Below are 226,877 nucleotides of genomic sequence, written 5' to 3'. Positions count from 1 at the left end.
CTCGGAAAGATACCCTTTTGCGAAAAGGTAACACATATGTTACCTTTTGAGCATGAGGATCGAGCTCCAGGAATACATCCGCGAAGATGGCATCAGCCCCTATCGAGAATGGTTTGATGAGCTCGATGCACAAGCGGCAGCCAAGGTGGCCACTGCCGAGTATCGCATGTCGATGGGTAACACCTCGAACATCAAGTGGTTTGATGGCATTGGTGAGTTCCGTATCGACTGGGGGCCAGGATACCGTATCTACTTGGCACGGGATGGTGACGCGTTGATCGTTCTATTTGGTGGAGGCACCAAGAAGCGGCAACAAACTGATATCCGCCAAGCAAAAACGCTGCGTGATGAGTACAAGCGCCGCAAACAGGAAGCGAAGAAGGGAGAGAAATGACATGGCACTGACCCGTGACTTCAAGTCAACCATCATCGAGCGCGTTCAGCGCGATCCCGAGTTTGCGAAAGTCATGCTGGATGAGGCGGTGACCTTGTTTCTCAACGGCGAGGCGGACACGGCCCGTTTGATGCTGCGTGATCTGGTCAACGCCACGATAGGCTTTGAAGCATTGGCCGATGCCACCGGTCGCCCCAGCAAGAGCCTGCAACGGATGTTGTCGGCGTCGGGAAATCCGGGAATGGATAACCTTGCCGCTATTCTCGGTGCAGTACGCAAGACGCTGAAGGTAGACTTCGAGGTGCATGCCGTACAGGTGGCATGATATCGCAAAACTTCAACGCTCCTTGCGCAGCGCGTCGCGTATCTCGCGCAGCAGCAGGATATCTTCCGGTGGCGCGGTTGGCGGCGTGGGCGCCTCGGCCTGCTGGCGCCGCAGGCGGTTGATGCCTTTTACCAACAAGAACACCGCGAAGGCGACAATCAAAAAGCTGATCACGTTATTGACGAAGAGGCCGTAGTTGACGGTCACTGCGCCGTCCGCAGCGGCATCAACCACGGTGGCATAGGGGCCATCTCCCTTTAACACAAGGAACAGGTCCGAGAAATCCACCCCGCCGAGCAGCAGGCCAATCGGCGGCATCAGGATGTCGTTGACCAGGCTCGAGACGATGGTGCCGAAGGCCCCGCCGATGATGATGCCCACCGCCATGTCGACCACGTTGCCGCGCACGGCGAATTCCTTGAACTCCTTGAACATGCTCATCCCCTCCTTGTGCCCGCCGCGCCATGCATCGGTGAGCTCGATTATATCCGTGTCGTTCGATTCCCGCGGTCGCCTCCAGGAGCCGGCCTGCCGCGTCGGATCGACCTGAGTTACAGAAGGTAATGGGGGTCTGTCCCTGATTAGCCGCCTTTCCCGAAGAAAAGCGCAGGGTTGACGCCAAAACGCCTCGACAAGGCCTCGATATGACGACGCGTCAATTCGCGTCCGCGACGGTTGAGAATCTTGGACACAAGCGACTTGCTGCCGATCTCGGGCAAATCGGCGATACCAAGCCCGCGCTGCTCCATCAGAAACTTGAGCATATCAACGGAATCCAGCGCAGCGACACCCGCATTGAACTCGACGAAATCGGGGTCGGTGTTCTCCCACTCCTCGATGACATCACTCAACCGCTCGATAAGCGCCACGTTGCTGTCAAAATCCTCGATGAGTTCGTCCACGAGCGCGAGAGCGTCCTGATACTCTTGCTCCGTGCGAATATGCGTCAGAAACGGCACAGTGCGGAACACACTCTTGACATCTTCGATACTGGCCAGGGCATTCATTGGCTAGTCCCTCTGGCATATTCTCGGCACAGCTTGTCGTACTCGGCGTGCGTCACGATATGCTTGATATATAGCGTCTGCTGTTCAAATGAAATAAAGGCAATCAGACGCAGATTATTGCCTGCAATGTCAATCACCCACCATCGGTCCCGATAGCGAAAATCATCCAGGCTGGACACGCGGGCTATACCGCAACCAGCTTCTTCACTTTAAGATCCTGGCGTCGCTGTTCGGCATGCCAGAGTTCGTACTGGGATTGCTGAGTCAGCCAGCTCTCCGCCGACGTATCGAACGCGATAGAAAGCCTGATTGCCATTTCTGGGCTAATGCCGGCTTTTCCGTTCAGCACCGCGCTCAGCGTTTTGCGACTGACGCCGAGCGCTTCAGCTGCCGCGGTTACCGACAATCCAAGGGGTTCCAGGCATAGCTCCCTGATAACTTCGCCAGGATGAGGGGGGTTGTGCATCAACATCGATAGTACCTCAGTGGTAATCCTCGTAGTTCACTACCTCGACATCGCCATCTTCACGATTATCCACGCAATGTGCCCGCAATGGGAAATGGAGGTCTGTCGACCCGATTTTCTCCCTGATTTTCTCCCTTGCGCCAGTCATCAGATGGCGCTAGCTTGGCGACTAGGCAAGATGACTAGGGTATACCTATGCACTCCGAAGAAATCTCAAAGTCACAGTTCAAGGCAAAAGCACTTGAATTCTTCCGCCAGATCGAAGCCTCGGGCGAGTCCATCATAGTGACTGACAAGGGGCGTCCAGCCATCGAGGTGCGAAGGTATAAATCTGATGAGCGCTCCCCTCTTGAGCAACTGCGCGGCAGCGTTATCGAACTGCAGGATCCCTTCGAGCCAGTGGGAGAAGGCGCTGGAGGCTATTGAGTATGAAAGACAGGCGAGTGATGGGAAAATCCTGATTTCAGCCATCTCAGCCTGGGAGATAGCGCGACTCGTTCACAAGGGACGCCTTAGCCTATCCATGAACTCTGATGACTGGCTGGAAACCGTCGAGGAGATCGAGGGTGTACGTTATGTCGCCGTCGACGTCGCCACCGCCGTTGAATCAACCCGGCTTCCAGGGAAGTTTCACAAGGACCCGGCGGATCGAATGATCGTGGCCCTGGCTCGACACTTCAATGCCGTATTGGTGACAGCCGATGAAAAGATCACCACCTACCGACATGTCAGGACTGTCTGGTAACCAGGCAGGAATGCGGGGTCTGGGAAATGAGGGTCTGTCCCCGATTAGCCCGCGATCAGCCCGAACAAACGCCAGCGGCCGGCATCTCTGCCGGCCGCTGGTTAGTTCAGGCTAGGTGGGAAATGGGGGACTGTCCCCGATTAGCCCTAAGGATTAGCCCTAAGCAAAGAAGTTAATTAATCACCACAGTTACTTAAGGCAGTATCAAATGTATTTACACAGGTCCAACCACCAGTACCCCTAGTTAAAGTTACAGTACCACCTGTTTTCGTAGAAACAATAGTGTGTGCGTTAGCGGCGGTAGTATCTTCTGTAATTGTTACACTTGCAGGAGTATCAATCGTACTAAGTAAATTATCATCTAGTATTGCGGCTTCGACAGGTGTCCGATATGCCGAGGCTTCAGAGTGCGCTGCGTTCGCATTACTTCTATCAACGTAAGATTGGTACTGCGGTATCGCTATCGCCGCCAAAATACCAATAATCGCGACGACAATCAGCAGTTCGATCAACGTAAAACCGCCCTGCGCCTTGTTGATCGGCATCGGCTTGCCCCTTGCCATCATGCTCTTCATGCTCTTCATGTAAGTACCCCTACTCGTTCGTTGCCGTTGACCGTTGGCTCTGGATTGCGTGTGGCCGTTGCGGCGTTGCGTTGGGTGGCACAAGAATCACCACCGGTTGTTTTTGCTGCTGGTGGCAACCTCCGTGCTGCCGGGCCTACCTGCGACGTCTCGACGACTACGGTCCTGCCTGGTTCTCGTGACTTCCCCTTTCGGCGCTTCTGGTGCTCGCCCGGGGCTGTCTTGATGCATTTTTGCTACTAAAGACTTTGACCAACCGCCTGCGCACGTCAACCGTCTCTTCAGCTTTGTCAGTCTTTTCCCTTAGGCGCATGCACCATCACCTTGTACTATAGAAATGGCCTCTATGCCAAAAGGGTAAATTGTAAATTACATTAAATTACATTAGAGACGAATGCAAGTTTTTTCTTCACCAGTATGAACATCGTGGCACGACTGGCATTATTATCGGCATACACAAGGTTGAAAAGAAGTGGAAAGCCCTCGCTAAGCGCTGGGGGCCGGGCGTTGGACTCGAGAGAAATGCCCATGATTTTCCGCACTTTTTCCGTACCTTTTCCGTACTCATGAGACGCCATGAATGACTACCACAAGCCACCCGGGGGCAACGCGCGACACGCCCCCGGCTTGCGCGGCCTCGCCAAGCGGCTGGTGAGTGACGGCCTGATGACGCCCGCGGCGGCGGAGCGGGCCGAGCAGGAGGCGCGCGAGTCGGAGCTGTCGCTGCTGCAGCACGTGATCGAATCGGGCATGGTGCCGGCGCGCCAGGCCACGCTCACCGCGGCGTGGGAATACGGCCTGCCGATCATCGATCTCGACGCCCTGCGCGCCGACGGCCTGCCGCCGCCCGGCGACTTTCCGGAAAAGATCCTGCGCCGCCTGAACGTGCTGCCCCTCAAGCGCCGCGGCCACTCGCTGACCGTGGCGGTGCCCTACCCGTCCACCCTGGCGAAGCTCGACGAGCTGCAGTTCGCCACCGGCCTGTCGCCGGAAGGCATACTCGCCCCGGTCGACCAGCTCGGCCCGGTGCTCGAGAACTACCTGGCGCAGCACGAACAGAACATGCTCGACGACATGCAGGGGGTGGACGACGCCGTCGGCGAACTGGGCTATGGGGAAGAGCCCGCCGACAACGAGGTCGACGCCACCTCGATCAACGCCGCCTCGGGCGACGACGCGCCGATCATCAAGTTCGTCAACAAGATCCTGCTCGACGCGATTCGTCGCGGGGCCTCGGACATTCATTTCGAGCCCTACGAGACCAGCTACCGGGTGCGCTTTCGCATCGACGGCATCCTGCACGATGTGGCCCACCCGCCCTTCGCCATGCGCACGCGCATCGCCGCGCGGATGAAGGTCATGTCGCGGCTCGACATCTCCGAACGGCGCCTGCCGCAGGACGGCGCGATCAAGCTGCGCATCTCCAGCAACCGCTCGATCGACTTTCGCGTCAACTCGCTGCCCACGGTGTACGGCGAAAAGCTCGTGCTGCGGATCCTCGACCCGGCCTCGGCGCAGATGGGCATCGAGCAGCTGGGCTTCACCGCCGAGCAGAAGGTGATGTACGAGTCGGTGCTCGACGACCCGCAGGGCATGATCCTGGTCACCGGGCCGACCGGCAGCGGTAAGACGGTCACCCTCTATACCGGCATCAACATCCTCAACGAGGTGGAGCGCAACATCTGTACCGCCGAGGACCCGGTGGAGATCAAGGTGCCGGGGGTCAACCAGGTCAATATCCTCCCGAGGATCGGCCTGGACTTCGCCAGTGCGCTGCGCGCCTTCCTGCGCCAGGACCCGGACGTGGTGATGGTCGGCGAGATCCGCGACCTGGAAACCGCCGAGATCGCCGTCAAGGCCTCGCAGACCGGCCACCTGGTGCTCTCCACGGTGCATACCAACTCGGCGGCGGAAACCCTGACGCGCCTGGCCAACATGGGCGTGGCGCCCTTCAATATCGCCAGTTCGGTGAGCCTGATCATCGCCCAGCGCCTGGCGCGCAAGCTGTGCAAGCACTGCAAGCAGCCGGCGGAAATTCCCCATGAGGTGCTGCGCCAGCAGGGCTTCACCGACGCCGAGGTCGACCAGGCGACCATCTTCGAGCCGGTGGGCTGCAAGCAGTGCACCCAGGGCTACAAGGGCCGGGTGGGGGTCTACGAGGTGGTGCCGATCAGCAGCAACATGAGCCAGATGATCATGAAGCAGGGCAACTCGCTGGACTTCGACCGCATCGCCCGCGAGGAGGGCCACCCGGACCTGCGCCGCAGCGGGCTGCTCAAGGTGATGCAGGGGTTGACCAGTCTTTCGGAAGTTAATCGGATCACCAAGGACTAATCTTTACCCGAAAACTGTCTGCGCTCGGTCATACGGCGTTAAAAATCGGCTCAAAGTACTCATTTACAAAACGTAGACTCCGCCTTTTCGCCAATTTTTGCCTTGTCTGGCCTTCGCTCGCCGACTTTTCAGGCAAAGACTCACTCACCTAGGAATAACAATGGCCACTCGGGCAGCGAAGAAACCGGCAAAGATGAAGCTCTACCGTTGGAACTGGGCCGGCAAGGGGCCCAACGGTCGCAAGGTGCGCGGCCAGCTGATCGCCGCGAAGAAGGGCGAGGTCGAGAAGACGCTGGCCGGCCAGAACGTGGTGGTGTCGTCGATCCGCCGCAAGGGCGGGCTCGGCGGCGCGGGCAAGATCAAGCCGCGCGATATCATGCTGTTCGCCCGCCAGATGGCGACCATGATCCGTGCCGGCGTGCCGGTGCTGCAGGCCTTCGAGGTGGTCGCCGAGAGCCTCGAGAAGCCGGCGATGAGCGCGCTGGTCCAGGAGCTGATGAACGAGGTCGCCGCCGGGGCCAGCTTCTCCGAGGCGCTGCGGCAACATCCCGATTACTTCGATCAGTTGTTCGTCAACCTGATCGCCGCCGGCGAGCAGTCCGGTTCGCTGGACAGCATGCTGGAACGCGTGGCCACCTATAAGGAAAAGATCGAATCGCTCAAGGCGCGCGTCAAGAAGGCGCTGTGGTATCCCGCCGCGGTCATCTCGGTGGGTTTGGGGGTGACCGCCCTGCTGCTGATCAAGGTGGTGCCGCAGTTCGAGAGCCTGTTCGCGGGCTTCGGCGCCGAATTGCCGGCGATGACGCGCATGACCATCGCGATGTCGGAATTCGCCCAGGCCTACTGGTGGTGGGGCGTGCTGGGGGTGATGGGCTTCATCACCTTCATCCGCCAGGGCATGAAACGCTCCGAGACCTTCGCCTATCGCATGCATGCCTTCGCGCTCAAGGTGCCGGTACTCGGCGACATCCTCGATAAATCGTCGGTGGCGCGCTATTCCCGAACGCTGGCGACCACCTTCGGCGCCGGCGTGCCGCTGATCGAGGCGCTCAACACCGCCGGCGCCGCCTCGGGCAACAAGGTCTACGAGCGCGCCATCGAGCAGGTCGGCGAGGACGTGTCCAGCGGCCAGCAGCTAAACTTCGCCATGCGCCTGACCGAGCGTTTCCCGGCGCTGGCGGTGCAGATGGTCGGCATCGGCGAGGAATCGGGCGCGCTTGACGCCATGCTCAACCGCGTGGCGGACTACTACGAGGAGCAGGTCGACAACAAGGTCGATGCGCTGACGTCCTTGCTCGAACCGCTGATCATCGTGGTGCTCGGCGTGATGGTCGGCGGCCTGGTCGTGTCGATGTACATGCCGATCTTCCAACTGGGCAGCGTGCTCTAGGAGTCTTTCTTGCTTGACCTTCCCCCTCAACTGCTCTGGCCCCTGGTGGCGTTCATCGGCCTGTGCCTGGGCAGCTTTCTCAATGTGGTGATCACCCGCCTGCCGGTGATGCTGATGGTCAGTTGGCGCGCCGAGGCGCGCGAGGCGCTGGAACTGGACGACGAGCCGCAGCCGGCGTTCAACCTGGTCACGCCGCGCTCGATCTGCCCGTCCTGCGAGGCGCCGATCGCCTGGCACGACAATCTTCCGCTGGTCGGCTGGTTCAAGCGCCGCGGCCGCTGTGCGAATTGCGATGCGCGCATCAGCCCGCAGTATCCGCTGATCGAGCTTGCGGGTGGCGTGTTGACGCTGGCCGTGGTGGGGATTTTCGGGGCGACCCTGCAGGGGCTGTTCGTTCTCGGCGCCTGCCTGGCGCTGCTGGCGATGGCGGTGATCGACCTGAAGACGCAACTGCTGCCCGATGCGCTGACCCTGCCGCTGCTGTGGGCCGGGCTACTCTATCAGCTGCTCTTCAACCCGCTGCTGCTGCCCTCGGCGGTCATCGGCGCCATGGCGGGCTATCTGTCGCTGTGGAGCGTCTACTGGCTGTTCAAGCTGGTCACCGGCAAGGAGGGCATGGGCTACGGCGACTTCAAGCTGCTGGCGGCGCTGTGCGCCTGGCTGGGCTGGCAATATCTGCCGATGCTGTTGCTGCTGTCCGCCGGTGTCGGCGCGGTGGTGGGCATCCTGGTGCAGCTGACCGTGCCCCGGCTGCGCGGCATGCCGATGCCCTTCGGGCCCTACCTGGCCATGGCCGGCTGGATCGCGCTGCTGGCCGGCGAACCGCTAATGGCGGCGTATGTGGGTTTGCTGGGGTGAGATGGGGTGAGAGGAAATGAGCGAAGGATCAGGCGCTTTCGCTATGCGAGGATGCCACCGAAGCACGCTCATAGAGCGTCACCCCAACTCGGTCGATATGAGCGCGAAGCGCCTCGTTGACGAGGCGATGGTGAATCGAGAGATCGAAGGTCCAGGGGAGCAGCAAATCGTCAAGCGCCAGATCGATCTCTTGCAGCTCATCGTTGCCGAGCGACTCGCCGACCAGCGTGAGGTCGATATCGGAGGCTGGTCGCTGTGTTCCCATGGCGCGCGAACCGTAGAGAATGGCGCGCTCTACTGCCGGGAATCTCGCCAGGGTGCCTCGAATGGCCTCGAGCGTATCTGTGTCGAGTCCCGATTCGACAAGACTCATCGTTCGTCCTCCGCCTTGCGCGACATGGTGATCTCCAGCGCCTTGAGCAGTGGGTAATGCTGGTAGCGAATATTGTGCAGGATGGCCTCGGCGGCGGCTTCGTCATAGGTGTGCGAGGTACGATTGCGGTCGGTGAGCATCTTCATCCAGCCCTTGCCCTCCTCGACCAGCCCCTTGCTGAAGGCTTCACGAATCGTATCGCGCGACCCCACAAGTCCCGCAATCCCCTGCCAGACGAGATAATCCTTGAGCGTATTCCATCCGAGCTCGTAGGCGTACTCGAAGCCCTGTATCACGCCTTGCTTCTCGAGCCGGGAAAGCTCACGGCTTGCCATCAGTTGCATGGCCTCATCGAGCTGCTCCATAGCGCGCCGATAATTATCGAAACGCTGCAACCAGCGGATATCTTCAGTCCCCATCGAGGCTCCTGCTCATGACGCCTTGCTGTGTCGTCATGGTAGCATGCACGCAAAACTGGCGACTCGGCTTCAGGCCCCAGGAGAGTAACGTTGATCATAGGCGTAACCGGCGGCATTGCCTCGGGGAAATCGACGGTAGCCCACGCCTTCGCGGCGCGGGGCGTCCCCTTCGTGGACGCCGACGACGTCGCGCGCGAGGTGGTCGAGCCCGGCGAGCCGGCGCTGGCGGAAATCGCCGCCCACTTCGGGCCGCGGGTGCTGCGCGACGACGGACAGCTGGACCGCCGCGCCCTGCGCGCGATCGTCTTCGCCGAGCCCGACCAGCGGCGCTGGCTCGAATCGGTAACCCATCCGCGTATCCGCGAACGCATTCAACACCACCTGGCACGCCTGCAGGCCGACGGCGCGCCCTATGTGCTGCTAGTGTCGCCGCTGCTGTTCGAATCCGGCCAATGGCGCCTGACGGACCGTACCCTGGTGGTCGACGTGCCTGAGGCCATGCAAATCCGCCGTACCGCCGCCCGCGACGACATCGATACGGCACAGGCCCAAGCCATCGTCGCGGCACAGATGTCGCGCGATGAGCGACTGGCCCGCGCCGACGATGTGATCGACAATAGCGGTCCACATGACGCGATGCTCGAGCAAGTCGCCAGGCTCGACCAACAGTATCGTCAAGGAGAATCATGAACACACCAGCCTCGAAACGTCCTCTGGAAGTCGCTTGCCCGCAGTGCGGGAAGAAAGTCGTATGGTGCGAGCAGAGCGTTTACCGCCCCTTCTGCAGCAAGCGTTGCCGATTGCTCGACCTGGGCGCCTGGGCCGACGAGTCGCATCGTATCGCCGGCGAGTCGGCGATGGACGAGACCGATATCGACGCGCTGCTGGCGCGTGCCGACCGCGACGGCGACCCGCAGTGACCGACACCCTGCGGCCATCCGCCCCGCCACGCACGCACCCGCCCACCGCGCAGACGTTCCAGGCGCCTCAGTACCGCCTGCTCGCGGAACTCGAGGCGGCGTTCGACACCCTGCTGCAGCGCACTGAGGCGCTGCTGTGGCGGTATCGTCACCATCCGGTGGCGTGCTGGATCTTCGAGGGCGACCGTGAGGCCAGGGAGATGGATGGCCATGACTGGCTCAGCCGTGCGCTGCTCGACATCTGGTATCTGGACGGTCAGGACGGCCGCGTGACACGCCCGCATATCGGTCTGGTCGCCGCAGACGAGGCCCTGCTCGATCATGTCGCCCACCTCAACGAGGCCAAGGAGGCGTTTGCCGCCCTGCTGGGCCGCATCCGCGACCAGGCGCCGACGCTGATTCCCGAGATCAAGGCGGTGCTGCCCTTTCGCCATCCGGTATTACACGACCACCTGCGCGGCCAGGGCCTGGCGCGTCTGCATCTCAAGCAGTGCTGGCGGGCGATTCCGGTGGCCGATGCGCCGGTGGCACGGGTTCGACTGGCGTGGTATTCCAGCGGGCGGTCGATCAAACGGCTGAGCGTGCGCGAGGCGGAACAGAAACTGCTCAAGCTGGATAGCGATGCGCCCCATGTGCGTATCCAGCTGCGCAAGCTGGCGGGCATTCCCGATGGCGAGACACTGGCCCAGGTGCAGCAACAGGCGCCGTTGATGCGCGCGAACCTGTTCTTCCGTGAACCCCTGGAGGATGGCCGCCAGCGGCGCGCCATGAACGTGGCATTGCCGCTCTTCGTGCCGTCCCCCGATGGCCGCCTGCCCGATCACAACCTGCCGTCGCCCACCCCGCCCGAAAGTCGCACGCGCGCTCGGCGCCGCGACGAACGATTGGAAAGTGAGGTCTTTCTGCCCAGTCTGCGAGTCTTTCGTTATCGCTGAACGTTAATCACTATAACGTTGGCAGACAGGGACTGGGACATCGACAGACAGGGACTAGAACGAGGTTGATATGATAGACAGGGACTAGAACGAGCCGTTACTGAAGCGAATAGAGCGCCCGCAGCAACTCCCTGACATTCTCCGCGGACTGAGCATATTCCTTCATCAAGGCATTCAGCTGTCGCTCGAAAGCCAGTTCGCGAGACGCTTCGTCCTGTTGCCGATCCAGTTGCTGGTCCTGTTCCTCGAGCGAGCGCACCGGCGGGCCGGTAGGAATATCCAGCTGACTATCGGGATCATCGAGTTCGCGCAGCGCATCGCCAAAGGCATCATCAAGTTCTCTGAATCGGCGCAGCTTGTCGCGCTCGTCCATCGGTTTTGCAAACGTCTGTTGTTTCATTCTTTAGCCGTTATCTCCGGCGGGCGGGAAGGCGTGGCTATCGCTCACGACGGGTGGAATAACATGAGTATACCGCCCCGAGGGGCGCATGGCGAAATACTTGCCAGCCCAGGCGCGTGCCTCACGGGATGACCTTTGATTGGACGTGTTGATTCCTACAGTTTATTTAGGCGGCTTACGTTAAAGGCGGCTGTGTTGAAAGCGGCTGTGTTGAAGGCGGCTTGTGTTGAGAACAGTAAAAAACAACAGCGCCACTTGGAGGGCGGCGCTGTTGTTAAGGAATTCGGGGCGACGATGACCATGCCGTCGCTATGACCATGCCGTAACCGGCATCACTCCTCGACGCGTACCAGCCAGGACTCGACGGTGTCGCTACCGTGTTCGTCTTTCCAGGCCTTGAGCGTTTTCTGATTGCCACCGCGAGTCTCGACCACCTCACCGGTATTGGGATTCTTGTAGATCTTCATCTTGCGCTTGCGACGGCCCGTCGAAGAGGCTGCCGACTTTGCGGAGGCTGCACCGGAACCGGGCTTCGGGTCGAGCAGAGCAATGACTTCCGCCGCACTCTTGTCGAAATCACGCATCAGCGCTTCGAGCTTTTCCTTGAACTCGAGCTCAGCCTTGAGACGATCGTCATTTTGCAGCTTATCCAGATTCTGCTGGAGTTGCTTCAGCTGCTGTTCCATCTGCATGTATTCGCTAAGCAGGGATGACATGGGACACTTTCCTTTTTTGAAGTTTGTCGATGCGGGAGCATTATGAACCCTTAAACTAGCCATGACAATACTGTGCCTATGGAGAGAGTTTGCATCGAGAAGATAATCGCAGTATATGTGTCGGCAAGTAAACTCATCACAAGTAGTGAGAAAGCCATTTTTACATCAGTGAACTCGATCTGAAAAAAATCACAAAGCAAGGACCAGAAAAGACGTAACATGCAAAAAGCGCCGCTCCTCGGAGCGGCGCTTTTGTGACGATAACGGAATCTTTAGCGCGTTATCAGTCCTGACCCAACTGCTGCTTGATCAAGTCACCAATCGTGGTGGCACCGCCGCTTTCCGGCTCCTCACGCAGCTTCTTCAGGTTCTGACGCGTGTCATCCTGATCCTTGGCCTTGACCGACAGCGCGATCTGGCGATTCTTGCGGTCGACGCCGATGATGCGTGCCTCGACACTGTCACCTTCGTTGAGCACGTTGCGCGCGTCCTCGACGCGGTCGGCACTGATCTCGGAGGCCTTGAGCACGGCGACGACATCGGTGGCCAGCTCGACCTGGGCCTGCTTGGGCTCGACCTCGATCACGCGGCCGGTCACGATAGCGCCCTTGTCGTTGACCGCCAGGAACTCGGAGACGGGGTCGGTATCGAGCTGCTTGATGCCCAGCGAGATGCGCTCACGCTCCGGATCGATGGAGAGGATGACCGCCTCGACTTCGTCGCCCTTCTTGTACTGGCGCACGGCCTCTTCGCCGGTATCGGTCCAGGAGATGTCGGAAAGGTGAACCAGACCGTCGATACCCCCGTCCAGGCCGATGAAGATACCGAAGTCGGTAATCGACTTGATGGTGCCCGACACGCGGTCGCCCTTGTTGAACTGGCCGCTGAAGGTTTCCCACGGATTGGCCGTGCACTGCTTGATGCCCAGCGAGATACGACGACGCTCTTCGTCGATGTCCAGCACCATCACGTCGACATCGTCGCCCACCTGAACCACCTTGGACGGATGGATGTTCTTGTTGGTCCAGTCCATCTCGGAGACGTGGACCAGACCCTCGACGCCCTCTTCCAGCTCGGCGAAGCAGCCGTAGTCGGTAAGATTGGTGACGGTGGCGTGCACCTTGGTGCCTTCCGGGTAACGGCTCTTGATGTTGACCCAGGGATCTTCGCCCAGCTGCTTCAGACCCAGCGATACGCGGTTACGCTCGCGGTCATACTTGAGCACCTTGACATTGATCTCGTCACCGACATTGACGATCTCGCTCGGATGCTTGATGCGCTTCCAGGCCATATCGGTGATGTGCAGCAGGCCATCGACGCCGCCGAGATCGACGAAGGCGCCGTAATCGGTGAGGTTCTTGACGATACCCAGGATCTGCTGACCTTCCTGCAACGTCGCGAGCAGCGCTTCACGCTCGGCGCTGTTCTCGGCTTCGAGCACGGCACGACGCGAGACCACGACGTTGTTGCGCTTGGCATCGAGCTTGATGACCTTGAAGTCGAGTTCCTTGTTCTCGAGGTGGGTCGTGTCGCGCACGGGGCGGACGTCGACCAGAGAACCCGGCAGGAAGGCACGAATGGAATCGACATCGACGGTGAAGCCACCCTTGACCTTGCCGTTGATCACGCCCTTGACGATCTCTTCCTTCTCGAAGGCGGCTTCCAGAATCTTCCACGCTTCGGCACGCTTGGCCTTCTCGCGGGACAGACGGGTTTCACCGAAGCCATCCTCGACGGCTTCCAGGGCGACATGCACTTCGTCGCCGACGGCAATGTTCAGCTCGCCGTTCTCATCGCGAAACTGCGATGCGGGGATCTGACCTTCTGACTTCAGGCCGGCGTTGACGGTGACCCAATCACCATCGATGTCGACGACCAGAGCCTGGACGATGGCGCCCGGCTCCATGTTGATGTCATTGAGAGACTGTTCAAACAGTTCAGCAAAGCTTTCGCTCATGATGTTCCTACGTGATCAACGTTGAGTACGGCGTTGCCGCCTTCTCCGCACCACCAGCGAGTGCGGGCCTTATTTGCCAAACCTTCGGGGATGTTAACGCTGGTTCGACCTGGCCAGGCTCACGGCTACTTTAATTTTACCCACCACAAAGTGCCCGACCACGTCATTACATCCTGCGAAGGCGCCGCAAGGGAGTGTCAAATGGCGGATGCCAAACCTCGCTGGGCCAGCAACTCCGTCAGCCGATCTACCACTTCCGGTATCGTCAGGCGCGTGGTGTCAAGCGTGATGGCGTCATCGGCCGGCTTGAGCGGAGCTACGCTACGCTGCATGTCACGTGCATCGCGCGCCTGAATCTCCTTTAAAAGACTCGATAGACTAGCATCGACCCCCGCCTCCTGCAACTGGAGGCGCCGCCGGTGGGCCCGTTCGGAGGCCGAGGCGGTGAGGAAAATCTTGAGGGGGGCGTCGGGGAAGACCACGGTGCCCATGTCGCGGCCATCGGCGACCAGGCCGGGAGGCTTGAGAAAATCGCGCTGGCGCTGCATAAGCGCCTGGCGCACCGCGGGCAGCGCCGCGACTTGCGAGGCGGCATCACCGATCTGCTCGGTACGGATGGTGGTGGTGGCATCCGCGCCCTCGAGCCAGACGACCGTTCCGCCATCGCGGGCCTCGAAGACCACGTCGAGATCCCGCGCCACCTCGGCCAGGGCGGCCTCGTCGTCCAGGGCTACCTCGTGCTTGGCGGCGGCCAGCGCCGTGAGGCGGTAGAGGGCACCGCTGTCCAGCAGATGCCAACCCAGGCGCTCGGCGACGAGGCGGCTGATGGTGCCCTTGCCGGCGCCGCCGGGGCCGTCGATGGCAAGTACCGGTGCCGAATCCCTCATGACGCCTCCTGCTGTTCTTCGAGGGTCAGCCCGACCCGGCGCGCCAGGTCGATGAAGCCCGGAAAGGACGTTGCCACGTTGGCGCAGTCGTCGATGACGATTTCCTCGGCGGCGCGCAGCCCGGCGATGGTGAAGGCCATGGCGATACGATGATCGCCAAGGCTGTCGATATGCCCGCCGCTGTAGTTCGGCGAAGAATAGTTCGGCGAAGATAAGCTGGCGCCCTCACCGCCCTGCCCTTCAAGCCGCCCGACGATATCGATGCCATCGGCCAGCAGCTGGTTCTCGACACCCAGCACGCTCAGCCCGTCGGCCATCGCCTGCAGGCGGTCGGACTCCTTGACGCGCAGCTCTTCGGCGCCGCGCAGGCGGGTGACGCCTTCGGCATTGGCGGCGGCAATGAACAGCGCCGGAAACTCGTCGATGGCCAGCGGTACCTGGTCGGCGGGAATGTCGATGCCGTGCAGCGGTGCGTAGCGAATACGCAGGTCGGCCACGGGCTCGCCGCCGACTTCGGCCTGATTGGTGAGCTCGAGATCGGCGCCCATCTGTTTGAGGATATTGATCGCGCCGATGCGGGTGGGGTTGATGCCCACGTGCTCGAGCACCAGGTCCGAGCCCGGCGTGATGGCGGCGGCGACCAGGAAGAAGGTGGCCGAGGAGATATCCGAGGGCACGTCGATCGGGCCGGCGGTGAGCTTGCCGCCGCCCTGCAGCCAGCAGGTATCGCCTTCGCGCTGCACGTCATAGCCGAAACCGGCCAGCATGCGCTCGGTATGATCACGGGTCGGCGCGGGTTCACGCACCCGCGTCTGGCCCTCGGCGTAAAGGCCGGCGAGCAGCAGGCACGACTTCACCTGGGCGCTGGCCATCGGCATGGCGTAATCGATACCCGACAGCTGGCGACAGCCCTTGATCTTGAGCGGCGGCCGGCCGCCCTCGGCGGTGTCGATCTCGGCGCCCATCGCGCGCAGGGGATCGGCCACCCGCCCCATCGGGCGCTTGGTCAGCGAGGCGTCGCCGGTGAGTTCGGTATCGAAGGCCTGACCGGCCAGCAGCCCGGAGAACAGGCGCATCGCGGTGCCCGCGTTACCCACATAAAGCGGCCCGGACGGCGCCTTCAAGCCGTGCATGCCGACGCCATGGATGGTCACCCGGCCCTGGTGCGGCCCTTCGATGGCCACGCCCATTTCGCGAAAGGCCTGCAGCGTGGCGAGGCTATCCTCGCCCTCGAGAAAGCCTTTCACGTCGGTGTCGCCCTCGGCCAGCGCCCCCAGCATGATCGAGCGATGAGAGATCGACTTGTCGCCGGGGACGCGAATGCGCCCGGTCACGCCACCGCCGGGGCTCACCCGATAGCGCAGCTTGCCGTGTTGTTGCATCTGGTATTCCGCCTGATAACTGGTCTGATTGAGCAGGGAGTCAAAGTAGTGTCGCGCGTGGCTGGCACGATCGAAGGTGGCGAGCATGGCGTCGCCGTCGCCGGCCTCGATCGCGCGTCGCAACCTCGCCACGCCGGCCTCGAAGTCGTCCAGCGCGGCGAGCACGGCGTCGCGATTGGCGACGAAGATGTCGCGCCACATGACCGGGTCGCTGCCGGCGATGCGCGTGAAATCGCGAAACCCACCGGCGGCATAACGAAAGATATCCAGGCGCTCGTCCTGGCGCGCCAGCGTATCCACCAGCGAGAAGGCGAGCAGGTGCGGCAGGTGGCTGGTGCGCGCCAGCACCTGGTCGTGGCGCGCCACGTCCATTTCCAGCACCTCGGCGTCGCAGGTCTCCCAGAGGGCGCGCACCCGCGCCAGCGCCACCGGGTCGGTATCGGCATCGGGCGTGAGTATGACCTTGTGACGCGCGAAGAGGCGCGGATTGGCCGCCGCCACGCCGCTCTTCTCGGAGCCGGCGATGGGATGGCCCAGCACCAGGTTGGGGGGCAGGCCGCCGAACGCCGCAACGGCGCCGTCGCGAATCGCGGCCTTGGTGCTGCCGACGTCGGTGATCACCACATCGGCGGCCGCCCGGTGAAGGCAGCCGGCGAGTTCGGCCATCACGCCGCGCATGGCCAGCACCGGCACCGCGAGCACGATCAGGGTGGCGCCTTCCACCAGCGGGGCCAGGCGCGTGTCGCCGCGGTCGATCAGGCCCATCGCGATGCCGCAGGCGATCTCGTCGGGATCGGGGTCGCAGCCAAGGATCTCGGCTACTTCGATGGGGCCGATCTCGACGGTGCCCTTCTCCATCTCGGCGTCGATGTCGGGTTCATCGCCCACGCCGGCACGACGCAGGGCGGCGGCCAGGGAGCCGCCGATCAGCCCCAGGCCGACGATCAGGATACGGGAGTCCTCGAACCGCATGACTAGAGCACGCCCATGGGATAGGACCCCAGCACCTTGAGCTCGGCGGCGCGCAGCCGGACCTCGTCAAGCACGGCGGTGACCCGTGGCTCGTCGCGGTGGCCCTTGAAGTCGATGAAGAAGACGTAGTTCCAGACGCCGCTGCGCGACGGCCGGGTTTCCAGGCGCGTCAGGTCGATCTGGTGCCGGTGGAAGGGTTCGAGCAGGTCATGCAGGGCGCCGGGCTGGTTGCGCATGGCCACCACCACGGAGGTCTTGTCCTCGCCGGACATCGGCACCACGTGACTGCCGATGATCAGAAAGCGCGTGGAGTTGTCCGGCCGATCCTCGATCTTCTCGGCGAGCCGGGTCAGGCCGTAGAGCTTGGCGGCCATGTCGCCGGCAATCGCGGCACTGTGCCACTCGGTCTTGACCAGGCGCGCGGCCTCGGCGTTGGACGAGACCGGCACGCGCTCGGCGTGGGGAAAATGCGCATCGAGCCACTTGCGGCACTGGGCAAACGACTGGGGATGCGAATAGATCCGCGAGACCTTGTCGCGGCGCGTGGTTTCACCCACCAGCAGGTGGTGATGGATACGCAGCACCACCTCGCCGGAAATGCGCAGCGACGAATCCATGAAGGAGTCGAGCGTATGGTTGATCACGCCCTCGGTGGAGTTTTCCACCGGCACCACGCCGTAGTTGACGGCGCCGGCCTCGACTTCACGAAACACCTCGTCGATCGCCGCCATGGGCAGGCTCACGGCGCTCTCGCCGAAGTGCTTGAGCGTCGCCTGCTGGGTAAAGGTGCCCTCGGGCCCCAGATAGGCGACCTTGATCGGCTGCTCGAGCGCCAGGCAGGCCGACATGATCTCGCGAAACAGCCGCGCCATTTCTTCGCTGTCCAGCGGTCCCTGGTTGAGGGCCATGATCCGGCGCAGCACCTGGGCCTCGCGTTCGGGCCGGTAGAACGCCGCGTCGGGGTCGCGCTCGGTCTTGATCTCGGCGACCTGCTTGGCACAGGTGGCGCGTTCGCTGATCAAGCGCAGGATATCGAGGTCCAGCGCGTCGATGCGCTCTCTCAGCTCTTCGAGATCCCTGGAGGTATCGGACATGAGTTATCCCCTGCGTTGTTCGAAATCGGCCATGAAGGTGATCAGGGCGTCCACGGCCGCCTCGGGCACCGCATTGTAGAGGCTGGCGCGCATGCCGCCGACGCTGCGGTGGCCCTTGAGATTGAGCAACCCCGCCGCGTCGGCTTCGGCCAGAAACGCCTTGTCCAGCCGCTCATCGGCCAGCACGAAGGGCACGTTCATTTGCGAGCGATTGCGCAGGGCGATGGGGTTGGCGTAGAGCTCGCTGCCGTCGATGGCTGTATAGAGCTTGGCGGCCTTGCGACGATTGATGGCGTCCATGGCGGCCAGGCCGCCGATGTCATGCTTCAACCACTGGAACACCAGCCCGGCCAGGTACCAGCTGTAGGTGGCCGGGGTGTTGATCATCGAGCCGGCCTCCGCCAGGGCCCGGTAATCGAACAGGCTCGGCATGTCGGGGCGCGCACGGTCGAGCAGGTCCTCGCGCACGATGACCACCACCAGCCCCGCCGGGCCGATATTCTTCTGCGCGCCGGCGTAGATGACCCCGAACTTCGACACGTCCAGCGGCCCCGACAGGATGCTCGAGGAGATGTCGCAGACCAGCGGCACCTCGCTGCCATCGGGGCGTACCGCCTCGGGTACATAGTCGAATTCGAGCCCGCCGATGGTTTCGTTGGCGGTGTAGTGCAGGTAGGCGGCGTCTTCCGACAGCACGATGTCGGCCGGCCGGGGGACGGCGCTATGGCCGTTGGCTTCGCTACTCGCGACGACAGCGACGTCGCCAAACAGATGCCGGGCCTCGGCAATGGCCTTGCTGCCCCAGATGCCGGTATGCAGGAAATTGGCGCGACCGCCGTGGCCCAGCAGGTTATAGGGCACCGCGGCAAACTGCAGCGTGGCACCGCCCTGGGTAAACAGCACCCGGTAGTGGTCGGGAATGGTCAACAGCTCGCGCAGGTCCGCCTCGGCCTGCTGGGCAATGGCGACATACTCCGGCGCCCGATGGCTCATCTCCATGACCGACAGGCCGTGGCCGCGATAATCGAGCATCTCGTCGCGGGCACGCTCCAGCACCTCGGTGGGGAGCGCCGCCGGGCCGGCGCAGAAGTTGTAATGACGTGTCATCAGCGTGGCATTCCGATTCAGGAGGCGTCGTTGTCGTCGGCGTCGTCAGGGCTCTCTGATGTGTCGGTCATCTCGACATCCTCTATCCCTGCCTCAACCTCGGCAACATCCTCCAGCTCATCGATCCGCACGGTCTTGACCAGCTTCTCTTCCTTGCCCAGACGAATCAGCATCACCCCCTGGGTATTGCGCGAGGTGATCGAGACCTCCTCGACGCGGGTGCGCACCAGCGTGCCACGGTCGGTAATCAGCATCATTTCGTCGTTGGAATAGACCTGCATGGCGGCGACCAATGAGCCGTTGCGCTCGCTGGTCTGCATGGCGATCACGCCCTGGCCGCCGCGACCGCGCAGCGGGAATTCCTCGAGCCGCGACCGCTTGCCGTAACCGTTCTCGCTGGCGGTGAGAATATAGATCTGGCCACCGTTGCCGCTCTCGCCGTCCGTCAGCTGACCAGCGGTTGTCTCGGTGTCGGCTTCCACGTCGGCCTCGGCATCGATCTGCTGGCTCTGCGGGATGATCAGGCTGATCACCTCGGCCTTGCCCGGCAGACGCATGCCGCGCACGCCGCGCGCGGTACGGCCCATGGCGCGGACGTTGCCTTCCTCGAAGCGGATGGCCTTGCCCTTGGACGACAGCAGCATGACGTGATCGCTGCCGGAGGTGATCGCCGCGCCCACCAGGCGGTCGCCTTCGTCGAGGTCGATTGCGATCAGGCCTACGCTGCGCGGCCGCGAGAACTGCTCGAGGCTGGTGCGCTTGACGGTGCCGCTGGCGGTGGCGAAGAAGATGTAGCACTCCGGGTCGTAGTCGCGCACCGGCAGGATCGCATTGATGTCCTCGCCTTCATCCAGCGGCAGCATGTTGACCAGAGGCTTGCCTCGCGAGCCACGGCTGGCGTTGGGCATTTCATAGACCTTGAGCCAGTAGACCTTGCCGCGGTTGGAGAAGAGCAGAATGGTGTCGTGCGTCGAGGCCACCAGCAGGTGCTCGATGACGTCCTCATCCTTCATCGACGTCGCCGACTTGCCGCGTCCGCCGCGCCGCTGGGCCTGGTAATCGGAGAGCGGCTGGGTCTTGGCATAGCCGGAGCGCGACACCGTGACCACCATGTCCTCCTCGGCGATCAGGTCTTCCATGGAAAGGTCGAGGTGGCTGGCCTGGATCTCGGTCTTGCGCGGGTTGGCGAACTGGTCGCGGACCGCTTCGAGCTCCTCGCGGATCACCTCGAGCAGGCGGTCAGGGGAGGCCAGAATCTCGCTCAATTCGGCGATCCTTTCCAGGATCGACAGGTATTCGTTGAGCAGCTTCTCGGTCTCGAGACCGGTCAGGCGGTGCAGGCGCAGCTCGAGGATGGCCTGGGCCTGGGCCGGCGAGAGGCGATATTCGCTGCCGGCCGTATTGAGGCCGAAACCCTCTTCGAGATCCTCGGGCTTGCAGGAGGTGGCGCCGGCACGCTCGAGCATCTGGGTGACCTGGCCGGGCTGCCAGCTTCTCGCCAGCAGCTTCTCCTTGGCTTCGGCGGCCGAGGGCGAGGCCTTGATCAGTTCGATCACCTCGTCGATGTTCGAGATCGCCACCGCCAGGCCCTCGAGCAGGTGGCCGCGTTCGCGCGCCTTCCGCAGCTCGAAGAGCGTCCGGCGGGTGACGACTTCGCGGCGGTGGCGGATGAAGGCCTCGAGGATTTCCTTGATGTTCATGGTGCGCGGCTGGCCGTCGGCCAGGGCGACCATGTTGATGCCGAAGACGTTCTGCAACTGGGTCTGGGCAAAGAGGTTGTTGACCACCACCTCGCCGCTCTCGCCGCGCTTGACCTCGATCACCACGCGCAGGCCGTCCTTGTCGGATTCGTCGCGCAGCTCGGCGATGCCCTCGATCTTCTTCTCCTTGACCAGCTCGGCGATCTTCTCGATCAAGCGCGCCTTGTTCACCTGGTAGGGGAGCTCGGAGACGATGATATGGTCGCGGCCGGACTTGTCATCATGCTCGATGGTATGACGCGAACGGATATAGATGCGGCCACGCCCGGTGCGATACGCCTCGAGAATGCCGGCGCGGCCGTTGATGATGGCGCCGGTGGGAAAGTCCGGCCCGGTGATGTGCTCCATCAGGTCGTCGACGGTCAGGGTGTAGTCGTCGATCAGCGCCAGGCAGCCGTTGATGATCTCGCCCATGTTGTGCGGCGGAATGTTGGTCGCCATGCCTACGGCGATGCCCGAGGAGCCGTTGATCAGCAGGTTGGGCACCTTGGTCGGCAGCACATCGGGAATTCGCTCGGTGCCGTCGTAGTTGTCGACCCAGTCGACGGTATCCTTTTCGAGGTCGGCCAGCAGCTCGTGGGCCAGCCGGGACATGCGAATCTCGGTGTAACGCATGGCGGCGGCGTTGTCGCCATCGATGGAACCGAAGTTGCCCTGGCCGTCGACCAGCACATGGCGCATGGAGAAATCCTGGGCCATGCGCACGATGGTGTCATAGACGGCGCTATCCCCATGGGGGTGATACTTACCGATGACGTCGCCCACCACACGGGCCGACTTCTTGTACGGTTTGTTCCAGTCGTTGCTCAGCTCGTGCATGGCGAACAGCACGCGCCGATGCACCGGCTTGAGTCCGTCGCGCACATCCGGCAGCGCACGGCCGATGATCACACTCATCGCGTAATCGAGGTACGACTGCTTGAGTTCGTCCTCGATGTTGACTGGCATAATCTCTCTGGCGATGTCACCCATGGGTCGTCGAATCCTTTGCACTGCAACGAGTTGGCCCTATCTTCCGGCATCGCCGGAGGCGCCACAACAGCCGCACATCATACCATCTGACGGCGGCAAAGGCAGCTCGGGAAACCCGCGGTTCGACTGGCACCCGCCAGCTCCTTTGGCCATAATGTGCCTCCTTTTCGCTCGAGAAATGCTTCATGTGGTTCAAGCACTTGCACCTTTATCGCCTGCACGAGGCACCGCAGCTCGATGCCGACACCCTGGAAGAGGCGTTGGACGCCATGGCCGCACGCCCGCTGAGCGGCAGCGAACCGCGCCGGTTGGGCTGGAGCGTACCGGCCGGGCGCGCCGGCACCCAGCGACTGCACGAGCTGCAGGGCCAGCGGCTGATGACGGCACTGCGACAGGAGCGACTGTTGCCGACGGCAGTCGTCCGCGAGGAAGTCGATGAGCGCGCCGCCGATCTGGAAACCCGGGAAGGCCGCAAGCTGCGACGCCAGGAAAAGCTCGCCATCAAGGAGCAGGTCGTCGAGGAACTCCTCCCTCAGGCATTCATACGCAGCCAGAAGCTCGACCTGTGGTGGGACGCCCGTCACGACCTGATCGGGGTGAACGCCAGCTCCCGCAAGCGCGCCGAGGAAGTGCTGGATCTGCTGCGCGAGACCCTGGGCAGTCTCAAGGTCACGCCCTTGACCAGCCAGACCCTGCCGATGCGGGCGATGACCACCTGGCTGACTGACCCGGCCTCGCGGCCGGCCGACCTGGTACTGGGCGACCAGGTGGAACTCAAGGCCAAGGGCGATGATGGCGTGCTGCGCGCTCGCCAGGTGGACCTGGACAGCGACGAGATTCAGCAGTTGCTGGCAAGCGGCCGCCAGGCGAGCAAACTGGCCCTGGAGATCGAGGGCCGACTAAGCTTTGTGATGCACGATGATCTCGCCATCAAGTCGCTGCGCTTCGGCGACGCCCTGATCGACGAGGCCAATGCCTCGGACGACGGCGACGACGCACTCGTCAGGCTGGAGACCGACTTCGTGCTGATGGCGCAGGCACTCGGCGAAAGCATCGAGCGCCTTATCGAGTGGCTGGGCGGCGAAGCGGGTATGCAACGCGACGCCCTGTCCGCATGACCCGTTCGCGCAACGAGCTAAACGATACCCAAGCGTTAACCGATACCCAAGACGATACTCAAGATAGTGGCATGACCGAAACCGATAACGACAATATCGCCAGAGACGATGCGGACCCGTGGGCCGGCATTCGCCCCTACCAGGACGATGAGGTCGCCGAGGTGCTCGCGCGACTTTCGCGTGACACCGAGCTTCTGACGGCACTGACCCGCTTTCGCCTGCCGCGTCTCTCACGCTATCTGCCGAGCCTGTCGCGTACGCTGGCCAGCATCGCCATTCGTCGCGAAGTCCGCGACGTCACCAGCGTGAATGATTTCCAGATGCGCCTGGCCAGCTACATGCAGCGCATGATTCGCACCAGCACCGATGACTTCCGCGTCGAGGGGCTCGATGCACTCGACCCCGATACGGCTTACCTGTTCATCGGCAATCACCGCGATATCTCGCTCGATCCGGCCTTCGTCAATTACGCGCTCTACCTGGCCGGACGCAACACGGTGCGTATCGCCATCGGCGACAACCTGCTCAAGAAGCCCTATGTCACCGATCTAATGCGACTCAACAAGAGCTTCATCGTCCCGCGCAGCGCCCGGGGCAAGCGCGCCATGCTGGCTGCCTACCAAAAGCTCTCGGGCTATATCCGCCACTCGATTCTCGAGGACAATCACTCGATCTGGATGGCCCAGCGCGAGGGCCGCGCCAAGGACGGCATCGACCGCACCGATCCGGCCATCCTCAAGATGATGACCATGGCGCGCCGCAGCCTGGAGCGCGACGTCTCGATCGGCGAGGCGATCCATGAACTACGCCTGGTGCCGGTGTCGGTCAGCTACGAATACGATCCCTGTGATACCCAGAAGGCCCGCGAGCTGCACGCCCTCCACACCAGTGGTCACTACGCCAAGAGCCAGTTCGAGGACATCCAGTCGATCGTCGCCGGCATCACCGGGGCCAAGGGACGGGTCAAGCTGCGCTTCGGGACGCCGCTGGGTGCTGATTTCACCAGCGCCGACGCGGTCGCCGCGGAGATCGACCGCCAGGTATTGAGCGGCTATCACCTTTTCCCCACCCATTACCTGGCGCTGGAAGCGCTGGGCGACGCACCCGAGCTTGTCGATGTGTCCGGGGTCTCCACGGCCGATCGCGCGCGCTTTCGCACCCGGCTTGAAGAGGTGCCACATGAGCTGCGTGAGTGGTGGCTGGCCCAATATGCCAATCCGGTGCGCAACAAGGCGGGTCGGTTACCCCGATAGCCGGGCCCGGTAAGTCAGTCGCGATGCCTTGCGAGTCGCTACGCTACCCGATGATCGAGGAACGTCGACGACACAGGGCTAGATGACGCCTTCCTCATCGGAATCTGACATCGGACTCGAGCCATTGATAGTGCGCCTGATTGACTGACGCTCCTTCATCTTTTCCCGGGCCGGCTCCGGCAGGTCGGTGAAGCTGATTACCCCCTTGTCCATCAATAGCTCGATCACATCCTCCAGCACCCGCACGAAGGCGAGATCCGATGTCTGTAAATGCACCGCTTCCTCGGCATTCCCATTTTCCATCAGAAATTCCAGAATTTCGGTCGAATCAGCCGGCAAAAACTCGTTGCAGTCAGGCGTCACCTCCCGACTGATCAGTTCGATAGCACCAATGTCATCGCGCTTGACGTACATAGAAGTCTCCGGCGTGCCCTGTTGTCGAAATCATAGGACAGCAGACGACGCGCTGCATGACCTGATTACAGGCGGGCGCCAGACCAAGCCGGGCGCTCGCGAGGTGAGAACGAAGAGTGTGATGTTAACTATCTCCGGGGCCTCTTTAGGCCGATGCCAAACGTGCTATCGTTCCGCCATTGCCGTCACGGCAGCGTTTCACACCTGACGTCAGGACACCAAGGAGACCGCCATGTCCTCATCGGAAATCCAGAAAACGCGGATCATTCACGAGCTGCAGGGCTTCATCCGAAAGCTGCTGCAGGACCCGAAGATTCTCGAGCAATCCCTCGACATCGCCCGCCGCCAGTTATCGGAAGGCGCGCGAGAAGGCGCCATGGCGCGGATCGCCAATGAGATATCCGACACCACCAGCGTGCATATTCCCGAAGACCCGGCGGAGCATTCCGAGGCCGACAAGCTTTTTCTTCAGGTACTCAAGGAAGTGATCGACGAGGAACAGGCGCTCTACTGACAGGTGCGCCACCGCGAGAACCGCTCGGGCAGCGGATGCAGGCAAGGCCGAAGATGGCTACAATCGAGGGTCTGATTTTCTTGGGAATCCCACCGCCGACATGTCGCATACCACACGCCACCCGCGCAAGATCCTGGTCACCAGCGCCCTGCCCTATGCCAATGGCTCGATCCATCTGGGTCATCTGCTGGAGTATATCCAGACCGATATCTGGGTACGTTTCCAGAAGAGCCGTGGTCAGGAGTGTTATTACGTCTGTGCCGACGATGCCCATGGCACCGCTATCATGCTGCGCGCCGAGCAGGAAGGCATCAGCTCCGAAGCCCTGATCGAGCGCGTGTCGTGGGAACATCAGGCCGACTTCGCCACCTTCGGCGTGGCCTTCGACAACTATCATTCGACTCACTCGAGCGAGAACCGCACGTTCAGCGAGCTGATCTACAAGCGTCTGCGCGACAAGGGACACATCGCCACCCGTGACATCGAGCAGATGTACGATCCGGTCAAGGGGCTGTTCCTCGCCGACCGCTTCATCAAGGGGACCTGCCCGACGTGCAGGGCTGAGGGGCAGTACGGCGACAACTGCGAAGCCTGTGGCGCCACCTACACGCCCGCCGAGTTGATCGATCCCGTTTCGGCGATCTCGGGTGCCACTCCTGAGGTGAGAAGCTCGACGCACTTCTTCTTCAAGCTGCCCGACTTCGCCGACTTCCTGAAGCGCTGGATCCGTGACGATCATGTCCAGCCGCAGATCCGCAACAAGCTCATGGAGTGGTTCGAGTCCGGCTTCAACGAATGGGACATTTCCCGGGATGCGCCCTACTTCGGGTTCGAGATTCCCGATGCCCCCGGTAAGTTCTTCTACGTCTGGCTGGACGCGCCGATCGGTTATCTCGCCAGCTTCAAGAACCTCTGCAATCGCGAAGGCATCGACTTCGACAGCTTCTGGCAGCGCGACTCCGACGCCGAGGTCTATCATTTCATCGGCAAGGACATCGTCTACTTCCACGCCTTGTTCTGGCCGGCCATGCTGCACGGGGCCGACCTGCGCACCCCCACGGCGGTCAATTGCCATGGTTTCGTTACCGTGAATGGCGCCAAGATGTCGAAGTCGCGTGGCACCTTCATCAAGGCCGCCACCTATGCCGAATACCTCAATCCCGAATACCTGCGCTACTACTTTGCCGCCAAGCTCTCCGCGGGCGTCGACGATCTCGATCTCAATCTCGAGGACTTCGCCGCACGCGTGAACTCGGACCTGGTGGGCAAGGTCGTCAACATCGCCAGTCGCTGCGCCGGCTTCGTCAAGAAGCTGGGCCACGGGCGACTCTCCCGCCACTGCGCCGAACCCGAGATGATTGCCCGCTTCATCGCCGCAGGCGACACGATCGCCGAGGATTTCGAGGCCCGCGAGTTTGGCCGTGCCATGCGCAGAGTGATGGAGCTCGCCGACGAGGCCAATACCTATATTGCCGAGAAGGAACCCTGGGTGCTGGCCAAGCAGGACGGTCGTGAAGAAGAGGTGCTGGAAATCGGCTCGGTGGGCATCAACCTGTTTCGCCAGCTGATGGTCTACCTGGCCCCGGTGGTACCCGCCATGGCCGAAGGAGCGCGGCAGTTTCTTAAGCTCGACTCGCTGGACTGGCACAGCCGTCACGACCTGCTGGTCGGCCATGAGATCGCCAAGTTCAAGCCGTTGATGACCCGCATCGAACGCGACAGGATCGACGCCATGGTCGAGGCGTCAAAGGAGGACCTGGTGGAAGAACAGAAACTCAAGGAGGCCCCGAAAGGCCCCCTCGCCGACGACGCCATAGCCGATGAGATCACCTTCGACGACTTTGCCAAGGTGGACCTGCGCATCGTGCGCATCGCCAAGGCCGAGTATGTCGAGGGGGCAGACAAGCTGCTCAAGCTGACGCTGGATCTGGGTGGCGAGAATCGCACGGTCTTCGCGGGGATTCGCTCCGCCTACGCGCCCGAGGCACTCGAAGGCCACCTCACGGTGATGGTGGCCAATCTGGCGCCCCGCAAGATGCGCTTCGGAGTCTCGGAGGGCATGGTGCTGGCCGCCGGCAATGAAGCGGGCATCTACCTGCTCGAGCCCCATACCGGCGCCGAACCCGGTCAACGGGTGAAGTAAGTCTGTCGACGAGAAGTGCCAGTGAGTCGCCACCTCGACCTGATCGACGCCATCGATGCCGAACTGCCGCAGACCCAGTGCGGCCAATGCGGTCATCCTGGCTGTCGCCCCTACGCCGAGGCCATCGCCGCTGGCGGACCGATCAACGAGTGTCCGCCAGGTGGCGAGGCCACCGTGGTGCGTCTGGCCACCGTGACCGGGCGCGCCGTCGTTCCTCTCGCGCAACCCGCACAGTCTCCGTTGCTGGCGCGCATCCGCGAGGCGGAGTGCATCGGCTGCACCAAGTGCATCCAGGCCTGCCCGGTCGATGCTATTCTCGGCGCCGCTAAGCGCATGCATACGGTCATCGAGGCGGAGTGCACGGGTTGTGAGCTCTGTGTGGCGCCCTGCCCGGTCGACTGCATCGACATCCTCCCGCATCCCGCCTGGGAAGCCGCCGAGAGCGAGGCCGAGCGACAAGCCTATCTCGCCGAGCGCGCGGCACTGGGACGTCAACGTTGCGAGGCCCGCAATCAGCGACTGGCTCGACAGGCACGCGAGAAACGCCTTGAACGTCAGCGACGCTTGATACGTCAAGGCTCGCGCGCCAGCCGCGGCGCCACGGACAACCCGTTCGAGCAGCGCCAGCGCCGGATGGCCGTCAAGGCCGCCGAAGAGGCGCAGAAGAGAGCCCGGCGCCAACTGGCCCATGCCGAACGCCAGAATGACGAGGCCGCGATGGCCGCCGCTCGCCAGCAGGAAACGCAGGCAAGCCACATGCTCGACGACGCCCGTGCCGCGCTCGATGCCCTTTCTTCGTCACAAACAACGTCACCAAGCGACAACCCATGAATGCCCAGAAACGCCAAGCGATCTTCGCGCGCCTGCGCGAACACACCCCCGAGCCCACCACCGAGCTTCACTGGACCACACCCTTCGAGCTGCTCACCGCGGTGCTGCTTTCCGCCCAGGCGACCGACGTGGGTGTGAACAAGGCCACGGCCCGGCTGTTTCCCGTGGCCAACACCCCGGCGGCGATTCTCGAACTGGGACTCGACGGGCTCAAGGCGCACATCAAGACCATCGGCCTGTACAACACCAAGGCCGAGAACCTGATGAAAACCTGCCGCATTCTCGAGGAGACCCATGGCGGCGAAGTGCCCCGCACGCGTGCAGCCCTCGAAGCGCTACCCGGCGTCGGCCGCAAGACCGCCAATGTCATCCTCAACACGGCCTTCGGCGAGCCCACCATCGCGGTGGACACGCATATCTTCCGGGTGGCCAACCGCACCGGACTGGCCAAGGGCAAGGATGTGGTCGAAGTGGAGCAGAAGCTCCTGCGCCATGTTCCCAGGGAGTTCCGCCAGGATGCCCACCACTGGTTGATCCTGCACGGGCGCTACACCTGCGTGGCGCGCAAGCCGCGCTGTGGCAGCTGTGTGATCGAGGATCTCTGCGAATATCCAGACAAGGAGGAGATCACGGCATGAGAAGGCGCCGATAATCCGACGCCAGCACTGGCCAGGTCCAGGCCGACATGTCCAGACGCGGCGGGCGGGTCTGGGGGCGGGTCAGCCAGGCCGCAAGTCGGTCGGTGAGCGCCTCGTGGCTCCCGTCGTAGCGATAGGCCGCCGGGTAAAACTCGGGGAAACACAGCCGGTCCGGCACCAGCGGCAAGGCGCCTCGCTGTGTGGCCTCCATGATCGAGAGCCCCTGAAACTCATGCCAGGTGGTCGATACCACGATATCGGCCTCGTCGAGTTGTGCCCGGTAGGCCTCGGTGGGCTGCGGCCCCCAGGCGACGACATGCCGTGAGAGCTGCTCGCGGGCCCGAGCGAAGATAGCCGGCTCGCCGCGAAAACGCTGCCCCATCACCGCCAACTCGAAATCGATACCCTGTGCACTGAGCGTTTCGAGCGCGGCGAAGAAGTCCTCGGGGTTCTTGTCGTACTCCCAGCGATGATTCCATACGATACGGCGCCCTCCGCCATCTGGAATTGCGTCGGGAACAGGATCGAGAGGCACCGGCAATACGCGAGAATGCTTGCGTAGGCGCTCAAGCGGCCGGACGGCGGGCAGGTTTTCGGGCAATCGCTTGAGGAAGTTCCGCGCACCATCGATGAAGCTGTCGCGGTTGAAGGCGCTGTTGAACGCCACGACATCGGCGGCCAACGCGGCATAGAGATTGACCATCAGCGCCTCGCCCTGGGGCTTCTGACCCCCGGCGGAGGGGTAGGCGAACTGATTCTCGTGGAAGTAAACGATCTTCCTGGCGCGCGCCAGGTGCGGATACAGGCCGATCAGGGTGGCCAGATCGACCATCGAGGTGGCAAGGACCACGTCATAGTCCCGCGACAGGGTCGCATCTTCCTTGAGCATCCAGGTCAGCGGATTGCCGCGAATGCGCCAGCGGAAATGACGCGGCGGAAGCTCGAGCAGCGTCCACTCGACGTCGTTCAGGCGCTCGGTCAGGCCACACACCCAGTGACGATGGCTGACTGCGGTATAGGCTGACAGCAGCAGTACCCGCATCAGAAACCTCTCGCTTCGAGCAGATCGGCGAGGCTTTCCAGGGTCTCGAGACCCTGAACATCCGAGGGTAGCCAGGGCAGACGCGGCCGTGGCAGATGCCCCAATTCGTCGTCGATACGCGCCAGGTAGCCGGCCTCCTGCTCGCGCCGGGCGCGCAGGAATTCGCCGTCGGCGTCTTCGGGAATCACCCGGTTGACCAGGGTGCCCGCCACTGGAATGTGAGCCGCCTCCAGTGCCGCTACCGCACGGGTGGTCTCGAGGATCGGCAGCCGCTCGGGGGTCATGACGAACAGGAAGCTGGTTTCATTGGCATTTTCAATGCGCCGCCGCGCCCTATGGAAGAGCCGGCGACGTTCGATGAGGGTCTCCGCCACATCCCGGGTGCGTGCGTCAAGGTCGGAAAGAGGATCCTCCTGGGGATCATCGAAGGGAGTGTCAATATCTTGCCCCCGCTTGGGCGTCAGGTGCGAGAGCACCTTGCCCAGCTCCTCGGATTTGCGATTATGGGCCAGCAGACCATCGGTCCATGCCGCCATGGCTTCGGGCAGGGTCAGCAAACGAAGGGTATGCCCCGTGGGTGCGGTATCGAAGATGATCAAGTCGTGATCGACATCCCGGTCGGTGATCAAGCGCGACAGCCGCTCGAGCAAAGCCGCTTCCTGGACGCCCGGCGACTGCCGAGTCAGTTGCATCTGGCGTTCCAGCTCGCCCATCATCTCCGGAGCGGCAAAGCGGCGCATCTGTGCAATGACCCTGGCCAGGTGGGCCTCGACCTCCCTGTCTGGGTCAATCTCCATGGCATCCAGGTTGGGCAGGAGGCGTCGCGGCGTGTCGCCGAGCTCGCGATCAAACACATCGCCCAGGCTATGGGCCGGATCGGTGGAAACCACCAACACGCGCTTACCGCGCCGAGCGGCAAGCACTGCCATCGACGCGGCGATGGTGGTCTTGCCTACACCGCCCTTGCCACCCACCCAGAGCAGGCGGCGTTCCAGTAGTTCTTTCATGACAACCCTTGTCGGGAAAGGGAAAGATAGTGTGCTGAATCAACAGCAGCGAAAATGATCCAGGGGAGAGCGCTCCATCCCCATGCGCCTGTGCCAGTCATGGAACCGCTCCAGAAGAAGAGGCTGCAGCTCCAGGGTGTAATAAGCCGCCGGATTGGGAACCCCCATCATTTCCGAGAACACCAGCAACATGAAAAGGTCGTCCTCGTCTCTCCGTGAGCGGGCAATGGTGCCACGGTAGCGAGCGGAATAGACTTCCTCGGCAAAGAAGCGGGCCTGGCTCAGCCAGGCCCGGATCCGCTGGCGACGAGAGTCATGCGTCTTGTCATGATTGTCGTCGTGCATGCTGCGCCTCCCTTCTAAGTCTGACTACGTTGCTCACCCATCTCGGTGCGCGCACGCCTGAGCGCCTGGGCGCACTCCAGGGCCACCATGATCGCGGCGACCAGCACCACGATGTCCAAGATCAACAGGAAATAATTACCCTGATCATAAAAGCTACGCAGCTGGAGCAGCAGTGCCCCGATCGTCATCACCAGCAGGAAGCACAGCGGCACCAGGGTGAACCACATTGGGCGACGCAGGCGGACCAGCATCACGGTAACCACCAGTAGGGTAAGACCCGCCAACAGTTGGTTAGTGGTGCCGAAAAGCGGCCAAATGATCATGCCACCGGAACCGTCGGGACCGCCGGCGCCGAAAGCCAGCAGCAGGCAACTGCCCACCGCCAATAGCGTCGCCATGGCCGGCTTCTTCATCCACTGCTGGCCATAGATCTCTCCCCACTCCTGGAAGATGTAGCGCTGCAAGCGCAGCCCGGTATCCATGGTGGTGCCGGCGAACAATGCCGCCATCACCGTGAGAAGCGTCGCTGCGGTGGCCTCCGGCAGGCCGAGACCATGGTGGATCATGTAGGCCCCGCCCTCGACAAAGGCGGTCACCCCCCCGGCACCGAAAGCGGTGTACATCGCATTCCAGTCGGCGAAGGTTGCGAAACCGGCGGTAGCGGCGAGGATGGCGGCCAGCGCCAGCATGCCCTCCCCGACAGCCCCGAAGTAACCAACGAAGCGCACATCGCTTTCCTTGTTGAGCTGCTTGGAGGTGGTGCCCGAGGCGACCAGACCGTGGAAGCCCGAGATGGCCCCGCAGGCGATAGTGACGAACAGCAGAGGAAATATCGGTGGAGTACCCGCCGGCACATCGTTGTTGATCATCGGTGCCACCAGGGCCGGGTTGAGCAGCAGGATGGCGCCATAGAGCACGATGAGGCCGATGAAGAGCTGCAGACCATTGATGTAATCACGGGGCTGCAGCAGCATCCAGACCGGCAAAAGAGAGGCAATGGCCGCATAACCGAACAGGAGCAGTATCCAGACGGCATTACCGGCCATCCCACCCACCTGTTCCGGCATCTGGAGCGGTACTGATGGACCGATAATGATCAGTGCGTAGAGAGCCACGACCCCGACGATTGATACCATCGGCAGGCTCATCTTGCGCCGATAGATCATTTGGCCAATAACCAGCGCCACCAGGATGGCACCCCAGACCGGCACCACAGCGCTCGAGAAATCCATCATCAAGCTGGCGATGACAACGGCAAATACCGCATTGACCATTAGTAGAACCAGAAAGATAACGATCATGAAGAGGCTGCGAGCGCGCTTACCCACCACGTCGCCGGTAAGGGAACCAACGGATCTGGCCTTGTTACGCACGCTGGCCCAGATAGCGCCGGCATCGTGGATGCCGGCGAAGAAAATGGTACCGAATATCACCCACAGAAATGCCGGCAGCCAGCCCCAGATGACGGCAATGGCGGGACCCACGATGGGGGCTGCACCGGCCACCGAGGTGAAGTGGTGGCCCCAGAGCACGTACCGATTGGTGGGTACGTAATCGATACCATCCTCAAACTCGTGAGCGGGTGTCTCGTAGTCGGGATCGAGTCGGTAGATCTTCTCAGCGATAAACTTCGAGTAAAGAAAGTATCCGGCGGCCATCGCCGCAAGACCCAAGATCAGCAGAATGATGGCACTCATGCAGGCGTCTCCTTGGCTGGAACGAAAGGCAGTCTTCATTCTTGTTGTGAGGCGCTCGAGTGGGCACGACCCATCTTGCACCTTCCTATCCAGCGTCATACGGAAACGCCGATAAGTCCATGTCCAGGAGGCGCAACAGGGACAAACTACATCAAAAGTCGAAGGGCCATGGCAGTGGTAATCGGGATAGGACCCTTACTCCCCGCTGGGAGGGGCAGGGAGCACCACAGGGCGCACAGGCGGTGCTGTCACGCTGCATCAGGGTCGTTTCCACGTTGCGCTGGCCCATATTGAACGCAAAGGTCGGGCTATTCAGGTGATCGATCAGGATCAGCGCCAGGATGATCAGCGATGCCGACCGGCGCCACGCTTCTTGGTGACCAGGTGCCGCCACCCTGCCGTGGAGCCAAAGGCGCCGTGATAACGCATACTGTCAGCCCATCGAAAACTCACCACCCTGGGCCACGGCACGCTGATAGGCGCCACGCGCCCGGCAGCGGACGAGGAAATCGCTGAGTTTGGGGTAACCCGATAATCCTCTCCCGCTTTCCAGTGCCAGCACCGGGAAGCTCATCTGGATGTCGGCCGCGCTGAAGGTATCCCCGGCGAACCAGGTCGAATGCTTGAGTTCGCTTTCCCAGTAATCCAGCAATCCGCGAATCTCGGGTTCGAGAAACTGCTTTTCGACACCATTGGCAAACAGACGGCCCAGGGGTCTCGCCGGGGCCGGCACCGGCGGCTTGCCAAGCTGCGCGAAGACGAGTCGCATGATCAGCGGCGGCATCGCTGACCCCTCGGCGTGATGCAACCAGAAACGATAACGCAGGCGTTCGTCACTGCCGGCCGGGGGTATCAGACGACCCTCGCCATCGAAGCGCTCGACCAGGTATTCCATGATGGCCCCAGATTCAGCCACGACCCGGCCTGGGTGGGCCTCATCACTGATGACCGGCGACTTGCCCAGAGGATGCACCGCTCGCAGCGAGTCCGGCGCCCGCATCGTCACCGGGTCGCGTTGATAGGTCACGACCTCGTACTCGACCTCGAGCTCCTCCAGACACCACAGCACACGCTGGGAGCGAGAATTTTCCAGATGATGCACCTTGATCATATGTTCTCTCCACCGACACCAATGAGGGGAACCTTACGACCCTGGCACCCTCGACATTCCTGCCAAGGTCGTCTTTGCGCGTCAAGCGACGGCCACTAGACTGAATGATGAGACGCGATGCTCGACGCTACGATAACAACGCATAACATTGCCAACACGAAACATCGCTGAAAACACCGTACTCGCGCCACAGAACGCACGAACAAGGAGAACGCCATGGCCAAGGTGCTGGTAGTGGATGATGAGCCCAACATCGTCCTATCGCTGGAATTCCTGATGCAACAGGCCGGGCTGGACGTCGTGACCGCCGAGGATGGCGAGAGCGCCCTGGAGCGCGTCGCCGAGGGCGCCCCCGACCTGGTGCTGCTGGACATCAGCCTGCCCGGCATCAGCGGTTTTGACGTTCTCGAGCGGCTTCGCCATGACCCCGACCACGCCCGCCTGCCGATCATCATGCTCACCGCTCACGGTCGTGAGGTGGAACGCGAAAAAGGCATGGCGCTGGGTGCCGATGACTATATCACCAAGCCCTTCTCGACTCAGGCACTGGTCGACAAGGTCAAGACGCTTCTCGCCGAGGCACACTGATGGCTCGTCGCTACAAGGGGTTACCCAAGCGCCAGCGCTTGGTCGGGCTATGGCTGCTGCTCAGCGGCATCAGCCTGTTCGGTGGAGCGCTGTTCGCCACCTGGCTGGATAGCCTGTTCACCCCACAGGGAATTGCCCGCTGGGTGCTGTGGCTGGGTTGCTTTTCCGGCGGCGCCACCATCTTTCTGGTGGGCCTGCTGCTCGAGCGCCAGCTTTTCACTCCCCTTCGCCATTTGCAGGTTCAGCTGGCACGCTTGGTCGCCAACCCCGATGCCCGTGACGACTACCCCCCGGAGGGCTGGCTGAGAAGCCTCGGCCCCGACCTGACAAGGATCCGCGAGGCCTGGCGAACCGATCGCGGCCTGCTGGCCACTGCCCATGCCGATGGCGCGCGAAGCGCCGCGCGGATTCGCCAGGAACTCGAGATCCTGCTTCAGGTGATCGATATGCCGCTGCTGCTCTGCGATCACCACCGTCGGCTGCTGCTCTTCAATCACGCCGCGGAGAGTCTGTTCGAGGGCCACAATGGGCTGGGGCTGGGTAAACGGCTCGACGCCCTGCTGCCGGTGGCCAGCCTTCAAGATGCGCTGGCCCAGATCCCCGATGATGGCACCCCCCGCGAGGTACTGGTGCCCTGTGACGAGCGCTGGCTGAGGGCCGTGTTGCGACGTGTGCCCGGCAGCAACGGCGAGACCCTGCTGACCCTGACCGACACGACTGCCTCCTGGACCAGCGAGATGGGGGTGCGAACCGAGCTGGTCGACACCCTGCCCCTGCTGCGCCGACACAGCGCGGGGCTTTCCAGCAGTGCCGACGCCCTGACCCACCTGCATCACGGTAGCGCCTCCAGCGAGCTGCAGCAGCGACTCGAGCGCGTGGTGGCCGAGGAAAGCCAGGCGCTGGGAGAAGGCATCGAGCGATTGAGTAAGCTGATCGATGAGATGCAGCGCCATGGCGAGCGCCTGGCACCCCTATGGTCCAACGATCTCTGGAACGCCCTCAACGAATATCATGCCTGCGAGGGGCGTCGCGTCGTCCCCATCGGCATGCCCGCCTGGCTGAAGGGGGACGCCACGGGCCTTTTGGTGTTGCTTGCCTCACTGCTGGCACATCTGGCGCGCCACGTCGATCAGACCGAGCTGGAAGGCGAGGTATGCCTGGGCAACAAGCGGGTCTATCTGGACCTCATCTGGCGAGGCGCACCGCTCGGGGAGCGTGCCCTGGCCGAGTGGCAGAGTGAGCGCCTCGAGAGCCTGCCCCTTGCTCCACGTGTCGCCGATGTGCTTCGCCAGCACGCCAGCGATGCCTGGAGCCTGTCCGACCCGGACGGCGGGCATGCACGGCTGCGCCTGCCGCTGCCGGCCATGGACCGCGTCGGCGCGCCGCGCGCCCAGCTGCCGCCGCGTCCCGAGTTTCACGATTTCGGCATCGCCGATCTGCCCCCGCCCGATGCCGAACTGGCGGCGAGATCGCTCAGGTCACTCGAAGTGGTCGCCTTCGACACCGAAACCACTGGCCTGGAACTGCGCCGCGGCGACACCGTGATCAGCATCGGCGCCTGCCGCGTGGTCAACCAGCGTCTGCTGGCCAGCGATATCTTCGATATCCGCGTCGACCCCGAGCGCCCGATCCCGCCGGCCAGCACCGCGATTCACGGCCTGCGCGATGCCGACGTCGCCGGCGCGCCGCCGCTGGCGGTGGCGTTGCCGCGCTTCCGCGACTACATCGGCGATGCGGTGATACTCGCCCACAATGCCGCATTCGACCTCTTGGCCATTCAGCCGCCGGGGGGAGGCGTCGACTTTGACATGCCGGTGCTCGACACCCTGTTGCTCTCGCGGGCACTCGACGAGGCCATCGACGGGCATGACCTCGACACCCTGGCCGAGCGCTACGGCCTGACGGTACCTCCCGGCGCCCGCCATACGGCGCTGGGCGATGCCCGTGTGACCGCCGAGCTATGGCTCTCGCTGCTGCCGCGTCTCGAGGCACGCGGCATCGAGACACTGCAAGAAGCCCTCCTGCTGCAGGCCAGCGCCTTCGACAAGGAGGATGCCAGCGCATGAACGCCCCTCGCCAGAAGGAGCGCCTGGTGGCTTTGATCGTGCTGGCCGTGGCGCTGTTCTCACCGCCGCTGTTGCTGCTGGTCGACAACCCATCCCGAACAGGTCTGTCTTGGCTGCCCCTGTATGTCTTTATCGCCTGGGCCGCGGTGATTGCCCTCGCCGCCTGGCTGATGGAACAGCACCAAGAGGAGTGATCGCGTCATGAGGGGAGAGATGCTGGTGCTGGGGTTCGCCTTCGGCTACCTCGCCCTGCTGTTCGTGATCGCCGCCTGGGGCGATCGCCGTGCCGAGCAAGGCCGCTCGCTGATCGGCTCGCCCACCGTTTACGCGCTCTCCATCGCCGTCTACTGCACCGCCTGGACCTTCTACGGCAGCGTCGGCCGCGCCGCCAGTGCCGGCCCCAGCTTCCTGCTGATCTACCTGGGCCCGACGCTGGCGATGCTGATGTCGCCCTTCGTGATCCGCAAGATGGTGCGTATCGCCAGCGCCCAGCGCATCACCTCGATTGCCGACTTCATCAGTGCCCGCTACGGCAAGAGCTCGAGCCTGGGGGCGCTGGTGGCACTGATCGCCCTGGTTGGCATCACCCCCTACATCGCCCTGCAGCTCAAGGCGATCACCCTGAGCCACGCGGTGCTGGTCAACTATCCCGAGGCGGCTGAGCTACGGCTCGCCGAGGAGAGTTTCTGGCACGACAAGTCGTTCTGGGTGGCGCTGGTGCTGGCGGTGTTCATCATCCTGTTCGGGACTCGGCACCTCGACGCCAGCGAGCGCCATGAAGGCATGGTGGCGGCGATCGCCTTCGAATCGCTGGTCAAGCTGGTGGCGTTTCTCTCGGTGGGCCTGTTCACGGTGTTCGTGCTCTTCAATGGCCCCGGCGATCTCTTCGGCCGGGTAGCCGCGGCCCCCGAACTGAGCGGCGCGCTGAGCCTCGATGCCGTGCCGGGCGGCGCCGTGGGCTGGGTCGGCACCCTGGTGCTGGCGTTTCTGGCGTTTCTGACCCTGCCGCGTCAGTTCCAGGTGCTGGTCGTCGAGAACGTCGACGAACGCCATCTTACCCGCGCCAGCTGGCTGTTTCCGCTCTACCTGCTGGCGATCAACCTCTTCGTGATTCCCATTGCCATGGCCGGTCTACTGCTGGGCGATGCCGGCAGCGACCCGGACAGCTTCGTACTGACCCTGCCGCTGTCGGCGGGACTGGAAGGCCTGCCGCTGCTGGTGTTCATCGGCGGCCTGTCGGCGGCCACCGGCATGGTGATCGTGGAGACCATCGCGCTCTCGACCATGGTCAGCAACCAGCTGGTGATGCCGCTGCTGCTGCGCTCGGCACACCTGCACCTGGGCAGCCGCGGGGAGCTCGCCGGCTGGTTGCTGGGTATCCGCCGGGTCGCCATCGTGCTGATCCTGCTGATGGGCTATCTCTATCATGCGCTGATCGGGGATTCCTACAGCCTGGTGACCATCGGGCTGGTGTCCTTCGCCGCCGCCGCCCAGTTTGCCCCGGCGATGCTGATCGGTATGTACTGGCGCGGTGCCAACCGCAATGGCGCCGCGCTCGGGCTGATCGCGGGGTTCCTGGTCTGGGCCTGGACGCTGCTGCTGCCAGGCTTCGCGCAGTCGGGCTGGCTCGGCGCCGGCTTCCTGGAAAACGGCCCCTGGGGGATCGGCTGGCTGCGCCCTTACGCCCTGTTCGGTCTCGAGGGCTGGGACATCTATACCCATTCGCTGCTGTGGAGCCTTACCGCCAACGTCGGCCTGCTGGTGGGCGTCTCGCTGTTCTCGCGTCAGGGACCGTTGGAACAGACCCAGGCGGCGCTGTTCACCGAAGCCATGCACCCCCGGCTGATGCAGAGTTCGCTATGGCAGGGACAGACCACGCGCGGTGAACTCAGTGCCCTGCTCGACCGCTACCTGGGCGGCGCCGCCACGCGTCGCGTATTTTCCGGGATCACGGTCGAAGGGGATGAACAGCCCGCCCCGCCGGAGCTGATCGCCCGCGCCGAGCAGGCGCTGGCCGGGGCGCTCGGCAGTGCCTCGGCGCGGGTGTTGATCAACTCGGTGGTACGTGGCGAGGCCCTCGATCTTGACGCCATCTTGAGCATTCTCGATACCACCTCGGAGACCCTGGAGGTCAATCGGCGCCTGGAGCAGAAGTCGCGCGAGCTGGCCCGTACCAGCGAGGAATTGCGCGCCGCCAACGAGCGCCTGCGCGAGCTCGACCGCCTCAAGGACGAGTTCATCGCCATGGTCAGCCACGAGCTGCGCACCCCTCTCACCTCTATCCGCGCCTTCGCCGAGATCCTGCGCGATGGCAAGGACTTGCCCGAAGAGAAACGCCTGCACTTCCTCGATGTGGTGGTGCGCGAGAGTCAGCGTCTGTCGCGGCTGATCGAGGAAATTCTCGACCTCGCGCGCCTGGAGAGCGGGCGCCTGACGCTCGATCCGCGGCCGCTGGACCTGGTAGAGCTGGCGCAGCACAGCGTGGATGCCGTCCATCGTCTCCAGGAGACCCGTGGCGTCAGCCTGGAAGTTGACATGGCGGTCGGCTCGGCCCCGGTCATCGGCGACCCGGACCGACTCGAGCAGGTGATCATCAACCTGCTCGACAACGCCGGCAAGTTCGCCGACGACGATTCGCCTCGCGTGCTGCTGCGCCTGGAGCGCCACAAGGATCATTTCCGACTCAGCGTGGAGGACAACGGCCCCGGCATCGCCGACCACGAGCGGGAACGCGTGTTCGAGAAGTTCCATCAGATCAAGCGCCAGGATAGCGGCGAAACCCGCGGCCGACCCCGCGGCAGCGGGCTTGGCCTGCCCATCAGCCGCGGCATCGTGGCCCACCTGGGGGGACGGCTGTGGGTCGAAAACGCCCCCCATCTGGGCGGCGCGTGTCTGGTGATGGAACTGCCCGATGCTCCGGACGGCGAGGCAGCCACTCCACCCGCGCCGGCTAGTCCCGCGCCCGTCTGATCACCGCCTGGATCTGCTTGAGATCGTGGCGCAGCAACCACCGCTCGTCCTCAGCGAGGCGCGCCTCGTTCACCCACCCGTCCGGCGTACGGCCCTCGGCCAGCGCCATGCGCTGCTCGCCGAGCAGCAGCCCTTGAAGGCGCGCCAGTGCCATCGTCAGTGCTCTGGCGTGCTCAGTGTCAAGCACGTCACTCATGACCAGTGCCGTCAGCCGCGAGCGGGTGTCGGGGGGCGTCACGGCGTGGCGCAGCGACAGCAGGCGCACGGCATTGACCAGCGGCAATACGCCGCGATGCTTGAGATCGATCGCCCGTTCGTGAGGTGCGCCCTCTCCGCCGCTGGCCAGGCGGCCGAAGCGATCCAGCGCGACCGGCGTCTCGTGAAGCAGCTCGGCCATCTCGTCGAGAAACAGATAAGCGTGGGGCAACCGCCTCGCCACTCGATCCGACAGCGCCTCCGAGAGCGCTGGCTCACCATACACCGGATGGAAATCGAGCAAGATGTTGGCCTGCTGGACACGTTTGACGCGACGGTCCGCCGTCCATAACGCCAGTTGCTCGCCCCACTCCGACAGACGCTTGCGCCACATCGGGAAGCGCGCCATCACATGCCCCTGACACAGCGGTATGCCGGCCGCGTCGAGGCGCTGGGTGAAGCGCTCGCCGAGAGCCTGGAAATAGCCGTCAATCTCGGTATGCCGCTCATCGGGGTAGTCGGCGATGATCATGGCATTGTCTTGGTCCGGCCCCAGAAGGCTCTCGTGGCGCGCCACCGACCCCAGGGTCAGCACGCAGAACGCCACCGGCGGCGGTCCCCAGCTCTGTCCTTGCATCTCGTTGAGGGAAAGCTCGACAGAGCGACGGTAGAGCCAGTCATTATGGTCGCTGATGATTTGACTGATACGCCAAGCAGGAAGGTCGAGGCGGTCCAGCGCGTCGACCAGCGAGGCCTGCCAGTGATGCGCCTCGGCGAGGCTGGGGGAGGGACCGAGAGCGTTCAGGGCATCACGTAGGGGGGCGAGGACCGGCGGCCAACCGTCAAGCGCTGACGGAAAGTCGCCAGTAAAAAGGGTTCGCCATGGCGAGGCACGATACAAGAGGCGCATGGGCGCTCCGGCTCAGCGAGGCTTGAACATCTCGTCGCCGATTTCATCGATCAGGCGCTGCGCCTTGCTGATCATCAACTGATCGCAGGCCTCGCGGCCGGGCACCATGTCGGAACGCTCGAAGCGATGCTCGAGCAACTGACTACCCTCTTCGCCCTCGCCGGGGAGCGGCTTGCGAATCCAGCCGCTGACACGATACTGGCCGCCATGATCGTCGGGTTCCGAGACGATCAGGTAGCCCCTGTACTCCACCGGATCGGCGGCGCGTCTCTTCGGGCTTTTCGGGCTCTTCGGGCCGTCGTCACCCGCGCCGAACAGGCCGGAGAGCAGTTTCTTCAACATGGTATCAGTCCTGCTGGCGTCCCTTGCCGGCGGCGATACGCAGGCGCAGGGCATTAAGCTTGATGAAGCCTTCGGCATCCTTCTGGTCGTAGGCGCCGGCGTCATCCTCGAACGTCGCAATCGACTCGTCGAACAGCGACTGGTCGGACTTGCGTCCCGCCACGGTGGCGCTGCCCTTGTAGAGTTTCATGCGCACCACGCCGGACACATTCTTCTGGGTCTCGTCGATGGCCGCCTGCAGCATGCGCCGCTCCGGGCTCCACCAGTAGCCGTTGTAGATCACCTCGGCGTACTTCGGCATCAGCTCGTCCTTGAGGTGCGCCTCCTCGCGATCGAGGGTAATGGACTCGATGGCACGGTGGGCACGCAGCATGATGGTGCCGCCGGGCGTCTCGTAGCAGCCCCGCGATTTCATGCCCACGTAGCGGTTCTCGACGATATCCAGACGCCCGATGCCGTTGTCGCCGCCCAGCTTGTTGAGCGTCTCGAGTACCTCGTGGGGGCGCATCGGCGTGCCGTCGATGGCGACGATATCGCCCTTGGCGTAGGTCAGTTCCACATAGGTGGGCTGGTCAGGCGCGGTTTCCGGCGACACGCTCCAGCGCCACATGTCTTCCTCGGCCTCGGCCCAGGGGTCCTCGAGGATGCCGCCCTCGTAGGAGATATGCAGCAGATTGGCATCCATGGAATAGGGCGACTTCTTCTTGCCGCTGGAGAAGTCCACCGGGATGTCGTGCTGCTGGCAATAGGCCATCAGCTTCTCACGGGAGGTCAGGTTCCATTCCCGCCACGGTGCGATCACCTTGACGCCGGGCTTGAGGGCATAGGCGCCCAGCTCGAAACGCACCTGATCGTTGCCCTTGCCGGTCGCGCCATGCGAGATGGCATCCGCGCCGGTCTGGTTAGCGATATCGATCAGGCGACGCGCGATCAGCGGTCGAGCGATCGAGGTACCGAGCAGGTATTCGCCCTCGTAGAGGGTATTGGCACGAAACATCGGATAGACGTAATCACGCACGAACTCCTCGCGCAGATCCTCGATGTAGATTTCCTTGACGCCCAACGCCTGCGCCTTCGAACGCGCCGGCTCGACTTCCTCGCCCTGGCCGATATCGGCAGTGAAGGTCACGACTTCGCAGTCGTAGGTTTCCTGCAACCACTTGACGATGACGGATGTGTCCAGGCCGCCGGAATAGGCCAGCACGACCTTCTTGACATCGGACATTAAGGGCTCCTCGTTGGAATCATTGGCGTTGAAATCAGTGACGATACCACGCGTCATGTGTCAACCATTATAGCGCGGAGAGGGGGCAGCGAATACCGGCCCCGGGACGCCGGGCGGCCAAACTGCTAGACTGGCCGCGCTTCAACAGCGACCTTGATCGAATCGCCATGACGGGACGCGAGAGGGAACACGCAAGACTGAAGGCCAGAACAAGAAGCGCAAGCGCAGACATAAGGAGAGGCGAATGAGCGAGGCGAGCGCCCGCGAACTGATGGCCCAGCGGTTTCGCAGTTACCTGCCGGTGGTGGTCGACCTGGAAACCGGTGGTTTCAATGCCGAGCGCGATGCGCTACTCGAGATCGCCGCGGTCACCCTGACCATGGAGGCCGACGGCCGGCTGAAACCCGATGCCACCTATGCTTACCACATCAAGCCCTTCGAAGGCGCCAACGTGGAGCAGTCGGCGCTGGATTTCACCGGCATTCGGCTCGATGACCCGCTGCGCCAGCAAGTCGCTTTGTCCGAGGCCGAAGCCTTGGGCGAAATCTTTCGTCCGGTGCGCAAGGCCATCAAGGCCCATGGCTGCACACGTGCCGTCCTGGTGGGCCATAACGCTGCCTTCGACCATGGTTTTCTCAATGCCGCCGTCAATCGCTGCGGCATCAAGCGCAACCCCTTTCACCCCTTTTCGAGCTTCGATACCGCCTCGCTGGCCGGCCTGGTCTACGGGCAGACCGTGCTGGCCCGGGCGTGCCGCGTCGCCGGCATCGACTTCGACAACAACGCCGCCCATTCGGCGCGCTATGACACGGAGCGCACTGCCGAGTTGTTCTGCGCCATGGTCAATCGCTATCGGGAGCTGGGCGGCTGGAGCCTGGCCCAGAAGGAACAGGGGCTGGTGGAAAACTGAGGCCAGCGCGTGTTCGCGCGCCATGAAAAAGCCCGCGAATCGCTCGCGGGCTTTGTCTTGCGCTCCTGGACGCTCTTGGCCAATGCGGGTATCAGGCGTCCTTGCTGGCGCCTTCCTCGCTGGCCTGTGACCGCGTAGCGGCTTGCTTGACCAGCGTCTCGAGCTCACCGTTCTCGTACATCTCGACCACGATGTCGCAGCCCCCCACCAGCTCACCTTCGACCCACAGCTGCGGGAAGGTCGGCCAGTTGCCGACCTTGGGAAGCTCGGCACGAATGTCCGGATTGTCGAGCACGTTGACGAAGGCGAAGCGCTCGCCACAGGCCATCAGGGCCTGAACGGTCTGGGCCGAAAAGCCGCACTGAGGCAGCTGTGGCGTGCCCTTCATGTAGATCAGGATGGGATTCTCGCCGATCTGGCGCTGAATGTTTTCGACGGTAGTGCTCATGACATCTCCCTTTGGTTTCGCTTGAGGCCTTTGATATCAGTACAGGCCGTTCGTTTCGCTGAGGCGTTGCACTCGGATGATTCCCCCCAACCGGATCAGACATCGGAAAAGACAGGTGGCACGTCAACGGGCTGGTGCCCGCGTCGTTGAGAAATAACCAAGCGCGGTGGTCAACCTTGCCGATAACGCCATTCTACTGATGCCGGGCGCGTTGCGCATCCCCCGGCGGCTGGCTACGATGGTCGTTTTTCGTGGAGCACACCATGGCCACTCGCCATTTCCTGACCCTGCTTGACCTCAGTTCGGAAGAGCTGCGCTATCTGATCCAGCGCGCCATCTCGATCAAGAACGGCCTGAAGGCCCACGGCCCAAGCTACTCGCCCTTCAGCAACCGCACGCTGGCGATGATCTTCGAGAAGTCATCGACGCGCACCCGCGTCTCCTTCGAGACCGCCATGGCACAGTTCGGTGGCCATGCCCTGTTCCTCTCGCCGCGCGATACTCAGCTGGGGCGAGGCGAACCGATCGGTGACACCGCGCGGGTGCTCTCGGAAATGGTCGATGCGGTCATGGTGCGCACCTTCTCGCACGCCGGCCTTGAAACCTTCGCCGCCGCCAGTACGGTGCCGGTGATCAATGCCCTGACCGACGACTACCATCCCTGCCAGCTCCTCGCCGATGTCATGACCTGGACCGAGAAGCGCGGCAGCATCCGGGGACGCACCGCGGTATGGATCGGTGACGGCAACAACATGTGCCACTCCTGGATCAACGCCGCTCGACAGTTCGATTTTCAACTGCGTGTATGCTGCCCCAGAGGTTATGAACCCCGTCAGGACATTCTCGAGGCCGCCGGCGACCGAGTGACCGTCCTCCACGACCCGATGGCCGCGGTGGATAAGGTCGATCTTGTGACCACCGATGTCTGGGCTTCCATGGGGCAGGAAGCGGAGCAGGTCAAGCGCGAAGCGGACTTTGCTGGCTTTCAGGTCACCGAGGCAATGCTCGATCGGGCCAAGCCGGACGTCATTTTCCTGCACTGCCTGCCGGCGCATCGGGGCGAGGAGATCAGCACGACCCTGCTCGACGACCCGCGTGCTGTGGTCTGGCAGGAGGCAGGGAACCGTCTTCATGCCCAGAAGGCGCTTCTGGAGTTCCTGCTGCTGGGACGCGTGGAGAGCTGGCCGACTCAGCATTAGACCTTGGTCTAACACAGCTCCCGTAGTATAATGCGCTGCAGCATACTCTCGCATGAGGAGCGACAGCGCATGACGATTATCTCGACTCAGACCGGTATGCAGCGCAGTCTCCGCCAATGCCTTTCACTCATGGCAGCCCTGCTGTATCAACACGGTCACGTACTCGAAACGGTGACAATTGGCCATCGCGGCCTCGACCGCGACACGATCGACGAACTCGAGGCGGCCTCCTCCGACTGGCACATCTGCCAGCGGATCCTCGAGCAGAGTGAATCCGCGGTATTCAACGAGCACGATCGTTTCGTACTCACCGAGCTGGGGCGCGACCTGCTGTTCGACATGTTCGGGGAAGGCGCCGCGGACTGCGCCTGAGCGGTACTTGATCAATGTATTCGAATATCTCACCGGGCGTCCGTGCAATCGTGCGGATGGTCGCTAAGCCTTCACGGCTCGGCACCCACTGGCGCCTCACTTTCGATGTCCTGCCCCAGAAAGCCACCCGATTGGCGGCGCCAGAGGGCGGCGTAAAGCCCATCGCGCGCCAGCAATTCACCATGAGTGCCGCTTTCGACGATACGCCCCGCATCGATCACTACCAGGCGATCAAGCATTGCAATGGTCGAGAGTCGATGGGCAATGGCGATCACCGTCTTGCCCTCCATCAGCGCGTAAAGCTGCTCTTGTATCGCCGCCTCCACCTCGGAGTCCAGCGCCGACGTCGCCTCGTCGAGCACCAGGATCGGCGCGTTCTTCAGCAGCACGCGGGCAATGGCGATACGTTGACGCTGGCCGCCGGAGAGCTTGACGCCGCGCTCGCCGACATGGGCGTCCAGGCCTCGCCGTCCCTCGAGATCGACAAGCGACTCGATGAAGGTGTCGGCGTGAGCGCGACGTACCGCCTCACGGATCGCCTCCTCGCTGGCGTCAGGGCTCCCGTAGCGGATGTTGTCGCGCACCGAGCGATGCAGCAGTGACGTGTCCTGCGTGACCATACCGATTCGCTGGCGCAACGACACCTGCGTCACCGTGACGATATCCTGATCGTCGATCAGGATACGCCCGCCCTGGAGATCGAAGAAGCGCAGCAGCAGGTTGGCAAGCGTCGACTTGCCCGCCCCCGAGCGCCCGATCACGCCGACCTTCTCGCCGGGCGCGATGGTCAGGCTCATGCCATCGAAGACGTGCGCTCCCTCACCATCGTGGCCAGCCTCGTCATCATGACCTGCCCTGTCATCGTGACCCGCATAATGGAAGCGCAGCGCCTCGAAGCGGATCTCGCCATGCATCACGCGCAACTCGACGGCATTGGGACGATCCTGGACCGCCGGCGTCCGGGCGATGGTATTGATCCCATCCTGCACCGTGCCGATATTCTCGAATAGCCCGGCCACTTCCCAGAGAATCCAGTTGCTCATGAAGCGGATGCGCATCACCAACGCGATCGCCACCGCAATCGCCCCGAGCGATACCGCCTCCAGGTACCAGGCCCCGATGGCCATGGCCGCCACTGCGGCCAGCAGCAGCGAGTTGAGCACGGTCAGGCTCACCGTCAGTTTCGTGGCCAGACGCATCTGGCGGTGCACGGTGGCCATGAAGGTCTCCATGGCATCGCGGGCATAGGCCTGCTCGCGCTGTGTGTCGGCAAACAGCTTGATGGTCTGGATGTTGCTGTAACTATCGACGATGCGCCCGGTCATCTGCGCGCGCGCATCGGCCTGGTCCATCGACACCTTGCGAAGCCTGGGCACGTATACCCACATGATGAGCCCGTACCCCACCAGCCAGACCATCAGCGGCAGCATCAGCCAGGGTTCGGCGTTACCCATCAGCAGCATCGCGCCACTGAAATAGACGATCACGTAGACCATCAGGTCCATGAGCTTCATCACGGTCTCGCGGATCGCCAGGGCCGTCTGCATCACCTTCTGGGAAACCCGTCCGGCAAACTCGTCCTGATAGAAGGCCAGGCTCTGCCCAAGCATATGGCGATGCGACAGCCAGCGCCCGATCATCGGGTAGTTGCCGAAGATGCTCTGGTGAGTCACCAGCGATTGCAATAATGTCAGGAGTGGCAGGCCGATCATCACCATTGCTCCCATGCCTGCCAGCCGCCAGCCGTATTCGGCAACGAAACCCTCGCGCTCGGCCGTTGACAGCCAGTCCACGAGCTCGCCCATGTAATGGAAGAACAGCACCTCGGCCGCCGACACCAGTGCCGTGATCAGCGACATGGCGATCAGCAACGGCAACACCGGCCGCGAGAAATGCAGGATGAAGGCGAATAGCCCGCGTGGTGGCGTAGAGGGTTCGCCAGGCGGGTAGGGATTCACCAGATTTTCGAAGAAACGAAACATGACAGGGCCATCGATTGGGCGGGTTAGTCTGCTAACGTGGATGATATCGTGACGCAGGGGACCCCGCCGCGGAGAATGCGCCCAGGGCCTGGTGCCAGCATCTCCCTTGGACCCAAGATTTGGCCCGGACGACTGAGATGACCTACGCCCATCGCGCTAACTATATATCACCTTTTCACTTTTTCTGATCGACCGACTACCCAGGCAAGGACAGAATCATGACCAAGCGCATCGTCGCGTTCAGCCGCCTCAAGCAACCTCAGCTGGATCAGTTGCGGCAGGAATTTCATGTCGATTACTTCGAGCATCTCGAATCGACCGATAACGAAGCCTTTCGCGAGGCACTCAAGGACGCTCACGGGCTGATCGGCTCGAGCCTGAAAATCCCCGCCTCACTCCTCGACGCGGCCCCCCAGCTGGAGGCCATCGCCAGCATTTCGGTGGGTTACGACAACTATCCGGTCGAGGAGATGACGCGCCGGGGGATCCTGCTGTGCAATACCCCGGATGTGCTCACCGAGACCACTGCCGATACCGGCTTTTTGTTGATCATGGCCACGGCGCGGCGAGCGATCGAACTCGCCGATTTCGTCAAGCGGGGCGATTGGCAGGCGAGCATCGGCGAGCCGCAATTCGGCAGCGACGTGCACGGCAAGACACTGGGAATGGTCGGCATGGGACGCATCGGTGCGGCCATCGCCACGCGCGGCGCGCTGGGCTTCGGCATGAATGTGCTGTATTCCAATGCCTCGCCCAAGCCGGCGCTGGAAAGCTCGCTCGGCGCCGAGCGACGCGAGCTCGACGCCCTGCTCGCCGAGTCCGACTTCGTCTGCGTCAGCGTGCCTCTCACCGCCGAGACCGAGCATCTGTTCGGCGCCCGGGAGTTCGCCTTGATGAAGCCCACGGCGATCTTCGTCAACATCTCGCGCGGCAAGGTCGTCGATGAGTCGTCGCTGATCGCGGCGCTCGAGAAGGGTGAGATCCACGCCGCCGGTCTCGACGTTTTCGAGCAGGAACCCCTGTCGCCGGAATCGCCCCTGCCGCACATGGCCAATGTCGTGGCGATGCCGCATATCGGCTCGGCAACCCATGAAACCCGTCTGGCCATGGCGCAGCGAGCGGTCGACAATATTCGTCTGGCCCTGAAGGGCGAACGCCCGATCAGCCTGGTCAACGACGCTGCCTGGAGCCAGAAATGACCCAGCCGCTCTGCCTGCTCTTCGACTCCGATGGCACCCTGGTCGACAGCGAGATCCTGCTCGCCACGGTCATGGGTGAGCTTCTGCCCGTTTTTGGTCTACCCTTCACCGCTCGCCAGTACATGGAGGAATTTCGCGGCGTGCGCTTCAAGTCGATCATCGAGACGCTGGAAGGACGCCATGGCGCCCTCGAGGAGAGTCGCTTCCCGGTGATGGAAGCGGAAATGCGCGAGGCGATGGAGGCACGAATGCGCGCCGAGCTCGTCGCCATCGCCGGCATCCCCGAGGCCCTCGACGCCCTGGCCGAGCACCCCAAGGCCATCGTTTCCAACGGTCCGGAGCACAAGATCCGCTGCGCCATGCAGAGCACCCAGCTGGCGCATCATTTTACCGATAACCTGTTCAGCGCCTATACGCTGGGTGTCTGGAAACCCGATCCTGTGCTGTTCCTGAAGGCCGCCGAGGGGATGGGCGTTGCCCCCGAACACTGCGTGGTGATCGACGATGCCGCGGTGGGAGTGGCAGCCGGCCTGGAAGCCGGCATGCGGGTCATTCATCTCAATCACTTTCCCGATGAAGAGGTGACGCCAGCCGGCGCCATCGCGATCCGTCATGCCAGCGAACTGCCGCAAGTCATTCGGGGCCTGACGAAATGATCCCTACCTTGTAACAAGGAGCGTAACCGTGAATCTTTTCTCGTTGGAGAGTCAGGTGGGCATGGTCACCGGCTGCAACAAGGGCCTCGGTCAGGCCATGGCCGTGGCCCTGGCAAACGCCGGCGCCGACATCGTCGGCGTGAACCGTCGCCCGGCGCCCGAGACACGTGCCGCCGTGGAAGCCCAGGGTCGACGCTTCTTCGATGTCGAGGCCGCACTCGGCAAGGACTCACCCGCCGATATCGTCGCGCGCGCCCTCGATCAAGCCAGTCAGCTGGATATTCTGGTCAACAATGCCGGCACCATCCGCCGGGCGCCGGCGCTGGAATTCTCCGAAGCCGACTGGGATGAGGTGGTCGACGTCAATCTCAAGGCGGCGTTCTTCCTCGCCCAGCAGGTCGGGCGCCACCTGGTCGAGCGCCAGGCAGCGGGACGAATCGTCAATATCGCATCAATACTCTCTTTCCAGGGGGGCATTCGAGTGCCCTCGTATACCGCCAGCAAGAGCGGGATACTCGGCCTGACACGGTCGCTCGCCAACGAGTGGGCGGCATACGGGATCACCGTCAATGCCATTGCCCCCGGCTACATGGCCACGGACAACACCCAGGCACTGCGCGACGATGAAAACCGCAGCGCGGAGATACTCGGACGCATTCCCGCCGGGCGCTGGGGCACGCCGGACGACCTGGCCGGAGCCGTGGTCTTTCTCTGCTCCCCCGCCGCCGCCTACGTCAACGGTCATGCGCTGGCAGTGGACGGCGGCTGGATGGCCCGCTGAAGCCTCAGTGGTTATCCCGCGGCGGACTGCGCCGAGCAACGTCACGATATTTGGTGGCAGGCTCCAGCGTCATGCCGCGGTCCAACGGCTCGACCAGGACGCGCTGGATCTCCTGCCAGGGCGTCTGATGGTCTGGATAGCGATAGCCACCGTTGGCGTCGAGCCGCTCGCGCCGCGCCTTGAGTTCGTCGTCATCGATCTTCAGGCGAACCTCGCCGCGGCCGAGGTCGACGCGCAACCAGTCGCCGCTTTCCAGCAGCGCAAGCCCGCCACCGGTGGCCGCCTCGGGTGAGGCATTGAGGATCGAGGGTGAGCCCGAGGTACCGGACTGACGGCCATCGCCAAGGCAAGGCAGCGATTCGACGCCCTGTTTGATGAGGGCCTCCGGCGGCTGCATGTTGACCACCTCGGCGCCGCCCGGGTGGCCCACCGGTCCGGCGCCACGCATGACCAGGATGGTGCGCTCGTCGATACCCAGCGCGGGATCGTCGATCCGCGCGTGGTAATCCTCGGAACCGTCGAAGACCACCACCTTGCCGTCGAAGGCATTGGGGTCGTCGGGGTCGGAGAGAAAACGACGGCGAAAGTCGGGCGAGATGACGCTGGTCTTCATCAATGCCGAGTCGAAGAGATTGCCCTTGAGATTGAGGAAGCCGGCGTGCTCGACCAACGGATTGGCGTAGCGGCGAATCACGTCATCGTCACTTGTTTCGCGCCCTTTCACGTTATCGGCAAGCGTCTGGCCGTTGATGGTCATGACCTCACCGTGCAGATGACCTGCGCCCATCAGCTCGGTCATCACCGCCGGCACGCCACCGGCTCGATAGAACTCCTCGGAGAGATAGACGCCGGCCGGCATGACGTTGGCCAATAGCGGGATCTCATGACCTAGCCGCTGCCAGTCATCGTTGCTCAGCTCGATCCCGGCGTGCCTTGCGATGGCATTGATGTGGACCGGCGCGTTGGACGACCCCCCCAGCGCCGAGCAGACCACGATGGCATTCTCGAAGGCTTCGCGGGTCAGGATGTCGCTGGGCCGCAGGTCGTCCCAGACCATCTCGACGCTGCGCTCGCCGGTCTGGTAGGCCACCATCGCCCGCTCCTTGTAGGGCGCCGGAATCATGGCCGAGCCGGGCAGGCTCATGCCCAACGCCTCAGCCATGGAGTTCATCGACGAGGCCGTGCCCATGGTGTTGCAGTGGCCGATCGACGGCGCCGAGTCGGCGCCGCGTGCCAGGAACTCGTCATAGTCGATATCGCCGGCGGCCAGGCGCTTACGTAATTCCCAGATAATGGTTCCCGAGCCGACACGCTCGCCTTGGCGCCAGCCGTTGAGCATCGGCCCCCCGGAAAGCACGATAGCCGGAATGTTGACCGTGGCGGCGGCCATCAGGCATGCCGGCGTGGTCTTGTCGCAGCCGGTGGTCAGCACCACGCCATCCAGCGGATAGCCATGCAGCACCTCGACCAGCCCCAGGTAGGCGAGGTTGCGATCCAGCGCCGCCGTGGGCCGGCGCACGTTTTCGTGGATCGGATGCATGGGAAACTCGAACGGCACGCCGCCTGCCGCCCGGATGCCGTCCTTGACCCGCTTGACCAGCTCGATGTGGTGACGATTGCACGGGGTCAGGTCAGACCCCGACTGGGCGATGCCGATGATCGGCTTGCCGCTGGTCAGCTCGTCCAGCGTCATGCCGTAGTTCAAATAGCGCTCGATGCACAGCGCCGTGGTCCCGGGATGCTCGGGATTATCGAACCACCAGCGGGAGCGAAGCTGGTCGGGGCTTATCGGATACTTGTGATCACTCATAGTAGTGCCTAAGGAAGGTCAGAAAATACATCGAAAGAGGGTGACCATCATGCCGGCTCGTGGGCGATGTTCCACTTACCGCAGAGGGTCCGTTATCAATCATGATAGAGGACACTACGTCCACCATCGATGGTTAGGCAGCTGGCATTGATAAAGGGGGCCTCGTCCGATGCCAAAAATACCGCTGTCATCGCGACTTCCCGAGGACATCCCATCCGCCCCGGCGGCAGCAAGCTTTCAATATTTGCACGTGCCGCGGCCGGATCGGCGAAGGTTTGCCAGTGCGCTTCGACCGCGGGCGTGGCGATATAGCCCGGAGCGATGGCGTTGACGCGAACCCCTTGTGCAGCGTACTCGATGCCCAAGGCGCGTGTCAGTCCAATCAAGCCATGCTTAGCGACCGGATAAGGGAAGCAGCCCCGGATAATCGAAAAGGCATGGGTCGAAGCGATATTGACGATGGCTCCACCTCCATGATGGAGCAGGTCGGGCAATACGGCCCGGCTGCAGTGCCAGGCACCTTCAAGATCGACCGAAAGGCAGCGCTGCCAGGCTTCTTCAGGCATCGACAATGGCTCATGGAAGACATTCATGCCGGCGTTATTGATCAGGGTGGTCAACGGGCCCAGCGCATCTCGAGCGCGCGACACGGCCGCTTCCACCGAGGGGCGATCAGTGATATCGCAGCTCACCGCTAATACATGGCACCCTTTATCAGCCAGCGTCTCCGCCAACTGGCTAACGCCTTCACCATCTCGATCGGCCAGGCAAAGCGACGCCCCCTCTTGAGCACAGGCATCGGCAATAGCGTAACCGATACCGGCCGCGGCGCCGGTAATAAAGATACGCTTACCCGACAGCCTGTCACTCACGCTGAATCTCCGGAAATCGCGAAGCGTTCTGGTGGTAATCCGCGGAACCCCGCTACCACGCGAAATAGGCCACCGGCGGAAGGCTCGCCGTCGCGTTCGAATGCGGCAGTGGTGATGAAAAGCTGATCCAGATCCACCCCGCCGAAGGCACAAGAGGTAACCCGCGAAGCCGGCAGCGGCAGTGTCTCATCCAGGACGCCATCAACACGAAAACGGCTCAGGCGTCCGCCATCCCAGTGCGCTACCCAAAGACCTCCTTCGGAATCGCAGGTCATCCCATCCGGATACCCCTGGGTAGCGGAGAAGCGGATGTGTTCGCGTTTACCGGTCAGCTTACCCGAGGCCGAGAGATCAAAGGCGTATATGACGCCACGAGGCGTGTCACTGTGATAGAGGGTGCGACCATCGGGGGTAATGGCTGGGCCGTTGGCTACGCGATAGCCAGTATCCTGGCAAGCGATGTTCCTCTCGACGAGGCAATACAGAGAACCGCTTGAGTGCTTGGCAGCATCATCCATGGAGCCGAACCACAGGCGACCTTGGGCATCCACCTTGGCATCATTGAAACGGTTACCGGCGGGTTCTCCAAGGGGAGTCGTCCACTCTGATACTAGATGAGGCCCAGCGTCATCCAGGCGCAAATGCACCAGCCGAGAACGCAACCCGGCGATAAATCCATCGCCGTCACTGCGTGGCACCAGCCAGCAACAGGCCTCGTCCATCTTCCAACCATGAGTATTACGACTCGCGAGATCATGGACATGCAGTCGCGACCCGAGGATATCCACGAACAGCAGTTGTCCCGCATCGCCACGATCCGGGCACCATACCGGTCCCTCGCCGAGCCTGGCCCTTCCGGACCAGACGCACTCGATCATCGAGGCATCGACCATGACAGCGCCTCCCGGCATCAGTGAGAGTGACGCGGCACTTCTGAACCACGGCATCCCACCAGAAAATCAAAGTCGCAGCCCTCATCGGCCTGGAGCACATGCTCGATGTACAGCTGACGATAACCGCCATCGCTGGCGATACGCCGTGACGCCTCGGTGGGATTGCTTTGCGCAAGCCGCGACGCCAGCTCGTCGTCACTGACTTCCAGGTTCAACCGCCCCGTCTCACAATCGAGCTCGATCCAGTCGCCGTTGCACACTACCGCCAGCGGGCCGCCGGCAGCGGCTTCCGGCGCCACATGCAGCACCACGGTGCCGTAGGCGGTGCCACTCATCCGCGCATCGGAAATACGCACCATGTCAGTGACGCCCTGCTCGAGCAGCTTCGACGGCAGGCCCATATTGCCGACCTCCGCCATGCCGTGATAGCCGCGAGGGCCGCAGTTCTTCATCACCAGGATACTGTCGGCGTCGACATCCAGTGCAGGATCATTGATGCGCGCCTTGTAGTCGTCGAAATCCTCGAAGACCACCGCCTTGCCGCGATGCGTCATTAGCTCAGGGGTGGCAGCCGATGGTTTCAATACCGCCCCTTGGGGCGCCAGGTTGCCACGAAGCACGCACATTCCCCCATCGGGGACCAATGGAGAATCCAGCGGACGAATCACCGCATCATTATAGAGAGGCGCATCCTGAACGTTTTCCCACAACGTCTTGCCATTGACGGTCAGGGCATCCTTGTGTGGCAAACGGTCGGCCTCACCCAGCCGTCGTAGCACCGCGGGCAGGCCACCGGCATAGTAGAACTCCTCCATCAGGAAACGTCCCGATGGCTGTAGGTCGACGATGGTCGGCGTGCCACGACCAACGCGGGTCCAATCTTCCAGGGTAAGGTCCACACCGATGCGCCCGGCGATCGCCTTGAGGTGAATCACTGCATTGGTCGAGCCACCAATGGCGGCATTGGTACGGATGGCATTTTCGAACGCCTCACGCGTCAACACCTTCGACAGGGTCAGGTCTTCATTCACCATGTCGACGACGCGGTTGCCGGAGAGATGGGCCAGCACATAGCGACGCGAGTCCACGGCAGGAATGGCGGCATTGTGCGGCAGCGAGGTCCCAAGTGACTCGGCCATGCAGGCCATGGTCGAGGCCGTGCCCATGGTGTTGCAGGTGCCGGCCGAGCGCGACATGCCCGCCTCGGCGGCCATGAAATCGTGCATGGAGATCTTGCCGGCCTTGACCTGCTCGGAAAGCTGCCAGACGACGGTGCCCGAGCCGATGTCCTTGCCTTGGTGCTTGCCGTTGAGCATCGGCCCGCCGGTGACCACGATGGTGGGGATGTCACAGCTCGCCGCACCCATCAACAGCGCCGGCGTTGTCTTGTCACAGCCCACCAGCAGTACCACCGCATCCATGGGATTGCCGCGAATCGCCTCCTCGACGTCCATGCTCGCCAGGTTGCGGGTGAACATCGCCGTGGGCCTTAGGTTCGACTCGCCGTTGGAGAACACCGGGAATTCCACCGGGTAGCCGCCGGCTTCCAGCACGCCCTGCTTGACGTGCTCGGCGAGCTTGCGAAAGTGAGCATTGCAGGGCGTCAGCTCCGACCAGGTATTGCAGATACCGATGATCGGCTTGCCCTGGAATTCGTGGTCGGGAATGCCCTGGTTCTTCATCCAGCTGCGGTACATGAAGCCGTTCTTGTCGGCGCTGCCGAACCACTCGGCACTGCGTAACGGTCGCTTGCGATCAGTCATGATTCATCTCTCCTAACGGGAATAGGGCTCATGGAGTGAGTCGAGTCAGCCACGCTGGCGTCGGGTCTGCTTCCAGCGGTCAAACATCACGGCCAGCAGAAGGATAGCGCCTCTTACCAAGTACTGATAAAAGGTTGGCACATTGAGCAGGCCCATGGCGTTCTGGACGCAGCCCATGATCAACACCCCGACCAGGACACCCGTAATCGATGCGACCCCACCTGACAGCGCGACACCGCCCAGCACGCAGGCCGAGATGACGGCGAGTTCAAGGCCCATCGAGGTATTGGGATCACCCAGGCCCATGCGTGAGGTCAGGAGCACGCCAGCGATGCCGGCCACGACCCCCTGGAGTCCAAACACGATGATCTTGAGGCGACGCACGTTGACGCCGGCCAGGGCAGAGGCCTCTGCATTACCCCCGGTCGCCAGAACATTGCGACCAAAAGCGGTCATATTGAGGAGCACCCCGAAGATCACGAAACAGACAATCATGGTCCATACCGGCAGCGTCAGCCCCAGGAAGGAAGCACTGCCCAGATCAAAGAAAGCCGGCACGGTGATCATCACCGCATCGCCACCGGAGGTGATGTAGGCGAGGCCGCGCACGAACTCCATGGCGGCCAGGGTGGCAATCAGGGAGTTAATGCCAAAGCGCGCCACCACGAAACCATTGAAGGCGCCCACCGCACCTCCCGCGGCCACACCGCCCAGCACCCCAATCACCACACTACCGCTGGCGGAGGTGACAACGGCCGCCACTACCCCGGCGAAGGCCACGATGGAGGCTACCGAGAGGTCCACTTCGCCCAGCGCCAGCACCATCATCATGGTAGTGGCGATGGTGCCGATCAGCGTCACCGATAACAGCAGCCCCACCATGTTGCGGCTGGTGAGGAAGTCGGGAATGAAAATGGACAGGGCGATGAAGAGGATCAGGAAGATACCGATCAGACCGGAAGTGTCCAGCATGGCTCGCAGCGGCTTGGCGAGACGCTGACGGCCTTGCGGCTTGCTGGCAATCTCCCCATCATCCTGGGTGGCTAGTTTTTTGGTTGTCATGAGTCATCTCTCGTCAGATCAGTCATTGCGGTGTCAGGCGGGCAGCGCCAAACCCAGCAATCGCTCGGGAGTGGCAGCTTCGCGTGGCACGATGTCGACCAGTTCACCATCACGCATCACGGCGATGCGATCACAGATTGAGCGCACCTCTGCCAGGTCACTGGAGATCACCACGACACACTTGCCCTGCTCCGCGAGGTCATAGAGCAGGTTGTAAATGTCACGACGCGCGCCGACATCGATACCCCGTGTCGGCTCATCCATGACAAACACCTCGATCTCCTCGGAGAGCCAGCGCGCCAGGATCACCTTCTGTTGGTTACCTCCCGATAGGGTACCGATGCGCGTCTGCGGTCCCGGCGTCTTGATGCTCAATTGGCGGATATAGTGCTCGGTGTTGTCACGTTCGCGCCGAGGATGGCGAAAAAGACCCAGGCGCTTGAAAAAGCGACGACAGCTGATATTGAGGTTGTCGCTCACGCTGGCGACGGGAAAGATGCCCTGTGACTTGCGATCCTCCGGGCACATGGCGATGCCGGCACGGATCGCTTCCCCCGGGGTCCTGAAGGCTCGTACCTTGCCGTTGAGGCGCACCTCGCCACTGCTGGGAGGCTCCACGCCGCAGATCAGTCGCATCAGTTCGCTGCGACCCGCACCCACCAGTCCAAAGAAGCCGAAGACCTCCCCGCGCCTGACATCGAAGCTCACCGGGGCATGGAGGCCATGTCCTTCGATGGCATCGACCTCGATCATGGCTTCGCCCAATGGGCGCGACCGGAAACCGTAGACATCCTCGATGTCACGCCCGACCATTTCACTGACCAGCGTGTCTTGGTCAAGCGTTTCGAGACTGTCATGCGTGCGGATATGGCGTCCGTCACGGAAGACCGTCACGGCATCGCATATCTCGAACACCTCCTCCATGCGGTGCGTGACATACAGCACCACGCGCCCTTCGTCGCGCAATCGCTTGATGATGCGCTTGAGCTGACGGATCTCGTGCACCGAGAGGCTACTGGTGGGCTCGTCGAAGGCGATCACCTTGGCATCGCGCAATAGCGCCCGGCCGATCTCGATCATCTGCTGCTGGCCGATGGAGAGGTCGCGCACCTTCGTCGCCGGGTGAATATTGTCTTCGCCGAGTTCACGCAGGATGCGTCTCGCCTCTGCCTGCATGCGGCGCTTGTCGAGAAAGCCCCTGTGGGCCGGTAACTGACCCAGCAGGAGATTCTCGGCCACCGTCATGTTGGGCGACAACGTCAGTTCCTGATAAATGATCGCGATGCCCTGTTTCAGGCCTTCGCGTGCATTGGCGAAGACATGGCGCTCACCACCGATCCACAGTGCGCCCTCGGTAACGCGATTCACACCACTGAGCACCTTGAGGAGGGTCGACTTGCCGGCGCCGTTCTCACCCATCAGGGCATGCACTTCACCGGCATGGGCCGCGAAGCTAACGTCGTCAAGGGCCCGCACGCCGGGGAACTCGACAGTAATGCCATCGAATCGCAGATAGGGATCACTCATGCTCGTGCTCCACTGGGTTCATGGGCCCGCAGCGTCGCGGACCCAGAGACTTGCGTTTACAGGCCGAGGTCGTCTCGAACCTGCTCCCAGTTGTCACGGGTCATGAGGGTGCCAGCGGTCTCAGTATTGGCCGGAGGCTTCTCACCTTCAGTGATCCAGCGATAGAGGTTCTCCGCCGTCTCACTACCATGCATGGTGGAACTCACCGCCACAGTCCCATGGAAGCCAGTGGGATTTTCACGTGAAAATTCGGCAAATGCAGCACCGGAGCCGTTGATGCCGACGCCGATCACCTCCTCGGCCTCAAGGCCATATTGTTCGGTAGCACGCACGCCGCCTAACACGCTTTCCTCGTTCAGGGCATAGATGATCCAGTGCTTGTAGTCGCCATTTTTGGAGATCACCGGCGATGACGCCGCAAAGGCACTGCTGGTATCGCTATTCTGTTGCGGCGCATCCAGGATGTTGTCTTCCGGAAAGCCCCATTCAAGCAAGGCATCAGTAGCACCGTCGGTGCGCTCCTTGGCCGTCGGGAGTTCATAGTTGGTAATGCGCAGTGCGGCAACCTCTGACGGATCCCAGCCACGCTCCTCCATTTCCTCGGCGATGGCATTACCCACCTGCTGCCCGATCTTGTAGCCAGTCATCCCCAGATGCGGCACCTCTTCCATCGGCTCTCCATCCGAGCCCACGAAGCGATCATCCACCGTGACCACTTTCATCCCGTACTGCTCGGCACGATTCATGATCGTCGGGCCGAGCCGCACATCCGGTGGGCATATCACAAAACCCTGGGCGCCCTGGGAGTTGAGGTTGTCGATGGCACTCAGCACCTGCTGACCATCTTCACCGGAGAGCCTGATCACCTCGAAACCCATCTCTTCGCCGAGCTCGGTTGCGGCGCGTTGTTCATTGATGAACCAAGCCTGCTCAGGCTTCTTGACGATGAAGCCTATCTCGATCTCATCTTGATCCTGGGCTTGAGCGTTACCGAGCGAGGCAAGCGCCACGGCGCTAACCAGCGCCAGACGTGTGGCTGTGGAAGTGAGTGACATGGTTGTCTCCTGTTGGCTTGTTGATACCGTGTTGTTCTGTTGTCAGGGCTACCTGAACCCGCTGACACAATAGGCTCAGCCTCCCATAACCAACCAATGCCAATTTATCGACCAAGTGATATATTTTTTAATATTAGTTTAGGAAAAAACACCGCCATGACGGAATTGCTTGCCGACAACTGGTTCCTTCGCACCCGACTAAAGTTGCGACACCTGCAGCTCTTTCAGGCATTGGACGAAGAGCGCAACCTGCATCTTGCTGCGGATCGCCTCGGCATCAGCCAACCCGCTGCCTCAAAACTGCTGGGGGATCTAGAGTCGCGACTGGAAATCGTGCTATTCGATCGGCACGCTCGAGGCCTGACCCCGAACTGGTATGGCGAGATCCTGGTGCGGCACGCTCATAAGATGCTGTCGGACCTGCAAAACACGGGGCACGAGATGAATGCTCTGTACCATGGCAATACAGGCAGCGTGGCGGTGGGAACCGTGATGGCACCGGCCGTGACCCTGCTGACCAGTGCGATCGAGCGTATCCATCGCCATCGACCCGGCCTTAAGATCAGCGTAGACGTGGGGGTGAGCCAACGCCTGGTTCCCCGACTGCTGGAAGGCGAAATAGACTTTGCGATCTCGCGTATTCCGCCGGGTTTTCCGATCGAGCGCTTCGTGTTCGAGGAAATCGGCGAAGAGGAACTCTGCTTCGTCGGTCGGGTTGGCCACCCGCTGACAGGCAAGTCTGCGCTAACGCTGGAAACCATGAGAGCGTATCCTTGGACACTACAACCGCCGGGCGCCTTGATGCGCCAGCGGGTCGATAACCTTTTCCTCCATCATGGCGTCGTGCCCCCACGACAGATCATCGACACGCCAGATGTCATGGTCTCACTGGCGCTGGTCGACAAATCCGACACTCTTACCGTTACCACGCGGGAGGTAGCACAACTGCTCTGCTCACCGCAGCGATTCCATATGCTGCCCTTCAGTGAAACGCTGAGTGTTCAGCCTTATGGGCTCGTGAGTCTTCGCGACAAGCGCCTTTCCCCCGGCGCCGGAGCATTGATGACGACCCTGCGAGAGATCATCGCAGGCGAGAACTCATCTGAGCCACGTCGGTCCTGAAACAGCCACTGAAGCCCAATCACTCGATGAAGGGGTCTACCGTCTCGCGATGCCCGAGCAGACAAGCATCGGCAATATGGCGCAACGGCGCCAGATCTACCTCACTGGCATTCTCGCCGATGAGTTCGGCAAACCGCGCGTAGACACCAGCATACTCGCGTTCCTCCTCGTCCACGACGAGGCGATCACCGATCACCAGACGCTTGCCACCCCCCGTTAGCGACAAAGGCCCCGTATCCGTATCGACATGGATATCCCAGGTTGGCGGCCCCTCCTGTCGGAAATCGAAAGAGGCCTGGATCGGCGTTTCACGCGCATCACTAAACGTTAGCTTTGCCGCGATCGGCGTATGGCTGTTGTCGGGCACCATCAGTCGTGCCGAGCGCAAAAAGAACGGCGAGGGCAGTATGCGTGAGGCGATCGACATGGCGTTGATGCCAGGATCGAACACCCCCATCCCTCCCGGCTCCCAGATCCAGGCCTGGCCGGGATGCCAGACGCGAACATCCTCCTTCCACTCGATCTCGACACGCTCTATCCGACGGGATGCCAGCCACTCCCCCGCCGCCCTTACCCCGGGGGCATAGCGTGAGTGCCAGGCAGCGAAAAGAGGACAAGCGTTCGCCTCCGACACGCTCAGCAGATCCTCGATCTCGCTTAGTGTCGCTCCGGGAGGTTTTTCCAGCAGCACCGCCTTGCCATGCTCCAGGGCGAGACGCGCTTGGGAATGTCGCAGATGCGTCGGCGTGCAGATGGCCACAGCATCGAGCGATGGCTCGGCATCGAGCATCTCTGCCAAGGAAGCGTAGCTGGGCGTACCCGTCAGCGAGGCAGTCGGGTCGGCAATTGCTTGCAGATGATAGTCAGGGCTGGCGTGAAGGGCCGGTAAGTGTTGATCATGGGCAATCTTGCCTAGACCGACTAGGCTAATCTTGATTGGTGGCATTGAGTTACCTGTGGTGGTCGGTGAAGACAGGCATTATTCCGTCCTGATACAGCGAAGGTAAAGCCAACGCGACACGCTGTGTCAATCACATGTTTCCCTCGTCTGGCCAGCGCCAGCGTGCCAATTTGGAAGCGCAGCTTTGGTAGCAAGTCCGACCAAAGTCTATGTTGAACATTTATGTGTTATGTTCAACATAGAGGCTCGCCAATAAGGGCATTCCCATACGGGTGCCCGAACGACACAACCACAACAACGAGTGAATTCTCGATGGAGAGACAGATGCAAAAATCAACATGTCGCCTCATGGTCGCCGGTTCAGCACTGATGCTGATGGGCCTTTCCACGGCCCAGGCGGCCGAATACGAATGGAAGTTCCAGGCGTCTGAAACGTCGGGCGAACCCAGCTTCAAGATCAAGGAAGAATGGGCCGAGAAGATCACCACGATGACCGACGGGCGTGTCGAGATCGAGGTCATGCCCATCAATGCCATCGTCGGGCCTACCGAAACGCTCACGGCCGTCAGCTCAGGTATTCTGCAAGGGCACATGACCGATCCCAGCTATTTCTCCGGCCAGGATCCTGCCTTCGGCATGCTCGGCAACCTCGTTGGCGCCTGGCAGAACCCCTATGATTTCCTCGAGTACATGAAGTACGGCGGCGGGGAGGAGCTCTACAACGAACTGGTCGAGCCCTACGGCGCCCACCTGATCAGTGCGGCGACCTTCCCGCTGGAGTCGGTACCCTCCACCGTGCCCATCGAGTCACTCGAGGACTTCGAGGGCCTCAAGATTCGTGCTCCCCAGGGCATGGTCTACAACATCTTCGAGCGCATCGGCGCCACGCCGGTCAACCTCCCCGGCTCGGAGGTCTACACCGGTCTTGAGAAGGGGGTGATCGATGCCGCCGACTCAACGGTACTGTCGAACAACGACGCCATGGGCCTGCACGCCTTCGCCCCCTACCCTTTGTATCCGGGCTTCCACTCCATGCCGATGATCGCGGTATCGATCAACAAGGAGATCTGGGATGGTCTGCCCGAGGAGCTGCAGACCACGCTGAAAACGGCCTTCGATGGCATGGCCTATGACCTGATCGCCCGTCTCAAGCAGCAGGATATCGAGACCCTGCAACGGCTCCAGGAAAATCCGGATGTCCATCCTTTCGACCTCCCCGCCGAGGAGCGCAAGAAGTTTCGCACCGCGGCAGAGCAAGAGTGGCAGGAATGGGCCGGCGAGAACGAGATGACTCAGAAGATCTACGACTCGGCCACCGCTTTCCTGCGCTCGCGCAACCTTCTCTGAGTCGGTTCTATTAACCTAACCGGCGCATCGCTCGAGGCACTCTCCTCGAGCGATGCGCGTAGAGGCGCGCCATGTCTCAAAAAACGCCTGACAATCAAGACCTGTCTCCTGACACCCAAGACCTTTCTGACATCCTCGAAAAGGTTGAAGAGGTCTCCCCCGAACGCAACGCCTTCGACCGCATGATCGCCCGTGGCGGCCGTGCCGTCTCCTGGCTGGTGCTCGTGGCCATGGGCATCAGCGTGGTCGAAGTGTTCATGCGCTACGGTTTCAACAACCCCACGTCCTGGGTACACGAGACCGTGGTGTTCCTGATCGCGGTCATCTTCGCCCTTGGCGGGCCCGCGGCGATGGCTCGCAACAGTCATATTCGCGTCAAGGTGCTCTACGACAGCGCCGGCCCGCGTCTGAAGTGCTGGATGGACCGCTTCAACGACCTGCTGACCCTGGGCTTCTGCCTGGCCATGAGCTATGCCGCCTTCCACATGTTCTGGGGAGCGTCCCACAATCCACTCGGCGAGTGGTCACTGGAGCGCTCGGGTACGTCCTGGAATCCCCCTTTCCCCGCCATGGTCAAGGGCATGATTCTCTTCGCCCTGGTGCTGATGACCCTTCAGGCTACGCTGCACCTGCTGCAATCGATCAGGGCCAAACCTGATGCCGGGACCGAGGAGACGCGCTGATGGATATCTCAACTGCCACAATTCTGATGGTCGGCGCGATCTTTGCCCTGCTGGTGACCGGCCTGCCGCTGGCCTTCATCACCGGCCTGGTCGCCATGGCCTTCACCTTCGGCTGGTTCGGCGAGACCGCACTACCGCTGGTCACCAGCCGTGTCTATGGATTCATCACCGAGTATTCGCTGGTGGCCGTGCCCATGTTCGTGCTGATGGCCTCGCTACTCGATCGTTCGGGCATCGCCAAGGACCTGTTCAATGCCATGCGCGTTTTCGCCGGACGCTTGCCTGGCGGCGTCGCGGTCCAGACCATCGTGGTGGCGTTCTTCCTTGCCGCGCTCTCGGGCATCATCGGCGGGGAGATCGTGCTGCTGGGCATTCTGGCATTACCGCAGATGCTACGCCTGGGCTACGACAAGCGGCTTTCCATCGGGGTGGTGTGTGCCGGTGGCGCCCTGGGCACCATGATGCCGCCATCGATCGTGCTGATCATCTACGGGCTGATCGCCAGCGTATCGATAGCCGAGTTGTTCACTGCCGCCGTTACCCCGGCGGTGATCCTCATGGGGTCGTATATCGCCTACGTGTTGGTGCGTTGCCTCAGGAACCCCGCCCTGGGCCCGCCCCTGGACGAGAGCACCCAGGACAATCCCTTTGCCAGCAAGCTCGATGCCGTCAAGGCCATCGTACTACCGGGGTTGATCGCCTTTCTGGTCCTCGGCACCATCTACGGGGGTATCGCCTCGGTGACCGAGGCCGCGGCAATGGGGGTTTTCGGCGTACTCCTTGCCACGGTGGTCCGCGGCGAATTCAACACAGGCATGCTGCACCATAGCCTGGGACAGACCATGAACACCTGCGGCATGATCATCTGGATCGGTATCGGCGCGGCAGCACTGGTGGGTGTCTATAACCTGATGGGCGGCAACCGTTTCGTCTCGGGCATGATCCTGGGGCTGGAGGTGGCGCCGATCGTGATCATTCTGGTGATGATGGCGATCATGCTGGTGCTAGGGTTGTTCCTCGACTGGATCGGTATCGCCATGCTGGCCCTGCCGATCTTCCTACCCATTGTCGTTCAGCTAGGTTTCGACCCCATCTGGTTCGGCATTCTCTTTGCCGTGAACATGCAGGTATCCTTCCTGTCACCGCCCTTCGGTCCCGCCGCCTTTTACCTGAAGAGCGTGGCACCACCTGATATCAGCCTGAAGGATATCTACCTGTCGGTGCTGCCTTTCATGGCCATCCAGCTGTGTGTTCTCGCGGCGCTATTGATGTGGCCACAACTTGCCATCTGGCCACTATGATGACCGCCCCTTTCGCTCCATGAGGAAACCGCCATGCGTTTGATTCAGTGTGAACACCAGGGCCAGGTTCGCGCCGCCCGGGTGGAAAGCGACCAGCAAGTCAGGCTGCTCGAGTGCGATACCTACACTCTGGCCAAGCGCGCGATCCACACCGGAAAGCCACTCAGTGACACCATCGAGGCGGCACTGACCGACACGCGACTCGATTACCAAGCGCTGGTCGACGATAAGCGCTTGCTGCCCCCGCTGACGCATCCCGACCCGGCCCACTGCCTGGTGACGGGCACCGGCCTGACCCACCTGGGCAGCGCCGACACCCGCTCGGCGATGCATGCCCAGTCTCAACAACAGGCGCAAGTCAGCGAGGAGGAGCTGACCGACTCCATGCGCATGTTCAAGCTGGGTGTCGAGGGCGGCAAGCCCGCCGCTGGCGAGCAAGGTGCCCAACCGGAGTGGTTCTACAAGGGCGATGGCCAATGTGTCGTGGCGCCCGAGGCCGAGCTGCCCTCCCCGGCGTTCGCCGAGGATGCCGGCGAGGAGCCCGAACTGGCCGGTCTGTATGTGATTGGCGACGACGGTTCACCCTGGCGAGTTGGTTACGCTCTCGGCAACGAATTTTCCGATCATGTTACCGAGCGCTTCAACTATCTCTGGCTGGCCCATTCCAAGTTGCGCGCTTGCAGCTTCGGTCCCGAGTTGCTGATCGGCGAACTGCCGGCACATCTCGAGGGGACCAGCCGCATCGTACGCGACGGTCAGACGCTATGGGAGAAGCCCTTCCTGACGGGAGAGGCCAACATGGCCCATAGCCTGGCGAACCTGGAACATCATCACTTCAAATACCCGGGTTTCCGCCGCCCCGGCGACGTTCACGTGCACTTCTTCGGCACCGCGACGCTGAGCTTCGCCGATGGCATCGAAACTCGCGAAGGCGATCGCTTTGAGATCCGTATCAGCGAGTTCGGTCGACCCTTGCGTAACCCGCTACGCTTGGTAGCGGCGACCCCAGCCATCGACATCCAATCGCTCTAAGCTCTATAACTTTAATATCAGCAGGAGGTCCTTATGACTCTGGAAGGTAAACTACTCATCGGCCAGCAAGCCGTCAGCGGCCAGCAGACCGAGATCCACGCCATCAACCCGGCCACCGACGAGAGACTGGAACCGACCTATATGGGTGGCAGCAAGGCCGACGTCGAAAAGGCCTGCGCGCTCGCCGAGGCGGCGTTCGACACCTACCGCGAGACCTCGCTCGAGGAACGCGCGACCTTTTTGGAAACCATCGCCTCCGAAATCGAGGCCATCGGCGATGCGCTGATCGAGCGCGCCATGGCCGAGTCCGGCCTCCCCCGGGCACGGCTGGAAGGCGAGCGCGGTCGCACCTGCGGCCAATTGCGCCTTTTCGCCGGCGTGGTGCGAGCCGGTGAATGGCTCGACGTGCGCGTCGACCCGGCGCTGCCCGAGCGCGAGCCGATGCCGCGAGTCGACCTGCGCCAGCGCCATATCGCGCTGGGCCCGGTGGTCGTGTTCGGACCCAGCAACTTCCCGCTGGCCTTCTCCGTGGCCGGTGGCGACACCGCCTCGGCCCTGGCCGCCGGCTGCCCGGTGGTGGTCAAGGCCCATTCGGCGCATCCCGGCACCTCCGAGCTGGTGGGCCGCGCCCTGCAGAAGTCGGTCGAGACCTGCGGCCTGCCCGAGGGCGTGTTCTCGCTGCTGTTCGGCTCCGGCCGTGAGGTGGGCGCGGCGCTGGTCGCCGATCCGCGTATCCAGGCGGTGGGCTTCACCGGCTCGCGCAGTGGCGGCACTGCCCTGCTGTCGATCGCCCAGAATCGTCCTCAGCCGATTCCGGTCTACGCCGAGATGAGCAGCATCAACCCGGTGTTCTTGCTGCCCGAAGCGCTCAAGGCACGCGGTCAGGCCATCGCTGAGGGCTTCGTCGGCTCGCTGACCATGGGCGCCGGCCAGTTCTGTACCAACCCCGGCCTGGTGATCGGCGTGAAGGGCACCGACCTCGACGGCTTCCTCGATGTCGCCGGCAAGGTAGTCGAGGGTAGCGCTGCCCAGACCATGCTCACCCCCGACACCCATCAGGCCTACCAGGAGGGTGTCGAGCGCTTGTCGAGTCACGCCAAGGTCCGTGAAGTCGCCCGCGGCGAGAAGGGTGCCGACCCCCACCAGTGCCAGCCGGCCCTGTTCGCCGTCGCGGCGGCCGACTTCATGGCCGACGAGGCCCTGCAGCGCGAAGAGGTCTTTGGCGCCTGCTCGCTGGTGGTCGAATGTACCGACCCTGACGAGATGAAGCGTATCGCCGCGCAACTGGAGGGCCAGCTGACCGCTACCCTGCAGCTGGACGATGGTGATCTCGGAACGGCCAAGCAGCTGCTGCCGATTCTTGAGCGCAAGGCGGGTCGCATTCTCGCCAACGGCTGGCCCACCGGCGTGGAAGTCTGCCACGCCATGGTCCACGGCGGGCCCTACCCGGCGACCTCAGACAGCCGCACCACCTCGGTGGGCAGCGCGGCGATCCACCGCTTTCTGCGCCCGGTGTGCTACCAGGCGCTGCCGGCGGACTTGCTGCCCGAGGCGCTCAAGGAAAGCAACCCGCTCGGCGTGAGCCGCCTGGTCGATGGCAAGCGCGAGGCGTGACAGCGAAAGTCAGCGACAACAGGACTCGCCCTGTTGTCGCTGACTTATTGATCAAGCGTACTTTTTTGCATGTCGATGTCAGGTAAAGGCAACCCGGGATCCTTCAACTTCCCTGCAGAAAAGGAAAGGAGGCTGCCGAGCGACGAAATGCCTGGCCCTTCATCATGCCCCGAGGTACATGAAGTCTTGCTTCAGGAACCAGGAAAAGGACAAATCATGTCGAACGCAATCAATAAAGTTGGCTTCATTGGCCTGGGTTTCATGGGACACGGTATCGCGAAGAATATTGTCGAAAAGGGTTTTTCCCTGACGGTCATGGCGCACAGGAATCGTGCTCCTGTGGAAGACATGATCAGCCGTGGCGCGACAGAGGTCGAAACCGTAAAGGAAGTGGCTGCCGATTCAGAGATCGTTTTTCTTTGCGTGACGGGGTCGAAAGAAGTCGAGGCAATCATTCGCGGCGAGAATGGGCTCAAGGAAAGCCTGAAGCCCGGATCGATCGTCATCGATACTTCCACCTCTGACCCGAACTCCACCCTGGCTCTGGCAGACGAACTCGAGGCAGTCGGCGTCACTCTCGTCGATGCTCCACTGGGACGCTCACCGAAGGAAGCCTGGGAAGGCAAGCTCGATACGATGGTTGGATGCGATGAACAGACATTCGCGCGGATCAAGCCGGTACTGGAAACCTGGGCGGGTCGGATCGTCCATATAGGCACTATCGGCGACGGGCACAAGATGAAGCTTATCAACAACTTCATCTCCCTCGGATACGGTGCCCTCTATGCCGAGGCCCTGACGCTGGCCGAGAAGGTCGGAATAGAACCTGCGCGTTTCGATAGTGTCATTCGTGGCAGTCGGATGGATTGCCAATTCTACCAGACCTACATGCAGTATGTACTTGAGCGCGACCGCGATGCCCACAAGTTCACATTGCGCAATGGCTTGAAGGACATGCGCTATCTCGATGCCATGGCGACTCAAGCCGGCATTGCCAACCCCCTTTCGAATGCAGTGAAGAATTCCTATGCTCTGGCGGTCAACACGGGTCGTGGTGAAGATTATATACCTATGATTTCCGATGTGATTGCGGAGCTCAACGATACCTCTCTGGAACCAGCCGAATGAGGAGCCCCGTAGCCTTGCAATGAGGCCCTCATTCATATCGGCAATTCAACAGAGATGGCAAGGAAAACAAACCACATACGAAAGTCTATGTAGAACATGAAATGCAATTGTTCTACATTATCTACGCGAGGGTGATAGAGAAGCTGGGACAATCCAAAAACAATAGGCTGCTTCTCCCAATACTCCGCTAAATCCTGCATCAAGCCACAAAAATATGGAGACGATGCAATGAAGAAGGCTCTTGTTAAAACAGCAATCAGCGGTTCCTGTATTCTGGGACTCACCCTGGCGAGTGCAGGATCGGCAGTCGCTCAAACATATTCAGCCACCTTTGCCTACTTTGACTCAAACGTAGACTTTCAACTTCCTGCTGCCGAAGCTTTCAAGAATTACATCGAAGTAGCCACCGATGGTGACATGGAAATCAATATCACCACCGTCGGTGGCCTGGGTGGTGATGAAAGGGAGGTCCTGGATCAGTTGCGCCTTGGTGAACTTCAGTTCATGACCCCTAATGCAGGCGGGCTTGCTGGCGCATTCCCCGCTGCACAGGTTTGGAACCTGCCCTTCCTCTTCGCCGGCCGCCATATCGCTTGGAAAGTATTCCAAGATCGGGAATATATTGGCCTCGTCAATGACCAGATACAAACCGATACCAACGGTCAACTGCGTTTCCTCGGTGCGGCAGAAAATTCGGTGCGCCATCTCTACACCACCCGCGGCCCTATCCGGGTTCCTTCCGATCTTGATTCCGAAGGCATCAAGATCCGCACCATGCAGGCTCCCATGCATCAAGCGGTATGGACCGAACTCGGTGCTCCTTCAGTCGTCGCTCTTCCGGCAGCAGAACGCTACACAGGCCTTCAAACTGGTCTCATCGATGCCACCGAAGGTGGGCTAAACTCGGCCTGGAATGCAGGACTTCTTGAAGTCGCGGACTATGTGACGCTGACAGCGCACATGTATGATGTCACCAGTTATATCGTCAGTGACAATTTCTTCGAAAGCTTGCCTGAAGAATATCAGAAAGTCGTCGAGGAAGCCTCATCACTCGCCATTGATGTCCAGAATGCACATGCCCTGGTCAAAGATAACGAGGCATTGAATCGCATCATAGAGGCCGGCAACACGGTAGTAGAACCAACCTCAGAAGAGCGGGCGGCATGGCGTGAGCTGGCAGAGCCCGTAGGCCGCGAGTTCGTTGCAGAAGTTGCCGATCCTGATTTCATGCAGGCCACACTCGACACCGTATCCCGAGTGGAAGAAACTTTCTACCAACAACAATAACCCACCCAAAGTTGTAACACCTAAAAGAGACCCAGCAGCTTCATCCATGCTGGGTCCCTTGTTACAACAGGGTAATCGGAGATTCTGCCGTGGTCATCGTCCTGTTACTGGGCATCCTATTTTTTCTGATCTTTCTCGGTGCCCCCGTTTTCCTGGCCATGATTTTTGCTAGCCTGGTTCACTGGGTTGACGTAGGGCGCGATTCAGCTCTTATAGTACTGGTTCAAAGATTCTACGGTGGAATGACATCTTTTACCCTTCTGGCCATTCCCATGTTTCTGTTAGCCGGCAATATCATGACCAAGGGCGGCTTAACTGATCGCCTCATTGGCCTTGCCAAGGCGATGGTCGGGCATTTCAAGGGAGGGCTAGCTCAGATAAACATTCTTTCCAGTGTCTTCTTCGGAGGAATTTCCGGATCTGCCTATGCCGACATCGCCGCGATGGGAACTGTCTTCATTCCAGCGATGAAGAAGGAAGGATATCCGGAAGGGTTGGCGGGAGCCATCACTGCAGTGTCAGGGACAATGGCACCCATGATACCGCCCAGTATTGTCCTGATCGTCTATGGGTCGACGTTCGGGGTTTCCATTGGCGCGCTCTTCGCTGCCGGACTCAGCGTGGCATTATTGATCGCCATATGTTACATGACACTGACATATTTTCTGATACGAAAACTCGGGGTGCCCTCCTATCAAAGAGCTTCGTTTAGAGATGTACTGACAGCCCTGAAACACGCTTCGGGCCCCCTCGTGCTTCCCGTCGTGGTGGTTGGTGGCATCTTCAGTGGATTCTTCTCCCCAACCGAAGCGGGTGCAGTGGCGGCCGCCTATGCCATGTTCATCACGGTGGTGATCTATCGCAGTATCAAGTTGAGCGACCTGCCCAAGATCTTTCTGGAAACGGCCCTCACCACCGGAGCGGTGATGGTGCTTATAGGTGCTGCTTTTTCATTATCCTATGTCATGGCCGCCCGTCATGTGCCAGTAGAGATTTCCTCCGCCCTACTGAATCTGACGACTGATCCATTTCTCATTTCGCTTCTTATACTTGCAATGCTCTTCATTGTCGGCCTCTTCATCGACCGCACCACCGCTGTCCTGCTTTTCGGTGCCATCGTAATACCAATATTTACCACCCAGGCCGGCTTCAGCTCCATTCATACCGCAATGATCATTGTCATGGCTCTGGGTATCGGCCATCTTACCCCTCCTGTCGGAGGCACCTTGCTGATGACGGCCTTGGTCGGAAAAATGTCGGTGACGTCCATCGTGCGCTATATCTGGCCCTTCATTATCCTAGAGATCGCAATCACGACAACGGTCATCCTCTTCCCGGCCATCAGTGAAACCTTGCCCAGATGGTTGGGTCTTGGCGGACTTTGAGAGAAATTCCAATGACATTCCTCCATGCCTTTAGGTTCGTTACCCAAAGATTCGACATACTCTGCGGATATATCGACACGGCGGCTCGATTCATCCTCATCTTCCTATCCGCCCTCATTTTCATACTACTGATGTTGCAGGTGGTGATGCGGTACATGATTCAATCACCCCTTGCTTGGGTGGAAGAGGTCACGAGCTATGCCCTTGCCTATCTGGTCCTCTTCGCTTGCAGTTCCTACATACGTTCTTGGCAGCATATCCGTGTCGACACCTTTGCCAACGCCTTTCCAAAGTCCCTTCAAACCATCATTTTTGCCGCCATCAACATCCTGGCTATCTACTTTTCTTACCTACTCATCTTCTCCGGCTACCGACTCGCTATGCTGGGCATCGGCGATCTCACTCCCAGCGGATCCTTCAATCTGTACTGGCCACGAATGGCGATGGTGATTGGTGGTGCATTGATCATGCTGCAAGCCTTCAACAATGTACTGCGTGCCCTCTCCGGAAGAGCAGAAGCTTCACTACGAACAAAATGACATCATGACTAAGGTTCATGATTGATCAACAATCGACAAACATAGAGAGAAGTCATCGTGAAAGACATCGAAATCCTGGTTCCCGTCCCCATGCGAGAGATGATCATCGATCAGCTCGAGGAGAGCTTCAGGGTCCACCGTCTATGGAAGCAAGCCGATCCCGAGGCTTACCTGGACGAGGTGGCGCCGCGCATCCGTGGACTGGCCGCTGGTGGCCATCGCGCCATCGACGCCGCTCTGCTGGACCGACTGCCTGCGCTGGAGATCGTCTCCTGCTTCGGTGTCGGCTACGATCATGTAGATGCCGCCTACGCCGGGAAAAAAGGTGTCATCGTCACCAATACGCCCGATGTCCTGACCGACGAGGTCGCCGATGCAGCCGTCGGGCTGCTGATCGCTACCCTGCGGCAGTTCCCTCAGGCCGACCGTTTCGTGCGCGAAGGCAAGTGGCTAAAAGGGGCCTTCCCCCTGACCCCCAGCCTGCGTGAGCGAACCATCGGCATGGTGGGGCTGGGCCGCATCGGACACGCCATCGCCCGGAGGCTGGAGGCCTTCGGCGTCGATGTCATCTATCACAGCCGCACACCCAAGCAGGATGTGGCCTACCCTCATTACCCCTCCCTCACTGAGATGGCCCGGGATGCAGATGTCCTTGTCGTCACGACCCCCGGTGGACTGGGTACGCAGCACCTGATCGATGCAGCTGTTCTTGAAGCCCTGGGATCCCGGGGAGTGCTGATCAACATCGCCCGCGGCAGTGTCGTTGACGAGCAGGCCTTGATCACGGCACTCCAGAGCGAAACCATCCTGACAGCGGGTCTCGATGTATTCGAGGACGAGCCGAAGGTCCCGCAGGCGCTGGTCGACATGGAACACGTGGTCCTTCTGCCCCACGTCGGCTCGGGTTCCGTCCATACCCGCGACGCCATGGGCCAGCTCGTGGTCGACAACCTGAGGTCATGGTTCGCTGGAAAGGGGCCCCAGACACCCGTCTTCGAAACCCCCTATCCGCCCACAAGCCGCTGAGAACAATAATGTCCCGCATCGACCTTGCCAAGGGTGTCTCCCTGCTGGCGACACACGAAGCCCCCCTGCGCCTGGATGCCGTGATCGAGGGCGGGGCCGGGAGAATCACCGCGGCCAGCGTGCCCTTGGTGGCAGTTCCCACCACCGCAGGCACCGGTAGGAAAGTTAACCGCGGCGCCATGATCACCCTGGGAGACAAGCGCAAGCTGGACTTTATCTCTCCACACATGAACCCTTCAGTTGCCATCTGCGATCCGGACATGACCTTGTCGCTGCCCTCTTTTCTGAAGTCGGCCACTGGCATGAATGCTTGGCGGGGCCTTTCGTTCACACGAAAAGTGGCTCGAGTCTGGAAACAGACGTCGCCACTCTAAAGGAGCAACAATGAACGCTTCCCGGAATATCGGTTTTATCGGCACGGGTATCATGGGAGCCCCCATGGCGGAACGGCTCGCCGAGGCGGGGCATGAGGTCCGCGCCTGGAACCGTTCGCCGGACAAGAGCCGAGCCCTCACCGACAAAGGGGTGGTGACCTCGAGTACGCCCGGCGAAGCGGCGGGTAGTGCCGACATCGTCATTGTGATGCTGAGTTCGGGACCGGTGTGCGATAAAATCATTCTCGGGCAGGAAGGCATCCTGACCGCGATGAGACCGGACAGCACCCTGGTGGTCATGAGCTCCATTCCCGTGGGGACGGCACAGGGGCATGCCCGGGCCTGCGAGGAGAAGCGCATCCGCTATCTGGATGCCCCGGTGTCCGGCGGGGAGAAGGGCGCCATCGAGGGCACCCTGGCGATCATGGTGGGTGGCGAGCCAGCCACCTTCGACGATGCCAGGCCGGTGTTCGAGTGCCTGGGAAGCCCCGTGCATGTCGGCCCGGCGGGGTGCGGGGAGCTCGCCAAACTCGCCAACCAGATGATCGTCGCCAATACCATCGCCACCGTCGCCGAGGCCCTGCTGCTGGCCGAACGCGGCGGGGCCGACCCCGCAAGGGTCCGTCAGGCCCTGCTGGGCGGCTTCGCCGATTCGACCATCCTCAGGCAGCACGGCCAGCGCATGATCGAGGGCGATTTCCGCCCCGGCGGCCCTGCGAGATGGCAACTCAAGGATACCCGGACCGCCGACTCCCTGGCAGCGGAACTCTCCCTCGAACTGCCAGTGTCATCGCTGGTCAATCGGCTTTTCGAGGAGCTGGTGGATCATGGCGACGGGGATCTCGACCACAGCGCCCTGATCCGTGAGCTCAGGCGGCGTAACGGCCTCCCACTCTAACGTTTCGGATTCCGGACACCCTCACAGCAGTTCCCGCTCCTTGCCCAGCAGGCTGTCGCCGGTCTCGATGCCCAAGGCCTGGGCCGTGCCTTCCAGCACTGCCTGGGCGGCCAGGAAGGCTTGGCGCGGGTTGCGGGCGCGGATATGTTCCATCACCTGGCGATGACGCTCGAGGCTCTCCTCGGGATCCGTGGCACTGATGTTGGATTCCGACACCAAGAGGTAGATGGAGGGCCGCAGAATATGCGACAGCTGCGACCAGACGATGTTGTGGGTCGCTTTGAAGATGGCGACGTGGAAGGCGACGTCGTAATCGCTGTGCAGTCGACGCTCCTCGGCACAGGTCGCATCGTAGAGATTCTTGCCCATTCCCTCGAAGGCCTCCTCGATGGCCACGAGATCACGCGCCTTGGCGCGACGAGCGGCTGTCATGGCGACATAGGGCTCGACATCCAGGCGAAAGGCGAGGATCTCCCGATGGATACGGGGATTTGGCGAAGCGTAGCGGGTGATCCAGCCGGTCACCACGGGATCGAGGATATTCCACGCCTCGTACTCCCGGACCTTGGAGCCATGGCCCGAGATGCGCTCGATGATCCCGACATCCACGAGGCGTCGAAGATCGCTGCGTACCGCCGAGCGGTTAATGGCGAACTGTTCGCATAGATCGATTTCCCGAGGGACGAAATCGCCGGGCTGGTAGTTGCCGGAGAAGATGGCCTCGGCAAGGAATTCGGCAACACTGGGACGGCGGGGGACCTTGGCAGGCTTTGCATTCACGGGCGTGACACCGTAAGAGGAGTTCGCCATATCCTGAAGTATGGTGCACATACAAGCAATATGGTGGAAAGAAGTTCTGATGAAGCTGAGGCCTATTCCACAAACGACTGCCTTTATCAGGAATTCCGATATGAATTGGGGTTGCCCGGCCGCTCGCCGCTGCGTCAGTGGGTGGAGCGCCTGACTGGCGGAACGCGGCGGCGCCGATCCCGAGCGAATGCTCGAGGCGCTGACGGGAGGCTTTGCCAACTCGACCATTCTGCGCATCCACGGACAGCGCATAAAGGAAGACTCGCACCGGGAGGACCGGCGAAATGGCAATTGAAAGACACCCAGACAGCCATGGCGTTGGCTCAAGAGCTGGGGCTCGAATTGCCAGTGTCGTCGTTGGTCAATGCACTTTACGAGGAGCTCGTCGCCCAGGGAGATGGTGAACTGGACCATAGCGCCCTGATACGCCAGCTCAGGCGACACAACGACCGAGCCGGCTAAACGCCCATCGAGCCGGATGAAGCGTCAAGGCAGGCCGAGCTCCTCATTGCGTCTTGACGGACCAGGAGGGCTCGTATAAACATGTAATGTTGTGGTATGACAGCTATACCATCACACCAAGGAACCCAGCCTCTCACTAGGGCTGCGCCCGTGCCTTAGGCTATTGGCCTTCCTAACGCAGAATAAGACTGTGTTCTCGGGCCCTGTAGTCGAGTTGTCATGAGGCGAGAACTTCACATAGGCCAATCGTCTTCAAGAACAAATATCAAGGAGAACAATCAATGAGCCAGCTTTACGACGTTAGGGAGATGACCGGGTTCAGCACCAGGTTACTGGCGGCTGCCGGACTCGACGACGACAAGGCCAAGGCAGTAGCCGAGATACTGGTCGAAGGCGACCTGATGGGGCATACCACCCATGGTCTCCAGCTTCTCTCACCCTATCTTGGGGAAATTCAGTCAGGCCGAATGCCCGTGACCGGAGGGCAAGAGGTCATCTCCAAGCGTGCTGCCGTGGAAGCCTGGGATGGTCGTTACCTGCCCGGCCCCTGGCTGATCATCCAAGCCATGGAAACCGCCGAAGCTATGGCGCGGTCCTGCGGTACCGGTACGGTGGTGATTCGCCGCTCGAACCATATCGCCTGTCTGGCCGCCTACCTCAAGCGAGCCACCGATCGCGACCTAGTGGTAGTAATCGAGTCATCCGATCCGGCGACGAAGTCCGTTGCTCCCTATGGCGGTTTAGAAGCGACCCATACCCCCAACCCCATCGCGGTGGGCTATCCCACTGATTCGGGGCCCGTGCTGTTAGATGTCAGCACATCAATTACCACCAATGGCATGGTCGGGCGTCTGAACAAGCAGAACAGCCGACTGCCTTATCCATGGCTCAAGGATCATCAGGGCCGAGCGACCGATCGACCTAGCGTGCTGTTCGATGAGCCGAAGGGCAGCATCATGCCCATCGGTGGGCTGGACCATGGTCATAAGGGCTATGCACTGGGACTCATGGTGGAAGCCTTGACGTCTGGCCTGGCAGGCTTCGGGCGTGTACAGGCTCCCACGCAATGGGGTGCCTCCGTCATGGTGCAGGTGATGGATCCGGAAGCCTTTGGTGGGCTCGAAGCCTTCAAGCGCGAAACCGGCGCACTGGTCGATGCGTGTCGCACCAACCCCGTTCCCGAAGGCAGTCCTCCGGTAAGGATACCCGGGGAGCGCGGACTCGCATTGCACCAGACCTACTCGCAACAGGGTGTGCCATTGCCGGAAGGAGTGCCCGAAGCGCTTTCCGATTGGTCAGAGCGTCTGGGCGTCCCATTTCCCCCGGCACTTTGATACCGGCCGAGCCGGCTTGGATACAGGCATATTGGCTCTTTTTCGAGACGTGATGGAGCAACCGTTCAGAGGCGACTATGAAACAGGAACGTATAGGATTTATCGGGCTCGGTCTGATGGGTAAGGAGATGGCCGGGCACATAGTGCGTAACGGCTATCCACTGGCCGTGATGGCCCATCGAAACCGGTCACCGTTGGAAGCACTGTGCGCTGAAGGCGCGACAGAAGTCAGCAGCGCCGCCGAGATGGCAAGAAATAGCGATATCGTCTTCATTTGCGTCAAGACATCCGAACAAGTCAGCGAGATCGTGGCCGGCGCCAAAGGCTTACTGGCAGGTGGCCATGAAGGATTGATTATCGTCGATTGCTCGACCGTTCATCCCGAATCGACAGAGCGCCTTGCTGAAACCGTGTCGCAACAGGGGGCGGTCCTGGTTGATGCTCCGTTAGCCCGCACACCCCGGGAGGCTCGGGAAGGCCGGCTCAATGCCATGCTGGGTGGCGATGCCGCGACGGTTGCTCGCATCACGCCGGTCATCGAGAGTTTCGCCGAGAACATCTTTCCCATTGGCAAGGTCGGTTCGGCGCACAAGCTGAAATTGATCAATAATTTTCTATCGCTGGGTGCCGCAGCGCTGGTTAGCGAAGCCGCCACCATGGCGGCCGGGATGAATGTCCCCCAGGACAAGCTCCTGGAAATCTGCTCCCAGGGCGGGGCCAACAGCGCCATGTTGGCCCCCGTCATGGAATGGGTGTTACAAGGAGAGTGCACGAAATTGCAGTTCAGCCTCGGTAATGCCGAAAAGGACATGCGTTACTTGGCTGAGACGTTGAGCGCATACCAGCTAAGGTCCAACATGCTTCCACCGCTTTGCGAGTTCCTGACACAGGCTCGAAGCGACATAGGGGAAGACAGCTTCGTTCCCCAAGCCTATGACAGTTGTACGCAGCGTAATGATATCGCACCAAGCCGAGGCTAGCCTAAAGATCGACGATAGGCGATCCGCCTGTCGCGATTTGGAGAATACGATGGAACTTATCAATAACTACCCGATGGTGATAAGCCTGGACCCTGATGACAATGTGGGGGTCGCCACCCGGAATATCGCCGAAGGCCTTTCCCTCAACCAGGCGTTAGGGGCTGCACGGGAAAACATCATGGCCGGCCACAAGGTGGCGCTGGTCGATATCGAAGCGAATACGCCTGTCGTGAAGTATGGGCAGGTTATAGGCCTGGCGAGCCAACCGATCCGCGCCGGTGAGCATGTTCACACGCATAACCTGGCCATGCTGGAGCGTGATACCTCCCTGGAGAACTTCACGCCGGCCACACCCACACCCGTCGTGGAGAGCGACCTCACCTTCAATGGGTTTCATCGCAGTGATGGCCGCGTCGGTACCCGCAACTACATTGGCATCGTGGCCACGGTCAACTGCTCGGCGACCGTCGTTAAAGCCACCGCGGATCACCTCAACGAGACGGCAGGGCTCGAAGAGCTAGGCTTCGATGGCGTGGTTCCCGTCACGCATGGTTCCGGCTGTGCCATGAATACCGAGTCGGAGGGATTTGCCTTTCTTGAGCGAGTCGTCACCGGCTATGCGGTGAATCCGAATTTCGCTTTCGTGATCGTGATAGGGCTGGGCTGCGAGAGCAACCAAGTCAAGGCTCTGGTGGACAAGTACGGGATTGCGGATAGCAAGCGGCTCGACTACTTCAACATCCAAGGGGCGGGAGGAACACGCGCCAGTATCAAGCTGGCCAGCGAAAAGATACTCGCCATGGCAAACGCGCATGCGCATACCTCGCGCAAGCCCGCGCCACTCAAGCACCTCACCGTTGCCCTGCAGTGCGGGGGGTCCGATGGCTATTCGGGCATTACCGCCAATCCTGCTCTGGGATATGCGGCCGACCTCATCGTCCAGCATGGGGGCAGCGTCATCCTGGCCGAGACACCCGAGATCTATGGTGCCGAGCACCTCCTGCTCAATCGGGCGGTCGATGTGAATGTGGCACGCAAGCTGCTCGAGCGTATCGCCTGGTGGAAGCACTACACGCATATCAATGGGGCAGAGCTGAACAACAACCCCTCGCCTGGCAACAAGGCGGGTGGCTTGTCCACGATTCTCGAGAAATCACTTGGCGCTGTTTCAAAGGGCGGTTCCTCGAGCCTCAGTGATGTGCTCGAGTATGCCGAGCCACTACACAAGCCCGGCTTCAACTTCATGGACAGTCCTGGCTATGACCCGGTCTCCGTGACAGGGCAGATCGCCTCCGGGTCGACGATCGTGTGCTTTACCACCGGGCGAGGCTCCGTGTCGGGCTACAAGCCGGCGCCGTGTATCAAGCTTGCCACCAACACCGCCATGTACGATGCCATGTCAGAGGATATGGATATCAACTGCGGCGGCATCATCGATGGCGATGCCACAGTGAGAAGCTGTGGCGAGGAGATATTCGGGAAGATCATTGCCATCGCCTCCGGCGAAGAAACAGCCAGCGAAACGCTAGGGTACGGAAGCAATGAGTTCGTCCCCTGGATGGTTGGCGCCGTCACCTGACCAGCAGGAAATACTATATGACAACCATTATTAACTACTTGACTCGGATTCGCTTTGGCCGCGGAGAAGTGGGACACATCGATGAGGAGCTACGCTCACTCGGCGTCAGCCGCCCCCTTCTCGTCACGGATAAAGGATTGATGGAGAGTGGTGTCTTCCAGAGCTTCATGAAGACATCACAACTTCCTTCTGATACTCCCGTTTTCCAGGATACGCCGGCCAATCCCACAGAGAGCGCCGTAGGATCGGCTCTCGCTCTGCTCCAGAAACATGATTGCGATAGCCTTATCGCCGTGGGCGGTGGCTCGAGCATTGATCTGGCCAAGGGCGTTGCCCTGCTGGCCACCCATGCGCCTCCGCTTCGTCAATACGCCGTCATCGAAGGGGGTGCCGGCAAGATCCAGCCAGACGTGTTGCCACTTATTGCGGTCCCCACCACGGCCGGGACGGGGAGTGAAGTCGGACGTGCTTCCCTGATCTCCATGCGCGATGAGCACAAACTCGGCTTCATCTCACCCTATCTGATTCCTTCAGTAGCCGTCTGCGACCCGGACATGACCGCCTCGCTCCCACGCTACCTGACGGCAGCGACGGGCATGGATGCCATCGCGCATTGTGTCGAAACGTTCTTGAGTCCGCGTGTCAATCCGCCTGCCGATGCCATCGCCATGGATGGCCTGAAACGCGCCATACAGAACATTGAAGACGCCGCGGGTGAAAATCCCTCCATGGAAGCACGCAATGAAATGATGATGGCAGCCTTGGAAGGCGCCCTGGCCTTCCAGAAAGGGCTGGGAGCGGTGCACTCTCTTTCCCATGCATTGGGCGGCTTCCATGAATTAAAGCTGCATCATGGAACACTCAACGCCATATTGATGCCGGCTGTGCTGCGCTTCAATCAGCCACACTGCGAAACCAAGTTCGCCACGCTTCGTGAAGTAATGGGGCTATCTGTGGACGCCGATGTCAGTGCTTTCTTTGCAGAGTTGAACGCACGGCTCGGCCTGCCGGGAAGACTGGGAGATATTGGCGTGACTCGCGAAATATTCGACAAGACCGCCGACTGGGCCTGCAAGGACCACTCCACCCCGACTAATCCGCGCCCCGTCACCAAAGCCGATTTTCTCGAGATACTCGCCGAGGCGCTGTGATCGGAGCGGTTAACTTTGGCTGCTAGCGATAGCCCTGCGAAGGAGGCATCAAGGTCTTAATGTCGACTAAAGTCGCATGGTATGATGGTATGACAGGTTCTATCTTGTAGACGGTATTACTTCTAAAGAATAAGGATCAGAAAAACAGGACCAAACCTGCCCGCCCGCTTTGCCGATATAGCTACGCCAGCCCGGGAATCACAGGTGAGATCTATTCGACTCGAACAACAACCTACTTAGCCAATAAAACGTTGAACAATGCTCCATACCACCTAGCGAAGAAATTCCAGCAAGATACAAGAAAACTACAGAGGAGGCGCATAAAAAAGGAAGTCAAGCAAAACTGGCAAGATCACCTTCACTGCCAATCGATCGGAAAATAAAAGGATACAACACATCATGCAAATCATAGACAAGCATAAAAAAATCAAGACTGCATTATTATCGGGTATTGCTATCACGACACTGGTAGCATGCGGCTCTGTCTTGGCTGACTATCCAGAAAAACCTATTACACTAATCGTCCCTTGGGCGGCTGGAGGGGGCACTGATGCAACAGCACGTACCATAGGCAGAGCACTTGAAGAACAAATTGGCCAAACTGTCAATGTTGTCAATCGTACAGGCGGTAGCGGCGTTGTTGGCCATACCGCAATAACGAGTGCTGATCCCGACGGCTATACGATCGGGCTGGCAACCGGTGAAGTCAACATGATGCACTGGCTTGGACTCACCGACCTGACTTACCGTGACTTCACGCCTATCGCTCAAGTTAACTACGACTTTCCCGGCGTACAGGTAGCAAGTGACGCACCCTACGATTCACTGGAAGAGCTGGTCGAGGCCATCAGGGAAGAACCAGAGGGAACCTTTATTGCCTCCGGTACCGGTCAAGGTGGCGTTTGGCACCTAGCATTCGCTGGTTTCCTGATGGATCAAGGGATGGAAGCAGACCGGGTTATGTGGCTCCCCAGTGAAGGCGCAGCCCCCGCAATGACCGAACTGGTATCAGGCGGTATTGATATCGTTCCGAGCTCGGTACCGGAAGCGCGCTCCATGATGGAAGCAGGTCGCGTAAAGAGTCTGGGTGTCATGGCGCCTGAGCGTATTCCCAGCTTTCCAGACGTACCTACGATTCAGGAAGAACTAGGTACAGACTACCAAGTCGGCGAGTGGCGTGGCATCGCTGGACCCAAAGGCATGGATCCTGAAATCGTCTCCACACTGGAAGCAGCTCTTGAGAAAGCTTATAACAGTGATACCTATCAGGACTTCATGTACAATCAGGGTTTTGGTACGGAATGGAGAAACGCGGAAGAATTTGGAAAGCTCATGGAAGAAATGGACGTCGTATTCGGCGAAATTGTGGAACAGGTAGGCTTGGCAGCTGAATAGAATAGAGGCCGAATCATGAGGGACTTTCTTATCGGGCTGACGTTCATTATTGCAGGGTGCATTACAATTTATGTGGCTCAGCAATTCCCGACGATCCAGAGCCTCCAGTACGGCCCATCCCTCTTCCCCTCCCTCGTGGGAGGGGGATTTTGTATTGGTGGGCTAGTACTCGCATTAAATAACTACCGAAACTCAAAAGATTCTCTCCAGCGTATTAAATTGGAAAAAAACAAGGCGTACGATTGGAAATCGCTGCTGTACTCGCTACTCCCAGCAATACTAATAATATTTTATATACTGTCTATCGACTACCTAGGCTCGCTGTTGACGATGAGCATCATGATGTTTATTCTAATGAAAGTCAGAAAAACATCAACTATCTCTGCTATATCCATTTCAGCCATAATGTCTTTCACGATATATTATGCATTCTCACAATACTTGCTTGTCCCTCTTCCCCAAGGCGATCTTTTTGGCGAGGTTAAACAATGGATGCTGTAATCAATGGCGTATATCTCGTCTTTTCGCTTGAAGTATTTCTAGTAATCATTTTATCAGCTATTTTCGGTATTTTCGTCGGAGCCATTCCAGGTTTAACGGCAACGATGGCCGTGGCATTGCTCGTTCCGATCACTTTTTATATGGATCCTACACCAGCCATTGCCGCCATTGTCACAACATCGGCAATGGCGATATTCGCGGGAGATATACCAGGCACGTATCTCAACATTCCCGGCACGCCTGCGTCCGCGGCTTATGTGTCAGAGTCGTATCAACTAGCCAAGAAGGGGCGTGCGAGAGAAGCTCTCGGTATTAACTTGATCTGCTCAGTTTTTGGTGGAATATTTGGGACAATTGTTCTAATAATTACAGCGCAATCACTGGCCGAAGTCGCACTTAAATTTAGCGCTTTCGAATATTTCTGGCTTGCTATCTTGGGTCTTAGTTGCTCCATATTCATTTCCATCGGATCAAAAACAAAGGCTTTTCTATCCCTGCTCTTCGGCATTCTACTTTCTACGGTAGGACTAGACATGATGAGTGGGGCCCCCCGGTTTACCTTTGGGATCGCGGACCTCATGGGTGGCATCAACTTCATTCCCGTCATGATCGGCATGTTCGCCCTGAACGAACTAATGAATTATTATGGCTCGAGCTCAGAGAAGAAAAATATAGCAGCAATGTCCAAGGATAACGTCTTCAGCAAGGCAAAAGGACATATAAAAAACCACTGGATCAATATGTTGCGAGGCAGCACCATCGGCACTCTGATAGGAGCCCTACCGGGGGCAGGTGCCGACATAGCCGCATGGATCTCTTATGCGGTGGGAAAATCAAGATCTCGTAACAAGCAAGAATATGGAAAAGGAAATATTGAAGGCATCATGGATGCAAGTTCGGCGAACAACTCCGGCATTAGTGGTGCTTGGGTCCCAGCGTTGGTATTCGGCATCCCTGGCGACTCCATCACCGCTATCGTGATTGGTGTTCTCTACATGAAAGGAATGAACCCAGGACCCACCATCTTCATGGATGGATCGGGGTTGATTTATGCACTTTTCATCGTCTTTATAATTGCCAACCTGATGATGCTGCCTATCGGCTACATTGCGATAAAGCTATCCAAGATATTCATTATTACACCCAGCAGGGTATTGATGCCGATCATCCTCTGCTTCTGTATAGTGGGTGCCTTTGCCATCAACAATAGTATCATCGATATTTGGTTGATGTTGATCGTAGGTTTTGTTGCTTTTTTACTGGTTAGAAATGGTTTCCCCATGGCACCAGCCATCCTGGGCCTGGTATTGGGAAAAACAGTAGAAAATAATTTCATGAGCGCCATGATGAGAACGGATGGGAATTTTCTGGGCTTCTTCTCTCGCCCCATAAGTGCAACATTAGGAGTAATCGTTATCCTTATCTGGTTATCTCCATTGATCATCAAGAGCTTCAAGTGGTTTTACAACACACAGAATCATAAGGCTTAATAGCTCAAAGCCCTACAATAGTTGGCAAGGTCCGGCAACTGATCCATACTCAGCATCAAGCTTATATACTGTCATACAGGGGTCCGTGTCATTCTTACCGGTGGCACACCCAACCGCAAAAGAGCAATGGCACAACGACATGGAAGCATCATGCGATTGAACAACAAGACGGCCCTGATCACCGCAGCGGGCCAGGGCATCGGCCGGGCCACCGCCCTACGCTTCGCCGCTGAAGGCGCACGGGTCATCGCCACCGACATCAATGACGCCAGCCTGGCCGAGCTGGCCGGCACTCCCGGCATCGAGACCCGTCGGCTGGACGTGCTGGATATCGCCGCCATCGAGGCACTGGCCGCTGAAATCGGCCCCGTCGACATACTATTCAATTGCGCGGGCTACGTGGCCAACGGCTCGCTGCTGGAGGGTAGCGACGATGATTGGGAGCTCTCGCTCTCGCTTAACGTCACGGCCATGATGCGCATGATACGCGCCTTGCTGCCCGCCATGCTCGACAATGGCGGTGGCAGCATCATCAACATGGCCTCGGTAGCCTCAAGCCTCAAGGGCGTGCCAAACCGCTGTGCCTATGGCACCACCAAGGCCGCGGTTCTTGGGCTGACCAAATCGGTGGCCGCTGACTACATCGGCCAGGGCATCCGCTGCAATGCCATTTGCCCCGGCACCGTGGACTCTCCTTCGCTGCGCCAACGCATTCGCGCCCAGGCCGAACAGCAGGGTCGTGAGGAAGACGAGGTCTACGCCGAGTTCAACGCCAGGCAACCCCTGGGTCGCCTGGGCAGTACCGATGAAATTGCAGCCCTTGCCACCTACCTGGCCGCCGACGAATCCGCCTATACCACTGGCACCACCCAGATCATCGATGGTGGCTGGTTAAACTGATAATGCCGTTAGATGATTCCCAGCGAAGAGACACAGAGCCCACCCGACAAAGGAAGCATTTATGAAATTACTGCGCTTCGGCCCCCGGGGTCATGAAAAGCCCGGCATGCTGGACACCCAGGGCGTGATTCGCGATCTCTCGGCCCACCTGCCTGACCTAGACGGTCGCCACCTCGGACGCGACCGCCTGGCGATACTGGCCGACCTGGACCCCGCCACGCTGCCGGAGGTGCCCCAAGGTACGCGCCTTGGTCCCTGTGTCGGCGGAGTCGGCAAGTTCTTGTGCATCGGTCTCAACTACTCGGACCATGCCGCCGAAACCGGCTCCCAGTTGCCTCCCGAGCCGGTGGTGTTCAACAAGTGGACGAGCGCCATCTGCGGCCCCGATGACAACGTCATGATCCCTCGCGATTCGCAGAAAACCGACTGGGAAGTCGAGCTGGGCGTGGTGATTGGCGAAGGGGGCAAGTACATCGACGAAGCCGATGCCATGAAGCATGTGGCCGGCTATTGCGTGATCAACGATGTTTCCGAACGCGAGTTCCAGCTCGAGCGCAGCGGCACCTGGGACAAGGGCAAGGGCTGCGACACCTTCGGCCCGCTTGGGCCCTGGCTCGTCACGCCCGATGAGGTTGCCGACCCGCATGAACTCGACTTGTGGCTCGAGGTCGATGGCAAGCGCTACCAGGACGGCAATACCCGCACCATGGTGTACCAGATTCCTTACTTGATCAGTTATCTGAGCCGCTTCATGAGCCTTCAGCCGGGCGATGTGATCTCGACCGGCACCCCACCAGGCGTCGGCATGGGCCAGAAACCGCAAGTCTACCTTCGCCCCGGCCAGCGGATGCGTCTGGGCATCGAAGGGCTGGGCGAACAGAGCCAAAACGTGATTGCCGACGAGCCCACCTGAAAAAAACTCGTCTGAGCCGAATCTGCACCCACAGAGAGGAGCGCCGCGCCATGCGAAGCATCGTTTGTACTCGCCCCGGGCTGATGGAACATCACGACGACCAGGAGCCTCCCACGTGCGGTGCCGGCGAGGCTCTGCTGCGCATCCGGCGGGTCGGCATCTGTGGCACCGATATCCACGCCTTCGGGGGCAACCAGCCCTACTTTGCGTATCCGCGCGTGCTGGGACACGAACTGGCCGGCGAGATCGTGCAGGTGGGCGACAGCCAAGACCAGGCACTGGTGGGACAGAATGCCTCCGTCATTCCCTATCTGCACTGCGGTGAATGTCGCGCCTGCCAACGAGGGCTCACCAACTGCTGCCAGCGGATCAAGGTCATCGGTGTGCATCGCGACGGTGGCATGTGCGACCTGTTGGTCGTGCCTATCGACCACTTGATTCCCTCCTCCACCTTGTCGCTTGATCAGCTCGCGTTGATGGAATGCCTGGCCATCGGCGCCCACGCCGTGCGTCGCAGTGCTTTGGCCCCGGGCGAATTGGCGGTCGTGGTGGGCGCCGGCCCGATCGGCATGGGCGTGGCGCAGTTCGCCCGGGAATGCGATGCCCGCGTAGTCGTCGTCGACACCAATGAACAGCGACTGGCCTTCTGCCGCGAGACGCTGAATATCGAACACACCCTGAATCCCTTGCAGCATGATCCACTAGCGCAGTTGGAGACCCTGAGCGACGGCGCACTGGCGGACGTTGTATTCGATGCCACCGGCAATGCCGAGGCCATGCAGCGGGGATTCGACCTTGTGGGCCAGGCGGGACGCTACGTTCTGGTCAGTATCGTCAAGGCAGATATCACCTTTCACGACCCGGACTTTCACCGCAAGGAAATGACCCTGCTCAGTAGCCGTAATGCCACGCGTGAGGATTTCACCTGGGTAGCGACACTGATGGAGGCCGGCAGGCTGCAAGAGACGTCGATGATCACGCACCGCGACGAACTCGAGGCGGTTCCCGAGCGCATGGCGGCATGGTGCGACCCCCGCAACGCCGTGATCAAGGCCATGGTCCATCTCGAACACTAGCCCATCCCCAGGAGCTTAGGATGACCCAGAATGCCGAGATCCTGCAGTTCGGGACCAGCCGCTTTTTGCTGGCCCACGTGGATTATTTCGTCAGCCAGTCCTTGGCCGCGGGCCACACCCAAAAGCGCGTCGTCATCGTCCAGGGCTCCTCGCGACCGGCCGGCCAGCAGAAGGCTCGCGACCTCGCGGCACGGTTACGCTACCCGGTGCGCTTTCGTGGCCAACGGGATGGCCAGACCGTCGATCACGAAGAGACGGTCGACAGCCTCGCGGCCTGCCTGATCGCCGATGAGCACTGGGCGGAGATAGAGCAGCGCTTCTGCGAGGACGTCACCCACGTCGTGTCCAACACCGGGGAGGACGGTTACGCCGTGCCGGCAGAGGATTCGCCCCTGCATCCCCTGCCCGCCAGCTTCCCCACTCGACTGACTTGCTTGCTCAACGCACGCTTTCACCACGGCGGCGCCGGTATCACGCTGATGCCCTGCGAATTAATTCACGCCAATGGCCAACGGCTCAAGGCCATCGTGCAGGAACAAGCAAAGCGTGCCTATGGCGACCCCGACTTCTCCGCCTGGCTGGACCGCGAGTGCCTGTGGATCGATACACTGGTCGATCGCATCGTTTCCGCGACCATCGAGCCGGTCGGCGCCGTGGCCGAACCCTATGGCCTCTGGGCCATTCGCGATACCCCGGGGCTCGAGCTGCCCTGCCGGCATCCCGACGTCCAGGTCGTCGACGACCTCGCTCCGTTCGAGCAGCGCAAACTGCACATCCTCAACCTGTCGCATACCTGGCTGGTTCACCACTGGCGAGCCTCGGGGCTGAGCACGACGATTCGCTTCGTTCGCGAGGCCATGAACGAGCCATCGCTGCGCCAGCCACTGGAGACCATGCTGAGAGATGAGGTCTTGCCGGTGCTGGAGCGTCAAATGCCCGGCATGGCACTCGACATGGACCTCGAACAGTACCTGACCACGACGCTCGAGCGTTTCGACAACCCCTTCCTCGATCACCGTCTCGAGGACATCGCTCAGCACCACGCCGAAAAGCTGCGGCGCCGCCTGCTACCGGTACACGAGATGGGCCGCGCTCAAGGCGACTCGACTCCGCGTCTGGACGAGGTGCTGAAAGCCGAAGGCGTGATCTGACGACCGGACAGTGAGGCAAACAAGCCTGGGAGATGGCGCGAGTGGTTGCTTGCAGACGCTCAGGGATTAGACGACAAGCGCTTCTTGAGCTGCATGTAGGTACCGTAGTGGCGATCCAGGTGGCGCCGCATCGCCGCCTCGGCGGCATCGGGGTTTCGCGACTCGATGGCCTCGACGAGTTCGGCATGCGCCGCCGTCGCTGCCTTGTCCTCATCCTTCTGCTGGAGCACCTGGGCGCGACGGTCGTCGAGCCACTCGGACAGAGCGACATGGATGGCATCGAAGATAGGGTTGCGACCGATGCTGGCCAGGACGCCATGAAAATCGTTGTCGGAACGCTTGAAGCGCGCCTCGTCGCCGATCGCGACGCGATTGTCCTGTAGGGCGTCGCGCAGGCGCTGTAAATCTTCCTCACTGGCATTGACGGCGGCATAGCGCGCCAGTGAAATCTCGAACATGGCGCGGGCTTCCTGAAAGTACTGCTGCCCGTCGGGTTTAGAGAGAAGCTGACGGGTCACCCCGGAAAGGCGTGCCATCACCGCCTCCGCCGTCGGCCGGATGACTCGCGCTCGGGTGCCGCTGTTGATGGCGATAAGGCCTAGCCGCTGCAGGTAGAACAAGGCCTCGCGCACCGCCGGGCGACCGACCCCGAACTGCTCCATCAACTCTCTCTCCGAGGGCAGTTGAGCATTCTCGCTCAAGCGCCCTTCGAGAATCTCGGCTTCCAGTTGCTCGGCAACCTGTTCGGATAGTGTCTTGCGCTCGACCTGGTATCGACTCATACACGCCCTCTCCTGAGTGTCCGCAGGGAAGAAAGGCTGGCTTTCTCCACGTCTGGCGGTATTTTACCGCATCCTGCCGCCATCTCGAGGCAGTCACGGCATCTGGTTCAGGGCAAGGGTGCCAGCGGCTCGACATCGAACTTCTCCGCCAGCGTGGCATAGGCCACCTGGTTGGCGCTGTCCAGAGGAACACCCTCGGCGTCTCGCCGGGCACGGCAGTGCCACTCGCGATCGCCGGGCGCCAGCACCTCGGCGCCATCGTTGGCGGGCTGGGCGCGCAGATCCGTTAGGTACTCGCGCAGGCAGGCATCGAAGGATGAGCTCTCGCTGAAGGCGCCGGGGTTCATGGCCAGGAAGAAATGCCCCACCCCACGCGGCGTCTGCATGTCGGGACCGCCCATCGGCAACAGGCGAAAGCCGTTGAGCATGCCCGACAGCGTCGAGCTCAATACCTCGACCATGCCACCGAGTCCCGCGCCCTTGAAGCCGAAATCGCTACCGCCCAGCGGCAGCAACGCAGCGACCTCGGCCGGGGTCCGGGTCACGCGCCCAGCGGCATCGGCCGCCACCTGGTCCGGCAATTGACGACCGATGGCGCCGAACTGCTGAACGCGGTTCCAGGGCACCGAACTGGTCGCCATGTCGAGCAGATATGGCGCTTCCCCTTCCAAAGGTGCCGCAAAGGCAATGGGATTGGTGCCATGAAAGGGCGTCCTGCCTTCATGGAGCAGGACGAAGGGGTCGGAATTGCAGAAGGCCATGCCGATCAGTCCGCGCTCCGCCGCAGCCAGTGCATAGCAACCCGCGGCACCGAAATGCGAGGAGTTGCCCACCGCTACGGCGCCGAGGCCCACCGTCTCGGCCATCTCGGCGGCATGCGCCATTGCGGTGTAGCCCGCCAGATGCCCCAGACCATCATCGGCATCCAGAGATCCTGTCGCCGGCAAGTGACGCGTAAAGCGCATCTCGGGCCGACCGTTGATACGTCCGCCCTGAAGTGCCTGAATATAATGCGGCAACAGCCTCAGCCCATGGCTATCCGTCCCCATGCGCGAGGCCGTGACCAGCGCACGGGTCACCGCCTGGGCGGAGGCTGTATCGGCTCCCGCGCCACGCAGGACCCGGTCCATGAAACGCTCCAGGTCGGTGACGGCAACGCGAAAGTCCGGCGAATCGGGTGTCATCGGCAAACAGCTCCTTCGGAAAGGCTCAACGGTAGATCAGGGTCGGCAGCCACAGCGAGATCGCCGGAACGAAGGTCACCAGCAGCAGCGAAATCACCAGCGGAATCAGGAACGGCAAGGTGCCACGCATGCAGTTCTCGAATGAAATGTTCGACACCCGCGACAGTACGTATAGCACCATGCCTACCGGAGGCGTCAGCAGGCCGATCATCAGGTTGAGCACCATGATCACGCCGAAGTGTACCGGGTCGACGCCCGCGGCCACGGCGACCGGCAGCAGCACCGGCACCAGAATGGTGATAGCGGCAATGGTTTCCATGAAGCAGCCGACCACGATCAGCACCAGGTTGATGATGATCAGCAGTGCGATGGGATTGTCGGCAAAAGGCCCCAGCAGCCCCATGACGTGCTGGGTCACCTGGTTGCTGGTCATGATCCAGGCGAAAATCGAGGCGCCCGCGACGATCAGCAGGATCACGGCAGTGGTCTCGATGGTCTCCATGCTGACCTTCAACAAGCGCCGCCAGGTCAGGATGCGATACACCACGCTGCCCAGGAAGAGTGCATATACCACCGCCGCGATGGCCGCCTCGGTCGGGGTAAAGGCGCCGGAAATGATGCCGCCGACGATAATCAAGGGTGTCAATAGCGACAGGAAGGCGCGACGAAAGGTCAACCAGAGGACCGGGATCGAGAACTGGGCGTCGCGAGGATAGCCGCGGCGCTTGGCCATGATGGTGATCATTACCATCAGCGACACACCCATCACCAGGCCCGGGATCAGGCCGGCGACGAACAGCTGCCCCACCGACACCGAGGCCATTACACCGTAGATGACCATCGGCAGGCTGGGTGGAATGATCGGGCCGATAGTCGATGACGCTGCCGTGATGCCCACCGAGAATTGCTCATCGTAACCCGCATCGCGCATGGCCTTGATCTCGATAGTGCCCAGGCCGCCGGCATCGGCCACCGCCGCTCCTGACATGCCGGAAAAGACGATGCTGGCGCCAACGTTGACATGGCCCAGGCCACCGCGCATCCAGCCCATCAGCGCCTTGGCGAAATCGAAGATGCGGTTGGTGATGCCGCCGTTGTTCATCAGGTTACCGGCAAGAATGAAGAACGGAATCGCCAATAACGGGAAGCTGTCGACGCCATTGATCATGCGATGCACGACCACCACGTCCGGCACTCGGCCGGTGAGATAGACATAAAGCAGGCAGGATCCTGCCAGGCTGATGGCGATCGGTACGCCCAATAACAGCAGGGTAAACAGGGTAGCGAAAAGGAAAAGCAGATACTGGCCGTTAAAGACCAGCACGAGACAGCCAATGACCGCCAGCAGGGCAACCAGTGGGGAGATCAACGCACCCCGTCGGCTCACAGCCTGGATATGGGACATGGGAGGGACTCCGGCCTATGTTATCATTAGGGGACGTGAGGATGCTCGACGGTGTGGTCGCGCCAGCGCAGAAACGCAATCTGGATCGAACGCGCCAACATCAAGAGGAAACCCACCAGCACCACGTAATAGAGAAAACTCTTGGGGATATCGACGGACGCCATCAACGCGGTGGTCCGATCGGCGAGTTTCCAGGTGACCCAGGCACCAATGGCGAAGAAGGCGATGCTGACGAGGTCGACAATGGTCACGAGCAGCCGACTCATCCATCCCGGCATGTAGCGATAGAAGAATTCGACGGAAATGTGCGTGCCCGTGCGTACGGCCATGGAGCCACCCATGAAGCCCACGGCCACCAACAGGTAGCGAGCCATTTCCTCCGTCCAGGCTATCGAGTCTCCCAGTACGTATCGGCTGAAAAACTGCAGGAACACAACCAGCGCCAGCAACCAGAACACCGCTAGCGTGGCGCAATCCTCGATACCGTAGTCGCGCCACTCGAAGGTATCGTCTTCCTCGATCTGGAAACCGGATTCACCGTCAGGCCATTTTTCGGTCGTCATAAGCTCACTCCGCAGATAACGCCACCCCGTTCATGGGGTGGCGTGTCGGCAACGAGAAGGAAGTTACTGACCGATCGCCTGCAGGCGGTCGTAGGTTTCCTGATCCCAGGTAGCGTCTTCACCGGTATGGTACGGCACTGTCGCTTCCCGGAATGGCTCGGTATCAACTTCGTTTACGGTCACACCCTGCTCCTCGAACCAGGCGACGAGATCCTCTTCGGACTGGAGAATGTCCTCGGTTATCTTCTGGCCGGCTTCCATGTAGACCTCACGGAAGATCTCACGGTCCTCTTCGGACAGGCGATTCCACAGCGGCCCACCGGCAATAGTGATCAGCGAGTCGGTGATGTGACCCGTCAGATTGATGTAGTCCTGCACCTCGTGGAAGGCCTTGGCGCGGATGGTCGGCAGCGGGTTCTCCTGGGCATCCACGACCCCCTGCTGCAGGGCCAGATAGACCTCGGCGAAAGCGATGGGCGTCGGGTTGGCACCCACGGCTTCAGGGAACATCATGTAAAGCGGCGCGTTGGGCGTGCGGATCTTGAGACCTTCCATGTCCGCTGGCTCGTTGATCGCCTCGTTGGAAGTCACGTGACGACGCCCGTAGTAGTTCATCGCCAACGGCACGTTGCCGGTCTCGTCCTGGTAGCCCTGCGCGATCTCATCGAAGAGATCGCTGTCGGCATAGGCGCGCCAGTGGTCGAAATCGCGGAACATGTAGGGCGCACCGGCAATGCCGATGGGGCCGTAGAAACGCCCGGCGAACTGATTACCGGTATAGATGAGGTCAACAGTACCCAACTGCAGGCCCTCGTTGATGTCGGCTTCCTTACCCAGTGACGAGGCGGCATGCACCTCGATTTCGTAGCGGCCGTCGGTTCGCTCCTCGATCTCCTCGGCCGCCCACAGCGCCCACTCGTGGTAGGGCTCAGAGGTCTCGTAGACGTGGGCAAAATTGAGCGATTCGGCGAAGGCGTGCCCACCTGCCGTCATGCCGGCTAGCAGGATGGTGCCGGTAGCGAGACGATGGACAGTCTTGAGTCGGAAACTGGCGTTACCCATTTTGTTGTGCTCCTTGACGTGATTATTCGGGAGTAGAATTTTGGGTGATAAGTGAGAATGGAGAAGATGGCTTGGCTGTATACGTGTCATACCATCACATTCGAATCTAGTCGCCTCTACCAAGCAATGCAACCTCTGGAGGCGCGTTTACGCCAATGGTCGCAGTAGGCGTACCAGCAAGGATTCGTCACCGAACCCACCCGCCTTGGTCAGCAACGGCCACTCCCGATTACCCTGTGGATATCCCAACACGACCCCCGGCTCCCATTCGCCCGAGACATCCAGGTAACTCGCCCCCAGTGTCTCCATCAGCGCACTGGCGCAATCGCCTCCAGTCATCAGGTAGAGGCGCTGCGTGGCCGTGGCCATCCCCTTGGCGAGCGACCCGGCCAGCGTTGCCGCCACCTCGTCCGCCTCGCGAGGCGACTCTTCAGTACCGGGCAGCAACAGCAGGAAAGGCGCCTCGACCGGCACGTCGTCGGTGCCTCTCACGACCGTCAGGTCGGGTACGGCACGACGCAGTACGGCCACCTGCTGCCTGGCGCGCTCACTGCGCGAGCCCACGGCTAGCCAGAGACTTGTGAATTCCGCTTGGACCGGACGCGACGCCACCTCGCCGAACATGACGTGAGCCAGAGCGCGACTCAGCCCGGCGGCGCCTACCGCCAGTTGCGCGTCCTGGCCATCAATGATCCCACCGGCCAAGGCGTCGAGATCGGCATCCGTCTCGGCATCGGCCACGCTGTCGGTGGTTGGCAGAGGCTGGCCCGGAACATGACGCGCCAAGAGTAGCCCTTCGGCTTCGAACAAGGCATCCATGCCGCCACTGGGGGGCCGTGACCGCGCGTCGCGGGCAAAGTCGGTCGTCTCCAGGCGTTGGCCGTGCACGATGATGCGTGCCTCCCGGGTCGTGCGGCCTTGGGAGGGCACAGCCGGGGCGAGAATCAACCGGCGGCCACAGACTCGGCGCATCGCCAGGCTCTCGGCCACCACCTGGCCGCGCAGTGTCGAGTCGATCTTCTTGAACCACACGACTGGCGCCAGGCGGGTCAGCATCTGGGTGGCCCGCGCCACGCGCTCGGCCGCCTCGGAGGCAGTCATGTGGCGTGATTCCGTCGTCACCGCGATGACCTCCGGCAGCGCCTCTTGCCACGTTTCCAGCAAGGCTTCCAGACGCTCAAGCGCTACGACCACGCGTGTGGTCGCACCGCGCTGGGCGAAGGGTGCCGCGGCGTCCAGCGCCCCGGTCAGATCGTCGGCGACGATCGCCATGCGACACTGTTTATGCGCCCCAGCCCCGGCGCTGTTCATGCGCCCCGCCCCCGGCTCTGCTCACGTGCATCGGCTCCAACCCCGGCCTCGTTGCCAGTCACTAAGCGATGCGCATAGGCAATGGCAGCGCCCATGTTGGTCGCATCCGCCCTGCCCTGCCAGGCAATGTCGAAGGCGGTACCGTGATCCACCGAGGTGCGTCGAATCGGCAGGCCGAGGCTGACGTTCACGGTGGTGTCGAAGGCAATCAGCTTGACCGGGATATGGCCCTGGTCGTGATACTGGGCCACCACCAGGTCGAACTCGCCCTGGGAGGCGCGATAGAAGACGGTGTCGGCGGAGATCGGTCCACTGACGTCGAACCCACGCGCCTTGAGCGCCTCGACGGCCGGCGCGATGCTGAGTGTGTCCTCGTCGCCGAAAATGCCGCCTTCACCGCAGTGTGGGTTGAGGCCGGCCACCGCGATGCGTGGATTAGCCATTCCCAGGGACTTGAGATGCTCGTGCCCGGCCTCGACGGTGGCGATGATCCGCTCGGGCGTGACCCGGTCGATGGCCTCGCGCAAGGACACATGGGTCGACACATGCAGGGTCGAGAGATGCTCGGAGGCCAGCAACATGAAAGACGACGGCGCGCCGGTCAGCGCGGCCAGCATGCCGGTGTGGCCATCGTAATAATGGCCGGCGGCATGCAGCGCGGCCTTGTTCAGCGGTGCCGTGACGATCACCCCGGCCCGACCGCTCTGCACCAACTCCACGGCCATGGCGATGCAACGAAAGGCCATGTCGCCGGCACCGGCGCTGATCTCGCCGTCGGGAATCGCGACATCCGCAGACACTTCGACCACGGCCACGGCCACGCTTTCCGCGGGAGCGTCGGGGGCATCCAGGGGAGCGAAGCTCAGCTCGGCATTGATCGTTTGGGCGGCGCGGCGAAAGATCGCCGGGTCGCCGACCAGCAGGGTGCCGGCACGCGACGCGGGGGACATGGTAGCCACGGCACGGCAGATGATCTCGGGACCGATGCCCGCCGGGTCGCCCATGGTAATGGCGATGTCGTATTGTCTTGAAACACTGTGGTTGGACTCGCTCATGGCATCAACTGCCCGCCGTTGACCTCGATGATCTGACCGGTGACATAGCCGCTCAAGGCATCGGTTGCCAGAAACAGATAGGCACCAACGCAATCCTCGGCGCTGCCCAACCGACCCTGGGGAATTGTCGCGCGCGCGGCTTCCATCTGGGCATCGTTGGAGTGGCGTTCATGGAAATCGGTGGTGATCACGCCAGGCGCCACGGCGTTGACACGGATGTTGTCGCCGGCGAGTTCCTTGGCCATGTTGCGGGTCAGGGTGGTGACGAAACCCTTGGCCGAGGCGTAGAGGCCGGCGCCCGGGCCGCCACCATTGCGCGCCGCAATCGAGCCGGTATGGATGATGTTGCCGGCACCGGCCTGGCGCAGGTAGGGCAGCGCCGCTCGGCTGGCCATTACCACCGAGCGGGCATTGAGGTCCATCACGCGGTCATAATGCTCATCGTCCATCTCGTCCAGACTAACGCGCCCCAGCATGTCGCCGGCATTATTGACCAGCAGGTCGAGGCCGCCGAGTTGCTCCGCCGCCTGGTCGACGATCGCGGTCGCATCCCGAGAGCGGCTGATATCGCCCTGAATCAGAAAGGCCTGGCCACCGGCCTGACGAATGTCATCGCAGACCGCCTGGGCCGGCCCTTCGCTGCGATGATAATGCACCGCCACCTGAGCACCGAGGCCCCCGAGTCGCCTGGCGACCGCCGCGCCGATGCCACGGCTCGACCCGGTCACCAGTACCCGCTTGCCTTTCATCTCATCGAACATGCTGTTCTCCTGCTTGGCTATCATCTGGAAGTCGTCCTGGGGTTGCTATACTGTTCATGGCATACCTGTCATACATCGCAACATCCTTAGCATGATAGGCGAAAGCTGGCCACATGCCAGCCCACTGCCCTAGCCATTTACCTTAGCCATTCGCATTAGCCAATCGGAGGTGTTATGTCCCCCCTTTCTCCGGCAGATTTCCTGCCTACCGACCTCTCCACAGCGTTGCTGGTCGGTCGTGCCTGGCGCGATGCGCCCCATGCCGGCCCGGTTCTGGTCGCGGTACGCGATGGCGAGGTCATCGATATCACCCACGCCGGTCCGACGATGGCCGACCTGCTGGAGCGCGACGATCTCCTCGAGGTGGTTCGCCACGCCGAAGGGGACTCGCTGGGTTCGGTCGACACGCTGCTCACCAACTCGCTGGGTGCCACACCGAGCGCCCCATACCTGCTCGCCCCCTGCGACGTCCAGGCGGTAAAGGCCTGTGGCGTAACCTTCGCGGTCAGCCTGATGGAGCGGGTGATCGAGGAACAGGCCGGCGGCGACCCCGCCCGCGCCGTCGAGCTTCGCGAGGAGCTGCAAGCGCTGATCGGCAAGGACCTGTCGCGCATCGTGCCCGGCTCCGAGGAAGCCATGGCGCTGAAGGAAGCCCTGCAGTCTCGCGGCGCCTGGTCGCAATACATGGAGGTGGGCATCGGGACGGATGCCGAGGTGTTCACCAAGGCCCAGCCACTTTCCTCGGTGGGCTTCGGCAGCCCCGTGGGCCTGCATCCCTCATCGAAGTGGAACAACCCCGAGCCGGAAATCGTGCTGGCCGTAGATGCCCAGGGTCGCGTCAAGGGCGCCAGCCTGGGCAACGACGTCAACCTGCGCGACGTGGAAGGCCGCAGCGCCCTGCTGCTCGGCAAGGCCAAGGACAACAATGCGTCCTGTTCCATCGGCCCCTTCATTCGTCTGTTCGACGCGCATTTCGACATCGATACCGTTCGTCAGGCGCGGGTCTCCCTGCGTATCGAGGGCGAGGACGACGACTTTCTGCTCGAAGGCGAAAGCGACATGCGCGAGATCAGTCGCGACCCGCTCGACCTGGTGCGCCAGACCTTCGGCGATCATCATCAGTACCCCGACGGTTTCATGCTGTTTCTGGGTACCATGTTCTCACCCATTGAGGACCGCGACGGTGAGGGCCAGGGCTTCACCCATCATCCGCGTGACCGCGTGACCATCGCCACTCCCGCCCTGGGGGCACTGGTCAACGAGGTCGGTCGCAGCGACCAACTGCCGCCCTGGACCTTTGGCATCCGCCAGCTGATGCGCCACCTCGGCCAGCGCTGACGCCGCCTGCCATCGCTCACAACAGCAATGAGGACACCATCATGACTACCATCACTCGCGTCGAGGTCCAGGACATCCGCTTCCCGACATCGCGCTCGCTGGACGGCTCGGACGCCATGAACGCCGCGCCGGACTATTCGGCCACCTATGTGATCCTGCACACCGACGACGACAGCGGCCCCCAGGGTCACGGCCTGACCTTCACCATCGGCCGCGGCAACGAGATCGTCGTCACCGCCGTACGCTCGCTCACCCCGCTCCTCGAGGGCCGCTCGCTGGAGGCGATCACCGCCAACATGGGCGTCTTCTGGCGCGAGATCACTGGCGACAGCCAGCTGCGCTGGATCGGCCCCGACAAGGGCGCGATCCATCTAGCCACCGCCGCCCTGGTCAACGCCGTCTGGGACCTGTGGGCCAAGCGCGAAGGCAAGCCGGTGTGGAAGCTTTTGGCCGACATGAGCCCCGAGGAACTGGTGCGCTGCCTCGACTTCCGCTTCGTCACCGATGCCTTGACGCCGGAAGAAGCCATCGCGCTTCTTCGCAAGCAGGCGCCTGGCAAGGCCGAGCGCGAGGCCGAGATGCGCCGTGACGGCTTTCCCGGCTACACCACCTCGGCGGGCTGGCTCGGCTATTCCGACGATAAGGTCCGCCAGCTCGCCCGCGATGCCCTGGCTGAGGGGTGGACGCACTTCAAGCAGAAGATCGGTGGCGATCTGGACGAGGATGCCCGGCGCGCCGCCCTGCTGCGCGAGGAGATCGGCTGGGACAACGTGCTGATGATGGACGCCAACCAAGTGTGGGAGGTCGACGAGACCGTCGCCAAGATGCGCCGGCTGGCCGAATTCGACCCACTGTGGATCGAGGAGCCCACCAGCCCCGACGATATTCTTGGTCACGCCGAGATCCGCCATCGCGTCGCGCCAATCGGCGTGGCCACCGGCGAGCATTGTCACAACAAGGTGATGTTCAAGCAGTTCCTGCAGGCCGACGCCATCGACTACTGCCAGATCGATTCCGCGCGGCTGGGCGGGCTCAATGAGGTCATCCTGGTGGTACTGATGGCCGCCAAGTTCGGCGTGCCGGTCTGTCCGCACGCCGGCGGCGTCGGACTGTGCGAATACGTCCAGCACATCTCGCTGTTCGACTACATCGCCGTCTCGGGCAGCCTCGACGGCCGAGTGCTGGAATACGTCGATCATCTGCACGAGCACTTCGTCGATCCTGTGTCGGTCCGCCGTGGTCGCTACCAGGTGCCCACTGCCGCCGGCTATAGCATCACCATGCACGACGACTCGCTTTCCCGGCACCGTTTCCCGGACGGCGCCGCCTGGCAGGAGGACAGCTAAATGGCCGATACACCGGAGATTCTGGACCTTCTCGAACGCCGGCTTGGTGAGCGTGCGGTACTTCGCGACCCGGCGGATCAGGCCCGCTACCTCAGCGACTGGGCGGGCGATTACCTGGGCATGCCGCTGGGGGTGGTGCGACCGTCCAGCACTGCCGAGGTCGCCGAGGTCGTGACGCTTTGCCGTGAACATGGTGTGCGCATGACGCCCCAGGGCGGCCACAGCGGCCTTGTCGCCGGCGCCCTGCCCGACCGCGACGGCGGCGAGCTGGTGATCAGCCTGGAGCGCCTGAACCGCATTCGCGACATCGACCCGATCAACTTCACCATGACCGTCGACGCCGGCTGCATCCTCGAGACCATCAAGCAGGCCGCCGCCGAACACGACTGCGACTTTCCGCTCTCGTTTGGTGCCCAGGGCAGCTGCCAGATCGGCGGAAACATCGCCACCAACGCCGGCGGCCTTAATGTCTTGCGCTACGGCATGATGCGCCAGCTGGTGCTGGGCCTTGAAGTAGTGATGCCCGACGGGCGGATCTGGAACGGCCTGCACGCCCTGCACAAGGACAACCGCGGCTACGACTTGAAGCAGCTGTTCCTGGGCAGCGAGGGCACACTGGGTATCGTCACCGGCGCCGTGCTCAAGCTGGTCCCGCGTCCCGAGCAGAGCCGTACGGCCCTGCTCGGCCTGCCTTCGATCGAGGCCGTGATCGAGCTGTATGGCCTGGCGCGCCGCGACTGCAGCGACCTGCTCACCGCCTTCGAGCTGATTCCCCGGCGCTGCATCGAACTGGCCATGGAAGCGACGCCGACACTGCGCGACCCGCTGGACGACGCGCACCCCTGGTACGTGCTGCTGGAAGTGGCCGCCACCGGCCAGGTGGACCTCAGCGCCATGCTCGAGCACCTGCTGGAGCGTGGCATGGAACGCGAGCTGATCGTCGATGGCGCCCTGGCGAGCAGCGACAGCCAGTCGCAACAGCTGTGGCAGTTCCGCGAGAGCATGCTCGAGGGCCAGCGCCTGCGAGGCGAGCACCTGCGCACGGACATTTCGGTGCCGATCTCGGCCATTCCCGCCTTCGTCGAGCAGGCCACGCGCGCGATAATGAACGCCTCGCCCGACTGCGAGATCATCGCCTATGGCCATATCGGCGACGGCAACCTGCATTTCAATATCCTGCCGCCGACTGCACTCGACGATGCCGACAAGGGGCACCATCTGCATGAACTGGAGGATGAGCTGTTCACGGTTCTCGATGACTTCGGCGGCAGCATCAGCGCCGAGCACGGCATCGGCAGGACCAAGCAGGCGCCCTACCTGGCGCGACTATCGCCCCTGGAACACGATATGGCCCGGGGCATCAAGGCGCTGTTCGATCCCGAGGGGGTGATGAATCCGGGGCGGATCCTGCCCGTTGAGCGCTAGCGTTCGCGACGAAAACGTCCGGCCAGGCCGTACATGGCGTTCATGAGCAGCAGGGTGTCGATGCCCACACCCACGAACGAGCACCCGGCGGCCAGATAGCCATGGGCCTCGTCCTCGTCGACGGTAACGATGCCGGTGGCCTTGCCGACCGAGCGGACACGGGCAATGGCGTCGCTGATCGCCTGGCGCACCTCGGGATGGCCCGGATTGCCCAGGTGCCCCAGAGCGGCGGAGAGATCGGCCGGGCCGATGAAAACGCCATCGACCCCTGGCGTCGCGGCGATGGCGTCCAGGTTCTCAAGGCCGGCCACGGTCTCCACCTGTACCAGCAGGCACATTTCCTCGTCGGCCCTGGCCAGATAGTCCTCTACCTGCCCCCAGCGCGCGGCACGGGCCAGCACATGGCCGACACCGCGGATACCACGTGGTGGGTAGCGCATGGCGGCCACCAGGCCGGCGGCCTGCTCGGCGGTTTCCACCATCGGCACCAGCAGAGTCTGTACGCCGAGGTCCAGATACTGCTTGATCAGCACCGGATCGCCGACGGGGGGGCGCACGATCGGGTGAGACGCATAAGGTGCGATAGCCTGCAATTGACCCAGCAAGGTCGCCAGGTCGTTGGGCGAATGTTCGCCGTCCAGCAACAGCCAGTCATAGCCCGCCGTCGCGGCTATCTCCGCGGCATAAGGACTCGTCAGTCCGAGCCACAGGCCGATCTGTCGCTCATCGTCGCACAGTCGCTGCTTGAAGGTGTTGGTTGGCAGTTGCATCTCGTCCTCGTCGATTGGCAATCCGTGTACAAATCAGCTTGCCTGTCAGCCACCGTCAGCCAGGAAGCGCCGCGCGATAACGCATCTCGAGGCGGCGCTCATAGAGCCCCTTGGCCAACATGGTGGCCAGCACCAGGCCACCGCCGGTAAAGGCGAGCGGCGTCGGCCGCTCTCCCAGTATCCACCACATCCAAAGCGTCCCCACCACTACCTCAAGCAGCAACAGCAGGCCCACTTCGGCGGCCGGCAGATACAACGGTCCCCGCTGCAGCAGGGTGACGCCGAGCGGCACGATGACCAGGCACAGCAATACCACCAGCCATAATCGATCCCATGGCGGCATGCTGAATTGTCCACCGCTGGTCACCGCCAGTCCTGCACCAACCCCGACGATCAAGCCAGCAAAGGTCAGCATCGGGCTCATGTCGACCCCGGGACGCGTGCGGCACAGCGTGAAGTTGATCGCAAGCGTGGTCGCCGCCAGTAACGCAAAGCTGTTGCCCAGCAAGGAGCCGACGCCGGCATCGTCGATCACAATGAGGCTGATACCGACCATGCACAGGCCAATCGCCAGCCAGGTACGACGCGGCAACCGTTCGTTGAGAAACACCCGCGAGAGTGCCGCGGCGATCAACGGCGCCCCCGCCAGAATCATCAGCACATTACCGCCACGGGTATATTGATTGCCCAGCACGAAGCCACAGGTGGTCATGCTGAACAGCAGCGCCACCCCAATGCCGGTCCAGCCGCAGCGCCGATAGGCATGCAGGGTGCCACGACCATGACGGGCGACGACGATCAGCAGAAACCCCAGTGCCGACAGCAGGCCACGCCACATCAGGATCTCGGCGTCGGGAAGCCCGGCCAGCTTGATCAGCAGCGCATCGGGCGACATGACCAGCGCTCCGCCGCCGGTGAGCAGCAGCCCCTGCTGGCGATAGGAAAGGGATGACGTCATCGCGACCGCTGTTCCCCGCCGGTGAGCACGCCCCAGATCAGGAGACGTTCTCCTGAAGCACGCGAATCACTTCGGGGACCGACACGCCCTGATCCTCGATTCCGGCGTAGAGGTGGTGCACGGCGGCAGCGACGCCGTCGGACACCCCGAGCTGCTCGGTCATGGCATGGTAATAGCCGAGGTCCTTGTTGGCGTTGGCCACGCTGAAGCGAAAACCGGACGGGTCCGCGGAGGCAATGAAAGGCCGCAGGCGCTCGAAGATGACACCACCCCCGCCGCCCTTGCCCAGCACCTCGAGCAAGGCGGCGTCATCGATGCCGGCAGCGCGCGACGCCACCGTTGCCTCCGCCAGCACCGCCGAGAAACCCAGCGACACGAAGTTGTGCAGCAGTTTCAGGGTATGGCCGGCGCTGACCGGGCCGGCATGCGCGATGTGCTCGGCGAAGCTCTCGAGCAGCGGGCGCACCTCGTCGAACAACGTCTCGGACGCCCCGACGATCAGGTTGAGACGGCCCTCCTCGGCTTCCTTGGGCGTGCGGGTCATCGCCGCATCCATGAAGCGACCGCCCGCCGCCTGCACGCGCGCGGCCACCTGTTGCGTCGAGCTGGGCAGGGCCGTGGAACAATCGATAACCACGCTATCGGGCTTTAGGCCCTCCAGAACGCCGCCAGCTTCGAACAGCACGGCCTCGACCTGGGGCGAGCCGGTCACGCAGAGGATCACCACCTCGGCGGCCTCGGCCACCTCGCGCCCCGAGCTCTTGGCTATCGCTCCGTCGGCCAGCAGGTCGTCCACGGGCTGATTGCCGGCATGGTCCAGAAAACACAGGCGATGGCCAGCGCCCAGAATATTGCGCGCGATGCCATGACCCATCAGGCCCACACCGATCAACCCGACATTGATTACCTGATGCATATCGCTCCCTCTCCTTGTTGTGTACGAGGCTTGTCGTGTTCGAGGCTTGCCATGTCGACGAGTGGCAGTGTAGCCCGGAAAACGCACTAAGCGGTGACGGGCAGCATCTCGGCAATTCCCGCCTTCTTGGCCATCGCAGCTAACGGCTGCATGGCAGCGCTCCTTGTTTTTGCATCAATAGCGTTGGCGTCAATAGAGCAAATCGACCAGCCCCATGGAGATCCAGGGCATGTAGGTGATCGCCATCAGGCAGACCAGTACCACCAGCACGAACCGCACCAGCCAGGGCAGCATCTGATCGATGGAGATCTTGGCCACCGCACAGGCGGCGAAGAGATTGACCCCCAGCGGTGGTGTGATCATCCCAAGCGCCAGATTGACCACCATGATCAACCCGAAATGTACCGGCTGAATGCCGAACTGGATGGCGATCGGCGTCAGGATCGGGGCCAGCACCAGAATCGCCGCCGACGTCTCGATGAACATCCCCACCACCAGCAGCAGGCCATTGACGGCCAGCAGGAAGGCCCAGGGACTCTCGAACACCCGGTTGACCCAGTCGGCGATCTCGGCTGGCAGGCCCGAGCGGCTGATGAGGAAGCTGAATAGCGCCGCCGCGGCGATGATCAGCATCACTGCAGCCGTAGAAATCACGCTCTGCCTCAGGATTACCCACAGATCCTGCAAGCGCAGCTCGCGGTAGAGCAGGCCGCCCACCGCCAACGCGTAGAACACCGCGACCGCCGATGCCTCAGTGGGCGTGAAGATGCCGCCATAGATTCCGCCGATCACCACCACCGGCATCAGGATCGCCGCCCAGGCACGCTTGAAGGCGACGGTAAACACACTGCGATCCTCGCGATCCTGCAGTCCATAGCCGCGCAGCTTGCAGAAGACATACAGGAACAGCAGCAAAGCGCCACCGATCAGCACCCCCGGGCCGATGCCGGCGATGAACAATTGACCGATCGAGGTATCGGTGCTCACGCCATAGAGAATCAGCGGGATCGACGGGGGAATCAGCACGCCCAACTCGGCGGAGGAGGCCTGGATCGAGGCCGCCAGCGGCCGCGGATAGCCGTGGCGCACCATCGCCGGGATGAGGATGGCGCCGATGGCGAAGGTGGTCGCTACGCTGGAGCCCGACACTGCGGCGAACATCATGCAGGTCAGCACGCAGCTCATCGCCAGGCCGCCCTGAACGCCGCCGACGATCGACTTGGCAAGATCGACAAGACGGCTGGAGATGCCACCAGCCGCCATCAGGTTACCGGCCAGGATAAAGAAGGGAATCGCCATCAGCGGGAAATGGTCGATACCCACGAACATCTGCTGCGGCACCATCAGCAGCGGCAGACGCGAGAAGAATTCAATGCCGATGATCGAGGCCATCAGGATCGACATGGCGATCGGCACACCGACCGCAAACAGGATAACCAGCGACAGACCGATGACCAGGTTCATGGGCGATGTCCTCCATCATTGCTGCTGGAGTGACTGACCGTATCGATCTTTGCCTCGGGCGCCACTTCGCTGTTTTCCGGGCCGAGTTTCTCCAGCCCCATCGATTGCGCCAGCAGCCGGGCGACCACCGCGACCATGGCGAAGGCACTCCCGGTGGGGATCGCCGCGTAGGCCCAGGCGATCGACATGCCCAGGCCGGAGAGCGTCTGGCTGCGCACCCGCAGCGTCATCTGGATGCCGTACACCATCAAGACCCCCAACACCAACAGGCAACAGGCGCCGATGGCCAGCTCCAGGGCCAGCAGCGTGCGCCTCGGCATCAACTTGTAGATCAGCTCCACGGCCATCATGTAGCCACCGCGAAAGGTCGCGGCCGCGCCCATGAACACGCACCAGATCATGGTGGCGCGAGCAATCACTTCCGACCAGGTGGAAGGCGCGTTGAAGATAAATCGCGTCAGGACCTGAAAGAAACCCAGCGACACGGAGATGATCAGCATCACCACCGCGATCACCAGAGCCAGCCGGGTCAGCAGGCTTTCCAGGCGAAGAAACCAGGAGAGCATCGGGATCACCTTGTCAGGAAAAGGAAACCTCCGGCGGCCACGCCGGAGGTTGGGTGGGATCAGCAGTCGCTGGCGCGGATACGGTCCAGCATTTCGCTGCCGTACTCATCGGTATAGATCTCGTAGGCGGGTTCGACGGCCTCCTGAAACGGCGCCGGGTCGACATCGGTCTTGACGGTCATGCCCTTCTCGCGCAGCAGCGCCACACCTTCTTCTTCCAGACGGCTGACTTCCTCCCGAGTGGCCTCAGCCGACGCTTGCGCCGCCTGGTCGAACCACTCGCGCTCCTCGTCGCTGAGGCCGTCGAGCAGGATCGGTGACCCTAGAATCGCGGCGGGCGAATAGACGTGCCCGGTGAGCGATAGATGATCCTGCACTTCCCAGAAGTTAGTCGCCACGATGACGGTGATGGGGTTCTCCTGGCCATCCACAGTGCCCTGCTGCAGTGCCGTGAAGAGTTCGGGGAAGGCCATCGGGGTCGGGCTGGCACCCAGCTGACGGAACGCCTCCTGGTGCACCCGGTTCTCCATGGTGCGCACCTTCAGCCCTTCGGCATCTTCCGGCGTGTTGATCTCGCGCAGGCTGTTGGTCATGTGGCGAAAGCCGTTCTCCGACCAGGCCATGCCGACCAGGTCGTGATCGCTCATCTTGGTCAACAGCTCTTCGCCGATTTCGCCATCGAGCACACAGCGCGCCTGGTCGTAGTCCTCGAACAGAAACGGCAGGTCGAGCACATAGGTCTCGGGCACGAAGTTGCCCAGCGGTCCGGTGGAGGTAATCACCACATCCACGGTGCCGATCTGCAGGCCTTCGATCATCGCCCGCTCGCCACCCAGCGAACCGGAAGGATGTTCGTTGACCGTGAACTCACCATCGGAGAGCCGCTCCAGGGTCTCCTTGAAGGCATCGGCGCCCACAGAATAGTGAGAGCTGTCCGACAGGGTGTGCCCCAGGTTCACCTCGGTGGCGGCTTGGGCGTGAAAGGCCATGGCCGTGGCGGCCAGGCCGCCGATGGCGACGGTCAGCGTGCGGCGTGCAAAACGTCTGGTCATGATACTGCCCTCTTATTCTTGATAACGCTCGGATGGTCGGGTCGCCTGCCGTTGCCGACAGGCGGTCACCCTGGGTTGCCGCCGTCCTCTTCGGGCAGGCGGCTTGCTCATTGGCGCTCGTCAACGAACGCCTCGATGATCTCGCGAAAACGGCTATCGCCCTCGAACCCCAGCCGTCGGGCCTTGGCGGTATCGAAACGCGCCGGCCAGCTCGAAACGATAGTGGTGATGCGCGCATCCGGCTCGTGGCGCACCCTAGCCACGGCCTCGTCGCCCGCCACCTCGCGCAACGTCTCGAGCATCTCGCCCACGCTGACCGTGATACCGGGCAGCATGAAGGCGCGAAAGGCTCCCAGCGAGGCGCCGTCCACTTCGCCGGCATGCACCAACGCCTCGATGACCTTGCCCGGCGACATCACGAACATCTCGAGTTCGGTAGGCACCGGGCAGATGGCGTCTTCGTCATTCAACGGTTCGCGCAGGATGCTGGAGGCGAAGCTAGAGGCCGCCGCGTTGGGGCGTCCCGGCCGAATCACGATGGTCGGCAGGCGCAGCACGCAACCATCGACGAGTCCACGGCGGCTGTAGTCATTGATCAGCAGTTCGCACATCGCCTTCTGGGTGCCGTAGGAGTTCTGCGGCTGCAGGGCGGTCATGTCGTCCAACTGCGCCGGCATGTCGCCGCCATAGGCGGCCACCGAGCTGGCCATCACTAGGCGCGTAGCGGAGAGTCCGCGCTCGCGACAGCCCTCGAGCAGTGCACGGGTCGCGTCGAAATTGACCGCCATGCCAAGGTCGAGATCGGCTTCCGCCGCCGAGCTGACCACTGCAGCCAGGTGATAGATCACCGCCGGGTGTGCATCGAGCACGGGACCAAAGGCGCCAGGCGAGGTGATATCGAGGGCCAGGCAGTCGATCTCGACACCGGGCGCCTCCGGTCGCGGCGCCTCGATCTGATCGATCAGCGTCAGGCGAGTGAGTGCCTTACCATTCAGCTCGCCGCGATCAAGCAACTGGTTAACGAGGCGCTGGCCGAGAAAGCCGGCGGCGCCGGTAATGGCGATATGCATGTTGTCTCTATCCTGTCCGGGAAATGTGATCGTCAGTGGCTCGGCTTCAAGCCCAGTTCGCGACCCCAGCCTAGGCCGGCACGGGTCGTCCCGGCTGGGCGGTATTCGCAGCCGATCCAACCGGAGTAGCCGAGTGCCTCGATACGCTCGAACAGGGCGGGATAGTGCACCTCACCGACGTCGGGCTCATGGCGCTCGGGCACCCCGGCGATCTGCACGTGGCCGATGGCCGCGAACTGATGCTCCAGGTGACGAATCAGATCGCCGTCCATGATCTGGCAATGGTAGAGATCGAACTGCAGGCGCAGGTTGTCGGCCCCAATCTCCCCCAGAACCGCCATGGCGTGCGCCTGGCGCGAAAGAAAGAAGCCCGGCATGTCGCGCGTATTGATCGGCTCGATCAGCACCTCGCGACCTACCTTGGCGGCCTCGCCTGCGGCGAAACGCAGGTTGGCGATATAGGTGGCCTGATGGGCGGCATGGGTTGCCTCGTCGGCGCCTTGTGGCAACAGACCGGCCATGGCGTGCACGCGCGGGCAGTCAAGCACCTTCGCATAGCGCAGCGCCTCCACCACCGAGTCACGAAATTCCGCCTCGCGCCCAGGCAGGCAGGCAATACCGCGCTCGCCCGCCTCCCAGTCACCCGGAGGCAGATTGAACAACACCTGCTCGAGGCCGGCCTCATCCAGCGCGGCACGCAGCGTCTCGGGGGCATGGTCATAAGGAAACAGGTACTCCACGCCGCGAAAGCCGGCTTCGGCAGCGGCGGCGAAGCGATCGAGAAAGTCATGCTCGGGGAACAGCATGCTGAGGTTGGCGGCCAGTCGGGTCATCGGAGGCTTCCTGATTGTCGGGTCGGGGGCTGCCGGTCAGTCGCGCGGAAAGCGCGCCTCGAGTTCGGCGACCTGCTCGGGTGTCAAGGCGCGAGGGTTTCGGCCATGCAGCAGCAGGAACAGCTTAGCCGTCTCCTCCAACTCCTCGGTGGCGTAGACGGCCGCCTCCAGCGACTTGCCGGCCACCACGGGGCCGTGGTTGGCCAGCAGCACGGCACTGTGCTGACCGGCCAGGCCGCGCACGGCATCGCCCAGACTCGGGTCGCCGGGAATATGGTAGGGAACCAGCGGCAGCTTGCCGACTCGCATCACGTAGTAGGCCGTCAGCGGCGGGATGCAGTCGTCGTGGTCGATATCCGGCAGGCAGGAGACGGCGACCGAGTGGGTCGAATGCAGGTGTACGATGGCGCCGGACTGCGGGCGCTCGGCGTACATCGCCATGTGCAGGAAGCTCTCCTTGGTCGGCTTGTCGCCCTCGAGTAGCCGGCCGTCGCGGTCCATCCGCGAGATGCGGGCGGGGTCGAGCCGCCCCAGGCAGGCGTTGGTGGGCGTCATCAGCCAGCCGCCATCGTCCAGGCGCACGCTGATATTGCCGCTGGAGCCCATGGTGAGCCCGCGATCGAACAGCGACCGGCCCAGGATGCTGATCTGCTCGCGCAGGCCATTCTCGTCATGCACGCTCATGAGGGTCTCCCGGTTGGCAGGACGTCGAACGCCCGGGTAAAGAAGTCCTTGCCGCCGAAGTTGCCGGATTTGAGCGCCAGTGACAGCGGGGCGTTACTGTCCGACCTTCCCGGCAGCGGCGCCTGGGTCCAGGGCACGCCGGGATCGATCTGCTCACCGATGCGCATCATGGTCACTCCCAATGCCGAGACCACGGCGCCGGAACTCTCGCCGCCGGCGACGATAAGTCTACCCACGCCTTCGCCGACCAGGGTGCTGGCCAACTCACCCAATGCCGCCTCGACCAGTTGGCCGGCGCGTTCAACGCCCAGCGCCGCCTGGGCGGCCTTGACCCGCTCGGGGTCGGCGGAGGCATAGACCAGCACCGGGCCGCCGTCGGCGAGACGCTCGCGCGCGAAGGAAAGGGCGGCCTGTAGATGCGCATCGCCTTCGGCTAGCGCCAGTGGCTCAAGGGCGAACCCCGGATGACGCTCGAGAAAGTGATCGACCTGGCCCAGGGTGGCCCGCGAGCAACTGCCCGACAGCACCAGGGCAGCGCCCGAGGCCGGTACCAGCCGGCCAGGGTCGGTAACCTCGTCGAGCCAGCCCCATCGGCGATACTGCGCCGGCAGTGCCTGTCCGAGACCCGAGCCACCCGTCACCAGCGGCATATCGACCACCGCCTCGGCCAGCACCGCGAGGTCGTCTTCATCCAGGGTGTCGCAGATCACGTGGCGAATGCCTTCGGCGGCCAGCGCCTGCAGGTGCCGGCGGGTCGCGTCGCCGCCCTGCACCAGCGTCGGGCGTGCCGCCAGGCCCACCGGGTGCGGCGTCTGGCGACCCAGCACCCGCACCAGGTCGGCATCGCGCATGGGATTGAGCGGATGGTGTTGCATGCCACTGTCGTTGAGCAGTCGGTCGCCGACGAACAGATGGCCCTGATAGACGGTGCGGCCATTGATCGGAAAGGCCGGCACCATCACCGTTTGAGAGCCCCCCAGACGCTCCGTTACTGTCGCCCGAAGCCGCTCGGTTTCTGTCGCCCGAAGCCGCTCCGTTTCTGTCGCCCGAAGCCGCTCCAGCAAGGCATCGGCCACCGGACCGATATTGCCGGCATCGGTGGAATCAAAGGTAGAGCAGTACTTGAAGAACAGCTGACGCGCGCCCTGGGCCTGCAGCCAGTCGAGCGCCGCCAGCGAATCGGCGACCGCCTCGTCTGCCGGGCAGGCGCGTGATTTCAGTGCCACCACCACGGCATCGACATCCTCGATCACTGTCGCGGGGTCGGGCACTCCGATCACCTGCACGCAGCGCATGCCGGCGCGCACCAGGTTATTAGCGAGGTCAGTAGCGCCGGTGAAATCGTCCGCGATGGCGCCCAGTACGATGGCCATGCTCAGTCCTCCCCGGGATCATTGGCGGCTTCAGGTAACGTGATACCCGACAGTCGCTGATAAACCTTGATCACCGCGGCGTCGTCCTCGCGGCCGAAACCGGCGCCCTTGGCTGCGGTGAACTGCTGCAGCGCACTCGACGCGACGGGCGTCGGCATGGCGAGCTCGCGCCCCGTCTCGTGCACGATGTTGAGATCCTTGACGAAGATATCCACCGCCGAGAGCGGCGTGTAATCGCCCTTCAGAATATGTGGCACACGGTTCTCGAACATCCACGAATTGCCGGCCGAATGGGTGATGACGTCGTAGACCGTGTCCGGGTCCAGGCCCATGCGAATGCCCAACGCCATCGCCTCGGCGGCGGTGGCGATGTGCACCCCGGCCAGCAGCTGATTGACCAGCTTCATACTCGAACCGATCCCCGGCTCGCTGCCCAACCGATAGACCGTGGCGGCCATGGCGTCGAGGGCCGGCGCCGCCTTGTCGAAGGCCAGCGACGACCCGGACGCCATCACCGACAGCTTCCCGGTGCGCGCCTTGGCAGCACCGCCGCTGATCGGCGCATCGAGCATCTCGAGGCCAGCGTCCGCCAGGCGCTCGCCCAGGTGCCGCGCGATGCTCGGCGCCACCGTCGCGCACTGCATGACCAGACCGCCGGGCTTGAGCGAGCCGACCACGCCCTTGTCGCCGAACAGCACCTGCTCGACCTGATCGGCGTTAACCACCACCAACAGCACGATGTCGGATTGGGCAGCCAGCGCCGCTGGGGTGCCGGCGCTCTGGCCGCCGCGGGCCGCGAAGCTCTCGCAGGCTTGGGGGGAAATGTCGAAGCCCGTGACCGCCAAGCCCTGCTCCAGCAGTGCCGTCGCGGTGCCCATGCCCATGGCGCCCAGGCCGATGACGCCCATCCTGGGGGTCGTTGTCGTTTCGTCGCTCACCTGACGCTCTCCTGCGGTTCGAATGCCGAGACTGGAAGCGCTGTAATGTTAGCGCTAACATCGTTTTAGTCGATTGATATCTCGACAGCAAGCCCAACGGCCAGGGGTGCGACCAATGTCTAATCGAAACGAGCTCCCACGACAGCGCCGCGGATCGGAACAGATCACGCTGAAGCAGGTGGCCGAGGCCGCTGGTGTCTCCGCCATCACCGTATCGCGGGCACTCAATACTCCCGAACGGGTCAATGACACCACACGCGAGCGGATTCTGGATGCCGTCGAACGGCTGGGTTATGTGCCCAACCTGGTGGCTGGAAGCCTGGCGTCGTCGCGCTCGCGCTTTATCGCGGTGATCGTGCCCTCGCTCGCCAACGCGGTGTTCATCGAGGTGATTCATGGCCTTCAGGAGGCCTTCGAGGCGCGGGGCTACCAGATACTGTTGGGCAATACCGATTACGACCTACAGCGCGAATACCAGCTGGTGCGCACCTTTCTTGGCTGGTCGTGTTCGGCCCTCGTCACTGCGGGGTTGCGCCATAACGAGGCCTGCCTGGGTCTGTTGCGCCAATGGGACAAGCCGGTCATGGAGGTAATGGAGCTTGGTGAGGGGCTCGACCTGAACGTGGGGCTGGATCACCAGCATGCCGGCCGCCACATGGCCACCCATTTATTGGAACGGGGCTATCGTTCGATCGTCTACGTCGGTGCTTGTATGGACAGAGACTATCGCGCCGCGATGCGCTTCGCCGGCCATCGCGAGGTGCTGGAGGCCGCTGGCCTGCCGACCCCACTCGTCGAGCTGGCACGTCTGGGCAGCCTGGAGGCTGGCGCCGAAGGGCTCGACCGGGCCCTGGCCGAACGGCCCGAGGCCGACGCCGTGCATTTCGCCAACGATGACCTCGCCGTCGGTGCCCTGCTGCATGCCCAGCGCCGGGGGTTGCGGGTTCCCCAGGATATCGCCATAGCGGGTTTCAACGGCCTACCGCTGGGCCAGCACGTCACGCCACGCCTGACCACTATCCTCTCGCCCAGGGCAACCATGGGCCGCGTAGCCGCCAAGCAGGTCTTGAAGCGCCTCGATCACGACTCGGATAACGCGCTTGATAACACCCTCAAACCGCCCTGCCAGCATGATGTCGGCTTCACGCTGTCAGTGGGCGAGAGCACCTGATACCGAGCGGAAGCGCCTGGCGACAGGGGAAGAAAATGGTTTTCGCCAAGCCGCTCACTGGAGCTACCTGGAGACCTTGAGCCCGTAACGCTTGAGCTTGCGCACAACAGTCGGTTGACTGATGCCCAGGCGCTCGGCAATAGCGTAGGTCGTCGGCAAGGTGTCGCAAAGCTCGGCCAACACCTGACGTTCGGCCCGTGCCAAATAGCCTTTCAAGGTCTCACTGTCCGTCATGCCGGACGGCATCGGTTCCTCACGGGATACGTCTGCATTCGCAGGCTCACGAGTGATAACGCGGGCTCTTACCGCCGATGCATCGATCTGATCGCCGGGGGTGGACAGCCAGGCCCGCTCCAGCCAGTTCTCAAGCTCCCGCACGTTGCCCGGCCAGTCGCCGCCCATCAGCTCAGGCCAGACACTGGCATGCAACAGCTTCTGGCGCCCATAGCGTTGGTTGAGCTGCGCCAGGCACGCCTCGACCAATGCCGGAATGTCGTCTCGGCGCTCGCGTAGCGGCGGCAAGGTGATCGGGATCACATTCAATCGATAATACAGATCGAGCCTGAATCCACCCTCCTCCACCCGGCGCGCCAGATCCTGATTGCTGGCCACCACCAGACGGAAGTCGACGCGGCGAGGTCGCGTGTCACCCAGACGGGTGAGGCTTCCATCCTGGATGACCTTGAGCAGCTTGGTCTGCATCAGCAGCGGCAGTTCGCCGATTTCGTCGAGAAAGACGGTGCCGCCCTCGGCCTGCTCGAGCAGACCCGCCTTGCCCTGGCGTGCCGCACCGCTGAAGGCACCCGCCTGATAACCGAACATCTCCGATTCAAACAGGTTGTCGGGAATCGCCCCACAGTTGACCTCGACGAAAGGACCATCGCCACGTCGGCTCCAGCGATGGAGCTGCCGGGCAAAGGCCGTCTTGCCGACGCCGGACTCCCCCAGCATCAGCACGGTGGCATCCGAGGGCGCCACGCGCTTGAGCAGCAAGGCGATTTCGCGCATGACCCCACTGCAAACGCACAATTCGCCTAGGGTTTCGTCCAGCGCCTGATCATCGGCACTGTGCGGCAAATGGTGACGCTTGAGATGCTCACTGAAGCGCTTCTGCAGCAGCGCATACTCGTCCTGAAGCAGTTGGAGATCCGTGAGGTCCCGGGAGCGACTGATGATTCGCTCGAGACGCCCGTCGACAAACACCGGATGCGCCTCGGAAATCGCCCGCCGACCGGTACCGGTCACCTGCATCAGCTGTGTCATCTTGCCGGTTCGCATGACTTCCAGGGTGATCGAAGGCTTTAATACGCCACGCGCCTCCAGTTCCTGGACCGTCGCGCCCATCAGCTCTTGACGTGACAGACCGTAAACCGCGGCGGCGCCCGGGCTGACGTCCAGCACTCGGCCATCGCCGGCGACGATGAAGAAGTGATCACTGGCGGTCTCGACGATGGTTTCCAGCACCTGCCGGTCGATATCGCTCACCCGAACTCCCGGTTCATGATGGTTGATCCATTATGGTATCGATGATTCATTTTCGCATCAAAAAACCATGCTTTTGATTCCCATATGAATCGCTTGCGGTGATCATGCGCTGCATGGCGGGCTTCTATACTTGGCACGAAAAGTGCTTAACGCTCTATAGAGTGCTTAACAACCGACACAACAGGGCCACGACATCAGGCCTCAACAAGGAGAGAGCATGAGCGATTTCAACCAACCCATGGGCGGCAACGAAATGCCCCGCTTCGGTGGTCCCGCCACCATGATGCGTTTGCCGACGCAGGATTCCGCCGAAGGCCTGGACGCCGCCTTCGTCGGCATTCCCATGGACATCGGCACTTCCAATCGGCCCGGGACGCGCCTGGGTCCGCGGCAGATTCGCGATGAATCGCGCATGCTGCGTCCCTACAACATGGCGACCCGGGCCGCGCCCTTCGATAGCCTGCAGGTGGCCGATCTCGGCGATGTGCCGATCAATACCTTTCACCTCCCGAAGAGCGTAGAGATCATCACCGCCTTCTACGACCGGCTGCTCGAGCACGATTGCATTCCCTTGACCCTAGGCGGTGAGCACACCATCACGCTGCCCATCCTGCGCGCCATTGCCAAGCGTCACGGCCCGGTGGGGCTGATTCAAATCGATGCCCATGCCGACATCAACGATCACATGTTCGGCGAGCCGATCGCTCATGGCACGCCCTTCCGTCGCGCGCAGGAGGAAGGGCTGCTCGATGCGCAACGGGTGGTCCAGATTGGCCTGCGCGGCACCGGCTATTCCGCCGATGACTTCGATTGGTCTCGGGACCAAGGCTTTCGTGTGGTCCCCGCAGAAGAATGCTGGTATCGCTCTCTCGCGCCGCTGATGGCCGAGGTACGCGAGCAGATGGGCGACGGGCCGGTCTATGTCACCTTCGACATTGATGGTCTCGACCCCTCGGTCGCCCCCGGCACCGGCACGGTAGAAATGGGCGGCCTGACCGCCTCCCAGGGGCTCGAGATCGTACGCGGCGCTGCCGGACTGAACATCGTGGGTGGCGACCTGGTCGAGGTCTCACCACCCTACGACCCCAGCGGCAATACCGCCCTGATGGGTGCCACACTACTCTACGAAATGCTCTGCGTACTACCTGGCGTCATGCGCCGCGATTAAGATTCCCTGCCAGCCCGATACGACAACGATAATTCAACCTGAGGTGCTTTATGCCATCCTCCCTCGATACATCCGACGACATAGCGCTTGAGGGCACCCCGCTCTCTCGGCACGGGCTGATCAAGTTCCTCGTGCCATCAATAATCGGCGTGCTGCTGTTCCTGGTGCCCTTCTCGATGGGCGACACCATCAACATCGGCATGGGGTTCGCCGCCGACGGCCTCAAGGCCTTGCTGGGGGACGCCCTGCCGGCTATCGCTACGGTAGTACTATGCCTGTCTGTGGTTCTGACTCTGGTGGTCAAGTTCACCCAGCCCCATTGGGCACGCGAAGGCATGCTCAAGGAACTGTTCGACGTGGCGCCATTGTGGGTGGCCATGCGGACGCTGGGTGCCGTCTTTGCCCTGATGACCTACTTCCAGTTCGGCCCCGAGTTCGTCACCGCCTCCTTCACCGGTGGCGTGATGCTCAACGACCTGGCGCCGGTTCTGCTCACCTTCTTCTTCTTCGCCGCCATACTGCTGCCGTTTCTGGTCGACTTCGGCTTCATGGAGTTTGTCGGCAGCCTGCTACGTTCCCCCTTCCGGTGGATCTTCGGGCTGCCGGGCCGGAGCGCCATTGACGCCACAGCCTCCTGGATGGGGTCGGGGACCGTGGGGGTGCTGATCACTACCCAGCAGTACGAGAAGGGCTTCTACAACTGTCGCGAGGCGGCGGCTATTGCCACCAACTTCTCTATCGTTTCCATTGCCTTCGCGATCCTGGTGACCACCTTCATCGGCATCAACCACCTCTTCGTGCCCTTCTACCTGACCGTGGTGGTCGCCGGTCTGGTAGCTGCGGTGATCGTGCCAAGGTTGCCACCGCTATCGCTCAAGCCGAACACCTACTACGAGCCAGTGGGCTGCCGCCTGCAGGAGGAGCGCACCGGCAACCAAGGCCTGCTGCGCTACAGCCTGGGCATGGCCGTTGCCCGCGCGGAGAAGGCCCCCGGTCCGCGGCAGCTGGTGCGCATCGCCCTGTTCAACGTCGCCGATATCTTCTTTGGCCTACTGCCGCTGGTCATCGCCATTGGCACCGTGGCGCTGATCCTGGCCGAGTTCACACCGCTGTTCACCTGGCTGTCGATGCCCATGGTGCCGATACTGGAATGGATGGGCCTGCCGGAAGCCGAGGCCGCGGCCCCCGCCACCCTGGTGGGCTTCGCCGATATGTTCCTGCCGGCGGTACTGGGCAGTAACATCGAGAGCGAGCTGACACGGTTCGTGATTGCCTGCCTGTCGCTGACCCAGCTGGTCTACATGTCGGAGATCGGCGCCCTTCTACTGAAGTCGAAGATCCCGCTGAAGCTATGGGAGCTGGCAGCAATCTTCCTGATCCGCACCGCCATCACCTTGCCGATCATCGTCGTCATGGCCCATTGGCTGGTTGGTTGAGGAACCCTGACATGACTTGTGCAGAACTGCTGATCCGATTGCTGCGCGACACCTACGGGGTGGATACCATCTTCGGCATCCCCGGTGTGCACACCATCGAGCTCTACCGCGGCCTGGAAAACAGCGGCATGCGCCACGTCACCCCGCGCCACGAACAGGGCGCGGGCTTCATGGCCGACGGTTACGCATGCGCCACCGGACGCCCCGGGGTGTGCTTCATCATCACTGGGCCCGGGATGACCAACATCGCCACGGCGATGGGCCAGGCACTCGCCGATTCCATCCCCATGCTGGTGATTTCGAGCGTCAACCGCCGCGACACCCTCGGGCTGGGTCAGGGACGCCTGCATGAGTTGCCCAGCCAGCAACAGCTCATCGCCGGGATCTCGCGTTTCAGTCACACACTGCTCGACCCCGCCCAGCTGCCCGTGGTTCTGGCCCGGGCCTTCACGGTGTTTCGCAGCGAGCGGCCCGGGCCCGTGCATATCGAGATTCCCATCGACCTGTTCGATGCGCCGGTGGCGACACCAAGCCAGTGGCAGCCGCCAACGCTGTATCGCCCGGCGCCGGACCCTCGAGGTCTCGCCCAGGCAGTGGACTGGCTCAGGACGGCCGAGCGCCCCTTGGTGCTGCTCGGCGGCGGTTGCGTGGATGCCCCCGATGCGGCGCGCCAACTGATCGAACGCCTCGACGCACCAACGGTGACCACGATCAATGCCAAGGGGCTGTTGGGCCGACACCACCCGCTCGACCTGGGCGCCAACGCCTCTCTACCGGCGGTGCGCGAATTGGCGGCGAATGCCGACGTGGTCCTGGCGGTAGGCACCGAGCTCGGCGAGACCGATTACGACGTCGTGTTCGACGACGGCTTCGCCCTGACCGGGCGGCTGATCCGCATCGACCTGGAAGCCCAGCAACTGGTGCGTAACCAAACGCTGGCACTAGGCATGGTGGGCGACGCCGGCCGTAGTCTCGAATTGCTGGTCGAGCGTCTACCGCACCCGATGCACAAGGGAGGCAAGGAACGTACGGCGCAGGTTCACGCCAAGCTGGACCTGGCCAACGATCCGGCCTTCGCGCCCTTCGTGCCATTCTATGCAGCCCTAGAGGCGGCGCTGCCGGAGGCCATCCTGGTCGGCGACTCAACGGCGCCGGTGTATGCCGGAAACCATCTGATCTCACAGCCGGCACCACGGCGTTACTTCAACGCCTCCACCGGCTACGGCACCCTCGGCTACGGCCTGCCCGCCGCACTCGGCGCCCAGCTCGGCCAGCCAGCACTGCCGGTGGTCGCGCTGGTCGGCGATGGCGGCGTGATGTTCACCCTCTCGGAACTCGCCACCGCCGTGGAAGAGTGCCTGCCGGTGTTAGTCTTGCTGTGGCACAACGCCGGGTACGAAGAGATTCGCCGCTTCATGGACGCCCACGGCGTCGAGCGCCTCGGCGTCGACCTCAAGGCCCCCGACTTCCTGACGCTCGCCCGCGGGTTTGGCTGTCTGGCGACGCGCGTCGACAGCCCTGCCAGCCTCGGCGACGCCCTGGCCAGCCGACCGCTGGACGGGCCGATGCTGATCGAAGTGGACGCCGCCGGCTGGCAGCGCTCGTTGGCAGCGCCTCAATGACGGAACCCCCAATGACACGACTCGACACGCCATATCTCGACAAACCCTGTCTCGACAAACAGTTCATCGACGGCCAGTGGGTCACTTCGCAGGGCGAACAACGCTTGCCGGTAGGCGACCCCTTTCGCGAAACGCTGATCGCCGAGGTCACCGCCGGCGACCCGGCCGACGTGGATGCCGCGGTAACAGCCGCTCGCCGCGCCCTGCCCGCCTGGCGGCGCTTGAGCGGCACCCGCCGAGCCGACTACCTCGATGGCTTCGCCGACGCGCTGACCAACCGCCGCGACGCGCTGATCGAGCTTTCCTCGACCAACAACGGCAAGGCCATGTCGGAAGCGGCGATCGACCTGGACGATGCCATCGCCTGCTATCGCTACTATGCGGGGCAAGCTCGGGCGCTGGATGCCCGCCAGGGAGAACCGGTCGCGGTGGAGATGGAGGGGGTCATCGCACGCTGCTATCACGACCCGGTCGGTGTCGTGGGGCTGATCACCCCCTGGAACTTTCCGCTGGTCACCAGCGCCTGGAAGCTTGCGCCGGCGCTCGCGGCCGGCTGCACGGTGGTGCTCAAGCCCTCCGAGGTGGCGCCGCTGCCCGAGCAAGTGCTGGCCGACATCGCCCTGGCGATCGAACTGCCTGCCGGCGTCTTTAACCTGCTGCATGGCGATGGCGAGGGCATCGGCGCCCCCCTCAGCCGCCATCCCGGCATCGACAAGGTCTCGTTCACCGGCAGTAACCGGGTCGGTGAAGCCGTCATGCGGGCGGCCAGTGCCACGACCAAGGGCATTTCGCTGGAGCTGGGCGGCAAGTCGCCGATCCTGGTCATGGACGACGCTGACCCGCGGCAGGCCGCCGACTGGGTGATGGCCGGGATCTATTTCAACTCGGGTCAGATCTGCTCGGCCACCTCACGACTGATCGTACACGAGGCCATCGCCGACGCACTTTATGCCGCACTGGCCGAGCGAATCGACGCCATCAGACTCGGTGATCCACTGTCCTCGACGACCGACATGGGACCGCTGACCAGTGCCCGCCAGCGGGACGCCGTACAGCGCTACCTCGACATTGCCACCGCCGAGCAGCTCGTCGCGGTGCGTGATGCCCGTCATCGAGAGCTGCCCGAGCAGGGCTACTTCCTGGCGCCGACGCTTTATCGTGACGTGCCGGTGACCAGTCGTCTGTGGCGCGAAGAGATCTTCGGGCCAGTACTCTGTGGCCGCAGCATAGCCAGTGAAGAAGAAGCCATCGAGTTGGCCAATGACAGCGACTTCGGCCTGGCCGCTACCGTGATCAGCGGCGACAGCGAACGCGCCCAGCGAATCGGCCGCCAACTGCAAGCTGGCAGCATCTGGTTCAACAGCGAACAGCTGGTGCTGCCAGAGACAGGCTGGGGCGGTTTCAAGCACAGCGGTATCGGCCGAGAACTCGGGCCCTGGGGCCTTGCCGCCTACCTGGAGGTCAAGCACATCATCGGCCCGGCGGCCTGAAGGTGAGCGTGCGAGAACCATGACCAAAAAAAGCCGCCTGGGGTTAAGCCCCGTGCGGCTTTTTTATCAATCTTGGTGGAGCCTAGCGGGATCGAACCGCTGACCTCAACACTGCCAGTGTTGCGCTCTCCCAGCTGAGCTAAGGCCCCACATGGTTCCGCATTGGCGAGAACGAGGCGTATTCTATGCATGCAGCCCATTCACGTCAACCGCCAGAGGGCAGGAATCATTACAGGCTCATGGCGAATTCCCCTTAGGGGCATCTTGTGTCACTCTTGGCAGACAAAACGACACCATCGTTGGCGATTTGCCGATGACTCGCTCTACGCTTTGTTGAGGAGATGCGCCTTGATTCGGGTTCTCGTTGCCGATGACCATCATCTGGTCAGGACCAGCATCGCTCACCTGCTGAATGCCGAAGAGGACATCAGCGTGATCGGTGAAGCGGTGGATGGCGAAGATGCTATTGCCCAGACACGCGAGTTAAATCCCGATGTCGTCCTGATGGACATTCGCATGCCGGGTATCGGTGGCCTCGAGGCCACTCGCAAGATCAATCGCGGCGACAACGACAGCCGGGTGCTGGTGCTGACCGCCTTTCTCGAGGAGACCTTCGCCCAGCGTCTGCTCGATGCGGGCGCCTTCGGCTTGATCAGCAAGGGCTCGCAGCATAACGAGATGGTCACCGCCATCCGGCGTATCTTTACCGGCCATCGCTATATCAGTCCCGAGATCGCCCAACGCCTTGTGCTGTCACGCATCGACGCCCCGTCAAACCCCTTCGACGGACTTTCCCATCGTGAGCTGCAGGTCGCGATGATGATCGTCAATTGCCAGAAAGTCGCCGAGATTTCCGATCGTCTGTTTCTCAGTCCCAAGACGGTCAACACCTACCGCTACCGGATCTTCGAAAAGCTCAGCGTCAACTCCGATGTGGAGCTCACCCACCTGGGGTTGCGGCATGGCCTGGTGGATGGCTTTGCCAGCGCCGACTGACGGCACACGACTCGGGGCGATCTGCTAGAATGTGGCTCCCGTTGACTGGGAGCTTTTGGGCTGCATGAGCTTCGATTCCCGACAATTTCTCGCCAACGTCAGCGAGTCTCCTGGTGTCTATCGCATGCTCGATGAGCAGGGCGACACCCTCTACGTCGGCAAGGCGCGGCGGCTAAGAGCTCGCCTGGCGAGCTATTTTCGCGGCGCGCTGAACACCAAGACTCAGGCGCTGGTGGGGCGAATCCATGACGTTCAGGTCACGGTCACCAACAGCGAAACCGAGGCGCTGCTGCTGGAGCAGACCTTAATCAAGGAACTGCGCCCGCCTTACAATATCCTGCTGCGCGACGATAAATCCTATCCCTTCGTCTTCGTGACCGACCGTCACCCGTATCCGGCACTGGAATACAAGCGTGCCCGCACCCGTGGCGACGATGGCCGCTACCTGGGGCCCTATCCCAGCAGCGGCGCGGTGCGTGAAAGCCTCTCGTTGATGCAGCGAATCTTTCGCATCCGCAACTGTGAGGACAGTGTCTTCGCCCACCGCACAAGGCCCTGCCTGCAGTACCAGATCCAGCGCTGCAGTGCGCCTTGCGTGGATTATATCGACCAGGACGACTATCGCCGCGATCTGGAGTACGCCGTGCAGTGCCTGGAAGGCAAGAGCGAGCAAGTCACCCAGGAGTTGACTCGCGAGATGGAAGCGGCCAGCGAAGCGCTTGCGTTTGAGGACGCGGCACGCCTGCGTGACCAGATTCAACAACTGCGTCAGCTTCAGCAACGCCAGTTCGTTGATACGGCTGGCGGCGACGCCGACGTCTTTGCATTGGCAAGCCGCCCTGGCGCGCTGTGCATCTCGGTACTTACCATGCGCCAGGGTCGTTTATTGGGCGCGCGGCACCATGCCCCTGCCAATGGCCTGGATCTCCCCGAGGATGCCCTGCTCGGTGATTTCGTCAGTCAATTCTATCTGGGGCAGGCACGCGAGATTCCCGGCGAAGTGATCGTCAGCCATCCGGTGCCGGATGCCAGCCTGATCGCCAGTGCCTTGAGCGAGCGTGCGGGAAAGCGTATCCGCTTCACCGACCAGGTACGCGGCCATCGCGCCCAATGGCGTGAACTGGCCCGCACCAATGCCGAGCAGCAGCTCGCCGGCCAGCTGGCCAACCAGACCCAACTCGCGAAGCGCTTCGAGGCGTTGCGCGACACCCTGTCCCTGGAAGACCTGCCCCGCCGCCTGGAGTGCTACGACATCAGCCACAGCCACGGGGAAGCCACCGTGGCTTCCTGCGTGGTGTTCGACGCGAACGGGCCGCGCAAATCCGATTACCGACGCTTCAACATAGAGGGTGTGGCCGCTGGCGACGACTACGCCGCCATGCGTCAGGTGCTGATTCGTCGCTTCAAGCGGCTGGCCGATGGCGAGGGGGAGCGCCCCGACATCCTGATCGTCGACGGCGGCAAGGGACAGCTCAACATGGCCCGCGAGGTTTTCGCCGAACTCGGCGTCACGGGGGTGGCCCTGCTCGGCGTCGCCAAGGGCACCACGCGCAAGGCGGGCCTGGAGACGCTGTACGTCGAGACGGTCGATAACAGCCTGGACCTGGAAGGCGCCTCGCCGGCGCTGCACCTGATCCAGCACATTCGCGACGAATCGCATCGCTTCGCCATCGCCGGCCATCGGGCGCGACGCGACAAGACACGCCGCACGTCCACCCTGCAGGAGATTCCCGGTGTGGGGCCGCGGCGGCGGCGCGAGTTGCTGCGCTTCTTCGGTGGCCTGCATGGGGTGAAACAAGCTAGCCGAGACGAACTCGCCAAGGTACCCGGCATCAGCGCCACCATGGCCGACGCAATTCATCGCGCCTTGCATGGATGATAACGCCCGAGCCGGATAGAATGACTACGCCGCTTCAGGCGCCATCCTCACGGCAAGGACAGCATCACGTAATGAACATACCCAACCTCCTGACGCTCGCCCGCATTATCTTCATACCGTTACTGGTGGTGCTCTTCTATCTGCCTTTTGCCTGGAGCATGCCGCTGGCAGCGTTTCTGTTCGGATTGGCCGCCGTGACCGACTGGCTCGACGGTTACCTGGCCAGACGCTGGGATCAGGCCACGCCGTTCGGGGCTTTTCTCGATCCGGTTGCCGACAAGCTGATGGTCGCCGTTGCGCTGGCACTGTTGATTGAACGCTTCGATACATTATGGTTGACGCTACCGGCCTTGGTGATCATCGGTCGTGAGATCGTCATCTCGGCGCTGCGCGAATGGATGGCGGAAATGGGCAAGCGCGGCATGATCGCCGTTTCGTGGATCGGCAAGATCAAGACCGCCTTGCAGATGATCGCGATACTAGTGCTGCTGGCGTTCCCCCCCGGTCACCTGCTGGCCCTCATGGGCGTGGTGACGCTTTACGTGGCGGCAGTGCTGACGCTCTGGTCGATGTATGCCTATCTACGCGCCGCCTGGCCGCACTTGAGCCGCTCGATGTAACCAAAAGCGTTTGACAGTCACCGACTTATCCTTATAATTCGCTCTCGAGTCGAGCGGGAATAGCTCAGTGGTAGAGCATCGCCTTGCCAAGGCGAGGGTCGGGAGTTCGAATCTCCTTTCCCGCTCCATTTCCTGTCACAATCACCGACAGGACACGACTCGACGAGGCTGGATGGCAGAGTGGTTATGCAGCGGACTGCAACTCCGTGTACGCCGGTTCGATTCCGACTCCAGCCTCCACTTTTCCCCGATTTCCCGCTTGATCCCGTACCGCCCGGATGGCGAAATTGGTAGACGCAAGGGACTTAAAATCCCTCGGTGGCAACACCGTGCCGGTTCAAGTCCGGCTCCGGGCACCAATCTCTCCTGACTTGCCACCCGCTTTCGTCGTCACTCAAGACACTCCCCAGCGACACCCGTGAGGTGCCGGCGAGGTTAGCCATGGCGTCACATCTTCAGTCAGAAAGCGAACACGATGTTCTGGTCATCGGCGGCGGTGTTGCCGGGCTGGTGCTGGCCCTGGAAATTGCCGATCAGCGCACGGTGACTCTTCTGCGTCCGTCAAGCGATGATCAAGGAGCGAGCCGCTGGGCACAGGGCGGCATCGCCGCGGTCCTGTCGCCTCAGGACGACATAGAGGCCCATGTCGCCGACACCCTGGTCGCCGGGGACGGTCTCTGCGACGAAGGTGCAGTGCGCTTTACCGTGGAACAGGGCCCTGCGGCCATCGAGTGGCTTCTCGCCCTCGGCGTACCCTTCACCCCGGACGATAGCCCTGGGGCCAGTTACCCCTATCACCTGACCCGCGAAGGCGGCCATGGCGTGCGACGCATCATTCATGCCGACGACGCCACCGGTCGCGCCGTGGTCGACACCCTGCTCGCCCATGTGCGCTCGCACCCGGCCATCACCCTTCGCGATGACCTCACCGCGATCGCCTTGATCGGTGACCAGGCCGGGCACTGCCGCGGGGCGTACTGCCTGGATCGGCAGGGGCACCCGAGCGAACAACGCGCACACGACACCGTCCTTGCCACGGGCGGGGCCAGCGGACTCTACCGCCACACCACCAGTCCCTGCCCGGCCAGCGGCGAGGGCATGATGATGGCCGCCGACCTCGGCGCCGAGCTGATGAACCTGGAGTTTCAGCAATTTCATCCCACCTGCTTCTACGATCCCGAGGGGCCGCCCTTCCTGATCAGCGAGGCTGTTCGCGGTGAAGGTGGCCTGCTGCTCAATGTCCATGCAGAGCGCTTCATGCCGACCGTGGATTTCCGGGCCGAACTGGCGCCTCGGGATATCGTCGCCAGGGCCATCGATGCCGAGATGCAACGCACCGGCAGCGACCATGTCACCCTGGACATTCGCCACCTGGGCGACAAGGCCATCCGCCATCACTTCCCCACCATCCATGCCCACTGCGCCGCGCGCGGCCTGGATATCACTGAAACCCCGATCCCGGTGGTGCCGGCGGCCCATTACAGCTGCGGCGGTATCGCGACCGACCTGGAAGGCGCGAGCAACGTGCCCCACCTCTTCGCCATCGGCGAAGTCGCCTGTACCGGCCTGCATGGTGCCAATCGCATGGCCAGCAATTCCCTGCTGGAGTGCCTGGTCTTCGCCCGTAGCTGCGCATGGCATCTGGCACACCCATCATCATTCTCAACGGCAAAACTTCAGCATACAGATTGGGGCAGCGAGCCGGCATCACCCCAGCTGATCAAGCAACACCTTGAGAAACTGCGCGTGCTCATGAGCACCAACGTCGCGATCGTACGCAGAGACGAAGGACTCAGCGATGCCGCCGAGCGCCTCGCACGCCAACAGGCCGAGCTGACACCGCTGCGCGAGGGTGCCGCGCCCTCGGCCGAACTGGTCAGCCTGTGGAATGCCGTGCGCCTGGCCAGGCTCACCGTTCGGAGCGCGCAGTCGCGACGCGAGTCGCGTGGGTTGCATTTCAATCCGGACCATCCGACCCATGGTGTCGCCGCGCCGCTGCCCTCACGCATCAGGCTGGACGCTGACGACACCGCTCTCGAGTGAACGGCTTCAGGGAAGCGTAACGAGCTCGCGACGAAGCGAGCGACGCAATGGCGCATCGCAACTATCCGGCCAGAGCCAGAGCCGTTGACCATCAAGCTCGAGGCCGATCAGCCAGGGACCCAGATAGTCGCAATTTAGCGTGACTTCCTGCCAGGCCGCCGCCGGATCGTCGCGCCAGCTCCACCTGGTTTCACCAATGGCCTGGGGTATAGCGCGCAATTCGCCCCGGGGGCGGGCGGCGCGCCATTGTACGAGCACAACGCTAAGCACTATGAAGGCGAGCAGCGCAAGCCATGGTGGCGACCACCATCCCATCAGGCCGACCACCCCGATACACAGCCCGACATGCACGGCCAGCGCTATCTTAGACGGGACGATGCACAACGTTGTCGGCGTCTTCGGCATATTCAACGATCATCTTCACGATACGACGAATGGCCGGCGCTTCCGGCCACTCACGGCGCATCAACCAAGCGAAAAGGTCCTGATCCTCTTCATCGATCAGGGTGCGGAAGGCCGCTTGGTCTGGCTCATCGAGCGCATCGTAGCGATGTTCAAGAAAGGGAATCAGCAAAAGGTCCAACTCCCACATGCCGCGGCGGGAATGCCAGTAGAGGCGTTTGCGCTGGGCCGTATCCTCGTGTGCTTGTTCGCTCAACGTCGACCTCGAGTGCCAAGGGAAATGAAGGCGCAGTATACCCGAGCCCTGGCGACCGGGGCAGCACGCCAACGCGATCTTCCGGGATTTTTGCCCTATCATGAACGTAGTTCGTTGTTTTATCGAGAGTTGCGCAGTATGATTTGACAAACAACAACGCCGGGATCGATAACCCCCCAGGCAAGACTGCATGGAGAGAGGCGATGACCAAGTCCGAGTTGATCGAGCAGATCGCAATGCGACAGCCGGAGCTGTCGGTCAAGGAAGTCGAGTCGGCGGTTCGGCTGATTCTCGACGATATCACTGACGCCCTTTCGGACGGCGGCCGGGTCGAGATACGTGGTTTCGGCAGTTTTTCGCTTCACTACCGGGAACCACGCGTGGGCCGCAATCCCAAGACCGGCGAACCGGTCGCACTGGATGGCAAGTTCGTGCCACACTTCAAACCCGGCAAGGAATTGCGCGAACAGGTAGACGCCAGTCGTGCCCTCGGTTACTGAGCGCTTTTCTTGACCTTCGATGTTCCGGTTTTCATCGTCACTTCGACATCCACTAGAGGGAACTCGCTCATGCGTTGGCTCAAAGGCCTGATCCTGGCCATCATCCTGCTGGCGGTACTGCTGGTTGGCATCCTGTTCTCTGTCAATAATCAGCAGGCTCTGCCGCTTAATCTGATCTGGCTCGAGTTGCCCGAAGCGTCACTGTCCGTCTGGTTATTGGCATCGCTGACTGTCGGCGTCCTGCTCGGCATGGTCGCCATGAGCGGAGTCTACTTGCGCCTGCGCGCCTTGCTGACCCGCGCCCAGCGCCACAACCAGCAACAGCGCAAGGAACTCGACCGCCTGCGTGTCCAGGAGATGAAGGAACTCCCCTGAATGGCTGACCCTCTGCTGCTGACCCTGTTGTTGGCAGCGGTCGCCATCGGTTGGTGGCTCGGCCGCCGCAAACGCAGCGACCCCACCACGACACCCGTCTCCCCTACCTTGGCCAAGGACTACTTCACGGGCCTGAACTACCTGCTCAATGACCAGCAGGATCGCGCCATCGAAACCTTCGTGGCCGCGCTCGAGGTGAACAGCGAGACCATCGAGACCCACATTACGCTGGGCAACCTTTTTCGCACCCGCGGCGAAGCAGATAGAGCGGTGAAAATCCACCAGAACCTGCTCGCCCGCCCTGCCCTGACCAGCCCGCAGAGCGACCGAGTACAACTCGAGCTCTCACGTGACTTTCTCAAGCTGGGGCTACTCGACCGCGCCGAGCGCCTTCTCAAGCATTTGGTCCGCGACACGACAGATGAGGAGCTCCGTCTCTCGGCCAGGCATCTGCTCGCCGATCTGCTCGAACGCGAGGGAGAGTGGAAGGAGGCGCTCGATGCCGCGCAGCCCCTGCTGCACCGCGACGAGGACCTGCGTCGAGCCGCTGCTCATTGGCTTTGCGAGCTGGCCGACCGGGAGCGCCATACCGCCAGTCCCGGCCCGGCTCGCAAGCACCTGCGCCAAGCCCTCGCCACGGATGAGCACTGTGTACGCGCCAATCTATTACTGGCTGGCCTGGAACACGACACCGCTCATTACAAGAAGGAAATTCGCCTGCTCAAGCGGATCCCCGAGCAGGACCCCGCGTTCACGCCGACGATTCTTCCTCATCTAGCGCAAGCCTACCGACTGATCGACGATGAAGACGGGCTGATCGCCTGTTTGCAGGAGTTGCTGGAGAAAACCCCCTACACCAGCGTGATCATCATGCTCGCCGAGGCCCTTCGCCAGCGCGACGGGCTGCCTGCCGCAATCGAGTTGGTGAGCGCTCAGCTCAATCGGGAACCCAATCTGAGCGGAGTCGACTACCTGATGGATCTGTACAGGCATCAGGGACAAGGTGAACCCGATGAGCGACTCGTACTGCTCAAACAACACACCCATGCGCTGCTGCAGGCACTGCCACGGCATCGCTGCCGGCGCTGCGGTTTCACCGGAGACCATCTGCACTGGCAGTGCCCACGCTGCCGAAGCTGGGGCAGCACCAAGCCGATCACAGGTATCGAAGGCGAGTAGGCACGCTAACTCTGAGACGCCAGCTCGCTCTCGATGGCAACCAGTGCCGCCATGGGGTCTTCCGCCTGTGTCAACGGACGCCCCACCACCAGGTGGGTACTGCCGGCCGCCATGGCCGCCGCGGGCGTCACCACCCGCCGCTGGTCACCGGCAATGGCAAAAGCGGGACGGATCCCCGGCGTCACCTTCAGAAACGCCTCACCGCAGCACTCTTTCAGGCGAGCGGACTCCTGGGCGGAACAGACAACGCCATCCATTCCGCTATCCCGCGCGAGCAGTGCTAAACGCTCAACCTGTTCAGCAGGCGAGGCCATGATACCCACCTCTTCCAGATCGGCAGCTTCCATGCTGGTCAAGACCGTCACGGCGATCAGGCGTGTCGAGAGGCCATGCCGCTCGAGCCGTTCCCTGGCTGCCGCCATCATTCGTCTGCCGCCCCCGGCGTGGACATTGACCATCCATACGCCCTGCTCTGCCGCGGCCTGAACCGCACCGGCGACAGTGTTGGGAATGTCATGAAACTTCAGGTCCAGGAAGACCTCAAAGCCGCGCCCATGCAGGGCATCAAGTACATCGGGGCCGCTGCGAGTAAAGAGTTCCTTGCCCACCTTGACGCGGCAACGCGACGGATCAAGGCGATCCGCCATGCACAGAGCCGCGTCCAGGGAAGCGTAATCGAGTGCAATGATCAACGGTGAAGCGGTTGGCACAAAACGTACTCCCGACATGAATGAATATCGGTGGAGTATATCAGCCGTGAGCTACCGCCTTGTCTGTAAAGACTTACAAAATACATTACTTATGTATGATATTTACAATCATATATAGGCGATATCAAATTGCTGACAGACCCTTATCGTGAGAGAGGACATCGCTTGGTGTCGCTCATAACCGCCAATAGGCAGGAGATTGAACATGCAATCACGCTTCAAGGGAACTCTCGCGGCCTCGCTTTGTGCTTTTTTGCTGGCCATCACCCCACTAACGATTCTCGCTCAGGAAGTAGCGCCCATTGACGTCAACGCTGCCAATGCCGAGCTTTTGACCGAGCTACCCGGCATCGGCCAAGTGAAGGCATCGGCCATCGTCGAGAATCGCGAAACCAACGGCCCCTTTGAGAGCGCTGACGACCTGTCGCGGGTTGATGGCATCGGCGAAGCTACCGTGAAAGGATTGCGTGATCAGGTCGAATTCTGACGAGATCCTCACGCATATTCATGAAGCGTTACGAAGCACGCCGGCCCTCTCATGGGCCGGCGTGCTGGATCGTAGCAAGATGGCTAGATCAGAGGCGAAGTCCCCCATCGCACTCGATGACCCTGCCGGTGAAATAGTCATTATCGAAGATGAACGCCACGCTTTGCGCGATATCGTCGGGCTGTCCTAGCCGGCGCTGGGGAATGCTTCCCGTCAGCTTGTCGAGCACGTCATCACGCATCGAGGACGTCATCTCGGTTTCTATGAAGCCTGGCGCTACCGCGCCCACCCGAATGCCCTGCCGCGCAAGTTCCTTGGCCCAGGTAACGGTCAGGGCCGCAACTCCTGCCTTGGCCGCCGCGTAGTTGCTCTGTCCCATGTTCCCGGCACGCGAGATGCTCGAGATATTGGCGATGACGCCTCCGTGGCCGGCTTCGATCATCTGTGCTGCCGCCTCGCGACCACAGAGGAACACCCCGGTCAGATTGACGTCGATGACCTGTTGCCACTGCTCAAGGCTCATCGTTTTTTCGACTCGGCCGTCCCGCGCCTTGACCAGCAGGCCATCGCGAACGATGCCGGCATTGTTGACCAGGCCCCTGACCGGTCCCAGAGACGCGGCAATGTCAGCGAAAACCTGTTTCACTGACCCCTCGTCTGCGACGTTGACGATGAAGCCGCGCGAGGTGATACCCGCCTCGTGAAGGCTGCCCACTCCCTTGTCCAGGCTGTCGCCATCCATGTCAAGCAGGGCCAGGGTAGCGCCACGGCTGCCCAGCAAATGTGCCATGGACAGCCCCAGGCCTCGGGCGCCGCCGGTGATGGCGATTACGCTGTTGTCGAGATTCATAGTCTTTCTCCAGTACATGGGCGCTCGTCGCCCCACACGGTGCTGGCCGAAGCATTACGAGCGATGGCGTCACTCGGGGCCACGCCAATGAGTATCTTGACGCCCATTGTTGCACTGCACCATTCCTGATTGCAAATACCAAGGTGGCTTCTCTACGCTTCCCAAACCGACACTACGGTTGATTTTTTTGGTTAATGCCCCCATCCCCATAGCAACTGTTATCCCAGGAGCCAACATGCCTTTCCTGCTAGCGTTCACGATCTTTGCCCTGCTCGACTTTGTCATCCTCTTTTCAGTGGGTAGCCAGATCGGGCTGCTCACCACCCTCGGGCTGGTGCTTGCCACCGGCTTCATCGGCCTGCACCTGATCCGCCGCGAGGGCGTCGCCACCTTTGCCCGCGCCCAGGAGCGCCTGGCCAGAGGAGAAGTCCCCTCATCGGAACTGCTGACTGGAGCAGCACTGATCTTCGGTGGCGCCCTGCTGATGGCGCCGGGCTTCCTGTCCGATACGCTGGGCTTCATTTGCCTGATACCCAACGCCCGCCGGTTGCTGGGCAAGGGACTCGCACGGCTGGGCCTGCGCATGAAAGGGGTTCACGTACGTACGGGAAGTTTTGGTGCCACGCCAGGAGGCGATGGTGCCCCCCATAGAGGACCAACAGGTGGCCCGGAGACGCCGCCGGGATCGGAATCCGACCCTGCCCCCCACACCCGTGGTGGCCATACGCTGGAAGGGGATTTCATCGAACACGATGAATCACGCCGCTGAACCGGTGCGCCTGAGTGAAAATTTTTCGGCTACGCCCCTTGAAAGGATTTCTCCAGCCCCCACTTCACGGACAGCATCAGGCTTCGGCGCGAGGCCAGTCCTCGTGCCTTCGACAAGAAGGCGACCAACGCCTTCACCTCGGGGTTCGCCGCGAGGCTAGTGATGAAACGTCGTGGCGGTAGCGCCACGGCAACGCAAACCATCAGGAGAATGTGAGCAATGAACATCCGTCCTTTGCACGATCGCGTCGTCATTCGTCGCGTTGAAGAAGAACAGAAGACCTCAGGCGGCATCGTGCTCCCGGGCAACGCCCAGGAAAAACCGACACGTGGCGAAGTCCTCGCCGTCGGTAACGGCCGGATTCTCGAAAACGGCGATGTCCGCCCGCTGGACGTGAAAGTCGGCGATAACGTGATCTTCAAGGAAGGCTTTGGCGTCGAGAAGCAGAAAATCGATGGCGAAGAAGTCCTGATCATGAGCGAGTCGGACGTACTGGCCGTGGTCGAAGGCTGAACAGCCGTCGAGACGTAATCGCTTACCGCTAATATTTTGACGTTCACGAACTCACAGGAAGCATAAGACAATGGCAGCGAAACAGATCAAGTTTTCCGATGATGCCCGCAAGCGTATGGCCCGTGGTGTCGACACCCTGGCCAACGCCGTCAAGGCAACCTTGGGCCCGAAGGGCCGCAACGTCGTCATCGAGAAATCCTTTGGCGCCCCGACCGTCACCAAGGACGGCGTTTCCGTCGCCAAGGAGATCGAGCTCAAGGACCGGTTCGAGAACATGGGCGCACAGATGGTCAAGGAAGTCGCTTCCAAGACCTCAGACGTCGCCGGTGACGGCACCACCACTGCCACCGTGCTGGCCCAGTCGATTGTCAACGAGGGCATGAAGGGCGTCACGTCCGGCATGAACCCGATGGATCTCAAGCGCGGCATCGACAAGGCGATTTCCGCCGCCGTCGAGGAAGTACGTGCGCTGGCGGTGCCGTGTACCGATTCCAAGGCGATTGCCCAGGTCGGCACCATCTCCGCCAACGGCGATGCCCGCATCGGCGAGATCATCGCTGACGCCATGCAGAAGGTCGGCAAGGAAGGCGTCATCACCGTGGACGAAGGCCGCGGCTTCGAAGACGAGCTGGACGTTGTCGAAGGCATGCAATTCGATCGCGGTTACCTGTCGCCCTACTTCGTCACCAACCAGGACACCATGGCGGTCGAGCTCGAAGACCCCTACATCCTGCTGGTCGACAAGAAGATCTCCAACATTCGCGAACTGCTGCCGACCCTGGAAGCCGTCGCCAAGGCGGGCAAGCCGCTGGTGATCATTTCCGAGGACATCGAAGGCGAAGCCCTCGCAACATTGGTGGTCAACACCATGCGCGGTATTGTCAAGGTCGCCGCTGCCAAGGCGCCCGGCTTCGGCGATCGTCGCAAGTCCATGCTGCAGGACATCGCCATCCTCACCGGTGGTACTGTGATTTCCGAAGAAGTTGGCCTGACGCTCGAGCAGGCGACCCTGGACCACCTGGGCACTGCCAAGCGCGTGACCATGTCCAAGGAAAACACCACCCTTATCGATGGCGCCGGTAATGACGGCGATATCGAGGCACGTGTCGGCCAGATCCGCGCCCAGATCGAGGAATCTTCCTCCGATTACGACCGCGAGAAGCTGCAGGAGCGTGTCGCCAAGCTCGCCGGCGGTGTGGCCGTCATTCGCGTCGGTGCCGCCACCGAAATCGAGATGAAGGAGAAGAAGGCTCGCGTCGAGGACGCTCTTCACTCCACTCGTGCCGCCGTCGAGGAAGGTGTCGTGCCTGGTGGTGGTACCGCCCTGGTGCGCGTACTGACCAAGCTCGCCGGCCTCAAGGGTGACAACGAAGACCAGAATCACGGCATCGCCCTGGCGCTTCGTGCCATGGAAACGCCGCTGCGTCAGATCGTCACCAACGCTGGTCAGGAAGCCTCCGTCATCCTCAACCAGGTGAAGGCAGGTGAAGGCAACTACGGCTACAACGCCCAGACCGGTGAATTCGGCGACCTGTTCGAAATGGGTGTGCTCGACCCGGCCAAGGTCACGCGCTCAGCCCTGCAGTCTGCCGGCTCTGTGGCGGGTCTGATGATCACCACCGAAGCCATGATCGCCGACGACCCCGACGAGAAAGAGTCCGGCGGTGGCGACATGGGTGGCATGGGCGGAATGGGGGGCATGGGCGGCATGATGTAAGCCAGTCCCACCCCAAGCCCTATTCCCCAGGAATTGCCTGAGATCGACCCCGCCGGGAAACCGGCGGGGTTTTTGTTTTGATGAATCAGGACAGTTCCAAGCCCGCAAAGTCGGCGTTGGCCACCGCCTCACAATGCTTGCGGAACTCGCGGGCTCCCGCCGCGTAGATGGTGGCAACGCGCGGCTTACCCGGCGTATTGGCGCCGAAGAACCAGGAGTCCTTCATCGCTGCCAGCACAGAAGCGTCGGCAACGTCGTAGACGTGTCGGGTCCACTCGTCCTCAGCAGCCGGTGTCGGCACGATGCGCGCGGCCCCCTGACGACGCATGTGCTCGATACAGCGTGCTATCCAATCGACATTTTGCTCGATACAGCGCCCCGCGTTACAGAGTGCCGCGGCATTGTGCGGGCCGTTGACGATGAACAGGTTAGGAAAGCCGCTGACGAGCAGTCCGAGGAACGTCTTCGGCTCCTCCTTCCACTTCTGGGCCAGCGGCAGACCGTCGGTCCCGCGGATATCAAGCCGACTCAACGAGCCGGTACCGGCATCGAAGCCGGTGGCATAGACGATCACGTCAAGCGGATGCTCTTGCCGCGAGGTTCGAATGCCTCGCGACGTGATCCTCTCGATGGGCGTCTCCCGCAGATCCATCAGCGTAACGTTGTCACGATTGAACACTTCGTAGTAGCCGTTCTCCAACGGCACGCGCTTCGTGCCGAAAGGATGACTGGGCAGAAGCCGTCGAGCCGTCTCGGGGTCGTGGACACGCGCCTGGATCTTGCGGCGCAGGAATTCACAGGCGTGCTCATTGACTTCGTAGCTCATCATCAGATCGGCAAAATTGCCGAACCAGAACGCGAAGCCTGCCTTCTGCCAGAGGTACTCGAACTTGGCTTCCCGCTCGGCAGCGGAAACGGCCAGCCCGGACCGGGGATCGAAAGTGTGAATGAATCCGCCGTAGGACTCGCGACAGGTTGCCAGGATCTGTGCCCAGTCGCGTCGGATCTCGCGGCGGTCGGCATCCGTCAGCGGCCGGTTGCGCTGGGGGATACAGTAGGTGGGGGTACGCTGAAATACCGTGAGGTGTGCGGCCTCCGGCGCAATGGTCTGGATCACCTGTACCCCCGAGGCGCCGGTGCCGATGATCCCGACGCGTTTGCCGTCCAATGCCACGCCGGCCGGCCATCTCGCGGTATGAAAGCTCTCGCCCGAAAAGTCGCGCATTCCCGGGTAGTCGGGCAGCTGTGGCACCGACAAGGTCCCTGTGGCGGCGATCAGGTAGCGCGCGGCCACGCGCTCCCCGGAGCCAGTTTCGATCCGCCAGAGCGCGTCACCCTCGTCAAACGTTGCGGCAAGCACTGGCGTGCCGAGCCGCATGTGCCGGCGCAGGCCGAAGCGGTCGACCACGTGGCGAAGGTAACGGGCAATGTCGGGCTGAGTCGGGAAAAGCTCCTGCCACTCCCAATCCCGGAGCAAGGCATCGGAGAACGAGAAACCGTAGGTATGGATCTCCGAATCCACCCTCGCGCCGGGATAGCGGTTCCAATGCCAGACGCCTCCCACATCGGCGCCGCTCTCATACACGCGGGTGCGCAGCCCCATTCGGCTGAGTCGTTCCAGCGCACAGATGCCCGAGAGGCCTGCTCCGATGATGACGGCATCCAGCGCGGCGGTTCCCTGGAGCGGAGTGGGACGACGGAAATGCTGCGTCATCCGGCGCGGATGAGCCTGCCTCGGGGCGGACTGTGATTCGAAGAGCCTGGGCGGTTCGGGATCGAGCTCGGTGCACCGCCAAACGCTTGTCGGAACGATGCCGGCGGTTCTCAGGCATTGGGTAAGGGCATGCGTGTCACGTCCCTTCACCAGGCAGATCAGTCGGCCGTGATGGCGAGACAGGAAGGTTCGGTTAACCACCGCCCCGGCCTTTGCTAGTCCGTCGAGGAGCGCACTTGCCACCGGCGCGATGTCGATCGAGTCGCGCACATCAAGAGGAAACTCCAAGAGGAGACGGTCGCCCGTTTCGTTGAGCGCTTCTCCTGCCACGCCCCCCATCAGCACCACCGGCCACACCGCAGCAGCTGCCGAACCCTGCTGGCGCAGCACCAGGCGAATGGACTCCGCGTCCCGGGCCTGGTACCAGCAGAGCATGCGCTGCCCGTCGGCCGCCAGATAACTTCGCCGCCAACGTACGCGATGGAGTTCCAGACAGGCATGGATCGCCAGCCGCCGCAGACCGTCGCGATCGAGCGGCGCCACGAGGGGAAGGATCGAAACGAAGTCGTTCATCCGATTGTGGAGGCAAGCCAATCAGTCAATATCATTTTGGTCGGTTCCGGTACAGCGGGCAAGTGCGAAGGATCGAAGAGGCTGAGTGAATTTACGAGTAGAATATCCACTACAGGCGCGAGGCGCCGATCTTCACTCTTCCACTTTCCGATTGGCCAATGCTCTCCAATATCCGTATCGTCCTCGTCCAGACCTTCCATCCCGGCAATATCGGTGCCTCGGCCCGCGCCATGAAGACCATGGGCCTCTCCGATCTGGTAGTGGTCAATCCACGCTGCTTTCCCGATCCCGAGGCTTCGCGCCTGGCCGCCGGCGCCGAGGACCTGGTCGACAAGGCCCGCGTGGTCGAGTCGCTTGTCGATGCGGTCAGCGGCTGCGTGCAGGTGGTCGGCGCCAGCGCTCGGCTGCGCAGCCTGCCCTTGCCCCATTTCGACGAGCCCGACGCCATGGCCCGTGACCTGGTGATCCGTGCCGAACACGACCCCGTGGCATTGGTGTTCGGTCGCGAACGCTTCGGGCTGACCAACGACGAAATACGCTGCTGCAGCCATCAAGCCAGCATTCCCGCCAATCCCGACTATGGCATTCTCAATCTCGCGCAAGCCGTGCAGGTACTGTCCCATGAGGTCTTTACGGCCTGGCGACGCCTGCCGAACAGCGACTACCGGCTACCGAAACCCATTGAGGGTCGCCCGCCGTCCCGGGAACAGCTCGGTCATTTCCACGACCATCTGAGCCGCGTCATGCAGGCCAGCGGCTTTCTAACCCAGCCCCACGCTCGCACCGAAGCGCAGTTGCAGGCGTTGTTTGCGCGCGCCCAGCCCTCACGCCGTGAGCTCTCACTGTTGAGGGGGCTGCTCGCCGCCCTGGAACGCGACACACGTTGAGCGGCGCCTACGCAGTATTTGGCATCCGACATGACGATAGCGCGGCGTCAATTGTCACCACATCGTCATGCAGCCGTTATTCGCCTGTCATCGCAGGCCGCTAAAAAGGACCCAGGCAAGGGAGACTGCCGACACCACGCCATGGACGCGACGGGGCAGGAAGCCTCATAGGGACGTATCGGTATCAGGAGGATGCCCAGGGAGGAACCAGATATCGCCACGACGCGTCGCGCCGTGGCGTTTTGTTGTGCACACACCTCAGAAGGTCACATCACTCTGCGGGCGTCAGCCACTCCGCGAAGGTGGCAAGGTCATCCCCCAGATCGCCGCGGCTCACACGGCGATAGAGGTACTGTAGTCGCGCCGTGACGGAGTCGCTGGCAATCGCCCGGTCGGGCGCCGGGGCGCCGGCCCGGGCGCCGATATGGCGGCCATCGAGCTCGCGCAGCGGCAACAGCTCCGCCGCGGTCCCAGTCACGAAGGCCTCGTCGGCGGTATAGAGTTCGTCGCGGGTGATGCGCCGTTCGCGCACCTCCAGCCCCATCACCTCCCGTGCCAGGCGGATCACGCTGTCGCGGGTGATGCCTTGCAGGCAAGAGGTCACCTCCGGTGTATGCAGCACGCCGTCGCGCAGCAGGAAGACGTTGGCCGCCGAGGCCTCGGCCACATAGCCCTCGGGGTCGAGCATGATCGTCTCGTCAAAGCCCGCCTTGATCGCCGTGTTGAGCGCCAGCATGGCATTGACGTAGTGGCCGTTGGTCTTGGCCCGGCATAGGCTGATATTGACGTGGTGGCGCGCCCAGGAAGACGTCAGCGCCCGCAGGCCGATCCTTGAGGCCTCGGGCGAGATGTAATCGCCCAGGTCCCAGGCGGCGACCATGACATGAGTGGTCAGCCCCTTGGCTCTGAGACCCAGGCCCTCGGCACCAAAATATACCGTCGGCTTGAGATAGGCATTGGTCAGCGCGTTGCGGGGCAGGCACTGGCGCTGGGCCTCGATGAGCGTCTGGGCATCGAAGGCCAGCGGCATGTCCAGGGCATGGGCGCTATCCAGCAGGCGCCGGGTATGCTCGGCGACGCGAAACAGATGCGTGCCCCCGGCGCCCGCGTAGGCGCGCACGCCCTCGAAACAGCCCATGCCGTAGTGCAGGGTGTGAGTGAGCATGTGGGTACGCGCATCTCGCCAGGGCAGCCACTCGCCGTCGTGCCACAACCAGCCGTCACGGTCGTATAGCGGGGTCATCTTGCGTTCCTCATGAAGTCGTTGCGCCAGCCGTCGATCAACGCGCGCTGGTGAGGCTGCAGTGCCTGATAGGCCCAGGCGGCGATCTCGTCGTTCTGGGGGTCCCCCACGCGAATCTGGCTGCCTGCCAATGCCTCGATCACCGCGTGGCCACACAGCGGCGCATAGCCTTCCGAATAGCCACCTTCATGGACAAGCACCAGGCGGCCACCGCAGAGTCGCGCAGCGAGGGCCTTGACCTGCGCGGTCATGCGCGCAAAGGCCTGACTGTTGAGCAGCATCTTGCCCAGTGGGTCCTTGGCGCAAGCGTCGTAGCCGCAAGCCACCACGATCAACTGCGGTGCGAAGACCTCGAGGGCGGGCAGCACTGCCTCAGTCATGGCGTATTCGTAGGCGCCGATACCGCAGCCCGGCGGCAAGGGCAGGTTGAGATTGGTGCGTCGCCCAGCGCCCTCGCCCTGCTCCTCGAAGAAACCAGTATCGAGTGGATAGTTGCCGGCTTGATGGAGCGACACCGTGAGTACCTCGGGGTCCGAGTAGAAGGCCGCCTGCTGGCCGTTGCCGTGGTGGACGTCCCAATCGAGAATCGCCACCCGTCCTACCTGGCCCAGGGCGCGAGCGCGCATCACCGCCACCGGAATATTACCCAGCAGACAGAAGCCGCGCCCCCGATCGGCTTCGGCGTGATGGCCCGGCGGCCGACACAGTGCGTAGGCATTTTCCAGCTCACCGGTGGCGACGGCTTCCACGGCGGCAATCGCCAGGCCCGCCGACTGGCGCGCCGCGGCCAGGCTCCCCGGCGTATAGGGTACGCCATCGCCACCATTGCCCCCCAATCCCCGATCCCCGGCCTCGAGCCTGTCGAGATAGCCCGGCGTGTGAAAACGCACCAGATCCTCGTCAGCAGCGGGTAACGGCTTGCGTACCTCCAGCTCATCGATCAACCCGGATACCTCGAGCAGGTTCTTCAGCCGCCGCTTGCTCTCCGGGCTCTCCGACGCGGGTTGCGGCTGGAGAAATTCGCCGGGCGCCGAGAATACCCCGACGGCGCCCGGATCATGCCAGAAACAGCGCTCGTGCCAGAAAAAGCCGCTGCGCTTTCTTGAGCGTTTTCCCGAGCTTATTCCCGCGCCCTTTCCCACTTTCATGCACGCGTCTCTCGTTGCTCCCACACCTCGATCGCCGCCGCCAGATCCTCGAGCGAGGCCCCCACCGACTTGAACAGCGTGATCGCCTCGGGCGACGATCGTCCCGGCTTGTCACCTCTCAGCAGCTCGGCCAGCTCGGCGCGGATCGCCTCGAAGGCGAAGCCACCCTCGTCGATCGCCTGGAGAATATCGCCGGCCTCGCCCTTGGCCCCGGCATAGGTGTCGACGAACACCTCGCTGCGGGACAGGCACTCGGCGTCGGTCTCACGCATGGTCGGTCGAAAAGCACCGATCAGGTCCAGATGCGTTCCTGGCGACAGCCAGTCGCCATGGATCAGCGGCTCGCTGGAGAGCGTCACGCAGCTGATCAGGTCTGCCTCGCGGGTGGCCGCCTCCAGATCGGTGACCGCCGCCGTATCGAAGCGATCGGCACAGTCGGCCGCCAGCGCCTCGGCCTTTTCCGGGTGGCGCCCCCAGACCCGTACGCGCTTGATGGGCCGTACGGCGGCGTGGGCCTCGATGACCATGGGCGCGAGCTTGCCGGTGCCTACCACCAGTAGTGTCGAGGCATCGCCGCGGGCCAGCTCCCGCGCCGCTAACGCCGAGGCCGCTGCGGTGCGCCTCCGGGTCAGCTCGCTGCCGTCGATACAGGCCAGCGGCCGCCCATGGACGCCCTCGCTGAGCAGATAGACGCCGGCAATCGCCGGTACGCCATGCGCCGCGTTCTGGGGAAAGACGTTGACCATCTTGACGCCGATATAACCGGCCTGCTCCCAGGCCGGCATCAACAGCATGGTCGCCTCACCGTCGGGCCGGTGCATGGCATGATGGTGTCGCGGCGGCGATTCGACACCCTCCCGGAAGGTAGTGGCCAACCGCTCGACCAGCGCCGCCCAGGGCAGCGAAGCTGCCACTTCTTCGGCGGAAATGATCTGCATCTCAGGCCTCCGGCAGTGCCGCAATAATCATGATCTCGACCTTCCATTCCGGCTTGGCCAGCTTGGCTTCCACGGCGGCGCGCACCGGCGGACGTCCCGGCGTCACCCAGCCGTCCCAGGCAGCATTCATCTGGTCGAACTCGGTCATGCTGGTGACCCAGATCTGCGCGGAGATCAGATGCTCCTTGGAGGTGCCCGCCTTGGCGAGTAAGCCATCGATCTTGCCCAGCACCTGCTCGGTCTGGCCGCGCATGTCGGCTGAGGCATCGTCCGGGACCTGGCCGGCCAGGTAGACGGCGCCGTTGTGGGTGGTGATCTGGCTCATGCGGGCATTGCTGTCATGGTAAGTGACGGTCATGGCGTGTTCTCTCTTTCGGTTGCAGTGAAGAGTGCCTGTCAGGCACCGGTAAAGCCGCTCATGAAGGCGGCCAGGTTATCGCCCAGATGCCGGGTCGGATAGCCACCCTCCTGCACCAGCACCAGGGGCAAGTCGATGTCGGCGAGGCGACGCCCCACGGTGATGAAGTCGTCGGTTTCCAGGCTCAGCCCGGCCAGTGGATCGGCCTTGTGGGCGTCTACCCCTAGCGCCACCACTACCGCCCCCGGCTGGAAATCACGCAACTGCGCGATCAAGCGGTCCAGTGCCTCGAGGAAGGTGGCGCCATCGCTGCCGATCGGCAACGGCAGGTTGACGTTGCAGCCTACGCCCTTACCCTCGCCTGTTTCGTCGGCGCCGCCCCAGAAGAAAGGATAGAAATCCGCCGGGTCGGCGTGCAGCGAGCCGGTCCAGACGTCATCGCGCGCATAGAAGATGTCCTGCGTGCCGTTGCCGTGATGCAGGTCGACGTCGATGATCGCGACCCGCGCATGCTGTTCGCGCAGCACGGTTGCCGCCAGCGCCGAATTGTTGAGAAAGCAGAAGCCACCAGCCCGCTCGGGGCCGGCATGATGACCGGGCGGTCGACACAGCGCATAGGCGTTTTGCTCACCATTGAGCACCGCGTCGGCGGCGGCCTCGGCGGTCGCCGCGCTGGCCAGGAATCCGGCGAAGCTGTCAGCGGTCATCGGGCAAGCCATGTCGTGCATGTGCCAGCCCACCTGCCCCACCGGATGGCGTGGGTAATGATGCCCCCCGCCGCAGGGATGAACATTGGGTGCGACGATCTCGGCGGCGTCAGGCAGTGCCTGCCAGCGCGCGTGGATGGTCTCGAGAAATGCTAGATAGCGCGGTGTGTGCACCTTGGCCAGGCGAGTGCGCAGCAAAGGGCCGTCAACCTCGGTGGGTGCGGTCAGCGAGAGGCCCGCCTGGGCAAGGCCCTCGGAAAGCATTTCCGCCCGCACGGGGCCTTCCGGAGAGGCCACCGGCTTGCCCCGCAGCAAGAAAGTCGGCGGCGCATGACGCTCCTGGTCAGGATGGTAGAACAGCTTCATCGAGGCTTCCTTTTCATCGAGGCTTCCTTGGCATCAGTTCAGCAGTGAGGGAATCCAGGTGGAGAGCGACGGGAAGACGACCAGCAACAGGATCACTATCAGGAAGGCGACATAGAACGGCAGCGAGGCAATGATCGCCCGTTCGAAGGGCACGTTGGCGATCCTCGCCGCCGTCATCAGCGTCATCCCCACCGGCGGCGTGACATTGGAAATGTTGAGCACCACGATCATCAGGATGGCGAAATGCAGCGGGTCCACGCCCAGCTGGATCATCGCCGGCACCAGCACCGGCGCCACCACCACCAGCGCCGGCAACACATCCATCACGGTGCCGATCATGATCAGCAGCAGGCAGACCATGATCAACTGCAGGAAGGTCGAGTCGCTGAAGGTGGTGATCATCCCCGCGGCGTCCCGGGCGATGCCCGAGCGGGTGACGAACCAGCCAAGCACCGCCGAGGTCGCCAGCAGGAAGAACACCACCCCGGAAAAACGCACCGTCACGACCAGCGCATGCCAGATCTTGCGCCAGGTAAGATTGCGGTAGAACACCACCCCGATCACGATGGCATACACTGCGGCAAACCCAGAGGCCTCGGTAATGGTGGTCAACCCCGAGAGAATACCGCCCAGGATGATCAGCGGCACGATCATTGCCGGCAACGCCACCAGGAAAGCGATGAAAGCCGCTTTCAGGGGGGTGGGTGCCTGCTTGGGATAGCCGCGCTTCCAGGCCAGGAAGAAGCTCACCGCGAGCAGCGCGAGCGCCATCAGCAGGCCGGGAATGATGCCGCCAGCGAACAGGTCGATCACCGAGATGTCGCGCAGCAGAGTAGCGTAGACCACCATCACCACGCTGGGCGGGATGATCGGCCCGATGATCGATGAACAAGCGGTGATCGCCGCGGCGTACTCGGCATCGTAGCCCTGCTTTTTCATCTCGGGGATCATGATCTTGCCGATCGCCACGGTATCGGTTATCGCCGCCCCGGTCAGGCCGGCGAAGAACACCGATACCGAGATGTTGACGTGCGACAGCGCTCCGCGGACGCGTCCGAACAGCGCATTGTTGAAGGCGATCAGCTTGTGAGTCAGGCCGCCCTGGTTCATCAGCTCGGCGGTAAAAATAAAGTAGGGCACCGCGATCAAAAGAAACCCCGACACGCCGGAAAACATGCGGTCGGCGATGATGCCGAGCATGCGCTCGCCGCCGATGGCGAACCCCCCCGCCAGGCCCGACATGGCCATGACCACGGCAACCGGCGCCCCAATCAGCAGCAGCAGCACAAACGCAATGATCGCGGGCGTCATGAGCGCTCCTCCGTATCGTTGGACTCGATGAGCTCTTCGATCATCGTCTCGTCGTCAATGAAGTGCTCCAGCAGATCAAAGCCCTGTACCAAGTGCAGCAGGATGATCAGGCCGCTCAGCGGCACCACAATCGCGGTGAACTTGCTGTGAATCTGAATCTGATCCGACACCATGTACACTTGGCTCGCCCCTTCGAAATAGACCCACCCGTACCAGACCAGCATCAGGGCGAAGAGCGCGATGACCCCTAGACAGAGCCCCGCCGCCACCTTGAGCAATAGCCGCGGCAGACTGCGAACCAGCAGGGTCATGGCGACGTGTTCGCCATAGCGCAGCGAGATGGTCATCGAAAGGAAACCGATCCATGGCAGGAAGAGTCGGGCCAGCGAGTAGGTCCAGCTCAGGGTGCTGCCGGTCGCGAGTTTGTAAAGGAAGGCAGTGAAGGAAATGCCCAGCATGAACAGGATGCAGGCCACACAGACCACGATGGCAACGTGATTGACGCCGTCACTGACCCGGCGCAATGAGGCAAGAAGGCGCATATAAGGATCCTCGTGGCACGCATCGGCCGACCGGCATGCACCCGGACGGCCGAAGGTAAATCAGCATGTCGCCGGCGTCAGCCGGACGCCGATGACACCGTATTGCCGGCGGAGTTACTGACCGTAACGGCTGATGTCCTGCTCGGCCACCTCATCCCCGACCCGGGCCACTTCCTCGAGGAAGGCGTCTACTTGCTCCTCCTCGATGCCGAAATCGTTGACGATCCAGTCTCGCCAGGCGGGAAGCGCGATCTCGGCCATGCGCTGGCGCTCTTCGGGCGGCATGATATAGCACTCCTCGAAGCGCTCGCAGGACTCCACCCAGCTGGCGGTCGCCAGCGCACCGGACATGCCATGTCCCAGCTCGATCGCCTCGCGGGCCGAGGTCAAGATCACCGCTTGATGCTCGTCGGACAGCTCCTGGAACCAGCTCTCGCTGATCAGCCAAGCCGCGCTGTTGTACACGTGCCCGGTCAGGGTGGTGTAGTCGGTCACCTCGTCGAAGTTAAAGGTGGTGTTGAGCACCGGGGCGTTGAACTGACCGTCGGCGAGGCCGGTTTCCAGCGCGGTGATCAACTCTCCCCAGGGAAGCGGGGTCGCCGAGGCGCCCAGCGCCTTCATGATCGCCACATGGCCGGGATTCTCTTCGGTACGGATATTCAGGCCTTCCAGGTCCTCCACCGTCTCGATCAGCCGCTCGTTGTTGGTGAAGGCCACGAAGCCACCGCCATCGTCGAAGGTGCCCAGGTAGCGCATATCGGCATCCTCGATGGTGCCGGACATGAAGTCGGCGAACCACTCGCCGTCGAAGAAGCTCCAGGCCTGGCGCCAGTTATCGAACAGGAAGGGCGCCGTCATCAACTGGTAGTCTTCGAAGAACGACGACATGGCGCCGGTGGTGATGATGGTGGACTGCAGGGTGCGACCACCTTGTACCTCGGACGCCGCTTCCACTTCGGAACCCAGCTGGCCGCCGCCGAAGATGACCACCTCGACATCGCCGTCGGTGCGGGTCTCTACCAGGTTCTTAAAATGTATCAGTGCCGGATAGACCTCGTTGTTGGACATATCCTCGGGCAGCAGCGTCGAGATGGCCATCTCGGTGGACTGGGCTTGCACGTGGGTGCTGGCAATGGCCAGAGGAAGTGCGGCAAGTGTGGCGATACGGGGCAGGGTCTTGAAAGGCATCGTGTCGTCTCCGGGTATTGTCGTTGTGATCGACCGGCAGACCGCTTGTGTGCGGTCGCTATTGCTAGATTAAGACGACACGCCCCGCCGTGCTTGCCCGACACTGCGCAAGACTTGCCCGAAACTCAGGAGCCTTCAATCGACGCGTCGATCGCCGGAGGGGCTTACCTCGAACTGACGGCGATAGGCGCGGGAAAAACTGCCCTGGTCGCGAAAGCCGACCAGCGACGCGATGTGGCCCAGACTCAGGGCGCTATGACAGACCAGGCTGCGAGCATGCTCGAGCCGACGAACCTGTACATAGGCCTGGGGCGTATGGCCCGACAGGTGACGGAAGCAATGATGGAAATGGCCGGTACTCAGGGCGCAGAGTGCAGCGAGTTGCTCGACGCGGATGTCGTCGGCGAGATGGCGGTCGATCCAGGCATTCAGGCGCGGCATGTCCAGGCGCTCGCCGGCGTGATGAGTCAGCGACAGGCCATCGACGCCACCATGCGGCTCGGCTTCCAGATGCAGATAGAGCGCCCGTAGCAGCAAGGCCGCGATCTCGCTATGCAGGGCCGGACACTGTTCCAACTGGCGCATCAGGCTGCCGGCCAACTCGTTGAGCCCGGTCGGCACGCTGAAGAAACGCGGTTTGTCGAAGAGACGCTCGATGCCGCTGCTGTCGCGCACCGACGCCAGGCTGCTCAGGGGAATATCGAGCACCAGGGTGCGGTTGCGGCCGTCGCCGACATACTCATGATGACTCGTGCTGGGAATCAGGCAGCCGCGACTTCCGGTGACGCGCTCGGCACAGCCACCGATCACCAGTTCAGTCACCCCGCAGGTGGCCAGAATCAACTGGTGATAGTCATGCGCATGCGCGACATGCTCAGGACCCAGGGTGCGTGACGTCAGTTCGAGAAAGGACATGGTCGCGACCGCCTGCCCACACTTCAGAAGGTAGAACTCAACGATACCCCGGGCACGGGGAAAATCAAACGAGACACTCAGGCCGCCGGTCCACTCGGCTCTGGTACACCCGTCTCTAGGTCAATATCGCGCTAAGCCACGCGACTTGTGAAACGAGCCGCCTACCCTCAGCATCGCCCCTTCTTTACGCAGGCCTTGCGGGCAGAAGCTGCCTTCGCGCGAGCGCCTGCCGCGGTCGTCATCGATAGCGGCGTGCATGCATATGAAGCCGGCGTTTGCTGCCTGCTGTATCCATGAGGAGACAGTGGCTAGTCTCGCTGAAACGCGCGACATTAACAGACCGTTCGTCTGCTTACAGGCCTGTCGTCATCATGGACACCCTCCGTCGCCACGCCCTGCTGATCATTGTTCTCGGCAGTCTGGTCATTTCGCTCGCCATGGGCCTGCGTCACGGCTTCGGACTTTTCCTCGAGCCCATGAGCACCGACCTCGGCTGGGGGCGGGAAGTGTTTGCCTTCGCCCTGGCGCTGCAGAACTTGATCTGGGGCCTGGCACAGCCGTTCACCGGGGCCCTGGCCGATCGTTTCGGCGCCGCGCGCATCATCGTGGTCGGCGGCCTGCTGTATGCGCTGGGGCTGGTCATGATGGGCACCTCGGACTCCGCACTGGGCATGTCGCTAAGCGCCGGGCTGTTGATCGGGCTGGGGCTTTCCGGCACCACCTTTTCGGTGATCCTGGGCGCCGTGGGCCGCACGGTGGCGCCGGAAAAGCGTAGCCTGGCCATGGGCATCGTCAGCGCCGCGGGTTCCTTCGGCCAGTTCGCCATGCTGCCCGGCACCCTCGGCCTGCTGCAATGGCTCGGCTGGTCTGCCGCAATGCTGGTGATGGGCGGGCTCGCCGCCCTGATGGTGCCGCTGGGTGGCATGCTGCGCGACCGACCTTCGCGGCGCCAGGCAAGCGACTTGTCACTCGGCGCCGCGCTGGACGAGGCCGCCAACCATCGTGGCTTCTGGCTGCTCTGCCTGGGCTTCTTCGTCTGCGGTTTCCAGGTGGTGTTCATCGGCGTGCATCTGCCGGGCTATCTGTTCGACAACGGCATCGCCGTGCGGGTGGGCAGCACCGTGCTCGCGCTAGTGGGGCTGTTCAACATCGTCGGCACTTATACCGCCGGCTGGTTGGGGGGCCACCACTCCAAACCGCGGCTGTTGACCTGGCTATACCTGGCTCGCGGCGTGGTCATCACCGTTTTCATTGTTATGCCGCTGAGCACCACCAGCGCGTATCTGTTCGGTATCGCCATGGGCTTGCTATGGCTCTCCACGGTGCCGCTGACCAACGGCATCGTCGCCTCGGTCTTCGGGGTGCGCCATCTTTCGATGCTCGGCGGCATCGTCTTTCTGTTCCATCAGTTGGGCTCCTTCATGGGCGTCTGGCTGGGCGGCTTCTTCTACGACCTCAACGGCGACTACGACGTGGTCTGGAAGCTTGCCATCGTGTTGTCGATCGTGGCGGCCGCCCTGCACTGGTTCATCAACGAAGCCCCCGTTAGTCGCCCCACCCCCGCGCAGGTCGAGGCATGACGCGCCGTCATCTCATCTTCATCGTTGCCCTGATCGGCGCCGTAGCGATCACGGTGCTTGCCTGTTGGGGCTGGCAGGTGGCGGATGCCGGTCTACTGCTGCTTGGTAGCCGGCTCTGCTGAGCTCGCCTTGGCTGAACCCTTAGCTGAACCTGCCGAGCGCGCCTCGGGTGGCCCGGCGGCGATGGGCCTCCCCACGGTCAAGGCATCGCGCAATCGCGGCGTCATCTCCCGGTAGGCGGCATCCGCCTCGACGCCGAGGCCATCCAGCACTTTAGTGAAGAAGGCACGTGCCGCCGCCATGACAACGATGTCGAAGATCTCCTCATCGGCAAACCCGGCGGCGCGCAGGCGGTCGATATCCGACTCGGTCACTTCTGTGGCATGCCCCGCCACCTTGCGGGCGAAGGCCACCATCTCGCGTTCCGCGTCGGTCAAGGTGCGCGGCTCGCGACCCTCGGCGATGGCTTGAACGTCCTGGGTGCCGACTAGCGCCGTCAGTGCCTGACCGTGGGCCAGCGCGCAATACGAGTTGCCAAGCGTTTGGGCGGCCGCCAGCGTAACGAGCTCGAAGCGCCGCGGCTCGGCGTAGCGGCGAATCGTTGCCAGCAGAGCCGCCCAACTCGCCATAACATCGGGGCGATGACAAAAGGCCCGTGCGTAGTTGGGCAGATAGCCGAAATGGGCTTGCTGGCGCTCGTACATGGCCCGCACCTCACCCGTGGCCTGCTCGAGGGGCATCGTATGGAGAAAGCTCATGTCGTGATCTCCTGGTTTTTGCCAAACGGTTTCAAGACTCCGTTTTTAAGACCCAGTACCGAGACACCGCCTCATGCCACCGGCGTGCGCGGATGTAGCCAGGCGGGCAGCAGGCTATACGGGTCGAGCTCAACGCTGCGGTCGTAATCGACGTCCAGGGCCTCGAGCTGCCGAGGCAGCGACCCGTCGCGCCAGGCGTCGAACAGTTCGGTACACCCGCCGATGTGCTCGCCACCAACGAAAATGCGCGGAATGGTCGTGGCGCCGGTACGCGCAGCGAGCACCGCGCGGATGCGTCCCCCGAGGTCGCCCTCCTGATAGGCCACCGCGTCGAGATCCACGCTGCGGTACTCAATGCCCAGCCGCGCGAACAGCTTGCGGGCCGACCAGCAGAATTCGCACCATTCCAGGGCGAACATTACTACGGGCTCGGTCGCCAGAACCTCGTCGACGAACCTTACCGCCTCGGGGTCGAGCGCCACCGGTTGGGTCGCGGCCTTGCCATCCCGGGGCGACGGTGCGGCAGGCGGAGGCGAATCGAAACGATAGCCCGGCGTGGAGCGCGACAGGGCAATCTCCTCGTCGGTCATCGCCTCGGTGATGCCCTCGAACAGCGGCGTGGAGAGATAGCGCTCACCGGTATCCGGTAGCATGCAGACGACATGACTGTCGGGAGGCGAGCGTCGTGCTACCTGAAGCGCAGCGGCCAGGGTGGCGCCGCTCGAGGTACCCACGAAAATGCCCTCCTGACAGGCGAGTTCGCGCGACAGGTGCATGGCCTCGTCGCCGGCGACCGGTATCACCTCGTCGACATGTCCTGCATTAATCGCATCTTCGGTGAGCCGGGAGATGAAATCCGGCGTCCAGCCCTGCATCAGGTGGGGGCGAAAGCGCGGGTGGCTCGCCGCTGGCGCGCCGCTGGCATCGCGCGGCTGGACAATGCCGCTGCCGAGCAGGGGCGAATTGTCGGGTTCGGCGACCACGATGCGGGTCGCCGGGCTCTGCTGGCGCAAGATCCGGGCGACGCCCTTGAGCGTGCCGCCGGTGCCGAACCCCGTGACCCAGGCGTGAAGAGGCACGTCGCCCATATCGTCGAGAATCTCCAAGGCAGTGGTCCGCGAGTGCATGTCGGCGTTGGCCTCGTTCTCGAACTGGCGACACAGGAAGTAGCCATGGGTCTCGGCGAGCTCTATCGCCTTGTTGAGCATGCCGGTGCCCTTCTCCGCCGCCGGCGTCAGCACCACCTTGGCGCCGAGATAGCGCAGCAGCTTGCGCCGCTCCACGCTGAAGTTTTCCGCCATGGTGACCACCAGCGGATAGCCCTTGCAGGCGCAGACCATGGCCAACCCGATGCCGGTATTGCCGCTGGTCGCCTCGACTACCGTCTGGCCGGGATGCAGCTCGCCACTGCGCTCGGCCTGCTCGATGACCGCCAGGGACATGCGATCCTTGACCGAGCCCATGGGATTGAAGGCCTCGATCTTCACATAGAGAGTGACATCGGGGGGAGCGAGTCGATTGAGCCTGACCAGCGGTGTGCCACCGATGGTGTCGAGAATGCTGTCGTAACGCGCCATGATCTTTCTCCTCGGTCCGGTGTGTCGGTTTTCATGACTGTCAGTCTCGGTGTTGACCGAGTAAGCGGGCGTGGTAATCAGCGTGGTTTTTTTCGTCAGGGTGCGTCGCGGCCTGGAGGACTTCCCTGACCAAGTAGCATCGCGGGCTATACTCAAGGATGGATGTCTCTTCGGGGATGGTCACATGAGTGCACTGACCCTCAACGTGCTTGGCGATCTCGAGATCATTCGAGACGGTCAGGGACTGATGCTGCCACCCTCGAAGAAGACACGTGCCCTGTTGGTATATCTGGCAATACACGCCCGGGCGTTCAGTCGCGAACACCTCTGCGACCTGCTCTGGGAACTACCCGATGACCCCCGCGGATCGCTGCGCTGGAGCCTGTCAAAGCTTCGCCGACTGATGGACGGCCCCGACCACCCGAGGATCATCGCCGACCGCCTCACGGTCGGACTCGATACCCGCGATATCGACATTGACGTCACAGCGTTGCATTGGCTGGGCAGGCAGGACCCAACAGCGGCTACCATCGAGGCGCTCGAGGCCACCGCCGCCCGCTGTCGCGGCCCGTTTCTCGAGGGCCTCGACCTGCCGAATCTTCACGATTTCCACAGCTGGTGTCTCGCCGAGCGTGAAGCAGCCCTGCGTGCCCAGACCTCTCTGCTGCAGGCGCTGGTCGACCGCCTGGGGGATGCCCCCGAGCGGGCGCTGCCCCACGCCCATTCGCTGGTGCGTCTTTCGCCCTTCGACGAGGACGCCCGAGCTGGTCTGATTCGCCTGCTGCTGGCCCTCAACCGCCCACGGGACGCCGAGCAGCATTTCCAGCTGGGCATGCGCCTGCTCAAGCAGGCCGGCATCACGCCCCAGGGTGCGCTGCTGCGGGCGAGACGCGCGGCGCCCGGGCATCCTCTCGCCAGCCATCCGGGCGATAGCGAGCGTTCGCCGAGCGAGGACACCGGCCCCGACGAACCATGGGACGCCCTGCTGGTTCGGCTCGACACCCCTACGCGGGACGTGCTGCGCTGGGCCGCGATCCTCACCCCCTGCCTCGACACCCCCTGGCTGGCCCGCGTCAGTGGGATGTCCGCCAACCACATCGGCGAGGCAATGGAGGCTGCCGAGCGCTTGAATCTTCTCGAGGCCACCGACCGGGGGTTGTGCTTTTCCCACGAGTGCGTCGCCCAGTGTCTTTACGAGGGGATATCGCCGGCGCGACGCCAGTTCATGCATCACCATGTCGCTGAGCTATTGGCCCGGGACAACGTCCTGGACCTCGAGCATGCCGCCGACCTCGCGCACCATGCGCAGCTGAGCGGTGATCCCGCCCTCGCCGCCGATGCCCTGGTCACTGCCGGGCGGTTGTGTCTGCGCTTCTTCGCCAACGAGGAAGCCCAGCGGCTGGCCCAAAGAGGCCTCGCCATGGCCGAACAGCTTTCCGGCGGACGACGGATCTGCTTGTTTTTGGAACTGCGGGAAATCATGCTCAGTGCGGCGCCGCTGAGCGACTGGGAAGCCACCGCCAGCGAACTGGTCATGCTGGCCGAGCAAGCGCTGGAACATGGTGCCCTCGCCCACGCCCGCCTCGGCTATCAACTGGCAAGCCAGGTCCTCTGGGCCCACGGTCAATGGTCCGGCGCCCACGAAGAGGCCCTGCAGGCCGAACGAATGACGCGCAGCGCGGACGACCGTGAACAGATCATCGCCCTGGCGGAGACGGCCAAGTGCCTGGCGATGCTCGAGCGCGACCTCGACCAGGCCGCTGCCATGCTGGCTGAAGCTCGCGAGCTCGCCAGGCAGCAGCGGGTGAGCCATCCCGCCATTCCCATGGCCCTCGGGCTGTTGCGCTATCACGACAACCACCTGGAAGACGCCGAGACCTACTTCAAGGAGGCACGCACCCTGTGCAAGGCCAGCGGCGATCGCCTATGCGAATTCCAGGCCAACGAATACCTGATGATGCTGGATATCGAGCAGGCCCGTTACGCCTCGGCACAACGACGCTGCGACGGCCTGGTGGAGATTGGTGAGAAGCTTCGCGACGGCAGCGAAGCCCCCTTCGCGCATGCCGCGCAAGCGCTGTGTCGCTATGCCCTCAGCGACGACACGACACCCCTGGACAACACGCTACCGGCACTGCGTGACGCCGACGCCAAGCATCGTCTGTCTTACCTGCTGACGCACGCGGCACTGCTCGATGTCGAGCGCGACCGGCCAATCGAGGCCATGGCTCACGCCGCCGAGGCGCTCGACAATGCCAGGGTGCTGGAGCGCGCCACGGAGCAGTTGCTGGCGCACTGCGTGCTCGCCGAAGCGCATCGCACCCGCGGCGATACGGCCGCTTACCGACAGCATGCCAAGGCGGTGGCCACGCTTGAACAAGCGCCGGTCGCCCGCTGGGCCTGGTGCCGGGTCGCCGAGTTACGGACAGACCAACCGGCTGAGGGCAGCACATGATCGATGTCTGTCTCGAGCGCCGCTTCGCCACACCTCTCACCACCAAGTTCGTGCTGGCCGTGTCGCAGGGTGCCCTGAGCTGCTACCGCCCGCATAGCTTAATCTGGCGGGGTAGCCTGTTGGCGAACGACGGCCGGCGTATGTTCTGTCATTTCCAGGCGCCCGACGCCGAATCCGCGCGGACCGCCCTGCAACAGGCGGGGGCCGACACCCGGATTTTCTGGCTCGCCACGATCCATGACGCGCCGGCAATGTCCCGTCAACGCCCCCGCAGGAAGCGAGACGCCACAGCGACTTGCGACATAGCCCCTTGCGACACGCCGCCGCTTCCCGCCAACGTGCTGGTGGCCAACGTACTGGTGGAGCGCACCTTCGACGAGCCGGTCGTCCTCGCCCGTATCCAGGCCCGCGAAGACGACGAGGCGGCCTGCTTGCAACACCATCGGGTGCGTTTCGTGCGCACCTTCTTCGCACGGAACCGCCGACGCATGATCTGCCTCTACCAGGCCCCCGACGCCGAGTCGGTGCGGTTGGCTCAACGCCAAGCCGGCATCCCGTTCGAGCGCGTCTGGGCCTTCCACGCGGTACTGCCCGACGACCACGCCAATATCCACGCCGCATCCTGAAAAAACCACGATCTCTCCCCCGCTGGGTCCCACGAACCGGGCCCAGGCTGGTACCTGACCGGTCGACACCCGACCGGCCATATCCGACATAGAGCCATCACAAAGGAGAGATTACCATGCAAACCGCCACCTCAATTCAGGTCGATAACGGCGTCAATGTCGCTGCCCTGCTGGGCGCCCGCGAGGCCCTTGCCCAGGCGCCGGAAGCGGCACGCTTCACCTGGCGCGCCCGTTGCGACTGGGTCAATGGCACGCACAGTCACGCGACCATCGATAGCTATCATGGCCTCGGCGAGGAGCAGCGCCACAAGACCCGTTTCACCTTTGACGCCGATCACCCGGAAGTCTTCGCCTCCGAGGACCATGGCCCCACCCCGGTCGAATACGTGCTGGTCGGGCTTGCCAGCTGCCTGACCGCGGGTATCGCCGCCGTCGCCCAGCACCGTGACATTCAGCTGCGCTCGGTCGTGGCCACCCTCGAGGGCAGCATGGACATTCAGGGCATCCTGGGCATGGACAGCGACGTGCGCAACGGCTTCGAGGACGTCAGGGTACGCTTCGAGATCGATGCCGACGCCACGCGCGAGGAAATCGAGGCGCTGGTCGCCCAGTCCCAGAAGCGCTCGGCGGTCTACGACCTGCTGACCAATCCCACCAACGTAACGGTAAGCGTGGCATGAACGGCGATCTTCCTCGTCGGCGGTTCAGCCCGTCCCGCGTCCTGCCCTACCGCGTGACAACGGTAGTGGTGATCGGCGCGGGACAGGCCGGGCTCGCCATGAGTCATCAACTCGACAGGCGCGGCATCGACCATGTCGTACTTGAGCGCGGCGAGGTAGCCAATGCCTGGCGCCACGAGCGCTGGGACTCGCTGCGCCTGCTGACACCCAACTGGCAATGCCGGCTTCCCGGGTTTCGCTATGCCGGACCCGACCCCGATGGTTTCATGACCATGCCGGAGGTCGTGGACTTTCTTCACGGCTATGCGCGGAAGCTCTCGGCACCGATTCACACCGCCACCCGAGTGATGTCGGTGCGCCCGGCACCCGGCGGCTACCGCGTGGTCACCGACGCCGGCGACTGGCAGTGTCGTGCGGTGGTGATCGCCAGCGGCGCCTGCAACCTGCCGGTCGTGCCTGCGCTGGCAAGCTCGCTGCCGGCGTCCCTCCACAGCCTCACGACACGCGACTATCGCCACCCCTGCCAACTGGCCAATGGCGGCGTGCTGGTGGTCGGGGCCTCGGCCACCGGCGTGCAGCTGGCCGACGAGATCCAGCGCAGCGGACGGCCGGTGACGCTGGCGGTGGGCGAGCACGTGCGGATGCCGCGGCGCTATCGCGGTCGGGACATCCAGTGGTGGATGGAGGCGAGCGGCCTGCTCGATCAACGCTTCGATGAGATCGACGACATCGAGCGCGCACGACGCCTGCCCTCGCCGCAGCTGATGGGCAGCGAGACGCCGGCGACCCTGGACCTGAACACCCTCGAGACGCGGGGGGTGCAACGGGTCGGACGGCTGGTCGGCCTGCGCGACCACACGCTGCAGTTCTCGGGTTCGCTGGCGGCCCATTGCGCGGCGGCGGATCTCAAGCTGGGGCGGCTGCTCGAGACCTTCGACATCTGGGCAAGGCATCGCGGCATGGACAACGACCTGGCGCCGCCCGAGCGCTTCCCGACGACCCGGCTGCCTGCCTCGCCGCGCCTGAGCCTCGATCTTAACCGCGGCGAGATACGCACAGTGCTCTGGGCCACCGGCTTTCGCCCGGATTACCGCTGGCTGCACGTGCCGGTACTCGACCGCAAGGGACGGCTGAAACACCACGGCGGCGTGGTCGAGGCACCGGGGCTCTATGCGCTGGGCCTGCCGTTCATGCGCCGTCGCAAGTCGAGCTTCATTCACGGCGTTGATGACGACGCCCGCGAGCTCAGCGATCATCTCCTCGGCTATCTCGCTGGCTATCCCAGCGATTCTTCAGAGGGCGGCAAGGGAGGAAATCGCCTCGCCCAATGCGGATTACCGCGCAGGAATCGGATGGACGCCCACCCGCGGGTAGTATTGACTGAAGGCGATTAGACAAGACTGCGAGGACCACCCCATGAGCCTGCCCTCCGAAGCCCAAATGCGCGCCGCGATCAGCGCCCGGGACCCCTCCCTGGATGGCGTGTTCGTCTATGCGGTGCTCACCACGGGCGTGTTCTGCCGGCCCTCGTGTGCGAGTCGCCACGCCAGACCCGAGAACCTGCGCTTCTTTCTTGGCATCGACGCCGCCATGGCGGCAGGCTATCGGCCCTGCAAGCGTTGCCGACCCACCGAGACGGTCGCGCTGGATACCCGCCTGGTCGACGTAGCGCGTCACATCGACGCTCATGCCGACGCACCGCTCACCCTCGCCGAGCTGTCCGCGGTGTCGGGCCTGTCGACCCGCACCCTGCAACGCGGCTTCACGCAGGCGTTCGGCATATCGCCGAAGACCTACCGGAATGCGGTACGCATGCGACGCTACAAGCAGCAACTGAAAGATGCCGACACCGTGACCGAGGCGATCTTCGCCGCCGGGTTCGGCTCCACCAGCCGGGTCTACGGCGAGACGACACGCAGCCTCGGCATGACGCCAGGCACGTATCGGGCCGGTGGGGCCGGCGAGACCATCGCTTACGCCTGCCGGCAGAGTGCGCTGGGGCCGCTGATGATGGCGGCCACCGACAAGGGCGTGTGCTGCGTGCAGTTCGGCGACCACGAATACGCCCTACTCGGCGCGCTTCGCGATGAATTCCCTAGGGCCGAGCTGGTCTCCTCGAGCGCGCAGCACGCGCCCGAACTGGACGCCTGGATACAGGCGCTCGAGCAGCATCTCGGTGCGGGCGGGCCACGGCCCGATCTGCCGCTGGAGATGCGCGGCACCGTCTTTCAAATGCAGGTATGGCAATGCCTGCTCAGCATTCGCGAAGGCGAGGTACTCAGCTACCGACAACTCGCCGAACGGCTCGGCATGCCCAGCGCCATCCGTGCCGTCGCCTCCGCCTGCGGCAGGAATCGTATCGGTGTGCTGATTCCCTGCCATCGCGTGCTGCGAAGTGACGGAAGTCTCGGCGGGTATCGCTGGGGCCTCGAGCGCAAACGGCAATTGCTGGAGACAGAACGCAAGCACCAACACGGCGCCTCATGACCGGAATGGACCGTTTCTGACCAATCTAGCTCTGGCAAGAGCAGCCAGCCAGGGGGATTGTGGACACCAAGAAGCTGGCAGACGACAAGCGTCTGCCCTCATTCTGGAAACCCACTACCGATGGGAGGTCATCATGAAAGCCATCATGAGCACACCCGCATCCGTCCTGGCCGTGGCCAGCCTGGCATGGACCACCCCCGCCCACAGCACCGATATACCGCGCTTCGACAACCTGGGGGATTATGGCCGTACCATTACCACGGACTCGGACCAGGCCCAGGCCTACTTCAACCAAGGGCTACGACTCGCCTATGGTTTCGCTCGACCGGAAGCAATCCGCTCCTTCCAGACCGCACAGCGATATGATCCGCACTGCGCCCTCTGTGCCTGGGGGGAAGCCTGGGCACTGGGACCCTATCAAAACAACCCTGGCGGCGTCGGCGATCCGCAGGAGGCCAACGCCGCTGCCCAGCGAGCCCTCGAGCGGGTCGATGACGCCACGCCCTGGGAGCAGGCGCTGATCGAGGCCATGGCCGAGCGCTACCCGGCTTCCGACGACGCCGATCCGCAGCAGGCGACCCGTCGCTACGCCGAGGCCATGGAAGAGGCCGCAGCGGCACATCCCAACGACCTTGACATACGCACCCTCTATGCCGAGTCGCTGATGCTGTACCGCCCTTGGAATCTCTACCAGGCAGACGGCGAACCCTACCCGGAGACCCAGACGGTGATCGAGGAACTGGAAACCGTGTTGGACGCCGAACTGGGCCATGGTGGCGCCTGCCACCTCTATATCCACACCGTGGAAGCCTATGAGCCGACCCGCGCCGAGGCCTGCGCCGACCGGCTGGCCGACGCCATTCCGGGCGTGAGCCACATTCAGCACATGCCGTCGCACATCTATATGAACATCGGCCGCTACGGCGACAGCGTCCGCGCGAACCAGCAGGCGCGCCAGTGGGACCAGGCGGCCCGCCACGACGCGGCCGTGAGCACCTATGCGCCCCACAACACCCTGATGCTGGTCTATTCAGCGTGGATGGACGGGCAGAGCGGCGTCGCCCTTTCGGCCGCTCGGGACATCGGTCGCGAACGCGCGGAAGACATCTTCCACCACAGCCTGCAGCTCGCCCGCTTCGGCCGCTGGGACGAACTGCTGAATCAGGACGGTGAGCCGGACGCGGCCTTCCAGGCCGCCATGTGGCACTTCGCGCAGGGGCTGGCACAGTTGCGCACCGGCGATGCCGAAGCGGCCCGGGAGACCCTGGCGAGGATCCGTGCCACTCGGGAGGCGACCCCGGAAGAGGCTACCTATCACTTCTTCCGGCATGCCCAGCGCGACCTGCTGGGCATCGCGGCGGGTATCCTGGCCGGCGAAATCGCCGCCGAGGCGGGACGACTCGATGAGGCACGCGAACAGCTGCAGGCGGCCATAGCCCTGGAAGACGGCCTCGGTTACTCCGAACCAGAACCCTGGCCGATACCGGCCCGCCACGTGCTCGGTGCGGTACTGCTGGAGGCAGGGCATGCCCAGGAGGCGGAAGCGATCTATCGCGACGCCCTGGCAGTACACCCCGACAACGGTTGGTCGCTCAAGGGGCTCGAACAGAGCCTTGCCGCCCAAGGAAAAGACACCGAGGCAGCTGAGGCCGGCGAGGCATTCGAACAGGCCTGGGCGAGGGCCGACGTCTGGTTGCCGGCCTCACGCTTCTGAGACTTGCGACAGGCACAACACCACTCGGCCGCGGGCCCTCTTGGAGGTCCCGCGGCTCGATGTCAAACCATGTACGCTGTTCGCCGAACTACCTGCCGCTGGCCGCGAGCGTGGGAGCATCCCCGCCCGACACCAGGACGTCACGGTGTCGTCATACTCCATCGGGCATGCTGAACAGGTTGATCCACCCCTTCCGCGCAAGACAAAATAGCGAGGCTTACATGAAGACTCCCTCCTTGATGCTAACGCTCGGCGCGTTGGCGGCGATGCTGCTCGCCCCCGCTACTTTCGCTAGTCATGACAAGACCGCCACTCAGGACGCAATCGCCGCCGCCAGCCACGTTACTCTCGGGCCTCGCCCCCTCTTCCTGGTCCTGGACATGGACGAGGAGACTCGGCGCTCGCGCGACCTCAAGGCTGAATTGCTGCGCTGCGCAGCGAATACCGACGACTGGCAGCGCAGCGACTTCAGCATCGGCCACCGCGGCGCTCCGCTGCAGTTTCCCGAGCACACCCGCGAGTCCTACCTCGCCGGTGCCCAGATGGGCGCCGGCATCCTCGAGTGCGACGTGACCTTCACCAGCGATCAGGAACTGGTATGCCGACACTCCCAGTGCGATCTTCACACCACTACCAACATCGTCGCCACCGACCTGGCACGGAAGTGCAGCGTGCCACCGGCATTCAACGAGGCGGGCGAGCTGAGCAATGCCTTCGACGTCCAGTGCTGCACCAGCGATATCACCTTGGCGGAATTCCGCACGCTGCAGGGCAAGATGGAAGGGGCCAACATTGAAGCCAACAGTACCGAGGAATATCGTGCCGGCACGCCCGGCTGGCGAACCGATCTCTACAATTCTCGCGGTACCTTGATGACCCACGCCGAAAGCATCGAGCTGTTCAAGGCGCTGGGCGTGAAGATGACCCCCGAGCTCAAGGCGCCCAGTGTCGAGATGCCCTTTAACGGTCTGAGCCAGGAAGACTACGCCCAGAAGATGATCGACGAATACAAGGCCGCCGATGTTGCGGCAAGCGACGTCTACGCCCAGTCGTTCAACCTGGACGATGTGCGCTACTGGATCGACAACGCGCCCGAGTTCGGCGAGCAAGCCGTCTATCTTGACGACCGCTACAGCCTTGACGACTTCGACCACACCGACCCGGCCACCTGGTCGCCGACCATGGAGGAGCTTGCCGAGATGGGCGTTCAGATCCTCGCGCCGCCAATGTGGATGCTGCTGGCGGCCAACCCCGAGGCCGGTGACACCGAGAACCGGATCGTGCCCTCCGTCTATGCGGAGCGCGCCAAGGAAGCGGGGCTCGATCTCATCGCCTGGACCTTCGAGCGCTCCGGCCCGCTGGCCAACGACGTCGAGTGGTATCACCGCACCACGGATGATGTGATCGACAACGACGGCGACAAGCTGCTCACCCTCGACGTGCTCACCCGTGATGTCGGCATCATCGGCCTGTTCAGCGACTGGCCGGCCACTGTCACCTTTTACGACAACTGCGTGAACGCCAAGGACTGAGCCACCCGCCGGGCCTCGGTTTTGTATGCCCAAAGGCGCCTGAGCATTGCTCAGGCGTTGTAGATCACCCGCCCCAGCTCGCTGACGTCGTAGCCGCCGAGTGCCTCGGCGCGCTCGACAAAGCGCGACTCGCTTGCGAAGGCGAGTAGCCGCTGCACCGGCGGCTCGAAATAGCTGCGACGGCGCATGGCCAGGTCGAAGTGCTCCTCGTGAAGCGGCACGAAGTCCAGCCCCTGACGGCGTGCCGCCGCCTCGACCCCGAGCCCGGAATCCGCCTCGCCCTGGCGGATGGCCAGCGCCAGATCGTCCTCGCTGAGCGACGGATGGTCGGTGAAACGCAGCCTCTCGGCCTCGACGCCCGCCCGTGCCAGCAGCCACTCCAGCAGCCGATGGGCGCCGGCGTCGGGCTGTCGGTGGGCAATCCTTCCCGGCTCGCGCGCCAGGTCCTCCAGGCAAGCGATACCCAGCGGGTTGCCCGGTGCCAGCAGCAGGCCCTGCTGGCGAACCGCCCAGCGAATCATCACCAGATCGCGCATCCCGGAGAGCCCGATCGCCGTCGGGACGTTATACGTGCCGCTACCGGCGTCGACCAGGTGCAGGCCGACCACCATGGCGTCGCCCTGGATCAGACGTCGGACGCCATCGCCACTGCCATGGCAGAGCATCGCCAGGTCGGCGCCACTCTCGCGAACGGCCCATTCCAGCAGCGGGTCCTGGCTGCCGGCCAGCACCGTGGGCACCGGCCGAGCGCTGCGACGATCCCCTTCCAGATGGTTCATCAGCCACAGGTCGATGCTCTGCTTGGGAAACAGCAGTTTTCCGGTAATTCGTACGCAGGGAATCTCCCCCTGGCGCACCAGGTCGTAGACCTTGCGCTCCTTGAGGCGCAGATAGTCGGCCACCTCGACGGTCGTCAGATACGCATCCGGCAAGTGGCGTCGCTCGGTTTCCATTATTGGCTCCCTAATACATCGTGGCAATAATGCATTATCCTGCATACAGATGCATAAATCACTGCATTTGCTGCAAAGCCGATAGTAAACGCGCATTATGCAAGCGACCTTCAGGAGCCCTTGATGACCGACGACGCCAATGCCTTCCAGACCGCCCTCAGCCTGATCCTGGGCCTCGACCCCGATCTGCTCGGGATCGTGGCGCTGTCGCTTCGGGTATCGCTGTCGGCGGTGCTGATCGCCACGCTGATCGGCCTGCCGCTGGGGGCAGCGCTGGCGCTCTGGAAGTTCCCCGGTCGCGGCTCGCTCATTGTCGTCCTCAATGCCTTCATGGGCCTGCCACCGGTCGTCGCGGGGCTCACGGTCTACCTGCTGCTCTCGCGGGCCGGGCCACTGGGCGAGCTCGGCCTGCTCTTCACCCCCACCGCCATGGTGGTCGCCCAGGTGATCCTGGTGCTGCCGATCATCGCCGCCCTGGCCCGCCAACAGATCGAGGAGCTGCATGGCGACTACCACGAGCAGCTGCGCTCCATGGGCCTGTCCAAGCAGCGCATGATCCCCACGCTGTTGTGGGACGCGCGCTTCGGCCTGATGACGGTGATCCTGGCCGGATTCGGTCGCGCCAGTGCCGAGGTCGGCGCGGTGATGATCGTGGGTGGCAACATCGAGGGCGTGACGCGGGTCATGACCACCGCCATCGTGCTGGAAACCAGCAAGGGGGACCTGCCGCTGGCGCTCGGGCTCGGCATCTTGCTGCTGGGGCTGGTGGCGCTGGTCAATGCCGCCGCCTACCTGATCGGCGAGAGCGCACGGGGACGACTGGGATGAACGAGATGACACGACTCGCCGCGACGGCCATTCCAACGCTGTCGCTGCAGGGCGTTGGCTTCGTGCACCGTGGCCAGACGCTGCTGCATCCAGTCGACCTGCGTCTCGAAGGGTGTCGTCGCACCCTGCTGATGGGCCCCAACGGCGCCGGCAAGAGCCTGTTGATGCGCCTCGCCCACGGCCTGCTGACGCCCACTCAGGGGCAGATTCGATGGGAAGGTCGACGGCCTCGTCAGTCGATGGTCTTCCAGCGTCCCGTGCTGCTCAAGCGCACGGCCTTGGCCAACCTCACCTACGCCCTGGCGGTGAACGGCGTCCCCCGCGCGCGCCGCAAGTCAGTGGCCCGCGAGGCCCTGGAGCGCTTCGGCTTGGCCGCGCTGGAAAAACGCCCGGCCCGCGTGCTCTCCGGCGGCGAGCAGCAACGCCTGGCACTGGTCAGGGCCTGGCTGACCGAACCCGAAATGCTGTTTCTCGACGAACCCACCTCCGCGCTGGACCCCGCGGCGATCAAGGCGGTGGAGGATGCCGTGCGCGACTTCCACGCACGCGGCACCCGCATCCTGATGAGCACCCACGACCTGTATCAGGCACGAAGATTAGCCGACGACGTGGTGTTCCTGTGCGGTGGGCGTGTGCTGGAATACACCTCCGCCGCTGAGTTCTTCACGGCCCCCGTCACTCCCCAGGCGCGGGCCTTCATCCGGGGCGAACTGGTCTGGTGATCGGGCGGGCGCGCTCGATTCGCTCACTCCCCCCGAAGCTAACGATAGATAACAAATACAGCAAGACAGAAAGAAGGAAGGGCAAGATGCACAAGACAGGACTGATCCTCGCGGCCGCTGGCCTGGCGGGACTCTCCATGGCGACGCAGGCCCAGGAGGGGGAACGCTTCATCATTCTGGCCTCGACCACGTCTACCGAGAATTCGGGACTCTTCGACGCCATTCTGCCGCCGTTCACCGAAGCCACCGACATCGAGGTGCGCGTCGTGGCCGTAGGGACCGGTCAAGCCTTCGAGATCGCTCGCCGTGGCGACGCCGACAGCCTGCTGGTCCACGACACCGAAGGCGAAAAGCGCTTCGTCGACGCGGGCTACGCCACCGAGCGCGCCGATGTCATGTATAACGATTTCGTGGTTATCGGCCCGGGCGAAGACCCGGCGAATATCGGTGACGCCGACACGGTCGCGGACGCGTTCGGCCGCATCGCCGAGGCCGTGGCCCCCTTCGCCTCGCGTGGTGACGACAGCGGTACCCACCGCGCCGAGCAGCGCCTCTGGGAAGCCGCCGGCGTGGCGCCCGATGGCGGATGGTATCGTGAACTCGGCAGCGGCATGGGCCCGACGCTGAACACCGCCGCCGGTATGGACGCCTATGTGCTGGCCGACCGCGCCAGCTGGGTCGCTTTCGAGAACCCCCAAGCCCTCGAGTTACTGTTCGAGGGCGACGAGGCGCTGTTCAACCAGTACGGCAGTCTGCTGCTCTCCGCGGAGCGCCATCCACACCTCAAGCACGACCTGGCCGAGCAGTGGCACCAGTGGCTGCTTTCCCACGATGGCCAGCAGGCCATCGCCGACTTCGAGGTCAAGGGACAACAGCTGTTCTTTCCCAATGCCACGAAGTAAGCCCTGTGGTTGAACTGATAAAGCCTCGCACTGATGTGATGCCTAATTGACATCATTTTTCTCTTATTACCCTAAGCGAAATTCAGAGTCGGCCCTGAGCCCGTCGGTGGCCACTGGGCTTATCGAATGTAACTCTTCAGCTCGTTTGCAAACTCACCCCTTAATCTTTTCCACTCCATCTTTAACCAGGGCGTATAGCGTTCTGGGTGATTCGCCAACTCAGCATCGAGCCGAGTTGGCGTTATCCAGCACCAGGCTACAATTTCCTGTCGATTGGGACGCGGCACCTCATCGCTGCTCCCCAGATAAACCCAGCACATTTCATGCTCGGCTCCGTTCGGGTCGAACTGTGCCTGATAACGAAACTTGTAGAGGTAGTCGAACACTGCCTCGATGCCGACTTCTTGCCGTAAACGTCGCTTGGCCGCCTCTTCCATACGCTCGCCTCGGCGAGGATGACTGCAACAGCTGTTGGACCAGTAGAGCGGCCACAAGCGCTTGCCCTCCGAGCGCTGCTGGAGAAGAAGCTCTCCGTCCGCATTGAATACGAACAGTGAAAAAGCCCGATGCAGGACACCCTCACCGTCATGGCACTTTGCCTTGTTCAAATAACCCAGCTCTTGGTCCTCTGCATCGACGAGAATCAGCTCCTCGCCATCGAACGACACGACCACATCTCGCTCACTTTCAACGGCATTATCCAATGATCACCTCCATCGCCTGGTTCATTTTTCGCCCCCCTCCGTAACGACCTTGGTCCTGGCCAAGACAATCTGCCTACTTATCGCCATCGCGTAGCAGAAGGCTGACACTGTCAGCCTGATAGCCACCGCTCAACGACGGCTCGGTCACCCAGTGACTCAGCCCGGGACCGGGGCTCAAGAGTGGCGTGAACGGCAGTCCTGTTGTTGCGCCAGAGAACAACAGCTTGAGCATCCAGTCATGACGTGCCGTTAGATGGGTGCCAAGGATAGTGGCCTTGACAAAGCGACGGGAAACCTTGACCTGTTGGCCGCTGCTGTAAGCAGATCGGGCTTTTATCCGCCGTAATGTAAGAACAGCAAGACCAATGGCCCACAAGCAGAAGCGCCGGATCCCCGTTTCTTGAGGCGGAATCAACAGGGTGTAGCGAAAGGCGTTATGCAAATGACCATGTGCAACCCCTACCATATAGCGCAATGCCGCTACGAACGCCTTGTCACTGCCCCCCGGGGTGATAGCGTCCACCTTGAGACCCAACTCCTCGAACTCTTTGCGGGGCAACCAGCAGACTCCCTGTCGCCTATCTTCCCAGAGGTCCTTGAGGATATTGGTGAGCTGCAAGCCTTCACCGAATGAAGGAGCGAGAGTCAGCATGTCGGCGCGCTTTTCGTCTATCTCATCGGAGTACTGGCAAAACAATTCTGTAAGCATTTCACCAACGACACCTGCTACGTAATAGCAATATCGGTCAACTTCTCTCTGGTCTGCCAGCCCCTCAAGGCTGGCATTGCTCTGATAGCAGCCCATGCCTTGACACATGATGCTCACACATTTTAACAACACCTGCCGTTGTGATGCAGAAAATCGATGTGTGTTGCAAACGATCAAGGGAGCATTAGCTATCAACTCCCGCTCACCCGACGAAGTGGCTTTCGAGAGTAGTGGAGTGAGTTGCTTGGCGAAATTCTGCGGCTTCTCCTCCGCTCTTAGCACTGCCAGAAATTGCTCATGAAAGACGACCTTTTGTAGTGCAGATAGCTCAGGCTCATCTTCTATCGTATCCGCAATTCGGCAAAGCAGATAAGCATTGGTGACCACCTTGCGCAGATCGCACGGCAGCTGCGGTATGGTGAGGGCGAAGCTCCGGGACACGCCGGGAAGAATCTTTTCCTGGTAGGCTTCTGCCTCGAAGCTCCCGGAACCCGTTGAAGTTAAATTAGCCATAGCAAAACACCGGTCTTGACAACGGTTGGAAACATTAACCGGCTCTTTCTTCCTACTATAAACTTTGCTTAGGGAGAGAGGCCCGACTGATCATCACAAGGGACTGAATCGTTCACTCGCTTTTACGACTCCGTGCCGGATGCGACATCCTGGGTCAGGTGGAGCCGTATCTAGATGATAATCTATGATGCAATGCCAAAACGTTTATTGGAATTAATGCCCTGAGCTTCGCAGAAGGAGTGGCGTTTTTCCTAGCCGCTTGAGACCTCCCGATGCCCGATAGTTTGGTGATGTTCTTCCTGCTCGGCCTGCTGACGCCCGCCCAGGGGCAGATCCTGTGGGAAGGTCGACGGCCTCGTCAGTCGATGGTCTTACAGCGTCCCGTGCTGCTCAAGCGCACGGCCCCGTCACTCCCCAGGCCCAGGCGTTCATCCGCGAGGAACTGGTCTGGTGATCGGGCGGGCGCGCTCGATTCGCTCACTCCCCTCCGAAGACGACGACGACAGATAACAAAGACAGCAAGACAGAGAGAAGGAAGGGCAAGATGCACAAGACAGGACTGATCCTCGCAGCCGCTGGCCTTGCGGGACTCTCCATGACGACGCAGGCCCAGCAGGGAGAACGCTTCATCATCCTGGCCTCGACGACCTCCACCGAGAACTCGGGGCTCTTCGACGCCATTCTGCCGCCGTTCACCGCGGCCACCGATATCGAGTGCGCGTCTTGGCCGTGGGGACCGGTCAAGCCTTCGAGATCGCCCGGCGTGGCGGCGCCGACAGCCTGCACCACCTACCGATGCGGCCGCCTGAAATGTCGGCCGACCCACATTTAGGAAGAATTGCTGATAGCTCTACATTGTTTCAATATGTTTATTTATTGTTAACAATGTAGCCAACAGGATGTGGGGTAACACGATGCGCAGGGGCCTGATCGTCATCGCCTTGTCGCTTGGGGTGGGAATCATGCTGGCAGGAGGATTCTTCACCGGGCATGTGGTCACGGAGTACAGACTGCCAACCTACCAGTTCCTACAGGACCGGAGTCGAGAACTGGCAATATTCGTAAAATCGGCGAGGGGCGAGCTGAATTCACTCATGATAGAACGCTATTCTAAAGAATTCCAGACCACCTTCCTAAGACTTCAAGGGGATGGGGTTCGCCTCCCCGTCGAGCGTGATGGGTCGGGAGGGGGAATGACCTCGTTCGGCGATGTGGTGTTGGTGATCACTCACGAGGGTAAGATTATTGCTGCCCGTTCGGCCGACGATGTGGACGAAACACGCATCGAGCCTCCGGAAAATGGCTTTGAAGAATACGTCAAGGTCTCCGAAATGGCGGAATACGAAGATTACGATCATGCTCCTGTGTTCGGCCGCTTCCGTTACAATGACCTTCTGTTCTTCGAGACTCCGGACGAGCGGGGTTTGGCCGTGTCCTACACCGAGTTCGACGGTGACGCCGTCTGTTATCGAAATGCCATTGCCACTCTGGACATAGAGGAAGGCGTCTCAGATATCGATCAAATCGAGGCAAGCCCTCAGGACTGGGATATCCTGTACCGCTCCAATCCATGCCTGCCCCTGAAGCGCCAGCTGCGTGCCATGGAGCCTCATGTCGCGGGTGGTCGCATGGTATTCTCGCCACCTTCTACCATCTACACCGCCAATAGCGATTATCACTGGGATGGTGTTAGCGGGCCTGTGGCGGTGTCCCAGCGGCCCGACATGGATTACGGCAAGATGGTGGCCATAGATCTGGAAACGGGTAACGCCCACAACATCTCGTCTGGGCATCGCAACATCCAAGGCATCACTCTAGACCGTGAGGGCCAGTTATGGGCTGTCGAGCATGGTGTGCGAGGCGGGGATGAGCTTAACCGTATTGTGGAAGGTAACGACTATGGTTGGCCATTGGAGACTCTGGGCACCTCCTATGACGGTACCCCCTGGGAAAAGGCAATCTCATATGGCCATCACGACACCTTTGCCCCGCCCACCTATGCCTGGCTCCCTTCGGTGGCGATCTCCGGCATGACGCGGATCGAAGGATTCGATGATAGCTGGGATGGCGACTTGCTGATGGGGAGCTTGAACAATCAGAGCCTTCATCGGATACGCATACGCGAGGATCGCGTTCAGTTTGTAGAGCCCATTGAGGTTGGTAAGCGACTACGGCATGTGCATCAACACAGTGATGGCCGCCTGGTCCTGTGGACGGATGACCATTTTCTGATTTTCCTGACGGTCTCGGATAATGCCGGCTTCAGCGATCTCGTCGACAGCTATTTCGAAAAGCAGGACTATGATGCCGCGCAGTCTCGTAAGGTGCGAGACGCCCTGGACAGGTGCATGCAATGTCACTCCTTCGAGCCTCAGGCCATTGCCGGAGCCGAATCCAATGCGCCAAGTCTAGGCAACATATATGAACAGCCCATTGCCTCGAGTGATTATCGCGACTACACGGATGCGTTAAAGGACAAGCAAGGGAGATGGAATGCTGACAATCTTGAGGCCTTCCTGACCGACCCCCCTGCATGGGCCCCTGGAACCTCTATGCTAGGCGTAAAGATTGATGACCCCTTTGTGGTCACTGAATTGATCGGCTTGCTGGAAGAAGTGACTGAGGCTAACGACTAAGTCAACTCTTGGCTGCTTCGCCCCATCGCATCCCACTGGTTGGATACCAGCGGGATGCGATGGGGCACGGGGGCCTCTTCTTTTTCAAAGGGTCGGGTATCGCCTAACCGGGGCATCTCTGCGGTACAGGAATCTCTCCCCTATCGCCCTCCGCTCTGTTTCCTATTCTATCCTCCCTGATGGGCGGCTATCTTCAAAAAACCAAGAGCCTCATCGCGAACTCGACATTTTTCGAAGCCTTAACAGGCTGCACTTTACGTTAACGTCAACCTCGCATAGTCTTGTGCCATCTGCCATTTTGATGACATCTGTTTGCCTGTTGCGTCACCGCCCAAACGGCCGACGCTTCATTTGAAATGACGGGAGCCCGCCATGCATTCGCTCTACCAGCCCCTCGACTTCGGCCTCGATGACGAGCTCAACATGCTGCGCGATCAGGTCAATTCCTTCGCCCGCGACGAGATCGCCCCGCGCGCCGCCGAGATCGACGAGAAGAACGAATTCCCAAACGATCTTTGGCGCAAGTTCGGCGACATGGGCCTGCTCGGCATTACCGTGCCGGACGCGGAAGGCGGCAGCGGCATGGGCTACCTGGCACACTGCATCGCGCTGGAGGAGATCTCCCGGGCCAGCGCCTCGGTGGGCCTCTCCTACGGCGCCCACTCCAACCTCTGCGTCAACCAGCTCAACATCAACGCCACCGCCGAGCAAAAGGCCAAGTACCTGCCCAAGCTGATCAGTGGCGAGCATGTCGGCGCGCTGGCGATGTCCGAGCCCGGCGCCGGCTCCGATGTGGTGTCGATGAAGCTCAAGGCCGAAAAGCGCGGCGACCGCTACGTGCTCAATGGCAACAAGATGTGGATCACCAACGGCCCCGATGCCCATGTGTTGGTGGTCTACGCCAAGACCGACCCCGCGGCCGGCTCCAAGGGCATTACCGCCTTCATCATCGAGAAGGACTTTCCGGGTTTCTCCACCGCCCAGAAGCTCGACAAGCTCGGCATGCGCGGTTCCAACACCTGCGAATTGGTGTTTCAGGACTGTGAAGTGCCGGAAGAGAACGTACTCGGCGAAGTCGGCAAGGGCGTGCGCGTGCTGATGAGCGGCCTGGACTACGAGCGTACCGTGCTCGCCGCCGGCTCCATCGGCATCATGCAGGCCGCCATGGATGTCGTGGTGCCCTACCTGCACGAGCGCACGCAGTTCGACCAGCCCATCGGCGAATTCCAGCTGGTGCAGGGCAAGGTCGCCGACATGGCGACTACTCTCAACGCCTGCCGCGCCTACCTCTACGCCGTGGCCGCCGCCTGCGACCGCGGCCAGGTCTCGCGCAAGGACGCCGCCGGGGTGATTCTCTATGCTTCCGAGAAGGCCACCCAAGTGGCGCTCGACGCCATCCAGCTGCTCGGCGGCAACGGCTACATCAACGAGTACCCGACCGGGCGCCTGCTGCGCGACGCCAAGCTCTACGAGATCGGCGCCGGCACCAGCGAGATTCGCCGCATGCTGATTGGCCGCGAGATCTTTAACGAGTCCAAGTAAAAGGCAGCGTTCAATGAGCATCCTGCAAACCCAGATCAACCCCCGCAGCGAGGTCTTCCAGGCCAACGAGGCGTCGATGCGCGCCGAGGTCAGTAAACTGCGTGAGCTGACCGCGGTGATCGCCCAGGGCGGTGGTGACAAGGCGCGCACCCGTCACGAGTCGCGCGGCAAGCTGTTCGTGCGCGACCGCATCGATCACCTGATCGACGAGGGTTCGCCGTTTCTCGAGTTCTCGGCCCTGGCCGCGCATGAGGTCTACGATAGCCCTGTGCCCGCCGCCAGCGTGATCACCGGCATCGGTCGCGTCTCAGGGGTGGAATGCGTGATCGTCGCCAACGACGCCACGGTCAAGGGCGGCACCTACTACCCGCTGACGGTGAAGAAACACCTGCGCGCCCAGGAGATCGCCCGCAAGCACCGCCTGCCCTGCCTCTATCTAGTCGACTCCGGCGGCGCCTACCTGCCCTATCAAGACGACGTCTTCCCCGATCGCGACCACTTCGGCCGCATCTTCTACAACCAGGCCACCCTCTCCGCCGAAGGCATTCCGCAGATTGCCGTGGTGATGGGCTCCTGCACCGCCGGCGGCGCCTACGTGCCGGCCATGGCCGATGAATCGATCATCGTCAAGGAACAGGGCACGATCTTCCTGGGCGGCCCGCCACTGGTGAAGGCGGCGACCGGCGAGAGCATCAGCGCCGAGGACCTGGGCGGCGCCGACGTACACGCCAGGCTCAGCGGCGTGGTCGATCACTACGCCGAGAACGACGGCCACGCCCTGCAACTGGCGCGCGGTTGCGTGTCGCGACTCAACTGGCAGAAGCGCGGCCAGCTGGCCATGCAGCCATCCAAACCGCCGCGCCTCGACCCGAGCGAGCTCTACGGCATCGTCGGCACCGACCTCAAGAAGCCCTACGACGCGCGCGAGGTGATCGGGCGCATCGTCGACGACTCCGACTTCGACGAGTTCAAGCGCTACTACGGCGACACCCTGGTCACCGGCTTCGCGCACCTTCACGGCTACCCGGTGGGCATCGTCGCCAATAACGGCGTGCTGTTCTCGGAATCCGCGGTCAAGGGCGCGCACTTCATCGAGCTGTGCGCGCAGAGGAAAATCCCGCTGGTGTTCCTGCAGAACATCACCGGCTTCATGGTCGGCTCGAAGTACGAGCACGAAGGCATCGCCAAGCACGGCGCCAAGCTGGTCACCGCGGTGGCCTGCGCCAAGGTGCCCAAGTTCACCGTGCTGATCGGTGGCAGTTTCGGCGCCGGCAACTATGGGATGTGCGGCCGCGCCTTCGAGCCCCACCTGCTGTTCATGTGGCCCAACGCACGCATCTCGGTGATGGGCGGCGAGCAGGCCGCGGGCGTGCTCGCCCAGGTCAAGCGCGAACAGTTCGAACGCGAGGGCCGCGACTGGTCGAAGGCGGACGAGGAAGCCTTCAAGGCTCCTACCCGCGAGCAGTACGAGCATCAGGGCCATCCCTACTACGCCAGCGCGCGGCTGTGGGACGACGGCGTGATAGACCCCGCCCAGACCCGCGACGTGCTGGGGCTGTCGCTGGCGGCGGCAATGAACGCGGAAATCGAAGCTACGACATTTGGTGTGTTCAGGATGTGAGGTCGACATGACACAGACATATTCCCGACTCGATATCGACTCTCGTGGCGTCGCCTGGCTGACGCTCGAGCGACCGGAGGTCCACAACGCCTTCGACGACCATTTGATCGCTGAACTCAACGCTCACCTCGTGCGGCTGCACGACGCCGCCGACAAGGGTGAAGTGCGCTCCGTGGTGCTCGGCTCCGCGGGCAAGAGCTTCTCCGCCGGCGCCGACCTCAAGTGGATGCAGCGCATGATCGAGTACAACTTCGAGGACAACCTGGCGGATTCGCGTAAACTCTCGGCACTGATGCACGGCCTCGACACCCTGCCCTGCCCCACCGTCTGTCGCGTTCAGGGCGCGGCCTTCGGCGGTGCCGTGGGCCTGGCCGCCTGCTGCGACATCGTCATCGCCTCCGAGAAGGCGCGGTTCTGCCTTTCGGAAGTCAAGATCGGCCTGTCGCCCGCGGTGATCAGCCCCTACGTGCAGCGGGCCATCGGCGTCCGCCAGATGCGCCGCTACACACTGACCACCGAGGTCATGGATGCTGCCACCGCCCTGGCCCTGGGCCTGGTCCATCAGGTGTTCGGCCATGACGATCTCGACGACGCCATCGAGGCCATGCTCGGCCTGCTGCTTGCAGGCTCGCCCCAAGCCCAGCGGACTACCAAGGCACTACTCGCCGAGGTGGTGCGTGACCCCGACAGCAATCTCACCCGCGACCACAGCTGTCGGGTGATCAGCGAGCTGCGCGTAAGCCATGAAGGTCAAGAGGGTCTCGCCAGCTTCTTCGACAAACGTCGCCCCGCCTGGGCTCCCGACTCCCCTTCGAACGCGGAGCCCCGCTCATGACCTCTGACATACACAAGTTTGACACCCTGCTGGTCGCCAACCGCGGCGAGATCGCCTGCCGGGTGATGCGCACCGCGCGCACCATGGGCCTGCGCACCGTGGCCGTGTACTCGGATGCCGACGCCAGCGCCCGCCACGTGCGCCAGGCCGACGAAGCCGTGCGCATCGGCCCCGCCGCGGCCCGTGAAAGCTACCTCAAGATCGACGCAGTGGTAAGCGCTGCCCAGCGCACCGGCGCTGGGGCCATCCACCCTGGCTACGGCTTCCTCTCCGAGAACGGCGCCTTCGTCGAGGCCCTGGACCAGGCCGGCATCGTCTTCGTCGGCCCGCCCGCCTCGGCCATCGCCGCGATGGGCGACAAATCCGCCGCCAAGGCGCGCATGGCCAATGCCGGCGTGCCGCTGGTGCCGGGCTACCACGGCGACGACCAGGACGACGCCCGGCTCAAGGCCGAGGCCGACACGATCAGCTACCCGGTGCTGCTCAAGGCCAGCCGGGGCGGCGGCGGCAAGGGTATGCGCGTGGTGGAAAGTGGTGAGAACTTCCAGGCCGCGCTCGACGGCTGCCGGCGCGAGTCTCAGGCCGCCTTCGGCGATACCCGCATGCTGATCGAGAAGTACCTGACCCAGCCGCGCCACGTCGAGGTGCAGGTGTTCTGCGATAGCCACGGCAACGGCGTTTACCTGTTCGAGCGCGACTGCAGCGTGCAGCGCCGTCATCAGAAAGTGCTGGAAGAAGCCCCCGCCCCGGGCATGACGGCTCCGCTTCGCCGCGAGATGGGCGAGGCCGCGGTGCGCGCCGCCAAGGAGATTGGCTACGTGGGCGCCGGCACCGTCGAGTTTCTTCTCGACTTTTCACAAGGTCAGGACGGTTCTTTCTACTTCATGGAGATGAACACCCGCTTGCAGGTGGAGCACCCGGTCACCGAAATGATCACCGGTCAGGACCTGGTCGAATGGCAGCTGCGCGTGGCCATGGGCGAGACACTGCCCGTGGCACAGGACGAGCTGACCATCACCGGCCACAGCTTCGAGGCGCGCCTCTACGCCGAGGACCCCGAGCTCGACTTCCTGCCCGCCACCGGCACGCTCACCCGCTTCGCCATGGACCTCGAGGGCGCCGGCCTGAACCCAAAGCGCGTGCGCCTGGACAGCGGTGTGGAAACCGGCGATGCGGTGTCGATGCACTACGACCCGATGCTCGCCAAGCTGATCGTCCATGGCGACGACCGCGCCCAGGCGCTGGCCACCCTCAACCGCGCGCTGGCGGCACTCGACGTGCAGGGCGTGGTCACCAACCGCGCCTTCCTGCAACGGCTCGCCACCCACCCGGGCTTTCGCGACGCCGAACTCGACACGCGCTTCATCGAGCGCCACGACGCCACGCTGTTCGCGCCGCGCCTGTACAGTATCGAGGACTACGCCAGCGCCGCGCTGGTCGGCCTCAACCAGCTGGCCCACGAGTGCGAGAGCGATTCGCCCTGGGACCGGCACGACGGCTTTCGCCTCAACGCCCCGCACACCATCCGCATCGCCCTGTGCGACCCCGCGTATGCCCAGGACGAGGACGATTCCGAGGCCGTGGTGGTGGTCGAAGGCGCTCGCGAGCGTGACGATGCGCTTTGGACGCTGACCATCGGCGACGCGACCCTGACCGCCTCGCTCCAGCCGCTGGCCGGCGACGCCGTCGCGGTCACGCTCGACGGCCACCGCCGCCGCCTGCAGGCACGACGCGACGGCAACGTTGTCGTCATGGTTGACCCGCGCGGCGAGACGCGCCTGTTCTGGCGGCGTATCGACGCCATCGACCACGGCCACCACGAAGCCGAATCGACGCTCACCGCGCCCATGCACGGCACGGTGGTGGCGCTGTTGGTCGAACCCGGCGCGCACGTCGAGAAAGGCATCCCGCTGATGGTCATGGAAGCCATGAAGATGGAGCACACCATGAGCGCCCCGGCCGATGGCCACGTCGAGAGCTTTCACTTCCAGGCCGGCGATACGGTGGGCCAAGGCGACGTACTGCTGGAATTCGCCATCAAGGAGTGAAGTAACTTATAACCAGCGCCAGGATCGGCGTCCTGACTGTCGTAAGGCCCACGCAATATCTAACCCTCAAAGGAGCGAGTCATGCCGCCACCCAGCAGAGATCCGCTCTACAATGTTTACGCTCGCAAGGTATGGATTGCCGTCGGCATTGTCGGCTCGGTCATGCTTTTGGTGTGGTTTGTATGGTCGGGGCTCGAAATCATCTTGATGAGCATGATTGGGCTATTGCTCGCCCTGTTCTTGTACATACCGTCGAATTTTATTTATCGCCACAGCTTCCTTAGCTATCGTTGGGCCCTGGCCGTTGTGCTATTGCTCATCATTATCTTGTCGACACTGTTCGGCCTCAACTTTTCGTCAAACATTGCCCAACAATCCCAACAGTTCACACAGATTATTCCTGGGTCGCTGGATGCGCTGGAAGGCCGCGTTCGTGACTGGCCCATGGGGGACCAGCTACTCAGCCAGATGGAAGACGGTGAGTCGATACGAGGGGCGCTCGGCAATTTCATCTTCAGAGTAACGTCAGTATTTTCCACCACGTTCGGGGCGTTGGCCAACCTGATCGTCATCCTCTTCGTCGGGCTATACGTGGCCTTCGAACCCTGGACATACCGTCGTGGATTGGTACTGCTCGTTTTCCCAAAGCATCGCGATGCTGCCTCAAACCTATTGGCCGCCATTGTCGACAAGATGAGCTGGTGGTTGCTGGGAAGACTCGTATCGATGCTTGTCATCGGCATGATAACGGGTGTCGGCCTCTGGATCATCGGCATCCCCCTGGCCCTCTCCCTCGGGTTATTGGCTGGGGCGCTTGCTTTCATCCCTTACCTTGGCCCGATACTCTCGGCCATTCCCGCCCTGCTGGTGAGCTTCACTGTCGGCTATGCGGCGCTTTTGTACGTCGCCATGCTGTTTGTCATGGTGCAGTTTTTTGAAAGTTACCTCATTACGCCGTACATCCAGAAGAAGGCGGTCCAGATCCCTCCCGCCCTGCTGATCGTCGTGCAGTTCTGGCTAAGCCTGATCGGCGGCTTGTTGGGTCTACTCCTCGCAGGGCCGCTCACAGTCTTGATGATGGTCATTATCAACCGGGTGTATATCAATGGCTGGCTGCAGAAGGAATGACATTGCGCTTGTATAAGTTTCCGACAATATCAAACAGGGTGGTTTAGGAGCTCAGCCCGCTGGTCGATAACCACCTCGCAGGAGGCACCCATGGCATTCCCGACAACCGTTCGCCTGGTCGAAGTCGGCCCTCGTGATGGGCTGCAGAACGAACCCGAGCCGATCGCCACGGCCACTAAGCTTGAGCTGATCGACCATCTGGGCGCGGCCGGCATTCGCTACATCGAGGCCGCCAGCTTTGTCTCGCCCAAGTGGGTACCGCAGATGGCCGACCATCGCGACGTGATGACCCGCCTCAAGCGCCGCGACGGTGTGACCTACGCCGCGCTCACTCCCAACCTTAAGGGGCTGGAAGCGGCGCTTGAATGCGGCGTCGAGGAAGTCGCGGTATTCGGTGCCGCCTCCGAGGCCTTCTCGCAGAAGAACATCAACTGCTCGGTGGCGGAATCACTCAAGCGCTTCGCGCCGGTGCTGGAGCGCGCCCGCGAGGCCAACGTACGCGTACGCGGCTACGTCTCCTGCGTGCTCGGCTGCCCGTATGAAGGCGAGATCGACCCGGCAAAGGTCGCCGAAGTGAGCAAGGCGCTGTATGAGATGGGCTGCTATGAAGTCTCACTCGGCGACACCATCGGCACCGGCACCCCTCTCAAGGCCAAGCGCATGATCGAAGCCGTGAGCCGTGACATCCCCATGGACAAGCTCGCCGCCCACTTCCACGACACCTACGGTCAGGCGCTGGCCAATCTCTACGCCGTACTGGAAGAAGGCATCGGCGTGATAGACAGCGCCGTCGCCGGCCTCGGGGGCTGCCCCTACGCCAAGGGCGCCTCCGGCAACGTGGCGAGTGAAGACGTGGTCTACCTGCTCGACGGCCTGGGAATCGAGACCGGCATCGACCTCGACAAGCTGGCCGCTACCGGCACATGGATTACCCAGGCCATCGGGCGGCCAAATCGGTCGAAGGTGGGCGTGGCGTTGGTCGCAAAGTAACAACATCGCCGGAACGAAAAGCCCCCGAGCCAGATGACTCGGGGGCTAATGAGATGGTCACCCTCGCACCCTGCGAGCACTACGCTTCGTAGGGTGTTCTGTTCAGGAGGCCATCGTCATGACTACTGCCACTCTGGTGGGTATTGATCTCGGTAAACATTCGTTTCACCTGCACGGCCAGGATACTGCGGGCCGGGAAGTGCTCCGCAAGAAGGCCACGCGCCAACAGATGATGCGATGGCTTGGCAACTTGTCGGCCTGTACCGTAGTGATGGAAGCCTGCGCCGGTGCCCACTGTCTGGCGCGACAGTTGGCCGCCATGGGGCATGAGATCAGGCTGATCTCCCCGCAGTTCGTACGCCCCTTCGTCAAAGGCAACAAGAACGACTTCATCGATGCTGAAGCGATCTGTGAGACAGCCTGTCGCCCCTCCATATTGGAATCGGGCAAGGGAGGGCGAGGCCTGTCACCCTTGAAGCGCTTGTTATACCTCGATTTTTGTAGTGGGATGGATTAACATAATAAATATCAGAAAACTGAATGCATAATATAAAGAGGAGATATTCAAAAAAGCTATGACATCTACTAGGCGTGGAAAGTGAATGTCGATATTCAGAGCAGCAAGCCCCTACTTTGCAGCTTCATTCAATAATCTCTTTGGCAAGTCCAGATAAAAAGTTTTTCCACCTATGAACGTATTGGGGGGAGAGTTTACAAAAACAACTGCTGCCGTTTTTTGCTCAGGATCAAACGATACCACAGAAGCTACTCCCGGATCACCTCCGGTATGAGATGGAAGGCGACGCATGAACAAATAATACATCCAGTCTTCGAATTCATTATAATTAAACGATATCGCCTGGTACTGGTGCACCGAAGGATATTGAATCGTGTGATATTGCTTGATAAGGACTTCAGAAATGAATTGATTTTCGTTTATGCGTCCACCGTCGACAATGAGTTTTATAAATTTCAGATAGTCTTTCGTAGTTGTTCGCAGCTGTCCGTCTGGAAAATTCGGATAACCGTAATGAGGTAGCATTTTAGGTGTAATATCTTTATCCTCTTCATCGGGCAACTGGTGAGGTCGCGCAATATTTTGGTGAGGGATATTGCTGAGAAACCAATATGAATTCATCATTTCCAGCGGTTCGAAGATTTCCTGGTTCATATATTCAGAAAAACTCAATCCTGAAATCTCTTCGACCGCATACCCAAGCAGTGCGTAACCCATATTGCTGTAGGACCAATATTGTCCGGGAGTTTCTTTGTAAAAGTTTTTCTTTGGATTATAATAACCCCCCGATATAGTGAGATAATCCTGTACAAAATCCGAAAGTGCAAGCGGCGAATCACCACCTTCTTCAATGGTATAAAGAGGATCAAGCACCTCCCAGTTGTCCTGGATGGTGGAGGTGTGGGACAAAAGCATCCGAAAAGTTATGGAGTTACTAGGACTATGAGGATTGACAACGGAGAAGGGGATATAACGGTTGATGTCATCGTCTAAATTTAACTTGCCCTCATCATGTAGCTTTAAGATAGCCAATGCCGTTACAGGTTTGGCAGAGGAGGCTATCATAAAGAGCGTACTATCATTGACGGCTTCGCCTGTTTTATAATTTCTGAAGCCGTAACTGCCGTGCCACTCATTTCCATCTGGACCTACGTACCCCGCCTGTATCCCAATAATTCCGGCCTGATTTTTCTTATCTATTATATACTGATCCAGAGGCATTGAGTTGCACGAGATCATAGTTATGGTAACCAACAGCGATAGTAAAGCTATTGAGATCGCATGTCGCATAATTAATGTATTTTGGAGATTGTCTGTTTGGAGGAATTCATTGATATGTCAGGCAATCAGTATAACAGGTATTAGACTGCGCGCTCGTTTATTGACTTGAACGCGCATGCACTTTTAACAATGTTATCTAGCGTGCCATTTCCTACCTATCTCATTGATTTTTCATATTCCTAAGCATAATTCGGCGACCTAAGCAGGAATCGCGTGCTTGCACGTTTTGCCGACACCAATAATACCGTATGCATAAACATTAAAAAAGGGTAGTTGCATGAATGTGCACAGTAGGCCACCGAAGCTGATGGACCGGGTGAAGGCGGCCGTGCGTGTGAAGCGCTACAGCCCACGGACCGAGAAAACCTACTGTTACTGGATACGCTATTTTATTCGCTTCAATGGCGTGCGCCACCCTGCCAGCATGAGAGCCTCAGAGGTGCAGGCGTTTCTCGAGCACCTCGCGATAGATCGTCATGTGGCGGCAGCTACGCAGAACCAGGCCCTGAATGCCCTCGTATTCCTTTATCGTCACGTACTCGAACAGCCCTTGGGCGATATCGGCACATTCTCGCGAGCCAAGCGCCCTCTCCGGCTACCGGTGGTGCTATCCCATGCAGAGGTGTTGCGCGTGCTGAATCAACTGTCAGGCCCTATGCATTTGATGGCCACCTTGATGTATGGCTCGGGTCTCCGGGTACTCGAAACTTGCCGCCTACGTGTTCGGGACATCGACTTCGACCGGCAGATCCTGATGATAAGAGCCGGCAAAGGCGATAAGGACCTTACTACTTTGCTGCCGGCCACCTGTATTCCCTCGTTGCAGCAACAGATCAGCACGGCCCAACATCAGCTTGAATATCGCCTGCAACATGAATGTGTACCGGTGACGATGCCCCATGCCCTGGATCGGAAGTATACCAACGCCGGAACCTCTTTGGCTTGGCAATGGCTATTCCCGGCCAGCCGCCCCTGCTTCGATGATACTGGCAAGGTCGTTCTTCATCATATCCATCCATCCGCGGTACAGAGGGCCGTTAAGCACGCCATGAGAGCAGCATCACTACAGCGCCCCGGCTCCTGCCATACGTTGCGGCATAGCTTCGCGACGCAGTTGCTGAGTAATGGCACGGATATTCGTACGGTGCAGGAGTTGTTGGGCCGTATGAAGTGTCGAGACGACGCAGATCTATACACATGTGCTGGGCAACAGCTTTGCCGGCGTGCGCAGCCCACTGGATTGAGTCTCGAAAGGCATATCAGCGACGCTACCGCCCCTGCCTGGCAGCATTGATGATGATCGCATCATCCCTTGTGCGGCAGCCCCTGCGGTCTTCTTGGTCACGTAAGCCGTCTTTTGCGGCTTTTCGTTAACCCTAATCAACCGTTACGTTCAGAGCAACGCCAACGAAAGCATGATGCGGTGGTACGCCGCTTCCCTTGATCTGGGTCTACAACACGAAAAACCCCAAAGGCTGATATCCAACCTTCGGGGTTCATTTCACCCGCGGGCTACGCTCTCCCGCCGCCGGGGACCCGAAACTCAGCGGTGCAGGTCGAAGCGGTCGTTCTCCATGACCTTCACCCAGCCCTTGACGAAGCGGTCGATCATTCTCTCCTCGCCCCCGTCTGCGGCATACTCCTCCGCGATGGCGCGCAGCTGCGAGTTGGAGCCGTAGACGAGATCGACGCGGGTCGCCGTCCACTTCTTCTCGCCCGTCGCACGGTCCCGGCCCTCGAAGCGCTCCTCGCTCTCGTCGATCGGCTCCCAGACGGTGCCCATGTCGATGAGATTGATGAAGAAATCGTTGGTCAGCTGGCCGGGACGGTCGGTGAGGATTCCCTCATTGCTGTCGCCAACGTTGGCGCCGATAGCCCGCATGCCGCCGAGCAGCGCCGTCATCTGCGGTACGCTGAGGTTCAGCATGAACGCCCGGTCGATCATCAGATGCTCGGCCGGGATGGACGTCGCCTGAGGTTGCATGTAGTTACGGAACGCATCGTGCCTGGGCTCGAGATAGGCGTGCGCATCAACCTCGGTCATCTCCTGCGTCGCGTCGGTGCGGCCCGGGGTGAACGGCACCGTGACGTTGTGTCCGGCCGCCTTCGTCGCCATCTCGACCCCGACGCTGCCGCCCAGCACGATCATGTCCGCCAGCGAGATGTTCGCGTCGGAGGCATTCTTGATCTGTTCGAGCCGATCGACCACCTCGGGCACGCCGGAGCGCACGTTGATGTCCCAGCCGGCCTGCGGTTCGAGACGGATGCGCGCGCCGTTGGCGCCGCCGCGGTGGTCGGTCTGGCGGTAGGTGCAGGCCGAGGCCCAGGCGGTGCCCACCAGTTGCTTGGCGGTGAGGCCGGAGTCGGCGATCTGCCGCTTGAGCGTGGCGATCTGCTGCTCGCTGACCAGCGGCCCCTCGTGCTCGGGTACCGGGTCCTGCCAGACAAGCACCTCATCGGGCACCTGCGGGCCGAGGTAGCGGGCGCGTGGGCCCATGTCGCGGTGCAGCAGCTTGTACCACGCACGGGCGAACTCGTCGGCCAGGACGTCCGGGTTCTCGCGGAACTCCTTGGATATCTCCAGGTAGGCCGGGTCGACGATCATCGCCATGTCGGCAGCGGTCATCGCCGGCGGGTTCTTCTTGCCCGCGACGTGGGCGTCGGGGACCCAGAACCCGTCCTTGACCTCAACCGGCTCCCACTGGTTCGCGCCGGCCGGCGACTTCTTGACCTCCCACTCGTGGGCGAAAATCGTCTCGAGGTAGGTGTTGTCCCACTGGGTCGGCGTGGGGGTCCAGGCCCCCTCGAGCCCGGAGGTGATGGTGTACTCACCGAGGCCGGTTTCGTGCTTGTTGGCCCAGCCGATCCCCATTTCGTGGACCTTCGAACCCTCGGGCGCCTCGCCGACGGCGTCCGCCGGCCCGTTGCCGTGCATCTTGCCGAAGGTGTGACCGCCAACGGTCAGGGCGACGGTCTCGCGGTCGTTCATCCCCATGCGTGCGAAGGTTTCGCGCACATCCTGAGCGGACTTCGCCGCGTCCGGCACGCCGTTCGGGCCCTCGGGGTTGACGTAGATCAGCCCCATCTGGACCGCGGCGAGCGGGTTGTCGAGGACGCGGCTGCCGTCCTCCCAAGTACCGGTGTAGCGCTCATCACCGGTCGCGAGCCACTCGGTCTCCGGGCCCCAGTAGATGTCGTCCTCGGGCGCCCAGATGTCCGAACGGCCGAACCCGAAGCCGAAGGTGCGAAAGCCCATCGTCTCCAGCGCCCGGTTGCCAGCGAAGACCATCAGGTCGGCCCAGGAGATCTTCTCGCCGTACTTCTTCTTGATCGGCCACAGCAGCCGGCGCGCCTTGTCCAGGTTGCCATTGTCGGGCCAGCTGTTGAGCGGCGCGAAGCGTTGCGCGCCGGTGCCACCACCACCGCGGCCATCAAGGGCTCGGTAGGTGCCGGCCGCGTGCCACGACATCCGGATGAAGAACGGTCCGTAGTGGCCCCAGTCGGCGGGCCACCACTCCTGCGAGTCGGTCATCAGCGCATCGACGTCGGCGGAGAGTTCGTCGACATCAAGCTGCGAGAAGGCCTCGGCATAGCGAAAGTCCGTACCGAAAGGGCTAGCGTCGGGGTGCTTCTGGTGCAATACGTTGAGCGTGAGCTGGTCGGGCCACCAGTGCTCATTCCCTTGCAGACGTGGCGTAGTGCGTGCAGCCCACTCCGGGCGTGTAGGCTTTTGATCGGACACGGTATTCTCCTCGGCTGGATAGTGGGCCTACAGGGCATTTTAGCAAAAAATTCTGAAACGCCTCAGGTTTCGCGAACACCTCTAGGCCTATGCAGAAGGCATTGGGAACCCCATTAGCCGTCAAGTTCAAGTCAAGAATTCAACGACGAAGTCGTCAAGCCGGGAGGCGGCTTTCGACTCGATAGAAACAAGCTATGAGAGCAGCCACTTAGGCCAGTGTCAGCTCTTCATCAGGAGGCTTATCGAGTGCTCGAGGAGACGCTCAGCACCGTCACCGTGACCAGAATCAGGGCCATGCCGACGAGCTGGATCGCGACCAGGCTTTCATCGAGCACCACGACCCCGAACAGCGACGCCGTGACCGGCTCGACCATGGCGACAATGGACGCCACGGCCGGCGCGGTATAGTTCAGCCCGATGATGTAGAGAATGAACGACATGCCTGCACCCATGACCCCCAACACGACGAACAGTGGCCAGCTCGGCGTGCTCAACACCGCCAGGGTCTGTTCGCCATCGCCCAATGAGAACAGGATGAGGGCGAGTGCCGAAAACGCGATGACGAGAATCGCCTGGGGGCTTCCGTGCGGCGCCGCATACTTGAAGCCGAAAATGAACACCGCATAGGATAGCCCGGAAAGCAGCCCGGCGGCGACACCCATCGGCGTAACGCCGCCGGGCTGGACGTCGTAAATGCGCGTCAGCAGCACGATACCCACCATGACCATGGCGATCGCGGCCCACTTGAGCAGCGTGGGTCTCTCAAGCTTGAGGGCGAAGGAAACGAGATAGACGAACACCGGGGCGCAGTACATCAGCGTCGCCGCCACCGCGACACTGCCCTCGGAGATGCTCACGAAATAGAAGGCGAAATTGCCGGCCACGCCGAGACCGGCCACTACCGACCAGAACCATAATGGGCGACTGGCCAGACCGCTGCCGTGTGGCCGCAACGCGAGCCAGGCGAGCACGAACACTAGCCCGATCGCACCGCGGTAGAACGACACCACGATCGGGTTCCAGCCGTCGGCCATGAGTATTCCGCCGATACCGCCTGACAGTCCCCAACATAGCGCCGCCAATACGACGAACGCTGTACTCAATTTTGCCATGTGACCTCCTTCTGACCCCGCATGAACTTCGGCTCGATCAGCGGGCGATGGCGATAGTGTGGGAAGGAATCCTGACATCGCATTGCATGATGGTCACCGCCTCGCCGTGGTAATCGCGCTGCTCGATGTCGCGCCACCCCAGCCGCCGGTAAAGTGGCTGCTGGTCCGGCGTGTAGAGGTAGAGGCGGTGATGACCGTGCGCCTGCGCTTCTTGCTCCACATGCTGAATCAACCGCGAAGCAATACCCCGGCCACGCCACCCGAGCCGGATGAAGACAGAGGCCAGCCAGGGCGTAAGGTCAAGCCGGTCGCTCATGTCGTCGGCCACCAGGCTGGCCGTGCCCACCGGGGTATCGCCATGCAGGGCAGCGAACACCGACGGCACGCCTCCCGCACCACATTCGTCGCGCAGTATGGCAATGGCGGAGCCCAGGCTTCTGCCGGGATGCAGATGCCCCCAGGTGTCGTGAGCCCACTCGGCCAGAATGGGCACATGGGGCGAGTCGCCGTCGAGACGCGCGATGCGAATCCTTTCTTCCATCTGGGAAGCTCCCTTATCTGGTTTTCCGCTTATGGTTCTCCGAGATTGCCGCTTTTTTTCGATCGGCGGCTTTACCGCCTGCTCGAGGACAGCATCCTCGCGAATCACCCAAGCATCGGGCATCCCAGTCGTTCAAAAGTGGGCAATGGCGCTGGAAACAACGTAACGGCACCTCAAAAATGACAAGGCCCCGAACCGGATAACAGATTCGGGGCCCTTGGCGTCATAAAAACAGCGGCCAATTTTCGATCCCGCTAAGGAAACGCTTTCATGCTCTCGCGACTTTAGCTCGCGCTAATCGGTTTAGCCACGGCAAGACACGACGCTCGACCTCCATGATGCGACATGAAGGTGAACTCCTCCAATTCCAGGCCGGCAGCACGAATCTGGACTTTAAAGGCGTCCTCGTAGGTCACTTGGCCGAAATCGACACTCGTCACCCGTTTCAGTGCGGGTTTAAGGATCTCCATCCAACGGGCGGGACGCTTCTCGATGGTTTGCGTGAAGAAAATATGCCCGCCTGGGCGCAAAAGCCCGCAACAATGCCGCAGCGCCTGCTCAGGCTCAGGCATGAGCATGAAGCTTGCCGAAAAATACACGACATCATAAGGCCCGCCCCGGTGATCGTAGACGGACTCGAGACGAAACTCGGCAAGGTCGGCCAACAGAGAATTCCGAAGCCTTCGCCGGGCGCGCTCCATGTAGTCGGCGTCGATATCGATGCCCGTCACGTGCAGACGCTTTCGCTTCACCAGCTCGGCATTGGCCAACAGCGCGCTTGCCGGTCCAATACCGACATCCAGCACGGCGGCACCCTCGGGTACACGCTTCAGCACCTCGGCGTACCACCGGGAAGTGAGTCTAAGAATAAGAATGTCGTATATGAAGCTGCGCATCACGGCTCCTGTTGTGACTATGCAGTAGCTGCAGACCTGGCGGCACGCGCCGCGTGCAGGTTGCGCGCCACGGTGTTGTTGTATTACAGGAAAATATCGACCCGCTCCAGGGTTTCTTCATGCTGTTGAAGCGCCAGGTTTATCAGAAGCTTCAGCTCGAGGATGGTGAGCTGCCCCCACTCGGTGTTCTCGTCGAACTCGATGCCGATCAGGGTGATGATGTCCTGGTGGTCGTCGATCCGGCTCTCTTACAGGCGCTCCAAAAGATCGATCACGGCATTGTATCGTCGGCCTCCCGCCTGGGCGAGCCAGCCCTCGCGACAGGCTGATCGGCGGCACCGGCGTGGCCGCCCTGCAGATAAGGCCGTGGCGCCACCTCCCGAGGGCGACATCGTGGTGGTGATCATCGGCGGAAAATGGGTGCAGAGGAGCAGGAGACGTTTCTGTAGGCGCCCGCCTAGCATCGCGGTTCAATGCGTCGGCACCAGGCTCGGCAGCCATGCCGGCCCCACCATCACCACTCCCCCAAGCAGGATCAGCGCCACCCCTGCGATGCGCGCGATGCGCTCGCCATGGTGACCCACCTTCTCGTAGAGCATCAGTGCGGCCAGCGGTGCCATCCAGGCCAGGTTGGCGATCCCGACCAGGAACATCACCTGCATCAGCGCCCAGCAACAGCCGACACAGAACGCCCCGTGACGAGCCCCCAGGGCAAGGCCACCGAGCATGCCCCGCCGATAGTGGTTCAACAGGAAGGCGCGCGGCTGGCGACACTTGTCCAGGCAGCGCTTTTTGAGCGAGGAAAACTGGAAGGCGCCGGCGAGCAGGAGCACGGCCCCGGCCATCCACTCGGGACGCAGCATCCCGCCGTGCACTGCCGCCCGGTCCAGCAGGGCATCGCCGACCACCGCCACGATACCGAACGCGGTCCAGACCACCAGGTAGCCGCCGAGGAAGCCGAGCCGGGCCAGCCCCGGATGGCGCTGCCCGGCGGAGGCCTGATGGAACAGGCCGATCAAGGGCAGCGTCGAGGGCAGCATCATGGCGGCGATGTGAACCTGCCAGGCCACCAGGAAGAGGACCAGGCTGGCCCAGACGGCGAGGCCATCGACCGTCAACTGGTGATGATGCACCCACCGCACCCCGCCGGTCAGTTCGGAACCGATAGCCAGCCCCCAGGCCACGGCGATGAGCAGAGTCAACCCGGGAGCGCTCCGCCAGGCGAAGCGCTCCGCCACCATGGAAGTCATGGCTGGTGCTCCATCCGCCAGGCAGTCTGGATAGCATTGTGCCCATCGTAGGACCAGCTCATGCCATGTTGCGGCAGGTTGACCCGGTAGCGACGCGACTTGCCGAGATAGGCGGGTTCCCCCTTTACGGTCGTGAAGGCGCTGTCGTGAAGCGTGGCCGTGGTGCCGTCCGGGGAGGACTGGATCGGGGCGAACTCCGCCTCGAACATCCCCTCGGCCTGCAAGCGCCCCTCGGCCTGCCGCCCGTCGTGCACGATGGGGACCCGTTCGACGGCCACCAGCTCGCCCACCAGGCTCGCCAGGTCGGCCAGCGGCCCGCCTAGCTTGCCGCCGAATGCATCCAGCAGGACGGCGTGCTGTTCGTCGCTGGCCCGGCTATCGACCAGCAGCACCGAGCGCCAACCCCCGGCCAGGGCATTACCGGGAATATGGGCGACGTTGATAATGTTCAGGCCGGACACGTCAACACCACGCGCCTGACCTCGCTCCAGATTGAAGGCGATCACACCGAAGCATTCGTTGCCGTCCGGGTCCTCACCGATAAAGCAGGGACAGGAAACGGCACAGGAGCAGATCTCCAGCATGGTGCCTTCGAGACGATAGCTTGTTTCCACTGCAGTATTCATCTGTCATTTCCCCCAGCGTCGTGATGTGTGTTAGCACGCTTTCTGTCTATCGATGAATGATCTCCTCCTTGAGCGAATAGGCAACGCCCAGAACTTCGTTGCAGACCGGCTGCGGATATTCCATTTCCTTCATGGCCTGCATGATGTCGTCGACCACGGCGACGAATTCGGCCGCGCTGACGTTCATCCCGGTGTGCGTCTCGATCATCGAGCGCCCCGTGTACTCCACCGGGCCGCCGGCGCCGGCCGCGAGGAACTCCTTGACCTTCTCGCGGGCGTGGTCAATTGCCTCTGCGTCGAGGGCTCGGTACCTTGGTCCGGCGACGTCATTCTGGAGGTGGAGGTCGACAATGCGATTGACGAGCTTGTCGATACCGGCGCGGCCACCGAGGCTCTCATAAAGTATGTCCCTCATGGCATATGCTCCTCTTTTCGGATGGTTTCTCGTCAGGTGTACTGGGCACCTACCCTAAAGAGCGTGACAATCCTTGTGACAACCGGAACAAGGAGGGCCAAGCGATGACGGGAACGGAGCTATCGCCAGTTCACGTCGCCCTCGACAGCGGCAACTTCGTCCGGGCCCAGGAGCTGCTCGCCGAGCTGTCCGCGCCACCCTCGGCCGAGCTGCTGGAGCTGCGCGCCCAGGCGGCGTATGGGGCCGGCGATCTGGAAGGCACACTGGCCGCGTATGGCGACCTTTATCACCTTCACCTGGAAGACCACCGTACCCACGAGGCGGCATTCGCCGCAGTCATGGTGGGCATGTACCTGATGATGGACACGGGCCTGATGGCCACCGTGCGTGCCTGGCTGTCGCGGGCGGAACGCCTGGTGGAGGACGCGCCCGAGAGCCCGGTCTGGGCGTGGCTCGCTGCGGTGCGGACCTACGAGCGCCTGATGTGTGGAGATATGCCGGGCACGAAGCAGTGGGCCCAACGGGCCGTGGACGGAGGGAAAAGGCACGAACTGGCACCGCCTTCGATCATCGGCCAGGTGGCTCTGGCCAGGGTCCGTATCAATGACGGCGAGCTCGATGCAGGGCTGAGCGCACTGGACGATGTAGCCGTGGAGCTGAGCTCGGGCAACCTCGACCCCCTCACCACCGGGCAGATGTGGTGCGAGCTCATCTGCGCGATGCAGTGGATCGGCCAGCACGACCGAGCCGAAGAATGGACCGAAGCCATGGAGCGCTGGCGCCAGGGAGCCGCGTTCGGAGGCCTCCACGGTCGCTGCCGAGTGCACCAGGCGGAAATCATGCGCCTGCGCGGGCCTTGCGACGCCGCCGAACAGGAAGCCTTGCTGGCCTGCGAAGAGCTACGCCCGTGGATGCGGCGGGAGTTCGGCTGGCCGTTGACCGAGCTCGGCAACGCGCGGCTGCGCAAGGGCGATTTCGCGGGCGCCGAAGATGCGTTCCTGGCGGCGCACCAGAATGCCTGGCTCCCTCAGCCGGGGCTGGCGTTGTTGCGGCTGGCCCAGGGACGCGTCGATGACGCCTTCTCGATGATCGATAGCGCCCTCGAGTTCCCGTTCGAGGTCCCGTCGAAGGAGCGCCCGCCTACAGGGGGCCTGAGACGCGCGCCCCTGCGCGAGGCCCAGGTGGTGATCGCGCTGGCGGCCGGAGACGATAACGCGGCGCGAGAAGCCGCGGCCGACCTCGCGGAGATCGCCCGGAAGTATCAGAGTCGCACGTTGCACAACTCGGCGCTCGCCGCGAAGGGGCGCCTGGCGCTGCACGACGGGCTGGGAAGCGAAGCGATCCGGCTGCTGAGCGAGGCCGTCATGGAATGGATCTCGCTGCGAATGCCGTTCGAGGCGGCGACTCTGCGCGTCGAGCTCGCCGCGGCACACCGCATGGCAGGCGACGACAGATCGGCCGAGTTGGAGCTCGACGCCGCCTGTCGAGCGTTCGAGGCGCTCAATGCAGGGCTCTGGGCGGACATGGCGCGTGAACAGGTGCCGGCGACACCCTCGTGGCAAGCAGCGAGCCCCGAGCGTTGCGTCTTCTGCCGCGAGGGGGATATGCGAACGGTCACCTTCGGCGGCACCACTGTCTACTTGAAGGACCTCAAGGGCATGCGCTACCTGGAACGCTTGCTGACGGCGCCCGGCCGGGAGTTCCATGTCCTCGACCTGGTATCGGTGGAGCGCGGGGCACTCACCATCGGCGGGCCTGCGGAGGATCTCGGCGTCGCTACCCAGTGCGGACTAGAGGTGTTCGACTCGAAGGCGCGCGAGGCCTATCGGCAGCAGCTCGCCGAGACGGAGGAGGACATCGCGGAGGCCGAGGCGAACAACGACCTGCACCGCGCAGAGCTGGCGCGTGCCGATCGCCAGTTTCTCATCGACGAACTGCGCCGCGGCGTCGGCCTGAACGGTCGGGCCCGAACCGTCGGGGGTGGCGTGGAGCGCGCACGCACCAGCACGACCCGTTCGCTGCGCTACGCCCTGGACCGGATCGCTCGGCACCATTCGAGCCTCGGCGAGCACCTGGCACGGACGATACGCACCGGCACCTATTTCGCCTACGAGCCGGATCCCCGCGCACCGGTGAACTGGACGACCTGACCGCTCTCACGCATGCCGTGTACCGGCGAGCTAACGCTGAGCGCGGTTAGCCCGGCAACCCTTCGGGTCGGGTCACCCGCGTCCCACCGGCAGCGTCATGCCGCTTGGCGCGGTGGGCGTGGAGCTTCTGGTAGCTCTCGATCAAGCGTTGGTGCCTGTCCAGCCCCTCCAGCGCCATGCTGGTCGGGGTCAGGCCATGGAAGCGCACGCTGCCGTTCACCGAGCCCGCCACCGCTTCCATGGTCGCCTGGCCGAACATTCGCCTGAGGTTGACCAGATAGTCGCCCAGTGCCAATTCGTCATCGAGCGTGATTTCCAGTACCGCGCTCACCGCGCGATAGAAGAGGTTGCGGTCCACGGTGTTGTCGTTGTACTGCAGGAAGATGTCGACCCGCTCCAGTGCCTCCTCGTGCTGGTGAAGCGCCAGGTTGATCAGCAGCTTCAGCTCGAGGATGGTGAGCTGCCCCCACTCGGTGTTCTCGTCGAACTCGACGCCGATCAGGCTGATGATATCCATGTGGTCGTCGATCTGGCTCTCTTCCAGGCGCTCCAGCAGATCGACCAACTGACCTTGATTCAGGGCGTGAAGATTCAGGATATCTTCGCGATAGTCGAGGGCCATGTTGGTGTTGTCCCAGATCAAATCCTCGACCGGGTACACTTCGGAATAGCCGGGCACCAGGATGCGACACACCGGTGCGCCCAGATCCTCATGGACAGCCACATACACCTCCTTGCCCATCTCCTCGAGGATGCCGAACAGTGTCGCTGCCTCTTGTTCGTTGCTGCAGGCGCCGCTGCCCGAGAAATCCCACTCGCAGAACTCGAGTTCGGAACGGGCGCTGAAGAAGCGCCAGGACACCAGCCCCGAGGAGTCGATGAAGTGCTCGACGAAGTTATTGGGTTCGGTGACGGCAAGCGTGTTGAAGGTCGGCGGCGGGAAATCGTTGAGCCCCTCAAAGCTGCGGCCCTGCAACAGCTCGGTGAGGCTGCGCTCCAGTGCCACCTCGAAGCTCGGGTGCGCGCCGAAGGAGGCGAAGACGCCGCCGGTCTTCGGGTTCATCAGGGTGACGCACATCACCGGGAACTGCCCGCCCAGCGACGCATCCTTGACCAGGATCGGAAAGCCCTGGGCCTCGAGCGCCTCGATGCCCTCGACGATGGCGGGATAGCGTGCCAGCACCTCCTTAGGCACGTCCGGCAGCGCGATTTCCTCCTCGATGATCTGCTTCTTCACCGCCCGCTCGAAGATCTCCGACAGGCACTGCACCTGGGCTTCATGCAGCGTATTCCCCGCGCTCATGCCGTTGCTGAGGTAGAGGTTCTCGATCAGGTTCGACGGGAAATACACCACCTCCCCGTCCGACCGGCGCACGAAGGGCAGCGAGACGATGCCGCGGGCTGCCTTGCCGGAATTGGTATCGATCAAATTCGAGCCGGCAAGCTCGCCCTCGGGATCAAAGATCGCCCGGCAGTGATCGTCGAGGATCCCCGCCGGCAGTTCATCGTTCGGCCCCGGCTGGAACCACTCCTCGTTCGGGTAGTGAACGAAGGCCCTATTGGCGATCTCTTCGCCGAAGAACTGGTCGTTGTAGAAGAAGTTGCAGCTCAAGCGCTCGATGAACTCGCCCAGCGCCGAGCACAGCGCACTCTCCTTGGTGGCGCCCTTGCCGTTGGTGAAGCACATCGGCGAGACGGCGTCGCGGATGTGCAGCGACCACACGTGGGGGACGATATTGCGCCAGGAGGCGATCTCGATCTTCATGCCCAGGTCCGCCAGGATGCCCGTCATGTTGGCGATGGTCTGCTCCAGCGGCAGGTCCTTGCCCTCGATCCAAGTGCCCTTCTCGTCATTCGCTTCGCCCTGCGGCGAGCCCAGCACTTTACCCTGCAACAGCGCCTGGGCGTCCTCGTCGATGTTTTCTACCGTCTCGATCTGGAACTCGGGCCCGGTCTGCACCACCTTCTTCACTGTGCAGCGGTCGATGGAGCGCAGGATGCCCTGGCGATCCTTGTCGGAGAGATCTGCCGGCAGTTCCACCTGGATCTTGAAGATCTGGTTGTAGCGGTTCTCCGGATCGACGATGTTGTTCTGCGACAGCCGGATGTTTTCCGTCGGGATGTCGCGGGCGTTGCAGTACACCTTGACGAAGTACGCCGCGCACATCGCCGAGGACGCCAGGAAGTAGTCGAACGGGCCGGGGGCCGAGCCGTCGCCCTTGTAGCGGATGGGCTGGTCCGAGATGACGGTGAAGTCGTCGAACTTGGCCTCCAGCCGGAGGTTGTCGAGATAGTTGACCTTGATTTCCATGGACGGGGCACCGGACGTGGGAGCTTCGGCGAAGCGAAGGAGGAAAACCCGCCATTATCCAGCTTTTTCCGGTCTTCGTCTTGGGGAGGTGGTCAAAAATTCGCCCGTCTCGCAAGCGGGACCGGCGCTGTCGTGCCGGGGGACGGGAGAGGACCTCCGCTTGATGCTTGCCGCCAACGCGCCCTATTTGCGCGACGGGCGATGGCCCGGCGCCTCTCTTCCTCTCCTACGCCCGCGCTCCGACGCCCTCGGGGCCATGCACGGTGACGCCATGCTGGGTCAGCACGTCGAGGAGTCTCGGCACATCCGGCGGGCCGGGGGGAATCCGCTCGTCCACGGCACGAAACACCTCCACGGCACGGCCCCGCTGGGTGATCTCGAGCATCTCGCCGCCGCCCTCCGCGAAGTGGAAGGCATGCACCGTGCCGGCGAGCACGTGGACCAGCGTGCCCACCTCACAGTGTGTCGACTGGTCGCCCGCCGAGAAGTGCACCGCCCCCTTGAGCACGTAGAAGCTTTCGTCCCAGTCGTGATAGTGGGGTGGCGGCCCCATCCCCTCGAAGCCCCGCTGCAGGGTGATTTCCCGGCCGTTGGCCTCGTGCTTCGACGTCAGCACGGAGATGTCCACACCGACGACCGAGAGAGGGGGCGCGTAGTCACCCGGGCTGATGATCATGACATGCTGGTTCATGGTGGCTGACTCGCTGTTGTGCTGTCGGCATCCGACGAATAGGGACGCTCCCTGATGCCTTGTCCTGCCCCGGCGGCCGCGGGCTAAAGAAGGCAGCCTCGCCTTGAATGCGGGCGTCTGCTGCCACGCCGGCCGCTCGGTGGGGATCGCAGCATCGACGGGTCCGCCGGGCGACCTGCCTCGATGAGAATAGTCCGCCACTTGCCGCCGTGCCTCGCTCACAGGGGCCCCGAGTGTCGGTGGGATCGCCCCTTCGGAAAACAGCTACCCCGTTATTCGAATCGATAGCGGAACTCGATCATGTGGAAATCAGCCCCGGTCGTGTCAGGCCCATTAACGCCGGCATCGGAATAGTGCAGAAACCGATAGCCGAGCCCCAGCTGTCGATAGAAAGGCCCCCCGATGCCCAGGGTCAGGGCGAACTGGAAGGGGCCACCAAAATCCTGCGTGCCGAAGCGATGCCGACTGAACAGGGCGCCACCCGCGCCCAGGTCCAGGAGGAAGCGCCCATCTTCGCTCCCGAGCGTCAACTCCGGGATGACCGACACGACGAGCGCGTTTTCCCCCACTCCCCGCAACAAGCCGGCACTTGCCATCAACCGGGTGCCTACCCCCCGGCCTGACGTGGAGTAGTTCTCCCAGGGCAGCGCGACGTTGGCCGACAGGTCGTACTCCTCGAAATCCTCCGGCGCCTCATCCCCGAGCAAGGTCTTCTCCGAGAGTCGGGCACGCAGGCTGAGACTCTGCAGTTCAAGGTCATCGGCGAAACTCGGGGAGGAAGCGAGCAGGCAAGCGAGGGCGATCAGTAACAGCCTGAAAGACACTGAATGGGGAGGCATTCCGATCACTGACATCGTAGGTTCACCCGAAGGAAAGACGTCCCGGTCAGGCTCATGTTAGCGGCAGGAAGCGAGCGCGGCGAGCCGATTACTCTCGGGAACGGCAGCCGCCTCAGCCGCCCACGGGTCACGCGCCGGTGGTTTCCCGGCACGCGGGGCGGGCGTAGGCTGGAGGGCATCCGCCAAGAGGAGGCACGCTGTGTCACGATCGAACGATTCACCGGCGCCCGACGAGGTCCGCCCCCGTCTGCGGCTGGTCTACGACGGCGACTGCCCCATGTGTCGGCGCTATGTACGCTGGCAGCGCGTTCGCCGCGACGTCGGCGAGCTCGAGCTGATCGACGGGCGCCAGGACAGCGAGGCACGCCGCGAGCTCAGCGCCCGGGGTATCGACCTTGACGAGGGCTTCGCCCTGCAGGTCGGCGATCGCTGGTATCACGGCAGCGACGCCCTGCATCGCCTACTCTACTGGGCACGCGAAGCTGCATGTTCAACCGGCTGATGTATCGCCTGTTCGCCAGCCCCCGGCGCGCTGCCCGCCTGTATCCTGGGCTCAACGCCTGTCGCAATATCCTTCTGCGCCTGTGTCGCATTCCGCCCATCGACAACCTGCGCCGCTGAGCGGCATCGGCGGCCGACGCCTTCACGGTGCGGTGCGTCAAGGTAATCGGACCATGGGGGCCCTGGGCCAGGATCACGTCAGTGTGACGGGCGTGACGAACCCCGGCGGCTTCAGCGCCAGCACCGAACACTGCAGTTGATGTAGCACCGCTTCGGCCGTGTTGCCGATGATAAAACCGGAGATGCCGGTTCGCGCCACCGTGCCCATCACGACCAGGTCCGCCCTCAGCTTCTCGACCATCTTGGGAATCTGCTTGCGCGCCACCCCCATGGGCAAGTGAACCCGGGGAGACAGGTAGCCATAGGCGTCCGAACCGATGCGCTCACGAAGTCTATAGGTCAGTCTGTCCATGCCGACCTGGTGACGGGACTGTTCCATCTCGACGATGTGGCGCTCGGTGGTGTCGGGGTCGTTGGCCCAGATGCCCACGAAACCGGCTTCCGGCGCATCCCAGGCATGCACCAGATGCAGCTCGGCAAAGTCCGACAGGGCCAGAGAAGCGGCAAGGTCGAGGATGCGGTCGTTGAGCACCTGCTTGTTCGGCACGTCACGATGGACATCGACATCGACGGCCGCAACGATGCGTCGGTAGTTCGGCGTCTCCTCCGGCTTCATCAGCCAGACCGGACAGGGGCACTTGCGCATCAGGTGCATGTCATCGCTGCCGAACAGCAGCCGGCTCCACTCCGGGTTTTCCGCCGTCTTGATCACGAGATCATGGTCGCCCCGCAGCACCGCCCGAATGACCTCGATGAATCTGATCCCGGTCAGCACCTCGATATGGTGGTCGACCCGATCGGCATGGGGGGCGATCAGCGACTCGACCCGAGACCGGCGCTCGGCCATCACCGATTCCCTGAATGCGACGGGTGATGGCCCCCGAAGCGCCAGGGAGAGGTCCAGCGGCTCCTCGGGTATGACATCGATGAGGGTGAGCATCGCCTGGCTGTTTTCCGCCAGCGATACCGCCCGGGCGAGCCCGGCCTCCTGGGAGACGGAGGGCTCGATGACATGGAGGATGTTCCGGAAACGTTTCATGCGTTCTCCCCTCCCCGGGGTTCGACCGACGTCTGGGGCGCCATTACCCGGATGGCGGCCTCCCTCGCGGCGTCTGCGTAAGGCACCAGCACCAGGTCCACGCCCTCCTGCTCGAACCGTCGGGCATCCCGAGACTGGGAGACGGCGACCGCCACCTTCCCCTGGTATCCCTGCTGACGAAGACCATGAAGCATCATGCGATTAATATCAGGGTTCCGGAGGGTGCTGACGACCCAGCGCGCCTGTTGCAGCGGCAGGGTAGCCAGAAACTCCGGATCCTCCGCGTCCCCGTAGCACACCTGGTAGCGATCGCGGACATGCTGCTGGACGGTGGTGGGATCGAAATCCACCGCCAGCAGACGACAGCCGCGCTTCCGAAGGTCTGCCGCCAGGGCCGCGCCATAGCGACCCAGCCCGATCAGGAGGACGTCGACATCATTGCTGGCATCCTCCAGGTCATCGCGTTCCCGGTGCGGCACCTGGCGCTCGAAGATCGAGAGCCAGGGTGCCATGCGCTCATAGAGGAGATGCGAATAGAGGATCATGTAGGTGGAGACGCTGATGGTGATCAGGCCAACGAGGGTGATCAGCCCTACCGTCTCCTCCTGCAGATGGCCCAGGGCCAGGCCCATCGCCGCAAGAATCAGGGAGAACTCGCTGATCTGGGCGACCGTGAGGCCGGCGAGGAAGCCGGTGCGCTTGCGGTAGCCCATGAGGCCCATGATGGCCATGACGATCAGCGGATTGCCGATCAGGACGAAGAGCGAAAGGATCGCCGAGGCGCCGAGCTGGGCGCCCAGCATGCCCAGGTCCAGGGTCGCCCCCAGTTCGATGAAGAAGAACAGCAGCAGGAAGTCGCGAAGACTCACCAGGCGAGAGGCCACCTGCTCGCGGTAGGGGGTCGAGGCAATGGAGACGCCGGCGAGGAAGGCGCCAACCTCCTTGCTGAAGCCCAGAACTTCGCCGCCCACGGCACCGATGACCGCCCAGGCGATGGCGAAGAGCATCAGCAGCTCCGAGGAATGGGCCAGCCGATGCAGCAGCCCCGGCAGGACGTAGCGCATCAGCAGGGCCAGCCCCACCAGCATGGCGGCCCCCGTCAACAGCACCCGCAAGGCCTCCCAGGCCATGTTGACATCGCCGTCGGCCTGGCCGTAGGCGGTCAGGCCGATCATCACCAGGACCACCACGATGTCCTGCACGATGAGGAAGCCGACCGCGATCCGGCCGTGCAGGGCGTCCACTTCCCGCTTGTCGGACAGCAGCTTGACGATGATGATGGTGCTGGAAAACGTCAGGGCGACGGCCACGTAGAGCGCGGTCACCGGCGACATGCCGAGCCACAGTGCGATGACGTACCCCGTCGCCGAGGTGAAGACCACCTGACCCAGGCCGGAGGCGAGCGCCACCGGCCCAACGGTCCGAATGATATGCAGGTCGAGCTTCAGCCCCACCACGAACAGCAGGAGAGCGATGCCGAGCCGGGCGAACAGCTCGATCTCGGTGCGTTGCTCCACCAGGCTAAAGCCCGAAGGCCCGAGCAGGATGCCCACGGCAATGAAGGCGACGATCAGCGGCTGACGCAGCTGCTGCGCCAGCACGCCACCCAGCACGGCGAGACCGAGGACCAGCCCGATCTGGGCAAACACGCTCTCGAGCATATTGACCGCCCTCACATCTCATAACGCAACATGCTGATTGCGCTTTCTTTTCAGTCCACCCTTCCGCTTGCTCCCGACAGTATAAACCAGCCCGTTGCACAGAACTTAGCCTGATGCGAACGAGAGGCGCATGAACGCCCGCTCGATGCCCAGCTCCTCCATCACGGCGATGACGTCGTGGACGGCATCATGGCGGGAGAGGCGATCCGTGAAGCGCCGGGGCGGCGGGACGCAGCGTGGACAGGCGCGCGCTCATGTCGGGACCACCGCCGTCACGGCCCCCTCAACAGGAACGCAAACCAGCCGAGGGGCACGCCACAGCAGGAGCCGCCCCAGCAGGCGACGCACGCCGCCGGGCCCCTCGCCGTGGAAGACGACGAGCAACGCCGCGATGGCGGGCGCATAGACCGCCAAGTAGAACTGTGTATGATGGCCGGTGATGGGACCGAACACCAGGCTCATCGGCGCGTTGAGGAACAGGTAGCCGGCGAGGATTCCCCAGGCAATGGTGAAGGTGATGAGCAGGAAGGGCAGCAGCGCGCGCTCGCGCATCACGCTTCCCACCGGGCGGCGCAGCGAGCGCGGCATGGCCGGGGCTCGGCCGACGCGCACCACCAGGTCAGGGCGAGCACCGGACAGCCCCAGCGACACATGGAGGTGATGATCGTCGGGGTCGACCACCGGCGTGCGCCGGGTCAGGTCGGGCAGGATGGAGATGGCGCCCTCCTCCACCCGAAACCGCCAGCACTGGGTATTGTGGCCCGAGGGCGTCAGGGTGGCGTAGCGGATGAGCGTCTCGTACCACTCGGCCTCGCCCTTCGGCGACGCCCTATCCAGGTCCCAGGTGTTCTTCACCGCCTCGTCGTAGGTCATTGAGCGTCCTCACACTGGTTGGCCGATGCCTCTCGGAGTACGTCGCATTTCGATCGCGGCGGTGATGCCGCAGAAGACAGAGGGTGTCATGGCAGGCAAGCTGGACACCTGACGAAACGTGGCCCCGGAGGCCCCCATGGCAGCACGCCTGATCGACTTTCTGCACGCGGACGAGGCGCCACGGTGGCGGGCTATCAATGACGACGTTATGGGTGGTGTTTCCCGAGGGAATATGCGGGGGGAAGGTGGCGTCGGCGTGTTCAGCGGTGAGCTGTCGCTGGAGCACGGCGGCGGCTTTGCCTCGGTGCGCCGCGACCCCGAGGATTTCCAGTTGGGCGCTGACTCAGGCTTGATGCTGTACGTGCGTGGCGACGGCCGCCGCTACCAGTTGCGCTTGTACAACAACCAGCTGTTCGATGGCGCGGCCTACCGAGCACTGTTCCAGCCACCTGCCGACGAGTGGCAGCACATCAGTCTGCCCTGGCATGAGTTTGAGGCCGTCTTCCGCGGCCGTCGGCTTGAGGATGCCCCGCCCCTCGATCCCGAGACAATCCAGAAAGTAGGATTGCTTATTGCTGACAGGCAGCCGGGACCGTTTCGTTTGGAGGTGGCATGGCTGGGAACACTGGAGAAAGGAGCCAAAGAATGAAACCAGCCAACCACTAGTGAACACAAGGGTGCGTATTAGAGTCGTCAATTCTCGTTCGGCCCCCAGGCACGGGCCATGATCAGATAGCTGAAAGACGCCGACCACGTAATCATCATGAAACCCACCAATGCTTCTGTGCCGGCTAAAAAGCGAATATGCCCGGTCGCGGCCAGGTCTCCCCAACCTACCGTCGTATAGTTCGCCGCAGAAAAATAAACGCAGTCGAGTAGAGTCACATGGGGGTAACCACCGATGGCCCCGTATCCATCCTGTCCCAGCAGATACCAGAAGGCCGCGCCAAACAACCAGATCTCGGCCACATGCGCCAAAAGCAGTGTGAAAATGGCCGCCAGTATAATCGACCTGTTTCGGCGCTCGCCGCTTAATTCGCGATGAGGCTGGGGGTGCCAACGATTCAGCAGCTTGATGACTTCATAATGAAAAACAACCACTAAGCCAACCACCATCGCGGTGACTGACGCCACGACAAGCTCGGATTCATCCGGGGGCATTATCAGTGCCAAAATTGTGCCGTCATGCCTAAAGCTCCTTGTGAGCCACGCAACCGTTCTTCATTGTAAATTAAGCTTTCAACGAACCCCATCAATGCCAGTCTGGATCGGGCGGCTACCCCGAGTGGCGCTAAATCGCATGATCTAGACTAGTCCTTATCACGCAGTAATGGAGGACATTATGCTGGGCGCCATCGCTGGAGACATCATCGGCTCGGTTCATGAAGGAGCCGGGACCAAGCATCGCGACTTTCCTCTCTTTGTCGCACGGAGCACCTTCACGGACGATACCGTGCTCAGCGTGGCCGTTGCCGAGGCGCTGCTGCACGGTGGCGATTACGTCACCCACTTCCATGCCTATTACCATCGCTACCCCGACGCCGGCTTCGGCGGCAATTTCGCACGCTGGGCCGAGCGCCGCGACACGGCACCCTATTACAGCTGGGGCAACGGCTCAGCGATGCGCGTGAGCCCCGTGGGCTTCGCGGCGCCCTCACTCGACGACGCCCTGGACGAAGCCAAACGCAGCGCTTCGGTCACTCACAACCACCCCGAGGGGATCCGCGGCGCTCAGGCCGTGGCGGCAGCCATCTATCTGGCACGCGACGGTGCCGGCAAGGCCGAGATCAAGCGCCAGATCGAATCGCGTTTCGGCTACAACCTCAGTACTCGCCTGGATGCTTTACGCCCCGGGTATGGGTTCGACGTCTCTTGCCAAGGTTCGGTGCCGCCGTCGATCGTCGCCTTTCTCGAAAGCGACAGCGTCGAGGGCGCGATGCGCAACGCCATCTCGCTGGGCGGCGATGCCGACACCATGGCCTGTATCGCCGGCGGCATCGCTGAGGCCTTTCATGGCGGCTTACCGGACCATCTGCACGAAGGAGCCACGCAACGGCTCGACCCACCGCTGCGCGAAATCGTCGACGCCTTCCGTGACCGTTTCATTACCGCCTGATCCGACGCTATGTCTCCTCGCGCACCAGATTGATCAGGCTGCCGAGGCGGATCATGTCGACCTGCCGCTTCGACAGACCATGGTGCATGGTGTAGTGCTGCTTCTTGGTGCGGTTGTGCAGCGTCACCTCCTCGCCGCTCTCCAGGGCCGAAATGACGCCGTCCAGTGCCAGTTCGTCTTCCTGGTCGATGGCATCGAGGTCATCCGGGTCGGCGAAGGTCAACGGCACGACGCCGAAGTTGGCCAGGTTCTGCCAGTGGATGCGGCCGTAGGAGATCGCACACACCGCGCGCAGGCCCAGGTAGCGCGGGGCGATGGCGGCGTGTTCGCGGCTCGAGCCCTGGCCGTAGTTCCGGCCGGCGACGAGGAAGAAGCCGTCGCCGTCAAGCGCCTTGGCGCGCTGACTGAAGTCGGGGTCGACGTCCCGGAACACGTATTCTGCGATGGCCGGGATGTTGCTGCGCAGCGGCAGCACCTCGGCCCCGGCGGGCATGATCTCGTCGGTGGAGACGTCGTCGCCGAGCTTGAGCATCACCGGTCCGGCGAACTCGGCCGAGATGGGCTCGAAATCAGGCAGACTCTTCACGTTGGGGCCCTTGATCAGCTCCACCAGACCGCTGTCCTCGGCGGGGGCGACGAGCATCTCGCGGTTGATCGTCAGGCGTTCGGGTTCCTCGAAGCGCGGGTAGTCCATGTCCAGTTCGCGGGGGTCGGTGATCCGGCCGGTCAGGGCGGCGGCGGTGGCGGTTTCCGGGCTGCACAGGAAGACCCGATCCTCGGGGGTGCCGGAGCGTCCCGGGAAGTTGCGGGGCACTGTGCGCAGGCTGTTGCGGCCGGTGGCTGGTGCCTGGCCCATGCCGATGCAGCCGTTGCAGCCGGCCTGGTGCAGGCGGGCACCGCCATGGATTAACCGTGACAGGTAGCTCTCCGTGGTCAGGTTCTCGAGAATCTGGCGCGAGGTGGGATTGATGTCGAACGAGACACCAGGGGCTATCCGGCGGCCCTCGACCATCATCGCCGGTACGGCGAAGTCGCGGAAGCCGGGGTTGGCCGAGGAGCCGACATAGGCCTGGTAGATCTCCTCGCCGGCGACCTCGTGCACCGGCTTGACGTTGCCGGGGCTGCTCGGCAGGGCGATCAGCGGCTCCAGCGTCGACAGATCCAGCGCGACGTGTTCGTCGTAGTCGGCGCCGTCGTCGGCGGTGAGCTCCTGCCAGGCGTCGCCGCGCTCCTGTCGCTCCAGGAAGCGTTTCACCTCACCGTCGGAGGGAAACACCGAGGTCGTGGCCCCCATCTCGGTGCCCATGTTGGCGATCACGTGACGGTCCATGGCGGAGAGGGCGTCGAGGCCGGGGCCGTAGTATTCGAAGACCCTGCCGACGCCGCCCTTGACGTCGAAGCGGCGCAGCATCTCCAGCACCACGTCCTTGGCGCTGACCCAGTCGGGCAACTCGCCGGTCAACTCCACCCCCACCACCCTGGGCATGTTGAGGTAGAGCGGTTTGCCAGCCATGGCCAGGGCCACCTCCAGGCCGCCGGCCCCGGTGGCGAACATGCCCAGTGCCCCGGCGGCCGGGGTGTGGCTGTCTGAGCCGACCAGGGTCTTGCCGGGGATGCCGAAGCGTTCCTGGTGGACCGGGTGGCTGACGCCGTTGCCGGCCGGGCTGAACCAGGCGCCGAACTTGCGACAGGCGCTCTGCAGGAACAGGTGGTCGTCGGGGTTCTTGAAGTCCTCCTGCAAGAGGTTGTGGTCGACGTACTGGGCTGAGAGCTCGGTGCGCACACGGCCGATCTGCATGGCTTCGAATTCCAGCATTACCAGGGTGCCGGTGGCGTCCTGGGTCAGGGTCTGATCAATGGCAAGCCCGATCTCCTCGCCCGGCTCCATCCTGCCTGACAATAGGTGGGATTCGATCAGCTTGCGGGTCACGTTGAGCCTTGTCATGGCGCCCTCCCATCGTGGTTTCGACTTCAGTCTAGCAGTCCAGGAACCGACCACTGCGTTGCCGAGGTCACGCCACTCGGACAGTAAGGAGACCGAGGCCGGCGTTCGCGTTTTTCGGCTTTGCATGGCGGTTAACCCTCTGCTACGCCAAAGGGGTGTCTACATTGATAGGTTTCCTCGTGGATAGGTTCTCTCGTGCACAGGAGGTGCCACATGGCAGATTTCGTGGAGAAAGGCGACATCTACTTTTTCTACCGGCCAACGGTCAACGTGGAAAAGGTTCAGAGCCTCGATGACGTGCAGCGCCTGCACATCATACTGGTGCCGGACGCTGCCGATACCGCTCGGCTGTTTCTGGTGGGCAAGAAGCGGATGCCGGAGATCATCAAGGGCAAGCCGAAATCCACCGCGCGCGAGTGGATGATGAACGACATGACGGGAAAGCCGAAGGCGGTTGGCGAGGCTCTGGCGCCGCTGGAGTACGAAACCAAGACCCGTGGCGAGCAAGAACAGGGCGAGGCCATTCCCGCCGGCGAGGGGCGCTACGCAATCTTTGCGCGCGACAACAGCTCGCGCCTGGCCTACCGCCTGACAAGCCCCGATAAGCCCGGCAAGGCGCAGGCGGAGCTGGGGATTCTCGCCGAAGCAAGCTACGTGATCTCGGTGCGCAATCCCTCTCTCGATGTGCCCGGTTTTCCGGATTCCAAGCCGAACTATCCCAAGCCTTTGCAGGAAAAATTCGCCGACAAGCGCTGGATCGATATCGACGACGGCACGCTGCTCGACTACGAGAACGCGCAGATGCTGCTCATCGGCGCGCACGACGATCTGAGCGACGAAGGCGTCTCGATTACCGGCAAGGCGAACCTGTTCAAGACCCTGGGGCTCAAGAAGCGCGACTGGCCCACGGAAGCGCTGGAGGCCGGTAAGCTCGCGGAGCCGCAAATGCAACCTGAGGCACGCGAGCCTTCTGGCGATCGCAGCAAGGGCGGCGAGCGCGGTGGCAAGGCGGCCCGCCAAACGGCCTCGGCGGCCGGCATCGCCCAGGCGCTCAAGGGGGTGGATTTTCCTTGCAGGAAAGCCGATCTGGTCAAGCAGGCCAAGGCCAACGACGCGTCGGATGAAATCATCGAGGTGCTGAACGCGTTTCCCGACCGGCAGTACGAGACGATGGCCGACATTCAGAAAGCGCTAGGAGAGGTGCGCTGATGGCACAGTTCGCTTGTGAAATCTGCGGCGCCGAGTTCGAGCAGAAGTCTCGCTACGAGCGGCACATGCAGACATCCCATCCCAAACAGGCAGTGTCTGCCGCGGATATCGAGAAAACGCTGAAAGGCGTCGATTTTCCCAAATCGCGCGACGAGCTGGTCGATCGCATGGGTGACGAGGCACAGCCAGTGCGCGACATCCTCGAGCGGCTGCCTGATCGGGAGTATCGGGACGCCGCCGAGGTCGCACGCGCCTTCGGTGAACTGCGCACCCACGAGAAGGCGCCTCAAAACCAGCCGAGCAAGACCGGCGGCGAGCGGGCCATGCAGGCGTCCTCATCGTCCCCCTCCGCCGCACGCTTCGCCAGCCTCTTTGCCGGCATGCAATTTCCGGCCAGTCGCGACGAGCTCAAACAGCATGCCCGCGCGAAGGCCAGCGAAGAGGAAATGCAGATCCTGGAGAAGTTCGGCGGGCATACTTACCACAACATGGCCTATGTCACCAAGGAGCTGAACAGGGTGAGCTGAAATATCGCGCCAGGTCTTGCTGTCGACCTTGATTGGCTTTTGACGCCCATACCCGAGCCATCGTCAAGGCAATGCGACGGCGGGCTTAAAAAAAACAGCAAGGAAGCCTCACTCGGCCTTCAACATACCTCGGCAGGCCGGAAACCTGGCGCAGCCCCAGAATGCATTGCCTACATTGGCGCCACGCTTCACCTTGCGCAGCACCATCCTGCCACTGCACCTGGGGCATTGCTTCTGTGATGCTTTATTCGCCACCCGCTCCTTCACATGATGCACATGGGCCCTGTCAGTACTGAAGGAAGCAGCCAGGCGCCCTTCTGCAATCTGACCAACAGCTCTTTGCACCTGTTCGGGCGACAATACCCGGGTGGTGTGAGACTTGATGAAACGGATATAGCCGCCACCATAGGTGACATTCGGCGGCATAGGCGTCTTGAAGGTGCTATTGCCTATGAACACGATCACTGACTGCATCTGGTTATCTTCCAGGCCCAGCAGGACCTGAAGGGTTTTCATATGCTTGTGGTTCTGCCGAAGCGGGTTCTGGAACTTATGGCTGAACCTAAAGAGCTTCTGTGTCCACTGCGCCTGGTGAGGCGTACCGAAAATCCAACCTTTCATGTTCTTGGTTTCGACCACGAACACGCCAAACTCGGATACCACCACATGGTCGATCTGGGTCGTGCCATCCTCAGTGGGAAGTGTTACGTTCTTGATCAAATGATAGCGGGTCTTGTCGAGACACAAGCGAGCGGAGAGATTCACCTGGAACTCGCCTGCCTTGCCCTTGAACCAGGCCGTCTTGATGATACCGAGCAGCATAAACATCGGTATGAGATACCAGAATGCCGCCAGGAAAGGCTGGAAAAACGACCACTGGAACAGAGCGGTGACATCCATACGCTGAACTCGCTGTATCAAGAATAAAATCGAGAAGAAAAGACCCGTGTTTCGGCAGTGGCGATCACCACCGCCTGGAGCCCCACATTATGCAGACGGCCCTGGCTTGGGGCTGTCCGTCACGGTGGCCGGACGGGTGACTAATCTGTCGGCTGGCTCATCGCCTAGAGCCACATCGTGACGGCCGAACACTACCACGTCTCTCGGCCACCATTCGGGGTGATTGTCGCGGATGAAGGCCAGCATTTTCTCGCGAACATTCATCTCGGCTGCCCAGCCATTCATGGGCTCAGAGGTCATCAGATAGAAGGTGATCTGCTGTGCCATCTCGGTCTGCCCGGTGACGTAACACAACAGCTTGTGGTGCTCGATGACGTTCTCTTCCGCCTCCGCGTACTCCTTGAACTTCTCTCTCAAACACGCCACATCGGCACTCAAGTGGAGGGTCAGTACGATATAGCGATACATCTTGGCGCTCTTGATCGACAGGTTTTCGAAGGGCTTGGAGATGAAGTAGGTCACGGGCACGATCAAGCGCCGATCATCCCAGACTCTCAGGCGTATGAAGGTATAGAAGATGCCTTCCACATAGCACCATTTGTCCTCGAAGATCACCAGGTCGCCCACGCGGATGGGTTTGGCCAGCGACACTTGAAACGAAGAAAGAATATTGCCCAGCACCGTCTGGCCAGCGATCCCTACCAGCACCGTCAGCACACTGGCCGAGGCCAGCAAGGACATGCCCAGCGATTCGAAGAGCTGAATCTGGCCAAGCACGTAGATGGTAACGGCAACCACCGTGACCAGGATGATACCGCGACGCAACGCGTAGAGGGTGGTCAACAACTTGCGATCATCGCTGGGCTTGGTGTCATCGATCTCACCCACCAGCCGCCGCGTCGTCTTCAGCATGAAGGTGTCGACGAGTCGAAGCGCGATCGTGCCGACACCCCAGGCCATGATGGAGATCAACAGTACCTGGAGAAAGGTCGTCGCCACGGCCGAGAAAGAGACCGCATAGTCGAGCATGGCCTGCGCCACGCGCGACATGACCACGAACGCCATGGACACCTTGATCTGGCTGACGAAAATGCTGGGTAACCCCGACGGTAACCAGTGCGATGCCAACCCAACCAATAAATAGACCCCCCACCCCACCAATCCAATCGCGAGCAGAAAAATCGGAATGGCGATCCACTCCCAGATCTTGAGCATCCCGTAGGAAGCATGGAAGCGTTCCGGAATATGGCCCTCTAGCCATGAAGGACCGTATTCTTCGTAAAGCAAAGGAATGGAGGAAACGCTTTCCGGTGAAACCAGCCAGACCGCGTCCTCGTCATCGACTCGATAACGCGCCAGACGTATGTCATAGGTTTCACCATCGACATCGAGCGATGCCAACCGCAGATTTCGTTGCGGCTCGCCCGCTTGGGGATTCTGTCCCGAGGGGTCCTCGATCACGGCATCCGGGCGCCCGGAAAGATCGGACAGATCGAGCCACTCGCCGCGCCGCAGCACCGACGCCAGCTGTCTGGCCAGCAGACTCCCCCGGCTTTTCTGCTCTTCGGGGGACATATTGGAAAGGTTGAGCACATGGGCTGCCGCATCAAATTCCTTGCTGTCGGTGAGTTCCATAAAGCTTCGGATCGCATCGCGTGGCGTCAGCCGGCTGAGATCCTCGGGAACTTCGCCAAGCCCCTCGTTCAACGCGTCAATAGAAAACCATTGCTGACTATCTTCATCTTCATCTTCCTCTTCCGACTGCGCGACACATACGCTGGAGAATGCGAGGGTCATCGCCATGACGGCCAGCAACAACCATGAGCTGATTAATTTCATCCGTGTCTTACCGTTTTTGTGATGGGTCAAGTCGCCGTTCCACATGAGAGTCGAGCGTATCTCCGACCGGATTTTCGTCCGTACCAGCCTGGCGCCGGACTATCGGGGTCAAGGGTGAAGTACACCCCATCGGCCGTTGGTGCGTCCAGCCTCGGAAAAGACAGCAGAGGAATTTCCTGCTGACGACCTCTTTTCCGAGCCATTCTGGCCAGCTGACATTTTGCAATGCCGTACGCTCGGCTAGAATCATCGGCCTGCCATTTACAAGGGAATCTTCATGCAAGCGGCACTCGAGCAGCTCGCTCTTAAGGTCTCCATCCTCGTGACCCTGACCGTCTCCGGTCTCGGGGTCACCTTCGGGCTGCTGGCCGGTTCCCAGTCGATTCTCTTTGACGGCGTCTTCTCGAGCATCGATGCCGCCATGTCCGCACTGGCGCTGGGCGTGTCGCGGCTGGCCATGCGCGAGGCCAGCCAGCGCTTTCAGCACGGCTATTGGCATCTCGAACCCTTGGTGGCGGCCTTGAATGGGGCCATCCTGATGCTGCTGTGTTTCTACGCCTTTCTCAATGCGCTGCAGGGACTGATGGAGGGTGGCAACGTACTGAATTTCAATGTCGCCATCTTCTATGCGGTGGTGGTCGCCATCGTCTGCTTTACCATGACGTTCTACCAGAAACGCATCAATCGTCGAGCCGACTCCGAGTTCGTGCACATTGATATGCAGGGCTGGCTGATGGCCGCCCTGATCACCTCGGCGTTGCTGGTCGCTTTTCTCATCGCCCTGCTGCTGAAAGGCACGACGCTGGAACACTGGAACCGCTATGTCGATTCACTGTTGCTGATGGTATTGACGGTGTGCTTCATGCCGGTGCCTATCGGAATCGTGCGTCGTGCCATGAAGGAGTTCTTCCTGATCGCGCCGAGCGGTATCGACCGCGAGGTACATGCGGCCATGGTGCCGGTGATGCAGCGCGAGGGACTTCTTCAGTACTTCAGTCATGTCGCTAAGGCCGGGCGAGGGCACTTCATCGAAATCCATATCGTCACCACGCCGGAATTCGGCACCGGTCAGGGCATCGCCGTTCTCGATGAGATCCGCGAACAGATCAGCGCAGGGCTCTCCATTGCCCCTGCACGCCGCTGGTTCACCGTGGCTTTTACCGCTGATCCGCGCTGGGCCTGATGGCCACCTTCTCCATCCCTTCGCGGCCGCATGCGCATCGGGTGAGATCAGGGGCATTGGCATTCTCAGGCGGGCGGATCGTGTTCCGCCAGCAGGCGATAGCCGACTCCGGCTTCGGTCTGCAGCAGGTGTGGCGCCTGGGGGTCATCGCCCAACTTGTGGCGTAACTTGCTGACCACGATGCGCAGGTAATGGGTGTCGTGCGCATGGGTCGGCCCCCAGACATCGTTTAATAGCTGGGTCTGGGTGACGACACGGCCAGCATGGTGAACGAGGCGCTTGAGAACGGCATACTCTTTGGGCGTCAGGTGCACGGCTTCGCCATCCAGGTTGACCCGATGCGCCGCGAGATCGATGACCAGCCCTGCATAGCGGTAACTAACGGCAGACCGGTCCTCATTCGACTGGGCCTGGTAGCGCAACAGCGATCGCACCCGAGCCAGCAGTTCCTTGATCCCGAACGGCTTGGTGACATAGTCGTTGGCGCCGTTGTCGAGCGCCTGTACCTTCTCGTTTTCCTGCCCGCGCACCGAGACGACGATCACCGGCACCGCACTGTGGGCGCGAATGGCATCCAGCACCGTCTGGCCATCCATGTCTGGCAAGCCCAGATCAAGGAGGACCAAATCAGGGCTCTCGTCCTGTGCTCGCTTCAGTCCCTCGGCTCCGGTCGCCGCCTCGATCACCCTGAAACGCTGGGACACCAGGCTGATGCGCAGGAAGCGACGAATCTGCGGCTCATCATCGATGACCAGGATGAGGGGGAGGTCAGCCATCATCGCGCCGGCCCTCCTCGGCCGTCGGCAACGGCAGATGCATCACGATGGTGGTGCCAATGCTCTGGGGACCCAGCTGAGCGTCGATACTGCCACCGTGGGCGCCCAGCATGCCGCGACTGATGGCCAGGCCCAGGCCGCTGCCGTGTCGACTGCGGTCTCCTTCGCTCTCGGTAACGAACATGTCGAACACCTTCTCACGCAGTTCCGGGGCGATACCTGGCCCTTGGTCCGTCACGCGAATCTCGAGTCGGTGGCCTGCGATGTCATGCCGTGCCTGAATGCCGATTCGACCTTCGGGAGGCGAGAACCTCACCGCATTGTCGATCACGTTGACCAGGGCCTGCTCGATCAATGCCGGATGCACGAACAACAACGGTAGGTCGTCCGGCCAGTCACGCTGGATATCTACCTCCTCAAGCGAAAGACCCAGGCGGCGTAACGCGGCGGCCACCAGATCGTCCAGCGAGATCCAATCCCGCTCAATCTTGAGGCCGCCATGGCCCAGACGGGTCATGTCCAACAGGTTCTGGATGTAGCGATTGAGTCGCTCGCTTTCACTCAGGATGCTGTCGAGCAATTCACGCTTGTCCGCATCACTCAGCTGGGGCGACAGGTCGCGTAGTGAACTCGCCGAGCCGATGATCGACGCCAGGGGCGTCCGCAAGTCGTGGGATACCGATGACAACAGCGCCGAGCGCAGCCGCTCGTTTTCCTCCGAGAGCCGCGTGGCGCTCAGTTCCCCGACCAGGCGCGTTCGCTCCAGGGCCATGGCCAACTGACTGATCTGTGCCTCGATCATCGCCTCTTGATCGGGCCCCAGCGGGGCTTCGCGCTTCCCCAGCTCGAGCCCGACGATACCCAGCACACGGCCCTGCTCCACTAGCGGTAACAGACGCCAACCCTGGTCGGTATCGGCCAGGTGGGTGGTGCCCAGCCCACTGGGCTGACAATGCTGCCAACTCCAGCTCGCCGCCGTCAGTGCTGCGGCATCGAGCACGATGCCAGGTGGTTCGGTGCGCTGAATCGTCAAGCCGGCACTTCCTTCCTCACGGCTGAGGAAAGCCACCGGCGCCCCCAGCCACCGCTCCAGGGAGGCAAGACCAATATCGCGCACCTGGTTCCAATCGGTGGCCACCGACAGAGCCCGCGAATAGGCGAGCAGCCGCTGAGTCTGCTCACGACTTCGCCGCAAGGCGACCAGCCGCCGACGTCCGCTCCCCGCCAGTTGTCCCACGACGACCGCGACCAGCAGGAAGAAGATGACCGTCAGCAATTGCTCGCGCTCGACCATGGCCAGCGAAAAGTGTGGCTGAGTGAAGAAGTAGTTGAAGGTCAAAAAACCGAGCACGACACTCAACATCGCGGCCCGGGTCCCGGCCAAGGCGGCACTGGTGAGCACGGCAGCAAGAAACACAAGCGATAGATTGGCCAATTCCAGCCATGCCTGGAGTCCCCAGGCGACCACCAGAGCGCCCAGGGTCGTCGCCACCGCGATCAGGGGTTCGTGGAGCCGAACCGCCTGCAAGGACTGGCGGGGTCGAAAGCGCGGCCGCTTGCTGGCCTCGGCGACCACCACCAGGTCAAAGGTGCCTCGCTGGCGCATCAGTTGCTCTGCCAGGGTGCGACGCCAGAACCGCCAGCCCGAGGGGCGCGGGCTTCCCACCAGCAACGTGGCGATGCGATGCTCTTGGGCATAGTGCAGCAACTCGGCAGCGCGATCCTGCCCTTGTATCGACAGGGTGTCGCCACCCAGCCGGACCACCATGGCGAAGTCTCTTTCCAGCACCAGGCGCCGCTCGGCATCGTCGCTTCCGGTGTCCACGTGGATGGCCCGCCAGGCAACGCCTTCTCGATCCGCCAGGCGATGCGCCGCCCGCACCAGCGCTGCATCCTCGCTGCCACCGCTGAGAGCGACCAGCAAGCGCACCCGCGGCGAGCGGGAAGCCATTCCCGCGCTGCCTGAATTGTCGGTGGCGGCCGGGGCAGAGGCGGTAGGCGAATCCGCCAAGGAAATGGAGTTCATCGATTACGTCTCCCTGAATTCGTGACATGGCAAAATCTTAGCGGCGCCAGAACATCGGCGTCAGGAGCACCAGTACCGTAAGGATTTCCAACCGCCCCATCAGCATTCCCACGCAGAGGAGCCATTTGGCCGCGGCCGGTAGGGATTCGAAGTTGCCGGCCGGCCCAATGATGTCGCCCAGCCCCGGCCCGACATTGGCCACCGCCGTGGCCGCTCCCGACAGCGCCGTGGTGAAGTCCAACCCCAACAGGGCCAAGCCCAGCGCCAGGCCGGCAATGGTCAGAAAAAAGAAGAATGAAAAGGCCACCACACCACGTGTGATGTCGTCCGTCAGGGCCTGATGATTATAGCGCGAGGCGAAGACACCATTGGCATGGATCAAATACCGCAGTTGGTTACGCAGCAGGATCATCGCCACCTGAAAACGAAAGATCTTCATCCCCCCACTGGTGGAGCCGCTGCAGCCACCGACGAACGTCAGGTAGAAGAAGGCCACGAATGCCAGGGCCCCCCAGGTGCCATAGTCGTCCGAGGCATAGCCGGTTGTGGTGACCACCGAGACGACGTTAAAGGTGACATGCGTCAATGCCTCGAACGGCGGCGTGCCGTGCCAGATCCGCCACGTGGTCAGCGCCACGATGACCAGCAATAACAGCGTCAGAAGCCCCCGGACCTGTTGGTCGCGCCACAGCGATAGACGCGACCCTCTCAAGAAGCGGATATACAGCACGAAGGGCAAGGCACCGGATAACATGAACAGGCTGCCCATCCACAGCAGTTGCGGCTGGTTAGCGTAGGCCCCGAAGGAGGCATCGGAGTTGGCGAACCCACCGGTGGCAAGCGAGGTCATCGCATGCACCACGGCGTCCAGCAGCGTCATGCCGCCCAGCCAATAGGCCAGCATGGCCGCCAGAGTGAGACCACAATAGACCCCCAAGGTGGCCTTGGCGATGCCGCCCGTGCGAGGCATTACCTTGTCCGACCAATCCGAGGACTCGGTACGAAACAACCGCATGCCGCCCACCTTGAGAAAGGGCAGGATCGCGATGCCCATCACGATGATGCCGATGCCCCCCAGCCACTGCATGATGCCGCGCCACAACTTGAGTCCATCGGAGAGGAACTCGATGCCGACCATCACCGTGGAGCCCGTGGTCGTGACGGCCGACACCGATTCGAATACGGCATTGGTGAAGGTCAATTGAGGGGCGCCAAGCACCAGCGGCAGGCTGGCAAAGCCGCTGATGGTGGTCCAGCTCAGGGCGGTGAGGACGAACATCTGCCATGGCTTGAGTTCGACGGATACGCGAAAAGTGGCCAGCCAGACCAGCGCGACCGCTGAAACCACTATCGCGATCGACACGCCGAATGCCTTCACGTCCGGCTCCCCCTCGATCGCCAGCACCGCCAGGGGAAAGGCCATGAAAATCGCCAGCACCAGCCACAACATTGAAATGATCTTGAGCACAGGCGCCCATTGGCGCCCCCACTCGTCCAACCGTCTGATTCGCCGCATGGTATTGGCCGCGCTCCCGTCCATCTCACCGGTATCGAGAGAATGAAACCATGGGGCGATATAAAAAATCCGTAAAGAGTGGCTCTTTTCCCGCCCGACAACCGCCGATGCCACTAGTCACCTCTAGCAAGATGTATGCTGCTCAGCCGACGCCTCAGGACACCATGATCCCAGCTATCCCAGCCGCAGACGCATGCCACGAAAGCGCCGCCGATAGTGGCTGGGAGTGAGACCCACCCGCCGGCTGAACAGGCGGCGAAAGAAGCTCGGGTCGGCGTAGCCGACCAGTTCGGCCACCGACTCGATCGGCTCGTCACCGGCTTCCAGATACTGCTTGGACTCTTCCAGGCGCAGGGTATGGATGTAGTCCATGGGGCTCATGCCCGTGGCGGCCTTGAAGCGGCGCTTGTAGGAGCGCTCGGTCAGACCGCTGAGCCTGACCATCCCGGCGACCGGTGAGTGAGTATCGTAATGCTGGGCGGCCCACACCTGAGTGCGCGCGATCACGGCGTCCTCAACCTGCCGCGAAGTCGTCAGCGCGGCATAGGGAAGCTGGCCCTCCTGGTGCCAGTCGATCAGGAAGAGCCGCGACAGATGCATCGCTTCCTCTACCCCCACCAACCGTGCCACCAGAAACAGCGCCAGGTCCATCCAGGTGGTTCCCCCGCCCGCCATGATGAGCCGCTCGCCTTCTCCGCTGGCGACGAGGACGCGGTGGGCATGAACGCGTATCTCGGGATGACGCCTGGCCATGGCGTCGCAATAGGCCCAGTGCGTGGTGGCGTCCTGTCCTTCGAGCAGGCCGGTTTCCGCCAGCAACAGCGCCCCGGTGCAGGCGGCCGTTAACAGCACGTGGCGCTGCTGACAATTCAGCAGCCAGTCGATTTCCGGTTCGTAGCGCCCGTCGAGGTCTTCTCCCGGCGCCACCAGCAGGTCGGGAATGCAGACGGCCGTGGGCACGGGGCAATCGGCCAGTGCCATATCCGGTTCGATCCAGGCGCCGTGCACGTTGCGAAACCCCCGGCCATCCCGCGAGACGATCATGGGCCGCATCAGCGACGGCCCTACCCTGCCGTGCATCAGCAATTCCCAGTCGCGGCCGGCGGCACCGAACAGGTCGAACATGCCGTAGAGCGTCGAGGCAGTGGACTCGGGCACCGCCAGCAGCGCCATCGTGATGTCAGGTTGTTCCGCCATGGCTGAAAACCCTCGGTTGCGACCTAATACACTTTCGTTCAGCGCGCGTTCCAGCACTAGATTGCGAGGGCACATCCGCAAAAAGAGGAGAACGATCATGTGCCAGGTTCATGCTCTCACCCCCGCCGCCGATGCCGAGGCCTTCGAGGCCCGGCTGGTCAATGCCCTCAACGAGAGCGGCCTGATGCTGCTGACGGCCATCGGCCACCGCACCGGGCTCTTCGAGGCGCTGGCCGGGCAGCCGCCTCGCGATAGCCAGGCGCTGGCCACCGCCGCTGGGCTCGACGAGCGCTATGTGCGCGAGTGGCTCGGCGGCATGGTCGTCGGCGGCGTCATCGACACCGACCCCGAAGCCGGCACCTACTGGCTGCCCAAAAGCCATGCCGAGCTCTTGACCGATCGGGGCGAGGCCAATCTCGCCGTGTACGCCCAATTCGTCTCCCTGTTGGGCAGTGTAGAGGATGACGTGGTGCGGTGTTTCCGCGAGGGCGGCGGCGTTCCCTATTCGCGCTATCCGCGCTTCCAGGAAGTGATGGCAAGCGATAGCGGCCAGACCGTATTGCCGGCCTTGTTCGACGCCATCCTGCCGCTGGCGCCGGGATTGATACAGCGCCTCGAGGGCGGCATTCGCGTGCTGGACTGCGCCTGCGGCCGGGGCCGCGCCCTGCTGCTGATGGCCGAACGCTTCCCGGCCAGCCGCTTCGTGGGCTATGACCTCTCCGAGGAGGCGATCGGCTGGGCGCGGGCCAAGGCGCGAGACGCCGGGCTCGACAACGTGACCTTCGAGGTTCGCGATCTCAGCGACTTCGATGCCACTGCCACGCCGGGGGCCTTCGATCTGGTCACCACCTTCGATGGCATCCACGATCAGGCCAGGCCACGCCATCTGCTCAAGGGCATCCACCGCAGCCTGGCGCCCGAGGGCGTGTACCTGGTCCAGGACATCCACGCCTCGAGCCATCACCATCTGGATCGCGACCACCCGCTCGGGACGATGCTCTATGCCGTGTCGGTGAGCCACTGCATGACGGTGTCGCTGGCCCAGGGCGGCGAGGGGCTGGGCACCATGTGGGGACGTGAACGCGCGCTTGCCTACCTGCATGAGGCGGGCTTCAAGGATGTTCAGGTGTACCAGCTGGAGCACGACTTTCAGAACGATTACTTCGTCTGTCGGCCATGAGGGAGGTATGACTTGCGCCGGTTCGGGAACGCCGACGCTATCACCACGGGAAACCGTCAAAGGGCCAAACGGCAGTGCCGGCTGGCCCTTTGGTCAGCTGCGATGTGGCTAATCACTCACCGAGGTTATTCATTCACGATGACCTCGAATCCCCCGTAGATCAGCCGCTTGCCATCGAACGGCATGGGATTCATATCCGGCTTCAGGCGTGGGTCCTCCATGATCCTGGGCATGGCCTGGTCGCGGACCTCCCGCGATGGCCAGCTCACCCAGGAGAAGATGACTGTCTCCTCCGGTTGGCACTTCACCGCCATGGGAAAGGAGGTGATCTTGCCATCCGGCACGTCATCGCCCCAGCACTCCACCATCGTCAGGGCGCCATGCTCCTTGAAGACCGGCCAGGCATCGCGGGCGTGCTGGATGTATTTTTCACGATTGGCGGTAGGGACTGCCGCCACGAATCCATCGACATAGTTCATGATCGTGCTCCTGTTCAACCATCAATGATTCAGTAGTAAGTGGGACCAGGGTTGTCTCTGGGCGGGAGCTCCCGCACCGGCCGGACCTCGATCGTGCCGAAACGGGCGGGCGGAATGCGGCCGGCCAGTTGCAGGGCCTCGTTCAGGTCATGGGCGTCGAGCAGATAGAAGCCGGCCAGTTGCTCCTTGGTTTCGGCGAAGGGACCATCGGCGATCAGCGTTTCGCCGTTCCGCTTTCGCACGGTTGTCGCGGTGTCCACGGGCTGCAGGGCCTGGCCGGCCAGGTAATGGCCATGGGCCGACAGGCGCTCCACCCCCGCCACGCACTCCTGATTGAGGTCGTGCCACGCCTGCTCGCTCATGGCGTTGATGAGGCTTTCCTGATAATACACCAGCGCGACGTACTTCATGTTTCGCTCCTCCCTCGGTTCACGGGCACTTATCCATGTGACAGGCAATCATCCACTGCACCCCGAAACGGTCGGTGGCCATGCCAAAGCCTCGTGCCCAGAAGGTCGGCGCGAAGGGCATGGTGACCTCGCCGCCTTCGGCGAGCCGCTGGAAGACCCGCTTGGCCTGGTCGGTATCCTGGTACTCCAGGAATAACTGGGCTCCACGAGGCGCCTGATAGCAGTCGCTCGCCATGTCGCCCCCCATCAAGCGGCGCCCGCGGATATTGAGGCAGGCATGAATGATCTGACCGTGTCGCTCTGGCGGGGTGTGCTCGGCGGCCTGCAGCAGGCGCTCGTTGTAGTCCGCCATGGCCTGCAGCATTGCCTCCGAGGGCATCACTCCCCTCTCGGTGTCTGCATCGGCCTTGCGCATCAACATGACTTTCATGATCTCGGTCTCCGTTGGCTGCACTGACTCGTTTGCGTACTGGGTACGTTCTGATGACACGCATTCCGGTACGCACTATTGAGTCGCGCGGGCGTCAACGGGATCGACAATTTTCTACAACGTTTTTTCGGCCAGCCACGTTCAGCCGGGTGCGTCCGAACTGATCGGGGAAGCCTCCAGCTCCACCAGGCGGCGCTCGAGGAAGCGCCGCTCCGGCCCCTGGGTCGTGAGCGCCAGGGCCCGCGCGTAGGCCTACCGTGCCGCCGTGTAGTCGCCGGCGCGGCGCAGCAGGTCGGCCCGGGCGGCATGAAAGAGGTGGTAATTCACGATCTGCTTATGGCTGGCGAGCGCGTCAAGCAGTGACAGGCCGGCTGCCGGCGAGTCCCGCATGGCCACGGCGACCGCCCGGTTCAGGGCGATGATAGGGGACGGCTGTTGGCGATACAGCGCCTCGTAGAGCACGACGATCCGCGCCCAGTCCGTCGCCTCGGCGCTGGGCGCCTGGGCGTGAACGGCGGCGATGGAGGCCTGCAGGGTATAGGGGCCGGTGGGGCTGAGCGCCAGTGCTCGCTCCAACCAGGCCAGACCGTCGCGAATCCGCGCCCTGTCCCAGCGGTTCCGGTCCTGCTCTTCCAGCGGAATCAGTTCACCCTCGGCGTCCTGTCGCGCTTCGCGCCGGGCATCGTATAGCAGCATCAAGGCCAGCAGCCCGAACGCTTCCCCGCTGGGCAGCAGCCGGGCCAACGCCTCTGCCAGGCGAATGGCCTCGGCGGCCAGGCTGACGTCGACGACCGATTCCCCGTCGCTGCGCGAGTAGCCCTCGTTAAAAATCAGATAGATCACCCACAGCACCCCCGGCAGTCGCTCCGGTAAGGCCGTGGCGTCTGGCACTTCGTAGGGAATGCCCGCATCGCGGATCTTGCGCTTGGCGCGAACGATTCGCTGGGCCAGGGTGGCGGGCTTCTGCAGTAGCGCGCTGGACACCTGCTCGGTGGTCAGCCCGCCCATCTCGCGTAGGGTCAGCGCGATGCGGTCCGCCATGGCAAGGCTGGGGTGGCAACAGATGAACAGCAGCCGCAGCTGATCGTCCTCGATGCTTGGGTCTTGCCATTCGAAAGCCGCCCATTCGAAAGCTTCCTCGGGCATGACGAGATGCGCATAGTGGCGTGACGTCCGGCGGCGGCGAATCTGGTCGATGCAGCGGCGCTGGCCGACACGAATGAGCCAGACGGCGGGATCGTCGGGCATCCCCTCCGTTGGCCATTGCTGCACGGCGGCGACGAAGGCTTCCTGCATGGCGTCTTCGGCCAGGTCGAAATCGCCGAGCAGCCGAATCAACGTCGCCAGGACCCGGCGCGACTGTTGTCGATAGAGTTGGTCAATCAACGGCTGGTTATGCATAGGGATCACAGGCACGAGACGCCATGCACGGTATAGAAGGTCAGCTACAAAAATCTCCCCTTTACATTAGCGCAACGCCTGCCTGATTGCTCCGCCATGCGGGTTGGACACTGGCAAACCTTGCCGCATTGAACGATGCTCAGGCTGCAGCCCTTGAGAGGAGGATCGATGGGACAGACCCGGGAACCCCAGAATCTAGAAGAACTCATTGACGACATCGAGGCCATCGACAGCCCCTCCGGTCGGATACGCTTCGATGATGTGCTGGATGCCACCGGCCACCGTTCCTTCGGCCCCCTGCTCCTCATCGCGGGATTGATCACCCTGATTCCTGTCATCAGTGGTATCCCCGGCGTGCCCACGCTCATGGCCTTGTTTACGCTGCTGGTTTGCGTTCAGTTGCTTCTGGGGCGCCGCACCTTCTGGCTGCCGCGATGGCTGCGCGAGCGAAACATCGAGGACAGCAAGGTCCACAAGGGGCTGCGCTGGATGCGCCGGCCGGCAAGGTTTACCGACAAGTTCCTTCATCACCGACTGGCCGTGATGACCGGCAAGACCGGTAGGCAACTGACTGCCGTAGCGTGTGTATTGATTGCGCTGGTCATGCCGCCGATGGAGTTCATCCCTTTCTCTGCCAGTCTCGCCGGTGGTGCACTCAGTTTCTTCGGCTTATCCCTCATGGCCCGCGATGGACTCTTGGCGCTGTTGGGCTTCGTGTTGACCTTGGTCGCCATGCTGCTGGTCCTCGTGTATCTGATATAGGCGACGCTATCCATGCTCCAGCTCCAGCAGATTCAACAGGCGCGCACCACTATCACTCCGACGCTCTGGCCTACGCCGATAATCCTCGATCATTTGCTCTCCGACAGGCTCGGCCGCCGGGTCTGGCTCAAGGGCGAGCTTTTCCAGCGTACCGGCTCGTTCAAGTCCCGTGGGGGGCTGAATTGGCTGCGTACGGCATCGGCGGACGAACTGGCCGGTGGGCTTGGCGCGGTCTCGGCCGGCAACCATGCGCTGGGACTGGCCTGGGCGGCCCAGGCAGTGGGTGTCGCGGTGACCATCGTCATGCCGGATAACGCTAGCCCCTTCAAGGTCGAAGGTACCCGACGCCTGGGCGCAGAGGTGATTCTTCACGGCGACATCAACGAGGCCTGGGCGCTGATGCATCGCCTGGTTGAACAGCGCGGCCTGACCCTGGTGCATCCCTATGACGACGAACGCATCATCGCCGGTCAGGGCACCGTGGGCCTCGAGATTCTCGACCAGGTCCCCGAGGCTCGTGCCATTGTCTGCCCCGTGGGCGGTGGCGGGCTGGTGTCGGGGGTGAGCGTTGCGGTGGCGACGCGACAACCGTCGCTGGAAGTGATTGGCGTAGAGCCCGAGGGGGCGGCCAGCATGGCCCATGCCTGGACGCATGGCGCACCCACCCGGCTCGAGCGCGTGGACACCTGCGCCAAGAGCCTTGCGGCCGCCATCGTCGGGGATTTCACCTATCCGCTGTGCCGTGCAGGCGTCACCACGCTGGCCCGAGTCGACGAGACAGCCATTCACCGTGCCATGCAGCATTTGCTGTATCACGCCAAGCTGATGGCCGAACCCGGCGCCGCGGTCGGGGTTGCGTGTCTGCTCGAAGACGCTGCGGCGCTGCCGCCAACAGGCGATATCGTGGTGGTGATCACCGGCGGCAACCTCGGCCGCGAGGAGCTCGGGGGCTTTCTATAACTGCGTTAACCGCTTTAACCGCCCAAAACCGGGCCAGCGAAAGGCAGTCGCATTAATGTTCTGTCGCCGCCCCGGAGCGCTGGCGTTGCGGTCCGAACAGGCAGGCCCCTAGCAGGATCAGGCCGGATATCGTCGCGATCATGCCGGCGGCACTCACCGAGATATCGAAGCCCAGCCCCAGCCAGATCAGACCGTGCCCGGCCAATAGGTAGCCCAGTATTGATGAGATCAGCGCGAAGAGCTGGCTCCAGGCGATCTGCGCGCCCAACCGATTGGTCATCAGCCGCGCCGCGGCCGCGGGGCAGATGAACATGGCGATGACGATGATCGACCCCACCGCCTCGAAGGCGGCAATCGCCGCGATCGCCACCATGGTCACCAACAACAGATCGACGATCACCGGATGGGCGCGCACGCTGGCGGCAAAATCCGGGTCGAAGCTGCCAACCACCAGATGACGGCGAAATATCACCACATAGGCCACCACCACTAATCCCACCCAGGCGACACGCGCGAGCTGCGGCGGCAGGTCGGCCAGCGCCACCGGATCGAACAGCGAGGCGAGGCTCACCCCCTCGAACCAGATAAGGCTTTCCAGGTTGCCGTACAGCGCATGCTCCACGTCCAGGTGCACGCCGCTGGCCTGGCTCCACTCCAGCAGCAGCACGCCGAAGGCGAACAGGCTGGTAAAGGTGACGCCCATGGCGGCGCTGATTTCCACCCGGCCCAGCCGGCGTATCAGTTCGATCATCACCACCGTGACCAATGCCGACACCCCGGCGCCCAGCATCATCGCCGTTGAGGCGAGCGTGCCGGTGAGCAGGAAACTCACCACGATGCCAGGCAGGGCCACGTGGCTGATGGCGTCACCGATCAGGCTCTGGCGACGCAGCACCAGGAAGTTGCCGAGCAGCGCGCAGGTCATGCCGATGATCACCGCCACGCTCATCGGCACCAGGCTGAACATCATGAAGTCGCTCATGTCGACTCCCCTGCCCTGGGCTGCAACTGGGCCTCCAGCGCCGTGATGGCGTCCGGCGGTAGCACATGAGCGATCGGCTCGAGGCCGGAATGTTCCTGGTGAAGCGCATCGTCGGGATAGCGTCGGCGATAGAGCGCCCAGAGCCGCTCCTCATGCTCGGAATCCCGGGCGGCGGCATGCCCCGAAGGCGTGGCCACCCCGTCACGCCGGATATAGCCTCGCCGCTGCAGCAGCCGCAGCGTCAAGCCATCGAAGATCGGCTCGTCCCGCGCCACCGCCAGCAGGCCCTGGCGCAGGTGGACCCGGCGGCGGAAACGCTGATGGGCCAGCAGGGTGGCGAAAACACCACGCTGGGGCGACAGCAGAAATGACACCATGAATAGGCCGAAGGCCGCCAGCACGATCAACGAACCAGTGGGCAGCCCCTCGTTAATGCTGGAAAGCGTGACGCCGATATAGGCCGACAACGCGCCGATCAGCGAGGCGAGCGCGACCATGCGCAGCGGGCGGTTGGTCCAGAAACGCGCCGTCACCGGGGGAATGATGGTTAGCGCCACGATCAGGATCAGCCCGGTGACCTTGAGGCCGATCACCACCACCGCCATCAGCAGCGTCAGCATCAACAGATCGACCCGCCAGGGGCTCACGCCCTGGGTGCGGGCGAAGGGGGCATCAAAGCAGACCATCAGGAAGTCGCGACGCAGCACGAAGATCGCCGCTAAGAGCCCGAGGGCGCATACGGCGATCAGCTTCGCTTCCGAGGCCAGCATGCCCGCGGTCGAACCGACCAGGTAATCGGTCAGGCCGGACTGCCCCGTCACGTTCATCGATTGAATGAAGGTGATCAACACCACCCCGAAGGAGAAGAAGGTAGAGAGCACGGCGCCGATGGCGGCGTCCTCGCCCAGGCGGGTGCGGGCGCTGATCAACTGCACCAGCCACAGCCCCAGTGCGGCACTCAGCGCGGCGCCCATCAGCAGCCCCGGCAGCCAGCGGCCGTCACCTTGAACGAGCCCAGCGACGATGAACGCCAATGCCAGCCCCGGCAGGGTCGCGTGACTGATGGCGTCACTGATCAGTGAACGCTTGCGCAACAGAACGAAGGTGCCGATCATCCCAGCACCGGCGCCGAGCAACATGGCGCCGATCGTCACCAGACTGGTGTTGTAGCCCAGAGTGAAGGTCAGGGCGGACCACCAGACCTCGATCATGTGTCCTCCATGACCACCGTCGCAGGGGCCACCAGGCGCGCCAGCTGGATCTGGTTGAGTCGTCCTCCATAGGTCGCCTGGAGGTGATCGGCGGTGAAGACGCTCTCCACCGGTCCGGCGGCGATGCGTCGCACGTTGAGCAGCAGGACGTGATCGAAGTAGTCGCGCACCGTCGCCAGGTCATGGTGTACGCACAGCAGCGTCCGCCCCTGCTCGCGAAGTCGCTTGAGAACATCCACGATGGCCTTCTCGGTGGCGGCGTCCACCCCGGCGAAGGGCTCGTCGAGAATGGTCAGCTCGGCCTGCTGCGTCAGCGCTCGGGCGAGGAAGACGCGCTGTTGCTGGCCACCGGAGAGCTCGCCAATCTGGCGATCGGCGAAGGCCTCCATGCCGACCCTGGCCAGGCTGTCCATGGCCTGCTCGCGCTGGCGGCGACCGGTGATCTGCCACCAGCGCAGGTCGCGAAACAGCCCCATGGTTACCACATCGATCACCGTGGCGGGAAAGTCCCAGTCCACGCTGCTGCGTTGAGGCACATAGGCGACGTGACGGGACATCTCGGAAAAGGGTTGGCCGAAAACGCGCACGTCGCCGGTCAGCCGACGCGTGATACCCAGCACCGCCTTGAGCAGGCTCGACTTGCCGGCGCCGTTAGGGCCGACAATGGCCGTCATGCTGCCCGGTGGCACGACGAAATCTACCGAATGCACCACCGGCCGGTGATCGTAGCTGACGGTCAAGCCGTGAACCGCCAGGGGGCTGGCGGCGATCTCGTCGCTGATCTGGCCAGCCTCTCTCATGGTGCCTCCTCAAGTCGATTCAGCCGGCCCAGGCGTCCGCCCTCCGGCACATCGCCACCCAGGGCCTTGGCGATCACACTGACGTTATGGTCGATCATACCCAGCCAGGTGCCCTCATAGCTGTCGAGAGGACCCATGGCGTCGGAGTACAACACGCCCCCGATATGCACCTGATGGTCCCTCGCCTCGGCGCCTTCGATCAACGCCCGGATGTTGCGATCGGACACCGAGGTTTCGACGAAGATCGCGCCGATGTCACGCACCACCAGCAGGTCGACCAGCGACTCGATCCTCGCCAGGCCGGCCTCGCTCTCGGTGGAGAAGCCCTGGATGCCGAGCACCTCAAAGTCATACGCATCGCCGAAATAACCGAAGGCGTCATGGGCCGTCACCAGCACCCGAGCACTCTCGGGCACACTGGCGATTACCTTACGTGCATAGACGTCCAAGGCCTCGAGCTCGGCCAGGTAGTCGTCGGCATTGGCATCGAAGACATCCGCATGCTCAGGCGTCAGTTCCGACAGGGCGTCACGGATCGCCTCGACCACGTATCGCCAGCGGCCGGGGTCCATCCAGACGTGGGGGTCCGACTGGCCGGTGTATTCCTCGTCGGCCAGTCGCGCCTCTTGGGGAACCGTCTCGGCCACCGCGAATACGGGGCTGCGCTCGCCGAGCCGCTCGAGAAATTCCTCCAGCTGCGCCTCGAGATAAAGACCGTTCCAGAACACCGCATCGGCGCGCGTCATGGCGATGACATCGGAGCGCGTCTGGCGATAGAGATGCGGGTCAACCCCCGGCCCCATCAGGCCGCGCACCTCGACCCGGTCGCCGCCGACCTCGCGCAGCACATCGGCGATCATGCCGGTGGTCGCCACCAGTTGCAGGCGTGATGAGGTATCGGCCTGCAAGTTCACAGCGCCCAGGAGCCCCGCCACCACCAGACAAAGCGACACGGAAAAACGACCCATTAGCGACATCAAGCAACCCCCTATTCGATTTATACAGCTGACTTCGACAGCGAAGGCGCTGATAATGCCGCCAGGGTAACCTGTCCGGCGCCAGTTGCTAAATTGTCATGATCTAGCCTGCCCATAGCGCAGGTGCATATCGCGTTTATGCCTAAGGTTAGGCACTGCACACACGAATTCGGTTCCGACAAGGGTTCGAGATGACTTGTCACGTTCAAAGCGTTTCGCCGACCTCGATACGATAGCCCAGATCAATGTTCCGCTCCTCAGTCGCCTCGCCCTGAATATGCGCCAACAGCAACTGAGCAGCCCGGCGACCGATGGCCTCGCGGGGAGTGATGACACTCGCTAGGCGGGGCGACATCACCTGCCCCACGTCGTGACCGTGGAAGCCGGCAATGCCGATGCGCTCCGGCACGGCGACACCGCGGCGCAGACACTCAAAATAGGCACCGACGGCAACATCATCGTTGGTGCAGAAAAGCCCATCCACATCGTGATGCTCGGTAAGCAGCTCGGCCATCAACGCCGCCCCCACACTGTAGGAAGACCGCTGGGTGCGCTGAAGCGTCAGCGGCGTTAGACCGTTGGCCTCCATGGCTTCACGATAGCCTTGCTCGCGCTGACGCGTGCGCTCGTCGAGACGCACTGCCAGATAGACGACTCGTCGGCGCCCACGGCGAATCATTTCGCTGACCATAGCGCGCGCCGCGGCGACGTTGTCGAAACCTACGGCGTGGTGAATCGGCGCGGTCAGCGAATCCATGATCTCAACACAAGGAATGCCGGCGGTTTCGAGCATACGGCGACTGCGCAGGGTATGGCGACTGTCGGAGAGAATTACCGCATCGACATTGTAGGAAAGCAGCGAGGCCAGGCTGCGCTCCTCGAGCTCCTCGCTGTAGGCGTAGTGGGAAAGCATCAGGTGATAGCCCGCCGGCTCGGTGATCGCCTCGACGCCCACCAGCACATCGGCGAACACTTGGTTGGTCAGCGAGGGCACCAGAACGCCGATGGAGCGGCTGGTCGACTTCGACAGCAGGTCAGGAGCACGATTGGGGATATAACCGAGCTGCTCGGCTACCGCAAAAATGCGCTCGCGCAGTCCAGCCGACACCGAATCGGGATTGCGCAGGCACCGACTCACGGTCATCTTCGTGGCATCGACGCGGTCGGCGATATCCTGGAGCGTGGGGCGACGTTTTTTCAAGGCGGCTTGCAGCCTGAACGATAGGTGGGCTCGGGGCGCCACACTTTGGCCGTTCTGGCGCCCCTCTTAGTGCGTGTGGGGCTGGTCAAGGGCCGAGCCGTTTGACAAAGTCGTCGACCAGTTGGTCAGGGGACAAGGCGATATTCAGCTCAACCGCCTCATCCTCGCCGGGAGGCTCGAGGTCAGCGAGTTGGCTTTGCAGCATCTTGTCGCCCTTGAAGAAATGCCCCTCCCGTGAGGTGAGCCGGTAATGCAATTGCTCACGATCACCGCTCAGGAAAAGGATCTTCAGCGCAGAATCACCTCGGCGCAAGGTATCACGGTAGCGCCGCTTCAGCGCCGAACACCCGATCACCACGCTGGCATCTCGCTGTCGATACTCGGCAAATCTCTCCGCCAGCGTCTCGAGCCACGCCTTGCGATCCTCATCGTTCAGCGGTATGCCGCGGGCCATCTTGTCGATACTGGCCGGGAGATGGAAATCATCGCCGTCAATAAAATCGGCGCCGAGCCGCCCGGCCACCAGACGGCCGATATGGGTTTTCCCCGAGCCGGACACGCCCATGACGAGAATCCGGCTTGAGTGCGTCGCTTCTGCTGTATCAACCATCATGCCTCTCCTCAGCTGCCGCTCACGTCGGTGAGGTTGGGCAGCCAGGTGACAAGGCCCGGGAAGGCGATCAGGATAACCAGCACCACTAACAACGCCACATAATAGGGCAGCATGGCCTTGACCAGTTGCTCCATCGAGACCTTGCCCACACCACAACCGACATACAGGCAAGTGCCGACCGGCGGTGTCAGCAAACCGATGCCGAGAATAAACGCCATTAACACACCGAAGTACACCGGGTCGACGCCGACCGAAGTGACGATTGGGGTCAGCATCGGCGCCATGATCACCATCGCCGGCGTTAAATCCATCACGAAGCCTACGAGAAGCAGCAGGAAAGCGACGATCATCAACAGCCAGAACGGATCCTGGGTGATCGCCTGTACCTGCTGAACCAGTGTCTGCGGCACCATGTTGATGGTCAGGAACCAGGCAATGACCGTGGCGAAAGCCAGCAGCAACAGCACCATGCCGGTCAGCCGCGCGGTACGGATCAGCATCCCCCACAGCTCGGTGACGTGGAATTCGCGATAGATCACCAGCGAGATGAACAGCGAATAGAGCAGCGCGGCAACCGCCGCCTCGGTGGCGGTGAACACCCCGCCGATGATGCCGCCGATCACGATCACCGGCAGCACCAGCGCCAGCCAGGCGGCCTTGAAGGTTTCCCAGAGGCGGTCGAGGCGGAATTTCTTGGTCTGGCCGGAATGCTTGAGGGTGGCCAGAATGAAGGTGGTCATCATCAGTGCAAAACCGATCATCATTCCCGGGACGATGCCCGCAATGAACAGGCGGCTGATCGAGGTTTCGGTGACGATGCCGAACAGGATCAGCGGGATCGACGGCGGAATGATGATGCCAATCACCGACGAGACGGTGTTGATAGCCGTCGCATGAGGTGCCGAATAGCCCTGCTCTTTCATCGAGGGAATCATCATCGCCCCGGTGGCCGCGGTGTCCGCCACGGCCGAGCCGCTGATGCCGCCGAAGAACATCGAGCCGGTGATTGCCACCTGCCCCAGGCCGCCGCGCATGAAGCCGACCAGCGCGCCGGCAAGATCCATCAGTCGGCGGGCGATACCGCCGTTACTCATGACTTCGCCGACCAGAATAAAGAACGGAATCGCCAGCAGCGGAAAGCTGTTGACGCCCCGTATAGATTGTTCGATCAGAATAGATAACGGTATATCTGAAAGCACCGCCATGACCAGTGCCGCGACACCCAAGCCGAAGGCGATCGGCAAGCCGATGGCAATGGTAGCAAACAGTATCGCCAGGAAGATCCACAACATCTCAGTGCACTCCGTGGGCAGAATCAGAAGAGGACGCCGAAGGCGGGTTGCGGATCAGCCGCACGCACTGCCAGGCACGCCATAGCGCTACTGCGACGATGAAGATCGCGCACAGCACCAGAGAAAGATTGATCAGGTTCCACGGCACGTTGAGAATCGCAGAGCGTCCGGTGGAGCGAGTCACGACCACGTATCCACCCCACGTCATGATGCCCATTAGCCCGCTGATGATCAGGTGCTGGAACAGATAGAGCATGTAGGCGGCCCGCTTCGGGAGCTTGCGTACCAAAATATCCACGGCAATATGCTCGAAACGCGCGAAGGCCGCGGCGGCACCGATGAAGACCAGCCAGATGAACAGCATGCGCGCCAGCTCATCTGCCCAGGGCAGCGATTGATTCAACAGCGAGCGACCGATCACGTTGGCGGATACCGAGATGATCAGCGCGACCAGGATGGCAGCGATCAGCTGCTCCATCGCGACCGTCAGCCACCGGAATATTGCCGGACCCTTGCGCGCCTCAACATCCAGCTCGAGGGGCTCGCGGTTGGGATCAGTGAGATAGACATCGGGTTCAGGAATGGGGGTCGAGTGAGACATGGCAGACTCCAGTGACAGGACAAGGGGCCGAAGCCCCCTGTCCTTGCGTAACGCATGCAACGTCTTCGTGCAACCTTATCTAACGGTTACCGGCGAAGATGCTCAGTTAGACGTGGTCTCTTCGGCAATGGCCTGGATTTCGGAAACCAGATCTTCACCGATTTGCGGAGCCCACTCCTCGTAGACCGGCTGCACGGCTTCCTGGAAGGCGGCGACCTGCTCGTCGCTCAGGCGATTGATCTCCAAGCCGCGCTCTTCGAGCTGGTTGCGCGACCAGTCGTCATACTCGGTGGCCAGCTGGATTTCATACTCGGCGGACTGGCGAGCGGCTTCCTGCACCAGCTCCTGATAGGCCGGGTCGAGGCTGTCCCAGGTGCGCTCGGACATCATCAAGATGAAAGGCGTATACACGTGGCGGGTTTCGGAACCGTACTCCTGCACTTCATAGAAGTTGGAGGTCAGGATGGTGCTCCAGGGGTTCTCCTGGCCATCGACCACGCCCTGCTCCATCGCGGAGAACAGCTCACCGAAAGCCATCGGCGTCGGGTTGGCCCCCAAGGTTTCCCAGATTGACAAGTGGACTGGATTCTCCATGGTACGGATGGTCAGCCCCCCCATATCGAGGCCACCGACGTCTTCCGGGGTCTCGACCGGACGCACGCTGTTGGAGAGCTGGCGATAGCCATTTTCGGAGAAGGCTAACGCCTTGATGCCGGTACCATCGAAGGAATCGAGCATGCTCTGGGCGACATCGCTCTGCATGACTGCCACGGCCGCTTCACGGGTCGGCAGCAGGAACGGCAGATCGAAGGCCGCCAGTTCCGGCACATAGGTGGTGGCCGGCGATGAGGACGGATACGACATGTCGAGCGTGCCGGTCTGCAGCATCTCCATCATCTGCACGTCGTCGCCCAACTGGCTGTTCGGGAAGATATCCACGGTCAGGCGGCCTTCGCTGCGCTCTTCGAGAATATCGGCGAAATACTGGCTGGAAATGTACTGCGGCGAGGATTCGGCCAGGCCGATGCCCATACGAATGGTATGGCTGCCGTGGTCCTCTACCACCTCACCGTCGATGGCGGGTGGTTCGGACAAGTCCGGCGTCTGGGCATGAGCCATGCCTAGCCCCAGCGTCGCCGCACTGGCGAAGGTCAGGGTACTGAGCAGGAATCGAGTCATGGCGTTTCTCTCCACTGAAGATTATTCATTGTTGGGCGCGGGAGCGCCCGCTGCCGAGTGGTCGAGGCCGAGCGAGGCGACCAGCGGTCATCGGCGTTACCGGGAATGTTACCGGTAACCCACAATAAATGAGACTAGGCTCCGGGGGGGCGTAAGTCAACGAAGTAAGCCTGTTGACGCGTTAGACATTAGTCGTGATGCGGTTAGCGTAATGTCCTCAGAAACGCCCTCAGACACGCGCCTTGACCCAACGCGTGAGCAGTATCCAGCCCGCCGTCGCCAACACCAACAAGCAACCGATGCCCAGCACCTGCGGATAACTGTAAACCTGCCAGCCTTCCAGTAGCCAGCGCAGCACCCCGAAGATCACCACGATATGAAAGATAAAGGCCTTGAGGGCGTCGGAGCCGATAACGGTAATCGGCCACAGCCGGGCGGCTGCTCGCGCATCCCCTAACAGACACAGCACCAGGATCATCAGGGCGCCACCCAGGCTGAAGAGCATGAAGGCGAGCTCGGGTGGATGCTTGCCGGCATTGTAGGCCACCGCCCTCAGAGCGGCGTAGAGACCGGACCATGACATGGCCAGAAAGCCCAGCAGCATTAACACACCGGCAGCGGCGAGAACGTTCACCAATCTTCGCCGAAGCGCCGGCTGGCCATAACAACGCAACACCGCCTCGCCGATCAGCAGCCCTAGCATCACCAGTGGCAGCCTCGACAGCTGCCCCCAGGTGTAGTGGTCGGCGTCCTCGACGAGGATCGCCTTGAGCGGCTCGATTCCCCAGAAGCCAAAGTTGCGCTCCAGCCAGCTGGCCAGCAAGGCGACGGCCAGCGGGCTCGCCAACCGCGACCAGAGCAGCATGCGTCGCCACTGCGGCAACGCCCAAGGCAGCCACAGCAGGGCAATGGCATAGAACCCCAGGATCTCGACCCAGATCGCGGAACGCAGATATAACAGGGTATCGACGATATCCGCTACCGGGTACGCTGGCAGCATCTCGACCACTGTCAACACCTTGTACCAGGACAGCACCTCGAGACCGCGCAGCAGCAACTTAAGCCGGCGTTGCGGCCAGTCCTCCGCGTCGGTCTTGGGCAGGAAGGCCACCGCCAGGGCAACACCGAAAACCATGATAAACAGGGAGGAGGAAAATTTGGTGAGCAGGTGGATGGGCACCATTCCCCAGTCGGGCACCTGGTCGATCCTCAGCAGGCCACTGACCGTATGGCTCAAGATCATCAGGGCGATAGCGACCCCCCGCGCCAAATCGATCGCCTCGATGCGCCCCTGTCCCACAGGGAGCACTGGCCGCTCCGCCAGACGGTTCTGGATCGCCCCCCACGAACCGCTCTCTGCCGCCGACATCACTCGCCCTCCAGCCGCTCTACGCTCTCCAGGGTCAGCCGCCGCCCCTCGCGGGGCGAGAAACGGAAATGGCCCTCGACCCACACGGCCTCGCCCAGGTGGGTAGCGATCCGCTCGTGGGGGAAGATCTCGACCCGGTTGAGGTCCTCGTCCTCGATCCAGTAGTGCAGCGGATCCTCGAAGTGGCGCACCACGCCCCGGGTGGCGACCCGGCTGTCGTCGTGGGCCGCGGGATTATTCGCCAATACCGACAAGGGCACCTCGGTGACCGGCGCCTCCCCGCCGCAGCCCATGAGCAAAACTCCGGCGAGCAGTGACGCCGCCAGGAGGCCGGCGCCTCTCGAGAGTGGTCCCATCACGTCTCTCCCGCTGGTCGATTGTCACCCGCCATGGATGACGCCGGCACCAGTATCGCCCAAGCGCCGCGGCCCCGTCATCGCCAGGGCTATTATCACCAGAGCTATCGTCGCCAGGGTGCTTTTCGCCCAAGGGGCCTCGGGGTAGGCTGAGCGAATGCCCATTCACCGAGAGTCGTCGATGTCGCGTTCCCGCTCCTTCCGCATCCGAACCTTCTGCCACGGGGCCGCCCTGGCTTGGTTAGCCCCGCTCGCCGCCATGGCCGATGACTGTCCCGCCCCCGGCCAGTGGCAGGACGACGGTGGTGAGACGCTGACCACCGCCGGCCTGATGGCGGAACTTGCCGACGCAGACGTGGTGCTACTCGGCGAGCAGCATGACCGACTGCCCCACCACCGCTGGCAACTGCATACCTTGGCCGGTCTGCATGCGCATCGTCCGAAGATGGTGATCGGCTTGGAAATGCTACCCCGCGAGGCCCAGCCGGCACTGGACGCCTGGGTCGCCGGCGAGCTCAATGAAGCTGGATTTCTCGAGGCCAGCGACTGGCACCAGGCTTGGGGCTTCGATCCCGACCTCTACCTGCCCATCCTGCACTTTGCCCGCATGCAGCAGATCCCGCTGCGGGCGCTCAACGTCACGCCCGAACTGCGCGACCGCCTGACCCGCGAGGGCTGGGAGGCGGTACCCGAGCAGGAGCGCTTCGGCATCTCGGCACCCGCCGATCCCGAGCCCGCCTATCGTGATCGACTCGCCGAAGTCTATGCCGAACACGCCGGAAGTGGCGACGACCCGGAGGGGCTGGAGCGTTTCATCGCCGCGCAGCTGGCGTGGGATCGCGCCATGGCGAGCGGCTTGGCCGAGGCGCAAGGCCAAGAAGCCCTGGTGGTAGGGCTGATGGGATTGGGGCATCTGGTAAACGGTCATGGCGTGCCGTCCCAACTCGATGACCTGGGAGTGAGTGATTATCAAAGCCTGTTGCCCTGGGACGCCAGCGAGGGCTGCCGGCCACCCCGCGGCCGGGCCGACGCCGTGTACGTGCTGGGCGACGAGTCCGCCTTTCAACCGACCGAACCGCCGCGCTTGGGTGTGCTGATCGGCGAGCACGCAGATGGGGTGCTCGTCCAGGGCGTCGTCCCCCGGAGCGTGGCCGAGTCGGCCGGCCTCGCCGAGGGCGATGTCATCGTCACCGCCGCCGGCCTGCCCATGGTGGAACCCGCTGACCTCACTACCATAATCAGCCGCCAGGCACCTGGCACTCTGCTGCCGCTGGAGATCCGACGCGAAGGCAAGCTTCAAGAGGTGCTGGCACGCTTCCCGGCCCCGACGCCATGAACCGCCCTGGCCTGCGGCGGGCGAGCCGGCTGCTCGGCCTGCTCTGGCTGGCGGCAGCGGGACTCGCCTGGGGCGTGTCGACGGACGTCCCCGGGGCCCGCTCCCTAACCATTCAGCTCGATCCGACCGGTCGCGGGCTGCAGGGTGAACTGCGCCAGGTCCTGCCGGCGGGTGGAAGCTTTCGCCTGCTGGAGGGCCTGAGGGTGACCTCCGCCCGGCGCGGCGACGAGACCCTCGCGGTCACGCGGAATGCCGAGGGCCGTTGGCGGAT

General features: G+C 62.4%; 215 protein-coding genes, 4 tRNA genes and 3 pseudogenes (1 of these 222 cut by a window edge). 109 read left to right on the top strand and 113 right to left on the bottom strand.

What is annotated here, in order from left to right; all coding sequences use genetic code 11:
* Positions 1–52: 52 nt before the first annotated feature.
* Both KG088_RS02185 and KG088_RS02180 read left to right on the top strand, forming a co-directional pair.
* Entirely contained in the window at positions 53–394 is a 342-nt protein-coding gene (locus KG088_RS02185) for a type II toxin-antitoxin system RelE/ParE family toxin (protein ID WP_213823835.1), read from the top strand.
* Between the two features lies 1 nt (position 395).
* Positions 396–719, top strand: a complete 324-nt coding sequence (locus tag KG088_RS02180; RefSeq protein WP_213823834.1) for a helix-turn-helix domain-containing transcriptional regulator — start codon at positions 396–398, stop codon at positions 717–719.
* A 12-nt stretch (positions 720–731) separates the two neighbouring features.
* On the opposite strand, the gene mscL is transcribed toward KG088_RS02180, so the two are convergent.
* The 4 genes from mscL to KG088_RS02160 all read right to left on the bottom strand — a co-directional run bounded on the left by mscL (position 732) and on the right by KG088_RS02160 (position 2,198).
* Entirely contained in the window at positions 732–1,160 is a 429-nt protein-coding gene (gene mscL / locus KG088_RS02175) for a large-conductance mechanosensitive channel protein MscL (protein WP_213823833.1), read from the bottom strand.
* 140 nt (positions 1,161–1,300) lie between these two features.
* Complete coding sequence (locus KG088_RS02170) at positions 1,301–1,726, bottom strand: helix-turn-helix domain-containing protein (protein ID WP_213823832.1); 426 nt, start codon at positions 1,724–1,726, stop codon at positions 1,301–1,303.
* Positions 1,723–1,905, bottom strand: coding sequence for a type II toxin-antitoxin system HigB family toxin (locus KG088_RS02165; protein ID WP_319941368.1), 183 nt, complete (start codon positions 1,903–1,905; stop codon positions 1,723–1,725). Before KG088_RS02165 ends, KG088_RS02170 begins: the two co-directional genes overlap by 4 nt.
* Before the next feature lie 5 nt (positions 1,906–1,910).
* Complete coding sequence (locus KG088_RS02160; protein ID WP_213823831.1) at positions 1,911–2,198, bottom strand: HigA family addiction module antitoxin; 288 nt, start codon at positions 2,196–2,198, stop codon at positions 1,911–1,913.
* A 189-nt stretch (positions 2,199–2,387) separates the two neighbouring features.
* Between KG088_RS02160 and KG088_RS02155 the strand changes: the two genes are divergently transcribed.
* Both KG088_RS02155 and KG088_RS02150 read left to right on the top strand, forming a co-directional pair.
* Positions 2,388–2,618, top strand: coding sequence for a type II toxin-antitoxin system Phd/YefM family antitoxin (locus tag KG088_RS02155; protein WP_250147999.1), 231 nt, complete (start codon positions 2,388–2,390; stop codon positions 2,616–2,618).
* Positions 2,527–2,937, top strand: coding sequence for a type II toxin-antitoxin system VapC family toxin (locus KG088_RS02150; RefSeq protein ID WP_213823830.1), 411 nt, complete (start codon positions 2,527–2,529; stop codon positions 2,935–2,937). Before KG088_RS02155 ends, KG088_RS02150 begins: the two co-directional genes overlap by 92 nt.
* A gap of 424 nt (positions 2,938–3,361) precedes the next feature.
* Here KG088_RS02150 and KG088_RS19990 read toward each other — a convergent pair.
* Positions 3,362–3,482, bottom strand: a pseudogene (locus KG088_RS19990) (prepilin-type N-terminal cleavage/methylation domain-containing protein); the annotation flags it as partial.
* Positions 3,483–4,097: 615 nt separating this feature from the next.
* Here KG088_RS19990 and pilB point away from each other — a divergent pair.
* The 3 genes from pilB to KG088_RS02130 all read left to right on the top strand — a co-directional run bounded on the left by pilB (position 4,098) and on the right by KG088_RS02130 (position 8,103).
* Positions 4,098–5,855 carry a type IV-A pilus assembly ATPase PilB gene (gene pilB, locus KG088_RS02140; protein ID WP_213823829.1) on the top strand — a complete coding sequence of 586 codons (1,758 nt, stop codon included), beginning with the start codon at positions 4,098–4,100 and terminating at the stop codon, positions 5,853–5,855.
* Positions 5,856–6,015: 160 nt separating this feature from the next.
* A complete protein-coding gene (locus KG088_RS02135; RefSeq protein WP_213823828.1) occupies positions 6,016–7,245 on the top strand; it encodes a type II secretion system F family protein in 1,230 nt (409 codons plus the stop codon).
* 9 nt (positions 7,246–7,254) lie between these two features.
* Positions 7,255–8,103, top strand: a complete 849-nt coding sequence (locus KG088_RS02130; protein WP_213823827.1) for a prepilin peptidase — start codon at positions 7,255–7,257, stop codon at positions 8,101–8,103.
* Positions 8,104–8,131: 28 nt separating this feature from the next.
* Here KG088_RS02130 and KG088_RS02125 read toward each other — a convergent pair whose 3' ends face one another.
* The gene (locus KG088_RS02125) at positions 8,132–8,476 is read right to left on the bottom strand and encodes a nucleotidyltransferase domain-containing protein (RefSeq protein ID WP_213823826.1); all 345 of its coding nucleotides are present in this window, start codon (positions 8,474–8,476) and stop codon (positions 8,132–8,134) included.
* A complete protein-coding gene (locus KG088_RS02120) occupies positions 8,473–8,895 on the bottom strand; it encodes a nucleotidyltransferase substrate binding protein (RefSeq protein WP_213823825.1) in 423 nt (140 codons plus the stop codon). The genes KG088_RS02125 and KG088_RS02120 overlap by 4 nt, the downstream gene beginning before the upstream one ends.
* 90 nt (positions 8,896–8,985) lie before the next feature.
* On the opposite strand from KG088_RS02120, the gene coaE reads away from it, so the two are divergent.
* The 3 genes from coaE (at position 8,986) to KG088_RS02105 (ending at position 10,750) form a co-directional block, all read left to right on the top strand.
* The gene (gene coaE, locus KG088_RS02115) at positions 8,986–9,585 is read left to right on the top strand and encodes a dephospho-CoA kinase (protein WP_213823824.1); all 600 of its coding nucleotides are present in this window, start codon (positions 8,986–8,988) and stop codon (positions 9,583–9,585) included.
* Complete coding sequence (gene yacG / locus KG088_RS02110; protein ID WP_213823823.1) at positions 9,582–9,815, top strand: DNA gyrase inhibitor YacG; 234 nt, start codon at positions 9,582–9,584, stop codon at positions 9,813–9,815. Before coaE ends, yacG begins: the two co-directional genes overlap by 4 nt.
* 77 nt (positions 9,816–9,892) lie before the next feature.
* The gene (locus KG088_RS02105) at positions 9,893–10,750 is read left to right on the top strand and encodes a DNA replication terminus site-binding protein (RefSeq protein WP_213823897.1); all 858 of its coding nucleotides are present in this window, start codon (positions 9,893–9,895) and stop codon (positions 10,748–10,750) included.
* Between the two features lie 97 nt (positions 10,751–10,847).
* Here KG088_RS02105 and KG088_RS02100 read toward each other — a convergent pair whose 3' ends face one another.
* The 8 genes from KG088_RS02100 to gyrA form a co-directional block, all read right to left on the bottom strand.
* Positions 10,848–11,150 carry a hypothetical protein gene (locus tag KG088_RS02100; RefSeq protein ID WP_250147998.1) on the bottom strand — a complete coding sequence of 101 codons (303 nt, stop codon included), beginning with the start codon at positions 11,148–11,150 and terminating at the stop codon, positions 10,848–10,850.
* A gap of 332 nt (positions 11,151–11,482) precedes the next feature.
* Entirely contained in the window at positions 11,483–11,866 is a 384-nt protein-coding gene (locus tag KG088_RS02095; RefSeq protein ID WP_213823822.1) for a histone-like nucleoid-structuring protein, MvaT/MvaU family, read from the bottom strand.
* A gap of 283 nt (positions 11,867–12,149) precedes the next feature.
* Entirely contained in the window at positions 12,150–13,823 is a 1,674-nt protein-coding gene (gene rpsA / locus KG088_RS02090; protein WP_213823821.1) for a 30S ribosomal protein S1, read from the bottom strand.
* Positions 13,824–14,020: 197 nt separating this feature from the next.
* Positions 14,021–14,710, bottom strand: coding sequence for a (d)CMP kinase (gene cmk, locus KG088_RS02085; RefSeq protein ID WP_213823820.1), 690 nt, complete (start codon positions 14,708–14,710; stop codon positions 14,021–14,023).
* On the bottom strand, positions 14,707–17,064 hold the full coding sequence (locus KG088_RS02080) for a bifunctional prephenate dehydrogenase/3-phosphoshikimate 1-carboxyvinyltransferase (protein ID WP_213823819.1): 2,358 nt from the start codon (positions 17,062–17,064) through the stop codon (positions 14,707–14,709). The genes cmk and KG088_RS02080 overlap by 4 nt, the downstream gene beginning before the upstream one ends.
* 2 nt (positions 17,065–17,066) lie before the next feature.
* Positions 17,067–18,158: a prephenate dehydratase gene (gene pheA, locus KG088_RS02075; RefSeq protein ID WP_213823818.1), complete on the bottom strand. Its 1,092-nt coding sequence runs from the start codon at positions 18,156–18,158 to the stop codon at positions 17,067–17,069.
* Positions 18,159–18,161: 3 nt separating this feature from the next.
* On the bottom strand, positions 18,162–19,265 hold the full coding sequence (gene serC, locus KG088_RS02070; protein ID WP_213823817.1) for a 3-phosphoserine/phosphohydroxythreonine transaminase: 1,104 nt from the start codon (positions 19,263–19,265) through the stop codon (positions 18,162–18,164).
* Between the two features lie 17 nt (positions 19,266–19,282).
* Positions 19,283–21,997, bottom strand: coding sequence for a DNA gyrase subunit A (gyrA, locus tag KG088_RS02065; protein ID WP_213823816.1), 2,715 nt, complete (start codon positions 21,995–21,997; stop codon positions 19,283–19,285).
* Positions 21,998–22,182: 185 nt separating this feature from the next.
* On the opposite strand from gyrA, the gene KG088_RS02060 reads away from it, so the two are divergent.
* Both KG088_RS02060 and KG088_RS02055 read left to right on the top strand, forming a co-directional pair.
* Positions 22,183–23,115, top strand: coding sequence for a recombination-associated protein RdgC (locus KG088_RS02060; RefSeq protein WP_213823815.1), 933 nt, complete (start codon positions 22,183–22,185; stop codon positions 23,113–23,115).
* Positions 23,116–23,186: 71 nt separating this feature from the next.
* Entirely contained in the window at positions 23,187–24,368 is a 1,182-nt protein-coding gene (locus tag KG088_RS02055) for a 1-acyl-sn-glycerol-3-phosphate acyltransferase (protein WP_213823814.1), read from the top strand.
* A 78-nt stretch (positions 24,369–24,446) separates the two neighbouring features.
* Here KG088_RS02055 and KG088_RS02050 read toward each other — a convergent pair whose 3' ends face one another.
* A complete protein-coding gene (locus KG088_RS02050) occupies positions 24,447–24,782 on the bottom strand; it encodes a tryptophan synthase subunit beta like protein (RefSeq protein WP_213823813.1) in 336 nt (111 codons plus the stop codon).
* 232 nt (positions 24,783–25,014) lie between these two features.
* Between KG088_RS02050 and KG088_RS02045 the strand changes: the two genes are divergently transcribed.
* From KG088_RS02045 to nth, 4 genes are all read left to right on the top strand, one after another.
* Positions 25,015–25,296 carry a hypothetical protein gene (locus KG088_RS02045; protein WP_213823812.1) on the top strand — a complete coding sequence of 94 codons (282 nt, stop codon included), beginning with the start codon at positions 25,015–25,017 and terminating at the stop codon, positions 25,294–25,296.
* Positions 25,297–25,396: 100 nt separating this feature from the next.
* Entirely contained in the window at positions 25,397–27,439 is a 2,043-nt protein-coding gene (gene metG, locus KG088_RS02040; protein WP_213823811.1) for a methionine--tRNA ligase, read from the top strand.
* Between the two features lie 21 nt (positions 27,440–27,460).
* The gene (locus KG088_RS02035; RefSeq protein WP_213823810.1) at positions 27,461–28,270 is read left to right on the top strand and encodes an RnfABCDGE type electron transport complex subunit B; all 810 of its coding nucleotides are present in this window, start codon (positions 27,461–27,463) and stop codon (positions 28,268–28,270) included.
* Positions 28,267–28,908, top strand: a complete 642-nt coding sequence (gene nth, locus KG088_RS02030) for an endonuclease III (protein ID WP_213823809.1) — start codon at positions 28,267–28,269, stop codon at positions 28,906–28,908. The genes KG088_RS02035 and nth overlap by 4 nt, the downstream gene beginning before the upstream one ends.
* Here nth and KG088_RS02025 read toward each other — a convergent pair.
* The 5 genes from KG088_RS02025 to KG088_RS02005 form a co-directional block, all read right to left on the bottom strand.
* Positions 28,898–29,950 (bottom strand): tRNA-queuosine alpha-mannosyltransferase domain-containing protein, encoded by a 1,053-nt coding sequence (locus tag KG088_RS02025; protein ID WP_213823808.1) that lies wholly within the window; start codon positions 29,948–29,950, stop codon positions 28,898–28,900. The two genes, nth and KG088_RS02025, sit on opposite strands and share 11 nt — an antisense overlap.
* Entirely contained in the window at positions 29,950–30,957 is a 1,008-nt protein-coding gene (locus KG088_RS02020; protein ID WP_213823807.1) for an ArsA family ATPase, read from the bottom strand. Before KG088_RS02020 ends, KG088_RS02025 begins: the two co-directional genes overlap by 1 nt.
* A 39-nt stretch (positions 30,958–30,996) precedes the next feature.
* Positions 30,997–31,302, bottom strand: a complete 306-nt coding sequence (locus KG088_RS02015; protein WP_213823806.1) for a cory-CC-star protein — start codon at positions 31,300–31,302, stop codon at positions 30,997–30,999.
* Between the two features lie 14 nt (positions 31,303–31,316).
* On the bottom strand, positions 31,317–32,999 hold the full coding sequence (locus tag KG088_RS02010) for a carbon starvation CstA family protein (RefSeq protein ID WP_213823805.1): 1,683 nt from the start codon (positions 32,997–32,999) through the stop codon (positions 31,317–31,319).
* 433 nt (positions 33,000–33,432) lie between these two features.
* A complete protein-coding gene (locus tag KG088_RS02005) occupies positions 33,433–34,110 on the bottom strand; it encodes a glutathione S-transferase (RefSeq protein ID WP_213823804.1) in 678 nt (225 codons plus the stop codon).
* A gap of 216 nt (positions 34,111–34,326) precedes the next feature.
* Here KG088_RS02005 and KG088_RS02000 point away from each other — a divergent pair, with 216 nt between their 5' ends.
* Genes KG088_RS02000 through KG088_RS01985 form a run of 4 tightly spaced genes read left to right on the top strand, consistent with a single transcriptional unit; the run spans position 34,327 to position 39,734 of the window.
* The gene (locus KG088_RS02000; RefSeq protein ID WP_213823803.1) at positions 34,327–34,698 is read left to right on the top strand and encodes a response regulator transcription factor; all 372 of its coding nucleotides are present in this window, start codon (positions 34,327–34,329) and stop codon (positions 34,696–34,698) included.
* Positions 34,698–36,764 carry a 3'-5' exonuclease gene (locus KG088_RS01995; RefSeq protein ID WP_213823802.1) on the top strand — a complete coding sequence of 689 codons (2,067 nt, stop codon included), beginning with the start codon at positions 34,698–34,700 and terminating at the stop codon, positions 36,762–36,764. Before KG088_RS02000 ends, KG088_RS01995 begins: the two co-directional genes overlap by 1 nt.
* Positions 36,761–36,958, top strand: coding sequence for a hypothetical protein (locus tag KG088_RS01990; protein WP_213823801.1), 198 nt, complete (start codon positions 36,761–36,763; stop codon positions 36,956–36,958). The genes KG088_RS01995 and KG088_RS01990 overlap by 4 nt, the downstream gene beginning before the upstream one ends.
* A gap of 7 nt (positions 36,959–36,965) precedes the next feature.
* Positions 36,966–39,734, top strand: coding sequence for a sensor histidine kinase (locus KG088_RS01985; protein WP_213823800.1), 2,769 nt, complete (start codon positions 36,966–36,968; stop codon positions 39,732–39,734).
* On the opposite strand, the gene KG088_RS01980 is transcribed toward KG088_RS01985, so the two are convergent.
* Genes KG088_RS01980 through KG088_RS01970 form a run of 3 tightly spaced genes read right to left on the bottom strand, consistent with a single transcriptional unit; the run spans position 39,715 to position 42,406 of the window.
* Positions 39,715–40,839, bottom strand: a complete 1,125-nt coding sequence (locus tag KG088_RS01980) for a DUF294 nucleotidyltransferase-like domain-containing protein (protein WP_213823799.1) — start codon at positions 40,837–40,839, stop codon at positions 39,715–39,717. The two genes, KG088_RS01985 and KG088_RS01980, sit on opposite strands and share 20 nt — an antisense overlap.
* A 12-nt stretch (positions 40,840–40,851) precedes the next feature.
* Entirely contained in the window at positions 40,852–41,181 is a 330-nt protein-coding gene (locus tag KG088_RS01975; RefSeq protein WP_213823798.1) for an HlyU family transcriptional regulator, read from the bottom strand.
* Between the two features lie 4 nt (positions 41,182–41,185).
* Complete coding sequence (locus KG088_RS01970; protein ID WP_213823797.1) at positions 41,186–42,406, bottom strand: argininosuccinate synthase; 1,221 nt, start codon at positions 42,404–42,406, stop codon at positions 41,186–41,188.
* A 244-nt stretch (positions 42,407–42,650) separates the two neighbouring features.
* Between KG088_RS01970 and rnt the strand changes: the two genes are divergently transcribed.
* On the top strand, positions 42,651–43,316 hold the full coding sequence (gene rnt / locus KG088_RS01965) for a ribonuclease T (RefSeq protein ID WP_213823796.1): 666 nt from the start codon (positions 42,651–42,653) through the stop codon (positions 43,314–43,316).
* Between the two features lie 91 nt (positions 43,317–43,407).
* Here the strand turns inward: rnt and grxD are convergent, their stop codons facing one another.
* Positions 43,408–43,764: a Grx4 family monothiol glutaredoxin gene (gene grxD / locus KG088_RS01960; RefSeq protein WP_213823795.1), complete on the bottom strand. Its 357-nt coding sequence runs from the start codon at positions 43,762–43,764 to the stop codon at positions 43,408–43,410.
* Between the two features lie 263 nt (positions 43,765–44,027).
* On the opposite strand from grxD, the gene argF reads away from it, so the two are divergent.
* Both argF and KG088_RS01950 read left to right on the top strand, forming a co-directional pair.
* A complete protein-coding gene (argF, locus tag KG088_RS01955; protein WP_213823794.1) occupies positions 44,028–44,963 on the top strand; it encodes an ornithine carbamoyltransferase in 936 nt (311 codons plus the stop codon).
* 69 nt (positions 44,964–45,032) lie between these two features.
* Positions 45,033–45,335, top strand: coding sequence for a hypothetical protein (locus KG088_RS01950; protein WP_213823793.1), 303 nt, complete (start codon positions 45,033–45,035; stop codon positions 45,333–45,335).
* A gap of 71 nt (positions 45,336–45,406) precedes the next feature.
* On the opposite strand, the gene KG088_RS01945 is transcribed toward KG088_RS01950, so the two are convergent.
* On the bottom strand, positions 45,407–47,317 hold the full coding sequence (locus tag KG088_RS01945; protein ID WP_213823792.1) for an ABC transporter ATP-binding protein: 1,911 nt from the start codon (positions 47,315–47,317) through the stop codon (positions 45,407–45,409).
* Positions 47,318–47,535: 218 nt separating this feature from the next.
* Here KG088_RS01945 and KG088_RS01940 point away from each other — a divergent pair, with 218 nt between their 5' ends.
* From KG088_RS01940 to kduD, 3 genes are read left to right on the top strand one after another with little or no spacing between them, the layout of a single operon-like run.
* Positions 47,536–48,516 carry a 2-hydroxyacid dehydrogenase gene (locus tag KG088_RS01940; protein ID WP_213823791.1) on the top strand — a complete coding sequence of 327 codons (981 nt, stop codon included), beginning with the start codon at positions 47,536–47,538 and terminating at the stop codon, positions 48,514–48,516.
* Positions 48,513–49,172, top strand: a complete 660-nt coding sequence (locus tag KG088_RS01935) for an HAD family hydrolase (RefSeq protein ID WP_213823790.1) — start codon at positions 48,513–48,515, stop codon at positions 49,170–49,172. Before KG088_RS01940 ends, KG088_RS01935 begins: the two co-directional genes overlap by 4 nt.
* Before the next feature lie 28 nt (positions 49,173–49,200).
* Complete coding sequence (gene kduD, locus KG088_RS01930; protein WP_213823789.1) at positions 49,201–49,953, top strand: 2-dehydro-3-deoxy-D-gluconate 5-dehydrogenase KduD; 753 nt, start codon at positions 49,201–49,203, stop codon at positions 49,951–49,953.
* Between the two features lie 4 nt (positions 49,954–49,957).
* On the opposite strand, the gene KG088_RS01925 is transcribed toward kduD, so the two are convergent.
* From KG088_RS01925 to KG088_RS01895, 7 genes are all read right to left on the bottom strand, one after another.
* Positions 49,958–51,763: an IlvD/Edd family dehydratase gene (locus tag KG088_RS01925; protein ID WP_213823788.1), complete on the bottom strand. Its 1,806-nt coding sequence runs from the start codon at positions 51,761–51,763 to the stop codon at positions 49,958–49,960.
* 95 nt (positions 51,764–51,858) lie between these two features.
* Positions 51,859–52,635, bottom strand: a complete 777-nt coding sequence (locus KG088_RS01920) for an SDR family oxidoreductase (protein ID WP_213823787.1) — start codon at positions 52,633–52,635, stop codon at positions 51,859–51,861.
* Positions 52,632–53,528 (bottom strand): SMP-30/gluconolactonase/LRE family protein, encoded by an 897-nt coding sequence (locus KG088_RS01915; RefSeq protein ID WP_213823786.1) that lies wholly within the window; start codon positions 53,526–53,528, stop codon positions 52,632–52,634. Before KG088_RS01915 ends, KG088_RS01920 begins: the two co-directional genes overlap by 4 nt.
* Positions 53,529–53,545: 17 nt before the next feature.
* Positions 53,546–55,291, bottom strand: coding sequence for an IlvD/Edd family dehydratase (locus KG088_RS01910; protein ID WP_213823785.1), 1,746 nt, complete (start codon positions 55,289–55,291; stop codon positions 53,546–53,548).
* Between the two features lie 45 nt (positions 55,292–55,336).
* Positions 55,337–56,353, bottom strand: coding sequence for an L-arabinose ABC transporter permease AraH (araH, locus tag KG088_RS01905; protein WP_213823784.1), 1,017 nt, complete (start codon positions 56,351–56,353; stop codon positions 55,337–55,339).
* 33 nt (positions 56,354–56,386) lie between these two features.
* The gene (gene araG / locus KG088_RS01900; protein ID WP_213823783.1) at positions 56,387–57,880 is read right to left on the bottom strand and encodes an L-arabinose ABC transporter ATP-binding protein AraG; all 1,494 of its coding nucleotides are present in this window, start codon (positions 57,878–57,880) and stop codon (positions 56,387–56,389) included.
* 56 nt (positions 57,881–57,936) lie between these two features.
* Positions 57,937–58,935, bottom strand: a complete 999-nt coding sequence (locus KG088_RS01895; protein WP_213823782.1) for an arabinose ABC transporter substrate-binding protein — start codon at positions 58,933–58,935, stop codon at positions 57,937–57,939.
* Between the two features lie 156 nt (positions 58,936–59,091).
* On the opposite strand from KG088_RS01895, the gene KG088_RS01890 reads away from it, so the two are divergent.
* Positions 59,092–60,057 (top strand): LysR family transcriptional regulator, encoded by a 966-nt coding sequence (locus KG088_RS01890; RefSeq protein WP_213823781.1) that lies wholly within the window; start codon positions 59,092–59,094, stop codon positions 60,055–60,057.
* 19 nt (positions 60,058–60,076) lie between these two features.
* Here the strand turns inward: KG088_RS01890 and KG088_RS01885 are convergent, their stop codons facing one another.
* The gene (locus KG088_RS01885; protein ID WP_213823780.1) at positions 60,077–61,003 is read right to left on the bottom strand and encodes a Gfo/Idh/MocA family protein; all 927 of its coding nucleotides are present in this window, start codon (positions 61,001–61,003) and stop codon (positions 60,077–60,079) included.
* Between the two features lie 279 nt (positions 61,004–61,282).
* Between KG088_RS01885 and KG088_RS01880 the strand changes: the two genes are divergently transcribed.
* The 12 genes from KG088_RS01880 (at position 61,283) to KG088_RS01825 (ending at position 73,572) form a co-directional block, all read left to right on the top strand.
* Positions 61,283–62,305 (top strand): TRAP transporter substrate-binding protein, encoded by a 1,023-nt coding sequence (locus KG088_RS01880; protein ID WP_213823779.1) that lies wholly within the window; start codon positions 61,283–61,285, stop codon positions 62,303–62,305.
* A gap of 71 nt (positions 62,306–62,376) precedes the next feature.
* The gene (locus KG088_RS01875) at positions 62,377–62,988 is read left to right on the top strand and encodes a TRAP transporter small permease subunit (protein WP_213823778.1); all 612 of its coding nucleotides are present in this window, start codon (positions 62,377–62,379) and stop codon (positions 62,986–62,988) included.
* The gene (locus tag KG088_RS01870) at positions 62,988–64,289 is read left to right on the top strand and encodes a TRAP transporter large permease (RefSeq protein ID WP_213823777.1); all 1,302 of its coding nucleotides are present in this window, start codon (positions 62,988–62,990) and stop codon (positions 64,287–64,289) included. The genes KG088_RS01875 and KG088_RS01870 overlap by 1 nt, the downstream gene beginning before the upstream one ends.
* A gap of 33 nt (positions 64,290–64,322) precedes the next feature.
* Entirely contained in the window at positions 64,323–65,321 is a 999-nt protein-coding gene (gene araD1 / locus KG088_RS01865; protein ID WP_213823776.1) for an AraD1 family protein, read from the top strand.
* Between the two features lie 33 nt (positions 65,322–65,354).
* Positions 65,355–66,935, top strand: coding sequence for an aldehyde dehydrogenase (NADP(+)) (locus KG088_RS01860; RefSeq protein ID WP_213823775.1), 1,581 nt, complete (start codon positions 65,355–65,357; stop codon positions 66,933–66,935).
* Positions 66,936–67,151: 216 nt separating this feature from the next.
* Positions 67,152–68,063: an NAD(P)-dependent oxidoreductase gene (locus KG088_RS01855; protein WP_213823774.1), complete on the top strand. Its 912-nt coding sequence runs from the start codon at positions 67,152–67,154 to the stop codon at positions 68,061–68,063.
* 228 nt (positions 68,064–68,291) lie between these two features.
* Positions 68,292–69,350 (top strand): TRAP transporter substrate-binding protein, encoded by a 1,059-nt coding sequence (locus KG088_RS01850; protein ID WP_213823773.1) that lies wholly within the window; start codon positions 68,292–68,294, stop codon positions 69,348–69,350.
* A gap of 89 nt (positions 69,351–69,439) precedes the next feature.
* Entirely contained in the window at positions 69,440–70,735 is a 1,296-nt protein-coding gene (locus tag KG088_RS01845; RefSeq protein ID WP_213823772.1) for a TRAP transporter large permease, read from the top strand.
* Positions 70,711–71,274, top strand: a complete 564-nt coding sequence (locus KG088_RS01840; RefSeq protein ID WP_319941367.1) for a TRAP transporter small permease — start codon at positions 70,711–70,713, stop codon at positions 71,272–71,274. The genes KG088_RS01845 and KG088_RS01840 overlap by 25 nt, the downstream gene beginning before the upstream one ends.
* Before the next feature lie 57 nt (positions 71,275–71,331).
* Positions 71,332–72,300 (top strand): 2-hydroxyacid dehydrogenase, encoded by a 969-nt coding sequence (locus KG088_RS01835; RefSeq protein WP_213823770.1) that lies wholly within the window; start codon positions 71,332–71,334, stop codon positions 72,298–72,300.
* An 8-nt stretch (positions 72,301–72,308) separates the two neighbouring features.
* The gene (locus KG088_RS01830) at positions 72,309–72,674 is read left to right on the top strand and encodes an iron-containing alcohol dehydrogenase (protein WP_250147997.1); all 366 of its coding nucleotides are present in this window, start codon (positions 72,309–72,311) and stop codon (positions 72,672–72,674) included.
* Between the two features lie 10 nt (positions 72,675–72,684).
* Positions 72,685–73,572: an NAD(P)-dependent oxidoreductase gene (locus KG088_RS01825; protein ID WP_250147996.1), complete on the top strand. Its 888-nt coding sequence runs from the start codon at positions 72,685–72,687 to the stop codon at positions 73,570–73,572.
* 21 nt (positions 73,573–73,593) lie between these two features.
* On the opposite strand, the gene KG088_RS01820 is transcribed toward KG088_RS01825, so the two are convergent.
* A complete protein-coding gene (locus KG088_RS01820; RefSeq protein ID WP_213823767.1) occupies positions 73,594–74,382 on the bottom strand; it encodes a FadR/GntR family transcriptional regulator in 789 nt (262 codons plus the stop codon).
* A 291-nt stretch (positions 74,383–74,673) separates the two neighbouring features.
* Between KG088_RS01820 and KG088_RS19475 the strand changes: the two genes are divergently transcribed.
* The 12 genes from KG088_RS19475 (at position 74,674) to KG088_RS01760 (ending at position 87,314) form a co-directional block, all read left to right on the top strand.
* Positions 74,674–74,844 (top strand): NAD-binding protein, encoded by a 171-nt coding sequence (locus tag KG088_RS19475; protein ID WP_250147995.1) that lies wholly within the window; start codon positions 74,674–74,676, stop codon positions 74,842–74,844.
* Positions 74,845–75,125: 281 nt separating this feature from the next.
* Entirely contained in the window at positions 75,126–76,178 is a 1,053-nt protein-coding gene (locus KG088_RS01810) for an Ldh family oxidoreductase (RefSeq protein WP_213823766.1), read from the top strand.
* A 77-nt stretch (positions 76,179–76,255) separates the two neighbouring features.
* On the top strand, positions 76,256–77,158 hold the full coding sequence (locus KG088_RS01805) for an NAD(P)-dependent oxidoreductase (RefSeq protein WP_213823765.1): 903 nt from the start codon (positions 76,256–76,258) through the stop codon (positions 77,156–77,158).
* A 49-nt stretch (positions 77,159–77,207) separates the two neighbouring features.
* Positions 77,208–78,737 (top strand): UxaA family hydrolase, encoded by a 1,530-nt coding sequence (locus tag KG088_RS01800; RefSeq protein ID WP_213823764.1) that lies wholly within the window; start codon positions 77,208–77,210, stop codon positions 78,735–78,737.
* Positions 78,738–78,754: 17 nt separating this feature from the next.
* Positions 78,755–79,888 (top strand): iron-containing alcohol dehydrogenase, encoded by a 1,134-nt coding sequence (locus KG088_RS01795; protein WP_213823763.1) that lies wholly within the window; start codon positions 78,755–78,757, stop codon positions 79,886–79,888.
* A 399-nt stretch (positions 79,889–80,287) separates the two neighbouring features.
* The gene (locus KG088_RS01790) at positions 80,288–81,283 is read left to right on the top strand and encodes a tripartite tricarboxylate transporter substrate binding protein (RefSeq protein WP_213823762.1); all 996 of its coding nucleotides are present in this window, start codon (positions 80,288–80,290) and stop codon (positions 81,281–81,283) included.
* 15 nt (positions 81,284–81,298) lie between these two features.
* Entirely contained in the window at positions 81,299–81,784 is a 486-nt protein-coding gene (locus KG088_RS01785) for a tripartite tricarboxylate transporter TctB family protein (protein ID WP_213823761.1), read from the top strand.
* A complete protein-coding gene (locus tag KG088_RS01780) occupies positions 81,772–83,274 on the top strand; it encodes a tripartite tricarboxylate transporter permease (RefSeq protein ID WP_213823760.1) in 1,503 nt (500 codons plus the stop codon). The genes KG088_RS01785 and KG088_RS01780 overlap by 13 nt, the downstream gene beginning before the upstream one ends.
* A 150-nt stretch (positions 83,275–83,424) precedes the next feature.
* Positions 83,425–84,174 carry an SDR family oxidoreductase gene (locus tag KG088_RS01775; protein ID WP_213823759.1) on the top strand — a complete coding sequence of 250 codons (750 nt, stop codon included), beginning with the start codon at positions 83,425–83,427 and terminating at the stop codon, positions 84,172–84,174.
* A gap of 61 nt (positions 84,175–84,235) precedes the next feature.
* Positions 84,236–85,087 carry a fumarylacetoacetate hydrolase family protein gene (locus KG088_RS01770; RefSeq protein ID WP_213823758.1) on the top strand — a complete coding sequence of 284 codons (852 nt, stop codon included), beginning with the start codon at positions 84,236–84,238 and terminating at the stop codon, positions 85,085–85,087.
* A gap of 50 nt (positions 85,088–85,137) precedes the next feature.
* Positions 85,138–86,163, top strand: coding sequence for a zinc-binding alcohol dehydrogenase family protein (locus KG088_RS01765; protein ID WP_213823757.1), 1,026 nt, complete (start codon positions 85,138–85,140; stop codon positions 86,161–86,163).
* Between the two features lie 20 nt (positions 86,164–86,183).
* A complete protein-coding gene (locus tag KG088_RS01760; protein ID WP_213823756.1) occupies positions 86,184–87,314 on the top strand; it encodes a mannitol dehydrogenase family protein in 1,131 nt (376 codons plus the stop codon).
* A gap of 59 nt (positions 87,315–87,373) precedes the next feature.
* On the opposite strand, the gene nanR is transcribed toward KG088_RS01760, so the two are convergent.
* The 8 genes from nanR to KG088_RS01720 all read right to left on the bottom strand — a co-directional run bounded on the left by nanR (position 87,374) and on the right by KG088_RS01720 (position 95,461).
* Positions 87,374–88,096 carry a transcriptional regulator NanR gene (gene nanR / locus KG088_RS01755; protein WP_213823755.1) on the bottom strand — a complete coding sequence of 241 codons (723 nt, stop codon included), beginning with the start codon at positions 88,094–88,096 and terminating at the stop codon, positions 87,374–87,376.
* A 107-nt stretch (positions 88,097–88,203) separates the two neighbouring features.
* Positions 88,204–89,280, bottom strand: coding sequence for an Ldh family oxidoreductase (locus KG088_RS01750; RefSeq protein ID WP_213823754.1), 1,077 nt, complete (start codon positions 89,278–89,280; stop codon positions 88,204–88,206).
* A 25-nt stretch (positions 89,281–89,305) separates the two neighbouring features.
* The gene (locus KG088_RS01745) at positions 89,306–90,685 is read right to left on the bottom strand and encodes a TRAP transporter large permease (RefSeq protein ID WP_213823753.1); all 1,380 of its coding nucleotides are present in this window, start codon (positions 90,683–90,685) and stop codon (positions 89,306–89,308) included.
* Positions 90,686–90,711: 26 nt separating this feature from the next.
* Entirely contained in the window at positions 90,712–91,248 is a 537-nt protein-coding gene (locus KG088_RS01740) for a TRAP transporter small permease (RefSeq protein ID WP_213823752.1), read from the bottom strand.
* A 63-nt stretch (positions 91,249–91,311) separates the two neighbouring features.
* Complete coding sequence (locus tag KG088_RS01735) at positions 91,312–92,310, bottom strand: sialic acid TRAP transporter substrate-binding protein SiaP (RefSeq protein ID WP_213823751.1); 999 nt, start codon at positions 92,308–92,310, stop codon at positions 91,312–91,314.
* Between the two features lie 147 nt (positions 92,311–92,457).
* Positions 92,458–93,621 (bottom strand): four-carbon acid sugar kinase family protein, encoded by a 1,164-nt coding sequence (locus KG088_RS01730; protein WP_213823750.1) that lies wholly within the window; start codon positions 93,619–93,621, stop codon positions 92,458–92,460.
* Complete coding sequence (gene pdxA, locus KG088_RS01725) at positions 93,618–94,676, bottom strand: 4-hydroxythreonine-4-phosphate dehydrogenase PdxA (RefSeq protein ID WP_250147994.1); 1,059 nt, start codon at positions 94,674–94,676, stop codon at positions 93,618–93,620. The genes KG088_RS01730 and pdxA overlap by 4 nt, the downstream gene beginning before the upstream one ends.
* Positions 94,673–95,461, bottom strand: a complete 789-nt coding sequence (locus KG088_RS01720) for an SDR family NAD(P)-dependent oxidoreductase (protein WP_250147993.1) — start codon at positions 95,459–95,461, stop codon at positions 94,673–94,675. The genes pdxA and KG088_RS01720 overlap by 4 nt, the downstream gene beginning before the upstream one ends.
* Before the next feature lie 150 nt (positions 95,462–95,611).
* Between KG088_RS01720 and KG088_RS01715 the strand changes: the two genes are divergently transcribed.
* Genes KG088_RS01715 through KG088_RS01705 form a run of 3 tightly spaced genes read left to right on the top strand, consistent with a single transcriptional unit; the run spans position 95,612 to position 99,546 of the window.
* On the top strand, positions 95,612–96,775 hold the full coding sequence (locus KG088_RS01715; RefSeq protein ID WP_213823749.1) for a fumarylacetoacetate hydrolase family protein: 1,164 nt from the start codon (positions 95,612–95,614) through the stop codon (positions 96,773–96,775).
* A 41-nt stretch (positions 96,776–96,816) separates the two neighbouring features.
* Positions 96,817–98,121 carry an L-fuconate dehydratase gene (locus tag KG088_RS01710; RefSeq protein WP_213823748.1) on the top strand — a complete coding sequence of 435 codons (1,305 nt, stop codon included), beginning with the start codon at positions 96,817–96,819 and terminating at the stop codon, positions 98,119–98,121.
* Complete coding sequence (locus KG088_RS01705; RefSeq protein WP_213823747.1) at positions 98,122–99,546, top strand: FAD-binding oxidoreductase; 1,425 nt, start codon at positions 98,122–98,124, stop codon at positions 99,544–99,546.
* Here the strand turns inward: KG088_RS01705 and hpaI are convergent.
* The 11 genes from hpaI to ltnD all read right to left on the bottom strand — a co-directional run bounded on the left by hpaI (position 99,543) and on the right by ltnD (position 110,170).
* Positions 99,543–100,316: a 4-hydroxy-2-oxoheptanedioate aldolase gene (gene hpaI, locus KG088_RS01700; protein ID WP_213823746.1), complete on the bottom strand. Its 774-nt coding sequence runs from the start codon at positions 100,314–100,316 to the stop codon at positions 99,543–99,545. The genes KG088_RS01705 and hpaI overlap by 4 nt on opposite strands.
* A gap of 55 nt (positions 100,317–100,371) precedes the next feature.
* A complete protein-coding gene (locus tag KG088_RS01695; protein ID WP_213823745.1) occupies positions 100,372–101,274 on the bottom strand; it encodes a DMT family transporter in 903 nt (300 codons plus the stop codon).
* 37 nt (positions 101,275–101,311) lie between these two features.
* Positions 101,312–102,190 carry an NAD(P)-dependent oxidoreductase gene (locus tag KG088_RS01690; RefSeq protein WP_213823744.1) on the bottom strand — a complete coding sequence of 293 codons (879 nt, stop codon included), beginning with the start codon at positions 102,188–102,190 and terminating at the stop codon, positions 101,312–101,314.
* 189 nt (positions 102,191–102,379) lie between these two features.
* Complete coding sequence (locus KG088_RS01685) at positions 102,380–103,654, bottom strand: TRAP transporter large permease (protein ID WP_213823743.1); 1,275 nt, start codon at positions 103,652–103,654, stop codon at positions 102,380–102,382.
* Complete coding sequence (locus KG088_RS01680) at positions 103,651–104,220, bottom strand: TRAP transporter small permease (protein WP_213823742.1); 570 nt, start codon at positions 104,218–104,220, stop codon at positions 103,651–103,653. Before KG088_RS01680 ends, KG088_RS01685 begins: the two co-directional genes overlap by 4 nt.
* A gap of 59 nt (positions 104,221–104,279) precedes the next feature.
* The gene (locus KG088_RS01675) at positions 104,280–105,272 is read right to left on the bottom strand and encodes a TRAP transporter substrate-binding protein (protein ID WP_213823741.1); all 993 of its coding nucleotides are present in this window, start codon (positions 105,270–105,272) and stop codon (positions 104,280–104,282) included.
* 107 nt (positions 105,273–105,379) lie between these two features.
* Positions 105,380–106,342 carry a D-erythronate dehydrogenase gene (denD, locus tag KG088_RS01670; protein WP_213823740.1) on the bottom strand — a complete coding sequence of 321 codons (963 nt, stop codon included), beginning with the start codon at positions 106,340–106,342 and terminating at the stop codon, positions 105,380–105,382.
* Between the two features lie 32 nt (positions 106,343–106,374).
* A complete protein-coding gene (otnI, locus tag KG088_RS01665; RefSeq protein ID WP_213823739.1) occupies positions 106,375–107,175 on the bottom strand; it encodes a 2-oxo-tetronate isomerase in 801 nt (266 codons plus the stop codon).
* A gap of 36 nt (positions 107,176–107,211) precedes the next feature.
* Positions 107,212–107,859: a 3-oxo-tetronate 4-phosphate decarboxylase gene (gene otnC / locus KG088_RS01660; RefSeq protein WP_213823738.1), complete on the bottom strand. Its 648-nt coding sequence runs from the start codon at positions 107,857–107,859 to the stop codon at positions 107,212–107,214.
* Positions 107,856–109,232 carry a 3-oxo-tetronate kinase gene (gene otnK, locus KG088_RS01655; protein WP_213823737.1) on the bottom strand — a complete coding sequence of 459 codons (1,377 nt, stop codon included), beginning with the start codon at positions 109,230–109,232 and terminating at the stop codon, positions 107,856–107,858. The genes otnC and otnK overlap by 4 nt, the downstream gene beginning before the upstream one ends.
* Before the next feature lie 2 nt (positions 109,233–109,234).
* On the bottom strand, positions 109,235–110,170 hold the full coding sequence (ltnD, locus tag KG088_RS01650) for an L-threonate dehydrogenase (protein ID WP_319941364.1): 936 nt from the start codon (positions 110,168–110,170) through the stop codon (positions 109,235–109,237).
* Between the two features lie 115 nt (positions 110,171–110,285).
* On the opposite strand from ltnD, the gene KG088_RS01645 reads away from it, so the two are divergent.
* Positions 110,286–111,341: a LacI family DNA-binding transcriptional regulator gene (locus tag KG088_RS01645; protein ID WP_213823736.1), complete on the top strand. Its 1,056-nt coding sequence runs from the start codon at positions 110,286–110,288 to the stop codon at positions 111,339–111,341.
* Positions 111,342–111,404: 63 nt separating this feature from the next.
* Here KG088_RS01645 and KG088_RS01640 read toward each other — a convergent pair whose 3' ends face one another.
* Positions 111,405–112,826: a sigma-54 interaction domain-containing protein gene (locus KG088_RS01640; RefSeq protein WP_213823735.1), complete on the bottom strand. Its 1,422-nt coding sequence runs from the start codon at positions 112,824–112,826 to the stop codon at positions 111,405–111,407.
* A gap of 217 nt (positions 112,827–113,043) precedes the next feature.
* Between KG088_RS01640 and speB the strand changes: the two genes are divergently transcribed.
* Genes speB through KG088_RS01620 form a run of 4 tightly spaced genes read left to right on the top strand, consistent with a single transcriptional unit; the run spans position 113,044 to position 118,542 of the window.
* Positions 113,044–113,994, top strand: a complete 951-nt coding sequence (gene speB, locus KG088_RS01635) for an agmatinase (RefSeq protein WP_213823734.1) — start codon at positions 113,044–113,046, stop codon at positions 113,992–113,994.
* A 50-nt stretch (positions 113,995–114,044) separates the two neighbouring features.
* Positions 114,045–115,430, top strand: coding sequence for a YjiH family protein (locus KG088_RS01630; protein ID WP_213823733.1), 1,386 nt, complete (start codon positions 114,045–114,047; stop codon positions 115,428–115,430).
* Positions 115,431–115,441: 11 nt separating this feature from the next.
* Complete coding sequence (locus tag KG088_RS01625; RefSeq protein ID WP_213823732.1) at positions 115,442–117,052, top strand: 5-guanidino-2-oxopentanoate decarboxylase; 1,611 nt, start codon at positions 115,442–115,444, stop codon at positions 117,050–117,052.
* Between the two features lie 11 nt (positions 117,053–117,063).
* The gene (locus tag KG088_RS01620) at positions 117,064–118,542 is read left to right on the top strand and encodes an aldehyde dehydrogenase family protein (RefSeq protein ID WP_213823731.1); all 1,479 of its coding nucleotides are present in this window, start codon (positions 117,064–117,066) and stop codon (positions 118,540–118,542) included.
* A gap of 73 nt (positions 118,543–118,615) precedes the next feature.
* Here KG088_RS01620 and KG088_RS01615 read toward each other — a convergent pair.
* Positions 118,616–118,691: transfer RNA gene (locus KG088_RS01615), tRNA-Ala, on the bottom strand.
* Between the two features lie 199 nt (positions 118,692–118,890).
* On the opposite strand from KG088_RS01615, the gene KG088_RS01610 reads away from it, so the two are divergent.
* The 7 genes from KG088_RS01610 to nadB all read left to right on the top strand — a co-directional run bounded on the left by KG088_RS01610 (position 118,891) and on the right by nadB (position 124,080).
* Positions 118,891–119,538: a response regulator gene (locus KG088_RS01610; RefSeq protein WP_213823730.1), complete on the top strand. Its 648-nt coding sequence runs from the start codon at positions 118,891–118,893 to the stop codon at positions 119,536–119,538.
* 64 nt (positions 119,539–119,602) lie between these two features.
* On the top strand, positions 119,603–121,417 hold the full coding sequence (gene uvrC / locus KG088_RS01605; RefSeq protein WP_213823729.1) for an excinuclease ABC subunit UvrC: 1,815 nt from the start codon (positions 119,603–119,605) through the stop codon (positions 121,415–121,417).
* Positions 121,418–121,488: 71 nt separating this feature from the next.
* A complete protein-coding gene (pgsA, locus tag KG088_RS01600) occupies positions 121,489–122,037 on the top strand; it encodes a CDP-diacylglycerol--glycerol-3-phosphate 3-phosphatidyltransferase (protein WP_213823728.1) in 549 nt (182 codons plus the stop codon).
* Between the two features lie 53 nt (positions 122,038–122,090).
* A tRNA-Gly gene (locus tag KG088_RS01595) sits at positions 122,091–122,165 on the top strand.
* 38 nt (positions 122,166–122,203) lie between these two features.
* Positions 122,204–122,277: transfer RNA gene (locus tag KG088_RS01590), tRNA-Cys, on the top strand.
* Between the two features lie 32 nt (positions 122,278–122,309).
* A tRNA-Leu gene (locus KG088_RS01585) sits at positions 122,310–122,396 on the top strand.
* A gap of 82 nt (positions 122,397–122,478) precedes the next feature.
* Positions 122,479–124,080: an L-aspartate oxidase gene (gene nadB, locus KG088_RS01580; RefSeq protein WP_213823727.1), complete on the top strand. Its 1,602-nt coding sequence runs from the start codon at positions 122,479–122,481 to the stop codon at positions 124,078–124,080.
* A 6-nt stretch (positions 124,081–124,086) separates the two neighbouring features.
* Here the strand turns inward: nadB and KG088_RS01575 are convergent, their stop codons facing one another.
* Positions 124,087–124,485 carry a protein YgfX gene (locus tag KG088_RS01575; RefSeq protein ID WP_213823726.1) on the bottom strand — a complete coding sequence of 133 codons (399 nt, stop codon included), beginning with the start codon at positions 124,483–124,485 and terminating at the stop codon, positions 124,087–124,089.
* A complete protein-coding gene (locus KG088_RS19470; RefSeq protein WP_250148019.1) occupies positions 124,445–124,672 on the bottom strand; it encodes an FAD assembly factor SdhE in 228 nt (75 codons plus the stop codon). Before KG088_RS19470 ends, KG088_RS01575 begins: the two co-directional genes overlap by 41 nt.
* Before the next feature lie 269 nt (positions 124,673–124,941).
* Between KG088_RS19470 and KG088_RS01565 the strand changes: the two genes are divergently transcribed.
* The 3 genes from KG088_RS01565 to lapB all read left to right on the top strand — a co-directional run bounded on the left by KG088_RS01565 (position 124,942) and on the right by lapB (position 126,792).
* The gene (locus KG088_RS01565; protein ID WP_213823724.1) at positions 124,942–125,238 is read left to right on the top strand and encodes an integration host factor subunit beta; all 297 of its coding nucleotides are present in this window, start codon (positions 124,942–124,944) and stop codon (positions 125,236–125,238) included.
* A gap of 69 nt (positions 125,239–125,307) precedes the next feature.
* Complete coding sequence (locus KG088_RS01560; RefSeq protein WP_213823723.1) at positions 125,308–125,613, top strand: lipopolysaccharide assembly protein LapA domain-containing protein; 306 nt, start codon at positions 125,308–125,310, stop codon at positions 125,611–125,613.
* Entirely contained in the window at positions 125,614–126,792 is a 1,179-nt protein-coding gene (gene lapB, locus KG088_RS01555) for a lipopolysaccharide assembly protein LapB (protein ID WP_213823722.1), read from the top strand.
* A 5-nt stretch (positions 126,793–126,797) separates the two neighbouring features.
* Here the strand turns inward: lapB and pyrF are convergent, their stop codons facing one another.
* Positions 126,798–127,502 (bottom strand): orotidine-5'-phosphate decarboxylase, encoded by a 705-nt coding sequence (gene pyrF, locus KG088_RS01550; protein ID WP_213823721.1) that lies wholly within the window; start codon positions 127,500–127,502, stop codon positions 126,798–126,800.
* Between the two features lie 205 nt (positions 127,503–127,707).
* On the opposite strand from pyrF, the gene KG088_RS01545 reads away from it, so the two are divergent.
* Complete coding sequence (locus KG088_RS01545) at positions 127,708–127,989, top strand: ComEA family DNA-binding protein (protein ID WP_213823720.1); 282 nt, start codon at positions 127,708–127,710, stop codon at positions 127,987–127,989.
* Positions 127,990–128,077: 88 nt separating this feature from the next.
* Here the strand turns inward: KG088_RS01545 and KG088_RS01540 are convergent, their stop codons facing one another.
* Positions 128,078–128,839 (bottom strand): SDR family oxidoreductase, encoded by a 762-nt coding sequence (locus KG088_RS01540; protein ID WP_213823719.1) that lies wholly within the window; start codon positions 128,837–128,839, stop codon positions 128,078–128,080.
* 235 nt (positions 128,840–129,074) lie between these two features.
* On the opposite strand from KG088_RS01540, the gene KG088_RS01535 reads away from it, so the two are divergent.
* From KG088_RS01535 to groL, 3 genes are all read left to right on the top strand, one after another.
* Positions 129,075–129,608 carry an FxsA family protein gene (locus KG088_RS01535; protein WP_213823718.1) on the top strand — a complete coding sequence of 178 codons (534 nt, stop codon included), beginning with the start codon at positions 129,075–129,077 and terminating at the stop codon, positions 129,606–129,608.
* Positions 129,609–129,827: 219 nt separating this feature from the next.
* Positions 129,828–130,121 (top strand): co-chaperone GroES, encoded by a 294-nt coding sequence (locus KG088_RS01530; RefSeq protein WP_213823717.1) that lies wholly within the window; start codon positions 129,828–129,830, stop codon positions 130,119–130,121.
* Positions 130,122–130,191: 70 nt separating this feature from the next.
* Entirely contained in the window at positions 130,192–131,838 is a 1,647-nt protein-coding gene (groL, locus tag KG088_RS01525) for a chaperonin GroEL (protein WP_213823716.1), read from the top strand.
* Positions 131,839–131,923: 85 nt separating this feature from the next.
* Here groL and KG088_RS01520 read toward each other — a convergent pair whose 3' ends face one another.
* Positions 131,924–134,125, bottom strand: coding sequence for a nickel-binding protein (locus KG088_RS01520; RefSeq protein WP_213823715.1), 2,202 nt, complete (start codon positions 134,123–134,125; stop codon positions 131,924–131,926).
* 158 nt (positions 134,126–134,283) lie between these two features.
* On the opposite strand from KG088_RS01520, the gene KG088_RS01515 reads away from it, so the two are divergent.
* Complete coding sequence (locus tag KG088_RS01515) at positions 134,284–135,012, top strand: RNA methyltransferase (RefSeq protein ID WP_213823714.1); 729 nt, start codon at positions 134,284–134,286, stop codon at positions 135,010–135,012.
* Between the two features lie 271 nt (positions 135,013–135,283).
* Here the strand turns inward: KG088_RS01515 and KG088_RS01510 are convergent, their stop codons facing one another.
* The 9 genes from KG088_RS01510 to KG088_RS01470 form a co-directional block, all read right to left on the bottom strand.
* A complete protein-coding gene (locus tag KG088_RS01510) occupies positions 135,284–136,255 on the bottom strand; it encodes a branched-chain amino acid transaminase (protein WP_213823713.1) in 972 nt (323 codons plus the stop codon).
* Positions 136,252–137,403, bottom strand: a complete 1,152-nt coding sequence (locus KG088_RS01505) for a class II histone deacetylase (protein WP_213823712.1) — start codon at positions 137,401–137,403, stop codon at positions 136,252–136,254. The genes KG088_RS01510 and KG088_RS01505 overlap by 4 nt, the downstream gene beginning before the upstream one ends.
* Positions 137,400–138,341 (bottom strand): ornithine cyclodeaminase family protein, encoded by a 942-nt coding sequence (locus tag KG088_RS01500; RefSeq protein ID WP_213823711.1) that lies wholly within the window; start codon positions 138,339–138,341, stop codon positions 137,400–137,402. Before KG088_RS01500 ends, KG088_RS01505 begins: the two co-directional genes overlap by 4 nt.
* A gap of 1 nt (position 138,342) precedes the next feature.
* A complete protein-coding gene (locus KG088_RS01495; RefSeq protein WP_213823710.1) occupies positions 138,343–138,699 on the bottom strand; it encodes a RidA family protein in 357 nt (118 codons plus the stop codon).
* A 38-nt stretch (positions 138,700–138,737) separates the two neighbouring features.
* Positions 138,738–139,772, bottom strand: a complete 1,035-nt coding sequence (locus tag KG088_RS01490) for a histone deacetylase family protein (RefSeq protein WP_213823709.1) — start codon at positions 139,770–139,772, stop codon at positions 138,738–138,740.
* A 33-nt stretch (positions 139,773–139,805) separates the two neighbouring features.
* A complete protein-coding gene (locus KG088_RS01485; RefSeq protein WP_213823708.1) occupies positions 139,806–141,083 on the bottom strand; it encodes a TRAP transporter large permease in 1,278 nt (425 codons plus the stop codon).
* Positions 141,080–141,625, bottom strand: coding sequence for a TRAP transporter small permease (locus tag KG088_RS01480; protein ID WP_213823707.1), 546 nt, complete (start codon positions 141,623–141,625; stop codon positions 141,080–141,082). The genes KG088_RS01485 and KG088_RS01480 overlap by 4 nt, the downstream gene beginning before the upstream one ends.
* Before the next feature lie 114 nt (positions 141,626–141,739).
* Positions 141,740–142,813, bottom strand: coding sequence for a TRAP transporter substrate-binding protein DctP (gene dctP, locus KG088_RS01475; RefSeq protein WP_213823706.1), 1,074 nt, complete (start codon positions 142,811–142,813; stop codon positions 141,740–141,742).
* Between the two features lie 135 nt (positions 142,814–142,948).
* Positions 142,949–143,728 (bottom strand): AraC family transcriptional regulator, encoded by a 780-nt coding sequence (locus KG088_RS01470; RefSeq protein WP_213823705.1) that lies wholly within the window; start codon positions 143,726–143,728, stop codon positions 142,949–142,951.
* Between the two features lie 371 nt (positions 143,729–144,099).
* Between KG088_RS01470 and KG088_RS01465 the strand changes: the two genes are divergently transcribed.
* Positions 144,100–145,308: an MFS transporter gene (locus KG088_RS01465; protein WP_213823704.1), complete on the top strand. Its 1,209-nt coding sequence runs from the start codon at positions 144,100–144,102 to the stop codon at positions 145,306–145,308.
* Positions 145,305–145,430, top strand: coding sequence for a hypothetical protein (locus KG088_RS19815; RefSeq protein ID WP_264759022.1), 126 nt, complete (start codon positions 145,305–145,307; stop codon positions 145,428–145,430). The genes KG088_RS01465 and KG088_RS19815 overlap by 4 nt, the downstream gene beginning before the upstream one ends.
* Here KG088_RS19815 and KG088_RS01460 read toward each other — a convergent pair.
* Together KG088_RS01460 and cysK are read right to left on the bottom strand one after the other, a co-directional pair.
* Positions 145,401–146,066, bottom strand: a complete 666-nt coding sequence (locus KG088_RS01460) for a carboxymuconolactone decarboxylase family protein (RefSeq protein WP_213823703.1) — start codon at positions 146,064–146,066, stop codon at positions 145,401–145,403. The genes KG088_RS19815 and KG088_RS01460 overlap by 30 nt on opposite strands.
* 71 nt (positions 146,067–146,137) lie before the next feature.
* On the bottom strand, positions 146,138–147,643 hold the full coding sequence (cysK, locus tag KG088_RS01455; RefSeq protein ID WP_213823702.1) for a cysteine synthase A: 1,506 nt from the start codon (positions 147,641–147,643) through the stop codon (positions 146,138–146,140).
* A 184-nt stretch (positions 147,644–147,827) separates the two neighbouring features.
* Here cysK and KG088_RS01450 point away from each other — a divergent pair, with 184 nt between their 5' ends.
* The 7 genes from KG088_RS01450 to KG088_RS01420 all read left to right on the top strand — a co-directional run bounded on the left by KG088_RS01450 (position 147,828) and on the right by KG088_RS01420 (position 157,137).
* Positions 147,828–150,098: a BTAD domain-containing putative transcriptional regulator gene (locus tag KG088_RS01450; RefSeq protein WP_213823701.1), complete on the top strand. Its 2,271-nt coding sequence runs from the start codon at positions 147,828–147,830 to the stop codon at positions 150,096–150,098.
* Positions 150,095–150,724 (top strand): nickel-binding protein, encoded by a 630-nt coding sequence (locus KG088_RS01445; protein WP_213823700.1) that lies wholly within the window; start codon positions 150,095–150,097, stop codon positions 150,722–150,724. The genes KG088_RS01450 and KG088_RS01445 overlap by 4 nt, the downstream gene beginning before the upstream one ends.
* A gap of 116 nt (positions 150,725–150,840) precedes the next feature.
* Positions 150,841–151,404 carry an OsmC family protein gene (locus KG088_RS01440; protein ID WP_213823699.1) on the top strand — a complete coding sequence of 188 codons (564 nt, stop codon included), beginning with the start codon at positions 150,841–150,843 and terminating at the stop codon, positions 151,402–151,404.
* Entirely contained in the window at positions 151,401–152,798 is a 1,398-nt protein-coding gene (locus tag KG088_RS01435; protein ID WP_213823698.1) for an NAD(P)-binding domain-containing protein, read from the top strand. Before KG088_RS01440 ends, KG088_RS01435 begins: the two co-directional genes overlap by 4 nt.
* A gap of 22 nt (positions 152,799–152,820) precedes the next feature.
* Complete coding sequence (ada, locus tag KG088_RS01430; RefSeq protein ID WP_213823697.1) at positions 152,821–153,891, top strand: bifunctional DNA-binding transcriptional regulator/O6-methylguanine-DNA methyltransferase Ada; 1,071 nt, start codon at positions 152,821–152,823, stop codon at positions 153,889–153,891.
* A gap of 133 nt (positions 153,892–154,024) precedes the next feature.
* Positions 154,025–155,605: a tetratricopeptide repeat protein gene (locus KG088_RS01425; RefSeq protein WP_213823696.1), complete on the top strand. Its 1,581-nt coding sequence runs from the start codon at positions 154,025–154,027 to the stop codon at positions 155,603–155,605.
* 221 nt (positions 155,606–155,826) lie between these two features.
* A complete protein-coding gene (locus tag KG088_RS01420; RefSeq protein WP_213823695.1) occupies positions 155,827–157,137 on the top strand; it encodes a glycerophosphodiester phosphodiesterase family protein in 1,311 nt (436 codons plus the stop codon).
* Positions 157,138–157,187: 50 nt separating this feature from the next.
* Here the strand turns inward: KG088_RS01420 and KG088_RS01415 are convergent, their stop codons facing one another.
* Positions 157,188–158,090 (bottom strand): helix-turn-helix transcriptional regulator, encoded by a 903-nt coding sequence (locus KG088_RS01415; RefSeq protein WP_213823694.1) that lies wholly within the window; start codon positions 158,088–158,090, stop codon positions 157,188–157,190.
* Positions 158,091–158,213: 123 nt separating this feature from the next.
* Between KG088_RS01415 and KG088_RS01410 the strand changes: the two genes are divergently transcribed.
* From KG088_RS01410 to KG088_RS01400, 3 genes are all read left to right on the top strand, one after another.
* Positions 158,214–158,918, top strand: a complete 705-nt coding sequence (locus tag KG088_RS01410; protein ID WP_250147992.1) for an ABC transporter permease — start codon at positions 158,214–158,216, stop codon at positions 158,916–158,918.
* The gene (locus tag KG088_RS01405; protein ID WP_250147991.1) at positions 158,915–159,640 is read left to right on the top strand and encodes an energy-coupling factor ABC transporter ATP-binding protein; all 726 of its coding nucleotides are present in this window, start codon (positions 158,915–158,917) and stop codon (positions 159,638–159,640) included. The genes KG088_RS01410 and KG088_RS01405 overlap by 4 nt, the downstream gene beginning before the upstream one ends.
* Positions 159,641–159,726: 86 nt before the next feature.
* Entirely contained in the window at positions 159,727–160,542 is an 816-nt protein-coding gene (locus tag KG088_RS01400) for a substrate-binding domain-containing protein (RefSeq protein WP_213823692.1), read from the top strand.
* A gap of 119 nt (positions 160,543–160,661) precedes the next feature.
* On the opposite strand, the gene idi is transcribed toward KG088_RS01400, so the two are convergent.
* Positions 160,662–161,246, bottom strand: a complete 585-nt coding sequence (idi, locus tag KG088_RS01395) for an isopentenyl-diphosphate Delta-isomerase (RefSeq protein WP_213823691.1) — start codon at positions 161,244–161,246, stop codon at positions 160,662–160,664.
* Between the two features lie 73 nt (positions 161,247–161,319).
* Positions 161,320–162,468, bottom strand: a complete 1,149-nt coding sequence (locus KG088_RS01390) for a phytoene/squalene synthase family protein (RefSeq protein WP_213823690.1) — start codon at positions 162,466–162,468, stop codon at positions 161,320–161,322.
* A gap of 544 nt (positions 162,469–163,012) precedes the next feature.
* On the opposite strand from KG088_RS01390, the gene KG088_RS01385 reads away from it, so the two are divergent.
* From KG088_RS01385 to KG088_RS01345, 9 genes and pseudogenes are all read left to right on the top strand, one after another.
* On the top strand, positions 163,013–163,300 hold the full coding sequence (locus tag KG088_RS01385) for a hypothetical protein (protein ID WP_250147990.1): 288 nt from the start codon (positions 163,013–163,015) through the stop codon (positions 163,298–163,300).
* A gap of 82 nt (positions 163,301–163,382) precedes the next feature.
* On the top strand, positions 163,383–165,104 hold the full coding sequence (locus tag KG088_RS01380) for a PQQ-dependent sugar dehydrogenase (RefSeq protein WP_213823689.1): 1,722 nt from the start codon (positions 163,383–163,385) through the stop codon (positions 165,102–165,104).
* 372 nt (positions 165,105–165,476) lie between these two features.
* A complete protein-coding gene (locus tag KG088_RS01375) occupies positions 165,477–166,646 on the top strand; it encodes an isovaleryl-CoA dehydrogenase (protein ID WP_213823688.1) in 1,170 nt (389 codons plus the stop codon).
* A 13-nt stretch (positions 166,647–166,659) separates the two neighbouring features.
* Positions 166,660–168,267 (top strand): carboxyl transferase domain-containing protein, encoded by a 1,608-nt coding sequence (locus KG088_RS01370; RefSeq protein ID WP_213823687.1) that lies wholly within the window; start codon positions 166,660–166,662, stop codon positions 168,265–168,267.
* Positions 168,268–168,274: 7 nt separating this feature from the next.
* Complete coding sequence (locus KG088_RS01365) at positions 168,275–169,102, top strand: enoyl-CoA hydratase-related protein (protein WP_213823686.1); 828 nt, start codon at positions 168,275–168,277, stop codon at positions 169,100–169,102.
* Positions 169,099–171,150: an acetyl/propionyl/methylcrotonyl-CoA carboxylase subunit alpha gene (locus KG088_RS01360; RefSeq protein ID WP_213823685.1), complete on the top strand. Its 2,052-nt coding sequence runs from the start codon at positions 169,099–169,101 to the stop codon at positions 171,148–171,150. The genes KG088_RS01365 and KG088_RS01360 overlap by 4 nt, the downstream gene beginning before the upstream one ends.
* An 81-nt stretch (positions 171,151–171,231) precedes the next feature.
* On the top strand, positions 171,232–172,278 hold the full coding sequence (locus tag KG088_RS01355; protein WP_213823684.1) for an AI-2E family transporter: 1,047 nt from the start codon (positions 171,232–171,234) through the stop codon (positions 172,276–172,278).
* Positions 172,279–172,368: 90 nt separating this feature from the next.
* Positions 172,369–173,268: a hydroxymethylglutaryl-CoA lyase gene (locus KG088_RS01350; RefSeq protein ID WP_213823683.1), complete on the top strand. Its 900-nt coding sequence runs from the start codon at positions 172,369–172,371 to the stop codon at positions 173,266–173,268.
* A 118-nt stretch (positions 173,269–173,386) separates the two neighbouring features.
* Positions 173,387–173,704, top strand: a pseudogene (locus tag KG088_RS01345) (IS110 family transposase); the annotation flags it as partial.
* Between the two features lie 192 nt (positions 173,705–173,896).
* Here KG088_RS01345 and KG088_RS01340 read toward each other — a convergent pair.
* Positions 173,897–175,006: a serine hydrolase domain-containing protein gene (locus KG088_RS01340; protein WP_213823682.1), complete on the bottom strand. Its 1,110-nt coding sequence runs from the start codon at positions 175,004–175,006 to the stop codon at positions 173,897–173,899.
* Positions 175,007–175,343: 337 nt separating this feature from the next.
* On the opposite strand from KG088_RS01340, the gene KG088_RS01335 reads away from it, so the two are divergent.
* The gene (locus tag KG088_RS01335; RefSeq protein ID WP_250147989.1) at positions 175,344–176,360 is read left to right on the top strand and encodes an integron integrase; all 1,017 of its coding nucleotides are present in this window, start codon (positions 175,344–175,346) and stop codon (positions 176,358–176,360) included.
* Between the two features lie 249 nt (positions 176,361–176,609).
* Here KG088_RS01335 and katG read toward each other — a convergent pair whose 3' ends face one another.
* From katG to KG088_RS01295, 8 genes and pseudogenes are all read right to left on the bottom strand, one after another.
* Positions 176,610–178,808: a catalase/peroxidase HPI gene (gene katG, locus KG088_RS01330; RefSeq protein WP_213823681.1), complete on the bottom strand. Its 2,199-nt coding sequence runs from the start codon at positions 178,806–178,808 to the stop codon at positions 176,610–176,612.
* Positions 178,809–179,047: 239 nt separating this feature from the next.
* Positions 179,048–179,920: a DMT family transporter gene (locus KG088_RS01325; protein WP_213823680.1), complete on the bottom strand. Its 873-nt coding sequence runs from the start codon at positions 179,918–179,920 to the stop codon at positions 179,048–179,050.
* A gap of 37 nt (positions 179,921–179,957) precedes the next feature.
* Positions 179,958–180,461, bottom strand: a complete 504-nt coding sequence (locus KG088_RS01320; protein WP_213823679.1) for a GNAT family N-acetyltransferase — start codon at positions 180,459–180,461, stop codon at positions 179,958–179,960.
* Positions 180,462–180,745: 284 nt separating this feature from the next.
* The gene (locus KG088_RS01315) at positions 180,746–181,357 is read right to left on the bottom strand and encodes a class I SAM-dependent methyltransferase (RefSeq protein ID WP_213823678.1); all 612 of its coding nucleotides are present in this window, start codon (positions 181,355–181,357) and stop codon (positions 180,746–180,748) included.
* Positions 181,358–181,443: 86 nt separating this feature from the next.
* Positions 181,444–181,626 (bottom strand): annotated as a pseudogene (locus tag KG088_RS19985) (hypothetical protein); the annotation flags it as partial.
* Positions 181,627–181,827: 201 nt separating this feature from the next.
* Entirely contained in the window at positions 181,828–182,607 is a 780-nt protein-coding gene (locus tag KG088_RS01305) for a DUF2182 domain-containing protein (RefSeq protein WP_213823677.1), read from the bottom strand.
* Positions 182,604–183,233, bottom strand: a complete 630-nt coding sequence (locus KG088_RS01300) for a DUF1326 domain-containing protein (protein ID WP_213823676.1) — start codon at positions 183,231–183,233, stop codon at positions 182,604–182,606. Before KG088_RS01300 ends, KG088_RS01305 begins: the two co-directional genes overlap by 4 nt.
* A 46-nt stretch (positions 183,234–183,279) precedes the next feature.
* Positions 183,280–183,648 carry a truncated hemoglobin gene (locus KG088_RS01295; RefSeq protein WP_213823675.1) on the bottom strand — a complete coding sequence of 123 codons (369 nt, stop codon included), beginning with the start codon at positions 183,646–183,648 and terminating at the stop codon, positions 183,280–183,282.
* A gap of 104 nt (positions 183,649–183,752) precedes the next feature.
* Between KG088_RS01295 and KG088_RS01290 the strand changes: the two genes are divergently transcribed.
* Positions 183,753–185,798, top strand: a complete 2,046-nt coding sequence (locus tag KG088_RS01290) for a hypothetical protein (protein ID WP_213823674.1) — start codon at positions 183,753–183,755, stop codon at positions 185,796–185,798.
* Between the two features lie 46 nt (positions 185,799–185,844).
* On the opposite strand, the gene KG088_RS01285 is transcribed toward KG088_RS01290, so the two are convergent.
* The 3 genes from KG088_RS01285 to KG088_RS01275 form a co-directional block, all read right to left on the bottom strand.
* Positions 185,845–188,109 (bottom strand): OsmC domain/YcaO domain-containing protein, encoded by a 2,265-nt coding sequence (locus KG088_RS01285; protein ID WP_213823673.1) that lies wholly within the window; start codon positions 188,107–188,109, stop codon positions 185,845–185,847.
* 226 nt (positions 188,110–188,335) lie between these two features.
* On the bottom strand, positions 188,336–188,800 hold the full coding sequence (locus KG088_RS01280; protein WP_213823672.1) for a cupin domain-containing protein: 465 nt from the start codon (positions 188,798–188,800) through the stop codon (positions 188,336–188,338).
* Between the two features lie 272 nt (positions 188,801–189,072).
* Positions 189,073–189,654 (bottom strand): acyloxyacyl hydrolase, encoded by a 582-nt coding sequence (locus KG088_RS01275; protein ID WP_213823671.1) that lies wholly within the window; start codon positions 189,652–189,654, stop codon positions 189,073–189,075.
* A gap of 184 nt (positions 189,655–189,838) precedes the next feature.
* Between KG088_RS01275 and KG088_RS01270 the strand changes: the two genes are divergently transcribed.
* Both KG088_RS01270 and KG088_RS19810 read left to right on the top strand, forming a co-directional pair.
* Positions 189,839–190,141: a DCC1-like thiol-disulfide oxidoreductase family protein gene (locus tag KG088_RS01270; protein WP_319941363.1), complete on the top strand. Its 303-nt coding sequence runs from the start codon at positions 189,839–189,841 to the stop codon at positions 190,139–190,141.
* Positions 190,126–190,260, top strand: a complete 135-nt coding sequence (locus KG088_RS19810; RefSeq protein ID WP_264759021.1) for a hypothetical protein — start codon at positions 190,126–190,128, stop codon at positions 190,258–190,260. Before KG088_RS01270 ends, KG088_RS19810 begins: the two co-directional genes overlap by 16 nt.
* 73 nt (positions 190,261–190,333) lie before the next feature.
* On the opposite strand, the gene KG088_RS01265 is transcribed toward KG088_RS19810, so the two are convergent.
* The 3 genes from KG088_RS01265 to KG088_RS01255 all read right to left on the bottom strand — a co-directional run bounded on the left by KG088_RS01265 (position 190,334) and on the right by KG088_RS01255 (position 193,833).
* Complete coding sequence (locus KG088_RS01265; RefSeq protein ID WP_213823670.1) at positions 190,334–191,299, bottom strand: universal stress protein; 966 nt, start codon at positions 191,297–191,299, stop codon at positions 190,334–190,336.
* Entirely contained in the window at positions 191,296–192,960 is a 1,665-nt protein-coding gene (locus tag KG088_RS01260; protein ID WP_213823669.1) for a cation:proton antiporter, read from the bottom strand. Before KG088_RS01260 ends, KG088_RS01265 begins: the two co-directional genes overlap by 4 nt.
* A 252-nt stretch (positions 192,961–193,212) precedes the next feature.
* Positions 193,213–193,833: a hypothetical protein gene (locus KG088_RS01255; protein ID WP_213823668.1), complete on the bottom strand. Its 621-nt coding sequence runs from the start codon at positions 193,831–193,833 to the stop codon at positions 193,213–193,215.
* 136 nt (positions 193,834–193,969) lie between these two features.
* On the opposite strand from KG088_RS01255, the gene KG088_RS01250 reads away from it, so the two are divergent.
* Positions 193,970–194,482 (top strand): CIA30 family protein, encoded by a 513-nt coding sequence (locus KG088_RS01250; protein ID WP_213823667.1) that lies wholly within the window; start codon positions 193,970–193,972, stop codon positions 194,480–194,482.
* 44 nt (positions 194,483–194,526) lie between these two features.
* On the opposite strand, the gene KG088_RS01245 is transcribed toward KG088_RS01250, so the two are convergent.
* Entirely contained in the window at positions 194,527–194,967 is a 441-nt protein-coding gene (locus KG088_RS01245) for an ion channel (RefSeq protein WP_213823666.1), read from the bottom strand.
* A gap of 208 nt (positions 194,968–195,175) precedes the next feature.
* On the opposite strand from KG088_RS01245, the gene KG088_RS01240 reads away from it, so the two are divergent.
* A complete protein-coding gene (locus KG088_RS01240; RefSeq protein ID WP_213823665.1) occupies positions 195,176–195,949 on the top strand; it encodes an ADP-ribosylglycohydrolase family protein in 774 nt (257 codons plus the stop codon).
* Positions 195,950–195,956: 7 nt separating this feature from the next.
* On the opposite strand, the gene KG088_RS01235 is transcribed toward KG088_RS01240, so the two are convergent.
* Entirely contained in the window at positions 195,957–197,894 is a 1,938-nt protein-coding gene (locus tag KG088_RS01235; protein WP_213823664.1) for an aconitate hydratase, read from the bottom strand.
* Positions 197,895–198,107: 213 nt separating this feature from the next.
* On the opposite strand from KG088_RS01235, the gene KG088_RS19465 reads away from it, so the two are divergent.
* Both KG088_RS19465 and KG088_RS01225 read left to right on the top strand, forming a co-directional pair.
* The gene (locus KG088_RS19465; RefSeq protein WP_250147988.1) at positions 198,108–199,103 is read left to right on the top strand and encodes a DUF2795 domain-containing protein; all 996 of its coding nucleotides are present in this window, start codon (positions 198,108–198,110) and stop codon (positions 199,101–199,103) included.
* On the top strand, positions 199,103–199,630 hold the full coding sequence (locus KG088_RS01225; protein WP_213823663.1) for a DUF2795 domain-containing protein: 528 nt from the start codon (positions 199,103–199,105) through the stop codon (positions 199,628–199,630). The genes KG088_RS19465 and KG088_RS01225 overlap by 1 nt, the downstream gene beginning before the upstream one ends.
* Positions 199,631–199,738: 108 nt before the next feature.
* Here KG088_RS01225 and KG088_RS01220 read toward each other — a convergent pair whose 3' ends face one another.
* Together KG088_RS01220 and KG088_RS01215 are read right to left on the bottom strand one after the other, a co-directional pair.
* Positions 199,739–200,530 (bottom strand): nuclease-related domain-containing protein, encoded by a 792-nt coding sequence (locus KG088_RS01220; protein WP_213823662.1) that lies wholly within the window; start codon positions 200,528–200,530, stop codon positions 199,739–199,741.
* A gap of 87 nt (positions 200,531–200,617) precedes the next feature.
* Positions 200,618–202,369, bottom strand: coding sequence for a mechanosensitive ion channel family protein (locus KG088_RS01215; protein WP_213823661.1), 1,752 nt, complete (start codon positions 202,367–202,369; stop codon positions 200,618–200,620).
* Between the two features lie 277 nt (positions 202,370–202,646).
* Between KG088_RS01215 and KG088_RS01210 the strand changes: the two genes are divergently transcribed.
* A complete protein-coding gene (locus tag KG088_RS01210; protein ID WP_213823660.1) occupies positions 202,647–203,552 on the top strand; it encodes a cation diffusion facilitator family transporter in 906 nt (301 codons plus the stop codon).
* Between the two features lie 65 nt (positions 203,553–203,617).
* Here the strand turns inward: KG088_RS01210 and KG088_RS01205 are convergent, their stop codons facing one another.
* The 4 genes from KG088_RS01205 to KG088_RS01185 form a co-directional block, all read right to left on the bottom strand.
* The gene (locus KG088_RS01205; protein ID WP_406565578.1) at positions 203,618–204,328 is read right to left on the bottom strand and encodes a response regulator; all 711 of its coding nucleotides are present in this window, start codon (positions 204,326–204,328) and stop codon (positions 203,618–203,620) included.
* Entirely contained in the window at positions 204,321–206,354 is a 2,034-nt protein-coding gene (locus tag KG088_RS19460; RefSeq protein ID WP_250147987.1) for an ATP-binding protein, read from the bottom strand. The genes KG088_RS01205 and KG088_RS19460 overlap by 8 nt, the downstream gene beginning before the upstream one ends.
* Before the next feature lie 37 nt (positions 206,355–206,391).
* Positions 206,392–207,870, bottom strand: a complete 1,479-nt coding sequence (gene trkI, locus KG088_RS01190) for a Trk system potassium transporter TrkI (RefSeq protein ID WP_213823658.1) — start codon at positions 207,868–207,870, stop codon at positions 206,392–206,394.
* 174 nt (positions 207,871–208,044) lie between these two features.
* The gene (locus KG088_RS01185; protein ID WP_213823657.1) at positions 208,045–209,067 is read right to left on the bottom strand and encodes a GlxA family transcriptional regulator; all 1,023 of its coding nucleotides are present in this window, start codon (positions 209,065–209,067) and stop codon (positions 208,045–208,047) included.
* Between the two features lie 97 nt (positions 209,068–209,164).
* Between KG088_RS01185 and KG088_RS01180 the strand changes: the two genes are divergently transcribed.
* The gene (locus KG088_RS01180; protein WP_213823656.1) at positions 209,165–210,247 is read left to right on the top strand and encodes a class I SAM-dependent methyltransferase; all 1,083 of its coding nucleotides are present in this window, start codon (positions 209,165–209,167) and stop codon (positions 210,245–210,247) included.
* A gap of 125 nt (positions 210,248–210,372) precedes the next feature.
* Here KG088_RS01180 and KG088_RS01175 read toward each other — a convergent pair whose 3' ends face one another.
* The 4 genes from KG088_RS01175 to KG088_RS01160 all read right to left on the bottom strand — a co-directional run bounded on the left by KG088_RS01175 (position 210,373) and on the right by KG088_RS01160 (position 212,967).
* Positions 210,373–210,726, bottom strand: a complete 354-nt coding sequence (locus tag KG088_RS01175) for a DUF1428 domain-containing protein (RefSeq protein ID WP_213823655.1) — start codon at positions 210,724–210,726, stop codon at positions 210,373–210,375.
* A 29-nt stretch (positions 210,727–210,755) separates the two neighbouring features.
* On the bottom strand, positions 210,756–211,136 hold the full coding sequence (locus tag KG088_RS01170) for a YciI family protein (protein ID WP_213823654.1): 381 nt from the start codon (positions 211,134–211,136) through the stop codon (positions 210,756–210,758).
* A 19-nt stretch (positions 211,137–211,155) separates the two neighbouring features.
* Positions 211,156–211,566: a VOC family protein gene (locus KG088_RS01165; RefSeq protein WP_213823653.1), complete on the bottom strand. Its 411-nt coding sequence runs from the start codon at positions 211,564–211,566 to the stop codon at positions 211,156–211,158.
* A gap of 252 nt (positions 211,567–211,818) precedes the next feature.
* Entirely contained in the window at positions 211,819–212,967 is a 1,149-nt protein-coding gene (locus KG088_RS01160; RefSeq protein WP_319941362.1) for an RNA polymerase sigma factor, read from the bottom strand.
* 168 nt (positions 212,968–213,135) lie between these two features.
* Here KG088_RS01160 and KG088_RS01155 point away from each other — a divergent pair, with 168 nt between their 5' ends.
* Positions 213,136–213,729: an exopolysaccharide biosynthesis protein gene (locus KG088_RS01155; RefSeq protein ID WP_213823652.1), complete on the top strand. Its 594-nt coding sequence runs from the start codon at positions 213,136–213,138 to the stop codon at positions 213,727–213,729.
* Positions 213,730–213,741: 12 nt separating this feature from the next.
* Entirely contained in the window at positions 213,742–214,689 is a 948-nt protein-coding gene (locus tag KG088_RS01150) for a threonine/serine dehydratase (protein ID WP_213823651.1), read from the top strand.
* A 52-nt stretch (positions 214,690–214,741) separates the two neighbouring features.
* On the opposite strand, the gene KG088_RS01145 is transcribed toward KG088_RS01150, so the two are convergent.
* The 11 genes from KG088_RS01145 to KG088_RS01095 all read right to left on the bottom strand — a co-directional run bounded on the left by KG088_RS01145 (position 214,742) and on the right by KG088_RS01095 (position 225,270).
* Positions 214,742–215,671, bottom strand: a complete 930-nt coding sequence (locus tag KG088_RS01145) for a metal ABC transporter permease (protein ID WP_213823650.1) — start codon at positions 215,669–215,671, stop codon at positions 214,742–214,744.
* On the bottom strand, positions 215,668–216,882 hold the full coding sequence (locus KG088_RS01140; RefSeq protein ID WP_213823649.1) for a metal ABC transporter permease: 1,215 nt from the start codon (positions 216,880–216,882) through the stop codon (positions 215,668–215,670). The genes KG088_RS01145 and KG088_RS01140 overlap by 4 nt, the downstream gene beginning before the upstream one ends.
* Complete coding sequence (locus KG088_RS01135) at positions 216,879–217,682, bottom strand: metal ABC transporter ATP-binding protein (protein ID WP_213823648.1); 804 nt, start codon at positions 217,680–217,682, stop codon at positions 216,879–216,881. The genes KG088_RS01140 and KG088_RS01135 overlap by 4 nt, the downstream gene beginning before the upstream one ends.
* Positions 217,679–218,659, bottom strand: coding sequence for a metal ABC transporter solute-binding protein, Zn/Mn family (locus KG088_RS01130; RefSeq protein ID WP_213823647.1), 981 nt, complete (start codon positions 218,657–218,659; stop codon positions 217,679–217,681). Before KG088_RS01130 ends, KG088_RS01135 begins: the two co-directional genes overlap by 4 nt.
* Positions 218,660–218,864: 205 nt before the next feature.
* Positions 218,865–219,860, bottom strand: a complete 996-nt coding sequence (locus tag KG088_RS01125; RefSeq protein WP_213823646.1) for a substrate-binding domain-containing protein — start codon at positions 219,858–219,860, stop codon at positions 218,865–218,867.
* A gap of 85 nt (positions 219,861–219,945) precedes the next feature.
* Positions 219,946–220,473, bottom strand: a complete 528-nt coding sequence (locus tag KG088_RS01120) for a gluconokinase (RefSeq protein ID WP_213823645.1) — start codon at positions 220,471–220,473, stop codon at positions 219,946–219,948.
* Between the two features lie 8 nt (positions 220,474–220,481).
* The gene (locus KG088_RS01115; protein WP_213823644.1) at positions 220,482–221,765 is read right to left on the bottom strand and encodes a TRAP transporter large permease; all 1,284 of its coding nucleotides are present in this window, start codon (positions 221,763–221,765) and stop codon (positions 220,482–220,484) included.
* Between the two features lies 1 nt (position 221,766).
* A complete protein-coding gene (locus KG088_RS01110) occupies positions 221,767–222,366 on the bottom strand; it encodes a TRAP transporter small permease (RefSeq protein WP_213823643.1) in 600 nt (199 codons plus the stop codon).
* 102 nt (positions 222,367–222,468) lie between these two features.
* Positions 222,469–223,545 (bottom strand): TRAP transporter substrate-binding protein, encoded by a 1,077-nt coding sequence (locus tag KG088_RS01105; protein WP_213823642.1) that lies wholly within the window; start codon positions 223,543–223,545, stop codon positions 222,469–222,471.
* Between the two features lie 229 nt (positions 223,546–223,774).
* Positions 223,775–224,914 carry a heparan-alpha-glucosaminide N-acetyltransferase domain-containing protein gene (locus KG088_RS01100; protein ID WP_213823641.1) on the bottom strand — a complete coding sequence of 380 codons (1,140 nt, stop codon included), beginning with the start codon at positions 224,912–224,914 and terminating at the stop codon, positions 223,775–223,777.
* Positions 224,914–225,270 (bottom strand): hypothetical protein, encoded by a 357-nt coding sequence (locus tag KG088_RS01095; RefSeq protein WP_213823640.1) that lies wholly within the window; start codon positions 225,268–225,270, stop codon positions 224,914–224,916. Before KG088_RS01095 ends, KG088_RS01100 begins: the two co-directional genes overlap by 1 nt.
* Before the next feature lie 181 nt (positions 225,271–225,451).
* Between KG088_RS01095 and KG088_RS01090 the strand changes: the two genes are divergently transcribed.
* Together KG088_RS01090 and KG088_RS01085 are read left to right on the top strand one after the other, a co-directional pair.
* On the top strand, positions 225,452–226,606 hold the full coding sequence (locus KG088_RS01090) for a ChaN family lipoprotein (RefSeq protein WP_213823639.1): 1,155 nt from the start codon (positions 225,452–225,454) through the stop codon (positions 226,604–226,606).
* Positions 226,603–226,877, top strand: the 5' portion of a protein-coding gene (locus tag KG088_RS01085; RefSeq protein ID WP_213823638.1) for a M1 family metallopeptidase. It continues 1,699 nt past the right edge of the window; the window shows 275 of its 1,974 coding nt (coding positions 1–275); the start codon lies at positions 226,603–226,605; the stop codon falls past the right edge of the window. Before KG088_RS01090 ends, KG088_RS01085 begins: the two co-directional genes overlap by 4 nt.

This window comes from Halomonas jincaotanensis (assembly GCF_018448785.1).
Lineage (GTDB): Bacteria > Pseudomonadota > Gammaproteobacteria > Pseudomonadales > Halomonadaceae > Halomonas > Halomonas jincaotanensis.
Note: the sequence above shows the minus strand (reverse complement) of the source record. Positions and strands in the feature narration are given on the sequence as shown.

Bases quoted from the DNA above. Each gene is read 5' to 3' on its own strand.
- KG088_RS02185 (WP_213823835.1), top strand. From the start codon at position 53: ATGAGGATCGAGCTCCAGGAATACATCCGCGAAGATGGCATCAGCCCC.
- KG088_RS02180 (WP_213823834.1), top strand. From the start codon at position 396: ATGGCACTGACCCGTGACTTCAAGTCAACCATCATCGAGCGCGTTCAG.
- mscL (WP_213823833.1), bottom strand. From the start codon at position 1,160: ATGAGCATGTTCAAGGAGTTCAAGGAATTCGCCGTGCGCGGCAACGTG.
- KG088_RS02170 (WP_213823832.1), bottom strand. From the start codon at position 1,726: ATGAATGCCCTGGCCAGTATCGAAGATGTCAAGAGTGTGTTCCGCACT.
- KG088_RS02160 (WP_213823831.1), bottom strand. From the start codon at position 2,198: ATGTTGATGCACAACCCCCCTCATCCTGGCGAAGTTATCAGGGAGCTA.
- KG088_RS02155 (WP_250147999.1), top strand. From the start codon at position 2,388: ATGCACTCCGAAGAAATCTCAAAGTCACAGTTCAAGGCAAAAGCACTT.
- KG088_RS02150 (WP_213823830.1), top strand. From the start codon at position 2,527: ATGAGCGCTCCCCTCTTGAGCAACTGCGCGGCAGCGTTATCGAACTGC.
- pilB (WP_213823829.1), top strand. From the start codon at position 4,098: ATGAATGACTACCACAAGCCACCCGGGGGCAACGCGCGACACGCCCCC.
- KG088_RS02135 (WP_213823828.1), top strand. From the start codon at position 6,016: ATGGCCACTCGGGCAGCGAAGAAACCGGCAAAGATGAAGCTCTACCGT.
- KG088_RS02125 (WP_213823826.1), bottom strand. From the start codon at position 8,476: ATGAGTCTTGTCGAATCGGGACTCGACACAGATACGCTCGAGGCCATT.
- KG088_RS02120 (WP_213823825.1), bottom strand. From the start codon at position 8,895: ATGGGGACTGAAGATATCCGCTGGTTGCAGCGTTTCGATAATTATCGG.
- yacG (WP_213823823.1), top strand. From the start codon at position 9,582: ATGAACACACCAGCCTCGAAACGTCCTCTGGAAGTCGCTTGCCCGCAG.
- KG088_RS02100 (WP_250147998.1), bottom strand. From the start codon at position 11,150: ATGAAACAACAGACGTTTGCAAAACCGATGGACGAGCGCGACAAGCTG.
- KG088_RS02095 (WP_213823822.1), bottom strand. From the start codon at position 11,866: ATGTCATCCCTGCTTAGCGAATACATGCAGATGGAACAGCAGCTGAAG.
- rpsA (WP_213823821.1), bottom strand. From the start codon at position 13,823: ATGAGCGAAAGCTTTGCTGAACTGTTTGAACAGTCTCTCAATGACATC.
- cmk (WP_213823820.1), bottom strand. From the start codon at position 14,710: ATGAGGGATTCGGCACCGGTACTTGCCATCGACGGCCCCGGCGGCGCC.
- KG088_RS02080 (WP_213823819.1), bottom strand. From the start codon at position 17,064: ATGCGGTTCGAGGACTCCCGTATCCTGATCGTCGGCCTGGGGCTGATC.
- pheA (WP_213823818.1), bottom strand. From the start codon at position 18,158: ATGTCCGATACCTCCAGGGATCTCGAAGAGCTGAGAGAGCGCATCGAC.
- serC (WP_213823817.1), bottom strand. From the start codon at position 19,265: ATGACACGTCATTACAACTTCTGCGCCGGCCCGGCGGCGCTCCCCACC.
- gyrA (WP_213823816.1), bottom strand. From the start codon at position 21,997: ATGGGTGACATCGCCAGAGAGATTATGCCAGTCAACATCGAGGACGAA.
- KG088_RS02060 (WP_213823815.1), top strand. From the start codon at position 22,183: ATGTGGTTCAAGCACTTGCACCTTTATCGCCTGCACGAGGCACCGCAG.
- KG088_RS02055 (WP_213823814.1), top strand. From the start codon at position 23,187: ATGACCGAAACCGATAACGACAATATCGCCAGAGACGATGCGGACCCG.
- KG088_RS02050 (WP_213823813.1), bottom strand. From the start codon at position 24,782: ATGTACGTCAAGCGCGATGACATTGGTGCTATCGAACTGATCAGTCGG.
- KG088_RS02045 (WP_213823812.1), top strand. From the start codon at position 25,015: ATGTCCTCATCGGAAATCCAGAAAACGCGGATCATTCACGAGCTGCAG.
- metG (WP_213823811.1), top strand. From the start codon at position 25,397: ATGTCGCATACCACACGCCACCCGCGCAAGATCCTGGTCACCAGCGCC.
- nth (WP_213823809.1), top strand. From the start codon at position 28,267: ATGAATGCCCAGAAACGCCAAGCGATCTTCGCGCGCCTGCGCGAACAC.
- KG088_RS02025 (WP_213823808.1), bottom strand. From the start codon at position 29,950: ATGCGGGTACTGCTGCTGTCAGCCTATACCGCAGTCAGCCATCGTCAC.
- KG088_RS02020 (WP_213823807.1), bottom strand. From the start codon at position 30,957: ATGAAAGAACTACTGGAACGCCGCCTGCTCTGGGTGGGTGGCAAGGGC.
- KG088_RS02015 (WP_213823806.1), bottom strand. From the start codon at position 31,302: ATGCACGACGACAATCATGACAAGACGCATGACTCTCGTCGCCAGCGG.
- KG088_RS02010 (WP_213823805.1), bottom strand. From the start codon at position 32,999: ATGAGTGCCATCATTCTGCTGATCTTGGGTCTTGCGGCGATGGCCGCC.
- KG088_RS02005 (WP_213823804.1), bottom strand. From the start codon at position 34,110: ATGATCAAGGTGCATCATCTGGAAAATTCTCGCTCCCAGCGTGTGCTG.
- KG088_RS02000 (WP_213823803.1), top strand. From the start codon at position 34,327: ATGGCCAAGGTGCTGGTAGTGGATGATGAGCCCAACATCGTCCTATCG.
- KG088_RS01995 (WP_213823802.1), top strand. From the start codon at position 34,698: ATGGCTCGTCGCTACAAGGGGTTACCCAAGCGCCAGCGCTTGGTCGGG.
- KG088_RS01990 (WP_213823801.1), top strand. From the start codon at position 36,761: ATGAACGCCCCTCGCCAGAAGGAGCGCCTGGTGGCTTTGATCGTGCTG.
- KG088_RS01985 (WP_213823800.1), top strand. From the start codon at position 36,966: ATGAGGGGAGAGATGCTGGTGCTGGGGTTCGCCTTCGGCTACCTCGCC.
- KG088_RS01980 (WP_213823799.1), bottom strand. From the start codon at position 40,839: ATGCGCCTCTTGTATCGTGCCTCGCCATGGCGAACCCTTTTTACTGGC.
- KG088_RS01975 (WP_213823798.1), bottom strand. From the start codon at position 41,181: ATGTTGAAGAAACTGCTCTCCGGCCTGTTCGGCGCGGGTGACGACGGC.
- KG088_RS01970 (WP_213823797.1), bottom strand. From the start codon at position 42,406: ATGTCCGATGTCAAGAAGGTCGTGCTGGCCTATTCCGGCGGCCTGGAC.
- rnt (WP_213823796.1), top strand. From the start codon at position 42,651: ATGAGCGAGGCGAGCGCCCGCGAACTGATGGCCCAGCGGTTTCGCAGT.
- grxD (WP_213823795.1), bottom strand. From the start codon at position 43,764: ATGAGCACTACCGTCGAAAACATTCAGCGCCAGATCGGCGAGAATCCC.
- argF (WP_213823794.1), top strand. From the start codon at position 44,028: ATGGCCACTCGCCATTTCCTGACCCTGCTTGACCTCAGTTCGGAAGAG.
- KG088_RS01950 (WP_213823793.1), top strand. From the start codon at position 45,033: ATGACGATTATCTCGACTCAGACCGGTATGCAGCGCAGTCTCCGCCAA.
- KG088_RS01945 (WP_213823792.1), bottom strand. From the start codon at position 47,317: ATGTTTCGTTTCTTCGAAAATCTGGTGAATCCCTACCCGCCTGGCGAA.
- KG088_RS01940 (WP_213823791.1), top strand. From the start codon at position 47,536: ATGACCAAGCGCATCGTCGCGTTCAGCCGCCTCAAGCAACCTCAGCTG.
- KG088_RS01935 (WP_213823790.1), top strand. From the start codon at position 48,513: ATGACCCAGCCGCTCTGCCTGCTCTTCGACTCCGATGGCACCCTGGTC.
- KG088_RS01925 (WP_213823788.1), bottom strand. From the start codon at position 51,763: ATGAGTGATCACAAGTATCCGATAAGCCCCGACCAGCTTCGCTCCCGC.
- KG088_RS01915 (WP_213823786.1), bottom strand. From the start codon at position 53,528: ATGGTCGATGCCTCGATGATCGAGTGCGTCTGGTCCGGAAGGGCCAGG.
- KG088_RS01910 (WP_213823785.1), bottom strand. From the start codon at position 55,291: ATGACTGATCGCAAGCGACCGTTACGCAGTGCCGAGTGGTTCGGCAGC.
- araH (WP_213823784.1), bottom strand. From the start codon at position 56,353: ATGACAACCAAAAAACTAGCCACCCAGGATGATGGGGAGATTGCCAGC.
- araG (WP_213823783.1), bottom strand. From the start codon at position 57,880: ATGAGTGATCCCTATCTGCGATTCGATGGCATTACTGTCGAGTTCCCC.
- KG088_RS01895 (WP_213823782.1), bottom strand. From the start codon at position 58,935: ATGTCACTCACTTCCACAGCCACACGTCTGGCGCTGGTTAGCGCCGTG.
- KG088_RS01890 (WP_213823781.1), top strand. From the start codon at position 59,092: ATGACGGAATTGCTTGCCGACAACTGGTTCCTTCGCACCCGACTAAAG.
- KG088_RS01885 (WP_213823780.1), bottom strand. From the start codon at position 61,003: ATGCCACCAATCAAGATTAGCCTAGTCGGTCTAGGCAAGATTGCCCAT.
- KG088_RS01880 (WP_213823779.1), top strand. From the start codon at position 61,283: ATGCAAAAATCAACATGTCGCCTCATGGTCGCCGGTTCAGCACTGATG.
- KG088_RS01875 (WP_213823778.1), top strand. From the start codon at position 62,377: ATGTCTCAAAAAACGCCTGACAATCAAGACCTGTCTCCTGACACCCAA.
- KG088_RS01870 (WP_213823777.1), top strand. From the start codon at position 62,988: ATGGATATCTCAACTGCCACAATTCTGATGGTCGGCGCGATCTTTGCC.
- araD1 (WP_213823776.1), top strand. From the start codon at position 64,323: ATGCGTTTGATTCAGTGTGAACACCAGGGCCAGGTTCGCGCCGCCCGG.
- KG088_RS01860 (WP_213823775.1), top strand. From the start codon at position 65,355: ATGACTCTGGAAGGTAAACTACTCATCGGCCAGCAAGCCGTCAGCGGC.
- KG088_RS01855 (WP_213823774.1), top strand. From the start codon at position 67,152: ATGTCGAACGCAATCAATAAAGTTGGCTTCATTGGCCTGGGTTTCATG.
- KG088_RS01850 (WP_213823773.1), top strand. From the start codon at position 68,292: ATGAAGAAGGCTCTTGTTAAAACAGCAATCAGCGGTTCCTGTATTCTG.
- KG088_RS01840 (WP_319941367.1), top strand. From the start codon at position 70,711: ATGGTTGGGTCTTGGCGGACTTTGAGAGAAATTCCAATGACATTCCTC.
- KG088_RS01830 (WP_250147997.1), top strand. From the start codon at position 72,309: ATGTCCCGCATCGACCTTGCCAAGGGTGTCTCCCTGCTGGCGACACAC.
- KG088_RS01825 (WP_250147996.1), top strand. From the start codon at position 72,685: ATGAACGCTTCCCGGAATATCGGTTTTATCGGCACGGGTATCATGGGA.
- KG088_RS01820 (WP_213823767.1), bottom strand. From the start codon at position 74,382: ATGGCGAACTCCTCTTACGGTGTCACGCCCGTGAATGCAAAGCCTGCC.
- KG088_RS01810 (WP_213823766.1), top strand. From the start codon at position 75,126: ATGAGCCAGCTTTACGACGTTAGGGAGATGACCGGGTTCAGCACCAGG.
- KG088_RS01805 (WP_213823765.1), top strand. From the start codon at position 76,256: ATGAAACAGGAACGTATAGGATTTATCGGGCTCGGTCTGATGGGTAAG.
- KG088_RS01800 (WP_213823764.1), top strand. From the start codon at position 77,208: ATGGAACTTATCAATAACTACCCGATGGTGATAAGCCTGGACCCTGAT.
- KG088_RS01795 (WP_213823763.1), top strand. From the start codon at position 78,755: ATGACAACCATTATTAACTACTTGACTCGGATTCGCTTTGGCCGCGGA.
- KG088_RS01790 (WP_213823762.1), top strand. From the start codon at position 80,288: ATGCAAATCATAGACAAGCATAAAAAAATCAAGACTGCATTATTATCG.
- KG088_RS01785 (WP_213823761.1), top strand. From the start codon at position 81,299: ATGAGGGACTTTCTTATCGGGCTGACGTTCATTATTGCAGGGTGCATT.
- KG088_RS01780 (WP_213823760.1), top strand. From the start codon at position 81,772: ATGGATGCTGTAATCAATGGCGTATATCTCGTCTTTTCGCTTGAAGTA.
- KG088_RS01775 (WP_213823759.1), top strand. From the start codon at position 83,425: ATGCGATTGAACAACAAGACGGCCCTGATCACCGCAGCGGGCCAGGGC.
- KG088_RS01770 (WP_213823758.1), top strand. From the start codon at position 84,236: ATGAAATTACTGCGCTTCGGCCCCCGGGGTCATGAAAAGCCCGGCATG.
- KG088_RS01765 (WP_213823757.1), top strand. From the start codon at position 85,138: ATGCGAAGCATCGTTTGTACTCGCCCCGGGCTGATGGAACATCACGAC.
- KG088_RS01760 (WP_213823756.1), top strand. From the start codon at position 86,184: ATGACCCAGAATGCCGAGATCCTGCAGTTCGGGACCAGCCGCTTTTTG.
- nanR (WP_213823755.1), bottom strand. From the start codon at position 88,096: ATGAGTCGATACCAGGTCGAGCGCAAGACACTATCCGAACAGGTTGCC.
- KG088_RS01750 (WP_213823754.1), bottom strand. From the start codon at position 89,280: ATGACACCCGATTCGCCGGACTTTCGCGTTGCCGTCACCGACCTGGAG.
- KG088_RS01745 (WP_213823753.1), bottom strand. From the start codon at position 90,685: ATGTCCCATATCCAGGCTGTGAGCCGACGGGGTGCGTTGATCTCCCCA.
- KG088_RS01740 (WP_213823752.1), bottom strand. From the start codon at position 91,248: ATGACGACCGAAAAATGGCCTGACGGTGAATCCGGTTTCCAGATCGAG.
- KG088_RS01735 (WP_213823751.1), bottom strand. From the start codon at position 92,310: ATGGGTAACGCCAGTTTCCGACTCAAGACTGTCCATCGTCTCGCTACC.
- KG088_RS01730 (WP_213823750.1), bottom strand. From the start codon at position 93,621: ATGAACAGCGCCGGGGCTGGGGCGCATAAACAGTGTCGCATGGCGATC.
- pdxA (WP_250147994.1), bottom strand. From the start codon at position 94,676: ATGAGCGAGTCCAACCACAGTGTTTCAAGACAATACGACATCGCCATT.
- KG088_RS01720 (WP_250147993.1), bottom strand. From the start codon at position 95,461: ATGATAGCCAAGCAGGAGAACAGCATGTTCGATGAGATGAAAGGCAAG.
- KG088_RS01715 (WP_213823749.1), top strand. From the start codon at position 95,612: ATGTCCCCCCTTTCTCCGGCAGATTTCCTGCCTACCGACCTCTCCACA.
- KG088_RS01710 (WP_213823748.1), top strand. From the start codon at position 96,817: ATGACTACCATCACTCGCGTCGAGGTCCAGGACATCCGCTTCCCGACA.
- KG088_RS01705 (WP_213823747.1), top strand. From the start codon at position 98,122: ATGGCCGATACACCGGAGATTCTGGACCTTCTCGAACGCCGGCTTGGT.
- hpaI (WP_213823746.1), bottom strand. From the start codon at position 100,316: ATGCAACTGCCAACCAACACCTTCAAGCAGCGACTGTGCGACGATGAG.
- KG088_RS01695 (WP_213823745.1), bottom strand. From the start codon at position 101,274: ATGACGTCATCCCTTTCCTATCGCCAGCAGGGGCTGCTGCTCACCGGC.
- KG088_RS01690 (WP_213823744.1), bottom strand. From the start codon at position 102,190: ATGCATCAGGTAATCAATGTCGGGTTGATCGGTGTGGGCCTGATGGGT.
- KG088_RS01685 (WP_213823743.1), bottom strand. From the start codon at position 103,654: ATGAACCTGGTCATCGGTCTGTCGCTGGTTATCCTGTTTGCGGTCGGT.
- KG088_RS01680 (WP_213823742.1), bottom strand. From the start codon at position 104,220: ATGCTCTCCTGGTTTCTTCGCCTGGAAAGCCTGCTGACCCGGCTGGCT.
- KG088_RS01675 (WP_213823741.1), bottom strand. From the start codon at position 105,272: ATGACCAGACGTTTTGCACGCCGCACGCTGACCGTCGCCATCGGCGGC.
- denD (WP_213823740.1), bottom strand. From the start codon at position 106,342: ATGCATATCGCCATTACCGGCGCCGCCGGCTTTCTCGGCCAGCGCCTC.
- otnI (WP_213823739.1), bottom strand. From the start codon at position 107,175: ATGACCCGACTGGCCGCCAACCTCAGCATGCTGTTCCCCGAGCATGAC.
- otnC (WP_213823738.1), bottom strand. From the start codon at position 107,859: ATGAGCGTGCATGACGAGAATGGCCTGCGCGAGCAGATCAGCATCCTG.
- otnK (WP_213823737.1), bottom strand. From the start codon at position 109,232: ATGGCCATCGTACTGGGCGCCATCGCGGACGATTTCACCGGCGCTACT.
- KG088_RS01645 (WP_213823736.1), top strand. From the start codon at position 110,286: ATGTCTAATCGAAACGAGCTCCCACGACAGCGCCGCGGATCGGAACAG.
- speB (WP_213823734.1), top strand. From the start codon at position 113,044: ATGAGCGATTTCAACCAACCCATGGGCGGCAACGAAATGCCCCGCTTC.
- KG088_RS01630 (WP_213823733.1), top strand. From the start codon at position 114,045: ATGCCATCCTCCCTCGATACATCCGACGACATAGCGCTTGAGGGCACC.
- KG088_RS01625 (WP_213823732.1), top strand. From the start codon at position 115,442: ATGACTTGTGCAGAACTGCTGATCCGATTGCTGCGCGACACCTACGGG.
- KG088_RS01620 (WP_213823731.1), top strand. From the start codon at position 117,064: ATGACACGACTCGACACGCCATATCTCGACAAACCCTGTCTCGACAAA.
- uvrC (WP_213823729.1), top strand. From the start codon at position 119,603: ATGAGCTTCGATTCCCGACAATTTCTCGCCAACGTCAGCGAGTCTCCT.
- pgsA (WP_213823728.1), top strand. From the start codon at position 121,489: ATGAACATACCCAACCTCCTGACGCTCGCCCGCATTATCTTCATACCG.
- nadB (WP_213823727.1), top strand. From the start codon at position 122,479: ATGGCGTCACATCTTCAGTCAGAAAGCGAACACGATGTTCTGGTCATC.
- KG088_RS01575 (WP_213823726.1), bottom strand. From the start codon at position 124,485: ATGCCGAAGACGCCGACAACGTTGTGCATCGTCCCGTCTAAGATAGCG.
- KG088_RS19470 (WP_250148019.1), bottom strand. From the start codon at position 124,672: ATGTGGGAGTTGGACCTTTTGCTGATTCCCTTTCTTGAACATCGCTAC.
- KG088_RS01565 (WP_213823724.1), top strand. From the start codon at position 124,942: ATGACCAAGTCCGAGTTGATCGAGCAGATCGCAATGCGACAGCCGGAG.
- KG088_RS01560 (WP_213823723.1), top strand. From the start codon at position 125,308: ATGCGTTGGCTCAAAGGCCTGATCCTGGCCATCATCCTGCTGGCGGTA.
- lapB (WP_213823722.1), top strand. From the start codon at position 125,614: ATGGCTGACCCTCTGCTGCTGACCCTGTTGTTGGCAGCGGTCGCCATC.
- KG088_RS01545 (WP_213823720.1), top strand. From the start codon at position 127,708: ATGCAATCACGCTTCAAGGGAACTCTCGCGGCCTCGCTTTGTGCTTTT.
- KG088_RS01540 (WP_213823719.1), bottom strand. From the start codon at position 128,839: ATGAATCTCGACAACAGCGTAATCGCCATCACCGGCGGCGCCCGAGGC.
- KG088_RS01535 (WP_213823718.1), top strand. From the start codon at position 129,075: ATGCCTTTCCTGCTAGCGTTCACGATCTTTGCCCTGCTCGACTTTGTC.
- KG088_RS01530 (WP_213823717.1), top strand. From the start codon at position 129,828: ATGAACATCCGTCCTTTGCACGATCGCGTCGTCATTCGTCGCGTTGAA.
- groL (WP_213823716.1), top strand. From the start codon at position 130,192: ATGGCAGCGAAACAGATCAAGTTTTCCGATGATGCCCGCAAGCGTATG.
- KG088_RS01520 (WP_213823715.1), bottom strand. From the start codon at position 134,125: ATGAACGACTTCGTTTCGATCCTTCCCCTCGTGGCGCCGCTCGATCGC.
- KG088_RS01515 (WP_213823714.1), top strand. From the start codon at position 134,284: ATGCTCTCCAATATCCGTATCGTCCTCGTCCAGACCTTCCATCCCGGC.
- KG088_RS01510 (WP_213823713.1), bottom strand. From the start codon at position 136,255: ATGACCCCGCTATACGACCGTGACGGCTGGTTGTGGCACGACGGCGAG.
- KG088_RS01505 (WP_213823712.1), bottom strand. From the start codon at position 137,403: ATGAAAGTGGGAAAGGGCGCGGGAATAAGCTCGGGAAAACGCTCAAGA.
- KG088_RS01500 (WP_213823711.1), bottom strand. From the start codon at position 138,341: ATGCAGATCATTTCCGCCGAAGAAGTGGCAGCTTCGCTGCCCTGGGCG.
- KG088_RS01495 (WP_213823710.1), bottom strand. From the start codon at position 138,699: ATGACCGTCACTTACCATGACAGCAATGCCCGCATGAGCCAGATCACC.
- KG088_RS01490 (WP_213823709.1), bottom strand. From the start codon at position 139,772: ATGAAGCTGTTCTACCATCCTGACCAGGAGCGTCATGCGCCGCCGACT.
- KG088_RS01485 (WP_213823708.1), bottom strand. From the start codon at position 141,083: ATGACGCCCGCGATCATTGCGTTTGTGCTGCTGCTGCTGATTGGGGCG.
- KG088_RS01480 (WP_213823707.1), bottom strand. From the start codon at position 141,625: ATGCGCCTTCTTGCCTCATTGCGCCGGGTCAGTGACGGCGTCAATCAC.
- dctP (WP_213823706.1), bottom strand. From the start codon at position 142,813: ATGCCTTTCAAGACCCTGCCCCGTATCGCCACACTTGCCGCACTTCCT.
- KG088_RS01470 (WP_213823705.1), bottom strand. From the start codon at position 143,728: ATGTCCTTTCTCGAACTGACGTCACGCACCCTGGGTCCTGAGCATGTC.
- KG088_RS01465 (WP_213823704.1), top strand. From the start codon at position 144,100: ATGGACACCCTCCGTCGCCACGCCCTGCTGATCATTGTTCTCGGCAGT.
- KG088_RS19815 (WP_264759022.1), top strand. From the start codon at position 145,305: ATGACGCGCCGTCATCTCATCTTCATCGTTGCCCTGATCGGCGCCGTA.
- KG088_RS01460 (WP_213823703.1), bottom strand. From the start codon at position 146,066: ATGAGCTTTCTCCATACGATGCCCCTCGAGCAGGCCACGGGTGAGGTG.
- cysK (WP_213823702.1), bottom strand. From the start codon at position 147,643: ATGGCGCGTTACGACAGCATTCTCGACACCATCGGTGGCACACCGCTG.
- KG088_RS01450 (WP_213823701.1), top strand. From the start codon at position 147,828: ATGAGTGCACTGACCCTCAACGTGCTTGGCGATCTCGAGATCATTCGA.
- KG088_RS01445 (WP_213823700.1), top strand. From the start codon at position 150,095: ATGATCGATGTCTGTCTCGAGCGCCGCTTCGCCACACCTCTCACCACC.
- KG088_RS01440 (WP_213823699.1), top strand. From the start codon at position 150,841: ATGCAAACCGCCACCTCAATTCAGGTCGATAACGGCGTCAATGTCGCT.
- KG088_RS01435 (WP_213823698.1), top strand. From the start codon at position 151,401: ATGAACGGCGATCTTCCTCGTCGGCGGTTCAGCCCGTCCCGCGTCCTG.
- ada (WP_213823697.1), top strand. From the start codon at position 152,821: ATGAGCCTGCCCTCCGAAGCCCAAATGCGCGCCGCGATCAGCGCCCGG.
- KG088_RS01425 (WP_213823696.1), top strand. From the start codon at position 154,025: ATGAAAGCCATCATGAGCACACCCGCATCCGTCCTGGCCGTGGCCAGC.
- KG088_RS01420 (WP_213823695.1), top strand. From the start codon at position 155,827: ATGAAGACTCCCTCCTTGATGCTAACGCTCGGCGCGTTGGCGGCGATG.
- KG088_RS01415 (WP_213823694.1), bottom strand. From the start codon at position 158,090: ATGGAAACCGAGCGACGCCACTTGCCGGATGCGTATCTGACGACCGTC.
- KG088_RS01410 (WP_250147992.1), top strand. From the start codon at position 158,214: ATGACCGACGACGCCAATGCCTTCCAGACCGCCCTCAGCCTGATCCTG.
- KG088_RS01405 (WP_250147991.1), top strand. From the start codon at position 158,915: ATGAACGAGATGACACGACTCGCCGCGACGGCCATTCCAACGCTGTCG.
- KG088_RS01400 (WP_213823692.1), top strand. From the start codon at position 159,727: ATGCACAAGACAGGACTGATCCTCGCGGCCGCTGGCCTGGCGGGACTC.
- KG088_RS01390 (WP_213823690.1), bottom strand. From the start codon at position 162,468: ATGGCTAATTTAACTTCAACGGGTTCCGGGAGCTTCGAGGCAGAAGCC.
- KG088_RS01385 (WP_250147990.1), top strand. From the start codon at position 163,013: ATGCACAAGACAGGACTGATCCTCGCAGCCGCTGGCCTTGCGGGACTC.
- KG088_RS01380 (WP_213823689.1), top strand. From the start codon at position 163,383: ATGCGCAGGGGCCTGATCGTCATCGCCTTGTCGCTTGGGGTGGGAATC.
- KG088_RS01375 (WP_213823688.1), top strand. From the start codon at position 165,477: ATGCATTCGCTCTACCAGCCCCTCGACTTCGGCCTCGATGACGAGCTC.
- KG088_RS01370 (WP_213823687.1), top strand. From the start codon at position 166,660: ATGAGCATCCTGCAAACCCAGATCAACCCCCGCAGCGAGGTCTTCCAG.
- KG088_RS01365 (WP_213823686.1), top strand. From the start codon at position 168,275: ATGACACAGACATATTCCCGACTCGATATCGACTCTCGTGGCGTCGCC.
- KG088_RS01360 (WP_213823685.1), top strand. From the start codon at position 169,099: ATGACCTCTGACATACACAAGTTTGACACCCTGCTGGTCGCCAACCGC.
- KG088_RS01355 (WP_213823684.1), top strand. From the start codon at position 171,232: ATGCCGCCACCCAGCAGAGATCCGCTCTACAATGTTTACGCTCGCAAG.
- KG088_RS01350 (WP_213823683.1), top strand. From the start codon at position 172,369: ATGGCATTCCCGACAACCGTTCGCCTGGTCGAAGTCGGCCCTCGTGAT.
- KG088_RS01340 (WP_213823682.1), bottom strand. From the start codon at position 175,006: ATGCCTCTGGATCAGTATATAATAGATAAGAAAAATCAGGCCGGAATT.
- KG088_RS01335 (WP_250147989.1), top strand. From the start codon at position 175,344: ATGAATGTGCACAGTAGGCCACCGAAGCTGATGGACCGGGTGAAGGCG.
- KG088_RS01325 (WP_213823680.1), bottom strand. From the start codon at position 179,920: ATGGCAAAATTGAGTACAGCGTTCGTCGTATTGGCGGCGCTATGTTGG.
- KG088_RS01320 (WP_213823679.1), bottom strand. From the start codon at position 180,461: ATGGAAGAAAGGATTCGCATCGCGCGTCTCGACGGCGACTCGCCCCAT.
- KG088_RS01315 (WP_213823678.1), bottom strand. From the start codon at position 181,357: ATGCGCAGCTTCATATACGACATTCTTATTCTTAGACTCACTTCCCGG.
- KG088_RS01305 (WP_213823677.1), bottom strand. From the start codon at position 182,607: ATGACTTCCATGGTGGCGGAGCGCTTCGCCTGGCGGAGCGCTCCCGGG.
- KG088_RS01300 (WP_213823676.1), bottom strand. From the start codon at position 183,233: ATGAATACTGCAGTGGAAACAAGCTATCGTCTCGAAGGCACCATGCTG.
- KG088_RS01295 (WP_213823675.1), bottom strand. From the start codon at position 183,648: ATGAGGGACATACTTTATGAGAGCCTCGGTGGCCGCGCCGGTATCGAC.
- KG088_RS01290 (WP_213823674.1), top strand. From the start codon at position 183,753: ATGACGGGAACGGAGCTATCGCCAGTTCACGTCGCCCTCGACAGCGGC.
- KG088_RS01285 (WP_213823673.1), bottom strand. From the start codon at position 188,109: ATGGAAATCAAGGTCAACTATCTCGACAACCTCCGGCTGGAGGCCAAG.
- KG088_RS01280 (WP_213823672.1), bottom strand. From the start codon at position 188,800: ATGAACCAGCATGTCATGATCATCAGCCCGGGTGACTACGCGCCCCCT.
- KG088_RS01275 (WP_213823671.1), bottom strand. From the start codon at position 189,654: ATGTCAGTGATCGGAATGCCTCCCCATTCAGTGTCTTTCAGGCTGTTA.
- KG088_RS19810 (WP_264759021.1), top strand. From the start codon at position 190,126: ATGTTCAACCGGCTGATGTATCGCCTGTTCGCCAGCCCCCGGCGCGCT.
- KG088_RS01265 (WP_213823670.1), bottom strand. From the start codon at position 191,299: ATGAAACGTTTCCGGAACATCCTCCATGTCATCGAGCCCTCCGTCTCC.
- KG088_RS01260 (WP_213823669.1), bottom strand. From the start codon at position 192,960: ATGCTCGAGAGCGTGTTTGCCCAGATCGGGCTGGTCCTCGGTCTCGCC.
- KG088_RS01255 (WP_213823668.1), bottom strand. From the start codon at position 193,833: ATGACCTACGACGAGGCGGTGAAGAACACCTGGGACCTGGATAGGGCG.
- KG088_RS01250 (WP_213823667.1), top strand. From the start codon at position 193,970: ATGGCAGCACGCCTGATCGACTTTCTGCACGCGGACGAGGCGCCACGG.
- KG088_RS01240 (WP_213823665.1), top strand. From the start codon at position 195,176: ATGCTGGGCGCCATCGCTGGAGACATCATCGGCTCGGTTCATGAAGGA.
- KG088_RS01235 (WP_213823664.1), bottom strand. From the start codon at position 197,894: ATGACAAGGCTCAACGTGACCCGCAAGCTGATCGAATCCCACCTATTG.
- KG088_RS19465 (WP_250147988.1), top strand. From the start codon at position 198,108: ATGGCAGATTTCGTGGAGAAAGGCGACATCTACTTTTTCTACCGGCCA.
- KG088_RS01225 (WP_213823663.1), top strand. From the start codon at position 199,103: ATGGCACAGTTCGCTTGTGAAATCTGCGGCGCCGAGTTCGAGCAGAAG.
- KG088_RS01220 (WP_213823662.1), bottom strand. From the start codon at position 200,530: ATGGATGTCACCGCTCTGTTCCAGTGGTCGTTTTTCCAGCCTTTCCTG.
- KG088_RS01215 (WP_213823661.1), bottom strand. From the start codon at position 202,369: ATGAAATTAATCAGCTCATGGTTGTTGCTGGCCGTCATGGCGATGACC.
- KG088_RS01210 (WP_213823660.1), top strand. From the start codon at position 202,647: ATGCAAGCGGCACTCGAGCAGCTCGCTCTTAAGGTCTCCATCCTCGTG.
- KG088_RS01205 (WP_406565578.1), bottom strand. From the start codon at position 204,328: ATGGCTGACCTCCCCCTCATCCTGGTCATCGATGATGAGCCGCAGATT.
- KG088_RS19460 (WP_250147987.1), bottom strand. From the start codon at position 206,354: ATGAACTCCATTTCCTTGGCGGATTCGCCTACCGCCTCTGCCCCGGCC.
- trkI (WP_213823658.1), bottom strand. From the start codon at position 207,870: ATGCGGCGAATCAGACGGTTGGACGAGTGGGGGCGCCAATGGGCGCCT.
- KG088_RS01185 (WP_213823657.1), bottom strand. From the start codon at position 209,067: ATGGCGGAACAACCTGACATCACGATGGCGCTGCTGGCGGTGCCCGAG.
- KG088_RS01180 (WP_213823656.1), top strand. From the start codon at position 209,165: ATGTGCCAGGTTCATGCTCTCACCCCCGCCGCCGATGCCGAGGCCTTC.
- KG088_RS01175 (WP_213823655.1), bottom strand. From the start codon at position 210,726: ATGAACTATGTCGATGGATTCGTGGCGGCAGTCCCTACCGCCAATCGT.
- KG088_RS01170 (WP_213823654.1), bottom strand. From the start codon at position 211,136: ATGAAGTACGTCGCGCTGGTGTATTATCAGGAAAGCCTCATCAACGCC.
- KG088_RS01165 (WP_213823653.1), bottom strand. From the start codon at position 211,566: ATGAAAGTCATGTTGATGCGCAAGGCCGATGCAGACACCGAGAGGGGA.
- KG088_RS01160 (WP_319941362.1), bottom strand. From the start codon at position 212,967: ATGCATAACCAGCCGTTGATTGACCAACTCTATCGACAACAGTCGCGC.
- KG088_RS01155 (WP_213823652.1), top strand. From the start codon at position 213,136: ATGGGACAGACCCGGGAACCCCAGAATCTAGAAGAACTCATTGACGAC.
- KG088_RS01150 (WP_213823651.1), top strand. From the start codon at position 213,742: ATGCTCCAGCTCCAGCAGATTCAACAGGCGCGCACCACTATCACTCCG.
- KG088_RS01145 (WP_213823650.1), bottom strand. From the start codon at position 215,671: ATGAGCGACTTCATGATGTTCAGCCTGGTGCCGATGAGCGTGGCGGTG.
- KG088_RS01140 (WP_213823649.1), bottom strand. From the start codon at position 216,882: ATGATCGAGGTCTGGTGGTCCGCCCTGACCTTCACTCTGGGCTACAAC.
- KG088_RS01135 (WP_213823648.1), bottom strand. From the start codon at position 217,682: ATGAGAGAGGCTGGCCAGATCAGCGACGAGATCGCCGCCAGCCCCCTG.
- KG088_RS01130 (WP_213823647.1), bottom strand. From the start codon at position 218,659: ATGTCGCTAATGGGTCGTTTTTCCGTGTCGCTTTGTCTGGTGGTGGCG.
- KG088_RS01120 (WP_213823645.1), bottom strand. From the start codon at position 220,473: ATGATGGTTGATACAGCAGAAGCGACGCACTCAAGCCGGATTCTCGTC.
- KG088_RS01115 (WP_213823644.1), bottom strand. From the start codon at position 221,765: ATGTTGTGGATCTTCCTGGCGATACTGTTTGCTACCATTGCCATCGGC.
- KG088_RS01110 (WP_213823643.1), bottom strand. From the start codon at position 222,366: ATGTCTCACTCGACCCCCATTCCTGAACCCGATGTCTATCTCACTGAT.
- KG088_RS01105 (WP_213823642.1), bottom strand. From the start codon at position 223,545: ATGACTCGATTCCTGCTCAGTACCCTGACCTTCGCCAGTGCGGCGACG.
- KG088_RS01100 (WP_213823641.1), bottom strand. From the start codon at position 224,914: ATGTCGGCGGCAGAGAGCGGTTCGTGGGGGGCGATCCAGAACCGTCTG.
- KG088_RS01095 (WP_213823640.1), bottom strand. From the start codon at position 225,270: ATGGGACCACTCTCGAGAGGCGCCGGCCTCCTGGCGGCGTCACTGCTC.
- KG088_RS01090 (WP_213823639.1), top strand. From the start codon at position 225,452: ATGTCGCGTTCCCGCTCCTTCCGCATCCGAACCTTCTGCCACGGGGCC.